This is a genomic window from Ruegeria sp. CE9 (assembly GCF_056537425.1).
The window spans coordinates 564,202-791,859 of sequence record NZ_JBQFRO010000001.1 but is presented as its reverse complement, the minus strand read 5'-3'; the positions used below and the strand labels follow the sequence as shown (position 1 = coordinate 791,859).

General features: G+C 56.1%; 207 protein-coding genes, 8 tRNA genes and 3 pseudogenes (2 of these 218 cut by a window edge). 107 read left to right on the top strand and 111 right to left on the bottom strand.

The window, feature by feature from the left end; all coding sequences use genetic code 11:
- The 6 genes from ACR0B3_RS03910 to ACR0B3_RS03885 all read left to right on the top strand — a co-directional run.
- A protein-coding gene (locus tag ACR0B3_RS03910) for a two-component system sensor histidine kinase NtrB (protein ID WP_480807913.1) crosses the window boundary here: on the top strand, window positions 1-819 show its 3' portion. The gene continues 261 nt to the left of window position 1, outside the view; the window shows 819 of its 1,080 coding nt (coding positions 262-1,080); the start codon falls outside the window, past its left edge; the stop codon is at window positions 817-819.
- Window positions 819-2,186, top strand: a complete 1,368-nt coding sequence (locus ACR0B3_RS03905; protein WP_480807912.1) for a response regulator — start codon at window positions 819-821, stop codon at window positions 2,184-2,186. Before ACR0B3_RS03910 ends, ACR0B3_RS03905 begins: the two co-directional genes overlap by 1 nt.
- Window positions 2,187-2,348: 162 nt before the next feature.
- A complete protein-coding gene (locus ACR0B3_RS03900) occupies window positions 2,349-4,574 on the top strand; it encodes a sensor histidine kinase NtrY-like (protein WP_480808022.1) in 2,226 nt (741 codons plus the stop codon).
- Window positions 4,571-5,980, top strand: coding sequence for a nitrogen assimilation response regulator NtrX (gene ntrX, locus ACR0B3_RS03895; protein ID WP_170718761.1), 1,410 nt, complete (start codon window positions 4,571-4,573; stop codon window positions 5,978-5,980). The genes ACR0B3_RS03900 and ntrX overlap by 4 nt, the downstream gene beginning before the upstream one ends.
- Window positions 5,977-6,567 (top strand): helix-turn-helix transcriptional regulator, encoded by a 591-nt coding sequence (locus tag ACR0B3_RS03890; RefSeq protein WP_480807911.1) that lies wholly within the window; start codon window positions 5,977-5,979, stop codon window positions 6,565-6,567. The genes ntrX and ACR0B3_RS03890 overlap by 4 nt, the downstream gene beginning before the upstream one ends.
- A 43-nt stretch (window positions 6,568-6,610) precedes the next feature.
- The gene (locus ACR0B3_RS03885) at window positions 6,611-7,804 is read left to right on the top strand and encodes an MFS transporter (protein ID WP_480807910.1); all 1,194 of its coding nucleotides are present in this window, start codon (window positions 6,611-6,613) and stop codon (window positions 7,802-7,804) included.
- Here ACR0B3_RS03885 and ACR0B3_RS03880 read toward each other — a convergent pair.
- Window positions 7,769-8,248: a hypothetical protein gene (locus tag ACR0B3_RS03880; protein WP_480807909.1), complete on the bottom strand. Its 480-nt coding sequence runs from the start codon at window positions 8,246-8,248 to the stop codon at window positions 7,769-7,771. The two genes, ACR0B3_RS03885 and ACR0B3_RS03880, sit on opposite strands and share 36 nt — an antisense overlap.
- A 96-nt stretch (window positions 8,249-8,344) precedes the next feature.
- On the opposite strand from ACR0B3_RS03880, the gene trkA reads away from it, so the two are divergent.
- The 4 genes from trkA (at window position 8,345) to hflX (ending at window position 12,904) form a co-directional block, all read left to right on the top strand.
- Window positions 8,345-9,721 (top strand): Trk system potassium transporter TrkA, encoded by a 1,377-nt coding sequence (gene trkA / locus ACR0B3_RS03875; protein WP_170683665.1) that lies wholly within the window; start codon window positions 8,345-8,347, stop codon window positions 9,719-9,721.
- Window positions 9,721-11,262: a TrkH family potassium uptake protein gene (locus ACR0B3_RS03870; RefSeq protein ID WP_480807908.1), complete on the top strand. Its 1,542-nt coding sequence runs from the start codon at window positions 9,721-9,723 to the stop codon at window positions 11,260-11,262. The genes trkA and ACR0B3_RS03870 overlap by 1 nt, the downstream gene beginning before the upstream one ends.
- Window positions 11,263-11,393: 131 nt before the next feature.
- Window positions 11,394-11,633, top strand: coding sequence for an RNA chaperone Hfq (gene hfq / locus ACR0B3_RS03865; RefSeq protein ID WP_005982826.1), 240 nt, complete (start codon window positions 11,394-11,396; stop codon window positions 11,631-11,633).
- Window positions 11,633-12,904 carry a GTPase HflX gene (gene hflX, locus ACR0B3_RS03860; RefSeq protein ID WP_480807907.1) on the top strand — a complete coding sequence of 424 codons (1,272 nt, stop codon included), beginning with the start codon at window positions 11,633-11,635 and terminating at the stop codon, window positions 12,902-12,904. The genes hfq and hflX overlap by 1 nt, the downstream gene beginning before the upstream one ends.
- Here hflX and ACR0B3_RS03855 read toward each other — a convergent pair.
- From ACR0B3_RS03855 to hemB, 4 genes are all read right to left on the bottom strand, one after another.
- Entirely contained in the window at window positions 12,901-13,296 is a 396-nt protein-coding gene (locus ACR0B3_RS03855; protein ID WP_480807906.1) for an ester cyclase, read from the bottom strand. The genes hflX and ACR0B3_RS03855 overlap by 4 nt on opposite strands.
- 103 nt (window positions 13,297-13,399) lie before the next feature.
- On the bottom strand, window positions 13,400-15,862 hold the full coding sequence (locus ACR0B3_RS03850) for a penicillin acylase family protein (protein WP_480807905.1): 2,463 nt from the start codon (window positions 15,860-15,862) through the stop codon (window positions 13,400-13,402).
- A 164-nt stretch (window positions 15,863-16,026) separates the two neighbouring features.
- On the bottom strand, window positions 16,027-16,599 hold the full coding sequence (locus ACR0B3_RS03845; RefSeq protein ID WP_170758253.1) for a YSC84-related protein: 573 nt from the start codon (window positions 16,597-16,599) through the stop codon (window positions 16,027-16,029).
- Between the two features lie 143 nt (window positions 16,600-16,742).
- The gene (gene hemB / locus ACR0B3_RS03840; RefSeq protein WP_480807904.1) at window positions 16,743-17,741 is read right to left on the bottom strand and encodes a porphobilinogen synthase; all 999 of its coding nucleotides are present in this window, start codon (window positions 17,739-17,741) and stop codon (window positions 16,743-16,745) included.
- 120 nt (window positions 17,742-17,861) lie between these two features.
- Here hemB and ACR0B3_RS03835 point away from each other — a divergent pair, with 120 nt between their 5' ends.
- Both ACR0B3_RS03835 and mfd read left to right on the top strand, forming a co-directional pair.
- Window positions 17,862-18,386 (top strand): component of SufBCD complex, encoded by a 525-nt coding sequence (locus ACR0B3_RS03835; protein WP_480807903.1) that lies wholly within the window; start codon window positions 17,862-17,864, stop codon window positions 18,384-18,386.
- 21 nt (window positions 18,387-18,407) lie between these two features.
- Window positions 18,408-21,863: a transcription-repair coupling factor gene (gene mfd / locus ACR0B3_RS03830; protein WP_480807902.1), complete on the top strand. Its 3,456-nt coding sequence runs from the start codon at window positions 18,408-18,410 to the stop codon at window positions 21,861-21,863.
- Here the strand turns inward: mfd and ACR0B3_RS03825 are convergent.
- The 5 genes from ACR0B3_RS03825 to ACR0B3_RS03805 all read right to left on the bottom strand — a co-directional run bounded on the left by ACR0B3_RS03825 (window position 21,860) and on the right by ACR0B3_RS03805 (window position 27,712).
- Window positions 21,860-22,537, bottom strand: coding sequence for an SH3 domain-containing protein (locus tag ACR0B3_RS03825; RefSeq protein WP_480807901.1), 678 nt, complete (start codon window positions 22,535-22,537; stop codon window positions 21,860-21,862). The two genes, mfd and ACR0B3_RS03825, sit on opposite strands and share 4 nt — an antisense overlap.
- Entirely contained in the window at window positions 22,534-24,198 is a 1,665-nt protein-coding gene (locus ACR0B3_RS03820; RefSeq protein WP_480807900.1) for a tetratricopeptide repeat protein, read from the bottom strand. The genes ACR0B3_RS03825 and ACR0B3_RS03820 overlap by 4 nt, the downstream gene beginning before the upstream one ends.
- A 58-nt stretch (window positions 24,199-24,256) precedes the next feature.
- Window positions 24,257-25,465 (bottom strand): multidrug effflux MFS transporter, encoded by a 1,209-nt coding sequence (locus ACR0B3_RS03815; RefSeq protein WP_170683676.1) that lies wholly within the window; start codon window positions 25,463-25,465, stop codon window positions 24,257-24,259.
- 73 nt (window positions 25,466-25,538) lie between these two features.
- Complete coding sequence (locus tag ACR0B3_RS03810; RefSeq protein ID WP_480807899.1) at window positions 25,539-26,198, bottom strand: DsbA family oxidoreductase; 660 nt, start codon at window positions 26,196-26,198, stop codon at window positions 25,539-25,541.
- Window positions 26,195-27,712, bottom strand: a complete 1,518-nt coding sequence (locus ACR0B3_RS03805) for a class I adenylate-forming enzyme family protein (protein WP_480807898.1) — start codon at window positions 27,710-27,712, stop codon at window positions 26,195-26,197. Before ACR0B3_RS03805 ends, ACR0B3_RS03810 begins: the two co-directional genes overlap by 4 nt.
- A gap of 65 nt (window positions 27,713-27,777) precedes the next feature.
- Between ACR0B3_RS03805 and ACR0B3_RS03800 the strand changes: the two genes are divergently transcribed.
- Window positions 27,778-28,401 carry a helix-turn-helix domain-containing protein gene (locus ACR0B3_RS03800; protein ID WP_480807897.1) on the top strand — a complete coding sequence of 208 codons (624 nt, stop codon included), beginning with the start codon at window positions 27,778-27,780 and terminating at the stop codon, window positions 28,399-28,401.
- Here the strand turns inward: ACR0B3_RS03800 and ACR0B3_RS03795 are convergent.
- From ACR0B3_RS03795 to ACR0B3_RS03780, 4 genes and pseudogenes are all read right to left on the bottom strand, one after another.
- Window positions 28,390-28,626 (bottom strand): hypothetical protein, encoded by a 237-nt coding sequence (locus ACR0B3_RS03795; protein WP_170684222.1) that lies wholly within the window; start codon window positions 28,624-28,626, stop codon window positions 28,390-28,392. The two genes, ACR0B3_RS03800 and ACR0B3_RS03795, sit on opposite strands and share 12 nt — an antisense overlap.
- Window positions 28,627-28,815: 189 nt before the next feature.
- Window positions 28,816-29,316, bottom strand: a pseudogene (locus ACR0B3_RS03790) (aquaporin); the annotation flags it as partial.
- A 134-nt stretch (window positions 29,317-29,450) separates the two neighbouring features.
- Window positions 29,451-29,636: an ArsR/SmtB family transcription factor gene (locus ACR0B3_RS03785; protein WP_480808021.1), complete on the bottom strand. Its 186-nt coding sequence runs from the start codon at window positions 29,634-29,636 to the stop codon at window positions 29,451-29,453.
- Window positions 29,637-29,695: 59 nt separating this feature from the next.
- Complete coding sequence (locus ACR0B3_RS03780; RefSeq protein ID WP_480807896.1) at window positions 29,696-31,522, bottom strand: extracellular solute-binding protein; 1,827 nt, start codon at window positions 31,520-31,522, stop codon at window positions 29,696-29,698.
- Between the two features lie 292 nt (window positions 31,523-31,814).
- On the opposite strand from ACR0B3_RS03780, the gene ACR0B3_RS03775 reads away from it, so the two are divergent.
- The gene (locus ACR0B3_RS03775) at window positions 31,815-32,588 is read left to right on the top strand and encodes a 3-hydroxybutyrate dehydrogenase (RefSeq protein WP_480807895.1); all 774 of its coding nucleotides are present in this window, start codon (window positions 31,815-31,817) and stop codon (window positions 32,586-32,588) included.
- Window positions 32,589-32,651: 63 nt separating this feature from the next.
- Window positions 32,652-33,677 carry a patatin-like phospholipase family protein gene (locus ACR0B3_RS03770; protein ID WP_480807894.1) on the top strand — a complete coding sequence of 342 codons (1,026 nt, stop codon included), beginning with the start codon at window positions 32,652-32,654 and terminating at the stop codon, window positions 33,675-33,677.
- Here the strand turns inward: ACR0B3_RS03770 and ACR0B3_RS03765 are convergent, their stop codons facing one another.
- The 4 genes from ACR0B3_RS03765 to ACR0B3_RS03750 form a co-directional block, all read right to left on the bottom strand.
- The gene (locus ACR0B3_RS03765; protein WP_170683686.1) at window positions 33,678-34,355 is read right to left on the bottom strand and encodes a DUF502 domain-containing protein; all 678 of its coding nucleotides are present in this window, start codon (window positions 34,353-34,355) and stop codon (window positions 33,678-33,680) included.
- A gap of 64 nt (window positions 34,356-34,419) precedes the next feature.
- Window positions 34,420-35,334 (bottom strand): pseudouridine-5'-phosphate glycosidase, encoded by a 915-nt coding sequence (locus ACR0B3_RS03760; protein WP_480807893.1) that lies wholly within the window; start codon window positions 35,332-35,334, stop codon window positions 34,420-34,422.
- Entirely contained in the window at window positions 35,331-36,224 is an 894-nt protein-coding gene (locus ACR0B3_RS03755; RefSeq protein WP_480807892.1) for a PfkB family carbohydrate kinase, read from the bottom strand. The genes ACR0B3_RS03760 and ACR0B3_RS03755 overlap by 4 nt, the downstream gene beginning before the upstream one ends.
- Window positions 36,225-36,279: 55 nt before the next feature.
- Complete coding sequence (locus ACR0B3_RS03750) at window positions 36,280-36,900, bottom strand: thiamine phosphate synthase (protein WP_480807891.1); 621 nt, start codon at window positions 36,898-36,900, stop codon at window positions 36,280-36,282.
- 166 nt (window positions 36,901-37,066) lie between these two features.
- On the opposite strand from ACR0B3_RS03750, the gene ACR0B3_RS03745 reads away from it, so the two are divergent.
- The 4 genes from ACR0B3_RS03745 to yghX all read left to right on the top strand — a co-directional run bounded on the left by ACR0B3_RS03745 (window position 37,067) and on the right by yghX (window position 41,450).
- Window positions 37,067-37,810, top strand: coding sequence for an RNA methyltransferase (locus tag ACR0B3_RS03745; RefSeq protein WP_480807890.1), 744 nt, complete (start codon window positions 37,067-37,069; stop codon window positions 37,808-37,810).
- Window positions 37,811-37,870: 60 nt separating this feature from the next.
- On the top strand, window positions 37,871-39,016 hold the full coding sequence (gene ctaA / locus ACR0B3_RS03740) for a heme A synthase (protein WP_480807889.1): 1,146 nt from the start codon (window positions 37,871-37,873) through the stop codon (window positions 39,014-39,016).
- Between the two features lie 4 nt (window positions 39,017-39,020).
- Entirely contained in the window at window positions 39,021-40,490 is a 1,470-nt protein-coding gene (locus ACR0B3_RS03735) for a carboxypeptidase M32 (protein ID WP_480807888.1), read from the top strand.
- A gap of 63 nt (window positions 40,491-40,553) precedes the next feature.
- The gene (gene yghX, locus ACR0B3_RS03730; protein ID WP_480807887.1) at window positions 40,554-41,450 is read left to right on the top strand and encodes a YghX family hydrolase; all 897 of its coding nucleotides are present in this window, start codon (window positions 40,554-40,556) and stop codon (window positions 41,448-41,450) included.
- A 75-nt stretch (window positions 41,451-41,525) separates the two neighbouring features.
- Here the strand turns inward: yghX and gyrA are convergent, their stop codons facing one another.
- Window positions 41,526-44,246 (bottom strand): DNA gyrase subunit A, encoded by a 2,721-nt coding sequence (gene gyrA / locus ACR0B3_RS03725; protein ID WP_480807886.1) that lies wholly within the window; start codon window positions 44,244-44,246, stop codon window positions 41,526-41,528.
- 194 nt (window positions 44,247-44,440) lie between these two features.
- Between gyrA and ACR0B3_RS03720 the strand changes: the two genes are divergently transcribed.
- The gene (locus tag ACR0B3_RS03720) at window positions 44,441-44,710 is read left to right on the top strand and encodes an usg protein (RefSeq protein WP_039535770.1); all 270 of its coding nucleotides are present in this window, start codon (window positions 44,441-44,443) and stop codon (window positions 44,708-44,710) included.
- A 9-nt stretch (window positions 44,711-44,719) separates the two neighbouring features.
- Here ACR0B3_RS03720 and ACR0B3_RS03715 read toward each other — a convergent pair whose 3' ends face one another.
- Both ACR0B3_RS03715 and ACR0B3_RS03710 read right to left on the bottom strand, forming a co-directional pair.
- The gene (locus ACR0B3_RS03715; RefSeq protein ID WP_480807885.1) at window positions 44,720-46,294 is read right to left on the bottom strand and encodes a caspase family protein; all 1,575 of its coding nucleotides are present in this window, start codon (window positions 46,292-46,294) and stop codon (window positions 44,720-44,722) included.
- 90 nt (window positions 46,295-46,384) lie between these two features.
- On the bottom strand, window positions 46,385-47,338 hold the full coding sequence (locus ACR0B3_RS03710; RefSeq protein ID WP_480807884.1) for a radical SAM protein: 954 nt from the start codon (window positions 47,336-47,338) through the stop codon (window positions 46,385-46,387).
- Window positions 47,339-47,501: 163 nt separating this feature from the next.
- Here ACR0B3_RS03710 and zwf point away from each other — a divergent pair, with 163 nt between their 5' ends.
- The 4 genes from zwf (at window position 47,502) to ACR0B3_RS03690 (ending at window position 52,966) form a co-directional block, all read left to right on the top strand.
- On the top strand, window positions 47,502-48,956 hold the full coding sequence (gene zwf, locus ACR0B3_RS03705; RefSeq protein WP_480807883.1) for a glucose-6-phosphate dehydrogenase: 1,455 nt from the start codon (window positions 47,502-47,504) through the stop codon (window positions 48,954-48,956).
- Complete coding sequence (gene pgl, locus ACR0B3_RS03700; protein WP_480807882.1) at window positions 48,953-49,624, top strand: 6-phosphogluconolactonase; 672 nt, start codon at window positions 48,953-48,955, stop codon at window positions 49,622-49,624. The genes zwf and pgl overlap by 4 nt, the downstream gene beginning before the upstream one ends.
- A gap of 5 nt (window positions 49,625-49,629) precedes the next feature.
- Window positions 49,630-51,240 (top strand): glucose-6-phosphate isomerase, encoded by a 1,611-nt coding sequence (pgi, locus tag ACR0B3_RS03695; protein WP_480808020.1) that lies wholly within the window; start codon window positions 49,630-49,632, stop codon window positions 51,238-51,240.
- A gap of 106 nt (window positions 51,241-51,346) precedes the next feature.
- Window positions 51,347-52,966 carry a long-chain-fatty-acid--CoA ligase gene (locus tag ACR0B3_RS03690; protein ID WP_480807881.1) on the top strand — a complete coding sequence of 540 codons (1,620 nt, stop codon included), beginning with the start codon at window positions 51,347-51,349 and terminating at the stop codon, window positions 52,964-52,966.
- An 18-nt stretch (window positions 52,967-52,984) separates the two neighbouring features.
- On the opposite strand, the gene ACR0B3_RS03685 is transcribed toward ACR0B3_RS03690, so the two are convergent.
- The 4 genes from ACR0B3_RS03685 to ACR0B3_RS03670 form a co-directional block, all read right to left on the bottom strand.
- Window positions 52,985-53,059 (bottom strand) — tRNA-Asn (locus ACR0B3_RS03685).
- 173 nt (window positions 53,060-53,232) lie between these two features.
- On the bottom strand, window positions 53,233-54,114 hold the full coding sequence (locus ACR0B3_RS03680) for a hypothetical protein (RefSeq protein WP_480807880.1): 882 nt from the start codon (window positions 54,112-54,114) through the stop codon (window positions 53,233-53,235).
- A gap of 258 nt (window positions 54,115-54,372) precedes the next feature.
- Window positions 54,373-54,447, bottom strand: a tRNA-Asn gene (locus ACR0B3_RS03675).
- Window positions 54,448-54,521: 74 nt separating this feature from the next.
- Window positions 54,522-55,436 carry an MBL fold metallo-hydrolase gene (locus tag ACR0B3_RS03670; protein ID WP_480807879.1) on the bottom strand — a complete coding sequence of 305 codons (915 nt, stop codon included), beginning with the start codon at window positions 55,434-55,436 and terminating at the stop codon, window positions 54,522-54,524.
- A gap of 44 nt (window positions 55,437-55,480) precedes the next feature.
- Between ACR0B3_RS03670 and ACR0B3_RS03665 the strand changes: the two genes are divergently transcribed.
- Window positions 55,481-56,800: an ATP-binding protein gene (locus ACR0B3_RS03665; protein ID WP_480807878.1), complete on the top strand. Its 1,320-nt coding sequence runs from the start codon at window positions 55,481-55,483 to the stop codon at window positions 56,798-56,800.
- 91 nt (window positions 56,801-56,891) lie between these two features.
- Here ACR0B3_RS03665 and ACR0B3_RS03660 read toward each other — a convergent pair whose 3' ends face one another.
- The 5 genes from ACR0B3_RS03660 to ACR0B3_RS03640 all read right to left on the bottom strand — a co-directional run bounded on the left by ACR0B3_RS03660 (window position 56,892) and on the right by ACR0B3_RS03640 (window position 61,280).
- Complete coding sequence (locus tag ACR0B3_RS03660) at window positions 56,892-57,449, bottom strand: hypothetical protein (RefSeq protein WP_480807877.1); 558 nt, start codon at window positions 57,447-57,449, stop codon at window positions 56,892-56,894.
- A 3-nt stretch (window positions 57,450-57,452) separates the two neighbouring features.
- Window positions 57,453-58,562, bottom strand: coding sequence for a site-specific integrase (locus ACR0B3_RS03655; RefSeq protein WP_480807876.1), 1,110 nt, complete (start codon window positions 58,560-58,562; stop codon window positions 57,453-57,455).
- Between the two features lie 208 nt (window positions 58,563-58,770).
- Window positions 58,771-59,286, bottom strand: coding sequence for a hypothetical protein (locus ACR0B3_RS03650; protein ID WP_480807875.1), 516 nt, complete (start codon window positions 59,284-59,286; stop codon window positions 58,771-58,773).
- A gap of 116 nt (window positions 59,287-59,402) precedes the next feature.
- Complete coding sequence (mauJ, locus tag ACR0B3_RS03645; RefSeq protein WP_480807874.1) at window positions 59,403-60,824, bottom strand: methylamine utilization protein MauJ; 1,422 nt, start codon at window positions 60,822-60,824, stop codon at window positions 59,403-59,405.
- A 207-nt stretch (window positions 60,825-61,031) separates the two neighbouring features.
- The gene (locus ACR0B3_RS03640; RefSeq protein WP_480807873.1) at window positions 61,032-61,280 is read right to left on the bottom strand and encodes a hypothetical protein; all 249 of its coding nucleotides are present in this window, start codon (window positions 61,278-61,280) and stop codon (window positions 61,032-61,034) included.
- Between the two features lie 384 nt (window positions 61,281-61,664).
- Between ACR0B3_RS03640 and ACR0B3_RS03635 the strand changes: the two genes are divergently transcribed.
- On the top strand, window positions 61,665-62,210 hold the full coding sequence (locus ACR0B3_RS03635) for a recombinase family protein (protein WP_480807872.1): 546 nt from the start codon (window positions 61,665-61,667) through the stop codon (window positions 62,208-62,210).
- Between the two features lie 4 nt (window positions 62,211-62,214).
- Here ACR0B3_RS03635 and ACR0B3_RS03630 read toward each other — a convergent pair whose 3' ends face one another.
- From ACR0B3_RS03630 to ACR0B3_RS03595, 8 genes are all read right to left on the bottom strand, one after another.
- Entirely contained in the window at window positions 62,215-65,727 is a 3,513-nt protein-coding gene (locus tag ACR0B3_RS03630) for an SIR2 family NAD-dependent protein deacylase (RefSeq protein ID WP_480807871.1), read from the bottom strand.
- A gap of 134 nt (window positions 65,728-65,861) precedes the next feature.
- Complete coding sequence (locus tag ACR0B3_RS03625; protein ID WP_480807870.1) at window positions 65,862-66,176, bottom strand: hypothetical protein; 315 nt, start codon at window positions 66,174-66,176, stop codon at window positions 65,862-65,864.
- Window positions 66,173-66,745 (bottom strand): HGGxSTG domain-containing protein, encoded by a 573-nt coding sequence (locus ACR0B3_RS03620; protein WP_480807869.1) that lies wholly within the window; start codon window positions 66,743-66,745, stop codon window positions 66,173-66,175. Before ACR0B3_RS03620 ends, ACR0B3_RS03625 begins: the two co-directional genes overlap by 4 nt.
- 285 nt (window positions 66,746-67,030) lie before the next feature.
- Complete coding sequence (locus ACR0B3_RS03615) at window positions 67,031-69,286, bottom strand: AAA family ATPase (protein ID WP_480807868.1); 2,256 nt, start codon at window positions 69,284-69,286, stop codon at window positions 67,031-67,033.
- Between the two features lie 329 nt (window positions 69,287-69,615).
- Window positions 69,616-70,227, bottom strand: a complete 612-nt coding sequence (locus ACR0B3_RS03610) for a hypothetical protein (RefSeq protein WP_480807867.1) — start codon at window positions 70,225-70,227, stop codon at window positions 69,616-69,618.
- Between the two features lie 38 nt (window positions 70,228-70,265).
- Window positions 70,266-73,454 (bottom strand): hypothetical protein, encoded by a 3,189-nt coding sequence (locus ACR0B3_RS03605; protein ID WP_480807866.1) that lies wholly within the window; start codon window positions 73,452-73,454, stop codon window positions 70,266-70,268.
- A gap of 3 nt (window positions 73,455-73,457) precedes the next feature.
- Complete coding sequence (locus ACR0B3_RS03600; protein ID WP_480807865.1) at window positions 73,458-74,861, bottom strand: hypothetical protein; 1,404 nt, start codon at window positions 74,859-74,861, stop codon at window positions 73,458-73,460.
- Window positions 74,858-75,121: a helix-turn-helix transcriptional regulator gene (locus ACR0B3_RS03595; RefSeq protein ID WP_480807864.1), complete on the bottom strand. Its 264-nt coding sequence runs from the start codon at window positions 75,119-75,121 to the stop codon at window positions 74,858-74,860. The genes ACR0B3_RS03600 and ACR0B3_RS03595 overlap by 4 nt, the downstream gene beginning before the upstream one ends.
- 401 nt (window positions 75,122-75,522) lie before the next feature.
- Here ACR0B3_RS03595 and ACR0B3_RS03590 point away from each other — a divergent pair, with 401 nt between their 5' ends.
- Complete coding sequence (locus tag ACR0B3_RS03590; protein ID WP_480807863.1) at window positions 75,523-75,951, top strand: Panacea domain-containing protein; 429 nt, start codon at window positions 75,523-75,525, stop codon at window positions 75,949-75,951.
- A gap of 837 nt (window positions 75,952-76,788) precedes the next feature.
- Here the strand turns inward: ACR0B3_RS03590 and ACR0B3_RS03585 are convergent.
- Window positions 76,789-76,865, bottom strand: a tRNA-Ile gene (locus ACR0B3_RS03585).
- A 107-nt stretch (window positions 76,866-76,972) separates the two neighbouring features.
- Between ACR0B3_RS03585 and purM the strand changes: the two genes are divergently transcribed.
- The 3 genes from purM (at window position 76,973) to rnd (ending at window position 79,880) form a co-directional block, all read left to right on the top strand.
- Window positions 76,973-78,019 (top strand): phosphoribosylformylglycinamidine cyclo-ligase, encoded by a 1,047-nt coding sequence (gene purM, locus ACR0B3_RS03580; RefSeq protein WP_480807862.1) that lies wholly within the window; start codon window positions 76,973-76,975, stop codon window positions 78,017-78,019.
- Window positions 78,016-78,612: a phosphoribosylglycinamide formyltransferase gene (gene purN, locus ACR0B3_RS03575; protein ID WP_480807861.1), complete on the top strand. Its 597-nt coding sequence runs from the start codon at window positions 78,016-78,018 to the stop codon at window positions 78,610-78,612. Before purM ends, purN begins: the two co-directional genes overlap by 4 nt.
- A gap of 110 nt (window positions 78,613-78,722) precedes the next feature.
- The gene (rnd, locus tag ACR0B3_RS03570) at window positions 78,723-79,880 is read left to right on the top strand and encodes a ribonuclease D (RefSeq protein WP_480807860.1); all 1,158 of its coding nucleotides are present in this window, start codon (window positions 78,723-78,725) and stop codon (window positions 79,878-79,880) included.
- Here rnd and ACR0B3_RS03565 read toward each other — a convergent pair.
- Complete coding sequence (locus ACR0B3_RS03565) at window positions 79,877-80,401, bottom strand: hypothetical protein (RefSeq protein WP_480807859.1); 525 nt, start codon at window positions 80,399-80,401, stop codon at window positions 79,877-79,879. The two genes, rnd and ACR0B3_RS03565, sit on opposite strands and share 4 nt — an antisense overlap.
- Before the next feature lie 141 nt (window positions 80,402-80,542).
- Between ACR0B3_RS03565 and ACR0B3_RS03560 the strand changes: the two genes are divergently transcribed.
- Complete coding sequence (locus ACR0B3_RS03560; RefSeq protein WP_480807858.1) at window positions 80,543-80,953, top strand: SufE family protein; 411 nt, start codon at window positions 80,543-80,545, stop codon at window positions 80,951-80,953.
- A 3-nt stretch (window positions 80,954-80,956) separates the two neighbouring features.
- On the opposite strand, the gene ACR0B3_RS03555 is transcribed toward ACR0B3_RS03560, so the two are convergent.
- Both ACR0B3_RS03555 and ACR0B3_RS03550 read right to left on the bottom strand, forming a co-directional pair.
- Window positions 80,957-81,622 (bottom strand): DUF1638 domain-containing protein, encoded by a 666-nt coding sequence (locus tag ACR0B3_RS03555; RefSeq protein ID WP_480807857.1) that lies wholly within the window; start codon window positions 81,620-81,622, stop codon window positions 80,957-80,959.
- A gap of 101 nt (window positions 81,623-81,723) precedes the next feature.
- Window positions 81,724-82,422, bottom strand: a complete 699-nt coding sequence (locus tag ACR0B3_RS03550) for a cobalamin B12-binding domain-containing protein (protein WP_170683710.1) — start codon at window positions 82,420-82,422, stop codon at window positions 81,724-81,726.
- A 317-nt stretch (window positions 82,423-82,739) separates the two neighbouring features.
- On the opposite strand from ACR0B3_RS03550, the pseudogene ACR0B3_RS03545 reads away from it, so the two are divergent.
- Window positions 82,740-83,806, top strand: a pseudogene (locus ACR0B3_RS03545) (PA0069 family radical SAM protein).
- Between the two features lie 9 nt (window positions 83,807-83,815).
- Here the strand turns inward: ACR0B3_RS03545 and ACR0B3_RS03540 are convergent.
- The 3 genes from ACR0B3_RS03540 to gltX all read right to left on the bottom strand — a co-directional run bounded on the left by ACR0B3_RS03540 (window position 83,816) and on the right by gltX (window position 87,746).
- On the bottom strand, window positions 83,816-84,757 hold the full coding sequence (locus ACR0B3_RS03540) for an autotransporter outer membrane beta-barrel domain-containing protein (protein WP_480807856.1): 942 nt from the start codon (window positions 84,755-84,757) through the stop codon (window positions 83,816-83,818).
- A 173-nt stretch (window positions 84,758-84,930) separates the two neighbouring features.
- Window positions 84,931-86,226, bottom strand: a complete 1,296-nt coding sequence (gene gltA / locus ACR0B3_RS03535) for a citrate synthase (protein WP_170683712.1) — start codon at window positions 86,224-86,226, stop codon at window positions 84,931-84,933.
- 113 nt (window positions 86,227-86,339) lie between these two features.
- Window positions 86,340-87,746, bottom strand: coding sequence for a glutamate--tRNA ligase (gene gltX / locus ACR0B3_RS03530; RefSeq protein ID WP_480807855.1), 1,407 nt, complete (start codon window positions 87,744-87,746; stop codon window positions 86,340-86,342).
- 78 nt (window positions 87,747-87,824) lie between these two features.
- Here gltX and ACR0B3_RS03525 point away from each other — a divergent pair, with 78 nt between their 5' ends.
- Window positions 87,825-89,852 carry a ComEC/Rec2 family competence protein gene (locus tag ACR0B3_RS03525; RefSeq protein ID WP_480807854.1) on the top strand — a complete coding sequence of 676 codons (2,028 nt, stop codon included), beginning with the start codon at window positions 87,825-87,827 and terminating at the stop codon, window positions 89,850-89,852.
- On the opposite strand, the gene lexA is transcribed toward ACR0B3_RS03525, so the two are convergent.
- The 6 genes from lexA to ACR0B3_RS03495 all read right to left on the bottom strand — a co-directional run bounded on the left by lexA (window position 89,846) and on the right by ACR0B3_RS03495 (window position 94,663).
- A complete protein-coding gene (gene lexA, locus ACR0B3_RS03520; RefSeq protein ID WP_170684224.1) occupies window positions 89,846-90,544 on the bottom strand; it encodes a transcriptional repressor LexA in 699 nt (232 codons plus the stop codon). The genes ACR0B3_RS03525 and lexA overlap by 7 nt on opposite strands.
- 70 nt (window positions 90,545-90,614) lie before the next feature.
- Complete coding sequence (locus tag ACR0B3_RS03515) at window positions 90,615-91,787, bottom strand: molybdopterin molybdotransferase MoeA (protein ID WP_480807853.1); 1,173 nt, start codon at window positions 91,785-91,787, stop codon at window positions 90,615-90,617.
- Entirely contained in the window at window positions 91,784-92,257 is a 474-nt protein-coding gene (gene moaC, locus ACR0B3_RS03510; protein ID WP_170718858.1) for a cyclic pyranopterin monophosphate synthase MoaC, read from the bottom strand. Before moaC ends, ACR0B3_RS03515 begins: the two co-directional genes overlap by 4 nt.
- Window positions 92,257-93,069 (bottom strand): indole-3-glycerol phosphate synthase TrpC, encoded by an 813-nt coding sequence (gene trpC, locus ACR0B3_RS03505; RefSeq protein ID WP_480807852.1) that lies wholly within the window; start codon window positions 93,067-93,069, stop codon window positions 92,257-92,259. The genes moaC and trpC overlap by 1 nt, the downstream gene beginning before the upstream one ends.
- Window positions 93,066-94,085 (bottom strand): anthranilate phosphoribosyltransferase, encoded by a 1,020-nt coding sequence (gene trpD, locus ACR0B3_RS03500; protein WP_480807851.1) that lies wholly within the window; start codon window positions 94,083-94,085, stop codon window positions 93,066-93,068. The genes trpC and trpD overlap by 4 nt, the downstream gene beginning before the upstream one ends.
- A complete protein-coding gene (locus ACR0B3_RS03495) occupies window positions 94,082-94,663 on the bottom strand; it encodes an anthranilate synthase component II (RefSeq protein ID WP_170392975.1) in 582 nt (193 codons plus the stop codon). Before ACR0B3_RS03495 ends, trpD begins: the two co-directional genes overlap by 4 nt.
- Window positions 94,664-94,860: 197 nt before the next feature.
- Between ACR0B3_RS03495 and ACR0B3_RS03490 the strand changes: the two genes are divergently transcribed.
- Complete coding sequence (locus ACR0B3_RS03490) at window positions 94,861-96,348, top strand: divergent polysaccharide deacetylase family protein (protein WP_480807850.1); 1,488 nt, start codon at window positions 94,861-94,863, stop codon at window positions 96,346-96,348.
- Window positions 96,349-96,372: 24 nt separating this feature from the next.
- Here ACR0B3_RS03490 and trpE read toward each other — a convergent pair whose 3' ends face one another.
- The 5 genes from trpE to fabI all read right to left on the bottom strand — a co-directional run bounded on the left by trpE (window position 96,373) and on the right by fabI (window position 102,356).
- Entirely contained in the window at window positions 96,373-97,884 is a 1,512-nt protein-coding gene (gene trpE, locus ACR0B3_RS03485; RefSeq protein ID WP_480807849.1) for an anthranilate synthase component I, read from the bottom strand.
- An 11-nt stretch (window positions 97,885-97,895) separates the two neighbouring features.
- A complete protein-coding gene (locus ACR0B3_RS03480; RefSeq protein ID WP_480807848.1) occupies window positions 97,896-99,737 on the bottom strand; it encodes a peptidyl-prolyl cis-trans isomerase in 1,842 nt (613 codons plus the stop codon).
- A gap of 81 nt (window positions 99,738-99,818) precedes the next feature.
- Entirely contained in the window at window positions 99,819-100,994 is a 1,176-nt protein-coding gene (locus tag ACR0B3_RS03475; RefSeq protein ID WP_480807847.1) for an aminotransferase, read from the bottom strand.
- Between the two features lie 40 nt (window positions 100,995-101,034).
- Window positions 101,035-101,544 (bottom strand): xanthine phosphoribosyltransferase, encoded by a 510-nt coding sequence (gene gpt / locus ACR0B3_RS03470; RefSeq protein ID WP_170683723.1) that lies wholly within the window; start codon window positions 101,542-101,544, stop codon window positions 101,035-101,037.
- Window positions 101,545-101,549: 5 nt separating this feature from the next.
- Window positions 101,550-102,356 (bottom strand): enoyl-ACP reductase FabI, encoded by an 807-nt coding sequence (gene fabI, locus ACR0B3_RS03465; protein ID WP_170683724.1) that lies wholly within the window; start codon window positions 102,354-102,356, stop codon window positions 101,550-101,552.
- A 134-nt stretch (window positions 102,357-102,490) separates the two neighbouring features.
- On the opposite strand from fabI, the gene pdxH reads away from it, so the two are divergent.
- The 4 genes from pdxH (at window position 102,491) to ACR0B3_RS03445 (ending at window position 104,340) form a co-directional block, all read left to right on the top strand.
- The gene (gene pdxH / locus ACR0B3_RS03460) at window positions 102,491-103,096 is read left to right on the top strand and encodes a pyridoxamine 5'-phosphate oxidase (protein ID WP_480807846.1); all 606 of its coding nucleotides are present in this window, start codon (window positions 102,491-102,493) and stop codon (window positions 103,094-103,096) included.
- 121 nt (window positions 103,097-103,217) lie between these two features.
- Complete coding sequence (locus tag ACR0B3_RS03455) at window positions 103,218-103,745, top strand: cold-shock protein (protein ID WP_170392983.1); 528 nt, start codon at window positions 103,218-103,220, stop codon at window positions 103,743-103,745.
- Between the two features lie 7 nt (window positions 103,746-103,752).
- Complete coding sequence (locus tag ACR0B3_RS03450; protein ID WP_480807845.1) at window positions 103,753-104,220, top strand: DUF192 domain-containing protein; 468 nt, start codon at window positions 103,753-103,755, stop codon at window positions 104,218-104,220.
- A gap of 43 nt (window positions 104,221-104,263) precedes the next feature.
- Window positions 104,264-104,340 (top strand) — tRNA-Pro (locus ACR0B3_RS03445).
- Between the two features lie 9 nt (window positions 104,341-104,349).
- Here ACR0B3_RS03445 and ACR0B3_RS03440 read toward each other — a convergent pair.
- Window positions 104,350-104,784: a hypothetical protein gene (locus tag ACR0B3_RS03440; protein WP_480807844.1), complete on the bottom strand. Its 435-nt coding sequence runs from the start codon at window positions 104,782-104,784 to the stop codon at window positions 104,350-104,352.
- 546 nt (window positions 104,785-105,330) lie between these two features.
- Between ACR0B3_RS03440 and ACR0B3_RS03435 the strand changes: the two genes are divergently transcribed.
- Together ACR0B3_RS03435 and ACR0B3_RS03430 are read left to right on the top strand one after the other, a co-directional pair.
- Window positions 105,331-108,948 carry a vitamin B12-dependent ribonucleotide reductase gene (locus ACR0B3_RS03435; protein WP_480807843.1) on the top strand — a complete coding sequence of 1,206 codons (3,618 nt, stop codon included), beginning with the start codon at window positions 105,331-105,333 and terminating at the stop codon, window positions 108,946-108,948.
- Window positions 108,949-109,493: 545 nt separating this feature from the next.
- On the top strand, window positions 109,494-109,739 hold the full coding sequence (locus ACR0B3_RS03430) for an EF-hand domain-containing protein (protein WP_480807842.1): 246 nt from the start codon (window positions 109,494-109,496) through the stop codon (window positions 109,737-109,739).
- Window positions 109,740-109,793: 54 nt separating this feature from the next.
- On the opposite strand, the gene ACR0B3_RS03425 is transcribed toward ACR0B3_RS03430, so the two are convergent.
- Window positions 109,794-111,338, bottom strand: coding sequence for a trimethylamine methyltransferase family protein (locus tag ACR0B3_RS03425; protein WP_480807841.1), 1,545 nt, complete (start codon window positions 111,336-111,338; stop codon window positions 109,794-109,796).
- Between the two features lie 413 nt (window positions 111,339-111,751).
- On the opposite strand from ACR0B3_RS03425, the gene ACR0B3_RS03420 reads away from it, so the two are divergent.
- The gene (locus ACR0B3_RS03420) at window positions 111,752-112,270 is read left to right on the top strand and encodes an outer membrane protein (protein WP_480807840.1); all 519 of its coding nucleotides are present in this window, start codon (window positions 111,752-111,754) and stop codon (window positions 112,268-112,270) included.
- A 40-nt stretch (window positions 112,271-112,310) separates the two neighbouring features.
- On the opposite strand, the gene ACR0B3_RS03415 is transcribed toward ACR0B3_RS03420, so the two are convergent.
- Entirely contained in the window at window positions 112,311-112,655 is a 345-nt protein-coding gene (locus tag ACR0B3_RS03415; protein WP_480807839.1) for an MmcQ/YjbR family DNA-binding protein, read from the bottom strand.
- Window positions 112,656-112,872: 217 nt separating this feature from the next.
- Here ACR0B3_RS03415 and cysS point away from each other — a divergent pair, with 217 nt between their 5' ends.
- The 3 genes from cysS to ACR0B3_RS03400 all read left to right on the top strand — a co-directional run bounded on the left by cysS (window position 112,873) and on the right by ACR0B3_RS03400 (window position 116,964).
- Complete coding sequence (gene cysS / locus ACR0B3_RS03410) at window positions 112,873-114,477, top strand: cysteine--tRNA ligase (protein ID WP_480807838.1); 1,605 nt, start codon at window positions 112,873-112,875, stop codon at window positions 114,475-114,477.
- A 74-nt stretch (window positions 114,478-114,551) separates the two neighbouring features.
- Window positions 114,552-116,186, top strand: coding sequence for a citramalate synthase (gene cimA, locus ACR0B3_RS03405; RefSeq protein WP_480807837.1), 1,635 nt, complete (start codon window positions 114,552-114,554; stop codon window positions 116,184-116,186).
- 1 nt (window position 116,187) lies between these two features.
- On the top strand, window positions 116,188-116,964 hold the full coding sequence (locus ACR0B3_RS03400) for a squalene/phytoene synthase family protein (RefSeq protein ID WP_480807836.1): 777 nt from the start codon (window positions 116,188-116,190) through the stop codon (window positions 116,962-116,964).
- 2 nt (window positions 116,965-116,966) lie between these two features.
- Here the strand turns inward: ACR0B3_RS03400 and ACR0B3_RS03395 are convergent, their stop codons facing one another.
- Entirely contained in the window at window positions 116,967-118,193 is a 1,227-nt protein-coding gene (locus tag ACR0B3_RS03395; RefSeq protein WP_480807835.1) for an MFS transporter, read from the bottom strand.
- Window positions 118,194-118,291: 98 nt separating this feature from the next.
- Between ACR0B3_RS03395 and ACR0B3_RS03390 the strand changes: the two genes are divergently transcribed.
- Genes ACR0B3_RS03390 through ACR0B3_RS03380 form a run of 3 tightly spaced genes read left to right on the top strand, consistent with a single transcriptional unit; the run spans window position 118,292 to window position 119,918 of the window.
- Window positions 118,292-118,924: a DNA-3-methyladenine glycosylase 2 family protein gene (locus ACR0B3_RS03390; RefSeq protein ID WP_170718894.1), complete on the top strand. Its 633-nt coding sequence runs from the start codon at window positions 118,292-118,294 to the stop codon at window positions 118,922-118,924.
- Window positions 118,921-119,586, top strand: coding sequence for an alpha/beta hydrolase (locus ACR0B3_RS03385; RefSeq protein ID WP_170757582.1), 666 nt, complete (start codon window positions 118,921-118,923; stop codon window positions 119,584-119,586). Before ACR0B3_RS03390 ends, ACR0B3_RS03385 begins: the two co-directional genes overlap by 4 nt.
- A 29-nt stretch (window positions 119,587-119,615) precedes the next feature.
- Entirely contained in the window at window positions 119,616-119,918 is a 303-nt protein-coding gene (locus ACR0B3_RS03380) for a putative quinol monooxygenase (protein WP_170718898.1), read from the top strand.
- A gap of 4 nt (window positions 119,919-119,922) precedes the next feature.
- On the opposite strand, the gene ACR0B3_RS03375 is transcribed toward ACR0B3_RS03380, so the two are convergent.
- Together ACR0B3_RS03375 and ACR0B3_RS03370 are read right to left on the bottom strand one after the other, a co-directional pair.
- Entirely contained in the window at window positions 119,923-120,348 is a 426-nt protein-coding gene (locus ACR0B3_RS03375; RefSeq protein WP_170683739.1) for a VOC family protein, read from the bottom strand.
- A 31-nt stretch (window positions 120,349-120,379) separates the two neighbouring features.
- Window positions 120,380-120,985, bottom strand: coding sequence for a pseudouridine synthase (locus tag ACR0B3_RS03370; protein WP_480807834.1), 606 nt, complete (start codon window positions 120,983-120,985; stop codon window positions 120,380-120,382).
- A 211-nt stretch (window positions 120,986-121,196) separates the two neighbouring features.
- On the opposite strand from ACR0B3_RS03370, the gene ACR0B3_RS03365 reads away from it, so the two are divergent.
- Entirely contained in the window at window positions 121,197-121,784 is a 588-nt protein-coding gene (locus ACR0B3_RS03365) for an HNH endonuclease (RefSeq protein ID WP_170683741.1), read from the top strand.
- A gap of 3 nt (window positions 121,785-121,787) precedes the next feature.
- Here ACR0B3_RS03365 and ACR0B3_RS03360 read toward each other — a convergent pair whose 3' ends face one another.
- Together ACR0B3_RS03360 and ACR0B3_RS03355 are read right to left on the bottom strand one after the other, a co-directional pair.
- Window positions 121,788-122,252, bottom strand: a complete 465-nt coding sequence (locus ACR0B3_RS03360) for a disulfide bond formation protein B (protein ID WP_480807833.1) — start codon at window positions 122,250-122,252, stop codon at window positions 121,788-121,790.
- Entirely contained in the window at window positions 122,249-122,827 is a 579-nt protein-coding gene (locus ACR0B3_RS03355) for a YqaA family protein (RefSeq protein ID WP_480807832.1), read from the bottom strand. The genes ACR0B3_RS03360 and ACR0B3_RS03355 overlap by 4 nt, the downstream gene beginning before the upstream one ends.
- 145 nt (window positions 122,828-122,972) lie before the next feature.
- Here ACR0B3_RS03355 and ACR0B3_RS03350 point away from each other — a divergent pair.
- A tRNA-Leu gene (locus ACR0B3_RS03350) sits at window positions 122,973-123,058 on the top strand.
- Between the two features lie 33 nt (window positions 123,059-123,091).
- On the opposite strand, the gene ACR0B3_RS03345 is transcribed toward ACR0B3_RS03350, so the two are convergent.
- From ACR0B3_RS03345 to ACR0B3_RS03335, 3 genes are read right to left on the bottom strand one after another with little or no spacing between them, the layout of a single operon-like run.
- Window positions 123,092-124,126, bottom strand: coding sequence for a lipocalin-like domain-containing protein (locus ACR0B3_RS03345; RefSeq protein ID WP_480807831.1), 1,035 nt, complete (start codon window positions 124,124-124,126; stop codon window positions 123,092-123,094).
- A complete protein-coding gene (locus ACR0B3_RS03340; RefSeq protein WP_480807830.1) occupies window positions 124,116-126,530 on the bottom strand; it encodes an ABC transporter permease in 2,415 nt (804 codons plus the stop codon). The genes ACR0B3_RS03345 and ACR0B3_RS03340 overlap by 11 nt, the downstream gene beginning before the upstream one ends.
- Window positions 126,527-127,174: an ABC transporter ATP-binding protein gene (locus tag ACR0B3_RS03335; protein WP_480807829.1), complete on the bottom strand. Its 648-nt coding sequence runs from the start codon at window positions 127,172-127,174 to the stop codon at window positions 126,527-126,529. The genes ACR0B3_RS03340 and ACR0B3_RS03335 overlap by 4 nt, the downstream gene beginning before the upstream one ends.
- A 158-nt stretch (window positions 127,175-127,332) precedes the next feature.
- Between ACR0B3_RS03335 and ACR0B3_RS03330 the strand changes: the two genes are divergently transcribed.
- The gene (locus ACR0B3_RS03330) at window positions 127,333-127,767 is read left to right on the top strand and encodes an ion channel (RefSeq protein ID WP_480808019.1); all 435 of its coding nucleotides are present in this window, start codon (window positions 127,333-127,335) and stop codon (window positions 127,765-127,767) included.
- Here the strand turns inward: ACR0B3_RS03330 and cls are convergent.
- From cls to ACR0B3_RS03315, 3 genes are all read right to left on the bottom strand, one after another.
- A complete protein-coding gene (gene cls, locus ACR0B3_RS03325) occupies window positions 127,764-129,176 on the bottom strand; it encodes a cardiolipin synthase (protein ID WP_480807828.1) in 1,413 nt (470 codons plus the stop codon). The genes ACR0B3_RS03330 and cls overlap by 4 nt on opposite strands.
- Window positions 129,177-129,199: 23 nt before the next feature.
- A complete protein-coding gene (locus ACR0B3_RS03320; protein ID WP_480807827.1) occupies window positions 129,200-130,171 on the bottom strand; it encodes an HAD family hydrolase in 972 nt (323 codons plus the stop codon).
- 61 nt (window positions 130,172-130,232) lie between these two features.
- Window positions 130,233-131,765 carry an arylsulfatase gene (locus tag ACR0B3_RS03315; RefSeq protein WP_480808018.1) on the bottom strand — a complete coding sequence of 511 codons (1,533 nt, stop codon included), beginning with the start codon at window positions 131,763-131,765 and terminating at the stop codon, window positions 130,233-130,235.
- A gap of 269 nt (window positions 131,766-132,034) precedes the next feature.
- Between ACR0B3_RS03315 and ACR0B3_RS03310 the strand changes: the two genes are divergently transcribed.
- Window positions 132,035-132,715 (top strand): Crp/Fnr family transcriptional regulator, encoded by a 681-nt coding sequence (locus tag ACR0B3_RS03310; protein WP_480807826.1) that lies wholly within the window; start codon window positions 132,035-132,037, stop codon window positions 132,713-132,715.
- Between the two features lie 7 nt (window positions 132,716-132,722).
- On the opposite strand, the gene ACR0B3_RS03305 is transcribed toward ACR0B3_RS03310, so the two are convergent.
- A complete protein-coding gene (locus ACR0B3_RS03305) occupies window positions 132,723-133,814 on the bottom strand; it encodes an AI-2E family transporter (RefSeq protein WP_480807825.1) in 1,092 nt (363 codons plus the stop codon).
- Between the two features lie 157 nt (window positions 133,815-133,971).
- On the opposite strand from ACR0B3_RS03305, the gene ACR0B3_RS03300 reads away from it, so the two are divergent.
- The 3 genes from ACR0B3_RS03300 (at window position 133,972) to ACR0B3_RS03290 (ending at window position 137,020) form a co-directional block, all read left to right on the top strand.
- Window positions 133,972-134,829, top strand: coding sequence for a YihY/virulence factor BrkB family protein (locus tag ACR0B3_RS03300; protein ID WP_170757592.1), 858 nt, complete (start codon window positions 133,972-133,974; stop codon window positions 134,827-134,829).
- Window positions 134,829-136,733: a multiheme c-type cytochrome gene (locus ACR0B3_RS03295; protein WP_480808017.1), complete on the top strand. Its 1,905-nt coding sequence runs from the start codon at window positions 134,829-134,831 to the stop codon at window positions 136,731-136,733. The genes ACR0B3_RS03300 and ACR0B3_RS03295 overlap by 1 nt, the downstream gene beginning before the upstream one ends.
- Before the next feature lie 92 nt (window positions 136,734-136,825).
- Window positions 136,826-137,020 (top strand): hypothetical protein, encoded by a 195-nt coding sequence (locus ACR0B3_RS03290; protein ID WP_480807824.1) that lies wholly within the window; start codon window positions 136,826-136,828, stop codon window positions 137,018-137,020.
- A 6-nt stretch (window positions 137,021-137,026) separates the two neighbouring features.
- On the opposite strand, the gene ACR0B3_RS03285 is transcribed toward ACR0B3_RS03290, so the two are convergent.
- Together ACR0B3_RS03285 and ACR0B3_RS03280 are read right to left on the bottom strand one after the other, a co-directional pair.
- On the bottom strand, window positions 137,027-137,743 hold the full coding sequence (locus tag ACR0B3_RS03285; RefSeq protein ID WP_480807823.1) for an RlmE family RNA methyltransferase: 717 nt from the start codon (window positions 137,741-137,743) through the stop codon (window positions 137,027-137,029).
- A complete protein-coding gene (locus ACR0B3_RS03280; protein ID WP_480807822.1) occupies window positions 137,743-138,855 on the bottom strand; it encodes a Ppx/GppA phosphatase family protein in 1,113 nt (370 codons plus the stop codon). Before ACR0B3_RS03280 ends, ACR0B3_RS03285 begins: the two co-directional genes overlap by 1 nt.
- A 242-nt stretch (window positions 138,856-139,097) precedes the next feature.
- Here ACR0B3_RS03280 and ACR0B3_RS03275 point away from each other — a divergent pair, with 242 nt between their 5' ends.
- From ACR0B3_RS03275 to ACR0B3_RS03260, 4 genes are all read left to right on the top strand, one after another.
- Window positions 139,098-139,394 carry a virulence factor gene (locus ACR0B3_RS03275; protein ID WP_170683756.1) on the top strand — a complete coding sequence of 99 codons (297 nt, stop codon included), beginning with the start codon at window positions 139,098-139,100 and terminating at the stop codon, window positions 139,392-139,394.
- A gap of 26 nt (window positions 139,395-139,420) precedes the next feature.
- On the top strand, window positions 139,421-140,347 hold the full coding sequence (locus ACR0B3_RS03270; protein ID WP_480807821.1) for a methylenetetrahydrofolate reductase: 927 nt from the start codon (window positions 139,421-139,423) through the stop codon (window positions 140,345-140,347).
- Between the two features lie 9 nt (window positions 140,348-140,356).
- Window positions 140,357-141,421, top strand: a complete 1,065-nt coding sequence (locus ACR0B3_RS03265; protein WP_170718934.1) for a methyltetrahydrofolate cobalamin methyltransferase — start codon at window positions 140,357-140,359, stop codon at window positions 141,419-141,421.
- 110 nt (window positions 141,422-141,531) lie between these two features.
- Window positions 141,532-141,605: transfer RNA gene (locus ACR0B3_RS03260), tRNA-Gly, on the top strand.
- 1 nt (window position 141,606) lies between these two features.
- Here ACR0B3_RS03260 and ACR0B3_RS03255 read toward each other — a convergent pair.
- Window positions 141,607-142,464: a class I SAM-dependent methyltransferase gene (locus ACR0B3_RS03255; RefSeq protein ID WP_480807820.1), complete on the bottom strand. Its 858-nt coding sequence runs from the start codon at window positions 142,462-142,464 to the stop codon at window positions 141,607-141,609.
- 24 nt (window positions 142,465-142,488) lie between these two features.
- On the bottom strand, window positions 142,489-144,534 hold the full coding sequence (locus ACR0B3_RS03250) for an ASKHA domain-containing protein (RefSeq protein WP_480807819.1): 2,046 nt from the start codon (window positions 144,532-144,534) through the stop codon (window positions 142,489-142,491).
- A 214-nt stretch (window positions 144,535-144,748) separates the two neighbouring features.
- Between ACR0B3_RS03250 and guaB the strand changes: the two genes are divergently transcribed.
- The 3 genes from guaB (at window position 144,749) to ACR0B3_RS03235 (ending at window position 149,807) form a co-directional block, all read left to right on the top strand.
- Window positions 144,749-146,197 (top strand): IMP dehydrogenase, encoded by a 1,449-nt coding sequence (guaB, locus tag ACR0B3_RS03245; RefSeq protein ID WP_170757597.1) that lies wholly within the window; start codon window positions 144,749-144,751, stop codon window positions 146,195-146,197.
- 51 nt (window positions 146,198-146,248) lie between these two features.
- The gene (locus ACR0B3_RS03240) at window positions 146,249-147,412 is read left to right on the top strand and encodes an RsmB/NOP family class I SAM-dependent RNA methyltransferase (RefSeq protein WP_480807818.1); all 1,164 of its coding nucleotides are present in this window, start codon (window positions 146,249-146,251) and stop codon (window positions 147,410-147,412) included.
- A gap of 103 nt (window positions 147,413-147,515) precedes the next feature.
- Window positions 147,516-149,807, top strand: a complete 2,292-nt coding sequence (locus tag ACR0B3_RS03235; protein WP_480807817.1) for an ATP-binding protein — start codon at window positions 147,516-147,518, stop codon at window positions 149,805-149,807.
- Window positions 149,808-149,812: 5 nt separating this feature from the next.
- Here the strand turns inward: ACR0B3_RS03235 and ACR0B3_RS03230 are convergent, their stop codons facing one another.
- Window positions 149,813-150,406: a gamma-glutamyl kinase gene (locus ACR0B3_RS03230; RefSeq protein ID WP_480807816.1), complete on the bottom strand. Its 594-nt coding sequence runs from the start codon at window positions 150,404-150,406 to the stop codon at window positions 149,813-149,815.
- Window positions 150,407-150,596: 190 nt separating this feature from the next.
- On the opposite strand from ACR0B3_RS03230, the gene recA reads away from it, so the two are divergent.
- The 4 genes from recA to ACR0B3_RS03210 all read left to right on the top strand — a co-directional run bounded on the left by recA (window position 150,597) and on the right by ACR0B3_RS03210 (window position 155,778).
- Window positions 150,597-151,661: a recombinase RecA gene (gene recA / locus ACR0B3_RS03225; protein ID WP_170683765.1), complete on the top strand. Its 1,065-nt coding sequence runs from the start codon at window positions 150,597-150,599 to the stop codon at window positions 151,659-151,661.
- 177 nt (window positions 151,662-151,838) lie between these two features.
- On the top strand, window positions 151,839-154,511 hold the full coding sequence (gene alaS / locus ACR0B3_RS03220) for an alanine--tRNA ligase (RefSeq protein WP_480807815.1): 2,673 nt from the start codon (window positions 151,839-151,841) through the stop codon (window positions 154,509-154,511).
- A 1-nt stretch (window position 154,512) separates the two neighbouring features.
- On the top strand, window positions 154,513-154,800 hold the full coding sequence (locus tag ACR0B3_RS03215; RefSeq protein ID WP_480807814.1) for a DUF1330 domain-containing protein: 288 nt from the start codon (window positions 154,513-154,515) through the stop codon (window positions 154,798-154,800).
- 360 nt (window positions 154,801-155,160) lie between these two features.
- Window positions 155,161-155,778 carry a transglutaminase-like cysteine peptidase gene (locus ACR0B3_RS03210; RefSeq protein ID WP_480807813.1) on the top strand — a complete coding sequence of 206 codons (618 nt, stop codon included), beginning with the start codon at window positions 155,161-155,163 and terminating at the stop codon, window positions 155,776-155,778.
- Between the two features lie 103 nt (window positions 155,779-155,881).
- Here the strand turns inward: ACR0B3_RS03210 and ACR0B3_RS03205 are convergent, their stop codons facing one another.
- The 4 genes from ACR0B3_RS03205 to ACR0B3_RS03190 all read right to left on the bottom strand — a co-directional run bounded on the left by ACR0B3_RS03205 (window position 155,882) and on the right by ACR0B3_RS03190 (window position 160,122).
- Complete coding sequence (locus tag ACR0B3_RS03205) at window positions 155,882-156,649, bottom strand: hypothetical protein (protein ID WP_480807812.1); 768 nt, start codon at window positions 156,647-156,649, stop codon at window positions 155,882-155,884.
- Between the two features lie 276 nt (window positions 156,650-156,925).
- Complete coding sequence (typA, locus tag ACR0B3_RS03200; protein WP_480807811.1) at window positions 156,926-158,743, bottom strand: translational GTPase TypA; 1,818 nt, start codon at window positions 158,741-158,743, stop codon at window positions 156,926-156,928.
- A gap of 480 nt (window positions 158,744-159,223) precedes the next feature.
- Window positions 159,224-159,469: a hypothetical protein gene (locus ACR0B3_RS03195; protein ID WP_170683771.1), complete on the bottom strand. Its 246-nt coding sequence runs from the start codon at window positions 159,467-159,469 to the stop codon at window positions 159,224-159,226.
- The gene (locus tag ACR0B3_RS03190) at window positions 159,469-160,122 is read right to left on the bottom strand and encodes an alpha/beta hydrolase (RefSeq protein WP_480807810.1); all 654 of its coding nucleotides are present in this window, start codon (window positions 160,120-160,122) and stop codon (window positions 159,469-159,471) included. Before ACR0B3_RS03190 ends, ACR0B3_RS03195 begins: the two co-directional genes overlap by 1 nt.
- A gap of 179 nt (window positions 160,123-160,301) precedes the next feature.
- Here ACR0B3_RS03190 and iscR point away from each other — a divergent pair, with 179 nt between their 5' ends.
- From iscR to ACR0B3_RS03135, 11 genes are all read left to right on the top strand, one after another.
- A complete protein-coding gene (iscR, locus tag ACR0B3_RS03185; protein WP_170683774.1) occupies window positions 160,302-160,760 on the top strand; it encodes a Fe-S cluster assembly transcriptional regulator IscR in 459 nt (152 codons plus the stop codon).
- Window positions 160,761-160,814: 54 nt separating this feature from the next.
- Complete coding sequence (locus ACR0B3_RS03180) at window positions 160,815-161,858, top strand: cysteine desulfurase family protein (RefSeq protein WP_480807809.1); 1,044 nt, start codon at window positions 160,815-160,817, stop codon at window positions 161,856-161,858.
- Window positions 161,859-161,876: 18 nt separating this feature from the next.
- The gene (gene sufB / locus ACR0B3_RS03175; RefSeq protein WP_480807808.1) at window positions 161,877-163,397 is read left to right on the top strand and encodes a Fe-S cluster assembly protein SufB; all 1,521 of its coding nucleotides are present in this window, start codon (window positions 161,877-161,879) and stop codon (window positions 163,395-163,397) included.
- Complete coding sequence (locus tag ACR0B3_RS03170; RefSeq protein ID WP_480807807.1) at window positions 163,397-163,600, top strand: hypothetical protein; 204 nt, start codon at window positions 163,397-163,399, stop codon at window positions 163,598-163,600. Before sufB ends, ACR0B3_RS03170 begins: the two co-directional genes overlap by 1 nt.
- Window positions 163,601-163,651: 51 nt before the next feature.
- Window positions 163,652-164,407 (top strand): Fe-S cluster assembly ATPase SufC, encoded by a 756-nt coding sequence (gene sufC / locus ACR0B3_RS03165; RefSeq protein ID WP_480807806.1) that lies wholly within the window; start codon window positions 163,652-163,654, stop codon window positions 164,405-164,407.
- Window positions 164,407-165,687, top strand: coding sequence for a Fe-S cluster assembly protein SufD (sufD, locus tag ACR0B3_RS03160; protein WP_480807805.1), 1,281 nt, complete (start codon window positions 164,407-164,409; stop codon window positions 165,685-165,687). Before sufC ends, sufD begins: the two co-directional genes overlap by 1 nt.
- Entirely contained in the window at window positions 165,687-166,172 is a 486-nt protein-coding gene (locus ACR0B3_RS03155) for a YIP1 family protein (protein WP_170718972.1), read from the top strand. The genes sufD and ACR0B3_RS03155 overlap by 1 nt, the downstream gene beginning before the upstream one ends.
- Window positions 166,169-166,735 carry a Yip1 family protein gene (locus ACR0B3_RS03150; protein ID WP_170718974.1) on the top strand — a complete coding sequence of 189 codons (567 nt, stop codon included), beginning with the start codon at window positions 166,169-166,171 and terminating at the stop codon, window positions 166,733-166,735. Before ACR0B3_RS03155 ends, ACR0B3_RS03150 begins: the two co-directional genes overlap by 4 nt.
- Before the next feature lie 13 nt (window positions 166,736-166,748).
- Entirely contained in the window at window positions 166,749-167,969 is a 1,221-nt protein-coding gene (locus ACR0B3_RS03145) for a cysteine desulfurase (protein WP_480807804.1), read from the top strand.
- A 57-nt stretch (window positions 167,970-168,026) separates the two neighbouring features.
- Window positions 168,027-168,103, top strand: a tRNA-Arg gene (locus tag ACR0B3_RS03140).
- Between the two features lie 293 nt (window positions 168,104-168,396).
- Complete coding sequence (locus ACR0B3_RS03135) at window positions 168,397-169,722, top strand: alginate O-acetyltransferase AlgX-related protein (protein ID WP_480807803.1); 1,326 nt, start codon at window positions 168,397-168,399, stop codon at window positions 169,720-169,722.
- Between the two features lie 87 nt (window positions 169,723-169,809).
- On the opposite strand, the gene mepK is transcribed toward ACR0B3_RS03135, so the two are convergent.
- Window positions 169,810-170,379 carry a peptidoglycan L,D-endopeptidase MepK gene (mepK, locus tag ACR0B3_RS03130; RefSeq protein ID WP_480807802.1) on the bottom strand — a complete coding sequence of 190 codons (570 nt, stop codon included), beginning with the start codon at window positions 170,377-170,379 and terminating at the stop codon, window positions 169,810-169,812.
- A gap of 344 nt (window positions 170,380-170,723) precedes the next feature.
- On the opposite strand from mepK, the gene ACR0B3_RS03125 reads away from it, so the two are divergent.
- The 4 genes from ACR0B3_RS03125 to ACR0B3_RS03110 are packed head-to-tail and all read left to right on the top strand — an operon-like array spanning window position 170,724 to window position 174,958.
- Window positions 170,724-172,325, top strand: a complete 1,602-nt coding sequence (locus tag ACR0B3_RS03125) for a L,D-transpeptidase family protein (protein WP_480807801.1) — start codon at window positions 170,724-170,726, stop codon at window positions 172,323-172,325.
- A 34-nt stretch (window positions 172,326-172,359) separates the two neighbouring features.
- The gene (lpxD, locus tag ACR0B3_RS03120) at window positions 172,360-173,451 is read left to right on the top strand and encodes a UDP-3-O-(3-hydroxymyristoyl)glucosamine N-acyltransferase (protein WP_480807800.1); all 1,092 of its coding nucleotides are present in this window, start codon (window positions 172,360-172,362) and stop codon (window positions 173,449-173,451) included.
- 32 nt (window positions 173,452-173,483) lie between these two features.
- Window positions 173,484-173,741, top strand: coding sequence for an acyl carrier protein (locus tag ACR0B3_RS03115; protein WP_480807799.1), 258 nt, complete (start codon window positions 173,484-173,486; stop codon window positions 173,739-173,741).
- Between the two features lie 8 nt (window positions 173,742-173,749).
- Window positions 173,750-174,958, top strand: a complete 1,209-nt coding sequence (locus ACR0B3_RS03110) for a beta-ketoacyl-[acyl-carrier-protein] synthase family protein (RefSeq protein WP_480807798.1) — start codon at window positions 173,750-173,752, stop codon at window positions 174,956-174,958.
- Window positions 174,959-175,015: 57 nt separating this feature from the next.
- Here the strand turns inward: ACR0B3_RS03110 and ACR0B3_RS03105 are convergent, their stop codons facing one another.
- Window positions 175,016-175,609 carry an invasion associated locus B family protein gene (locus tag ACR0B3_RS03105; RefSeq protein WP_480807797.1) on the bottom strand — a complete coding sequence of 198 codons (594 nt, stop codon included), beginning with the start codon at window positions 175,607-175,609 and terminating at the stop codon, window positions 175,016-175,018.
- A 437-nt stretch (window positions 175,610-176,046) separates the two neighbouring features.
- Here ACR0B3_RS03105 and ACR0B3_RS03100 point away from each other — a divergent pair, with 437 nt between their 5' ends.
- Window positions 176,047-177,594, top strand: a complete 1,548-nt coding sequence (locus ACR0B3_RS03100; RefSeq protein WP_480807796.1) for a helicase HerA-like domain-containing protein — start codon at window positions 176,047-176,049, stop codon at window positions 177,592-177,594.
- A gap of 27 nt (window positions 177,595-177,621) precedes the next feature.
- On the opposite strand, the gene ACR0B3_RS03095 is transcribed toward ACR0B3_RS03100, so the two are convergent.
- The 7 genes from ACR0B3_RS03095 to ACR0B3_RS03065 form a co-directional block, all read right to left on the bottom strand.
- Window positions 177,622-177,876 (bottom strand): hypothetical protein, encoded by a 255-nt coding sequence (locus ACR0B3_RS03095; RefSeq protein WP_170718986.1) that lies wholly within the window; start codon window positions 177,874-177,876, stop codon window positions 177,622-177,624.
- A 183-nt stretch (window positions 177,877-178,059) separates the two neighbouring features.
- The gene (locus ACR0B3_RS03090; RefSeq protein WP_480807795.1) at window positions 178,060-179,373 is read right to left on the bottom strand and encodes a branched-chain amino acid ABC transporter permease; all 1,314 of its coding nucleotides are present in this window, start codon (window positions 179,371-179,373) and stop codon (window positions 178,060-178,062) included.
- Entirely contained in the window at window positions 179,370-180,380 is a 1,011-nt protein-coding gene (locus tag ACR0B3_RS03085; protein WP_170757618.1) for a branched-chain amino acid ABC transporter permease, read from the bottom strand. Before ACR0B3_RS03085 ends, ACR0B3_RS03090 begins: the two co-directional genes overlap by 4 nt.
- Window positions 180,380-180,868 (bottom strand): hypothetical protein, encoded by a 489-nt coding sequence (locus tag ACR0B3_RS03080; protein ID WP_480807794.1) that lies wholly within the window; start codon window positions 180,866-180,868, stop codon window positions 180,380-180,382. Before ACR0B3_RS03080 ends, ACR0B3_RS03085 begins: the two co-directional genes overlap by 1 nt.
- 2 nt (window positions 180,869-180,870) lie before the next feature.
- Window positions 180,871-181,701 (bottom strand): ABC transporter ATP-binding protein, encoded by an 831-nt coding sequence (locus ACR0B3_RS03075; protein WP_480807793.1) that lies wholly within the window; start codon window positions 181,699-181,701, stop codon window positions 180,871-180,873.
- Window positions 181,698-182,486 (bottom strand): ABC transporter ATP-binding protein, encoded by a 789-nt coding sequence (locus ACR0B3_RS03070; protein WP_480807792.1) that lies wholly within the window; start codon window positions 182,484-182,486, stop codon window positions 181,698-181,700. The genes ACR0B3_RS03075 and ACR0B3_RS03070 overlap by 4 nt, the downstream gene beginning before the upstream one ends.
- A 128-nt stretch (window positions 182,487-182,614) precedes the next feature.
- Window positions 182,615-183,796: an ABC transporter substrate-binding protein gene (locus ACR0B3_RS03065; protein WP_170683820.1), complete on the bottom strand. Its 1,182-nt coding sequence runs from the start codon at window positions 183,794-183,796 to the stop codon at window positions 182,615-182,617.
- Between the two features lie 170 nt (window positions 183,797-183,966).
- Between ACR0B3_RS03065 and ACR0B3_RS03060 the strand changes: the two genes are divergently transcribed.
- Window positions 183,967-185,064 (top strand): PQQ-dependent sugar dehydrogenase, encoded by a 1,098-nt coding sequence (locus ACR0B3_RS03060; RefSeq protein WP_480807791.1) that lies wholly within the window; start codon window positions 183,967-183,969, stop codon window positions 185,062-185,064.
- 167 nt (window positions 185,065-185,231) lie between these two features.
- Here the strand turns inward: ACR0B3_RS03060 and ACR0B3_RS03055 are convergent, their stop codons facing one another.
- A complete protein-coding gene (locus ACR0B3_RS03055) occupies window positions 185,232-186,236 on the bottom strand; it encodes a GlxA family transcriptional regulator (RefSeq protein WP_480807790.1) in 1,005 nt (334 codons plus the stop codon).
- 169 nt (window positions 186,237-186,405) lie between these two features.
- On the opposite strand from ACR0B3_RS03055, the gene ACR0B3_RS03050 reads away from it, so the two are divergent.
- Entirely contained in the window at window positions 186,406-187,776 is a 1,371-nt protein-coding gene (locus ACR0B3_RS03050) for a class II 3-deoxy-7-phosphoheptulonate synthase (RefSeq protein ID WP_480807789.1), read from the top strand.
- Window positions 187,777-187,829: 53 nt separating this feature from the next.
- Here ACR0B3_RS03050 and ACR0B3_RS03045 read toward each other — a convergent pair whose 3' ends face one another.
- A complete protein-coding gene (locus tag ACR0B3_RS03045; protein ID WP_480807788.1) occupies window positions 187,830-188,501 on the bottom strand; it encodes a PAS domain-containing protein in 672 nt (223 codons plus the stop codon).
- 232 nt (window positions 188,502-188,733) lie between these two features.
- Here ACR0B3_RS03045 and ACR0B3_RS03040 point away from each other — a divergent pair, with 232 nt between their 5' ends.
- The 10 genes from ACR0B3_RS03040 (at window position 188,734) to phoB (ending at window position 198,173) form a co-directional block, all read left to right on the top strand.
- Window positions 188,734-189,624 carry a YicC/YloC family endoribonuclease gene (locus ACR0B3_RS03040; protein WP_480807787.1) on the top strand — a complete coding sequence of 297 codons (891 nt, stop codon included), beginning with the start codon at window positions 188,734-188,736 and terminating at the stop codon, window positions 189,622-189,624.
- A gap of 15 nt (window positions 189,625-189,639) precedes the next feature.
- Window positions 189,640-190,281, top strand: a complete 642-nt coding sequence (gene gmk, locus ACR0B3_RS03035) for a guanylate kinase (RefSeq protein WP_480807786.1) — start codon at window positions 189,640-189,642, stop codon at window positions 190,279-190,281.
- The gene (locus ACR0B3_RS03030; RefSeq protein WP_480807785.1) at window positions 190,278-190,799 is read left to right on the top strand and encodes a gamma carbonic anhydrase family protein; all 522 of its coding nucleotides are present in this window, start codon (window positions 190,278-190,280) and stop codon (window positions 190,797-190,799) included. The genes gmk and ACR0B3_RS03030 overlap by 4 nt, the downstream gene beginning before the upstream one ends.
- 6 nt (window positions 190,800-190,805) lie before the next feature.
- On the top strand, window positions 190,806-191,837 hold the full coding sequence (locus tag ACR0B3_RS03025) for a sensor histidine kinase (RefSeq protein WP_480807784.1): 1,032 nt from the start codon (window positions 190,806-190,808) through the stop codon (window positions 191,835-191,837).
- 170 nt (window positions 191,838-192,007) lie between these two features.
- On the top strand, window positions 192,008-193,048 hold the full coding sequence (locus ACR0B3_RS03020) for a substrate-binding domain-containing protein (protein ID WP_480807783.1): 1,041 nt from the start codon (window positions 192,008-192,010) through the stop codon (window positions 193,046-193,048).
- Window positions 193,049-193,138: 90 nt separating this feature from the next.
- On the top strand, window positions 193,139-194,611 hold the full coding sequence (gene pstC, locus ACR0B3_RS03015; protein ID WP_480807782.1) for a phosphate ABC transporter permease subunit PstC: 1,473 nt from the start codon (window positions 193,139-193,141) through the stop codon (window positions 194,609-194,611).
- Entirely contained in the window at window positions 194,608-195,939 is a 1,332-nt protein-coding gene (pstA, locus tag ACR0B3_RS03010; RefSeq protein ID WP_480807781.1) for a phosphate ABC transporter permease PstA, read from the top strand. Before pstC ends, pstA begins: the two co-directional genes overlap by 4 nt.
- Before the next feature lie 12 nt (window positions 195,940-195,951).
- Window positions 195,952-196,749, top strand: coding sequence for a phosphate ABC transporter ATP-binding protein PstB (pstB, locus tag ACR0B3_RS03005; RefSeq protein WP_480683766.1), 798 nt, complete (start codon window positions 195,952-195,954; stop codon window positions 196,747-196,749).
- Window positions 196,750-196,765: 16 nt separating this feature from the next.
- On the top strand, window positions 196,766-197,470 hold the full coding sequence (gene phoU, locus ACR0B3_RS03000) for a phosphate signaling complex protein PhoU (protein WP_480807780.1): 705 nt from the start codon (window positions 196,766-196,768) through the stop codon (window positions 197,468-197,470).
- Between the two features lie 13 nt (window positions 197,471-197,483).
- Window positions 197,484-198,173, top strand: a complete 690-nt coding sequence (gene phoB, locus ACR0B3_RS02995; RefSeq protein ID WP_480807779.1) for a phosphate regulon transcriptional regulator PhoB — start codon at window positions 197,484-197,486, stop codon at window positions 198,171-198,173.
- On the opposite strand, the pseudogene ACR0B3_RS02990 reads toward phoB, so the two are convergent.
- Window positions 198,170-199,081 (bottom strand): annotated as a pseudogene (locus tag ACR0B3_RS02990) (LysR family transcriptional regulator). The gene phoB and the pseudogene ACR0B3_RS02990 sit on opposite strands and share 4 nt — an antisense overlap.
- 98 nt (window positions 199,082-199,179) lie before the next feature.
- Between ACR0B3_RS02990 and ACR0B3_RS02985 the strand changes: the two are divergent.
- Window positions 199,180-200,409, top strand: a complete 1,230-nt coding sequence (locus tag ACR0B3_RS02985) for an acyl-CoA dehydrogenase (protein ID WP_480807778.1) — start codon at window positions 199,180-199,182, stop codon at window positions 200,407-200,409.
- Window positions 200,410-200,541: 132 nt separating this feature from the next.
- Window positions 200,542-201,309 carry an SDR family oxidoreductase gene (locus tag ACR0B3_RS02980; RefSeq protein WP_480807777.1) on the top strand — a complete coding sequence of 256 codons (768 nt, stop codon included), beginning with the start codon at window positions 200,542-200,544 and terminating at the stop codon, window positions 201,307-201,309.
- Here the strand turns inward: ACR0B3_RS02980 and ACR0B3_RS02975 are convergent.
- From ACR0B3_RS02975 to ACR0B3_RS02960, 4 genes are all read right to left on the bottom strand, one after another.
- Complete coding sequence (locus ACR0B3_RS02975) at window positions 201,306-202,172, bottom strand: acyl-CoA thioesterase (protein WP_480807776.1); 867 nt, start codon at window positions 202,170-202,172, stop codon at window positions 201,306-201,308. The genes ACR0B3_RS02980 and ACR0B3_RS02975 overlap by 4 nt on opposite strands.
- 33 nt (window positions 202,173-202,205) lie before the next feature.
- Entirely contained in the window at window positions 202,206-203,438 is a 1,233-nt protein-coding gene (locus ACR0B3_RS02970) for a serine hydrolase domain-containing protein (protein WP_480807775.1), read from the bottom strand.
- 116 nt (window positions 203,439-203,554) lie between these two features.
- Window positions 203,555-204,595 carry a phosphotransferase family protein gene (locus ACR0B3_RS02965; RefSeq protein WP_480807774.1) on the bottom strand — a complete coding sequence of 347 codons (1,041 nt, stop codon included), beginning with the start codon at window positions 204,593-204,595 and terminating at the stop codon, window positions 203,555-203,557.
- Between the two features lie 17 nt (window positions 204,596-204,612).
- Window positions 204,613-205,431, bottom strand: a complete 819-nt coding sequence (locus tag ACR0B3_RS02960; RefSeq protein ID WP_480807773.1) for an SDR family NAD(P)-dependent oxidoreductase — start codon at window positions 205,429-205,431, stop codon at window positions 204,613-204,615.
- Window positions 205,432-205,559: 128 nt separating this feature from the next.
- Here ACR0B3_RS02960 and ACR0B3_RS02955 point away from each other — a divergent pair, with 128 nt between their 5' ends.
- The 3 genes from ACR0B3_RS02955 to ACR0B3_RS02945 all read left to right on the top strand — a co-directional run bounded on the left by ACR0B3_RS02955 (window position 205,560) and on the right by ACR0B3_RS02945 (window position 207,888).
- The gene (locus ACR0B3_RS02955; RefSeq protein ID WP_480807772.1) at window positions 205,560-206,561 is read left to right on the top strand and encodes an NADPH:quinone oxidoreductase family protein; all 1,002 of its coding nucleotides are present in this window, start codon (window positions 205,560-205,562) and stop codon (window positions 206,559-206,561) included.
- 128 nt (window positions 206,562-206,689) lie between these two features.
- Window positions 206,690-207,139, top strand: coding sequence for a type II 3-dehydroquinate dehydratase (aroQ, locus tag ACR0B3_RS02950; protein WP_480807771.1), 450 nt, complete (start codon window positions 206,690-206,692; stop codon window positions 207,137-207,139).
- On the top strand, window positions 207,136-207,888 hold the full coding sequence (locus tag ACR0B3_RS02945) for a LuxR family transcriptional regulator (RefSeq protein ID WP_170683856.1): 753 nt from the start codon (window positions 207,136-207,138) through the stop codon (window positions 207,886-207,888). The genes aroQ and ACR0B3_RS02945 overlap by 4 nt, the downstream gene beginning before the upstream one ends.
- Before the next feature lie 377 nt (window positions 207,889-208,265).
- On the opposite strand, the gene tsf is transcribed toward ACR0B3_RS02945, so the two are convergent.
- The 5 genes from tsf to ACR0B3_RS02920 form a co-directional block, all read right to left on the bottom strand.
- Window positions 208,266-209,141, bottom strand: coding sequence for a translation elongation factor Ts (gene tsf, locus ACR0B3_RS02940; RefSeq protein ID WP_170683857.1), 876 nt, complete (start codon window positions 209,139-209,141; stop codon window positions 208,266-208,268).
- A gap of 76 nt (window positions 209,142-209,217) precedes the next feature.
- The gene (gene rpsB / locus ACR0B3_RS02935; RefSeq protein WP_170375336.1) at window positions 209,218-210,018 is read right to left on the bottom strand and encodes a 30S ribosomal protein S2; all 801 of its coding nucleotides are present in this window, start codon (window positions 210,016-210,018) and stop codon (window positions 209,218-209,220) included.
- Window positions 210,019-210,185: 167 nt separating this feature from the next.
- Entirely contained in the window at window positions 210,186-211,040 is an 855-nt protein-coding gene (gene olsA, locus ACR0B3_RS02930) for a lyso-ornithine lipid O-acyltransferase (protein ID WP_480807770.1), read from the bottom strand.
- On the bottom strand, window positions 211,027-211,782 hold the full coding sequence (gene olsB / locus ACR0B3_RS02925; protein WP_480807769.1) for an L-ornithine N(alpha)-acyltransferase: 756 nt from the start codon (window positions 211,780-211,782) through the stop codon (window positions 211,027-211,029). Before olsB ends, olsA begins: the two co-directional genes overlap by 14 nt.
- Window positions 211,783-211,886: 104 nt before the next feature.
- Complete coding sequence (locus ACR0B3_RS02920) at window positions 211,887-212,069, bottom strand: DUF3553 domain-containing protein (RefSeq protein ID WP_010440107.1); 183 nt, start codon at window positions 212,067-212,069, stop codon at window positions 211,887-211,889.
- A 42-nt stretch (window positions 212,070-212,111) separates the two neighbouring features.
- Between ACR0B3_RS02920 and ACR0B3_RS02915 the strand changes: the two genes are divergently transcribed.
- Complete coding sequence (locus tag ACR0B3_RS02915; RefSeq protein WP_480807768.1) at window positions 212,112-212,708, top strand: histidine phosphotransferase family protein; 597 nt, start codon at window positions 212,112-212,114, stop codon at window positions 212,706-212,708.
- Here ACR0B3_RS02915 and ACR0B3_RS02910 read toward each other — a convergent pair.
- The 10 genes from ACR0B3_RS02910 to ACR0B3_RS02865 form a co-directional block, all read right to left on the bottom strand.
- The gene (locus ACR0B3_RS02910; protein ID WP_480807767.1) at window positions 212,705-213,967 is read right to left on the bottom strand and encodes a glutamate-5-semialdehyde dehydrogenase; all 1,263 of its coding nucleotides are present in this window, start codon (window positions 213,965-213,967) and stop codon (window positions 212,705-212,707) included. The two genes, ACR0B3_RS02915 and ACR0B3_RS02910, sit on opposite strands and share 4 nt — an antisense overlap.
- A gap of 39 nt (window positions 213,968-214,006) precedes the next feature.
- A complete protein-coding gene (gene proB, locus ACR0B3_RS02905; protein ID WP_480807766.1) occupies window positions 214,007-215,113 on the bottom strand; it encodes a glutamate 5-kinase in 1,107 nt (368 codons plus the stop codon).
- Window positions 215,101-216,135 (bottom strand): GTPase ObgE, encoded by a 1,035-nt coding sequence (obgE, locus tag ACR0B3_RS02900; protein ID WP_480807765.1) that lies wholly within the window; start codon window positions 216,133-216,135, stop codon window positions 215,101-215,103. The genes proB and obgE overlap by 13 nt, the downstream gene beginning before the upstream one ends.
- A gap of 37 nt (window positions 216,136-216,172) precedes the next feature.
- Entirely contained in the window at window positions 216,173-216,709 is a 537-nt protein-coding gene (locus tag ACR0B3_RS02895) for a GNAT family N-acetyltransferase (protein ID WP_170719061.1), read from the bottom strand.
- On the bottom strand, window positions 216,706-217,314 hold the full coding sequence (locus ACR0B3_RS02890; protein ID WP_170683870.1) for a LysE family translocator: 609 nt from the start codon (window positions 217,312-217,314) through the stop codon (window positions 216,706-216,708). The genes ACR0B3_RS02895 and ACR0B3_RS02890 overlap by 4 nt, the downstream gene beginning before the upstream one ends.
- Window positions 217,311-217,814 carry a GNAT family N-acetyltransferase gene (locus ACR0B3_RS02885; RefSeq protein ID WP_480807764.1) on the bottom strand — a complete coding sequence of 168 codons (504 nt, stop codon included), beginning with the start codon at window positions 217,812-217,814 and terminating at the stop codon, window positions 217,311-217,313. Before ACR0B3_RS02885 ends, ACR0B3_RS02890 begins: the two co-directional genes overlap by 4 nt.
- 84 nt (window positions 217,815-217,898) lie before the next feature.
- Entirely contained in the window at window positions 217,899-218,168 is a 270-nt protein-coding gene (gene rpmA, locus ACR0B3_RS02880) for a 50S ribosomal protein L27 (RefSeq protein ID WP_010440093.1), read from the bottom strand.
- An 11-nt stretch (window positions 218,169-218,179) separates the two neighbouring features.
- On the bottom strand, window positions 218,180-218,800 hold the full coding sequence (locus tag ACR0B3_RS02875; protein WP_480807763.1) for a 50S ribosomal protein L21: 621 nt from the start codon (window positions 218,798-218,800) through the stop codon (window positions 218,180-218,182).
- A 209-nt stretch (window positions 218,801-219,009) separates the two neighbouring features.
- A complete protein-coding gene (locus ACR0B3_RS02870) occupies window positions 219,010-219,816 on the bottom strand; it encodes a DUF2059 domain-containing protein (RefSeq protein ID WP_480807762.1) in 807 nt (268 codons plus the stop codon).
- Window positions 219,816-220,658 carry a DUF2059 domain-containing protein gene (locus ACR0B3_RS02865; RefSeq protein WP_170757646.1) on the bottom strand — a complete coding sequence of 281 codons (843 nt, stop codon included), beginning with the start codon at window positions 220,656-220,658 and terminating at the stop codon, window positions 219,816-219,818. Before ACR0B3_RS02865 ends, ACR0B3_RS02870 begins: the two co-directional genes overlap by 1 nt.
- Window positions 220,659-220,781: 123 nt before the next feature.
- Between ACR0B3_RS02865 and ACR0B3_RS02860 the strand changes: the two genes are divergently transcribed.
- The 8 genes from ACR0B3_RS02860 to ACR0B3_RS02825 form a co-directional block, all read left to right on the top strand.
- Window positions 220,782-220,871 (top strand) — tRNA-Ser (locus tag ACR0B3_RS02860).
- A 202-nt stretch (window positions 220,872-221,073) separates the two neighbouring features.
- Window positions 221,074-221,628 carry a hypothetical protein gene (locus tag ACR0B3_RS02855; RefSeq protein ID WP_170683881.1) on the top strand — a complete coding sequence of 185 codons (555 nt, stop codon included), beginning with the start codon at window positions 221,074-221,076 and terminating at the stop codon, window positions 221,626-221,628.
- Between the two features lie 208 nt (window positions 221,629-221,836).
- On the top strand, window positions 221,837-222,865 hold the full coding sequence (locus ACR0B3_RS02850; RefSeq protein ID WP_480807761.1) for an alcohol dehydrogenase catalytic domain-containing protein: 1,029 nt from the start codon (window positions 221,837-221,839) through the stop codon (window positions 222,863-222,865).
- A gap of 41 nt (window positions 222,866-222,906) precedes the next feature.
- Window positions 222,907-223,782, top strand: a complete 876-nt coding sequence (locus ACR0B3_RS02845; RefSeq protein ID WP_480807760.1) for a branched-chain amino acid ABC transporter permease — start codon at window positions 222,907-222,909, stop codon at window positions 223,780-223,782.
- Window positions 223,783-223,787: 5 nt separating this feature from the next.
- The gene (locus tag ACR0B3_RS02840; RefSeq protein ID WP_480807759.1) at window positions 223,788-224,885 is read left to right on the top strand and encodes a branched-chain amino acid ABC transporter permease; all 1,098 of its coding nucleotides are present in this window, start codon (window positions 223,788-223,790) and stop codon (window positions 224,883-224,885) included.
- Window positions 224,882-225,646, top strand: coding sequence for an ABC transporter ATP-binding protein (locus ACR0B3_RS02835; RefSeq protein ID WP_480807758.1), 765 nt, complete (start codon window positions 224,882-224,884; stop codon window positions 225,644-225,646). Before ACR0B3_RS02840 ends, ACR0B3_RS02835 begins: the two co-directional genes overlap by 4 nt.
- Window positions 225,643-226,416 (top strand): ABC transporter ATP-binding protein, encoded by a 774-nt coding sequence (locus ACR0B3_RS02830; protein WP_480807757.1) that lies wholly within the window; start codon window positions 225,643-225,645, stop codon window positions 226,414-226,416. Before ACR0B3_RS02835 ends, ACR0B3_RS02830 begins: the two co-directional genes overlap by 4 nt.
- A 5-nt stretch (window positions 226,417-226,421) precedes the next feature.
- Window positions 226,422-227,658, top strand: partial view of an AMP-dependent synthetase/ligase gene (locus ACR0B3_RS02825; RefSeq protein ID WP_480807756.1) — the 5' portion only. 650 nt of this gene lie beyond the right edge of the window; only the first 1,237 of its 1,887 coding nucleotides appear in the window; its start codon is at window positions 226,422-226,424; its stop codon lies beyond the right edge, outside the window.

Sequence of the window (227,658 nt, the reverse complement as noted above, 5' to 3'; positions counted from 1 at the left end):
TGTGCGCTGCAGATCGCACCGCTGATGGGGTATCCTGGGTCGATGATCATGATCATCTCACCCCGTGAGCTGGCGGGCCGGATGACACGCGGGAATACGGTGAAATCGGCGGCGCAATCTGCGATTGGCATGGCCGAGATGCTGGCGCACGAGATTAAGAACCCTCTGGCGGGAATCACTGGCGCGGCGCAATTGCTGAGCATGAATATCTCTCAGCAAGATCTTGAACTAACAGATCTTATCGTCGAAGAGAGTCGCCGCATCGTAAAGCTGCTTGAGCAGGTCGAGCAATTTGGCAATCTGTCTCAACCAGATTACAAGCCGGTCAATATTCACGACGTTCTGGACCGTGCCCGCCGATCGGCGCTGTTGGGCTTTGGCGCGCACATGACCATTATCGAGGGTTACGACCCCTCGCTGCCCTTGGCCTACGGGGACCCGGATCAGTTCCTGCAGGTGGTTCTGAACCTGCTCAAGAACGCCTCGGAAGCTGCTGAAGGCAATGGCGTAATTCGGCTGCGGACTTATTTCGAGCATTCGTTCCGTCTGCGGCGCAGCGATGGCTCGGGCCACTCGCTGCCCTTGCAGATCGAAATCATCGATGACGGGCCGGGCCTGCCCGAAAATATTCGAAGTGATATTTTCGATCCCTTCGTGTCGGGCAAAGAGAATGGCACGGGTCTGGGTCTGGCATTGGTCAGCAAAATTGTTTCCGACCATGACGGCTGGATTTCGGCGGAGTCGGTGCCCGGGCGCACGGTATTCCGCCTGTCCCTGCGGCGCGCGCCGCCGGACGCATATGAAAAGGAGAGCACCTGATGGATGGCACAGTTCTTGTTGCCGATGACGACCGCACGATCCGCACGGTTCTGACGCAGGCCCTGACGCGGGCCGGCTGCAAGGTGCATGCGACTTCGTCGCTGACAACGTTGATGCGCTGGGTGGCCGAGGGCAAGGGCGATGTGGTGATCTCGGACGTAGTGATGCCGGACGGGAACGGGTTGGAGATGCTGCCGAAAATCGCACAGGATCGTCCAGGTTTACCTGTCATCGTGATCTCGGCCCAGAATACAATCATGACGGCCATCCAGGCGGCTGAGGCTGACGCTTATGACTATCTGCCCAAGCCCTTCGATCTACCAGATCTGATGAAGCGGACAGCGCGCGCGCTGGATCAGAAGCAACGCGCGCAGGTAGAGCCAGTCGATACTGGCGAAGAGCGCCCGGACGAGCTGCCTTTGGTCGGTCGTACACCAGTGATGCAGGCGCTTTATCGACTGGTGGCGCGGGTGATGAATACCGACCTTTCGGTGATGATTTCAGGCGAAAGCGGCACAGGCAAGTCGCTGATCGCTCGTGCGATTCACGATTTCTCGGATCGTCGGACGCTGCCTTTTGTCACCGCAACCGCCGCTGATCTAAGCGATCTCGAAGGTCCTGCGCGTGTCATGGCGCGGGTGCGAGGTGGGACGCTGTTGATTGACGAGATCGCGGATATCGATGACGAGATTCAGGCCCGCATCGTGCGCATGATGGACACTCCGGGCGACCACGTGCCGCGTTTCATGGCGACCAGCCAATCTGATTTGACCGACGCGATGGAGAGCGGTCGGGTGCGGCAGGACCTGTATTACCGCCTCTGCGGTGCGACGATACACGTTCCGGCGTTACGGGAACGGGTCGACGATATCACCTTGCTGACCGATCACTTTCTGGCGCGCGAAGAACGAGAAAGCGGCACGCAGCGCCGCCTCAGCCCCGAAGCCATCGAACTGGTACGCCGCTATTCCTGGCCCGGCAATGTGCGTCAGCTGGAAAATGCGATCCGACGTCTCAGCTTGACCAGCCGTGCCGATGAAATCTCGCGCACCGAGGTTGAAATGGTGCTGGGCAGTCAGCCCGAGGCCGAGCCGGTGCTGGGCGATGGCGAGCGGGAAAAGCTGTCATCCTCGGTGGGGCGCCACCTACGCCGGTATTTCGATTTGCATGGGAATATTCTGCCGCCGCCGGGGCTTTATCAGCGCATTTTGCGCGAAGTTGAGGCACCTCTGATCGAAATCGCGCTGGATGCAACCGGGGGCAATCAGGCAAAATGTGCTGATCTTTTGGGGATTAACCGGAATACGCTGCGGAAAAAGATCACCGACCTCGATATTCAGGTGACACGTCGCCGCAAACTGATGTAATATCGCCACACAAACCGTGGCATTCGGGTTCGCACCCGGGAACGACCACGACATATGGCGGTAAGCCGCGCAAGCGGCACATCAGTAAGAGGGCAGACGGTGGCAACCCGGGCACAGAACGGGCCGATCCTATCGATCAACCGGTGGCGCAAGTCCCGGCGGATGCGCAATTTCAGTACCTTGGGCTTGGTTATGCTGGGCCCGGTTCTGGCGCTGGCGACTTATCTTGTCATTGGTCCATTCGATCTTGGCGCCGCGGCTCCTACGCTGCGGCTGATTTTGTTGGCCGATCTGGTTTACGTACTGGTCGTGGCCGCGCTGGTGCTGGGGCAATTGTTCAGCCTGATCGCCGCCCGACGCGCGAAATCGGCTGGGTCACGGCTTCACCTGCGCTTGATCGGCGCGTTCACGCTGTTGGCTCTTGTGCCCACCGTCACCGTTGCGATTTTCGCCGGGCTGACCGTGAATATCGGCCTTGAAGGCTGGTTCTCGGACAGGGTTCGGCAGGTTGTCGGCTCGTCTTTGACGGCGGCTGAAGCCTATGAGCAAGAGCACCGCGAAGGCCTGACGCAAGACGCGGTTGTTCTGGCGCGGTTTCTCGATAACGCACGCTCCTTAGATTTCTATATCTCCGATGCGGAACTGCGGGAAGTTCTGGCGCAAGGGCAGGCACAAATCCAGCGCGGGCTGCGTGAGGCTTATGTGATTGATGGGAGTGCAGAAATCCGGTCTCGCGGTGACCGGTCCTATCTGTTCGATTACGAGGCACCGACCCCGGAAGAGATGATTGAAGCCAATGATCAGGGTGTGGCGATTATCGCGGATTGGGAGAACAGCGAGTTCCGCGCGTTGGTGCCATTGCAAGCCTATCTGGACCGGTATCTCTATGTCAGCCGTGAGGTTGACGGCCAACTTCTGACGCTGCTGGATGAGACCAAAGAGACCGCCCAGTTCTATAGCCAGCTAGAAAGCGAGCGTGGTCGGGTTCTGTTCGAATTCGGGCTTTTGTATCTAGGGTTTGCCGTGATCTTGATTTTGGCTGCAATGTCCCTGGGCATGTGGTTCGCCGAGCGTCTCTCGCGACCGGTCGGGCGGCTGACAACGGCTGCACAGCGGGTTGGGGCGGGTGATCTGAGTGTTCAGGTGATCGAAGAGGCCAGCGACGACGAAATCGCAATGCTGGGTCGATACTTCAACCAGATGACCCGACAGTTGAAAGGGCAGCGCGACACTTTACTAGAGAACACGCGCCATATCGAGCGTCGAAGGCGGCTCTTTGACTCGGTCCTCAGCTCGGTGACATCCGGTGTTGTTGGTGTTGATTCAGAGGGTTGCGTGACCTTCGTAAACCGATCTGCCGAACGTTTGCTTGGATGGTCCGGCGGCGAACACAGCCTTGCCATTGGTATCGCTGTGCCCGAGTTCCTGCCATTGTTCGAAACCCTCAAGGATAGCGGGCAAGAGGCGGTTCAGGGCGAAGTGAAGGTGACCCGCAAAGGCCGACTGGAAAACTTGCTGGTGCGTATGGCGACGCGGCGTGGCGAGGATGGTGGGTTGGAAGGCTATGTTGTGGCCTTCGATGATGTGACCGATCTGGTCAGCGCCCAGCGGATGGCGGCGTGGGGCGATGTGGCCCGTCGCATTGCGCATGAGATCAAGAACCCTCTGACCCCGATCCAACTGAGCGCCGAGCGGATCAAGCGCAAATTCTCGCGCAAGCTGAACGAGCACGACAGCAGCAGTTTGGAATCGATGACCGATGTGATCGTACGCCAAACCAATGATTTGCGACGGATCGTCGATGAATTCTCGAAATTTGCACGCATGCCTGAGCCGGAGCGGCGAGAAGAAAATATCGTAACGTTGGTGCGTGAGGCGGTGCTGCTGCAGCAGGCGGGGCAGCCAGATGTCCAGATCGATGCCGATCTACCGGAACAGCCGATACTGGCGGATGTGGATTCGACCATGTTGAGCCAGGCCCTGACGAATCTGATCAAGAACGCGGGCGAGGCCATTGAAACGCTGAAAGAAAAAGGTGCGCCGGACAATCTGAAGCCCCAGATCAAGGTCGCCGTTTCCAGCGACGATGCTGGAACGCAAATCACCATAGCGGACAATGGCATCGGCCTTCCCGAAGATCGGGCGCGGCTGTTTGAGCCATATGTAACCACACGCGACGAGGGCACGGGACTGGGCCTGCCTATCGTCAAAAAGATTATCGAAGAACATGGCGGAGCGCTGACATTGGAAGACGCGCCCACATTTGACGGACAGGACCATTTCGGCGCGATGGCTGTCATTCGTCTACCCGGGGCCTCAGGCGGCCCGTCAATCGCGCCGGAAAAACAGGCGATTAAAACAAACAAACTGAAAGCAGGCCAAAGATGAGCGACATTCTGATCGTAGATGACGAACGCGATATTCGCGAATTGGTGTCCGATATTCTGGAGGACGAGGGCTATTCCACCCGGCTGGCGGCAAACTCGGACGAGTGCATGTCGTCGATCAATGCCGAACCTCCTGGACTGTTGATCCTGGATATCTGGCTGAAAGACAGTCGTATGGATGGGATCGACATCCTGAAAGCCGTTAAGCGTGATAACCCGGATGTGCCGGTCGTGATCATTTCCGGCCACGGCAATATCGAGATTGCGGTGGCGGCCATCAAGCAGGGCGCTTACGACTTTATCGAAAAGCCCTTTAATATTGACCAGTTGATGGTGGTGATCCGCCGCGCCATGGAAACCTCGCGCCTGCGTCGCGAGAATGCCTCGCTCAAGCGGCAGGAGGTTAGCTGCTCTGACATGATCGGAAATTCTGCTTCGTTCCGCGCGATGCAGGGTCAGCTGGATAAGGTGACCAAATCGAACGGCCGGGTCATGCTCAGCGGGCCAGCGGGATCGGGTAAGGAAATCGCCGCGCGCTATATCCATGCGCATTCGAACCGAGCGAACGCTCCGTTTGTCACCGTCAATTGTGCGGGGATTGAGCCTGAGCGAGTCGAGGAGGTTTTGTTCGGGCGTGAATCCTCGGAACGCGGGATCGAATCCGGCCTGCTGGAAGAGGCGCATGGCGGCGTTGTCTATTTCGATGAAGTCGCCGATATGCCGCTTGGGACGCAATCCAAGATTCTGCGTGTTTTGGTTGATCAGCAATTCCAGCGAGTCGGTGGTTCCGACAAGGTGCGGGTTGATCTGCGGGTCATTTCCTCAACCAACCGTGATCTGGAAGTGGAGATTGCAGCCGAGCGATTCCGCGAAGAACTGTACCACCGCCTGAATGTGGTGCCGATTGCAGTCCCGTCGCTGGAGGAGCGGCGAGAAGACATTCCGGTTCTGGCGCAGCATTTTATTGAGATGTGCAATGAAACACAGGGTCTGCCGATGCGCGATTTGTCAGACGAGGCCGTTGCCTTGCTGCAGACGATGACCTGGCCGGGCAATGTGCGTCAGTTGAAAAACCTGATCGAGCGGGTGCTGATCCTCGGCGACAGCTCTGGTCCGATCGAAGCCCGCGAGTTGCCCAACGAAGAAGAGAAATCCGACGAGTCCGGGCGCGTGGTACTGTCTGGCGCACTGGCGACGCTGCCGCTGCGTGAGGCGCGCGAAGCGTTCGAGCGTGAATACCTGCTGACCCAGATCAACCGGTTTGGCGGCAACATAAGCCGCACGGCCAGTTTTGTCGGCATGGAACGCAGCGCCTTGCACCGCAAGCTCAAGTCGCTGGGCGTCGTGACCTCGAACAAGTCGGGCGCGCGGGTGGCTCAGATTGACGAACCTGAACCAGCCGAGTGATTGCCGCGGCAAATACAAAGACCGCAGCCGTTTCCATTGGCTTTCCTTCCTTTGGTAAACGGTTGAAGCGGCTGCGCCGGTCGGTCGGGCTAAAGCAATCCGCTCTCGCTGATTTGCTTGAGGTCGACCAGACCACGATTTCCCGGTGGGAGAACGGGGGGCAAACGCCTTCGGCGCATGTACAACAGGCTGTATTTGCCACGCTTGGACCGGTTCAGGTGCAGGATTCAGCGTTGAAACGGCTGATCGTTCACTCGGCCGAATGCCTGCACCTTGTCGAAGAGGCCAGCCATACCTGCCTTGCTTATTCAGCCAGCCGTGCACTGGATTGGAAGACCTCACAGCGCGCCTTGCTGGGCGTGTCGCTTTGGCAGTTTGCAACGGATGAGATACGGCAGGCCGAGGCAGAACTACAGCAAGACGGCTGGTGGGATTTGCATTCACCTTCGCCCAAAGCGTTCCTGACCTCCGAGGCTGTGCATGATCAAATCAGGATCAGCGCCGGGCAGATCGTGTGGGAGCGTTTGTATCTGGGTGACGGCACCCCGGTCCGTCTGGTCAGCGGGCGGCGCGAAGCCTCCGCATAATTAATGCGTTCCGCTGGTCACACAGGCGCGATAGACCGGCTGCATGAGTGACTCTTTCCGAACATTCTTGCAGGTCATGCTGATCTGGTTCGCTGGCCTTGGTGCAGCAACCCAATTTGCAAAGATCGCCATACCATTTGCTGATGTAGGGCAATTGTACCCGGAAAACGCTGCTGTAATCGGCTGGTTGCTGTCCATTATCAGTCTAATGGGTGCCGCCTTGGGCGCGATATCCGGGGCGATCACGGCGCGCATTGGGCCAAATCGTCTGCTGCTATCGGGGCTTGTACTTGGCGGTGCGTTGTCTTTGCTGCAAGCAAGCTTGCCGGGGTTTCAACTGATGCTGCTTAGCCGGGTGATCGAGGGGCTGTCGCATCTTGCCATCGTTGTTGCAGCGCCCACGTTGATCGCTCAGATCACGACCGGTCGCGCGCGGTACAATGCCATGGTGTTGTGGAGCACATTCTTTGGCGTTGCCTTCGCGCTGAACGCTTGGTTCGGGTTGCCGATCGTCGACCGTTTCGGATTGCCTGTCTATTTTGCGCTGCATGGCGGATTGATGTTGCTGATCGCCGCGCTGATCGCATTCGGTAACCTGAAAGCTGAAATGGATCACACTCAGAGTTTTGGCTGGGGGTTGTCTGCGATCCTTGACGTGCATCTGCGAACTTACCGCTCTCCCTTCATTTCAGCGCCTGCGATCGGATGGTTTTTCTACACGCTCACCTTCGTTTCGCTGCTGGCTATCCTGCCGGGGCGATTGCCTGAAGGGCAGAGCGGGTCAATTGCGGCTCTGATGCCGTTGGCCGGGATTGTTCTGTCCTGGTTGCTGGTTCCAGTTCTCTTGACCGTCCTGTCCTGCGTCAGTGTCGTCAATCTGGGGTTTGCGTTGGGATTTGTGACGATTATTGCGTTGCTTCTTGGTGCACCGCTTGCTTTCGGGTGTATCGCGCTCTTCGCGGTACTTGGTCTTGTGCAAGGTGGCAGCTTCGCCGCAGTGCCCGAGTTGAACGACACAACTGAGGCACAAGCGTTAAGCTATGGCGCGATGGCGCAGATGGGCAATGCCGGAAACCTGCTTGGAACGCCGGTTTTGTTGGCGATTTTGCTAGGTTTCAACGAGGCAAGCATGTTCATCGCTGTAGCCACGTTCTATGGCATTGCCATCATAGCGCATTTGCTGCTGGCCAACCGCCGCAGGTCAGCCGGTTTGTCCGGGCGTGATGATTTGAAATGAGCCATCGTCGAATTTCACAAAACACGACGCGCTGTTCAGGGGCGGGAGCGTCGTGGTGCGCGTCGGAAGCACACGAGATTTGACACCCTGTTTGCAAGGCGGAAGGCTAACCGGACGATACCCTTTTTGCGCCATGCACTGCGCTTCGACCTTGTTTCTCAGCCCCTGATTCACATCGACGGTATAAACGCGTCCTGGTTCCCACCATCCGGGGTTGCGATAACAGCGACCTCGGCTATCGCAATAGGTGCGACCGGGCCAATAGACGGGAGGGCTCTGTCGGACCTGATTGGCAACGGGGGCGTCCTTGAGGGCCTGCACCTGACAATTTGTAGTCTCGGTCTGCATTCGCGAAACGCTCTCACCCTCGCGGTAATACAGCGAAAGCGGACCACATGCAGACAGTGTCAGCAGGCAAATCAGGGCAGGTAGAATTGATTTCATACACTTACTTTGACGCAGCTTGGGTCGCATGACAATTCAATTGACCGCTTTGGGGGCATCTGTCATTCAAAGATTTCAGGCAGAAAGGCCAAGAGTATGAAGGTCATCATATGCGGTGCCGGTCAGGTTGGCTGGCAGATTGCGCGTCACCTTTCGGGCGAATTGAACGATGTAACGGTGGTCGACAACAACCCCGATCTGGTACGCCGCGCGACCGAGACGCTGGATGTGCAAGGGATCGCAGGGTTCGCCAGTTATCCAGACGTACTGGACCGGGCAGGGGCACGCGATGCGGATATGATTATCGCTGCGACGCATTCGGACGAGGTGAACATGGTCACCTGTCAGATGGCGCATTCCGTGTTCTCAATCCAGCGCAAGATCGCGCGTCTGCGATCGAATTCTTATCTTGAGGCGATCCATTCAGACCTCTATCGCCGCGATCATCTGCCCATCGATGTGGTGATCAGCCCCGAACGCGAGGTTGCTGCGGCTGCGATGCGGCGTCTGTCGGCGCCTTCGGCCTTTGACACCGAGATATTCATGGATGGCAAAGCACAGCTTTTGGGTATTCGTGTCGAGGAAGACTGCCCAATCGTCAATACACCGCTGCGCCAGTTGACCGATCTGTTTTCAACGCTCAGTTCGATTGTGGTTGGTGTGCGCCGAGAAGGGACGTTGTTTGCGCCGGAATCCGAGGATCAGCTGTTTGTGGGTGACGAATGTTATGTCTTCACCAGCGTCAAAGATGTCGACCGCACGATGGAGGTGTTCGGCAAGGCTCAACGCCAGCAGGACCGGGTTGTTATCGTTGGCGGCGGCAATGTCGGGTTGGAAGTGGCCCGCACGTTAGAAGAACGCGAAAGCCGTGTACGCGCAAAGATAATCGAGCGGGATCGCAAATGCGCCGAAATCGCTGCCGAAGCGCTGGAGCGGACGATTGTTCTGAACGGCGACGGTCTGGATTCCTCCTTGCTGAGCGAGGCCGGTATCGAACGCGCCGATGCGATGCTGGCGGTCACCGATGATGATCGCACAAACATGTTGGCTGCGGTGCGCGCAAAGGGCGAAGGCTGCGCGTTGGCTATTGCCTTGATTAATGATCCCAGCATGGTCGCGCTGATGGGCCCGCTGGGAATTGACGCCTATATCAACCCGCGCGCAACAACTGTCAGTTCGATCCTGCGCCATATCCGGCATGGTCGTGTGCGTCAGGTCTATTCCATTGGTGATGCCGAGGCCGAGGTGATCGAGGCCGAGGTTCTTTCGACCTCGCCCATGGCTGGGCAGAAGCTGCGTGATATCGATTTCCCCGAAGGTGTTCTGGTCGGAGCCGTGCGCAAAGGCGACGAAGTTCTGCGCCCGACGGGCAGTCTGCGCATCGACGAAAAAGACGTGGTGGCGATCTTTGCCATGGCCAAGGATGTGCCCGAAGTGGAACGCCTGATGCAGGTTTCCATCGATTTCTTCTGATGTTGCAGGCGCGTGGACAGCAAAGGATCGGGGTTCTGCGGCGATTGCCGCTGCTGCTGATGATCTGGGGTATCGTGTCACTGGCGATGTGGATTCCTGCGGCTTATGCGCTTTCGCTGGATGATCACCATACCTCGCGGTCGTTCTTTTATTCCGGGCTACTTGGAATATTTGCAGTCTCGATCATCGCGTTGGCGATGTCGAATCGAATGCCTCGGCGTGGTACGCTTGGCCAACTCGCGGTTCTGTTGGCCGCGTTCACTGTATTGCCGATTTTTCTGGCGATACCGTTTCATGACGCGCTCGGGACAACCAGCTTTCTGAATGCATACTTTGATATGGTCAGTGCGCTGACCACGACCGGCGCGGACTTGTTTCCCGATCCCGCGCGCCTTTCCGCTCCGTTGCACCTGTGGCGCGCATTGGTGGGCTGGATGGGCGGCTTGCTGATGTGGATATCGGCTGCAGCGATTCTTGCGCCGCTGTCGCTAGGCGGGTTCGAAGTGACTGCAAGGGGGCAACCGGGTCGACCTGTATCCGGCGTGGCGCAGAGCGAGAAGACAGATCCGCGCGGCCATTTGATCCGCGTATCTCGTACCCTGGCACCGGTTTATGCTGGGCTCACAGCTGTGATCTGGGTCTTGCTGCTGATCGCGGGAGAGCAGGGTTTGACTGCGGTCTGCCACGCAATGTCCGTGATGGCGACGTCGGGCATCTCGCCCGTCGGCGGGCTAGAGGGATCGACGGCTGGCATCACCGGCGAAGCGATCCTGTTCCTTTTTCTCTTCTTCGCTTTATCACGCCTGACCTTTTCGACAGATACCGCGACCTCGGGCTATACGAGGTTGGATAAAGACCCAGAGTTCCGGATTGGCATCTTTATCGTAGTCGCCGTTGCCGCCCTCCTTTTTGTGCGGTTCCTGGCTGGAACTGCTGAATTGGGCATCGCGGTTGAGGTGCAGCAGGCGCTTGGGGTGATCTGGGGCTTTGTATTCACGGCAATGTCTTTCCTAACTACCGCCGGTTTCGAAAGCGCCAACTGGAACGATGCGCAGCAATTGTCCGGCCTTGGCACACCCGGTCTGATCCTGTTGGGGCTCGCGCTGATTGGCGGTGGTGTTGCGACCACGGCCGGAGGTGTCAAATTGCTGCGAGTGTTCGCACTCTATCTCAACGGCAAGCGCGAGATCGACAAGCTGATTTATCCGTCCTCGGTCAGCGGTGAAGGCGGGGGTAACCGCCGTATCCAAAGTGATGGTGCCTTCATCGCCTGGATCTTCCTGATGATGTTCGCCCTGACGTTGGCTCTGTTTGATCTATTGCTGGCTGTGATGGGGGTCGGGTTTGAGCAGGCCATGGTTCTGAGTGTTGCCGCACTGAGCACGACGGGGCCGCTGATTGAACTGGCGACGGATGTTCCGATCCGATTGATTGACCTGTCGGGTGGGGCCAAGCTGACACTGTGTGCGGCGATGGTCATCGGGCGGCTCGAGACGCTTGCCATCGTCGCGCTGATTACACCTACGCTGTGGCGCGATTGACCCTGCGTCAGGCACCTGGTGTTACTGCCTGATTTTTCATCTGGAATATCTGTGCGCGGCACTCCATACTCTGCCGGAGGGAGCGCGTTGGTCCGCAGCGCGTAGCAAGAACAATGGCGAGATAATAAAATATGGCTTCGGACAGACAGAATCTGCAGGACGCGTTCCTGAACAATGTACGGAAAGCAAAGGTCCCGGTCACAATATTCCTGATCAACGGCGTGAAATTGCAGGGTGTGATCACCTGGTTCGACAATTTCTGTGTGCTGCTGCGCCGCGACGGACAGTCGCAGCTGGTTTATAAACACGCGATTTCGACCATCATGCCATCACAGCCGATCAACCTGTATGAGGGCGAAGACGCCTCTTGATGGAACATGAGAGGGCGCGCACCCGGGCTTGGGTGCTGCATCCCGAAATCAAATCAGATGAACAGCGCCGCGTCCCCGAACCGGCGCTGGAAGAGGCGGTGGCATTGGCTGCCGCTTTGCCCGATCTGGATGTGGTCGGGTCTGAAATCGTGCGCCTGTCGCGCGCGCAAGCCGGGTTGCTGTTCGGCAGCGGTAAGATCGAAGAGCTGGCCGAACGTCTGCATGACCATGAGATCGAGCTGGTATTGATCGATGGGCCAGTGACTCCGGTTCAGCAGCGCAATCTGGAAAAGGCGTGGAAGGTCAAGATCCTCGACCGAACTGGCTTGATTCTAGAGATTTTCAGCGACCGTGCGCGTACCCGCGAAGGTGTGCTGCAGGTCGAGATGGCCGCGCTGAGCTATCAGCGCACGCGTTTGGTAAGGGCGTGGACCCACCTTGAACGCCAGAGGGGTGGCCTTGGGTTTGTCGGCGGTCCCGGTGAAACGCAGATCGAGGCCGACCGGCGCGCCATTGATGAACAAATGGTGCGCCTGCGCCGTCAGTTGCAGAAAGTCGTAAAGACCCGGACACTGCATCGTGCGGCTCGGGCCAAAGTGCCTTACCCGATCGTGGCTTTGGTCGGATATACCAACGCTGGAAAGTCCACACTGTTCAACCGCCTCACCGGGGCCGAAGTGATGGCCAAGGACATGCTGTTCGCCACGCTGGATCCGACGATGCGGCGGGTGGAATTGCCGGACGGCCCTGAAGTGATCCTGTCGGACACGGTGGGTTTTATCTCGAACCTGCCAACGGAACTGGTTGCGGCCTTCCGCGCCACGCTGGAAGAGGTGCTGGGCGCTGATCTGGTTGTGCATGTCCGTGATATCAGCCACGAAGAGACTGAGGCGCAAGCGCAGGATGTCGAAACGATCCTGGCCTCACTTGGTGTCGAAGATGATCGGCCTCGATTGGAGGTCTGGAACAAGATTGACTTGCTGAGCCCCGAGAACCGCGAGGCGGCGCTGGCCCGGGCCGAACGTGATCCGGGGATCTTTGCTATTTCGGCGGTTACCGGTGAGGGCGTCGAACCGTTGCTGTCAGAAATTGCAACGATCCTGCAGGGTGCACGGCATGAAACGACGCTGTCCTTGAGCTTTGCCGAAGGCCAGAAACGCGCGTGGTTGTTCCGACAGGATGTGGTGAGGTCCGAAGAACAGACCGACGAAGGCTTTGAGATCAAAGTGCTTTGGACTGACAAGCAAGCATCTCGATTCGCGGCGCTCTAGTTGCCGTCGATTTGACGCTGATAGTCTTCGGCGTCGAACCAACCAAGGGAAGATTTGACCTTATTATCTTCCGATAGCTCCCACTCCTCCCAACCACGCGTTACAACTCGATTGCCGGTCTCACAATGATGGCCTTCAAGCGTCCAGACAAAGATGGCGTGACCTCCGGCCCACCGCATCATGTCACAACGTACCTCAAGGTCTGGGAATTCGGCATAAAATCCTCGGGCCATATCGGCGATAGCTGCGTGGCCTTGCAGAGGTTCACCACGATTGATGCTGATCTGGCCATCAGGAGCAAAAAAGCTGGCAACTGCATCGGGATCACCCGAACTCCAAGCGATAGCATAGTCGCGTGCGAGATTGTTTATGGTATCGCGAAAACTACCCATATTGCCCCCTGTTGCACGAATGCAGTAGCCAATTCAGTTTAGGCGAATATGGGCGGATGCGTCCACGCGGGGTAATAAAAGGGGCGAGGAATTGCCGATAAGGTCAGCGCGGGTTCAGCAGGGTGACACCGACAGCCGCTGCACGCGCCAGATCGATATCCAGAGACATCGGTATGTATTCACCACGTCGCCACAGTTGGGCTTGATCGTCATAATAACGAGACAGGAAATGACCCGATTGCCCCGTCGCAGTGATGAAGACCGAGCTGTCGGGGTCAGCGAAATCGTAAACGCCGCGATAGCCCGCACCATGGACGTTCTGGAACGGATCAGGGCCTTCGCCCGAGGTGCGCCCTCGTAGCAGGGTGTTGTCACCTCCGCTGGTGGATTGGCGGATATTGACGAAGAACCGCAGCACCGGAACTTCGCCCAGAACAGGATGGTCGTGGGTGGCCTGATGCGCATCGCCCCAACGCAAGGATTCAAGCGCGGTGCCATAGCGTTCGGAAATCCAAATGATTGCATCATCCAGCGCCAGCCGCGCCATGTCGGTGCAAGTCTCAACCGGAGCGCTCTGGCGCACGTCGCACCAGATCGAGGCCCCGTCGATGTCACGATACACACGCTCAATGAACAGCGGCTCGACATGCTTGTATTCAGCAGCCAGCGGACCAAGCTCATCCGAGATCAGGCGGATTTGTAACGCGCGCAACCACGCGGCATAGATCAACGGTTCCGGCAGATGTTCGTTCATCTCACCGTTCCAGTTGGCCAGCAGATCCAGAGCGATCTGTCTTTGCCGTTCCGGAGTGCCTTCGGGAGCGGATTCACCAGTGAACCAGAGGTCGGCACCGATCAGTGGCAGTAGCGAGCGTGCCGTGAAGCTGACGGTATCCAGTTGAGCTTCTATAAAGCTGTCGCGGGTATGAACCTCGCGCGACTGCATTAGACGTTCCCAGCGATTGATGCGCTGAGTGTCGCCCCATTCGTAAGAGACGTGATTGGGGAAGGGACGGTCGATGATCTTGTTATTGGTATTGCCCAGCACTCCGCCAGCCGGGGCTACGAATTCAGGATTGTCGGCATAGGGCAGGCGGCCTTGCCAGCGATTACGCTCAAGCCAGCCGGGGGTGGGAATGCGGCCACGGCTTTGATTGTTCAGATCGCGCCTTGGCATTGCGCCAATCAATTTCAGGCCAATGGTGTCTTTGTCGATCAGGGACAGGTTCTGCGACGGTGCGATGAAATCTTCTGCTACATCAATGGCTTCACGGACGGTGTCCGCATTCATCAGCGCCAATGACGCACTCATCGATGTATCGCGCGGGCTGAGTGCGCTCCAGGACAAAGACGCCACATGACCTTGGGGTGTGATGGTTTCCAGATCATAATGCGTACCCGGCAAAACGGGTCCATTCTCGGTCCAGAGCAGGGTCAGGGTGATAGGGGCAGCGTCTTTGATTTCGATGATCGAGGGGCGGGACTGGAATTGTTTGTAGCCGTCCGGCGTAAGGTATTCTTCTGGATTGTCCGGGTTCAGCTGTTCGATGTGAACGTCCTGATCGTCCAGATAAGATGATGTCAGGCCCCATCCCAAACGCTCACTCCGCCCTGCTGAAATCGCTGGAATACCGGGGATGGTCGCACCGATCACACCGCCTTTGGCCAATTCCAACCGGGCAAGATACCAGATGCCGGGGGCGGTGAAGCCCAGATGTGGATCATTGGCCAGCAACGTGCCTCCGCTGGCGGAACGCGACGGCGCTGCAGTCCATGCGTTTGATGCACCGGCCAAGCCGCGCTGGGGAAAGGGTGACAGGGCCATATCATGCATCGGCGCGCTTTGCGCATAGCGCGGCAGGTTGGGGAACAACGCAGCATATTCAGGCAGGGCAGCGATGCCGGGGCCGGGAACGTCGGGTAATATGTCGGCCAGGCGCGCAGGATCGTTCAGCATCAACGAAGTGCGCGCGCGCAATACTTCATCGGCAAGATGGCCGGAAAGTTGCAGGCTCATCAGCTTCATGATGGCCAGACTGTCACCCGGTTGCCAAGGCGGTACGGGTGCGTTGAACAGAAACATCTCGGGCGCGCCACGGCCCAACGCCTCTTCGTTGATTTCAGTCAGGCGCGCGTTGATCCCGGCGGAATATGCCCGCAATACGGCTTTGGTATAGTCATCCTGAACCTCGACCGAACGATGTGCGAGGCCGTAAAGATCCAGTCTTCGCAGCAGCTTGTCGATTGATACGGTTCGCTGGCCAAATACTTCGGACAAACGGCCTTGCACGGTGCGGCGCAGAACGGTCAATTGCCACAGCCGGTCTTGCGCATGGGCGTAGCCAAGGCCGAAGAACACATCGGGGTCAGATTGGCCCAAAACATGCGGAACATTCGCGGTGTCGCGCACAATCTCGACTGGTGCGGTTATTCCTTCAACCTCAAGGCTTTGGTTGTATTCGGGCAGGGACTGGCTGGCCAAAAAATAGACCAGCCCAACTGCGGCGACTGCCAATAGGATCAGGCCTGTCGTAAGCCTCACCAACCAGCGAAAAACCAGACCCATCTGTCCCCCAAGATTATAGCCTATTCGTTGGTGTTGACGTTATCGGAACCCCTGCTGAACCGAAAGAGGAATGCCACTGGAAATTGTGGAAAATCATTAAAACTCAAAGCCCCGCCACAAGATGTAGCGGGGCTCGTCAGAGGGGGGGAGGGTGGTATCTGACGTTAGGGGATAATGCGCGTGTATTTGGTGCCTTCGACTGTTGCGCCGAATTTCAGGCCCGCCTGCCCGAAGACAGCGGCCAGCACGGGTTTGCGCAGTTGGTTCGTATCGGTCGAAAGCGACTCGCCCGTCGCATCGACGACATAACCAATATCGGCCCCGGCGGTCCAACCGCTGGAGCGGCGGAAATCATTCAGGGCCTCTTCGGTCATGAAGAACAGGACGTGCGCATATTGCTGCGCACCAATCTGCAGCCCTGCGCTGCCAGAGATCGCCGAGTAATAATCGACTGTCGCGCCGTCAATGCGCAACGCACCCTGACCGTAGGCGCCGCCAAAGATAAACCCGGCATCGGTGATCAGCGGCATGACCAGCATGCCATTGGCCTTGTTGGCGATTTCTAATGTGTTTGGGTACTTGCTGTACATTTCGTTCAGCGTCGCATCGACGCGCGCGTCGAGCGTAACCGCGTTGGTGTTCCCAACGCCATTACCGCAAGCGGCGGTCAGCGTCAGCCCGGCCATGCCAAAAGCAAAACCGCGACGGCTGAGTCGGGGGGAGTTTGAACTGCTCATGTTTCTCTGTCTCTGTATATGTGCCTGATTTGTCGGGTATTCCCGATCTTGTTTGCAAGAATACGCCGATTGCGCCTGCCTGTCACGGGAAAGCTGTACTGCAGGCGCAGCAAATCGGCGAAAAATCGCGAAAATTTGCGGTGTTAGCTTTGGAGGACGCGCGCTGCCTCGGGGGCAAAGTAGGTCAGGATGCCATCGCATCCCGCACGCTTAAAGGCCAGCAGGCTTTCCAGCATTACCTTCTCGCCATCGATCCAGCCGTTTTGGGCCGCCGCCTGGATCATCGCGTATTCGCCTGACACTTGATAGGCATAAGTAGGCGCCCCGAAGCTGTCCTTCACTCGGCGGCAGATATCCAGATATGGCATGCCGGGTTTGATCATGACCATGTCAGCACCCTCGGTCAGATCGCGTTCGATCAGGCGCAGCGCCTCGTTCGAATTTGCAGGGTCCATCTGATACGTCTTCTTGTCGCCGGTGAGCGCACCAGAGGCACCCACCGCATCGCGGAACGGGCCATAAAAGGCACTTGCGTATTTGGCGGCATAGCTGAGGATCATGACATTATGATGCCCGGCTGCCTCAAGTGCGTTACGCATCGCGCCAATGCGTCCATCCATCATGTCCGATGGTCCAATGACGTCGGCACCGGCCTCGGCTTGGGCCAGCGTCATTTTAACCAGCGCTTCGATCGTCTGATCGTTCACGATCTCGCCATCGACCACATAGCCGTCATGACCGTTGATGTTGTAAGGATCCAGCGCCACGTCTGTCATTACCGCGATATTCGGCGCGGCTGCTTTGATCGCGCGGATGGCGCGGTTGGACAAGTTATCCGGGTTCCAGGCTTCGGCACAGTCTTCGGTTTTCAGGCTGGGATCGGTGTAGGGAAAGATGCAGATTGCAGGAATGCCAAGGGCTTGCGCCTCGACCGCGGCTTTTGCGATCAGATCAACCGAACGACGCTTCACGCCGGGCATTGAGGGAACAGGCTCTTCTATTCCTTCGCCATCGCGTACGAAAACGGGCCAGATAAAGTCATCCACCGTCAGCGTATTCTCACGCACCAACCCACGAATGGCCTGGGATTGTCTTGCCCGGCGAAAGCGGGCTTTGGGATAAGGGGCTATGGTGGGTTTCATGGCGCACTCTCCTTGAACAATTCCGCATTGGGTGGCATGAATTCCCGGTGGTCTCAAGGGTAACAATGGACGCATCGCTGCGATGACGGTCCCTGCGGACGTTGAATAAAGGGCAGACGCTTGGACATATACTCTTCGATCTTCGAACTCATCGACATGCGGAGCTTTTCGAATCTTTGGTATTGGATCGGGTTGGCCGTTCTTTGGTCATCTGCCAGCCACTGGGCGATGGGCGTGCCCTATGATCTGGTGATGCGAGCGCGTCGAACAGGGGGGCAATCCGAACAGGATTTGCTCGACATTGTGCGGATAAACTCAAACCGGCTGCTATATATTGTAGATACGTCGGGTCTGATCATTATGGCGATCTGCTGTTTTGTTTTGACCGGGTTGGCAACGCTTGGGTTCTATTATGACGTGGAGTTTGCCCAGGCTGTGTTTATGCTTTTGTTCCCCATGTGCTTCGTCATGATGATCAATGTTTCGGCCGCGCGCCGGTTGGGTCGGATGGAGGCGACGGTAGAAAACGTTTCAAAAACACTGATGCGGTGTCGAACATTTACACAGATCATTGGCATGTTCTCGATCTTGATTACTGCGTTCTGGGGGATGTATCAGAACGTTTCGATTGGCGTCCTGGGCTAGTAGTCTCTGAAAGGCATAATAATGACGGCTCCGAACCACGTAACTGTTGGCGGCGCCCCCGAGGGGTTTGATGCGCAGCTTGTCCTGAATGAGGTTGCACGCTCGGGCAGTCCGGTCTGCCATGTTGCGCGCGATGACAAGCGAATGGAAGCGATGCGGGCTGCGCTTGCGTTCTTTGCGCCTGACATGCCGGTATTCATTTTCCCTGGATGGGATTGCCTGCCCTACGATCGGGTCTCCCCCAACGCGGATATTTCTGCAGCACGGGTGGCGACATTGGCTGCCTTGGTGCATCAGATGCCGCAGCAATTTGTGCTTCTGACCACGCTGAATGCGGCAACGCAACGCGTGCCCGCGCGCGAGGTCTTGCGTGAGGCCGCATTCACCGCCCGCGTTGATCAGCGCATTGATGAGGACGCGCTGCGCAATTTTTTAGTGCGTATGGGCTTTACGCAAAGTCCCACAGTCATGGAACCCGGCGACTATGCAATCCGTGGCGGTATCATCGATATCTTCCCTCCGGGCGAGAGCGGGCCTGTCCGACTGGATTTGTTCGGCGACGTTCTCGACGGCGCACGCCGGTTCGATCCTGTCTCGCAGCGCACGACCGAAAAGCTTGAGGTGGTCGAACTTGCACCCGTCTCCGAAGTCATTCTGGACGATGCAGCGATCACCCGATTCCGCCAGAATTATCGTATCGAATTCGGCGCGGCGGGTACGGATGACCCGTTGTATGAAGCTGTCAGCGCAGGTCGCAAGCATCAGGGCATTGAACATTGGCTACCGTTCTTTCATGAAAAGCTGGAGACGCTGTTCGACTATTTGCCAGGGGCTACAATTTCACTGGACGATCAGGTGACACCTGCGCGCCTGGCGCGGTGGGATACGATTGCAGATCAGTATGAGACGCGAAAGCTGGCGCTGGAAAACCGCTCGCGCATGGATACGGTTTATAAGCCCACGCCACCCGGTCTGCTTTATCTTGACGATACCGCATGGGAAGGCGTGGTCGAGGATCGGCGCGTACTCCAGTTCAGTCCGCTGCCGCAAGCAAGCGGTCCGGGTGTTATAGACGCCGGCGGCCGGATCGGGCGCAACTTTGCCCCCGAGCGGCAGCAGGAAAGTATCAGCTTGTTTGGCGCACTGGCCAGCCATATCAGCGACAAGATGGCCAAGGGGCCGGTTCTGATTGCGTCTTATTCCGAAGGTGCGCGCGAGCGTCTGACGGGGTTGATCGAAGATGAAGGTCTGGCCGAGGCGATCCCGGTGACGGATGGAACCCGGATTGGCAAACGCGGTCTGCATCTTGCTGTCTGGGCTTTGGAGCATGGGTTCGAAGCGCCCAATCTGACCGTGGTCTCGGAACAGGATGTATTGGGCGACCGGTTGATCCGCCAGCCCAAGAAACGCCGCAAGGCCGAGAATTTCCTGACCGAGACGCAATCCCTGACACCCGGTGATCTGGTGGTTCACGTCGATCATGGGATCGGGCGCTACAAAGGCATGGAGGTTGTCACCGCCGCCGGTGCAGCGCATGAATGCCTTTTGCTGGAATACGCTGAACAATCAAAGCTTTATCTGCCAGTCGAAAATATCGAACTGCTGTCGAAATATGGCCATGACGAAGGGCTGCTGGACCGACTGGGCGGCGGAGCATGGCAGGCCAAGAAGGCCAAGCTGAAAGAGCGCATTCGCGAAATGGCGGACAAGCTGATCCGCATCGCCGCCGAACGCGCCTTGCGCAAGGCTCCGGTGATGGACCCGCCGCCCCACGCGTGGGAGGAGTTCAGCGCCCGTTTCCCCTATCAGGAAACGGATGACCAGTTGCGTGCCATTTCCGAGGTGATGGAGGATATGCACTCGGGTGCGCCGATGGATCGTCTGATCTGTGGCGATGTCGGGTTTGGCAAAACCGAGGTTGCGATGCGCGCGGCATTTGTAGCTGCCATGTCTGGCGTTCAGGTCGCGGTGGTTGCACCGACGACTTTGCTGGCGCGCCAGCATGCGGCATCGTTCAAGGAGCGCTTCCGGGGGTTCCCGCTGGAGGTGCGGCAATTGTCGCGTTTCGTGTCCGCGAAAGAGGCGCAGCAGACCCGTGACGGGCTGGCGCGTGGAACCGTGGATATCGTGATCGGGACCCATGCGCTGCTGGCCAAGGGGATACGGTTCAACAATCTGGGCTTGTTGATCATCGATGAGGAACAGCATTTTGGCGTAGGTCACAAGGAACGGCTGAAACAGCTGCGTTCCGATGTGCATGTGCTGACGCTGACCGCAACACCGATTCCACGTACTCTGCAATTGAGCCTGACCGGGGTGCGAGACTTGTCGATTATAGGTACCCCGCCCATCGACCGTCTGGCGATCCGAACTTATGTCAGCGAATTCGACGCCGTGACAATCCGTGAGGCGCTGTTGCGCGAACACTATCGCGGGGGGCAGAGCTTCTATGTCGTTCCGCGCATCTCGGACCTGCCAGAGATTGAAGAATTCCTGAAAGAACAACTCCCCGAACTGACCTATGTGGTGGCCCACGGTCAGATGGCAGCGGGCGAGCTTGATGACCGCATGAACGCCTTTTATGACGGCAAGTATGATGTGCTGCTGGCCACAACGATTGTGGAAAGCGGGCTGGACATCCCGACTGCGAACACGATGGTTGTGCATCGGGCGGACATGTTCGGCCTTGCGCAGCTCTATCAGATCAGGGGCCGGGTCGGTCGCTCGAAAACCCGCGCTTATGCTTATTTGACAACTAAACCGCGCGCGCGTCTGACCGCGACTGCCGAAAAACGCCTGCGGGTTCTGGGCTCTCTCGATACGCTCGGTGCTGGGTTCACTTTGGCGTCGCAGGATTTGGACATTCGTGGCGCGGGTAACCTGTTGGGTGAGGAACAATCGGGCCAAATGCGCGATGTGGGTTATGAGCTTTACCAGTCGATGCTGGAAGAGGCGATTGCCAAGATCAAAGCAGGTGAGATGGAAGGCCTGTCGGATGCCGATGACCAATGGGCACCGCAGATCAATCTGGGCGTGCCGGTCCTGATCCCCGAGGATTATGTGCCCGATCTGGATGTGCGTTTGGGCCTCTATCGCCGCCTGTCGTCCCTTTCGACGAAGGTCGAGTTGGAAGGCTTTGCAGCAGAATTGATCGACCGCTTTGGGGCGCTACCGAAAGAGGTAAACACCCTGATGCTGGTCGTCCGCATCAAAGCCATGTGCAAACGCGCAGGGATCGCCAAGCTGGACGGAGGGCCAAAGGGCGCAACGATCCAGTTCCACAACGACAAGTTCGCCTCACCTCAAGGGCTGGTCGAATTCATCCAGAACCAGCGTGGGCTTGCCAAGGTCAAGGACAACAAGATTGTGGTGCGGCGTGATTGGAAGAAAGACAGCGACAAGATCAAAGGTGCTTTCGCGATTGCTCGTGATCTTGCCGAAAAAGTCATGGCGGTAAAGAAAAAGGCAAAAGCCTAATCCCCGGTCACAAAAGTGCAGAGCTGCCAGTCACCTGAGTTGGATTTCACGAGGGCAGCGCGGTAGCCGGACATTGAGGTTAGAAAGTCGTTATATATGAAACCCGGGGTCCCATCTGTCAGCCTGACCTTTTGATAGGGATTGTCGGGTTGAAAATCGGGGACGATTACGACCTCGTGGCTAATTAGACCAATGATTGTTCCGCTGATGGATGGGGACTGACGCAATGATACCCGCTCGGCCGGGACGAAATATGCAGTGAATGGGTCAAGTGAGGCGGGCAGAGTAATCTGCCAGTGCGCTGGCATCCAGAATTCACCCTGATCATCGAAATACCCCGGTTGCGACAATGTATTTTGCAGGTCGGCCCAATAGGAGTCGCGGAGTTCGTCGGCCTCGTCCTTGAATTCGTCACCCAGCAATTCTGGCGGAACGGTCAGGTTCGTACGGAACTCATCAGGGCCTCCTTCGCTGCCATGGCTGAGGTAAATATCAGGGCAGGCCGCAGCCACCACCGCGTCGGTATCGCGCGCCTCAATATGTGCGCGCAGATCAGCTCTGAACGCCAGTAAAGAGGGGTCCTGTTCGGCTTCGTCCACAGGTGGAAAAGACTGACGCTGCGCATATGCCGGGCCACAGATCAGCAGGGCCAGAACCAATGGGAACAGTTTCATTCAGCAGCTTTCATCGCGGCTTGAGCGCAGAAGCAGGATGCTCCGACGGCCCGGTCTGCCCGGGCAAGAGCGAGATCCAGCCGTTGTTGAATTTGCTTGATTTCCACGTTTTCACCACGCGCTTTCAGGCAGTCATGCAGGCCCTTTAGGCTCCAGACGTTATCAGGATGGATTGAGGCGCGGCTGAGGGTTCCACCAAGGCCCAGATCCTCGCGATAGACGTCTTCGGCCTCAGCTACATGACCCTGTTCAAACAGCAGTGCACCCAGGGCGTGGCGGGTTGGTTGCATCCATCCCCAAGGCTCGTCATAAGGCAGCGTGTCGTCCAGCTCGACCGATCGGCGCAGATGGGCATAGGCAATCTCATAATTGCCTTTGCGATACTCGATCTCACCGCGCAGCATTTCGGCGGCGATTTCAAGCAGATCGATAACGCGGTTGTTATGCAGGCGGCGGGTTTCGGGCACGCAGGTCTTCGCGGCCAGAAACAGCTGTTCCTCGGCTTCGGCCTGCGCCACCTCGCCGGTGGCCGCATGGGCGACCGCTCGGGCGTAGTGCGTGGTCGCAGTCAGCGTACGAAAGAGATCAGGATTGTCGGGCAGTTCCAGCGCCTTAGCCTCTTCCCAGCGGCCAAAGCGAATAAGGATATGCGGGCCCATGGACATGTAGCTTTCGAAGTAGTCCGCCATGGGCGGGCTTTCGATCCGCAACATATCTTCGGGCGTGGTATCCCATAATCCCTGATTGGCACGTAGGGCGGGTTCCATCTGGCCCAGGAACAAGGCGCCATAGATCGTGAAGTGATAATTGTGCTGGCGATATCCGGTGTAAATGTTGAAGGCGCCTTCGCGTTCATAATACTTCAGGTCGGCCACCGAGGCCTCTTCGTTCCACTGAACTACATTGTGGTAGTGGCCGCACAGAACATCGATATGCGTTGGCATATGCACCAGATGCCCCGCATCAGGCACCAGAGTGCGTAGGATATCCCCTGCCTTGAGGGCCTTTTCAGGGGTTGGCGACATCTCCATCAAGTGGACGTAGAGGTGTAGAAGGCCGGGATGAGACATCGCTGCAGGGTCTTCGGCCATGGCGGTTTCTAACGCCTTTTGCGCCTCGAGCGTGGCAGCACCTTCGGCAGGTTGGCCGGATTTCAGATCCCACATCTGCCATGGGGTCAGGTTTAGGAGCGACTCCACATAAATCGTCCGCAAATCCAGATCGTCGGCGTGATCTGCAAAGGCTGCCCGCATGGCATCGGCATAGTCATAATCCCAACGATGCATATCCTCGATCGGGTCCCGCTGTGGGTAGCGCGCGGGCAGGGCGCGGATCAGCGCCCGTTCCACCGGGGTGCAGGTATCCAGCAGTGCAATCGCCCGTTGTGTTGCATCATAGGCAGTTGCCAGCGCTTTGGTTTGGCCTTGGTCATCACGCAAATCCCACGGCAGGTTGTAGTTTGGGCCGGCTGCATAAGCGACACCCCAATGAGCCATTGCGCAGTTGGGATCATGCTCGGCTGCCTTCTGGAAGCACGAGACCGCCTCGTCATGGTTATAGCCATAGGTCCAGACCAGCCCACGATCGAACCAAAGCTGCGCCTCGGGTGATGCCGTGGTAATGGCATAGGAATATGTGCCCAGATCATAGTAATCACTCATAACGCCCCCTCCCGACGAATTGCGGGAAGGTTAGCGTTTTTCAGGCGCTCTGCCCAGATCAGGCAGGCAGCCGGTTTTCGATACGTCCCATATGCAGCATCAGGCCGAAGCCAAGAATGCACATGATCAGCACGGCGGTTGTAAGCGGCGTGATCGAACCATCGAACAGCAATCCGACCGGGGCTGCGATGCCAGCCGCCAAGACGGTTGCAATCGATCCGATCACTGATGCCGCCATGCCCGCTATATGGCCCATCGGCTCCATCGCGATGGCATTCAGGTTGCCCATGGTCAAACCCGCCATGAAGAACACGGTGGTCTGCCACGTCACGAACAGTGCGAATGAGGCATCCGGGGGCAAAGGCATCAGGTTCAGCACTATGACACAGCCCGTTATCAGAATTTGCGCACCCAATGCCCAGGTCACGATCCGGCGCATCCCGAGACGCACCACAAGTGCGGCGTTCAAAAGGCTGGCCGAGCCAGAAATTAGAGCAATAAATCCGAACCAGAAGGGGAAGCTATCAGCACGGTCATGGATGACATCAAAAACCGGCTGCACCATCGTCAACATTGTGAACAGCAACCCCATGCACAGGGTCTGTACGAGGATCGACAGGCGGACGGTTGGATGTGCCAACATCTCGTGTACAGCCGCGATCATCAGCGGCAGGCGGAAGGGGCGACGGTTCTCCGCAGCTAATGATTCCGGCAGGCGCATCGTCATCCAAACCACGATGATCGAGGCAAATAGGATGAATGACACAAAGATGCCCCGCCAGCCGACCAATGCGATTACGCCAGCACCCAGCAACGGCGCAGCGGCGGGCACCAATGTAAAGATCATCATCGCGATTGAGATAATGCGCGCCATCTCGCGCCCGGCATACAGATCACGAATGATCGCCATGGCCACAACACGAGGTCCGGCAGCGCCAAGGCCCTGTACGATGCGCGCAGCGAGCACGAGTTCAAGCGAGGAACTGGCCCAGGCGACGGTGGATGCGAGAATATAAAGGGCAACGCCCCCATATATCACCGGCTTCCGTCCAACCGCGTCAGAGATTGGACCCGTGAAAAATGTACCAATCCCCATGCCCAGCACAAAAGATGTCAGGATAAGCTGCGCTTTGTTGACATCAGTCGGGCTCAACTCTGCGCCGATTTCGGGCAGTGCAGGCAGCATCGAGTCGATCGAAAAGGCAATCGTGGCGAACATCATCGCGATCAGAGCAATGAATTCGCCCCGAGACATGCGATTTGTCATGGGGAACTCCTTCCCAGCAGCGCTATCACGGCACACGGGGTTGGACTAGATCAGAAATGCACAGGGTTATGTGCTATTCTGCAGGGGAAGCCTCAATCTGAGACTTGATGTCTGAGATCACTTTTCCCCACAATTCAGGGGGTTGCGCGCCGGGAACCGCATGTTGGTTCGCAACGATATAGGTGGGGACCGAGTTCACGCCCATCTGGCGCGAATGACTGTCGCGGGTGCGGATATCCTCGCGGTCAGCGTCTGATTGCAGCAATTTCAGCACCACGGCGGCGTCCATACCGACACTGTCGGCGATGTCGGCCAGGACTTCATGATCGCCAATGTCACGCGCTTCGACGAAATAGGCGTTGAACAGCGCGTCGACAACGGCATTTTGTTTACCCTCGATCCCGGCCCAGTGGATCAGACGGTGGGCATCAAGCGTGTTCGGCGTGCGTTTCATCCCTTCGAAATCGATCTTCAGACCAGCATTCTCGGCATGTTCGACAACCGGCGCATAAGCGCGGACCGCACCGTCCTTGCCGCCGAACTTCCGCTCAAGATACTCGCGTCGGTCCATGCCTGCGTCGGGCATGTCAGGATTTAGCTGAAAAGGGTGCCACTCGATCACAAATGGGTGGTCTGACACTTCGGCAAGCGCTTTGTCCAGATGGGTCTTGCCGATATAGCACCACGGGCAAATCGGATCTGACATGATGTCGAGCTTTACAGTCTGTGTCATTCGGACGTCGCCTTGAAATAGGCCGGCAGGGCGCGGCGCAGGAGTTTGCCGTTGCCTCCGGTGGGCAGGGCGGACAGATGAACAAAGGCACGCGGCTGTTTGTAGCGCGCCAGCTTGTCAGACACATAGGTGTGCAACGCAGCCGCGTCCAGTTCTTCGGGGCCGGTGTAGAATGCAACAATGATTGAGCTGTCTTGTTTCACTTCAACCGCTGCCGCGCCAACTTGCGTGATGCCGGGATGGGTGGACAAGGCAGCCTCTACTTCAACAGGTGAAACACGGTAGCCGCCTGCGTTCATCATGTCGTCATCGCGACCCAGATAGATGATCTGCCCATCAGCGGCCATCGCGCCCTGATCTCCGGTCAGAAACCAATTTCCAGCCATCCGCGCCTCGGCTTCGTCCGGGGCGTTTAGATAGGTCAGCATCAGGCCAGGGTCGTCGCGGTGAACTGCAATCGTGCCTTCCTGCCCCTGAGGGACTGGTCCGTTGGGTCCGACGATTGCAACCCGGCGCCCCGGCTGTGGCTGACCCAAGGCCTCGCCGCGCGCAGGATGGCTGGGGCTGGACGAAATGAAGGTTGAGCATTCGGACATGCCATAAGCTTCATAGAGTTCGGTCCCGGTGGACTGCACCCATTTCTGATGAAGATGCCGCGAGAGTTTTTCACCGGCGCAAAGACCGTGGCGGAGATCGGGCAGGTTCAGCTGGGCATCTTCCTGCAGCATCTTTCGATAGACCCCCGGGGCCGCGGCAAAGATTGTGGCGCTGTGCTGTTTCAACAAGGCAGGCAGAGCGTTGATGCCCGTCCCCGGTTCAGGGATCAGAGCGGTCGCGCCAATTGTCCACGGGTCCATCAAACCCGTCCCCAACGTATAGGTCCAATTGAATGCGCCTGCATGGCACAGTCGATCCGAGGTTTGCAGGCCATACCAACCGTCCACCATCATTTGCCGCGCCCAAATGGCCCTATGAGCATGCGCGACGGCACGCGGCTTACCGGATGTTCCGGAAGTATAAACCACATAGGCTAGCCGCTCGGGGTCTCCCAACTCATAGCTCGCAGGGGGCAGTGCGCGCATTTCGATCAGATCACCCAGCAGTATTTGACGCGGATGCGCCGCGCAGGAGACTTCGGGATCGCGCAAGATCGCAGTAGGCCGCAAGTCGTCGATGATCTTTGCGGTCTCTCGCTCTGTCAGCTGTGATGAGGTCGGCACCGGCACCAGACCCACGGCGATCGCACCCAGATAGGCAATTGGAAAATCGACGGTGTTCCCCAATCTCATCAAAAGGATGTCGCCGGGGGTTAAACCGCGCTGCAGAAAACCGGTGGCGGTTCCCAAGATCGCGGATTGCAAGTCGCTATAGGTCCAATCAGTTGCACTATTGGGTCCAAGCACTGACAACGCAGTTTTCGCGGCAGATCCCTGCGCGTGACGCAGGACATGTGCCGCAAGATTAAATGGGTGCGGGCAGGCTGGTGGCGGCCCCTGATCAAAGATCGACAACATGGGAACTGGCTATCGCTGCGCGAGGCGCGTTGCAAGCGGGGCATGCTGGCCCTATAGAAAGACGCATGACCAAAAATGACCATAAATCCATCGTCAGGATCGCGCGTGATAACGGTTTGAAAACCGAATTGGAGCCGGTCGATCTGGGCGCGCGCGTGCGTGAATTGCGCAAAGCCCGAAATTGGACGCTGGAACAGGCGGCCAGTCAGGCGGGGTTGGCAAGGTCAACGCTAAGCAAGATCGAGAACGGTCAGATGTCACCGACCTATGATGCGCTGAAAAAGCTGGCCACGGGTTTGGAGATTTCGGTGCCGCAACTGTTCACGCCTCCGCAACGTGATCAGGTGATCGGACGCATGGCCGTGACAAAGATGGGTGACGGGACCGCACACCCAACTACAACGTACGAACATGAGTTGCTGGCCGAAACGCTGACCAAAAAACAGATGCTGCCCTATCGTGCCCGGGTGCGCGCACGGTCGATGGAGGAATTCGACGGCTGGGTGCGCCATGATGGCGAAGAATTCTTGTATGTTCTAACTGGTGTCGTGCGACTGTTTACCGAATTCTATGAGCCGGTCGAAATGCGCCGTGGCGATAGTGCCTACTATGACGGCAGCATGGGACATAACGTGATTTCGGTCAGTGATGAGGATGCGACGATCCTGTGGGTCACGTCACTTGCCTAGGGCTTGGGCCGCCTCGCGGTTCAAGGCTTCGGTGAAAAGGAAATCCTCAAGCTCTTCTCGCGCTTCGTTGACGGTCAGGTGGTGGCGCTCGGCCAAATAGGCTTCGAACTGTTTGCGATCTTCGCCGACGCGCGCCATATCTCCATCACGCAAGTTCGGAAACCTGCGTTTTGCGCGTGCGTATGACGCGTCCCAGTCTTGCGTCAGATCAGCCCAGTTTAGCATCTGCGAGCCTTCCTTGATTGGTGTTTCAGGACTGCTCTCCCCCAAGGACAGGGTAAGGAGCCGGGCGTAATGCTGCGGACATGACAAAATGTCGCAGGCTGAATGGGGGAAATTTGAATCAAAAAACCCGCTGCGGAGATACCGCAACGGGCCCACGGACCTGCTGTTTAGTGAGTGGCGGCCGGTCCGTTATTCTTCTGACTTGAACAGCCAGTTCAGTATTACGTGCCCGATAAATACAGCCACTATCTGCATTATTATGAACATCGGGATATGCGCAGGGTATATCCCCGCAAACCTATCCGTAAAGCCCCTTGCGATGGTAACGGCCGGATTAGCAAAACTTGTGGATGATGTGTACCAGTAGGTGCCGGTGATATAGAGCCCTACAAGCGCTGGTACCGTGTCAGGTTTGTGCCGAATTCCGCCGAAGATCACAAAGAGCAGGCCCAAGGTGGCGATGATTTCCAAGAACCACTGATTTGACCCAGTGCGATGCGGGGTTTCTGAGGTCTGTAGAAGCGGCAAGTCGAACATGTAGTGGCTGGCCCATACGCCAACGATCCCACCCGCAACCTGTACCAGTATGTAAGGCGCAACCGCGCCGCAGGGGTGCTCGCCACGCAAGGCGAAGGCCAGCGTCACCGCCGGGTTGAAGTGCGCGCCTGAAACTGGACCAAGCGTGGTGATTGGGGCATGACGCGATCAGGACTGGTCATAACGGGGTCCTCGGAGGGTTGCAGCTACAAATCCGAACGATTCTGACAGCACCCGCCCAACAGCTCGTCGAACAGACCGCGCACCGCAAATAGGTTGGCTGTAAATTACAACGCAGTCCCGGTTGGGTTCTGCTGGATTAGCCTAGCGGATTTGAGCGCGTTCAGATGGGTCGAGGCAGTGTTCGGCTTTAACGCTAATGCCTCGGCGATATGGCCCGCAGCGACGGTATCGGGATAGCGACGCATCAACAGCCGGAACAAGCCCAGCCGTTTGGAATGCGAGAGGGCGATTAACCGATAATGAGTCTATATTTTCAGATTTCACTAAAAATGCAGACGCAGCAGGCTTTTCAATCCTGATACCACCAGACCTGAGGCATATATTCAGGTCCATCGCCATAGATCGGCAGGGTGTCTGGTTGCTTTAGCTCTTTGACATGGGCAATGCGGCCGACGTCAAAGCTCCAGATCGGGATGACATAGCGGCCTGCGGTCAGAACCCGATCCAGGGCGCGTGTTGCTGAAACAAAGTCTTCGTGGCTTTCCGAGGCCAGCATCGCATCGATTAACCCATTGACGGCGGGCGACGTCAGCCCCATCACGTTTCGCGTGCCCGGGGTATCGGCATTCTCACTGCCCCAATACAGGCGCTGTTCGTTGCCTGGCGAGAGTGACAGCGCCCGACGGAAAGGGGTCATGTCAAAGTCTTGTGCATCGATGCGCGAGGTATATTGCGCGTCATCCACTTTCTCGACCGTGAGCTTTATGCCCAGTCGTTCAAGCGCGCGGGCATAGATTTCCGCGATCACGCCGACATCCTGAACCACATTCAGGCTGCCTTGGCTGATGACCAGATCGATCTCAAACGGCTCGCCCTCTGCATTGCGAAGTTGGCCATCCTGTATGGTCCAACCAGCCTCTTCCAGCAATTTAAGAGCTTCGCGGATGCTGCGTCGATTACGCTCGGTTCCATCGCCTTGGGGTAATTCGTACCCTTCCAGGGTGCCGGGGGGCAGTTCGGCGGCATATGGTTCCAGCAGCTCTGCAACACGTCCTTGGGCCTGTCCGGGCTTCATGCCCAGCTCCGAGCCCGAGAAGTACGAGGTAATTCTGGGCTGCGCCCCGCCGGTGATGGTGTCGTTGATGAACTCAAAGTTAAACGCCAGTGTCAGCGCCTCGCGCACGCGCCAATCATCGAATGGGGCTTTGCGGGTGTTCATGACGAACCCAGTCATACCCGAAGGTTTTTGATGTGGGATTTCTGTTTTGACCACATCGCCACGCTGAACCGCCGGAAAGCCGTACTGGTTGTTCCATTTGTCCGCGTTGAATTCACGCACGGCCGACAACTCACCTGCCTTGAACGCCTCAAACGCGACGGTGCCGTCGCCGTAAAACTCTATCCGCATGTCATCCAGATTCATGGTACCCTTGCGATAGGGAATATCAGCGCCCCAATAGTCAGGGTTGCGACGCAGGTTCACGTAACGGCCAGCCTCATAGTCATCGATCACATATGGCCCTGATCCGATGGGTACATCGTGTAGCTGAGCGTCAGCGAACGACTTCCCCTCCCACTGTGCTTTTTGCAGGATCGGGCGCATTCCGGCGAGTAGCGCCAATTCGCGGTCAGGTTCGTTAAAGGTGATCCGGACGCTGCGCGGTCCGGTCTGTTCGATGCTATCGATCTTGCCCCAAAGCCCGCGATAACGCAGGTGACCCTCGGTACCCAGCGTCTCATATGACCAGATCACATCATCAACGGTGACGGGCGTGCCATCCGAGAATTTTGCCTCTTCGCGAAGGGTGAATTCGACCCAAGTCCGGTCCGGATCCGTCTCAACTGATTCGGCTAACAACCCGTAAAGAGTGAAAGGTTCGTCCCAGGACCGGCCCATAAGGCTTTCATGTGTCCAAAATCGCAACTGCCAGGGCGAGGTGCCTTTTTGCACAAATGGGTTCAAACTGTTATAGCCGCCGGTATTCCCAAAAACGACCTTGCCGCCTTTGGGCGCATCCGGGTTTGCGTAGGGCAGCGACACAAAATCCGGTGGTAGGGCCGGGTCGCCATACATAGCTATGCCATGGGCCGATTCTGCCGAGGCCAACGAGGCTGTAAGAATCGAAGCGATTCCCGCAATTGCGGGGCGAAGCGGGCGGAGATAATCGTGGCTCATTTTGGAAACAATCCTGCTCTGGCCTTATTTTGTTTGGGATTCACCGTAGCCATGATTTTTCCTGTTTTCAAACTTTTAGCTTGGACGGATGCAAAGAATTGCTTATAAAGGATGCACTGCTCGATAGGTTTCTTGCCTGTATGAAACCTGCCTCAATAACTTAACGCCCGCTTCGTGCGGGCGTTTTTTTTGGCAGAAACTGACGGGATACCTCTGGCTGATCATTCCCCGTTTCCTTTGCAGGTGCAGCATGGCACTGTGTCCGCGAAACGAAATCCATTGGGAGAGTGTCATGAGTCTGTCGGGCAAAACAGCCGTCATCACAGGGTCGAATTCAGGGATTGGGCTGGGCATCGCCCGTGAGCTGGCCAAAGCTGGTGCGGATGTTGTGCTGAACTCATTCACAGATCGGGATGAAGATCACGCGTTGGCCGCCGAGATCGGGCAAGAGACCGGCACGAACGCCCGCTACATCAAGGCGGACATGTCGAAGGGTGATGAATGCCGTGCACTGATCGAGCGGGCGGGCGCTTGCGACATTCTTGTAAATAATGCGGGTATTCAGCATGTCGCCCCGATCGATCAATTTCCGGTCGACAAATGGGACGCGATCATCGCGATTAACATGAACTCGACCTTCCATACGATGGCGGCCGCTTTGCCGCTCATGCGGTCAGCGGGTTGGGGGCGGGTGGTCAACATCGCTTCGGCCCATGGATTGACAGCTTCGCCCTTCAAAGCAGCCTATATCGCGGCCAAGCATGGCGTCGTTGGGATGACCAAGACCGTTGCGCTGGAAACGGCGCAAGAGCCGATCACTTGCAACGCCATCTGTCCGGGTTATGTGCTGACCCCGCTGGTAGAGGCGCAGATTCCCAACACAATGAAAGAATACAACATGAGCCGCGAGGATGTGGTGAAGAACATCCTGCTTGAGCGGCAGCCGTCGAAGGAATTTGCCACTGTTGAGCAACTGGGTGGCACGACGATCTTCTTGTGCTCGGACGCAGCGGCGCAGATCACGGGAACGACGATTTCTGTAGATGGGGGATGGACGGCCTTGTGAGGGATCATGGGGGCTCTGCCCCCATATCCCCGGGATATTTTGGCCAGATGAAGAGGCGGAACCATGAAACGGATCAATCTGGCTTTGCAAGGTGGTGGCGCTCATGGTGCGTTTACTTGGGGTGTTCTGGACCGTCTTCTGGATGAAGAGGATGTTGAGGTCGCGGCGATTACCGGGACCTCGGCCGGGGCGCTGAACGGTGCCGCCTTCAAATCAGGGATGGTCCATGCCGGGCGCGAAGGGGCTAGGGCCTGTCTCGATGGTTTGTGGAAGCGCATGGGGGCTGTTGGCGACATGCGCGTGGCTCATTGGATGCGAGGTATTGAGCCCGCCCACGTTACGCGGGCCATCGAGTATTCGTTGCCGTATTCAATGGCCGAGACATGGTCGCGACTGGTGTCGCCTTATGCTTATGGGCCATTCTATCGCAATCCGTTGGAGCCGGTTGTAGATCGGTTCAACTTTGCTGAGATTTGCGCAGATGAGGGGCCCGAGCTGTTCGTTTGCGCCACCTGTGTGCGAAGCGGTAAGATCCGGGTTTTTACCGGCGAGGAGATTTCGACCGACGCCATCTTGGCTTCGGCCTGTCTGCCCAACCTGTTTCAGGCGGTCGAGATTCATGACCCGAAATCGGGCCGCACCGAGGCTTATTGGGATGGGGGCTATACCGGTAACCCCGCGCTTTATCCTTTATTTGGTGGTGATCTGCCCGATGACGTCGTGATCGTGAACATCAATCCGTTGGAGCGCGATGAGGTTCCTAAAACGCCCCAGCAGATTCAAAACCGGATCAACGAGATCAGCTTTAACTCGTCCCTGTTTCGCGAATTGCGGGCAATCAATTTTGTTCAGCGCTTGCTGGCAGATGGTAAATTGAAGGCGGGTGAGATGAGCCGGGTGCTGGTGCACATGATCGCAGATGATGAGCTGATGAATGATCTGTCTGCTGCGACCAAGATAGTACCCAATCCGGTAGTGCTGAACCGGTTGAAACAAGCTGGCCGCAGCGCTGCAGATCAGTTTCTAAGTGCTCATAAAGACGATCTGGGTGCGCGCAGCACTGTTGATCTTCCAGAAATGTTTGGCTGACTACTCGGGCGGTTGGGTCGGATCTTTATCGTTCGGATAGACCAGACCAGCCGAAATCACCAGTTTGGCGGCATCCTCGATAGACATATCAAGAAGGATCACGTCTTCGGCGGGGAAGAACAGCAGGAACCCGGATGTGGGGTTTGGTGTCGTCGGGACGAACACGCTCAGCAACTCGCCCCCGGTTTCTGCGCGCTGGCTGACTTCGCCGCGGGCAGTTGTTGAGACGAAGCCAATCGCCCAAATGCCGCGGCGCGGGTACTGGATCAGACAGGCTTTTTCAAAAGACCGTTCGGTTTGTGCAAACACCGTTTCCGAGATTTGCTTGATCCCCGAATAGACCGAGCGAACCACGGGCATGCGGTCGACGAGGCTTTCGGCGAGTTGGATCAGCGAGCGGCCCAGAATACCCTTTGCAATCCAGCCAACGATGATGGTGAACAGCAAGAAGATGACAACACCGACACCGCGCAGATTGACGCCGACATATTCTGACGGCTGAAACCTTTGCGGGATCAGCGGCAGGACCGCGCTATCGATCCACCCCACAACCGACCAGATCAGCCATATCGTCAGCCAAACAGGTGCGATGACGACTATGCCCGTCAGAAAAGACGCCCGCAATCGCGAGAACAGGCCCGGGCGCCGGTGGGGTTCTTCGTCAAACGGTGTGTTCATTACGGTCCTGAGTGGTTTGCGAATTTAGGTAAGCAGTCTGAGGCCTTGGTGCAATAGGGCTTTGTTACTGGGCCGAATTTACCAATTCACGTGCGATGGCGGCAGCCAGACGCGCGTTGTTGCGCACAAGGGCGATGTTGGCGGTCAGGGAACGGCCCCCGGTTCGCTCAAAGATGCGCTGCAGCAAATAAGGGGTAACACCTTTGCCTGTGATGCGATGGGTCTCGGCGTCTGCCTGGGCAGAGGCGATGATTGGGGCCAGTTCCTCAGCCGGGATCTGATCGTCCTGCGGGATGGGATTTGCCACCAGCTGGCCACCTGGCAAGCCCAGCGCGCGGCGAGTGGCGTGGGCTTTGGCGATATCTGCCGCCTTATCCATACGCAAAGGCGCAGCGAGCGGAGATTTGGCGGACCAGAACGCCGGAAACTCATCCTGCCCATGCGCAATGACAGGCACGCCCAGTGTTTCCAGAACCTCCAGCGTTTTGGCGAGGTCGAGGATAGCTTTGGCGCCCGCCGCAACCACGGTGACCGGTGTTTGGGCCAGCTCGTGCAAGTCGGCAGAGATATCGAATGAGGTTTCGGCCCCTTGATGAACCCCGCCGATGCCACCGGTGGCAAAAACCTCGATTCCGGCATAATGCGCCGCAATCATAGTGGCCGCGACTGTTGTAGCCCCGGTACCACCCGTAGCAAGACATGCGGCCATGTCGGCGCGCGACAGTTTTGCGACGCCCTGCGCCTGGCCAAGCGCGCTCAGTTGCTCGGCTTCCAAACCGATGTTCAACACACCGTCAATGACCGCGATCGTGGCCGGAACTGCACCTGCATCCCTGATGTCTTGTTCGACCTGCGCCGCGACCTCTATGTTCTGGGGATAGGGCATGCCGTGGGTGATGATGGTGCTTTCCAACGCCACGATGGGCTGGCCTGCATCCTTCGCGGTGCGGACCTCGGCGGAGTAGTGAAGGTTGATCACAGTGGGGTTTCTCCGGAAACATAAGTTGCAGCGGCATGCAGGGCGCGGGTGAGGGCCGCTTCATTTTCTGCGCCATTCGCCTCGGCGGCGATGTGGGCCGCCATGAAGGTATCCCCGGCACCGGTCACGCGGGTGACCAGAACCGAAGGGGGAGTTTGGGTAAGGACGCCGTTGGCATCCCCGACAGAGGCTGAGTTGCCGCCATCCGTCACCAGAACACGTAGTGCGCCACGGTCCAGTAGACCTTTGGCGGCGCTTTCGGAATCAGTGAACTCGCGTTGACAGAGCAGACCGGCTTCTTCGAGGTTTACATAAAGCGTGGCGCGTGCGTGTTTGAGGAAAGGAAGCAGCCGCTCGGCCTTGCCGGGAGAGGCGGGTGCGACGCGCAGGTCAGCCTTTGCGAAGGCGGGGCTTTGGGCGATCTCTTCCAGCAGCGTCAGCGTCAGGTTGCCATCCAGCGCGATGGGACCTTCGAAGGGCGTATTTTCATAGCCCAGAGGCCCGTGCATCAAAGGGCGCAGGATCTTGGCTCCGGCAGCTTCAAGCGAATGCGCGTCCGCGATGGCGGCGATCAGTCCATTTGCACCCTCTACCGCCATGTACCGGTCGGTGGGCAAGTCCTGCGAGCGATAGATGTGGTCGGTGACCATCCCCAAGCGTGCACAGGACCGGACCAGCTCGTCACCTTCGGGGTCGCGGCCAATGGCCGTCAGCAGCGTAGGGGTCATGCCAAACCGCACAAGGGTCATGGCGATGTTCATGGCGACGCCGCCCGGCAGGCGGGTAATTCGGCCCGGCACATCCGAGCCCTGCCGCATGGCGCTGGCCGAGCGTCCGATCACGTCCCAAAGGACCGAACCAATACACAGGATTTCGCTGTTTGTGTTCATGCCTCGTGTCATGCCGCAGCCCCGGCGCGGGCGCAAGGGTTAACGACCCGAGGGATCAGCCCATTGCAGCAATCAGGGAGTTCAACGCATCCAGCGGATTATCCTGCGACCAGATTTCGTCTCCGATGCCAAAGAAATCGGTGCATGGTGCAAGGTTTCTAACCAGATCTGGTGTCAGCCCACCTTCGGCCACAACAGGGACTTCGATCATCTCGGACCACCATTGGAACAGGTCTTTTTCGGCCAGTGTGCCGTCGCCTAACGTGGCAGAGCCAACCGGGCCGAAAGCGACATAATCCGCACCGTTCTCACCCGCTGACATGCCATCATGGCTGGAGGCTCCGCAGAAGCTGCCGACAATTGCGTCTGCACCCAATTCCTTGCGGGCCGCGCGGATCGATCGAGAACCGTCGTCCAGATGAACACCGTCCAGCCCCAGTCGCTGCGCCAACAGCACATGTTTGGAAATCACGATGGCCACGTCACGCGCATGGGCCACTTCGCGGCAAGCATCGGCGGCGCGAGAAATCGTGTCTTCGTCGCTTCCCGCAAGGGCAAGGCGAATGCAGGCAATGTCAGCCCCGTCCAGCACGCGGCCCAATTGGTCGGGGAATGAGCTCAGCGCGATGGTCGGAGGCGTGATCAGGTAAATCTGCGGCTGCTCGGGGGTGTCCATGGCGCGTCCTTCGGGTTTGTCTTCTTTCGCGCGGTTTAGCGGATTGCGCGGGGGAAGCAAACTTTTATGCCTGCCAAGCTGGGATTTGGGAACAGAAGCCGACGGGGCGACTTGCTCTTGATCCAAGCCGGCAGTAGAGCAAGCCAAGTTTTTTTCGGAGTAAGCCATGCCCAGCGATACGTCCCAACCCTCCTTTGTTCTGGTGCGCCCACAAATGGGTGAGAACATCGGTGCCGCTGCGCGGGCGATGTGGAATTTCGGGTTGGATCGGATGCGGATCGTCGCGCCCAGAGACGGATGGCCCAATCCCAAAGCCGTCGCAATGTCCAGCGGCGCCGGGCGGCTTTTGGATGAGGCGCAACTTTTTGACGATTTGGCGGGCGCTTTGGAGGATACAACCTTTGTCTTTGCCACCACAGCGCGACAGCGCGGTTTGACTAAACCGGTCTACAGCCCCGAACGCGCGATGCAGATCGCGGCAGAGAAGGTGGCGGCCGGAGAGAAAGTCGCCGTGCTGTTTGGCCCGGAACGGGCAGGGCTTGAGAATGAAGATATCGCCAAGGCCAATGCCATCATCTCTGTGCCGGTGAATCCCGAATACGCCTCGTTGAACCTTGGACAATGCGTTCTGCTAACAGCCTATGAATGGATGCGCCAAACCGGGGACGTTGTTCACGAAGCCACCGATCTGGGCAAAGGGGACTGGGCGACAGGGATCGAGGTTGAAAAACTGGTCGAGCATTATGAGGACAGGCTGGAAGAGGCGGGGTTCTTCTATCCCACTGAAAAGGCCGAAGGGATGAAGACCAATCTGCGCAATTTGTGGTCGCGAATGCGGATGACGCGCGCTGACGTGCAAATGCTGCATGGGATCATGCGTCAGATGGTCCGCTGGAAGGATAAGGGCTAAGGCTGGACCTCGGTCAGCCAACGCCCTAGCTTGCGACGAAATCAAGGATATGAGGCCAGCATGAGCGGCAAGCGCAGCATCTTCGAAGAGGTTTCGGGAGACCAGAAACAGGAAGCGGTTCAGCCCGGCATGATCGATCGCGGGCGCGGTGGCGCACGTAGTGCGATCCGTGTCTGGCTGATGATCCTGTTTGCGCTTGTGGTCATCATGATCGCCGTCGGGGGCCTGACTCGCCTGACCGATAGTGGGCTCTCGATCACCGAATGGCGTCCGATTACCGGGGCCATCCCGCCTATGAATGAGGCCGACTGGCAATCTGAATTCGACAAATACAAAGAAATTGACCAATGGCGCATCCAGAACCAGTGGATGGAGCTGGATGATTTCAAAACCATCTATTGGTGGGAATGGGGCCACCGTCAGCTTGGTCGGGTTATTGGCCTCGTCTGGGCGGTTGGTTTCTTTGGCTTCCTTGCAGCACGCAAGATCCCAACCGGGTGGACCGGCAAGCTGCTGATCCCCGGCCTGCTGGGCGGCGTTCAGGGCGCTGTGGGCTGGTGGATGGTCGCCTCGGGCGTCACGCAGGGCGAGGGGATGACCGCCGTCGCCAGCTATCGTCTGGCCGTGCATCTGGGTCTGGCCTTCGTGATCCTAGGCTTCCTCGGCTGGTATATCTTTGAACTTGGCCGCGAGGAACGCGACCTGATGCAGGCGCGCCGCGCGAAAGAGGCGAAACTGTTCTCTCTCTCAACCGGCCTGTTGCATTTCACCTTTTTGCAAATACTCGTCGGCGCGATGGTCGCCGGAATAGACGCCGGCCGATCCTATACCGATTGGCCCCTGATCGGCGGCCAACTCCTGCCGCCCGACGCCGCCGCGTTAGAACCAATGTGGCGTAACTTCTTTGAAAGCCCCGGTTTGGTGCAATTCATCCACCGCTGTGCCGGCTATCTGCTGCTCATCTTCGGCTTTGTCGTCTGGCGGCGCGGGCAAGCCAGCGCGCATTCGCAAACGCGTTTCGCTTTCAATGCAGCCTTTGCGGCTCTGTCGCTTCAGGTGGTCGTGGGCATCGTCGCCGTGGTCTACGCGGCCCCGTGGCAGATCGCTATTTTCCACCAATTCATGGCCGTCGTTGTCTGGACCTTGGTCCTGCGCGCTCGGTTCCTGACCGCTTATCCCATTGCAACATCTGTGCGCGGAGTTTGACCCTATGACTGCATTCAATGACCTGATGGCTTTTCAGCGCGAAACTTCCGCTCTGGGCCAGATTGCGGGGCGGCTGGGCTGGGATCAGGAAACAGTCATGCCACGTGGGGCAGCCGCGCAGCGCGCTGAAGAGATGGCCGCGATCGAAGCAGTGTTGCATGCGCGCCGCTCTGATCCACGCGTTGCGGACTGGTTGGAGCAAGCCGCGCCGCAGGATGAGGTCGGCAAGGCGCAACTGCGCGAAATTCGCCGTGCCTACGACCGGGCGGTCAAGGTGCCTGCGGATCTGGCCACCGCGATTGCCCGCGTCACATCCGCAGCGCAGGGCAAATGGGCGCAGGCACGGGCCGACGAGGATGTCGCCGCCTTTTTGCCGGTGCTGGAAGAGGTTGTTTCGCTGAAGCGTCAGGAAGGCGAGGCGCTGGCGCAAGGCGGCAACGTCTACGATGCCATGGTCGAGGATTACGAGCCCTATACAACCGGTGCCCAGATCGCCGCCATCTTTGATGAGATGCGCCCGCGTCTGGTCGCTCTGCGCGCCGCAGTTCTGGATCGCCCAGAACCTGCAGCGTTGACCGGCAGTTTTGATGAACTGACCCAAATGCGCCTGTCGCAAAAGCTGGCCGTCACGTTTGGATATGACTTGAACAACGGGCGTGTCGATAAGGCGGTGCATCCGTTCAGTTCGGGCAGCGGTCTCGACGTGCGCATTACCACTCGCACCAGCGAGACCGACCCGTTCAACTGTTTCTATTCCACCATTCATGAGGTCGGCCACGCCGCCTATGAGCAAGGCATCGACCAAGATTATCTGCTGACCCCTTTGGGCTGCGGCGTGTCGATGGGTGTGCATGAAAGCCAAAGCCGTATCTACGAAAATCAGCTAGGCCGCTCGCGTGCTTTCACCGGTTGGTTGTTCGACCAAATGAAAGAGGCATTCGGCGATTTCGGGATCACGGATGCAGATGCCTTCTATGCAACCGTCAACCGTGTTCACAATGGCTATATCCGTACCGAAGCGGACGAGGTGCAATACAACCTCCACATCATGCTGCGCTTTGACCTTGAGCGCGCCTTAATGGCCGGAGACCTACAGGTCAATGATTTGGAGGTTGCGTGGAATGACCGGTTCAAGGCCGACTTCGGCTATGCCGTCGACAAACCCTCGAACGGTTGTTTGCAAGACGTGCATTGGTCGGTCGGCCTGTTCGGCTATTTCCCAACCTATTCGTTGGGGAATGTCTATGCAGGTTGCCTCTATCAGGCGCTTCGGACTGCCGTGCCCGGGCTCAATACACAACTGGCCGACGGCGACACGTCAGACGCAACCCGCTGGTTGCGCGAGAATGTTCAGCAATATGGCGGACTTTATGCTCCGCGTGAGGTGATTGAACGGGCAAGCGGCGTTGCTCCTGGGCCTGAACCGCTGCTGCGCTATCTGGAGGCCAAGTTCGGCGCACTATACGATTTGTGAGTTCCCGGATGGGTCCGGTCGGGTTAGCATCGATGCACCGACACCATCGCCTGGGAGGCTACGATGACCGGAAACGCCCGCAAGAAAGCCAGTGATTTTGATCCCCGGATCCTCGAGATTTTCGACGGATATGTGCATGGCACCATGTCCAAACGCGAGTTTATCTCGAGGGCCGCGAAATATACCGCTGCCGGAATAACCGGCGCTATGATCCTTGATCAGTTGCAGCCCAATTACGGCTGGGCGCAGCAGGTTGCTCCGGATGATCCAGACATTGAGACAATGGTTGTCGAGTTTGATAGCCCGGATGGCCACACTGATACCAGCGGGCTAATGGCGATTCCGGCAAACGCCGAAGGCGAGCTGCCCGCAGTGTTGGTCGTGCACGAAAATCGCGGCCTCAACCCGTACATCGAAGATGTAGTGCGTCGTGCGGCCAAAGCCGGTTTTCTGGCCTTCGGTCCCGATGGGTTGTCACCGCTGGGTGGATATCCCGGCACCGATGAGGAAGGGCGCGAGATGCAGCGCTCGATGGATCGGGAAAAACTGATGGCGGATTTCTTTGCTGCGTATGAGTTCCTGCGCGATCACGACCTGTCGACTGGTAAGATCGGAGCGGTCGGGTTCTGCTATGGCGGTGGTGTCTGCAACGCTTTGGCCGTCGCCTTTCCCGATCTCGCGGCTTCGGTCCCGTTTTACGGACGCCAGCCTCCTGCCGAGGATGTGCCGTCGATCGTGGCACCGTTGATGATTCACTACGCAGGATTGGACGAGCGTATCAATGCCGGGTGGCCTGCTTATTCAGACGCGCTGAAGGCCAATCAAAAGAAATTCAGTGTGCATTTCTACCCGGATGTGAATCATGGTTTTCACAATGATACGACACCCAGATATGACGAGGCCGCGGCCAATCTAGCCTGGTCCCGGACGATTGCGTTTTTTAACAATTATCTGACTTGAACAGGCATTGCCTAAAATCAAAGGCCCCCGCCGAGAGGTTCGGCGGGGGCCTTTCTGTTTAGGCCGGATTGTGCGCTATTCCTCGTCTTCCGCGCCCTGATCCGCGATCCACGCAACGCTGACCACTTCCTCACCCTTGCCAGTGTTGAACACTTTCACACCGCCGGCCGAACGGGATCGGAAGGAGATCCCATCCACAGGTACGCGGATCGATTGTCCTTTTGAGGTCGCCAGCATGATCTGGTCGTCAATCTCAACCGGGAATGAGGCCACAAGCTCTCCGCCGCGCATGGCTTTGTCCATCGCGGCCACGCCCATGCCGCCGCGTCCGCGAACCGGGTAATCGTGGCTGGAGCTCAGCTTGCCCGCTCCGCCAGACGTGATCGTGAGGATCAGGTTTTCAGCGGCTGACATCTGGGCATAGCGTTCCTGTGTGATGACGCCGGGGGTCGCTTCATCCTCATCACCCTCACCGTCATCGGCAATTCCCGCCACGGCGCGGCGCATTTTGAGGTAGGCGGCACGCTCATCCGGTCCGGCCTCAAAATGGCGGATCACGGACATAGACACCACGCGATCTCCGTTGGTAAGTTTGATGCCACGCACACCGGTGGATTCGCGCGAGTTGAACACGCGCACATCGGTGGTACGGAAGCGGATCGCGCGGCCCGAATTGGTCACCAGCATCACATCTTCGTCTTCCGAGCAGATGCGGGCGTTTACCAGTTCCACACCCTCGGGCAGTTTCATCGCGATCTTGCCGTTGCGGCGGACATTGGTGAAGTCCGACAGGCGGTTACGGCGTACGTCACCGGCGCTAGTGGCAAAGACGATCTGCAGGTTTTCCCACTCTTCGTCCGGCACATCCACCGGCATGATTGCCGCGATGGATACGCCTGTCGGAATCGGCAGGATGTTGACGATGGCTTTGCCCTTGCCGGTTCGGCCCGATTGGGGCAGGCGCCAGGTCTTGAGCTTGTAGACCATCCCATCGGTCGTGAAAAACAGCAGTTGTGTGTGGGTGTTGGCCACGAAGAGGTTGGTCACAACATCCTCTTCTTTGGTCTGCATCCCTGACAGGCCCTTGCCGCCGCGTTTTTGCGCCCGGAAATCGGCCAACGGAGTACGTTTGATGTACCCGCCCGAAGTGACGGTCACGACCATATCCTCGCGCTCGATCAGGTCCTCGTCTTCCATGTCGCCTGACCAGTCGACGATCTCGGTACGACGGTCGACTGCGAATTGTTCACGGACACTGCGCAGCTCATCTGCGATGATGCCCATGATCCGCTCGCGTGAGGACAGAATATCGAGATATTCCTTGATCTTGGCTGCCAGTTCTTCCAGCTCGTCCGTGACCTCTTTGACACCCAGTTGGGTCAGTCGCTGCAGGCGCAGGTCGAGGATTGCGCGGGCCTGAACCTCAGTCAGGTTGTAGGTGCCGTCGTCGTTCATCTTGGACAGAGGATCGTCGATCAGACGCAGATACCCTTCGATTTCGGCGGCGGGCCAACGACGCGTCATCAGCTTTTCACGTGCCTCAGCCGCATCGGCGGAGGAACGGATCGTGGCAACCACTTCGTCCACGTTCGACACGGCCACGGCCAGACCACACAGGATGTGGCTACGCTCGCGGGCCTTGCGCAGATCAAACGCGGTGCGGCGCGCAACAACATCTTCGCGGAAGTCGATGAAGGATGTCAGGAACCGGCGCAGAGTCAGTTGCTCGGGCCGTCCGCCATTTAGGGCCAGCATGTTGCAGCCAAAGGACGTCTGCATCGGGGAGAAACGATAAAGCTGGTTCAGCACCACCTCAGGCGTTGCATCACGTTTCAATTCGACAACCACGCGCACGCCATTCCGGTCGGATTCGTCCTGAACGTGGGCCACGCCTTCGATCCGCTTTTCACGCACCGCCTCGGCAATCTTTTCGATCATCGACGCTTTGTTTACCTGATACGGGATCTCATCCACAACGATAGCATAGCGGTCTTTGCGCAGTTCCTCGACACGGGTCTTGGCCCGGATGATGACGCTGCCGCGACCTTCCAGATAGGCTTTGCGCGCACCGGATCGGCCCAGCATTACGCCTCCAGTCGGGAAGTCGGGGCCGGGTACGTATTCGATCAACTGCTCAGAGGTCAGGTCCGGGTCGTCGATCAATGCCAGAGTTGCGTCTACCACTTCGCCCAGGTTATGCGGCGGAATGTTGGTCGCCATACCGACGGCAATACCACCGGCACCATTGACGAGCATATTAGGGAAACGCGCGGGCAGGACCGTAGGCTCTTTGTCTTTGCCGTCATAGTTGTCCTGAAAATCGACCGTCTCTTTTTCGATATCGGCTAGCAGTGACGCGGCGGGTTTGTCCATCCGCACTTCGGTATACCGCATGGCCGCCGGGTTATCGCCGTCCATCGAGCCAAAGTTGCCCTGACCATCCAGCAGAGGCAGCGACATCGAGAAATCCTGCGCCATCCGCACCAGCGCGTCATAGATCGCGCTGTCACCGTGCGGGTGATACTTACCCATTACATCGCCGACCGGACGCGCCGATTTACGGTACGCCTTGTCATGGGTGTTCCCGGTCTCATGCATCGCGTAGAGGATGCGCCGGTGCACGGGCTTCAATCCATCACGCAGATCGGGGATCGCACGGCTGACGATGACCGACATGGCATAGTCCAGATAGGACGTGCGCATTTCGGATTCGATTGAGACCGTCGGGCCGTCATAAACAGGGCGCTCCGGTGGGGTTTCGTCCATGTTTTCAGGGATTTCTGGCGTATCGCTCACGTAGGCTGCCCGTGTCTTGTTCTTGATCTATATCTTGTGGATGCACCTTATCAGACCCGGCATATAAGGTGCAAGCAAGCAACCGTTCCCCAACCAATTTAGGTCGGTAACATCAGAGTAACATATTGTTATCTAAGTATTAGGAGAGTTCCGTGTTACCCTGAGGGGACCTTGCAACAAGTTTGGAGGTCTGCATGGCGCAAAGTGAAACGGAACTCATGCTTAAGGGGTACGGGCTGACCACGGCGGAATTCTTCTACCATATGCCCGACTATATTCACGTTCTGAATACGTTCATCTGGCAGGATTACGACCTCGCTCCGGATCATCCGAAGCTGTTCGAGTTCGTTGAATTCTGGCAGAAAGAAATTGAAGGGCCATTGCACTCGGTCCGGTTTACACACCGCAAGATGATCGCACCCGGAGAGTGGCGGAACATGGTGGGTGAGTTTCGGGTGAACTAAGGCGCGAAATTAACCAACGCGCCAGGCGTAAACCGAGCATCCGGTCGAACCGGAACTGGTAAAGCTGTTGCCATCTTCTGCCAGACGTCCACGCCATTTGACCGTAATACCGGGGAAATAGTCGGTTCCGGTCAGTTGCTGATCATTCAGATATACCTCGGTATTTGCATTTTGACCCAGTGAGTCTGATAAATGACCCGAAAATTTGTTCGCGCCCGATTTAATGTAGTTGACCGAGCCGGTCACTTTAACCACCAGCGCACAGGTCGCTTTGTACCGCCAATTCCCCACAAGAGACTGGCCATTTGCAGCAGATTGCGTCGAGGCGGGGGCGATGGCCTTGCAGATTGTGCCATTTTTACCTTCCAGCTCTTCCAGTGCATGTCTGGTCCCCAGATCATCCGGCCCCAATTGAGAGGCACTGGCCGTAAGGTAGTTTGCGAAAGCACGCTTGGTTCTGGGCCCGGCGATGCCATCCGCACCACCTGCGCTGCATCCCAGCGCGTTGAGAGCAGCCTGCGTTGATCGCATCACCTGAATGTCGTCTGTTACAACCAGAATATCATTTGCGATGACAGGGGTTTCGCGGCTCCGGGGGCTTTGATCTGTGTCAGTTGGCGAAGTGTTGGCGAGTGCAAGACTGTCACGTATCTGCAGGGCGACCTTGTAGCTGTAAACATCTGACTGGTCGGAGTATTTATCGAGAAACGTATCGAATGCCTCGATTGTTCCAACAGAACGTGCCAAATTCAGATCAGCGCGAATATCGGCGTTCTCTACCGATGCGAAGTTTGTTTGTTGCGGGTCCAGTACCGCGGGGGTGAAGTAGAACTCCCCCAACAATTCATCGTAATAGGCCGGTATCTGGTCATGTTGGACGGTGCGCGACAGATCCCGCACTTCGGTTCGAAGCCCTGCAACCATGCTGCGTAGTTCCAAACCCGGTTCGGACAGACGGGGTAGCAGTGCGCGGGTAAAGACCGAGTTCTGCGCGGCGTCATCATCGCTTAGCCGATCCAGCGCCATCTGACCGGCCCCGGCAGAGAATATGACGAACATACCCTGTGGTGCATTGATCCGGCCAAGACCGCGTGTTCCACCAATGCTGCGTCCGTTGTTTGATTTGAACGGGTTGTCGCGGCACGCGTCAATGATGGCGATTGAGGTCCGTGCTCCGGTCGCGCGGACCCGATCCAACAGGTCAGACAGGGCGATAGACTCGGATTTGATGAAATCAGACTGACCGGCCTTCGGGGTCTCGATATCGGTCGGCAACAGATAGTTCTCGCCGTCGATTTCCACGCCATGGCCGGCAAAAAAGACAAAGGCGGTATCACCTGCTTCCAATTGGGCAGTGAATTCAGAAATGCGCTGGTTCATTCCGCGCCGGTCAAGATTTACGCCCTGAAAGGTTTCAAACCCCAAGCCCTGAAGCTTTTGGGACACAGCTTCCGCATCGGCGACCGCTTTTTGCAAATCAATGACCGAGTCGTAGTCGTCATTTCCGATGACAAGCGCCAGCCTGTCTTGTGCCCAAAGCGGGGCAGCGAGGACCAGGAAGCAAATACCAAACAACCATTTCATTAGAACGGCCCGTTTTTTGAACACCACATGTATTCATATACGGGAAATCAGCGAACATGCGCAGTGAATTTGGTCACTTAGGCAAAATGATCAGGCCGAACAGCTTGCACCACCTAGTACACAGAACTTAGCGCAGTGCGGGTGGTTCAGATGCACGTCAGCCTCAGCTTCGGCAAGCGTTTCGCCGAGTTCAAATTCCGGCGAATAGGGCAGTAGAGTGCAGGCCAACACAGCCGGCCGTTTTGCCCCCTTGCGTTTGACCACCATACGCGAGCTAGCGCACATAACTGCATCGGGGGACTTGTTCAGAATACCCCAGCACGCGGTTGTAATTTCAGGAACTTCTACGGTTTCGTCCATCTCGGGGAACAGCACGGTCTGCGCTGGATTTTGTGCATCAATGTCAAAGCCGTGTTCGGCAAAAAACGTAGCATATCCTGCACGGCTTTCTGCGTCGCTATCGCCCCAGACACTGCGCCCGGCGATGGCCATCTTGAAGCCGTTATCCCGAAGCCATTCCATTCCCGTCAGAGTCTTTGCAAAGCTGCCTTTGCCGCGTTCCTCGTCATGCAATTCCGGGCGGAAATGATCGACAGAAATCCGCAGGGTCAGTTTGTCTGCGAAGTCGCGCTGCAATTCCAGTAAGCCTTCACGCATTTTACGGCGCATCATCGGTAGCATTGCGTTGGTCAGGATTAAAACGTCGTACCCGCGTTCAAGTGAGGCTCGGGTCATCTCGATCATTTCAGGGTTCATGAATGGCTCACCGCCAGTAAAGCCGATCTCACGAATGGGCCATTGGCGCTGTTCAATCTGATCCAGATAATGGCGGACCTCGTTTGCGGATATGTAGACCAACGCATCATTGGTCGGGCTGCTTTCGATATAGCAGTTCACGCATTCGATATTGCACAGAGTGCCGGTGTTGAACCACAAGGTCTCTGGATTGCTCAGCGAGACCGACGCGCGCGTTTGCCCGTCCGCTGTCACCAAACTGTCCTGAAACTTTCCGATATTCGCGGACTGAGGGGCGTTGTCTTTCATTCCCGTATCCGGTTTTGTGCCTTTGCCCAATCGATTTAATCGTTTGCGACAGTTTAGTTAAGTGCGTTTGCCCTTAGCTGACAGAGTTTTGATGTTGGAAGAAAATCGCCAACTGATTGCGCTAACATTGGACATGCCTCAAGTGGCAAGGTAAGGAAAAGCCATGGTTTCTCGCGTCATACCCGTAGACCCATTTGATTTGGTCATTTTCGGCGGAACCGGCGATCTGGCGCAGCGTAAGATCGTTCCGGCTTTGTTTCGCCGTTACTGCGCCGGTCAATGGCCCGAGGCTACGCGGATCATCGGCGCAGCGCGCGGAGATCTGAGCACACAAGCGTTCCGCGACCTTGTATCCGATTCGTTACGCCAGCATGCACCCAGGCGGGCAAAGGATTCTGAAGCGGTTGACCGCTTTTTGCAGCGTGTCGAATATGTTCGGCTGGATGCGGTGTCAGATGAGGGCTGGACCAAACTGGCAGAAATGCTGAGCGCAGATCGTATCCGGGCCTTCTACTTCTCGGTTGGGCCGCGACTGTTTGGGCCGCTGGCCGAGCAGATCAGAGCCCACAATTTGGAGACGCCCCAGACCCGTATCGTCGTCGAAAAACCCTTCGGGCACGATCTTGAAAGCGCGCGGGCGCTAAATGCAACGTTGGCCACCCATTTCGACGAGGGGCAAATCTATCGCATCGATCATTATCTGGGCAAAGAAACGGTCCAGAACCTGATGGCAGTGCGGTTCGGGAATATGTTGTTCGAGCCCCTCTGGAACAGCCAATATGTCGATCACATACAGATCACTGTGGCCGAGACGGTCGGCATCGATGGGCGGGAAGACTATTATGAGCGTGCAGGCGCCATGCGCGATATGGTGCAGAACCACCTGATGCAGCTTTTGTGCCTGATCGCGATGGAGCCGCCCGCAAAATTCGACCCTGACGCAGTGCGCGATGAAAAGCTGAAAGTGATCCGCGCGTTGGATCAAGTCGAGCCGCACCATATCGTTCGTGGCCAGTTTGCAGGTGGTCCTAATGGCCGGGGATATCGTGACGTGGTGGGAAATCCGCGTTCGACAACCGAGAGTTACATCGCCTTACGCGCGCATGTCAGTAACTGGCGTTGGGCGGGGACTCCGTTCTATTTGCGCACAGGTAAAGAACTGGTGGCGCGATCTTCGGTCATCAATGTGATGTTCAAGGACGCGCCGCATTCGATTTTCGGGGAAGAGGCTGGACGACATGCAAACGCGCTGTCCATCCGTCTGCAGCCAAATGAGGGCATTACCCTGAAGGTGACCATAAAAGAGCCGGGGCAGGGTGGAATGCGACTTGTCGACGTGCCGCTGGATATGAGCTTTGCCGAGGCTTTGGGCCCCGAGAATCAGGACCCGCCCGACGCCTATGAGCGGCTGGTGATGGATGTTATCCGCGGCAACCAGACGCTGTTCATGCGCGGTGATGAGGTTGAGGCCGCTTGGGCCTGGACCGATCCAATCATCGAAGGCTGGCAGGCGCGAGGCGATGTTCCCAAGCCTTATGAAAATGGCAGCACCGGACCGGGTGATGCCGAGTTGTTGATGAAACGAGACCACCGCCGCTGGCAAGGAATAAACCCATGAATATCAAAGACTACGCCGACCGAGATATGCTGGCCATTGATGTCGCGAACGCTCTGGCCGGAGACCTAGAGGCCGCGTTGCTGCATCATGACACGGTCTCGCTGGCTGTCCCCGGTGGCACCACGCCTGGGCCAATTTTCGATGGCCTTTGTGCTGCAGATCTGGAGTGGGAGCGGGTGCGCATTATGCCGACCGACGAACGGTGCGTGCCGGGGGATCACGAACGCTCGAACGATCGCTTGATCCGTGAACGGTTGCTAACAAACCGCGCCTCTGTCGCGCATTACATTCCTCTGTTTGCCGCTGGCCATGAGCCCGAGGCGGTTCTGCCTGAGATTGAGAGCATGATTAACCCAGTGCTGCCTTTGTCGGTGCTTGTCCTGGGCATGGGGGAAGATATGCACACGGCATCTCTATTCCCAGGGATGGATGGCTTAGCTGCAGCGTTGGACAGTCATGCACCGACGCTGGCGGTGGCGCGCACGGATGTGCAGCCCGAAGCGCGGATCACTCTGACGGCACCGGTGTTGGAGGGCGCATTGTCCAAGCATCTTGTCATTTTTGGTAAAGCCAAACGTGAGGCGCTGGACCGCGCCATGTCACTGCCGCCCGAAGAGGCACCGATTGCAGCTGTGCTGAGCGGCATGACGGTTCATTGGGCGGAGTGATCATGATGAAATTGGATCAACTGAAGTCTCTCGCAGTAGCAGCAGATGGCCGTCGGATACTGGACCTGTTTGACGCTGATGCAGACCGAGCAAAGGGCTTTTCCGCGTCAACCGGCGACCTGCTGTTTGACTACTCGAAGACACAGATCGATGCCGATGTTCGGGATGCGCTGATTCAGCTCTGCGATCAGGCTAATTTGGCCGAGCGTCGCGAGGCGATGTTTGACGGGGAAATGATCAACGAAACCGAAGGGCGGGCGGTTCTGCATACCGCATTGCGCAACCTCGACGGAGGTCCTGTCGAAGTTGATGGTCAGGATGTGATGCCGGATGTGCTGGAGACTTTGCAGCGCATGCGCGTCTTTGCCGAGGAAGTGCGTGGCGGTGCGATCAAGGGGGCAGGTGGTACCTTTACCGACGTGGTGAATATCGGCATCGGCGGCTCGGACCTAGGGCCGGTCATGGCGACGCATGCGCTTGCACCGTATCACGATGGGCCAAAGCTTCACTATGTGTCGAATGTGGATGGCGCGCATATCGCCGACACGCTGCGCACGCTTGATCCAACCCGGACTCTGGTCATTGTAGCCTCGAAAACTTTTACGACGATCGAAACCATGACCAATGCGCGCACGGCGCGGGCGTGGATGGTTGATGGCGGTGGCGACCCCACGCAGCAGTTTGCGGCCGTCTCAAGCGCGGTAGACAAGACTGCCGCCTTTGGTATCCCAGAGGCGCGCGTATTTGGTTTCGCCGATTGGGTTGGCGGGCGCTATTCGGTTTGGGGTCCGGTCGGCCTGCCAGTGATGATTGCTGTCGGCTCAAACGCGTTTGATGCGTTTTTGCGCGGCGGGCAGGCGATGGACTTGCATTTCGGCTCGGCGGAATGGGTTGAAAACATGCCTGTTATGTTGGCTCTTGTGGGCATCTGGCACCGACAGGTTGTGGGCCATGCCAGCCGTGCTGTATTGCCCTATGATCAGCGCCTTTTGCGGCTTCCGGCCTATTTCCAACAGCTTGAGATGGAATCAAACGGCAAGTCCGTCGCGATGGATGGCAGCACTCTTGAGTTGCCCTCAGGACCTGTCGTCTGGGGAGAGCCAGGCACCAATGGACAGCACGCATTTTATCAGTTGATCCACCAGGGTACGGATGTGATCCCTTGCGAATTCATGGTGGCCGCCGAAGGGCATGAACCGGAGCTGGCACATCATCACCGGCTGCTTCTGGCCAACTGTCTTGCACAGTCAGAGGCCCTGATGAAGGGCCGGTCATTGGATGAAGCCCGAGGGCGCATGGCCGAAAAGGGACTGACCGGAGACGAGTTGGAACGTCAGGCGCGGCACCGCGTCTTTTCAGGCAACCGTCCCTCGACCACATTGATGTATCCGCAGCTGACACCCTTTGTTCTGGGCCAGATCATCGCGCTGTATGAGCATCGGGTGTTTGTCGAAGGGGTCCTGCTTGGCATTAATTCTTTCGATCAATGGGGCGTTGAGCTTGGCAAGGAACTGGCGACATCTTTGGGTCCCATCGTCGATGGCGAGAGCAGTGCCGAGGGCAAGGACGGCTCGACCGCTGCTTTGGTGGGATACGCCCTGCGCCATCGCGGTTGACGCGGCACCCCGTCGCACTCTCTTATTGTCAGACAATTGAAATCTTGGCAGGGTCATTGCCAAGGTGGAACAGCGCGGCCAAGCGCTGACGATGGGAGGAATGTCCATGCTGGGACAGATGATGACGCAGCCGTTGTTGATATCGTCGCTGATTGATCACGCTGAACGCTATCACGGTCAGACCGAGATTATCTCGGTCGAGACCGATGGATCCGTGACTGAGACCAATTGGGCCGGGATTGCGCAAAACGCACGACGATTGGCTTCTGCGCTGGTGAAGCTTGGGCTGCAGCCGCAGGATCGTGTGGGCACGCTGGCTTGGAACAACCGTCGGCATCTTGAGATTTACTATGCGGTATCAGGTGCAGGCTTTGTTTGTCACACAGTCAACCCGCGTCTGTTTCCCGAACAGCTAACCTATATCATCAATCACGCGCAGGACCGGGTTCTGTTCTTTGATGCGACCTTTTTGCCCTTGGTTGCCGCGCTGCAAGAGCATCTGACCGAAGTGCAGCATTATGTACTGATGGGCGCGCGGGATGAGGCTGCGGTGTCTCAGGTGCCGGGGTTGGTCTTCTATGATGAGCTGATTGAGACCGGTGATGTGGACTATGCGTGGCCCGTCTTTGACGAGAACACTGCATCCAGCCTTTGTTATACATCAGGGACCACGGGCAACCCTAAGGGCGTTCTCTATTCTCACCGGTCTACGTTGCTGCACAGCTTTGCGTCTAACACGCGTGATGTGATCGGATATTCGGCGATGGATGTCGTTATGCCGGTTGTGCCGATGTTCCACGTCAATGCCTGGGGTTCACCCTATGCAAGCGCCATGTCCGGGTCGCGCATGGTCATGCCGGGGCCGGGTCTGCATGGCGAGGCGCTGGTTAATCTGATCGATACATATGGTGTAACATTGGCGATGGGCGTACCGACGATCTGGCAAGGATTGCTGGCCCATGCGGCGACATGCGGAACCAAGCTGGAAAGCCTCAACCGCACCGTGATCGGTGGCGCGGCATGCCCGCCCTCGATGATCGAAACCTTCCGTGAAACCTATGGGGTCGACACCGTCCATGCCTGGGGCATGAGCGAGATGAGTCCCTTGGGAACCACGAATTACCCGATGGCCAAACATCTTGAGATGCCTCTTGAGGCCCAACACAAGCTGCGTGAAAGTCAAGGCCGTCCGCCCTTTGGTGTCGAGTTGAAGATTGTCGATGATGACGGCAACGATCTGCCACATGACGGTGAAACACAGGGCGATCTGATGGTGCGCGGTCATTGGGTGTTGGACAGCTATTTCCAAATGCAAGACGAGAGCTTGCTGCAGGATGGCTGGTTCGCAACGGGCGACGTGGCAACGCTAGACCCGGATGGCTACATGACGATCCGAGATCGGTCAAAGGACATCATCAAATCGGGTGGTGAATGGATCAGTTCGGTCGAGTTGGAGAATATCGCCGTCGCGCATCCTCAGCTGGCCACCGCTGCCGTGGTCGGTGTGCCGCATCCGAAATGGGATGAGCGGCCGCTATTGGTTGCCGTCAAGGCCGAAGGCGAAGAGCCAACCGAACAGGACCTGTTGTCCTTCTTTGACGGTAAAATTGCCCAATGGCAGGTTCCGGACAAAGTTGTGTTTGTCGACGCATTGCCATTGAACGCGACGGGTAAGGTCCTGAAACGCAATCTACGCGCAGATTTCGGCGATGTGCTGATGGGGTGAATGCCAGTCAAGGAAGAATGGCTCCGGCGGTAGGGATCGAACCTACGACCAATTGATTAACAGTCAACTGCTCTACCGCTGAGCTACGCCGGAACGGTCCGCGCCGTATAGCAACCTCAATTTACGGCGTCCAGAGGATAAGACGCATTTACCAAACAATTCTCGCACAGGTCCAAAAATCAACAGACCGCGCGAATTTATATCCTGAAAAACGATCCATTCAGTTGCCGGGTTGGACGCCTAAATTTGAAACGCCAAAGGACGACTTACGCCTCAGACGCGTTTGCCTGCTGAGCCGCTTTTTCGGCCTCTCGTTCTTGTCGCGTAAATATGGGCGCAGCGGCCGTGTCGATATTATGTTTTTCCAGCAGCTGCTCCATATAGCTGCCGGGTTCTGGAACACCACCAATGGTCGAGAGAAATTGTCGGACTCGCCGCCCATAGAAGTGGACGGAATATGTGTCGTCGGTGATAGATCGGCGAACTTTGCGAGCCCACTTTCCGCGCATCAAGAAACGTCGATTTTTGAAGCTTATTGGATACAAGCTATTTGTTGGAAGCGCATATTTGGCTTCACCTGTTTTCTTAAGATAGTGCGAGATCGCGTGTGGACCCCATACACCCCAAGGTAGGTCGCCAGCATGTGCCGGGGTTCCGGCGTCCCTCAGTTCTTCAAAGTGTTTCCGCACCTTCGGTGCAAACCATTCAGGTATTCCGTATTCGTCCTCAGTCATTTCGATAAGTTGACCAAGCGCATCACTGTCCGAAGGCAAGCCCAAGACCCCCCCCGCGATTTGGTTTTGAGTCTCCCACGCGTAGAAATGACCCGTGTCCGATTTGAAGGTTTTCAAGCAATAAGCGTCAAGGTCGGCCCAGATCATCCGATCGTTTTGCTGCAGCAGGTGGTATCGGAAAACATCTGAAAACAAAGCAAAACTACCGGTCCGTCCATGTGTAACGAAGCGGTTGCTGCTTAGGACAGTTTCACCACTGATTAGTTCAACGCCTTCTGGCACGTTTTGTATATCACCGTAGTGATAAAGCTTTACATGATGCCCCGCGTCCAAGAATGACTGAGCGCAAAGGACTTCAACGTAGCTGAGCGGGCCTTCGACCCATAGCATGCCAATTTCATATTCACGATTCATATGCTGACTTGTTCCTGCGCGCCTGCTGACTGAGCACTTGCCAGCCATAATCATCTTTGAACTTCAGTCCTAAATGTCAATTCCGACTGCGACAAGGCGATCTATGGTCAAATTTGTATCGATGTTCGCCGTTACACTGGAAATAGGATCGGATCGCCAAGTCGCGAATATTAAGCAGATCTTACTCACCTGAATAGGACAGGCGTCATTCTGCTCAATATGCGAAGCGCGCCGACCAGTCATATCATCTAAGGGATTTGGCTCCGGCGGTAGGGATCGAACCTACGACCAATTGATTAACAGTCAACTGCTCTACCGCTGAGCTACGCCGGAACTGAGGGGCGTATAACAACAGCAATTTTCGCCGTCCAGAGGGGAAGCGCATGAGCGTGTAAAATTTTTTCTGTTTAGACGACGCGTCTGAAACGCGCCTCTGCTGACAGTTTATCTTCAGGCACAACTTGCGATTTTCCGGTCAGATCAATCAGATGGGCAAAGACGTTGCGTTTAGCGGCGGAAAGTAACGAGACTGGGGTTTCTACATAAATTTCCTGGGCAAGTTGTTGTGCGGTTTGGGGGCCTCTCTCTAACGCTGTTAGAATCTGCATTTCTCGCTGCAATCGATGACCAATAAGCCAATCCAGACGCTCGGCGGGTTTGGTGATCGGTGCGCCGTGGCCAGAGTGGAATGTTGTCCAGTCGCGCGCGCGCAGGCGACGGCAGGCGGCCATGAAATCCGTCAAGTCGCCATCTGGGGGCGAGACCAGAGAACTGGCCCAACCCATGACATGATCGGCGGTAAAGCAGATATCTCCCCAAGCCAGCGCAATATGGTTGCCAAGATGGCCTGGCGTGTGGATGACCTCTAGCTGCCAGCCTTCTGCCGCGACATACGCGCCATCCTCAAGTTCGATATCCGGGCGGAATTCTGCGTCAATGCCTTCACCTCCACCGGCAAGCCCATCTTGGGCCAATTGAGTCATGACATCGCTACGCCCGGCTTGTGGCCCTCCAAACGCCAGAACCGGCGCACCCGTCTGGGCTGCGAGCGGAGAGGCCAAAGGCGAGTGATCCAAATGTGTGTGCGTGACGAAGATATGACTGATCCGCTGGCCGGGATTCAGCGCATCAAGGATGGCCTGCAGGTGTGCATCACTCAAAGGTCCCGGGTCGATGATTGCGATGTCTGATTCGCCTAAAAGGTAAGTGTTTGTACCCCGATAGGTCATTGGCGAAGGATTGGGTGCAAGCACGCGCCTGAGGCCCGGAGCAAGCTGGTCTACCTGTCCGGGGCGTGGGTTGAATTCGTCGGGGGCTTGCATTCTGACCTCTTCCTCTTACCCGGGCAGCCCGCTAGGTTTAGCGCATGTCGACCCAATGGCTCAAACCCTATATGCCGCGCAGTTTGTATGCGCGTGCCGCACTTATTCTGGTGCTGCCGGTGATCGTTGTGCTTTTGGTTGTCGCGATTGCATTTCTGCAAAAACACCTTGAGGAAGTGACCGCCCAGATGACCCGAACCGCTGCGCGCGAGGTGAATTTGGTGCTGGATGTGATGCAAGGGTCTGAAACTCAACAGCAGGCATTGGCTGCCGCGCGACGAGACTTGTCTGTTTTAAACATGACCGCCCGGTTTTTGCCGCCAGATGAAGAACCGCAGAGCAGTTCTCGGCGTTGGTACGATTTCATTGCACCTCAGGTGGATACAGAAATGCGAACACTACTGCCAGAGACGCAGTACGTGGCGCTGCCAAACGGGCAGGATGTGCATCTGTTCCTAGCTACGAATCTGGGAATGCTGGAGCTGGGGTTCGACCGCCGTCGTCTTTCGCCCACGGCACCGCATCAGCTAATCGTGACAATGGTGTTCTTCGCCGCGTTGATGACGACGATCTCGTTTCTCTATATGCGAAATCAGTTGCGGCCAATCACGCGTTTGGCGGACGCGGCACAGGCCTTTGGGCGCGGACGTGTGGTGCCGTATTCGCCCGGAGGGGCGATTGAAGTGCGCGCCGCGGGGAATGCCTTTGTCGACATGCGCGCCCGAATCGAGCGGCAGATTGAGCAGCGCACACTCATGCTATCTGGGGTTAGCCACGACCTGCGTACACCTCTGACGCGCCTCAAGCTGGGATTGTCTATGCTGCCTGCAGACGAGGCCGCGCCGTTGCTGCAAGACGTGGACGAGATGCAATCGCTGCTGGACGCATTTCTGGACTTTTCGCGTGGCGCAGCGGAAAGCGCACCCGAAGAGGTCGAGCCCGAAAACTGGCTCAGCCAGATTGTTGACGATGCGCAGCGCGCTGGCCAGCAAGTTGAGCTGATTTCGGTCGAGGGGCAGGGGACAGCCATGCTGCGACCGTCTGCCATGCGACGGGCTGTTGAGAATCTGATCGGCAATGCGATCCGCTATGGGTCTCGCGCTGAGGTGAGCTTGTCGATGACGCCGAAATCGCTGCGCATTCGGGTTGAAGATGACGGCCCTGGTATTCCGGTCGAACACCGTACCGAAGCTGTTAAGCCATTCACACGCCTCGATCCGGCGCGGAACCAGAATCAGGGCAGCGGCGTGGGATTGGGCCTTGCGATCGTCGCCGATATCGCCCGCGTGCACGGGGGGATTCTGCGGCTGGGCAGCAGCGAAAGACTGGGCGGACTATGCGCGGATATCGTCATCGGGCGGTGATTTGGTAGGCCCGGAGGGACTGCCGGGAATGAGGTTTTCCCCTTTGTTATCAACGTGGGTGTCCCACGCCGGAATACCTCTTGGGACACCTTCATTTGTTTTCCAGGTACCTTCTGGCCGCCTTTCGAGCGTCTTTGAACTGCCCGTTCAATACAAGTGGTTGGATGTGCGTGAGGTATTTATAAAACTCCGGTCTCGAATATTTGCCAGACGTAGGATCGAAATATGGTGACGGAATTCCACGTTTATTCAGTTTCCGCAGAATGTTTTGGTGGCTCGTGATTGTATCAATATCTGTTTCGTTTGCACCATAGGCCCGAGGGTTTTTGAGCCGATGAGCCATCTTGTTGACGTGCCTCTCAAATTCACCCTTAAAATTGAGATCTGAAACGTACTTGTTCGACGAGCGGGTATTAAGCTTTTTGATCGATTTGGACCACGCCATACCGACCGTACAAAGAGAGCCGTGCAATAGGAGCGCGATCATTGCGAATTTTGACAAGGTCCCCCAGAGAGGGGGGACTACTTTAGTTAACTCGGGCAGCATCAAATAGAGCGCAAACCCGATCGATAGTGAGAACACGGGAGAAAGCTTCGACAGCTTTTCTAGGGCAGTAGCCAAACCATCAAAAGAAAAAGGATTGCTCATTAATCACCAGTCCATATTGGCCAGTTTCGAAGCCCCCATCTCGGCCAATTTCATGCGTTCAACGCTCTCGGTATAGACCTCAGAGGTGCTTGCTTGAGCATGTCCGTGAATGGCCATGATTTCGTATTGCGTGGCTCCGTGAAGGGCGAGAAGGTGTCCCGCTGCCTTGCGTATACCGTGGCTGGATCGATCCGGAAGTCCCGCAGCAATGCACCAGTCTTTGAACTTATTTCTAAGAGCCTCAGCGCTTGCGAAAGGTTTGCCGTGGTCATTTAAAATGTAGGTTGGCCCGATAACCTTCTGTGCGCGTGTGGCGGCATAGAAGGGCTCCATCATTGGTAGCTCGACATACTTTGAGCCTTTCTTGCTGGGCTGCCATCCGAGCCACTGTTGACCGTTCACAGTCTTCTCTTCGCCCCGACCGAGCCAATAGGCGTCACCGATCCGGCAGGCCGTGAACATAAACACCGTCAAAGTCAGGTGCGCCATGGTCCCCGGCGGATGAGCTTCTCGGTATTTCTTGAGGTCTTCGAGCGTCCACGGGGTCGCACCGCCCTGGCTCTTGTAGTCAACCTTGATAGCAGCAGCGGGATTTGTCTGGCAGTGACCGCGTTCACCGGCCCATTTGTACATGGCTTTGAGAAATTTGAAGACGTTCTTTGCCTTACCAGGCGTGGACATGAGGCTATCGCGGAAGAGTATCAGTTCGTGTGCTGGGATCTCGGCAGGTAAGCCAGCATAGACACGACCGATACTCCTGCCGGTGGTGCTTTTGTAGTTGAGCAACAATGGCCGGTAGCTCTTTCTCTGCTTTAGGGTTTTGATATCGGTTTGACCGATCTCGACCTGTCGCTTGAGATGGGCAAGGTACTCATCCACCAACCACTCGACGGTGCCTTGGCTGGCCTCCGAAACTGACACGCTCGGAGTGAGTTTGATGCCTTCGCGGGCAGCCAGATATACTTGATGGAACTCAGGGCGATCGGGGCCAACTGCAAGGGTTATGCGGCGTCTCTTGTCGCCGCGAACTCGGACACGGTATCGAGTATTTCCAGAGGGCAGGGGCTCTATAACTAATCCGTCATAACCAAGTTTGACCACGTCACCACTCATTTAGATTCTCAGGCTCGCCTTCATAGGGCAGGGTGTCAGCATATGCGTCAAGGTCTGCCTTATCATATACCCGTTTCGCTCCAAGCTCCCTTCTCGGCAATTCCAGGCTTCGAAGTGTGCTGGCTGAAACACCCAGGTAGTGCGCGGCCACTGGTGCAGGCATTAGTCTGGGAGGGAAGTCTCGCTGTTGTGGCACGTCAAACCTCCCTCAATGCAAATATTTAGGCGCTTGGGTTTGCACGTTGATGGGCAGTTGATTTCCGAGTGCTCTGTCAAAGTCGAAAAGACCAAACATGTGCATGTTGTGGATGTTGTGCAAAATATTCTGGAGGACATGAGATACAGCCAAGGCTTTAGTAACGTTCCAAGGAGCCCGGCGGGATTCAACCATCGTTGAATGGTCCAAAAGACCCTCAAGTGCATCGAACCCATTGTTCACTAGGTGAGATGCCAAAAGCCTTGGGAATCGCGTCAGAACGTTGCGTCTCGCCAGCGCAACTTCACGCCTGAGTAACCATTCGTGTGGCACACTTTCTGGGCGCTTGGCCATCATCGTGCGGATCTCGAAAAACGCATGTCCAAGATCGTAGATCGAAAGGCTGAACTGCATTGCCCCGCTGGTCTCGTCGATTTCACTTGCGTTGAACATGTGAAGCCACATCAATGCAGTTTCAGCTCGTTTCTCTGCTGGCCGATTGAACGACTCTTCGTTCGTGAAAAACATCTGCTCGCCCCTTTCGGCTGTTCGCTCTTGGCGAATCATTCGCAGATGAAAAGTTGGAGAAAAATAGGGAAGTTGGGGGCGGTTTCTCGAAGGTTGAGTGCCCGTGTAGCCGACACTTAGGACAAATTGTAGGTATCAGATAGGTATGAATTCGAAAACTCGAATTGCGTTTCAATGAAGTATCTCGCTAATGCTTGCAAAATCGGAGCAGCATTTTTCAATCTTCTAATTTCCGGTGAAGCGTCTCCGTCGGACGGCACATCTCTTGCAGCATGGGCTGTAGCAACTCGGCAATTTCGATAAACATAGTCGCCTACTGACTGCTCGCCGCAATCCTGATCAAAGCTTGATAGATCCCGCTCCGAGACTAGACTACATGCTTCTTCAAAAACATCGGTAACCCATCTCTTGACTGGCCCACGAGTCGAATACTTCACTTCCACGACTTTATAAAAACTTAGTACCTCGAAAGCTGCCAAACCGGCTTCACGGGCATTTAGGCCTTCTCGATAGTATGCAAGGCATCGCAATAGCTCTTCGTTATTTGGGACAGAACGACGAAAATCCCAATGGTCAAACGTAACCAAAGCTAGATCTCTCTTGGGAACCGGTTGCGGAATGTGCGAACCCGACCATCCGCCGCGCAATAACGCATGGCGGTTGTCACACCAACTTAGCATACTAAGAAACCTGTTGATGAGCGTCATCGCCTCGTTTTCGGTCATCCTGTTTTCATTCAAATCGATGCTGATTGAATGAGAGTTTTGCTTGGTTTTTGGAAACAGAACGAGCTTCTTTCCCGAGAAACTCAGTAGATGGGGTTCGGTTGGCCAGGCCACTTGCGTTTCAACACCTAAATTCATGAATCTAGAGTGCCTAGACGCGCCCAATCGCTTGAAAAACGCCTTCCTCTCTTCTTCGTTTTCGTACTCCTGCCAGTTAGTCTTGAGCGGCAAGTTGAGCAGTCTCGAAACTTCTACGTCCCTACAAATTTCGAGAAGCAAATCACGGCCGAGGGCAACTTGCCGCGATAGCGGAGAGAGTTCAATTTCGCTATCGAATGACGTCTCTGCGCCTTCACGATGTTGCGTCAACGCGTGTTTTGAAACAAAATAAGCTGCTTTTCGGTCAGTCTGGTCTGTATACAAAATTCGAGCAAAATAGTTCTCATCGTGGTCTTTTTGGATGATGGACAGGGTGACGCTAACGATTTGTTGAGCGGCCTCGGATTTGCCGATTATTTCTGCAATTGCTTCGCCCAAGGATTGTGCATTGCAATAAGACGCCTTTTGGCCTCCAACTGGCATTAACGAGGACAAACCCAGAGCAACATGGCCCGCAGATCCAGACAAGGCAGGCACGAACCCCAGAATCGCATTTGCGATCTGCAAATCACTCAGACGGGCGCCCGCATTTTCACGTCCACGAGGCAGTAGACCGTATCCGCGTAGCGCCTCGAAGCGTTGCAATGAGGTTTGGTAATTTCTGTGCGTCCCAAGCTTACGATGGAGTAGGTTCATCAGGTTCAGAGCAAACATAGTGGCCTTGTTTACTGAATTCACGTCTGCATAGCGATTTCGTATCCACTATGAGATTAAGCGACAAAACTAAATTCGAAAGTTCTAGATCCACGCATTTTTCTACGCGGCCGGTGCGCAGGCTTTTGGCGCAAATTTGGTCTATACCCCAGGGGGCGGGGTCCGAATTTCCCGGGCCCCGCACGCTGTCAGAGAAGCCGGAGCCTCTTAGACTTTGGTCAATTCCAGCGCCAATCCGAGCGCCCCTTTCGCCTTCGCACTGATCTCTTCGTTCTCAGATTTTGCAAGCCTGTCTAGCTCTCTGAAAGATTTGATCATGTATTCGTGGCTCCCGTTGATTGCGATACCTTCTAGATCGTCGATCCACTCTAGCGACGATGCCGTCTCTTCGGTTTCTTTGTAGGCGCGTGCTCCAGTGACCGCCCGGCGGAAATAAGTCTCTTCGTTTTCTGGCATTCGGTTCTCCTATTATTATTGCTGTGTGTGAATCTTAGACAGACGAGAACCTTCAAGTCATGTAGTTTGTTGTTTGCTGACAATGGCTTACAGCGACATACAAAGCAGACATTGTATTGCGTTTGTATCCCACCAAACGGATATGCGACTGAAATTAATACTTCGAACCAGCCGACAAACCGGACAATGGAATACAAGCCGGCAGACAACGCCGTACACATGGGCAGAAAGTTTTTTGAAGAAAGTTGCTACGCGCCGGTCTCGTTAAGGTACACCCCACCAAAACGAAGCGATGAGACACCAATATTGTCTCAATTAAATGTCTTGTAATTACTGAAGTGATTCTTACATCGACTCTAGAGCCAAACGAGACACGGTGTGGAAATGAAAGTCGGATATCGCAGAGTAAGCACAACAGATCAGAACTTGGACCGGCAAGAGTTGGAGGGGTGCGAGAAGGTCTTTGAAGAGAAACTGAGTGGAGCGAACAGGGATCGGCCAGCGCTTCGAGACTTGATCGACTTTGCCCGGGAAGGTGACGAGGTGATTGTTCACAGCCTCGATCGCTTGGCCCGGGATCTGCGCGACCTAAAGAGCATCGTTGACGAAATGAACGACAAGGGCGTCACGGTTGAATTCTTGCAAGAGCGGCTGCGCTTCTCGCCCGATGCCGACGATCCGCTCTCAAAGCTGCAACTGCATCTGATGGGCGCGTTCGCCGAGTTCGAGCGGTCCATGATCCGCAAGCGGCAGGCCGAAGGCATCGCACGTGCAAAGGCCAAGGGCGTCTATAAGGGACGTAGAGCGTCGATAGACCGTGAACGTGTTGCTGAGTTGCATGCAGGGGGCCTAGGCGCCACGGAAATAGCCAAGGCGCTCGGTATCGGGCGTGCTTCGGTCTACCGTGTTCTAAAGTCTCATTCTGACTAGCTGCCTAGGCGGTTCGAACCTCTGGCATAGGATCACGCTTCATCTCGTCTAATACACTCTGAAGTTCAGGATCGATCTCTATGAGTAGTCTTGAAACGCGATGAGCATTTTTTCTCACAAGTGTTAACTCGGCCATTGATGGAACCGTCAAATGCTTTTGGTCGTAACGGTACTCTTCAAGGACATTGGGAAGCGTCATTGAAACGCGTTCCATTTCAAGTTTGCTCATCTTCCCTGACGTTACCAAATCGGCGAGCAAATCAAGCGCCATACTCAAACCCGGTTGAACGCGATGTTCACACGCGTGAATAAGAATTTCCGTGATTTCAGATGGTACTTCCTCACTAAATTCCGAAGAATTAATAAACTGCATAATGGCTATATAAGCCGGAAATACACGATCGCTATCGCGACTCGCTATTGCCGCACGCACACTTTGTAATGCGTGCGGTAGTTGGTCAGGCCAAATGCGGTAGATTTGATAAGCGGTAGCCACAAGTGACGGAAGCCGATCGAAAGTCTTCGGGTTGCGTAACTGTCCGACGACGTCTTTTGGAAAATCTTCATATTGCAGTCTCGGCAACACACTTCGAGCAAGGGTCTCACCAATCTCGCGCTGTACAGCTCGATTCAGCCCTTCGTCTCCACTTAATGCCAAACTGACTTGATTCCGCCCCTCTGTCGGCACCGGCTCCCATCCCAGTAGACTTGTTACGCAAGCAACAAGAGTAAACTTTGGTATTTCGTCTTCCAAAAGTTTCAAGCCAATGCGTAAGTTAATAAGAACCTCGTAGTTGAATTGCCCATTTGAAACGGCTTCAACAATATTGGCAACGAAAGGCTCCACAGCACGTCGCCGTCCTGGAAGCTCAAGGAATATCCACGGATGTAGTTCTGTGTCACTTGGCCACCCGACCTCGCCGCAACGATTCCAAATGGCGATTTCGAGTGAATCCTTCTGCTTCTCGTCTAACTTGTCTGCGACGTAGAGCGCATGCAACCTCCGCAATGCACGGCCGCGATCTACTGCAGTACCGTCTTTGACCAATGCTATCAGCGCCGATATTCGTGCAGTGTCCTGCGATGTCGCCTCAAAAGTTTGAAAATCAGACTTATAGAATGACTCAAACAACTCAGGCCAATTGCGTTCGATTTTCTGTGCGTTGGCTTCGCCAGGCGTTTTTAAGTGCAACGCCGACCGCAGTGCCTTTTGGCGCTCTCGCGGCTCCATCGTTTCAACCGCAGCGGCCAATACCGAACCACAAGCCGAATAGCAGCCCCACCAAATTCCGGGGGAATGGAGTAGATTTGCCACCCAATCGAATGTTTGTAATGCCTGCTTTGACTCCAGCCGAATGACTATCCTCGCCAAAAGTTCAAGCAAGAAAACGATGTGCTCCGTGCCATCGCGATTGTCCCCTATTGCCAGAAGACGTTCGATCCGTTTCGGTAGCATTTCACATAGCATTCGAACATTTTCTGGCTGCAGCCGTGCAACTTTCATCCTCGGCAATATCCAGTTAAGTGCCTTTTTGTTCGTCCCTCTGTAGCGTGCTAGAAAGGTGAGCAAGTCATTCTCGTCTTGAGAAGAAATCGCTCTGTAAGAATTCTCCAAGCGTGTTGAAAAAACGTTAAAATTAGCGATATGCTCTGGAGCACCCGTGCGCTCAATGACATCAAGAAGCCCATAGAACGGGCATTCATCGTCCCCAGTTCGTAGCGTTCCACCTGGTTTGTATCGTCCTGGCTGGAACAGAAGTTCCCAGGGCTCTGAATCCCTGCGATTACGATCAATTCGGTTTGAAGCGAGGTTTTCTAGCCTTGAAATTATGTCCCATGGTTCAGCCTTCGCTCCAATGTATCGCAACCGAGTTTCTTCACTATCGTCTTCTGGAAATGCAAATAGGTCATCGCTAAGCGCAGAAAATGAGACACGGTAGAAAATCGCGGCCCATCCTTCCAACGAAATTAACCAAGCTGACTTTGGAGCAGTAAGCAGTTTTTGTCTAACGCTGAGCAGCGCCGCTTCGTACAACTCTGCTGCCTCACGATGCAGAAAAAGCGTCGCCAACAAACTAGCACGCCTCATCAACCAAATGGGCTGCTCGCTTTTCAGAGATCGTGACAGACGAAGAACTTCTTCGTCATCCCAATCCAAAAGCGCTCTCTGTGCTTTCTCAAAAACAGAGTGAAGGCGCGCCTCTTCGGTATCAATTGCTTCAAGACGAAGCATCCAGCGCGACCAGTGCTCCCATTTTTGATATCGGCGCCATTCAGTAGCTGCCGCAACACATAGGTGGATACGCATTTGAATCGATAAGACGCCCGCCGTATCGTCAAAATGTGAGTCGACACATTGTAGGTCCTGCTGATTCAACCAGATACCCGCAGTTTTGTGTCGCCAAATTCGTTCACACGCGAACCTGAATTTATCCGTTGCAGATTGATCAGCTTGACTGAGCGTAGGAAAACTCAGACGCAACTCTTGTGTTTCGTTACGAGGTGCTACAATCCATCCCGGGTAACAGTCACGATCTGCCGCCCAAGCGTCCGCAACATCGGCATAGGTAGCTTTTTCGCACTCTGGAGAATTCGGCGATGAGTGAAAAATATCTGAAGAAGTTTTCCAGACAAATGGAGAAGGGGGCTTGGCTTTCAAAAGAGCTGCGAAGAATATCTCCAGAGCTTTTTGATGCTGTTCGCTACTTGGCAGGGTTGAAACTAAGGGCGCTAGGTCAATCGGTGTGACATTTCTTGCTTCTAGCAACGATCTGGAAACGGGCGATAAATTCAGAACTCCCACAAGGCGAATTCGACGCGCAGAAACGCTAAGTGTATCTCGCACCCATCCGCTCCAAGCTAGAAAGTTGGGGTCGGTGCCTGAAAAACCAATGAGGCACAACTCGTTCTCCAGCATGACTTGCTGGGCCAGATTTACAAAGGGTGCAAATCGGACTGGATAGGTGCGGAAATCGTCTTCAGTAAAAATGAAAGGTTTATGTGAGGGCAAAGATCCGTGGAGCTTCACGATGCGAGGTCGAGTTTGATGGGCAATGTCTTGAACAGTCCGTATGCAACCGTAGACTCGATCGGGTGTCGGGGGTTTAGTTCGCTCAAGTAAAGTATCCCAATTTGTCGTAAGAATGTCCCTCCATGGCAACTCCAACAGTTGCTTGTGAAGTTCACCTGGTTCCCATTGTTCGTCAGAAACTAGCTTACTAATCAACCTAGTTAGACCGTCGTCGCCATGGAGAGTTTGATATTCTTGAGCTAGCCGGAGCGCGTCAGGCCCGTCTTCCTTTAAGTACCCAAGAGCCGACTTCATTTGGAGCTCAAAGTCACTCCAAAGCGGCGGGGCAGGGCTTCCACTTTCACGCTCACAAAATCGGCTAAAGCCCGCCCCAACCATGACGGCCGCCTCATCGCTCCATAGCGCTTGGCTAAAGGCATCAAATGCGGGGTAATCCGGTAGAGTGAAAAACTGTGATGGTATCGGGTAAGTAGAATCTTTCTTCATTCTTTGCAGTGTAATAGTTTGCGTACGGGCAGCAATATCCCGACTTTTGAAACCTGATTAGTTGAATACCGTAGTACGTCCAGAACTGCAAAGGACGACGCCGAGGCCGATCGCATGACATCGCATGATAGTGGCTACGAAAACACCCCATCCCCATCAGACCCAGTCGCCGCGGTCCGTAATGACCGCTCCAACTTTCGGATATGACCGTTGAGCTGCTCAGGCGTCATCTCGTGAGGCTCTGGCTGTGTTTCGTCGTCTGTGCGGCCAAAGAGGCCCGATGCGCGGTATATGGCGTTGATCGTGGCGCTCTTGGCCTGTGCTGGCGCTTTCGGGTCTCTCAGAAGCTTTAGGGCCGCGTCTGTGGCCGCTTCAAGGCCCTCTGTCTTGATCCGCACCTGAGTGCGGGTCAGAGCTTCCTCGGGCGTGATATCGTCTCTGTCGGTCATTTGAACACCTCGGGCAGTTCGTCTTCGTCGTATTGGTCGAGTTGCAATTGATTGGCACGTTCTTCCAGAGTCTGGATCTGCGCCTCTAACGCGCTGACTTCATCGCTGATCGGCCTTTGGTCTTCCCGGAGATCCTCGATCAGCTTTTTGGCTTTCCGGTCTTCTCGGGCTTGTTGCCGTTCCGTCGGCGTTCCTGGTCGGTTCGCTTTGCGCCTCTTTTCATGCGTAGCGCGTTCCTCCGGCGACATCGTGGCCCGGCGTTCTTCGGCTTTCCCGTCCCGTTTTTTCAATTCGCTGAGTTTCTTTTGTAGCTTCGAGAGCGGGGCGCCCTTTTTCGGGAACTGCCGGCGATGCCAGTTTTTACCCTTGGGCGTTGCGCCACCATGAAGGCGGCACCGTTGCCCTTCCTCGGCCACGGGGTTTCTGCAAGGTGCATCATCTGCGCGAGTCTTTGCCCCGCACTTGGGGCCGTTGGCTTGTTTCGCCCAAGCGTTCTTCAAGCCCCGAATTCGCGCTTCCTTGAAATGCGCACTGTTCAGATAAATCAGCTGCTTCTTCGTTAGCGACATTTTAGGTACCCCCGCATGGAGTAGCGAAGAGCAGACATTTTGTCTTTCCGTTCACACTCCGCCTACCGGCGGGAGCGCGGCATTGGACGGCCAGCGCCTCCCCGTAGGGGTCCGACTTCGTCCGACGTCTCACCGTTGATTCTAAACGATTTTTTCGGATGCCGGACGTCGGACGCCCGTCCCACCGTCCGACAACACCCTTTTCGGGGTATAGGGCATTGAAATCATGCGTAATATTTGTCGGACCGTCCGACGCTCGTCCGATCTCGTCCGATGAAATTGCCATCATTCCGCCTCCTGCGGTTCGTCTACAATTCTGACCTCGAACACCCACGGAGCGTTCGGACTGGAGCTCTTCTTATTGAACGACAAATTGACATTTTGTCCGTCAAGCGCGAGATCGACGCCAAGTCCGGAAAGCCGTTTCGCCACTTCGTCGCGCACCCTTCTGGGTGTGTTCTGTGTGACCAGCCCTTCCTCTCGCAGTCGCTCTCCGATCTCAGAACAGAGATCCGTCCACTTCACCCGATCGAGATCGCCCAGAAGCGGGATGATCATCTTCGCGAACTGCTCGGCCTCTTTGGCTGTCTTACGGTCGATCTCGACCGAGTTGACGCGTTTCACGATCAGCGATGACGACACCTTTCCGGTCTTCTCGTCAGTTCCCAATGTCACGGGTTGCAATACATAGGACTCATTCCAACCATCCGGACCGTCTTTCTGCTTTTCGCAGATCAGATTTTTGCGATCGGAGTCTTTCTGTTTTTCAAGCTTGAAGACGAAGTCGCCAGCGCCCCTGAGAACTGACGAACCGCGCATATCACCCGATTTGGCGGAATGGTGCACACCAAGAACGATACACCCGAACCTGTCTTTGAGGTGATCGCAGGCGCTAACGAAGCGCGTCATCTCTTTTTGCAGGTTCTCGTCAGCCCCGGGCATAACGCGCGACACCGTGTCCACCACGACCATATCGATGGCCCTGCCATTGGCGGCGCCTTCCACTGTTCGCTCCAGTTTGCCGATGTCACCGTCGTGCAAAAAGTCGATGGCCTGCCGAATGAACGAGAACCGCGGTTCACGGTCCACCGGCACCAGATGCGATTTTCGCCAAGCGCTGATCCGAGCCTTAAATCCAGACGAACCTTCGCGGGCCAGGTAGACGACCTGTGCATCGGGACGCGTGATGATCTTGTCGCCATGCCAATCAGGCAAGCCGTAGGCCATGTGCAACGCCCAATCCAAAGCAACGAAGCTCTTGCCACACCCTGGTTCACCATAAAGGAAGCCCATCGATTCTTGAGGCAAGTGCCGATCAATGGCGTAGTCCGGATCGGGTAGTTCCATGATGTCGTCGATCGACAGGCACTCAAACCTGTCGTCGGACTTGCCGCTGTCCGCAAACATATCTCTTAGTTTGTCATCTTCAGTCAGTTGCTCAACCGAGACCGGCTCGAAGAAATCTTCCGGTCGAGAAAGCGGCCTATTATTCTGCAACGCACTCGCGATCGTTCCGTGGCAATAATTCTCATCGCCACCGCGCATTCCTTTCTCTGAGATTTTGTCAGGAGAGACCGCAAAGGTGATCGACGCCAGTTCTGTCGGATCTGTGATCCTGAACTCGCGGATCAGATAGGCAGCAATCCGGTAGTCTCGCGAAGACCGGTCTGTAGCGTCACCCACAGCCTTTTCGACATCTTCCGAAAGCGTCCGAGCGATCTCCGCCAAGTGGGTCGGTAGAGCATCGATGTCTCCGATTGCACACTCAACCTGATAATAGTCGATATCCAGTTTGGCTTTGGCCTTCGCGGCCTGGTCACGGGGCGGGGCGATCAAGCGCAGGTCACCTAGTTCATGCCGCTCGGCAGAGAACTCCAACAAGCGCGACAGGGCTTCAACGCGACCCCTGGCGCGCTTCCGTTCGTCTGGCAGGTTCTGTGTGAACGGAAGCCGGTAAAGCCTGTCCAAGTTGTTTACCGGATCAGAAGCGAGCATGTCTTCGAGCCCGCGGGCCTGTGCTTGAACAGCTCGCTTAGATTCTTCTGTGTGAGCCATCGGCTCGGGAAACAGCCAGAGCATTTGTACACCGCTGCCGGTGTCCGTGACGACGGAAGGTGCCCCCATTACATTGGCAACCTGTTGAACCGCTACAGCTTGCAGACGCTTCTTTTCTTCATCAAGAGGTCTGCCGTCTATCGGATCGATATCAACGCCGACACCCCTGATCCTTGAAACATCCTGTTCGGATAACTTGCCGTTTCGACCGATTAGTTCGGCCCCGGCAGTCTTTGCGTTCAACGAAAAATACAGGTTCTCGCGGCCATTGTATTTTTTGATCCAAGCAGCAGCTTCAACCCGTTGAGCTGGCAATTCGAATGTATTGCCACGAACCCTGCCGGAAGCGGGATCGATCCGCGCGACCGATACCGGCAAACCACCGGAAATCGCTTCAAGGAACTCTAATCCGTCGGACGGCCGAGTCGCCGTTGTCGGCGTGTTTAGTCTTGTCTTCAAGGCATCAGTATTGTATTGTTCCTGCACGATAATCTCTTTCTGGCGTGCTCGCGGTAACGACGCGACACGCCTTTTCTTTGTTCCCTAGTTGTTATTGACGACAAGCCGGAAAGGGCGCGTCTTTCTTTGACGCTTCGCCTCTTTTCCAGCTGTCAGTTGGATGGCCTCGGATCGCTCTATCAGTCGGAGAACGCTTTCGACCGTTATGACCGCCTGACTTCCGCCTGGCACGGTCCTTACATCCAGTTCATCGTGAAAAATTCGGTCTTCAAGCGCGTCGGGGTGCAACCCGAGAATGCGACCTGCATTTCGGATTGACACAAATTTGCACTCTTGCCACGGCACGATCGCTCGTCTCACTTCTCCCATTCGATGCTCCTGTCAACTTCGTAGATCGACTTTCGGCCACGAAGTTTTTGACAAACAGAGCGATCTTTTGCGTACTTTTCTGACTTTTTGTGCTCTTCCCAAAACTTGTTGAATTCCTGCCAGAGCGTGACGAGGCTCTGGAAGCCGGGTTGGTCCTGTACCTGATTGCGATATGTGTCGACGCCTCTGTCGTAGGCGCTGCGAACAAAACTAATACCGATATCAGGGCCGAGCAGTCTGACAACGTGTTTTAGTGCTCGGGTGTGTTTTATGGTCGGATCGAGTTTCTTTTCTTCGTTGACCAGAAACACAACGATCAAGCATAGCGCTCGATCAGTTCCCGGTCGCCCTATTCGTCTTGGCGGAAAATGCGTCTCGAAATCCGCACGTAGTGCCATCCCAGTGCACGAGACGAACATATCCATCATTGCATTGTGCAACTGGCCAATATCGCTAGTGGATTCAACACCCGAAGACTGGGCTTCACAATTTAGCGCAGCTTCGGAGATCAAATTCCACTGCCGTTCAGCGCGGGCACCAATTGCAAACTTTTCAATTAGCTCATCTAGAGTTGAGCGAATAAACTGAGGATGTGCCATAGGAATCCTTCCCGGTTGCCAGGCGATCGCGTTTCTACTCAATCCGCGAGGATGACATCGAGCAGTTCGTCTTCTTCGGAGGCTACGTTGTCGGGTTGCGTCTCGTTGATCTGCCGAAGCACTTCGAGAACCTGAGACGCCCGAACACCGTATCTCTGGGTGATCAAGCGGCTCGAATATGCCATCTCTGCGGGGTTGAATTCTTCCAGGATGTTGGCGAGCAGATCAGGATCATTGGCGACTGATGCCGTAAGCTTTTCAAGCGCTATACGACGCGTTTTCACACTCAAGTTGCGCAGACCATCTGCGACCCATCCAGTAAGCGCGACAGGCACCGCCATGCGACCCTGGCCAACAGCGCGAATATCAGCCGACGCGCGTCTCGCTGTGGTCGCAGCGCCTCGTTGCGCTTCCAATCGCGCCATAGACTGAGCAGTTCCCGATCGGCCTGCTGCAGTCGTGCGTCCCGGTGTTGCGGCCTCCAGTTGCCGGAAAATATCTTCAAGCACTTCGAAGGAGCGAAATTCCTCGCCGGACCAAAGTTCCTTGGCAACCTCTCTCACCTTCGGGTCATTGAGATTGTTGACCATCGCCTTTGCGTTCCAGCGCGGTTCGCCTTCAAGAGTCGTTGAGAAGCGTCCTTTTCCGGAGCCACCACCACTGCTGTCTATCCACTGCCAGAAACCGGCTCTTAGGTCCTGACGTGCTGTCTCGGTGCCTCCGGCACGTTGGATCAGCTGGCGCGTTCGATCGGCGACACTGCCACTGTCAGAGCCACGGACCAGGTTGTTGATACTGCCGACGGCATCCTCCGGTGCAAATCGGGTATATTGGCCTTCCGGCCCCTTGCCGCCGGGTGTGATATCGCGTCGAAGCGCTTCGGCATTCTTTGTGGCCGTGTCCAACATACTGCTAGACGCGCCTGCCTCTTCGAGTGCTCGGCGCGTTTCAGGGAACTGACCCAGCTGCACATTGTAGTCGGCTAAGAACCGAGACAGGGTCTCTGGCGATTTGAAAGCACCCCGACGCTGCGCTTCGGAGACAAGTTGATCTTGGAGCGCTCGACGGACTTCCGGCGCGTCACCGGCTTCCGCCATCAAACGCTCGAAATCCGTGTCGCCCGCATTGGCGCGTACAAACCGGCCGGGCACTGCCTCATCCGGAAGCTGGTAGCCCCGCAGATCCGTTGCGCTCGTGCCGCGGCCCGTTTCTGCCAACGTGCGCCCAATTGCATCCGGCTCTTCAAAACGGCGCCCGGCATCGGCCCGCAAACCCCGTGCTTCGTCGAGCGCCTCCATGCTCTCGCCGCTAAGCTCATCCCGCAGGAAATTCTCTGCTTCGTTCTCATAGGTAGAGAGTATGCGCTTTTCTTGCGGGGTAGCCGAAGGACTGCGTCTCGCCTCCGCAAGCCCTGAACGGACGCTGCCAACCTGAGAGGCTGGACCCATGACCGGCGATCCGTCCGCACCGTCTGACATGATCAACCCGACCAATTCATCGGTTTCATCAGCGGAGGGCGGTGCCAGTTCGTGAACCGTCTGCACCTCATCCGGCATGAAACGGCGAGCCGCGTTCAGTTCTTCGCTTTCTAGCCGCGCCGTCAGATCATCAAATCGTTGCCGCAGCCTCGAAAGATTCACCAGTTCACCGGAACTCTCGGCCCTTTGCATCAGATCAGAAACCTTCTGCAAAGCGGCGTCACGGGCGTTTTGAAGTTCGGCCCGGATAGCGGCTCCACGACCCGCAGCGGTCATTTCAGGAGTAATGGCCTGCAGCGCTTCGTCGAAACGGCGCTGTGCATTTTCGGCGGCTTTGATGGACTCTGTTAGAGCGGCCTCGACCCCCTGATCCAGATTGGAGCGGAAACGGGCGGGATCGCCGGTTGGTGCCAGTTCATCGACACGAGCGTTCACGGCTGCGTTGTTGTCTCTAAGACGCCGGTTCTGAGCTCCGGCATAGTTCGCGGACGCATCCTCGGCGAAAGTCTGGAGGCCAATATCACCAGTACGCTCGCCGATGCTTGCTCGATAGCCCGGAACGGTCTTTTCCAGATCGGTCTTGGCTCGCAGCCTACCGGCCAGATCTGACGTATCGATGGGCTGACCAGTATGATTGACGGATGTTGCAGCGTCGATCGCGTCTTCGGCGATCATTTGGCGTGCTGCATCGTCTGCAACTCGATGACTGGTAACACTGGCTATAGCGTTCCTTAGCGGCCTCGTGATTGTACCGAATGTCGGAACGCCCGCCGAAACGGCAACAGACCCGAGCAAATCAGATAGTGTAGTTCCCTTTCCATCCGAAGTGGCAATCTCGTTGGCAGTCTGCGCACCAACGCCCGCTGTCGCAGCCATCGCGACTTCCTTATTCGCCACTTTTGAAGCTGCACGGCTGATCGCGCCGTTTCCACGTTTCGCAAGATATGTGCCCAACGCCAACGGTCCAGCGGAGGTGCCTATTTCCTCGAATATCCTGCGGGTGTAGCGCTCACCGCGATTGCGCGGTTCAAGTGGGCCGTCTCTTTCAATCCCGATAAATTCGAGCGCGCGATCAAAGGCATCACCTGACACCTGATTGATGTTCTGACCACCACCACGGGGCACGATTGTGCGCTCGTCTGTCTCTACTGGGTCAGTCAGATAATCAATAGCGTCCCCAATTCCCGGGAGATAGGTCATGCCGTGCACAATTCCTGTCTCAAATGCACTCGCATCGGGGTCTTGTTTGATTTGAGAAATGGGCCTGAGGCCTTGTGTTCCTGGTGCAATATTGGGCAGCAATGGCAGCGCATTAATTGCATCGCCCGCGGCCCCAATCAGATTACCTACACCTTCTGCAGCACCCTCAAATGCTATCGTCGGATAGCGCACAACTGGCTCAATATTGTCCGACCAAATTGCTTCCCAAACGTCTCGGTTTATCCCCGCAGGTTGACCTTCCCGTATCCGAGCAATCTGCTCTGGATCGTTGGTCGAGTATGCAGGAGACACATATTTTTGTTCACCGTTTGGCGTCTCGTAGACGACACCTCCCTTGTCATCTTCCCTGAGGATACTGCTGCCCTCTGGAAGGCGTCGCTTTGGCGGTGCGGATTGCGGTAATACGGGCGTTGAGTCGCTTGATCCGGACATCGAACCGGCGATTTCAAGGAACCTTTTCGCTCCAGCGTTGTCCCCGGCCGCATCTGCTTGACGGGCCGCCTGCATCAGCTGCTCATAGGTAGCCATATCTCACTCCAAACCGTATTTTCGGAATAGTTCGGCGTCACTCAAAGACTGAGGTGCACCCGTGTCGGCTGCTGCTGTTGGAGCCGTTTCACCGCGTAGCTGCGCGCCGTATGCCATCCGGTCATGCAATTGCGGCTCCAGAGCATCCAGCACTGCAAGAACTTTTGAGTTGCCCGCAATGCCGCCGTCATAGAGGCCAAGTAGTCGCTCCAATTCGCGGACGTTAACCTCGCCACCCGGATCTTGAGCCTTGGCCTGTAGATAGGCCATCTCCAACGCATAGGCGGCTGCTTGTGCGAGGGCTGGGTCGTAGTTTTCTGATGCGCCTACACGAGCGGCAAGTTCCCGAGCTTCGTCGACAGAATCTATTGTTCCGTACGCCTCGCCGAATTCCTCGGCTGCTGCGACCAGATCCTGTGCAAGACCGCGGACCATGCCCGGAATTCCCATAATGCCGGGGTTCTGTTCCAAGAGATCACGGAACTCGCTAACTCTTTCGAGCCCATATTGTGCCTCTGCTATGATCGCGTTCCCTCGCGTGACGTTCGAGGTTGTCGCACCGAAACCTTCCGACGTATCACTGATTTTGCCGGTGACAGTACCTTCTGGCAGAACTCTTCGCGTCTGCGTATCGACCCACACCCGCTGTTCAACGTCGAATTCAGCCGTTCCGGTCTGACCGTCCGGGGTGCGATAGGTCTCCAGTTCCGGAGCGGCTTGGGCGCCTCGATTTATGTACGGCGCTTGGCCGATCGCTTCTGCCCGGGTCGCAATACGCGGCCCGTCGGGTGTGATGATGGTTTCGACATTGACGTCGCTTCGGCGTTCTTCGACAAGATCTTCTGCATCGAACAGGCCGTCTCGAATGGCTTCCTCGAATAATCGGGCTTCGATTTCATCTTCCGTTGGTAATGGGGCCGGGGCCCCGAGTTCCGCACCTGAGTGGGACGGAAATGACGGAATGTTCAGGGCCTCTGCAATCTCAGGAGATATGCCGGGCATGACTTCACCGTGCTCCAGTACGGTATCGCCAAGGTCAATCAACGCAGCCAGCTTTGCCTCTTCCAGAGCGGCAACGTTATCCGCCTCATTGTTCAGTCGAGACGTTTCGGCAGCGACGTCCTGGCCACGGCGAGCTGTGGCGTCCGCTGTATCTACGGCATAATAAGATTGGTTCGGATTCCACTGCCCAACGGCTATTCCTTGCTTGTCGAAATCATCCCCCGCGGCGTCCCACAGCTGGCTCAGACGTTGCCCTTCGGCGCGCTCGTTGTTGGCGCGTGCAAACGCGTACTGTTCGCTTGCGGAGGGTGGGGCGAATAGACCTTCCAAGGTGGTTGAGACGGCTGCCATTGCCGGATCGTTAAAGTACCGTCTTGCTGCGATTGGATTGAGACGAGTATTCATGACGCGCCCTCCAATTCAGATCGAGATTGCTGGCTTCCATTTGCGAGCCAAGCACGCACGTCTCCGACGCGATAACGAGGCAGACCTTCTATTCGGCGCGTTTTGGGGCCACGGTTTTGACGTTCCCACAAGGCAAGTGTGACAATTGCAAATCCCGAGATTTCACTGACTTGCTTTCGTGTCAAAAGACACGATTGCGGCATTTCATCAATATTCGGAATGGAAGACGGGTCGGCAATATCTGTGTGTTCGTAGCTCATAGGAATCCCTGGTGTCACGACGCTAGGTCGTTGTTTCCAGAACCTCGGCTACGAGCCCGTGCGATACATACGTTTTCTTTAGGTCCTGCTATTAAGATGGCATATGAAGCGATAACCTTCAATTAAAATATTCAATAAAATTAATGACATACATCTGCCATACAAGGATCAGCTTTGATCGGGAGGAACACGTGCAAGTTCAATCTGTTGTCATAGGTTGGATGTCTTAGGTTTTTTTTGCTGACCCATACAGGCCCGTCAGCTTCGCGCTGGCGGACTATTTTGCGTTTTGGGGCGGATGAGCGATTTTGTCCCAATACACAACTAAGTTTCTTGAAACCCATTGGTAGAATCAAATTAGTTTACTAATTGTTAAACAGCCTGTGGAAAAGCTGTGAACAATGTCGATCCTCAACGTAGCTAAATTCATTCTTGAGAAGTGCGGGCCAATGAGCGCCATGAAACTTCAAAAGCTCGCCTACTACTCGCAGGCGTGGCATTTGGTGTGGGACGATGAGCCGTTGTTTGAGGACTTTTTTGAGGCATGGGCGAACGGCCCAGTTTCGCCACGATTGTACGCTAACCACCGCGGTAAGTTTCAGGTGTCTGATAGTGACATCCCCGGCGACCCGAATGCTCTGACGAAAAGCCAAGTTGAAACTATCATGTCGGTCTTAAGTTTCTACGGCGAGAAATCGGCTCAGTGGCTTAGCGACTTGACCCATATGGAATCGCCTTGGCTTGATGCTCGGGATGGACTCTCACCGGGGGAGCGTTCTAATCGAGTAATCAAAAAGGCCTCTATGGCAGAATACTACGGCAGCCTCTGAACCATCATGGCAAAGAGAAGAGACAAGCGGCCCAAAATTGGAGCCGAGCCAAAACCGACGAAAACTCCAAAAATTGCGAATGAACCCCCCAAAGTTCATGGTGGGATTTTGGCTTGGCGCTTCAATGCCGTTGATAGGGGTGGACCATTTGCTTGGAGCAATTTGGACAGTCCGGAACAATACAAGTCTGTCATGGAAAAACTCATTGGGTACGAAACCATGTCAGAGCGGGATTTGATAGGTGCTGGGTGTCACCCGATTCCGACTGGGGACCTATGTAAAGACGCTCGAGACCGACTTCTTGAGCTAAGACTTGATGATTTGGATGAACTATACTCTTTCCGCTTGATGGGAGCAGTCCGCGTGTTTGGTGTTGTTCGGCCAAAGTATGTAAGGATTCTCTGGTATGATCCCGATCACAAAGTCTGTCCATCGAAGCTTAAGCACACCTAAACCTCACACCCCCGCAGCCCGATAAGACCGGCTTATCTTCGCCGGATGCTCACCACAGCGCGAACATGGCACCCGATTCAGTACGTCATGAAACGTCGGCTCTGGTCCAAGCAAGCCCACCAACTCAGTTGGTAGAAAGCTCCGACCGTAGGTGCATTCGTGCCTATTACAGCAGACATACAGGCTGAACTCGTCGGTTATCTCGCCTATGGGGAGCGGTAGGATCTGGGGCATCGGGTGAATTTTACGGCTGCTGTTAGATTCGACAACCGAACACCGAATTTCGTGGGACACTTCCCTTGTAACCCATTGGAATCATATGGGTCACACATAGAGATTCGTGGGACACCTAGGTGTTGATTTTAAAGGATAATTGGCGGATTTTGGTAGGCCCGGAGGGACTCGAACCCCCAACCAAAGCGTTATGAGCGCTCTGCTCTAACCAATTGAGCTACAGGCCCGCCTGAGGGCTTTGCCTATCACGATGGCAGCCCGCGTCAAGCCTGACCGTTGCAACATGGCTCACAATCGAATAACCCGCGCGCAAAGCACTCATGAGGGATTGGCCATGACAGCGGGCAAGAACGGAATCACCTATGCCGACGCAGGTGTGGATATCGATGCAGGCAACGCTTTGGTCGATCGGATCAAGCCTGCCGCCAAGCGCACCAATCGTTCAGGTGTAATGAGTGGGCTAGGGGGCTTTGGTGCCCTTTTTGACCTGAAAGCGGCTGGCTATCAGGACCCGATTCTGGTGGGGGCAACCGATGGCGTGGGCACTAAGCTGCGGATCGCAATTGATACAGGCGTTGTCGATGGCGTGGGCATTGATCTGGTGGCAATGTGCGTCAACGATCTGATCTGTCAGGGCGCTGAGCCACTGTTTTTCCTTGATTACTTCGCGACCGGCAAGTTGGACACCGACACCGCCGCGCGGATTATCGAAGGAATTGCCGAAGGTTGTGCTCAATCCGGGTGTGCGCTGATTGGCGGCGAGACCGCCGAGATGCCGGGTATGTATCCCGATGGCGATTTTGATCTGGCCGGTTTCGCGGTCGGCGCGATGGAGCGCGGCGCGACCCTGCCCGAGGGTGTGCAAGAGGGGGATGTGCTGCTTGGGCTGGCCTCGAACGGTGTGCATTCGAACGGCTATTCGCTGGTGCGCAAGCTGGTTGAAATGTCTGGACTGGGCTGGGACGCAAAGTGCCCCTTTGGCGACGGCACTTTGGGTGAGGCACTGCTAACGCCCACGCGGCTTTACGTAAAGTCTGCGCTGCAAGCGATCCGGGCAGGGGGCGTTCATGCGCTTGCTCATATCACCGGTGGCGGTTTAACCGAAAACCTGCCGCGCGTACTGCCCGAGGATCTTGGGGCTGAGATTGATCCGAGCGCTTGGGACCTGCCGCCCGTATTCAATTGGATGGCAGAAATCGGGGGTATTTCGCAGGCCGAGATGCTCAAGACATTCAATTGCGGGATCGGCATGATTGTTGTTTGCGCCGCAGATCAGGCCGATGATCTGACTGCATTACTGACAGAGGCTGGCGAATCTGTTGCGCGAATCGGGCATGTTTCTGCCGCGCCGGGTGTGACCTACTCAGGCAAACTGCTGTGAGCCACAAACGCATCGCGATTCTGATTTCTGGCGGGGGGTCAAACATGGTGTCGCTGGTCGACAGCATGACCGGGGACCATCCCGGGCGTCCCTGTCTGGTTCTATCGAATGACGCCGATGCCGGGGGGCTAAAGAAAGCCGCGGACCGCGGTATTCCCACTGCTGCCGTAGACCATAGGCCATTTGGCCAAGATCGCGCCGCATTTGAGGCTGAACTGATGAAGCCGTTGATCGAAGCCCAACCGGACGTCGTGTGTCTAGCCGGTTTCATGCGCGTTCTGACCGCAGAGTTCGTATCCCGCTTCCAAGGCCGGATGCTGAATATCCATCCGTCGCTTTTGCCCAAATACAAAGGGTTGAACACACATGCCCGCGCGATCGAAGCGGGCGATGCCCAACATGGTTGTACTGTTCACGAGGTCACGGCGGCGTTGGATGATGGGCCAATTCTGGGACAGGCGCGCGTGGATGTGCGGGCAGGGGACACGCCCGATGACCTCGCCGCCCGTGTGTTGACGTGGGAACATAAGCTCTACCCTGTGGTGCTGCGTCGGTTCTGTATGGGCAATAAAGACCCAGTTCTGTTGCCCTGATTTCTTGGGGTGATTTACACGCAATCGTTATTCGTCTTATGGTCGCATATCGCTCGGGACGAGGACGGCACGGGCAGTTACAATAACCAAAAGCAAGAACAGCACCGCGCATGAAAACCCTGACAACGACGCAAGAGCTGGCCGCATTCTGCACGGCTGCTGCGCAATATCCTTATGTCACTGTAGACACTGAATTTCTGCGCGAACGAACCTATTATTCTAAACTCTGTCTGGTGCAGCTTGCAGTGCCAAATGCGGAAGAGGATAGTGCCGTACTGGTCGATCCCATTGCCGAAGGCCTTTCGTTAGAGCCCCTGTATCAGCTGTTTCGGGATGAAAGCGTGGTCAAGGTTTTCCACGCGGCGCGGCAAGATCTTGAGATTTTCTGGGTAGACGCAGGGGTGTTTCCAACGCCGCTGTTCGACACTCAGGTCGCCGCGATGGTCTGTGGCTTTGGTGAGCAGGTCGGATACGAGACTCTGGTGCGCAAGATTTGCAAGGAAGGGGTCGATAAAACCTCTCGCTTCACCGACTGGTCACGACGTCCGTTGACGGATGCGCAAAAAACCTATGCTTTGGCCGATGTCACTCATCTGCGAAAGATCTATGAACACCTGGCTGCAGAGCTGAAAAAGAACAGTCGGGATCACTGGGTGGCAGAAGAGCTTCGTATCCTTACCCGCCCCGAGACCTATGACATACGCCCGGAAGAAGCATGGCGCCGTGTTAAGACCCGGACGAATTCGGCCAAGTTTCTGGCAGTTGTCAAAGAGCTGGCTCAATTTCGCGAAGCCTATGCGCAAGAGAACAATGTACCGCGTAGCCGGGTATTCAAGGACGATGCGCTGATCGAGATGGCATCGACCAAACCAAAATCGCCGTCGGACTTGGGTGGGTCACGGCTATTGCTGCGTGAGGCCCGAAAAGGGGCAATTGCGGATGGCATTCTGGCTTCGGTGAAACGTGGCGTAAACTGCCCGCAGGATCAGTTGCCCAAAGTCGACAACAGCCGAGATAAGCTGAAGGTCAATCCCGCGCTTGCGGATTTACTTCGGGTTCTTCTGAAGTCGAAAACTGAAAGCGCGGGTGTTGCTGCGAAACTGATCGCATCAAGCGCCGAGCTGGATCAGATTGCGGCCGGGGAACGCGATGTCGCCGCAATGTCAGGCTGGCGGTTCGAGGTGTTTGGTGAGGACGCGTTGAAGCTGTGCGAAGGCAAGATTGCGTTGGCTGCAAATGGACAAGCTGTTCAGGTTGTCGCGCTCTAACGCCGGCGGGATTCCAACGCGTTCTGCTGGCCTTTGACCCGGACCAGTCGAATACCTTCTAGTTCCTGTCTGCTGACATTAATGGCCTCTGACACCATTCGAGACCGCTCAGGCCCCTGTGCAGTGGCGTATTCCGGGTAATCGACGCGGAAGGTAAATTCCATAACGCCATTTTTTGTAAGCTCTTCGGACCTTACGCGCGCAAGCTGCGCATTGAATGCACCCTGTCGGATGGCTGTGCCGGTGGCGTATACGATCGCGCCGGAAGCAGTCGGATCGATCCGCAGTTCATTGATGACGGCGATTGGGACGCTGTTATCTTCCACCTCCGGACGCGCAAACAAGCCCCTGCCGTCGCCCTGCTGTGGAACAAGCGCGTTGGCGTCATCTGCAGGTACGTCTACCGGGCTGGGCGTGCTGCTGCCAAACCAATTCGATGGATTGGCACGAGAGTTGCTCCAGTTGCCACATGCGGACAGAGCCAAGGCAGAGATCATCAGAAAAGACAGAGTTTTGTGCATGGACCCAACACTTTGCGCAACTTAATTTGCATCGGGTTAACGTAATTTTGGCTGCTTGAAAAGCCACGCTGGGGACTGGACAGCCGGTTACGCTGGGCATAGTTCACAATTGTGAACGCGTAACGCAAGGACGACCCAACCATGGCCACGCCAGCCTTTGAAGAGATTGTCGAAGATTTCGAATTCCTAGAGGACTGGGAAGATCGCTATCGCCATGTCATCGAACAAGGGAAGGCGATGGAACCGCTGGAAGATGCGTTCAAAGTTCCTGCGACCAAGGTCAATGGTTGTGCAAGTCAGGTCTGGCTGCATCCGTCGGTCGAAAATGGTCAGTTCCACTTTGATGGTGACAGTGATGCCTTGATCGTGCGGGGGCTGATTGCAGTTTTGCGCAGCCTCTATAACGGGCTGCCGGTTGCTGAAGTCCCAAAGGTGGACGCAGGCGGCGAATTGGCCCGACTTGGGCTGCAAGAACAACTGTCAGCCCAACGCTCGAACGGGTTGCGCGCGATGATCGAGCGTATCCGTGAGGTGGCATTGGCCAACGCCTGACATTCAGGAAGGTGGGCGCGCTGCCCAATCCGAAAGCGTTGTTTCCAGATCGCCATAGCCGGTCAATCGACGCTCGAATGCCAACCCCATCCGTTCGGCGCATTCTTCGGCACGGCGGGTCAGTTCGGGATTGTTGGTTTGGGCTTGATAGACAAGTTTGGTGTAGTTCCCGAAATACATATCGCGCAGTTCAGGGTGCCGATCCAGGCCCAGCGGTTTCCAGACAAACGCATCGAATTGCCGCGCCAAGAAATCGGTCAGGTAAAAAGCGGTGGTTTCATCATCACCATGCGCGGCAAAGGCCAAATTGCCTTCGAAGAACGAATAACAATGCGGGCCTTTGATCATCTCGACCCCCAGCCGTTCGCACGCGGCCTGTAACAGCCCGCCAGTTCCGCAATCCGCGTAGACGACATAGATCCGATCGTAAGCGTCTTTGTGCTTTGCAACCGCATCCTCAACGGCCTGAGTGATCTTTTCCGGATGCACATGCAAGATGGCGGGCAGGCAGGTCAGCGCCATATGATCCCAACCGTTCCGTTCTTTCAGATCTAAAATCTCACGCGCCAGCGCACCGCAAGCGATCAGCAGGATGGACTCGGTCTGGCGCGCTGTTGAGTACCCTTGGCGGGTCAGGCTGTCGTCATCTGGTATCTGATTATCGGTCATCTGATCTCTCTGACTGCGAGCTGGCTATATCTGGGGCCAAGGTTCAGACAAAAAAGGCCGCCCCAAAATGGACGGCCTGTTTCACGATATGATCTCGTGCCTTAGCCGGCCAATTGGTTGTGCTTGCGGGACATGAAGTCTTTGGCCATCTCCACGGCCACGGCTGCGTCACGGCAATATCCGTCAGCACCGATCGCCTTGCCGAACTCTTCGTTCAGCGGAGCGCCACCAACCAGAACGGTGTATTCATCACGCAGGCCCTGTTCGACCAGCGTGTCGATCACAACCTTCATGTAAGGCATGGTCGTGGTCAGAAGGGCGGACATGCCCAGAATGTCGGGCTTTTCGTTTTCTAGCGCTTCCAGATAGTTTTCGACCGGGTTGTTGATACCGATATCGACAACCTCAAACCCGGCGCCTTCCATCATCATCGCAACAAGGTTCTTGCCGATGTCGTGGATATCGCCTTTGACGGTGCCGATCACCATCTTGCCAACACGCGGTGCGCCGGTTTCAGCCAGCAGAGGCTTCAAAATCGCCATGCCGCCTTTCATGGCGTTGGCCGCCAGCAACACCTCGGGAACAAACAGGATACCATCGCGGAAATCGTGGCCGACGATGGTCATGCCACCCACCAGCGCTTTGGTCAGGATATCATAGGGCTGCCATCCGCGCTCGAGCAGGATGTTAACACCTTCTTCGATTTCTTCTTTCAGGCCGTCATAAAGATCATCGAACATCTGTTCGACAAGTTCGTCGTCATTCAGTTCGGACAGGACGATGTCTTCTTCATCAGACATGGGCATTTCCCTGAGCTGTACGGGCCATCGGCCCTTGGTGGCATTTTTTCCGTTTTGGCCATTTCGTCGCAGGTCTACTGTGACGATTGCGACCTAGGTCGTTCTGAGACCGACCTATAGGCCGATTAATTACCCTAAGCGACATTAAATTTTGCAAGATCATCCTGCATTCGTTTCATCAGCCACGGTAAATTCAATTTTTGCACTTCGATTTCTGCGCCCTTTCGGTTCGTAAATATCTGGATGGAAAACACTGCATTTCTTGCCATCTGGAAGGAATCTGATTATTCAAAGATGATGGAACATAAAGTGAACAAATGAGCGCCGCTGTCAAACATCCCGGGCGTGGTGCCGCCTCAAACGCCGCTGGGCGTTTTGAGCGGTTTGCGACAGAGACTGCCGAGGATGGCTGGGACTTGCTTGACGAACTGCCGCCTTTGCGGACAGAGGTCCGGGATGAGGCCGCGCGCAGTCTCATAACCTACAACAAGTCTCCGGATTTGCCCTTTGACCGGTCGATCAATCCATACCGGGGCTGTGAGCATGGCTGTGTCTATTGCTTTGCGCGACCAACCCACGCGTATCTTGGGCTGTCGCCAGGATTGGATTTCGAAACCCGTCTTGTTGCGCGCGCCAACGCGGCCGAAATACTGCGCCGCGAGCTTTCTGCGCGATCCTACAAAGTAGCGACGATTGCATTGGGTACGAATACAGATCCCTATCAGCCGGTCGAGAAAAACCGAGAAATCACAAGAGACTGCCTGAAAGTTCTGAGTGATTTCCAACATCCGATCGGCATTGTGACCAAAGGAACATTGATCGAGCGTGAACTCGATATTCTGGCGCCGATGGCACGGAATGGTTTGGTACGGGTCGGCATTTCGTTGACGACCTTGGACCCAGATCTTTCCCGGAAAATGGAGCCTCGGGCGCCGTCACCACAAAGACGGCTTCGCATGATTCGAAACCTTTGCGGGGCAGGGGTACCTGTTCGGGTCATGACGTCTCCGATCATACCGGGTTTGACGGATCACGAGCTTGAAAGCCTTCTGGAGGCTGGCAAGCAGGCAGGGGCAGACTCTGCCAGTTGGATCATGCTGCGACTGCCGCGTGAAGTGTCCGAGCTGTGGCGCGAATGGCTGGCCGAACACGAGCCGGGCAGGGCCGAGAAGGTGATGGCGCGGCTGCGCGAAATGCATGGTGGCAAAGAATATGACCCACGCTGGGGCCACCGGATGCGCGGCGAAGGAACCTATGCCGAGATGGCGCTCAACGCTTCAATGCGGCTGTGAATCGGCTTGGGTTATCGGTCAAGCTACCGCCTCTGAATTGTGCAGACTTTGCGCCACCGCCCCAGCCCGGAGATCAGCTGGCTTTGTTCTAAAGTGATCGCTCAGAAACTGATGCCAATCCCGGCCGAAAACCCATTCACCGTATCGCTGCCATAATAGCGGACCATGAACCGAGTGGTTGACACCCAGGGCACCCAGGTATCGGACAAATCAACCTCGATCCCGCCGCCGACACGGGCCAGCCAGTCGGTCCCAAGCACCAATGCCTGATCGCCAATCAGATAGGATAAAGACAAGTCTCCCACCCAGCGGACCGGGCGCCCAAACATGCGCTTTCCGGTCGGAAAGCGATATCGCGACCACAGGACGGCATTTGCAGCGGTGGATTCGACCAACAGGTCTTCGTTGTCGCCAATGGGCCAATATTCGATGTGGGTGTAACGAAGGCTCGCTTCGAATTCGCGATCATTCGACAATGGTTTTTCGTAAGAAACTGTCAAGGAGCCACCCGCACCCCCGGCCCAAATCCCTCCGCTGTCCAGGAAATCCCGGTCTAGGCCCAATCGGTTTGCGATCGCCTGAGCCCCGACTGACGCGTCGGATTGTGTCCGACCAACCGAAATGTGGGCCATCGGGGTGAGTTTCCAGAATTCTCCGATGTCGAACTGATATCCCACGCCGCCGGTAAGGGCGAGGCTCGTCCATTTCAGGGGAATACGTGTTGTTTCGCCCGTACCGCTGAAGGTTAGAACCGGGTCATAGCGGGCATAGCCGATATATCCCTCAAGGTAGATCGGCACACCTTCGGCAAGGCGAAAACCCCCTCCCAGCTGTGCAGACTTGAAGTCGTAATCTCGATTGGCGGTATTTGATTGCAGCGCAATCGTACTGGCTGAATCATCCGGGATTCCTGCCAATCCCAATATCGCAAGAGACCCGGCAGCGTTTTCTTCTTGTTGCTTCTCAAAAGCGCGTTCCAGAACGCTTTGAGCAGACGCAGCCTGAGCGAACATCAATGTGAGTAGCAAAAGTGGGAAACGCATGAGAACCAATTCCAACCGCGGGATACCGAGACCATAAGCGTACCGAAAGGTTACGGGAAGAACGATCAAGTCCATGGTTTGTGATTGGTTTTGCCGGGTTTCATTTTCGTAACGCTGCGCAACAAAAAAGGCCCCGGTTTTCCGGGGCCTTTGCGTTGAAGTCTGACTATTGGTCAGCGATTCTCGATGTCTACATAATCGCGGCTTGTCTCACCCAGATACAGCTGACGCGGACGACCGATCTTATTCTGTGGGTCGGCAATCATTTCTTTCCACTGGCTGACCCAGCCAACCGTGCGCGACAGAGCGAAGATCGGAGTGAACATCGAGGTTGGGAAACCCATCGCTTCCATAACGATTCCCGAATAGAAATCCACATTCGGAAACAGTTTCTTTTCGATGAAATAAGGATCTTCCAGCGCCTGTTTTTCCAGCGCCTTTGCGACCTGCAGCTTGGGGTTGTTTTCAATGCCAAGCAGGTCAAGAACTTCGTCCGCTGACTGCTTCATAACCTTCGCACGTGGGTCAAAGTTCTTATAGACACGGTGGCCAAAGCCCATCAGGCGGAATGGATCATCCTTGTCTTTGGCGCGTTCAATGAACTCTGGGATGCGGTCCACGCTGCCAATTTCTTCCAGCATTTCAAGGCAAGCTTGGTTCGCGCCACCATGTGCGGGTCCCCAGAGGCAGGCGATGCCTGCCGCAATACACGCGAACGGGTTCGCACCAGAAGAAGACGCCAGGCGTACGGTAGAGGTCGACGCGTTTTGCTCATGATCGGCCTGCAACATAAAGATGCGATCCATAGCGCGCGCCAGAATCGGGTTCACTTCATAGTCCTCAGCGGGAACCGCGAAACACATGCGCAGGAAGTTCGACGCATAGTCCAGATCGTTGCGCGGATACACAAAGGGCTGACCAATGTGGTACTTATAGGCCCAGGCCGCAATGGTCGGCATCTTCGCGATCAGACGATGCGAAGCAACCTCACGCTGACGCGGGTCAGAAATATCGGTCGAATCGTGATAGAACGCAGACATCGCCCCGACAACACCCACCATGATGGCCATTGGATGCGCATCCCGGCGGAACCCGCGATAGAAATACTGCATTTGTTCGTGCAGCATCGTGTGACGGGTGATCGTGGTCTCGAAGTTTTCGAGATCATTCGCGGACGGCAGTTCACCGTACAGCAGCAGATAGCTCAGCTCTAAGAAGTGCGATTTGGACGCAATTTGTTCAATCGGGTAACCGCGATGCAGCAGCTCGCCCTTGTCACCGTCAATAAAGGTAATTGTGCTGTCACAGCTTGCAGTCGAGGTGAAGCCCGGATCGTAGGTAAAGACGCCAGCCTGACCATAGAGCTTGCGAATATCGATCACGTCGGGCCCCGCAGTCGGAGAAAATACCGGCAGATCATAGCTTTCGCCGTGGACAGTCAGTTTGGCTGTTTTTTGGCTCTCGGTCATGTTTATCCCTTCTTCATTCGTGCACATGTCGGCTCGTTGTCCGACAAGCAGGCAACGACTGCGTTCAGCAGCGCAGTCCGTTATTAACGGAGCAGCGTTACCCTAATGTGAAATCAGGTCAGGTTCGCTGCATCAGAAAGCCGCGCCAGGGTTTCATCCCGCCCAAGCACAAGCATCATGTCAAATACCGAAGGTGTTACTGCTCGGCCCGCCAGTGCCGCACGCAGCGGACCAGCCAGTTTGCCGAACTTAACCCCATTCGCCTCTGCGAACGAATTCAGGGTCTCCTCCAGTTCGTTGCGAGACCAGCTAGCATTTTGCAGCTGCGGCGTCAATTCATTCAGTATACCATCGGATACTGATGCCAGCGCCTTAGCAGCCTTTTCATCCGGTTGAATTGGCCGCGAGGTGAGGATAAACTCAGCTTTTTCAAGCAATTCCGGGAAAGTGCGCGCCCGATCTTTGAGGCAATACATCGCACGGATCAAATCACTCGATTGTGTTTCAGACAGAGCCGGCAAACCAGCTGATTTCAGATACTCCTGAATCTCTTGCTGCAATGCGGCATCTTCCCCAACGGCAATATGCTGGCCACACAGGTTTTCCAGCTTTTTCATGTCAAATCGCGCCGGGCTTTTGCCGATGCCATCAAGGTCAAACCACTCTTTGGCTTGCGCATCCGTAAAGAATTCGTCGTCTCCGTGGCTCCAACCCAACCGCGCCAGATAATTGCGCATACCGGCTGCCGGATATCCCATGGCTTGATACTCTTGCGCCCCCAATGCGCCGTGGCGTTTGCTGAGTTTTTTGCCATCTGGGCCGTGAATCAATGGGATATGCGCCCAGACCGGAACGTCCCAGCCCATCGCCTCGTAGATCATCATCTGACGGGCCGCGTTGTTGAGGTGATCGTCACCCCGGATTACATGGGTCACGCCCATGTCGTGGTCATCAACCACAACGGCCAGCATATAGACAGGTGTTCCATCCGAACGCAGCAAGATCATGTCATCCAACTGATCGTTGCGAATGGTGACATCGCCTTGAACCTGATCACGGATGATAGTGGAGCCGTCCTGCGGGGCCTTTATGCGGATCACATAAGGGGCATCAGGGTGCGAAGAAGGTTCGGCATCTCGCCAGGGGCTACGAAATAGGGTCGACTTGCCTTCAGCCCGTGCCTGTTCGCGGAATGCCGCGATTTCTTCCTGCGTCGAAAAGCACTTGTAAGCCTCGCCCTCGGCCAGCAGTTGATGTGCAACTTCGGCGTGCCGGTCAGCGCCTTCGAACTGGCTGATGACATCGCCGTCGTGATCCAGCCCGAGCCACGCCATACCCTGCAGAATCGCAGAGGTCGCTTCGGGGGTTGACCGCTCACGATCCGTATCTTCGATCCGCAGCAGGAATTTACCCCCACGGCCCCGCGCATAAAGCCAGTTGAACAACGCAGTGCGCGCGCCACCAATGTGCAAAAAACCGGTGGGAGAGGGGGCAAAACGGGTGACGACCTGATCGGACATGGTGTGGATTAACCTTTTGGTAACCTTCGCGGGCATAGTTTGGCGACTATCTACCCAGCCCGAAGGACGGGGGCAACCATGCGTGTTCTGACACGGGTCGAGACCGCATTGCTGACCCAGCGGGGACATTTGTTTCCGTGGTCTCCGATTTGTCTGGCTGTCGGCATCGGCGGGTATTTCGGCCTGGGGTTCGAGCCCGCAGCTGACCTGTACGTTGGCGTTCTGGCATTTGCGTTGCTTTCGTTGGCGGCGGCGCGCTGGATCGAAGTCGCCTGGCGTCCGCTGGCCGTCGGAATGGCGCTGATCGCAACAGGATTTCTGTTGGCAGGCGCGCGGGCACACACGGTTGCAGAGCCGGTTCTGCAATGGCGCTATTACGGCCCAGTCGAGGGGAGGGTCGTGGCGCTGGACCGCTCTGCGTCGGATGCGTTGCGGGTGACACTGGATCAGGTGCGGATCGGGGACGTGCCTGTTGACCAGAGACCACAGCGCATCCGGCTATCTATTCACGGTGACACCGTGAACCTTTCGCCAGGCCAAAGGATCATGACCACCGCCCATCTTTCGCCGCCGCAAGGACCTGTCGAGCCTGGTGGTTTTGATTTCCGACGCCATGCCTGGTTCCAGCAGCTTGGCGCTGTCGGATACACCCGCGTCCCGGTTTTGACCTCGGCCCCGGCCCAAGGTGGGCGTGACGGCGTTCGTATAACGGCCTGGCGCATGGCCATCTCGGACCGGGTGCGCGCGATCCTGCCTGGCGAGGTCGGAGGGTTTGCCGCCGCCGTCACCACCGGAGATCGTAGCGGCATGGGGCAATCCTCGCTTGAGGCGCTGCGTGCATCTAATCTGGCACATCTTCTTGCGATTTCCGGTTTGCATATGGGATTGCTGACCGGTTTTGTTTTCGTGGCTTGTCGCGTTGGGTTTTCGATGATGCCAACACTTGCGCTGCGTGTGCCTGTTCGGAAACTGGCAGCGATCTGCGCCTTGTTTGCCGCTACGATCTATTTGTTCCTCTCTGGTGGAAATGTAGCAACCGAACGGGCATTTGTTATGGTTTGCGTCATGTTGGGGGCGGTGCTGCTGGATCGCCGCGCGATTTCACTGCGTGCGGTGGCAGTTGCTGCACTGATCGTTCTGGTGTTGCGACCTGAAACCTTGCTGAGCCCGGGATTTCAGATGTCATTTGCTGCCACGACCGCGCTTGTTGCAGCGTTTGGGGCCTTGCGCAACTACGGTCCAATGCCCGGCCCAAAGTGGTTCCGACCGGTGCTGGCTTTGCTAATGTCTTCAGCCATTGCGGGGATCGCAACCGCGCCAATTGGGGCCGCGCATTTCAATACCGTTTCGCATTACGGCTTAGTGGCGAACCTCGTTTCGGTGCCTGTTATGGGTACGCTTGTTGTTCCCAGCGCCGTTGTTGCAGCGCTCCTTGCACCCTTCGGGCTTGAAGCAATCGCGCTGCATGTGATGGGTTTGGGATTGAGATGGATACTCGCCGTTGCACATTGGGTATCGGATCTCGAGGGCGCGCGGGGATTTGTCGTCAGCCCATTGGGATTTGTTCTGCCCGTTCTGACAATGTCGGTCCTATGGTTGATCTTGTGGCAAGGTCGCGCGCGATGGATCGGCGTGGCTCCTGCGGTGGTGGCTATTGCGATGTGGGGGCAGGGCAGCCGGCCTGATGTTCTGATCGCTGATACCGGGGGTCTTGTCGGCGTCATGACCGAACAGGGACGTGCGCTGAGTAAACCCAAAGGTAGCGGATTTGTCGCATCGGTCTGGTTGGAAAATGACGGGGATGGCGTAGATCAGACCAAGGCTGCGCTGCGTTGGCCCGAGCCTACCGAAGGTGTTCAGCGTTACCTGATGGGTGGCAAAGAGCTTGTGCACCTGACGGGTAAACGCGCAGCGCTTGCATTCGATGAGTGTGATCCAGATCAGATCGTAATTGCACCAGTCTCTCTGTCGCTGAAAGGGGCATGCAGTGTCTATGATCTTGAGACACTGCAAAAGACAGGCAGTCTTGCGCTGTCAAAGGGTCGGGTATTGACCAGCACCTATGTCTCAGGCCGTCGCTTGTGGTCGCCTAAGTCGCGTCAGTAGCTGCGGATCAGACCGACCAGACGACCCTGAACCTTCACTTTATCTTCAGGCAGAACGCGGGTTTCATAGGCTGGATTGGCTGCTTCTAGCGCGATGGCCTGACCGCGGCGGAAGAAGCGTTTCAGAGTAGCCTCCTGATCCTCGACCAGCGCAACCACGATATCACCATTATCAGCAGCTGTGGTTTCGCGGATGACCACCACATCGCCATCATTGATCCCCGCTTCGATCATGGAGTCACCCCGAACCTCGAGCGCATAATGCTCTCCACGGCCCGAAACCATTGATCCCGGTACAGCAACGCGGTGTGAGACATGGCTGATCGCTTCGATCGGAACACCTGCTGCGATCCGGCCCATCACAGGCAATTCCATCGCATCAACGGTGACAGGTTCGAAATTGGCGGGGCGAGGACCTTCTGGACGGTCGCCTTCGATCACGCGAGGTTTGAAACCCGCCGTGGGTTCACCGCCCAAACTTTCGGGCAGCTTCACGATTTCTATGGCGCGCGCCCTGTGGGCGAGACGGCGGATAAAGCCTCGTTCCTCCAGCGCGGTGATCAGTCGGTGGATTCCGGATTTGGAACGCAGGTCCAACGCCGCCTTCATTTCATCAAAACTGGGCGGAACACCGTCCGCTTGCACGCGTTTGTGGATGAATTCCAGCAAATCCAATTGCTTCTTGGTCAGCATCGCTCGCACCTCATCGCTCATGCGTTTTCTTTTGTTCTACGCATGTTCACGTTTTGTGTCAACGGATTTGCTAAATCGGCAGGTAGGTGACGTCTTCACCAACGGTGCGCGCTGGATCGTTGGGCTGGCGTACAATCAACGCATTTGCCTGCGCCAGAACGCTAAGCAGCGAGCTGTCTTGATCACCACAAGCGCGAATACCGCCGCGGTCTACAACTGCGCGCATGTAATGTTCGCGCCCACCGTTTTGAGCAAGCGGAGCCGTCAGCCGGGCCTGTTGCAGAGGCGAAAGCACATGATCTATTCCCAGCATGTGGCGCACCATCGGAACCAGAAAAAGATAACCACAAACCATGGCGCTGACAGGGTTGCCGGGCAGGCCAACCATTGCGGCATCGCCCAAGCGCCCGGCCATCAGCGGTTTGCCGGGGCGCATGCGAATCTTGTAGAATGACTGTTCCAGACCAAGACCTTCTGACACATCTGCAACCAGATCATATTCGCCGACCGAAGCCCCGCCAATGGTCACGACAAGGTCTGCATCCTGCGCCAAGCCAAAAGCGGTTTCCAGAGACGCAACAGTGTCTTGTGCAATCGGAAGCATGCGTACATGCGCGCCATTGTTTTCAAGCAGCGCTTTCAAGCCAAAGGTATTCGAGGCGATGATTTGATCAGGCCCGGGCGTTTCACCGGGCATCACCAGTTCGTTGCCAGTTGAGATCAATGCGACGATAGGTTTGCGGGCCACAGGAACTGATGCGACGTTCATCGCCGCCATCAGCGCAACGTCTTCCGGCCTGATCCGGCGGGGAGCCTTGATTTCTGTACCAATGGCGAAATCGATGCCAGCTGGGCGGATATTGGTCTTTTCGCCGGGGGTGTCTGTTATTGTGATTAGATCGCCGCGCCGGTCGACATCTTCCTGAATGACCACGAAATCCGCACCATTAGGGACGGGCGCGCCAGTGAATATCCGCACCGCCTGTCCTGGGCCGACGGTTCCTTCAAAGCGCTGTCCGGCGGCAGACTCTCCCACAACCTTGAACATCGCGTGCAACTCAACCTCGGTCGCCTTAACCGCGAATCCATCCATTGAGGAGGCCGCAAAAGGGGGCTGATCACGGGTTGCGGTGACACCTTGAGCCAAAACACGACCGCCTGCGTCGGAAAGGCCGACGGTTTCTGCAGGCAAAGGGGAAACCAGATCAAACAGCAGCGCGCGCGCTTCTTCTACCGATATCATGACGCCTCGTAACGACCTGATTTTCCGCCATCTTTCAGCAATACACGAATGCCGCCGATTTCCATCGCCTTATCAACGGCCTTGGTCATGTCATAGACGGTCAATGCTGCTGTTGAGACTGCAGTCAGCGCCTCCATCTCGACACCGGTCTGCCCCGAGGTTTTGACGGTTGCTTCAATCTGCACACCGGGAAGATCGGGGTCCAGAGTAAGCTCAACAGCGACTTTGGTGACGGGCAATGGATGACAGAGTGGTATGAGATCCGGCGTCTTTTTGGCGCCCATGATACCCGCAAGCCGCGCCACACCCAGAACATCGCCTTTCTTGGCGCGCCCTTCAGAAATGATATCAAATGTTTCCTGCGCCATCTTGATGTGACCGGCGGCGACCGCAACCCTGTCGGTGACGGCCTTGTCGGACACATCCACCATGTGGGCCTCACCTTTGGCATCAAAATGCGTCAGCGGCATCACATCACCCCGGGGATTAATGGATTGGCCAGCAGTGAACGGGTGGCGCTGGCCACATCATCCTGACGCATTAGGCTTTCACCAATCAGGAAGCAACGCGCGCCAAAACGCGCGATATCGGCGAGGTCGGCCGGAGTGCTCAGACCGCTTTCGCAGACGATCGTGCGATCCGCAGGAACCAGCTTTGAAAGATGACGCGTCGTATCAAGACTTGTCTCGAAGGTTTTGAGATTGCGGTTGTTTATCCCGATCAAAGGGCTTTTCAACTGCGTCGCGCGTTCCAATTCCTGGGCATCATGTACTTCGATCAGAACATCCATTCCCCAATCGAAAGCAGTTTGCTCAAGCTCTGCCGCCTGCGCGTCATCGACCGAAGCCATGATAATCAGGATACAGTCAGCACCAAGCGCTCGGGCTTCGACCACCTGATAAGGATCGTACATGAAGTCCTTGCGCAGTGCGGGCAGCGAACACGCCGCGCGCGCTTCGGTCAGGAAGTTTTTCGCCCCCTGAAAGCTTGGCGTGTCTGTAAGAACCGAAAGGCATGCGGCCCCTCCAGCTTCATAGGCTTGGGCCAATGCAGGCGGATTGAAATCTTCGCGGATCAATCCCTTGGACGGGCTGGCCTTCTTAACTTCTGCAATCAGCCCATACCCAGTGCGAGTCGCTTTGTGCAAAGCTTCTGCAAATCCGCGCACCTCTGGTGCATTACGGGCCTCGGATTCTAGTGTTTCCAGAGACTTATTTGCCTTGTCTAAGGCGACTTCTTCCAATTTGTAGGCTTTGATCCTGTCCAGAACGGTCTCGGTCATGCGGCTTCCTGTGTAATGCGTGCCAGCGCGTTAATCTTGTCGCGGGCCTTGCCGCTGTCGATGCTTTCAGCAGCCATCGCGACCCCTTCGCGCAGATCGCTTGCGGCGTCTGCGACGACAAGGGCAGCGGCAGAGTTCAGCAACACCGCGTCGCGATAGGCCGAGGGGTGGCCATCAAGCAATGCGCGGAATGCGACGGCGTTTTCTTCCGGCGTGCCACCGACGATGTCTTCGAACGGATGTACGGGCAAGCCAGCGTCTTCTGGGTGAAGCTCGACTTCCTTCACTGCGCCATCTTCTACCGAGGCGACCCAGCTGATGCCTGTGATCGTCAATTCATCAGTTCCGTCAGAGCCATGCACCAACCACGCATGCTCAGCACCCAGCAGGCCCAACGTTTCAGCCATCGGGCGGATCAGGTCTTTGCTGAACGCTCCGGTCAGTTGCCGCTTTACCCCAGCGGGGTTGGTGAGTGGACCGAGAATATTGAAGATTGTGCGCGTCCCAAGTTCCTGCCTTGATGGCATAACATGGGCGATCGCAGGGTGATGCATCGGGGCCATCATGAAACCGATACCGACCTCTTTCAGCGCTTTTTCAACAACTTCCGGCCCGACCATCACATTGATGCCAAGCTGGCCAAGCGCATCTGCCGCGCCGGATTTCGAACTGAGATTTCGGTTGCCGTGCTTGGCGACCGTGACTCCAGCACCTGCAGTCACAAAAGCGGTGGCAGTCGAGATGTTCAGCGTACCCTTGCCGTCACCCCCGGTTCCAACGATATCCATCGCACCAGCCGGGGCATTCACCGCATTGCATTTCGCCCTCATCACGGCGGCAGCCGCCGCGTATTCATCTACCGTTTCACCCCGAGTACGCATCGCCATCAGCAAACCGCCGATTTGGCTGGGTGTTGCAGCGCCATCAAAAAGAATGCCAAAGGCCTGTTCAGCCTCGGCGCGGGTCAGAGGTCGGTCAGCCGCAGCACCAATCAGCGGTTTCAGAGCGTCGCTCATGCTGGGACTTTCATTTCATTCAGGAAATTCTTGAGCAAGGCGTGCCCGTGTTCAGAGGCGATGGATTCCGGGTGGAATTGAACGCCGTGAATCGGCAGCTCTTTGTGTTGCAACCCCATGATCGTGCCGTCTTCAAGCTCGGCGGTGATTTCAAGGCAGTCGGGCAGGCTTTCGCGTTCAACGACCAGCGAATGATACCGGGTGGCCTCGAAGGGTGAGGGCAGACCTGCGAATACGCCTTTTCCGGTGTGCTTCATCGTGCCCATCTTGCCGTGCACAATTTCATGGCAGCGCACAACCTTTCCGCCAAAAGCCTGACCGATCGTCTGATGGCCAAGGCAGACGCCCATTAGTGGTGTTTGGGTCTCAGCGGCTGCTTCGGTTAGTGCCAGACAGATGCCCGCCTGATCCGGGTCACAAGGGCCAGGGCTCAGCAGGATACCAGCCGGGTTCATCGCCATCGCTTCCTGCACATCCAGCGCGTCATTCCGGCGCACGACCATCTCGGCTCCAAGCTCACCCAGATAGTGAACGAGGTTGTAGGTAAACGAGTCATAGTTGTCGATCAGCAGCAGCATTTGAGCACTTATCTTCTTATGGCCATTTCGGGCTGGCGATGCAGGCCTCAGGCGCGGTATGATGTCGGGACATACATGCTCAGGCTTGTGCGGCAGCGTCAAGAGGACATACCCAACTTGACACGGTACAAGAAAGCGCCACGAAAGATGGTGTCCGGGCGAAAGAGGCACGAAATAACGCGAGAGGCGAGAATTCGATGGGCGGATTTTACGGTGGATTGATCGCCGGGGCGGTCTCGGTATTGGCACTGGGCGCGGTTTTGTCGCTGACCACACCTTTGACGCGCAAACCGGAAGTGGCGGCGACAGCCCCTGAAGTTGCTGACGCGCCCAAGCCCGTCGAGCCTGCGAAGGTTGACGAAAGCAGTGTTGATGCTGATCTGGTGGAATTGCCGCCGTCTGGGCCAGAGGCCCCTGAAGTCTCGTCAGATTCCCTGGATGGGTTGGCTGGCATAGAGTTGGAACCGGGCACGCGCCCCGAAACAGCTGCGACGCCGTCTGAGACTTCCGCGCCCGAAGGCATTTCCGCTCCGGTAGTAACTGTCCAGACGCAGGCCCCGGCCGCGCCGCCTGCGCCGCTGGCTGAACCAGATGCGCCACAGCAAGAGGCCGAACCCGCAACACTTGCAGATGCTCCACCTCCGCCAGAGCCAGAGTTGGTCCCTGAACCGGAAGTGGTGGAAGAAGAACCTGAAGAACAAGCACCTCAGATCGCGGCGCTGCAGCCCGAAACCGAGGCCTTGCCAAATGTGCCTGTCGAGACGCCGGAAGTTGAACTTGTACCGGAAGACAATCCGATCGCTGTTGAGGGCGAAGAAGATACGCGCCCGGTTCAGCAGCCTCGTGTCCTGAAGCTGCCGCAGATCGGTGGCGACGGGGATACCGCATCGAGCGGCTCGCTGGCCGGTAAACGCATCATTCCACTGACCGAACGAGATGATGCACCGGCAGAGCAGGTTGAGGTCGTGCCCGAAATAGAGGCAAAGCCAATCGAGGCCCATGCGGCCAGTTTTGATAACCCGGACTCCAAACCGCTCATGTCGATCATTTTGATCGATGACGAAGGGGCCTTTGGGGCCGAGGCGCTTCAGGATTTCCCATATCCACTTAGCTTTGCCATCAGTCCGTCAGACCCGGAGGCGGCTGAGAAGATGGCGCGTCACCGCGCAGCAGGGTTCGAAGTTCTGGCGTTGATTGACATGCACGAAGCGGCCAGCGCACAGGATGCCGAAGTGTCGCTGTCGGTTTGGTTGGATGAATTACCCCACACGGTTGGCATTCTGGAAGGTGTAGGGACCGGCATTCAGGGCAACCGAAAGCTGGCCGATCAAGTCGCGGCGATTGCGGGCGATACCGGGCGAGGTTTGGTGACGCAGGACAACGGCCTGAACACCGCGCAGAAACTGGCCGCGCGAAACGGGATTCCTTCAAGCGTAGTGTTCCGCGATTTCGACGGCGCCAGGCAGGATCCCAAGATCATGCGCCGTTTTCTTGATCAAGCCGCATTCCGAGCCGGGCAAGAGGGGGCCGTCGTCATGCTAGGGCGACTGCGCCCCGAGACGATTTCGGCCCTACTGCTGTGGGGCCTTGAGGACCGCGGCAGCCGCGTGGCCATGGCGCCAATCTCAGCGGTCATGATGAAAGTGGTTCAGCAGGACAATCCTGAAACCCCGACGGATGGCTAGCGGCAGTTACCTGCCGTCGCCTTATTAGCTGTTTCCGCTACCGGTAAAACGCGCTGCATCCGCTGCCGCGCGGCGGATGGCGTTGGATTTATGGACCGTCTCCATATATTCCGCTTCGGGATCGCTGTCATAGACAACGCCTCCGCCAGCTTGGATATAAAGCTTGTGGTCCTTCACAATGGCTGTGCGTAAGGCGATGCACATATCCATGTCGCCACCAGCGCTGAAATAGCCGACGCCGCCGCCGTAAATGCCGCGCTTTTCAGGCTCCAGCTCGTCGATGATCTCCATAGCGCGGACCTTGGGCGCGCCTGAGACGGTCCCGGCAGGCATCCCGGCAAAGAAGGCATCCAGCGCGTCTTTATCTTCGGCCAGCTCTCCGACAACGTTTGACACGATGTGCATCACGTGGCTGTAGCGTTCGATTATGAACTCTTCGGTGGGTCGTACGGTGCCGATCTTGGCAACGCGACCAGTGTCGTTACGACCCAAATCCAGCAGCATCAGGTGCTCGGCCAGTTCTTTCTTGTCGGCCAGAAGATCGACCTCGTTGGCCTTGTCTTCCTCGGGCGTCGCACCGCGTGGACGGGTGCCAGCGATGGGGCGGATCGTGACTTCATCACCAAAGACGCGAACCAGAATCTCGGGGCTTGCGCCTACAACCTGAAATCCGCCAAAGTTGAAGTAGAACATAAATGGCGACGGGTTGGTGCGCCGAAGCGAGCGGTAGAGCGCAAAGGGGGGTTGCGGGAAATCCTGCGTCCAGCGTTGGGCTGGAACGACCTGAAAGATATCACCTGCTCGGATGTATTCCTTGGCCTTTTCGACCGCCTGCATATAGCCAGATTTGGTGAAGTTCGAGGTCGGAGGGCCGACCTCGATGGCGTCCCCTAGATCACGGGTTTCGGCGGGCATAGCGCGTTCCAGATCGCGTACGGCGTCCATCACACGCTCGGCCGCTTGAGCATAAGCTGCTTTGGCGGTTTGGCCTTCGCTGACCCAAGCTGGTGACACAACGGTCACCTCACCTTTGACGCCGTCCAGAACGGCGATGACCGACGGCCTCAACATGATCGCATCGGGCAGGCCCAACGGATCGGGGTTCACATCCGGCAGATACTCGACCAACCGCACCATGTCATAGCCCAGATAGCCAAACAGTCCGGCGGCAGCTTGGGGCAGATCATCCGGCAGCGCGATGCGGCTTTCGGCCAGCAGGGCGCGCAGGTTGTCCATCGGGTTGCCATCCTGGGGCTCGAACGCCTCGGCATCGAACCGGGCAGATCGATTCAGGGCCGACGACTCACCGTTGCACCGCCAGACAAGATCGGGCTTCATCCCAATAATCGAATAGCGCCCGCGCACTTCGCCACCGGTCACCGACTCGAGCATGAATGCGTCTTTCTGCGCGCCGGTCAGCTTGAGCATCAAGGACACAGGCGTATCCAGGTCCGCAGCAAGGCGTGTGTAGACAACCTGATTTTCACCCGCGTCATAAGCGCGTGCGAAGGTTTCGAAATCCGGGGTCAGGGCCATGTGCGGTCTCTTTAGTAACTTGCCCGTACTGCGTTCAGCGCTTGCTGATCCAGCACAGGGCGCGCGCGGGTCTGGGCGTCGCGCACGTAGATATCAAAGATGTTTTGTGCCAAAGCCTGATCCAATTGCGCGGCCAGCGCATCCTGCATCTGGCGTTGCTCATCTGTTTCGGCTGGCGGCAGCTCTTCATCCAGACGCACAATCAAGGCTGTGCCATTTCCGGGTATGACCCGCAGCTCACCCGGTTCCATTTCAAAGACCTGTGTCATGAATTCTATCGGAACATCCTCAAGGAAAGCCGTGCGGGTCAGGGCGTTTTCCACCCGGAAAGGCAAACCCGTGGTCGTGAAGTCACCATCGGTCGCCAGCTGTGTCAGAACCGTATTCGCTTGATTTTGCAACGCTTTCGCGGTTTCGACCTGAACCCAGGCATCGGCGACACGGGCGCGGGCACTGTCCAGAGGCTCTGGGCGCGGTTCCAGAACCTCATTCAAGCGCATGGCAAAGATCGAACCGTCTTCGAGGAATGCAACCTCGGGAAAGTCACCTTCCTGAACGGCAAGTGCAGCTGCGCGGAAGCCGTCATACGCGGCGACGCCTTCATCACTTTGCTGGGTCCAGTCGATCTGGCCCAACTCCATTTCGGTCTCACCGACCAGTTCTTCCAGCGTTGCGCCACCTGCAAGCAGGTCGTTGATGTCTTCGGCCTGTGCCTCGATCTGACGGCGCGCGCGGTCGGCAGCAAGCTCTGCGCGTAGTTCAGGCTCGGCATCTTCAAATGTGACGTTGTTTTCGGCCAGCGATCCATTGATCCGGAACAAGGCAGGGCCGAATACAGTGGGAAGCGGGCCCACCACGTCGTCAATCTCAGCTGCGAACACGGCGTCGGCAGCGTCGCCCAGATCTTCGCGGGTGACGTCGCCCAGATCGACATCGCTCAGCTCAAGCTGTCGATCGCGGACCAACTGTTCGAAATCTGCGCCGCCGACTTCCAACTGCGCCAGCGCCTCGGTCGCGGCCTCTTCGCTGGGATAGGGCAGGCGTTCGACCAGTCGACGCTCGGGCTGAAAATACTGATCCACCCGCTGATCATAAAGGCGGCGCAGGGAATCCTCATCAACTTCGATTGTATCAAGCAGCATGTCTGGCGACAGAATCGCATAGGTCAGTTGCTTGGTGCGGGGCAGGGTGAACTGATCGGAGTTCTCGTCGTAATAGTCCTGAACCTGTGCGTCCGTTGGTTCCGCAATAGGTGTCTCCAACACATCGCCAGACAGGGTGGCAACGGTAAAGCTACGGCGGGCCAAGACATAGTTTGACAGTGCTTCGGTCAACGTGCGGGGCATCTCGACCCCGCCCATGACTGCGCCCTGAACGATGGTGCGGGCAGATTCTTTACGCAGATCCGATTCGAACTCGGAATCGGTGATGCCTACTTGTTCGAGCTGAAAGCGATAAGCTTCACGGTCGAATGTACCGTTGACGCCCTGGAAAGCGGGGATCTGCACGATCTCGTTCTGCAGGTTCTCGTCGCCGATCGAAATGCCAAGCTGCCCAACCTCATTGTCAAGCGCGGCCAGTGCGATCAGGCGCGACAGGGCCAGTTGGTCGAGACCAAGATCATGCGCCTGAGAAATCTGCATGGCCTGACCGGTTTGCGCTTCGACGGCACGAATTTCGCGCTGCAACTCGCGGAAGTACTCATCGACCGAGACGCTTTCGTCTCCAACTTGGGCAACAGTGCGAACGGTGCCGGTCAGGCTAGTTGCGCCAAAGCCCGCAAGGCCCAGCATCAGAAGACCCATGAGAATCCAGACAAAGGTTTTGGATAGGTTTTTCATGCCTGCGGCCATGGTGCCCTCTTGGTTTTGTCGGCAAGTGTCTGCCCTGTTGGTTGCGGCCCTGAATACGATGCGTGCAGCCGGGGGGCAAGCTTAGAAGGACAGGGCCTTCAAACGGTCGAACAACTGCGCGATTCCTGCGCGATCGAGATTTGCAAATGCGATCCGGACCTGTTGCTTTCCGGCGGGGTCGCGCGTGGGCATGAACATGGTTCCGGGCAACAGTAGAATGCCGGATTTGGGCACCAATTGCCGGGCCAGTTCGTCCGATGAAATCTCAAAGGGTTGTTCGAGATAGGCGAAATACGCCCCCAACCCCAAAAGACGCCAGCCCTTGGCCTCAAGCACCGGCATCCCTTCGGATATGGCAGCGCGCCGATCGAGGATCTCTTCGCGCTCGCCCGCAACCCATTGCGACAGGTTCTGCATTCCCCAAAGTGCTGCGAACTGCCCAATCTGGCCGGGGCAGATTGCGACCGTGTCCAGAAATTTCTCAATCTCAGCTAATAGCGGAGCGCCCGCAGCAATGGCACCCACGCGATGTCCGGTCAGCCGATAGGCTTTTGAGAACGAATAGAGATGCACGAATGTCTCATCCCAGTCCGGTTGCTGAAACAAGTCATGCGGAGCCCCGGTTCGGCTGTCGAAATCGCGGTAGGTTTCATCGACCAACAGCCGAATTCCCGCCTCTTGCGCGAGGTCATAGAAGCGCCGCACCAGTTCTGAAGGATATTCCACGCCGCCGGGATTGTTCGGTGTTACCAACGCAATTGCCCGGGTCCTATCGGTAATCAGCGCACGCGCCTGCTCCGGATCAGGCAACAGATCATCCCCGGTGGGCAAATCAATCGCTTTGACCCCGGCCATATCCAACCACATTTTATGGTTGAAATACCAAGGAGTTGGCAGAATGACCTCATCATCCTGATCCGTGATCGCGGATATCACGGCCGAGTAGGCCTGATTGCAGCCCGAGGTGATCGCAACCTGATCTGCCGAAACTTTTGCAGCATAGTGCGCGCTAATCTGAGCTGCGAGTTCAGATCGCAAATCATCATTGCCCAGAACCGGACCGTAAAGATGAGCGCTGTCTTGACTGACCGCGAACTCAGCCATGGCGTGCCGCAGCGCGAGCGGCGGAGGATCAACAGGGGCGGCCTGACTGACATTGATCAACGGGCGATCGACCGGGAATTTGACCCCTTCAAGCCAACGACGCGCCTCCATCACCGGAGGGGCAAAGGTGGCAGCAGTGCGGGTCATTGTCATGGTGAGTCCGTGATTTCAGAATGCAAGCCAAAACGCTTGCTCAATCGGTGCCCCGATAGGGTTCGACATATTGCAGTGCCATGTCCCATGGAAAGAATATCCAGGTGTCCTGGCTGACCTCGGTGATGTAGGTATCCACCATCGGACGCCCCTTGGGCTTGGCATAAACCGTCGCGAAATGCGCATTGGGATACATTTCACGCACCAGTTCCAGCGTTTTACCACTGTCGACAAGGTCGTCGATAATCAGAATGCCGGTGCCATCCCCCATCAATTCAGCGTTGGGGGCCTTGAGAACCTCGGCCTCGCCTTGCGACTGATGGTGGTATGATTTCACGCTGACGGTGTCGACGGTACGGATATCCAGCTCGCGGCTGACAATCATCGCAGGGGCCATACCGCCACGGGTAATCGCCACAACCGCGCGCCATGCTCCATCATCTGGTCCTTGCCCATCCAAACGCCAGGCCAGCGCACGTGAGTCGCGATGAATCTGGTCCCAGCTGATATGGAAGCCTTTTTCGTGGGGCAGGCGGTCCTTGGCGCTCATGGTTCTTATCCTTTTTCCACGTCCGGCGCATCAACGGCCTTCATGCCGACGATGTGATATCCCGAATCTACGTGAAGATTCTCACCGGTCACCCCGCTGCTGAGATCCGACAGCAGGTAGAGGGCTGATTTACCGACGTCATCGATGGTCACATTTCGGCGCAACGGCGAGTTATATTCGTTCCACTTCATGATATAGCGGAAATCGCCAATGCCGCTGGCGGCCAGCGTCTTGATCGGGCCGGCTGAAATCGAATTCACTCGAATGCCGTCTTTGCCTAGATCCTCGGCCAGATACTTGACTGACGCCTCAAGGGCAGCTTTGGCAACACCCATCACATTATAATGCGGCATGACCTGCTCGGCACCGTAGTAGGTTAGGGTGACCGCACTGCCACCTTCGTTCATCATCTTCTCCGCGCGTTGCATAACGGCAGTGAAAGAATAGACCGAAACATCCATGGTAAGGTTAAAGTTCGCACGCGAAGTATCAACGTAGCGCCCGCGCAGCTCGTTCTTGTCGGAAAAACCGATGGCGTGAACAACAAAGTCCAGCTTGCCCCATTTCTCTTCAAGCGCGCTGAACAGTTCATCGATAGATGTTTCGTCGCTGACGTCGCAGGGCAAAACAATCTCGCTGCCCAATTGTGCCGCCAAGGGATCGACGCGTTTTTTCAGAGCATCCCCCTGATAAGAAAAGGCCAGTTCGGCCCCGGCGTCGGACAAGGCGCGGGCTATCCCCCATGCGATTGATTTGTCATTGGCCAGTCCCATGATGAGGCCGCGTTTTCCGGCCATCAACTGATTTGACATCTTCGGTTCTCCGCCTGTCGTCGCATTGTGTTTGGTTGGTTTATGCCATTGATTGTCCTGCTTCAAGGCCATGCGCTCTTGCCCGCAGCGGGTTCTCGCCTTAGGGTCGGGTTAATTATTTCCAGGGGATGGAAATGAACGAGCATATTGGCATCTTCGCCGGGGCGGATCCGTTCGAAATAGCGGGTCGGTGGCTGGCTGAGGCAGAAAAAAACGAACCGAATGATCCGAACGCGATTGCGCTGGCAACCGTGGATTCGGAAGGTTTGCCAAATGCGCGCATGGTTCTTTTGAAAGAGATCGAAAAAGACGCATTTGTCTTTTATACAAACTATCACAGCGCTAAGGCGCAGGAGTTGGATAGTGCCCACAAAGCTGCATTTGTGATGCATTGGAAATCTTTGCGGCGTCAAATCCGTGTTCGTGGTATGATAACCAAAGAGGATGGGCCGAAGGCCGACGAATATTATACATCGCGCTCGCTCAAAAGCCGTTTAGGTGCGTGGGCATCGCGCCAGTCAGAGCCCTTGGATAGTCGCGCGACGTTGATGGCTGAGGTGGCGAAGGTGACTGCAAAACTTGGAACCAATCCACCGCGCCCCGATTTTTGGGGAGGATATAGAATCTCGCCTGTTGAGATAGAGTTCTGGGCCGATGGCGCCTTCAGGTTGCATGACCGGTTTCAGTGGAAACGGCCGAGTGTTGATTCCGACTGGCAAGTGCAGAGGTTGAATCCATGACGTTCGCGTGTCGCGAAATGCAACTGGTTGCAGATAAAAGCTTTTTTCGGCTTGAATTTGCGGGCCAATACCATAAACAACAAACCCTTAACGACCTGCGTATCATCGTAATGGGAAAACAGTGCCAGAAGATCTGAACAGCATGTATCGCGTCCGTGGACACGTTAAATGGTTCGACCCCGCTAAGGGGTACGGATTTGTTGTGTCCGACGAAGGCGGCCCGGACATTCTGTTGCACGTCAATGTGCTGCGGAACTTTGGTCAAAGCTCGGTTGCTGATGGCGCTGGCATTGAGATCATGACGCATAAAACTGATCGCGGCGTTCAAGCCGTTGAGGTGATCAGCGTCGATCCGCCTGTGCGTGCAGAAACGATGATGCTGGCCGATTTTGCCGAGCTTGATCCAACCGTGATCGGCAGCGCTCCACTTGAGGCCGCGCGCGTCAAATGGTTCGACAAGGGTAAGGGTTTTGGCTTTGCCAATGTGTTTGGCAGCAGCGAAGATGTGTTCCTCCATATAGAGGTGTTGCGGCGTTCGGGCCTTGCGGATCTGCAGCCTGGCGAGGCGTTGGCGATGCGCGTCATCGACGGTAAACGCGGACGGATGGCTGCACAGGTTCTGGCCTGGGAAGCGGCCCTTAACGATTAGGTTTCGAATGATCAGAACGACTTTGGCACTGGCGTTCCTGTCGTTTTTGTTAAGTGGGATTGCACAGGCCGAATGCCGACCTGACCGCGTTGAGTTGCGAAACGATCTGGCCCAGGTCCGTTTCGACATCGAATTGGCGGTAACTCCGGAAGAACGCTCACGTGGGCTGATGTTTCGCGAAAGCATGCCCGGTAGATCCGGGATGTTGTTTATCTTCGATCCCCCGCAACGCGTTGCGTTTTGGATGAAGAACACCCTGATTCCCCTGGATATGATTTTTGTTGATCGCGTAGGCACCGTGACCCGCGTTCATGAGGGTGCGGTTCCAGGAGATCTGAGCCCGATTGAAGGCGGAGATTCGGTTTACGCGGTGTTGGAAATCAATGCCGGTCTCGCTGAGCGCTATGGTATTCGGCCCGGAACGCAGATGCGTCACGAAGTTTTTTCGCAAGGTCCTGCAATTTGGCCCTGTTAGGGCTTTTCAAATCAGATCGGCGCGTTTAGGAAGGCGCACGGTCCGGGGCGTGGCGCAGTCTGGTAGCGCACCTGTTTTGGGTACAGGGGGTCGTAGGTTCGAATCCTGCCGCCCCGACCATACCTTCTCTTACACTGGCGTACCGCCATAGTCAGTGTAGAGGCGGGAAAAATCCCTGTCCAATTCTTCGCTTTCGATGGGTATCCTCAGGGTTGAGCCATCTTTCTGCGGAACCAAGAAGAACAGATCGGCATCGACACGGTATCCCGCTTGATTCTTGGTTGAACTGAGCCGCGTCACGATTTGCGGCAGGTCTTGCGCATATCCATTGAAATTGAGAATCAAATAGGCTGTTGTCTCGGGCGAAAGCGTTTCGCGGCATTCAAAGCTGCTTGCTGCGTTTTTAATGTACTTGTCGCCCGGGCCTGCGCAGTCGGTTTTGAATGAATTGAACAGACTCTGTGGGTATCCGGCAAACTGGGCGCTGCGTGACCCTTCGGGGGTTTCCTGTGCTGTACAGGACACGATTAAGCCCACAATAGTTAACAACGAAATCAAACGCATGTTGAATAGTTTTCCCATCCAGAAATGTCGTGGTCTTCTGACTATGGCATGCGCTTTGTTGTCGTGACGATGATTCTCTGAACATGCCCTAAACGCCTGACTGGATGATCAATTGCCTCTAACTATGGCGGAAAAAACGAAAATTTGTCCTGACAGGCCAAATGCAAATTGTGTGTCGCACGGGGACATCTCTGTGGAGGAATCGTGATCCGGCGAATTTCCGCCGGTTCGTCAAAAAGGGTCAAGCTAAAAGAATCCGAAAATGACCAAAAAAGCCCGTTGACCAACTATGGGAATATACGCCAGATTGTATGGGCCAAAACACGAGCCACTAAATCTGGTAGGTAATGACCGGAAAAGGCATCGGACGAGGGACGGATAGCAAATCAGTATGACGTGAACCCGCAGTTAGGGTTCTGCGCGGCTTAAGGCGGCGGCCGGTCTCTTACGTCTTGAATTATTTGGGCAAAGCGGGCGGCACCCCGAGACATCGAAATTCAGTGCCGAGAATGAAGATTTGGACAGATCGAAGCTGGGGCAGCGGACATGAAGATTGAAAGAAAATTCACCAAACCGGGACAAGATGCATATGCCGAACTGGATTTTGTGTCCGCGACCTCTGAGATTCGGAACCCCGACGGCACGATTGTTTTCCGCCTTGATGGAATCGAGGTTCCTGCGAAGTGGAGCCAGGTGGCCAGCGACGTCATCGCGCAGAAATACTTTCGCAAGGCAGGCGTTCCATCCAAGCTGAAGAGAGTTAAGGAAAAAGACGTTCCTGAATTCCTGTGGCGCTCGGTTCCTGCAGACGATGCCGAGTTTGATGGCGAAATCTCATCCAAGCAGGTGTTTGACCGTTTGTCAGGTGCCTGGGCCTATTGGGGCTGGAAAGGCGGTTACTTCTCGACCGAGGAAGATGCGCGGGCTTATTTCGATGAGATGCGCTATATGCTGGCAACTCAGCGCGCAGCTCCGAATTCGCCGCAGTGGTTCAACACTGGTCTGCACTGGGCTTATGGGATCGACGGTCCGGCGCAGGGTCACCATTATGTCGATTACAAAACCGGCAAGCTGACCAAATCGAAATCCGCCTATGAGCATCCGCAGCCGCATGCATGTTTCATCCAGTCCGTCGATGATGATCTGGTGAACGAAGGCGGCATTATGGATCTGTGGGTGCGCGAGGCGCGCTTGTTCAAATACGGCTCGGGTACCGGGACCAACTTCAGCCACCTGCGAGCAGAAGGTGAGGCGCTGTCGGGTGGCGGCAAGTCCTCGGGCCTGATGGGCTTTCTCAAGATCGGCGACCGCGCCGCTGGCGCGATCAAATCAGGCGGGACAACCCGTCGGGCAGCAAAGATGGTAATCGTCGATGCAGATCACCCCGATATCGAACAATTCATCGAATGGAAGGTGATCGAAGAGCAGAAAGTGGCCTCGATCGTTGCCGGATCGAAGATGCACGAGAAGATGCTGAACGGCATTTTCGAGGCCATTCGCTCATGGGACGGCGCTGCTGATGACGCTTATGATCCGAACAAGAACGACAGCCTGAAAAAGGCCGTTCGTGAGGCGAAAAAGGTCGCCATCCCCGAGACTTACATCAAGCGGGTTCTCGATTATGCGCGGCAGGGGCACGACAGCATCGAGTTCCCAACCTACGATACTGACTGGGATTCGGAAGCGTACAGCTCTGTCTCGGGTCAAAACTCTAACAACTCGATCCGCGTAACCAATGCGTTCCTGACCGCCGTTGAGAAAGACGCCGATTGGGAGTTGATCAACCGCACCGACGGCAAGGTCGCCCGCACCGTTAAGGCGCGCGATCTGTGGGAGAAGGTCGGCCACGCCGCTTGGGCCTGTGCCGATCCGGGTATTCAGTTCCACGACACTGTCAACGAATGGCATACATGCCCCGAAGATGGTGAGATTCGCGGCTCGAACCCGTGCTCGGAATACATGTTCCTCGATGACACGGCCTGTAACCTGGCGTCGATGAACCTGCTGACCTTCCTTAAGGATGGTGAGTTCCAGGCGGCAGACTATATGCATGCCTCGCGTCTGTGGACGCTGACGCTGGAAATTTCGGTAACGATGGCGCAGTTCCCGTCTAAGGAAATTGCGAAACTGTCTTACGACTTCCGCACCTTGGGTCTGGGTTATGCCAATATCGGCGGGCTGCTGATGAACATGGGCTATAGCTATGACTCGGACGAAGGCCGGGCCATCTGTGGCGCGTTGACCGCGATCATGACTGGTGTGGCTTATGCAACCTCGGCGGAAATTGCGGGGGAACTGGGTGCCTTCAAAGGGTACAAGCGCAACGCAGATCACATGATGCGTGTCATCCGCAACCACCGACGCGCGGCGCAAGGTGTGAACGACGGTTATGAGAAACTGGCGGTAAAGCCGGTGCCTCTGGACCACGGAAACTGCCCTGATAAGCGTCTGGTAGATCTGGCCATGTCGGCATGGGATGAGGCGCTGAGCCTCGGCGAGAAGAACGGCTATCGCAACGCGCAGGCCACCGTGATCGCGCCGACCGGTACCATCGGTCTGGTGATGGATTGTGACACCACGGGGATCGAGCCGGATTTTGCTCTGGTCAAGTTCAAGAAGCTGGCCGGTGGCGGTTACTTCAAGATCATCAACCGCTCGGTGCCTTCGGCGCTGGAGAAGCTGGGTTATTCCTCGGCTCAGATCGAAGAGATCGTGGGTTACGCAGTCGGTCACGGCACCATCGGCAATGCGCCAGGGATCAACCATACCTCGCTGACCGGCCATGGTTTTGGGCCCAACGAGTTGGCGAAAGTGGATGCTGCGCTGGAAAGCGCCTTTGATATCCGGTTCGTGTTCAACCAGTGGACCTTGGGCGAGGATTTCTGCACCGGCGTTCTGGGCATCCCGGCAACTAAGTTGAACGACCCGACCTTCGACCTGCTGCGCCACCTCGGCTTCACAAAAGCAGATATCGACGCGGCCAACGACCACGTCTGCGGAACCATGACGCTGGAAGGTGCGCCGCATCTGAAGGAAGAGCACTATTCGATCTTTGACTGCGCCAACCCGTGCGGCAAGAAAGGCAAGCGTTTCCTTGGGGTTGATAGCCACATCACCATGATGGCCGCCGCGCAGAGCTTTATCTCGGGCGCGATCAGTAAAACGATCAACATGCCCAATGACGCGACCATCGAGGATTGCCAGAAAGCCTATGAGCTTAGCTGGTCGCTGGGTGTGAAGGCGAACGCGCTCTATCGTGATGGCTCGAAACTGTCGCAACCGCTGGCGGCGGCGCTGGTCGAGGATGATGATGAGGCGGCGGAAGTGCTGGAAAGCGGTTCAACGCGGGAAAAAGCCGTCGTTCTGGCCGAGAAGGTGATCGAGAAGGTTGTGGTCAAGGAAATGATCCGCAGCCACCGTGAGAAGCTGCCGCATCGCCGCAAGGGCTATACCCAAAAGGCAATCGTCGGTGGCCACAAGGTCTATCTGCGCACCGGTGAGTTCGAAGATGGCAAGCTGGGCGAAATCTTCATTGACATGCACAAGGAAGGCGCTGGCTTCCGGGCGATGATGAATAATTTTGCCATCGCGGTCTCGGTCGGCCTGCAATATGGGGTGCCGCTGGAAGAATTCGTCGACGCCTTTACCTTCACCAAGTTCGAACCGGCGGGGATGGTTCAGGGCAACGACTCGATCAAGAACGCGACGTCGATCCTTGATTACATTTTCCGTGAACTGGCTGTGTCCTATCTGGATCGCACCGATCTGGCCCATGTCAAACCCGAAGGCGCAACCTTCGACGATCTGGGTCGTGGGGAAGAAGACGGATTGTCCAACGTTTCGGAAATTAGTGAAAGCGCGGCGACCAAATCCTTGGAAGTGTTGAAACAAATCAGTTCAACTGGCTATTTGCGCAAGCGTCTGCCGCAGGATCTGATGGTCTTCAATGGCGGCCAAGCCGACGTGACGGGCATGGCTGAAACCGCAGCTACGTTCGAAGCACCGGCTGAAACAGCCGTCGCAACCAGCATGGACGCACGTACCAAAGCCAAGATGCAAGGGTACGAGGGTGATCCCTGCGGAGAATGCGGAAACTACACGCTGGTGCGGAACGGCACCTGCATGAAGTGCAACACTTGCGGCGCGACAAGCGGGTGTAGCTGACTTTAGCGCCCCGGCAACCCGGGGTGCAGGGGTCGGATCGCTGCCACAGGCACCGACCCCGACGAATACGGAGCAAGGCGCTGAGACTTACCTTCGATGCCTCGCTCCACTCGGCCGACATGCCCGTGTTGGCCGGGAACAGGGTGGGGCGGAATATTTGCTCCCTCCCACTCTCTCACGGGGCGGGTGCGCTCGCCCCATGCGCAGTCCAGGCCGCAGGCAAAAAAACACCGGGCGGTCAACGAAATGAGCCTGGAAGGCGAAACTGACAGGGGGCTTCGGCCCCCTTTCTTTTTTCAAGTCCGAGTCGCGGTTTTGGGCAAGGCCTTGCCTGATCACTCTGTTTGGATCGGGCAAGAGTTGCCGAAATCGGTGTTGAGCATTTCGCCCGGCAAGCCTCCGCAGATGCGACTCGGGCAAACACGCAGAGATTGGCGCGTTTGCAGCAAAATCAATCTGAGCGGGTGACGTTTCAGATGAGTGGCGTTTTTCTGGCGCCTGTCCGGACGCAAATACTCAGGAAAAACCTAATCAGGAGGCATAACATGAAACCGCAAAAATTGCTCGTAATCTCGGCACTGGCATTTGGCTTGCCAACTTTGGTGCACGCACAGAGCGCAGCTGACGTAAACGGCGACGGCGTTCTGACAATCGATGAGGTCAAGGCCGTGGTGCCCGATGTCGATGCCGAGGGCTTTGCCTTAATGGATGCGAACGGCGATGGTGCGCTGGATCAGGATGAGATCACAATTGCCCAGCAAGCGGGTCTGCTGCCGTTAACCGATGGCTAGTCCACATTAATTACGAGCGGCCCGAATTCTTCGGGCCGCTTATTATTCAAGAGCTTATGCGGGCAAGTAAATGTTGAACTTGTCGCGTAGCTTAGCATCCAGAAGCGGATCGAATCTCGCCGGTGATGGAATCGCCAGAATCTCTTCTTTTCGTTTCACGGCTTTTTCGATCAGATCTGGCTTGCCAAGTTCGACCCATTCTTTCGGCGACGATCTGTCTCCAAAGGTTGGATAGACATAATCCGCCTGCATGCGCCCTAATGTTGCATCAGTACCAAGGTAGTGACCAGGCCCGCCCATGCAGACCTCGGCCATCTGATCCAGCGCCAATGTCTCGTCGGTTACCTCTATCCCGCGCACGCAGCGCTGCGCTTGTCCGATCAGATCATCGCTGAGGATCAAGCTTTCATGGCAAAACCCAAGCAAAGAGGCGTGCATGCCAGCGGCCTCATACACCATGTTCAGACCTGCAAGCCCAGCCATGACATTTGAGCACATCTGCTCCCAACCGGCCTGCATATCGGGCAATTTCGCATCAGAAGCACCCGCGGCAGCACCGCCCGGCAGATTGTAGAATTGGTGCATTTGTGCGCAACCAGCTGTCAACAGCGCTTGTTCTCCCGAGCCGATGGACATCGCGCCTGTGCGCAGGTCCAGACCAAACGGCCAAGTGCCAAAAATCGCAGGAGCGCCTGGCCTTACGGCGTTTACATAAACCAGACCGGCAAGGCATTCTGCCGTCGCTTGAGTGATTGCACCAGCGACGGTTGAGGGCGCGGTGGCTCCGGCCATGCCGGCAGAGAGCAACAGAACCGGTATTCCGGCCTTGATGCACTCTTCCATCACCTCACAGCTTTCGGTGGCGAACTTCATCGGAGGCACCACGAAGCAGTTAGAGTTGGACATGAATGGCCGCTCGCGCCATTTGTCTTCACCACCGGCGATCATGTGCAGCATCTCGATGGCTGGGGCAACGTGGCTGGGTTCAGTGAACGAAGTGCCGATGTGTTTGAACGTACCAGAAGTGGTGGCGTAGACCGTGTTCAGGTCCATCTCAAGGTTGTCTGCAATGTCGCGGCACACCATTGGGCGCTGAACAAAATGAATGTTTTCAAGCTGTTCACAGATTCTGGTGGCGTCATGCAGGTCCTGCAGAGTCGAATCGCGGTATTCCTGGCCGTGCACATCAACCATGCTGACTGCAGCCCCGGCGGTGCCATAGTGGACCCGGGTACCTGACAGCTCCAGATCCGATTTGCCATCCCGACTGTACAGCGTGACCGAGCGATTGGCCTTGGCGATGGTGTCTTCGACCAATGCGCGTGGAAAGCGAATGCGGCCATCGTCGCCCAGCGAGCATCCCGCAGCCACAAGGTAGTCGATGCCGCTCTGGGGCGCGTCCGCAAGGCCGATGGTCTCAAGCGCGGTCAGTGCGGCCTGATGGATACGCTCGATCTGCGCTTGGGTCAGAACCTTAAGCGTCCCACCCTCCATACCTGGCCGAATAGGGCGCAGATGTTCAGGGAGTGCCGATGCACGGGCCGCACGACGCGCGGCGCGACCACCGCTGCGTGATGAATTTCGGGTTTGTTCGTTCATGTTTGGTGTCCGGTCGAAAAAATACGTATTGGGTGCGTGTACTCAGACCGGGGTTGGCCGCCCTCGTGCCGCACGCCCACGATCCGCACCGATGGTGCGGCTGACCAGACGGATTTTCCAAACTTCGTTATGCATCAACTACCTCAGTTTGATGTCGGCATTGTTTCAAGGCGTCAAAAGACAATCTGTTCTGTTTGCGACTTTGTCGTAGTTTTCTTTTGCTGTCCGTCAATTTCAATTGGCAGCAAATCCTCGTGTTCAAATGTTTTTTCCCCATCTGGGTAAGAATCTGTTAATCTACGTATAGTTATTTGGTTTTGAACCCTTTGTTAAAGCAGATGCCTGGGCCAACAGATCATCAGATTTTGGTCTTTTGTATGCGCCCAACCGGCAACGGATGATTGGAGGTCTGCATGAAGTCTTTGACGGCCGCACTTGCCGCAGCCCTGATATCAGGGGCCGGGTCGGTCGTTGCAGAAGACTGGACAGGGGCCTATGCCGGATTCAGCTTTGGATATACAGATGTTGATGGGTCTGGCGGCGCTGGTGGCAGCGGTGCCAGCTTCGGGCCTCTGATCGGGTACGACTACGATTTTGGCAGCTTCGTGCTGGGTGGTGAGTTGGAATACAACCGACTGAACCTTGATCTAGGCCAGTCCGAGGGCCGATTAGACAGCATGTCACGGCTTAAACTGCGGGGCGGCTACGATTTTGGTTCGACGCTGGGCTACGTTGTGGTCGGCGCGGCGCGGGCCAGCACCTCGGGTGACAGTGATACCGCAGCAGTCTACGGGATTGGGGTTGCCTATCCTCTTGGTGATCGATTTGTCATCAGCGGCGAGGCGTTGCGGCAGGACTTTGATGACATTCCGGAATCGGGGGGAAGCCTCAATTCAAATGTGTTCAATCTGCGCACCACATTTCGTTTCTAAATTGTTGTGCATGAGCGGTTCGGCTCAACTGATCTAACCATCAACTTCGCGGCGACAGGCCAACCTGAACTTTCTTGGTCAACGAGGCGCGGACAATGTCATATGAGGTGAGCAGGCGGTGTTGGATCTCGTCCGGATCTGTCTCCCACGACAAGCGAACCCAGCTGCGGTGGAAGTAGGGCGCTTTGGTACCAATCCCGGCGTCGATCAGCATCTGAGCGGTTTCGATATCCGGGGTCTTGACTGAAACCCCATCCCCGACCGAGCCGACGCAGGCAAACATCTTGCCGCCCACCTTCCAGGCATCATGTCCGCCGCCCCAAGGATCGGACAGCTTGGCTCCGGGCAGATCCGCACAGACAGAATTGACGTATTCGCGGGTCATAGGGGCAGGGTGCAGATGTTGCCGAAAAAACTCAAGACTTGGCTCAACTGAGAACTCATGCTACCTAAAGGCCATGAACCAGAGAACCTGCATCATTATCTGCTGCATTACCTGCTGATTTCTCAAGCGGGCCGGTTTCTTTCGTTTTCATCTCTGAGACAAGTTGCTAAGCCCGCGCCAACGCGTGACGTTTATGCTGTTTCAGGAGCACGACCCGATGACCACGATCAAACTGCACAACACAAGGACACGGACGAAAGAGGATTTCGTGCCGATCGATCCCGAAAATGTGCGGATGTATGTCTGTGGCCCGACCGTCTATGACCGGGCCCATCTGGGAAATGCGCGGCCCGTGGTGGTGTTTGACGTACTCTACCGATTGCTGCGTCACGTCTATGGTGCTGATCACGTGACTTACGTGCGCAATTTCACCGACGTAGATGACAAGATCAACGCCACTGCACTGTCACGTAAACAGGCCGGAGCCGAAGGGTCTTTGGAGCAATTGGTGCAGCAGCGTTCGGACGAGACGATAGGCTGGTATCTGCACGATATGGGCGCGCTTGGCACGCTGAAGCCATCGATCCTCGATGGCAGCCATGAAAAAGCGATGCCGCGCGCGACAGAATATATCCCGCAGATGATCGAAATGATCGAAGACCTGATCGCCAAAGAACATGCCTATGCCGCCGAAGGTCATGTGTTGTTTGCCGTGGACAGTTGGAAAGACCGCTATGGCGCGCTTTCGGGGCGGTCCGTGGATGACATGATTGCCGGGGCGCGGGTTGAGGTGGCGCCTTACAAGAAAAACCCGATGGATTTTGTATTGTGGAAGCCCTCAACCGATGAGTTGCCTGGTTGGGACAGTCCGTGGGGTCGGGGGCGTCCGGGCTGGCATATTGAGTGCTCGGCCATGAGCTATGAGCTGCTGGGCGAGAGTTTCGACATTCATGGCGGCGGCAACGATCTGATGTTCCCGCACCATGAGAACGAGATCGCGCAAAGCTGCTGCGCGCACCCTGAGGGCGAGTTCGCCCGGGTCTGGATGCACAACGAGATGCTGCAGGTCGAAGGGAAGAAGATGTCCAAATCTCTGGGCAATTTCTTCACTGTGCATGACCTGTTGGAGCAAGGTGTGCCTGGCGAGGTGATCCGGTTTGTTTTTCTACAGACCCATTATCGCAAGCCGATGGATTGGACCGAGAAGAAGGCGCGCGAAGCCGAGGCAACATTGCGCAAGTGGCGGGCGCTGACAGCGGGCATTGAGCCCGCGGCCAGCGCGGCACCGGCGGTGATCGACGCGCTTGCGGATGACCTGAACACGGCAGGTGCCATTGCAGAGCTTCACCGGCTTGCTGCGGTAGGAGACGCTGCCGGGCTGCTCGCAAGTGCGCAAGTTGTTGGGCTTTTGTCCGATGATTTGGGCGCTTGGGCAGATGCCGGTGCTGTAGACAAATCTTATTTTGCCGAAGAGATCAAAAATTGGATGCTGCTACGTTCTGAATTCAAAGCACAGGCAAGGGCTTGGATGAAGAACGGTGAGAAAGAAAAGGGTGGACTATTTTTCAAATGGGCAGATCAGATGAGGGATAAGGATCTCGCCCATTTTGGATTCAGTGTGAAAGATACAAACGACGGTTATGAGTGGGAGCTTCTGCCCATCCTATCTCGAGTAAACGTTATCCGATCGAGTACCGGCGATATTTCGGAATCGGATTCTGAGAAGGTCAGAGAGAAACATTGGGCGCAAATACTACAGCGCATGGTAGATCATCGCGAAGGGCTGCAAAAGCACTACGATGAATTGGTTGCTGAAGCTTGAGTAAGTCACCTGATGAGCGTCTTATTCTCTAATCAATTGTGCAATTGCCGGAAAAAAGCCAAAGAGCCAAATACATGACCAAAGAACGCCTCTACCTCTATGACACTACGCTGCGGGACGGGCAGCAGACGCAGGGCGTGCAGTTCTCGACAGCCGAAAAGGTGCAGATCGCGCAGGCTTTGGATGCGCTGGGTGTGGACTATATCGAAGGCGGCTGGCCCGGAGCGAACCCGACGGACAGTGCGTTTTTCGAAGCTGCGCCAAAGACATCTGCTTGCCTGACTGCCTTTGGCATGACCAAGCGATCGGGACGATCGGCAGAGAATGATGATGTGCTGGCGGCGGTGATGAATGCCGGTACGTCTGCGGTCTGTCTGGTTGGCAAGTCGCATGACTATCATGTGACCCATGCGCTTGGGATCGAGTTGGAGGAAAACACCGAGAATGTCCGCGCTTCGGTTGCACATATCGTGGCACAGGGGCGGGAGGCTCTGTTTGATGCCGAGCATTTCTTCGATGGCTACAAGGACAATCCCGACTATGCCATCGCAGTCTGTCGTGCAGCATTAGAAGCCGGTGCGCGGTGGGTGGTGTTGTGCGACACCAATGGCGGCGCCCTACCGGCTGAGGTTGGGCGCATCGTGTCAGAAGTAATTGCCGCAGGTTTGCCGGGGGATCGGCTGGGCATTCATACGCATAACGATACTGAAAACGCGGTGGCGTGTTCTCTGGCTGCAGTGGATGCAGGCGCGCGGCAGATTCAGGGTACCCTGAATGGGCTGGGCGAGCGATGCGGCAATGCCAACTTGACCGCTCTGATCCCGACGCTGATGCTGAAGGAGCCCTATGCCTCGCGCTACGAGATTTGTGTGAAACCCGAGGCATTGGCCGGGCTGACCCGGATCAGCCGGATGCTTGATGATATTTTGAACCGCGTGCCCAGCAAGCAGAGCGCTTACGTCGGTGCATCCGCCTTTGCGCACAAGGCCGGGCTTCACGCGAGCGCGATCCTCAAAGACCCGTCGACTTATGAGCATATCGACCCGGCAAGCGTGGGCAATGCGCGTATCATCCCGATGTCGAACCAGGCGGGCCAGTCAAATCTGCGCAAGCGGTTGACGGATGCGGGCTTGACGGTCGAGACCGGTGATCCGGCTTTGGGCCGCATTCTGGATCGGATCAAACTGCGTGAAGCCGAGGGTTATTCCTATGACACGGCTCAGGCGAGTTTCGAACTGCTGGCCCGTGATGAACTGGGACAGCTGCCGGAGTTCTTTGAGGTCAAGCGCTATAAGGTGACCGTTGAGCGCCGGAAGAACAAATACAACAAGATGGTCAGCCTGTCTGAGGCGGTCGTTGTTGTAAAAGTGGATGGCGAGAAAAAGCTGTCGGTCAGTGAGTCTTTGGACGAAAGCGGCAGCGACCGGGGGCCGGTGAACGCGTTGGCGAAGGCTCTGGCCAAGGATCTGGGACAGTATTCGCAGATATTGTCAGATATGCGGCTAGTCGACTTCAAGGTGCGCATCACCCAAGGCGGGACCGAGGCGGTGACCCGCGTGATCATTGACAGCGAAGACGGGCAAGGGCGGCGCTGGTCCACCGTCGGCGTAAGCGCGAACATAATTGATGCCTCGTTCGAGGCGCTGCTGGACGCCATACAGTGGAAACTGGTCAGCGATTGCGCCCCGCACTCAGCGGCTGCTGAATAACGTGGAATTCGACGACGACATTAAGGCTTGTGCAGCGCTTGTCCATCGGGCCGATCCTGATCGCTTTATGGCGGCCATGGCCGCGCCGGTCGAGGCTAGGGCGGTTCTGTTCCCGATTTACGCGCTGAACGTCGAAGTAGCTCGAGCTCCTTGGGTGACGCAGGAAAGCATGATCGCTGAAATGCGCCTGCAATGGTGGCGCGATGCGCTGCAGGAAATCGCTGAGGGCCCAACCGTGCGCCGGCACGAGGTCGTCACACCTTTGTCGCGCGTCCTATCTCCGCATTTGGCGGCAAGTTTGGATGAATACATCGCTGTAAGGCGCTGGGATATCTATCGTGATCCGTTCGAGGATGAGGCGCATTTTGACGCCTACATCAATCATAGTGCTGGATCGCTGATGGTTGTATCCGCGCAGGCTTTGGGGGCTTCTGATGAAGCCGTGTTGCGCGATTTTGGTTATGCCGTGGGCGTTGCGAACTGGCTGCGGGCGATCCCCGAGCTTGAGGCGCGGGGGCGTATCCCCTTGTTGGATGGAACCCATGACGGAGTTCGGGCGCTGGCGCAAAATGCGTTGGACCGATTGGTGCATGCGCGATCTGCGCGGGCTGAGGTTTCGAGACAGGCTCGGCCTGCGCTGTATGCCGGGTGGCAAAGTGAGTGGTTGCTGCAAACCGCATTGGCCCGGCCAGAGCGTGTGGCCGCAGGAGCGTTGATGCAGGGTGAAATTCGCCGCAGGTTTACCTTGATGAAAGCAGTCGCAACCGGGCGCTGGTGAGATCAAGCCGCTTGCGGGTCTGAGGGCCGCATGACCAGCCACAACAGCGCGCCGCCAGCTAGCGTCAGTAGTGGGATCATGGCTAGGTTTACGGCTGTCCAGCCTTCAACGGCCGATCCGCCCGAGCAGTTCATCAGACCGCCAGAGGCCAGAGAGGCAAATGTCACGCCACCAAAGACCAGAAGGTCATTCAGGCCCTGCATCCGTCCGCGTTCGTGCACCTCATGCGAGTCTGCCAACATGCTGGTGGCCCCGATAAAGCCGAAATTCCAACCGATGCCCAGCAGGATCAGGGCGACGAAGAAATTGCCCAGATCGACGCCTTGCAGGGCGACGATGCCCGCGCCACCTAGAATGGCCAGACCGAGGGCTACAATCTTCTCAACCCCAAACCGCGCGATCAGGTGACCGGTGAAGAAGCTGGGAATATACATGGCCAGTACGTGGCTGGTTACGATATCAGCCGCGTCGCCTTCGGTATATCCGCATCCAACAACGGCCAAAGGTGTCGAAGTCATGACGAGGTTCATCAGTGCGTACGAGACCATGGCGCAGATGATCGCTACAGCGATGCGCGGGGTTTTCAGCAGCTCTAGTCGAGTCCGGCCTTTGGGCTCGTCTTCGGTTGGCTTCGGCGGGGTCGGGATGTCCAGGAAGAAGAACAGCACGGAGCCCAAGACGTTGATTGCAATCACTGCCAGATACGTGCCCAAAAACGGGACCACATATGCCTGTGAGGTCAACTTGACGATCTGAGGACCGATGATGGCAGCTGCAAGGCCTCCCGCCATAACGTAGGAAATTGCTTTGGGCCGATATGCGTCCGACGCGGTGTCGGCGGCTGCAAAGCGATAGAATCCATGCGCGCTCATATAGATACCGGTCAGCAAGCTGCCCAGCAGGAAGATCGGGAACGAGCCGAGATAAAGGCCGTAAGCCCCGATAACGCCCCCTGCGGCACCTGAGGTTGATCCCACAAGAAACCCGGCACGGCGTCCCCAGCGTTGCATGATGGCCGAAATCGGCGTGGCCGCCAGCATTGAACCCAGAACGATCAGTGAAATCGGCAGCGTCGCGAGGCAGGCGTTGCTGGCCAGCGATTGCCCGGCCAATCCGCCGACAATGAACATGATGGGCATCTGTGCACCCAAGATCGCCTGGGCCGCCACCAGAACGGCGACGTTGCGTTTGGCCTGACTGTCGTTGGGGGTGGCAGCGATCATTGTCATGGGCGAATGGTTATCTAGGATTGAGACTCGGCACAAGCGGGTTGCATATGCGGCACATCCGCCTAACGTGCGGACAAGGATCACTTATCGGAGAGCGCATGTCCGTTGGACGCATCATCGAGACACCGGACTGCGTGACGGAAGGGGCCGAGTGGCTGGCGGGGGCCTGCCCACGGATGGCTTACGCGATGGAGCAAACCGGTCCTTTGCCATTGCGGCGGAAGCCTGACGGGTTTGCCCAACTGCTCAGCGCGATTGTCAGTCAGCAGGTCAGTGTGGCCTCGGCCAATGCGATCTGGAAGCGGTTGCAGGAGGCGAAACTTACCGGCCCGCGCAAGATCATGTGGGCCACCGATGATGATCTGCGCGCTGTGGGTCTCAGCCGTCAGAAGATTCGCTATGCCCGCGCGCTGGCCGAGGCGCGGATTGACTATGACGCGCTGCGTGACGCGCCGGATGACGAGGTGGTTGCGGTTTTGACCCAGGTTCCGGGGATTGGCGTCTGGACCGCTGAGATTTACGCAATGTTCTCGCTGGGCCGCGCTGACGTCATCGCGCCGGGGGATTTGGCATTACAGGAGGCCGCGCGCATCCTTTACGATCTGCCAGAACGACCAAAAGACAAAGAGTTACGCAAGATGGCTGAAGCGTGGTCGCCCTGGCGATCGGTTGCGGCGCGCGTGTTGTGGGCCTATTACCGGGTCGCAAAAGACAGAGAAGGGATCAGATGACACGGGTTTTGAACGCGCTGAGGAAAGAGCCGGTTTCGGGGGATACACGCTCGGTCGTGGTGTTCGTGCATGGCTATGGCGCCAATGGAGCTGACCTGCTGGGTCTGGCTGATCCGCTTGGGGAACATCTGCCGGATACGTTGTTTGTTGCACCCGATGCGCCCGAGCAAATCCCCGGTATGCCCAATGGGTTTCAATGGTTTCCGATTCCATGGATCGACGGGTCCTCGGAAGAAGAAGCCCGCCGAGGCATGGAAATGGCGGTTGAGGATTTCAACGCGTTCCTAGATGCATTGATGGTGGACGAAGATGTCTTGCCCGAGCAGGTCGTTCTGTTTGGTTTCAGCCAGGGCACGATGATGAGTCTTTATGTTGCCCCACGTCGTGAGGACCCTGTGGCAGGGATCGTCGCCTTCTCGGGCCGATTGCTCGAGCCTGATCTGCTGCCAGATGAAACTGTCAGTCGTATGCCAATTCTGCTGGTGCACGGGGATGCTGACGATGTCGTGCCACCTCAATCTCTGCCTGAGGCTGCCGAGGCATTGCAAGCCGCCGATTTCAAGGAGGTCTATGCCCACGTGATGAAAGGCACTGGCCATGGGATTGCACCGGATGGGCTGAGTGTGGCGCTAGCCTTTATGCGGGACAAGCTGAGCCTCTAACCTAAAGGCGTTTACCAAAGGAGCATTTGATGCTGATCGTGACCGGAGTAGTGGAAGTTTCTGAAGCAGGGGTCGAGAAAGCCTCGGCCGCTGCGCAGGAAATGGTTGCGGAAACCCTGAAAGAGCCCGGTTGCCTCATCTATGAGTTCAGTCAGATTCTGGGCCATACGGCCCGGTTTCGGGTTTACGAGGAGTGGCAGGATCAAGCCGCACTTGAGGCCCATTTCGCGACGCCCCATATGGCGACGTTTCAGGCCGTTCTGGGCGAGGTTGGCGTGACCTTTAGCGAAATCTACCGCGTGATAGGGGGCGAAAAGCAGCCGCTGCGCTAGCCTTTCAATCCCACAAGTGACCTTCTGAGAACTCGACCGAATTGCCCGCCGGGTCGCGTACATAAAGCGACCGGGCCCCGTTGGGCCAGTCAAATTCGGCATCGACGGGAATGTTCCAGTTCAACAGATGCTTACGCATTGCCGCGATCTCATCGCGGGTCAGAACAAGGCAAACATGGCCGGGGCCACGCGCGCCATGTGGGGGAACGGGCAAATCGGGGTTGCCCGGTGGTTTCTCGGTCTCGTCGGCTTTGAATATCAGCAGGACGGACCCGCCGATCCGATAGAAGATATGGCGATTGGTGACGCGCTGGATTTTTTCAAGGCCCAGAATCTCGCCATAGAAATCCTCGGCCGAATCCAGATCGTCGACATAGAGCGCGGCTTCCAGGATGGCCGATGGAGCAGGAATGTCTGGTGTGACCTTCATGCCCTAAGCCTATCACATCACGCAGTTTTTGTCACCGGCGTGGGCGGCGGTCCCGCTTGCGCTGTGGTGTTGCGTTCAGGGTTGGAATCGACAGGCTTTCCCAACGGCCAGGGGCCAGCCCATCTAACGCCCAATCTCCGATCCGGGCACGGATCAGGCGCAAGGTCGGGTGCCCGACCGCTGCCGTCATCCGGCGCACCTGACGGTTGCGACCTTCCCGAATCGTCAGCTCAACCCAGCTGTCTGGCACAGTTTGACGAACACGGATTGGTGGCGTTCGCGGCCAAAGCCCATCAGGCTGGTCAATCAGCCGCGCCTTGGCAGGGCGGGTCAGACCATTTTTCAGCTCAACGCCGTCGCGCAGAGCCTTTAGCGCGGCTGCATCGGGGATACCTTCGACCTGAACCCAATAGGTCTTGGGCATCTTGTGCTTGGGATCTGAGATCTGCGCCTGCAGTCGACCATGGTCGGTCAGCAGCATCAAACCTTCACTATCCCGGTCCAATCGCCCGGCAGGATAGACGCCGGGCAGGTCGATAAAATCCGATAGCGTGCTGCGCGGCGAGTCGGCATTGGCGCGGTCCGTGAACTGCGGCAACACATCGAAGGGTTTGTTGAAACGGATGAACCAGGACATGCCTCGCCATAACGTCCGCGCCACATCTGCGCAACCTGTGGATAAGTGTCACTTATCTGTTACGGATTCGGCCTAACCAATACCCGAGATGTTGTGTGAACTCGGCACTTGTCAGAGATTTAACACGATATATAGTTAACTTAAGGCCGGGGCGGGTGTTCCCCGCTCTGATGTCACAAACGGGCAGAGCAGAGCGAGGAGCGATTCTGATATGGACGGAGACTTCAGGACCGAATTTGTCAGGGAAACCGGTGCGCTCAAGCATCATCCGGCATTGGTTTTGAACGCCGACTATCGTCCCTTGTCTTATTACCCTTTGTCATTGTGGCCGTGGCAAGAGGCGATCAAGGCAGCCTGGCTCGACAGGGTGGACATCGTGGCCGAATACGACGAAGTCGTTCGAAGCCCCAGTACCGAGATCCGAATACCCTCGGTTGTTGTTTTGAAAGACTATGTAAAACCCAGAAAGCGCGTGGCCTTCACGCGCTTTAATTTATTTCTGCGGGACGAATTTAAATGTCAGTACTGCGGCAGCCGTGAAAACCTAACCTTTGACCACGTTGTGCCGCGTGCGGCGGGTGGGGTGACAAGCTGGCAGAACGTGGTTGCGGCTTGCAGCCCGTGCAACCTGCGCAAAGGTTCCAAATCGCTGAGGCAGGCCGGTATGTCCTTGAACAAACCGCCACGTCAGCCAGATGCCGAGGCGCTCAGAAATATTGGCCGGAAGTTCCCGCCCAACCATCTACACGACAGTTGGATCGATTTCCTGTACTGGGATGCCGAGTTGGATCAGCAATAACCTTTAACGCGTGCGCCAGGCTGCGATCCAGATCAGAACCAGACCCGCCGAAATCAGCGCATTCCAACCTGCCATAGAAATCCCGAACATCTCCCACGGAACGTCATCGCACCGCACAAGCGGGGCCGACATGATCTGATCCAGCAGTTCTTCGGCGCTGAGGCCTCCGATATCGCCAGATGTGCAAGTGGATGGGCCCTCCCACCAGCCTTGTTCTACGCCTGCATGATAGAACCCAATCGCGGCTGTTGTGGCCGCGGCCAGAGCACCCATCAGCGGCAATGGTCGGATGCCCGGGAACGCGAAGGCGAGCGCCCCCAAAACAACGGCGGCACCATGCGGATATCGCTGCCATATGCACATTTTGCAGGGTGCTAACCCCCCGATGTACTGAAAGCCCCATGCCCCAAGCAGCAACGCGGCTGAGCCGGACGCGGCGATTAGAACCAATAGTTGCTTCCGTGTCATAGATATCTCACCACAAGAAAACCGCCGAACAGCAGGACAATGAACAGGGTAAACATCAAACCCAGCCGTTTTTCGATGAAGTCACGGATTGGTTCCCCGAATTTCCACAACAGCCCCGCGACAAGGAAGAATCGCAGGGCTCGCGCAAGAATCGAGGTTGCGATGAACGTTCCCAGCGGCATACCGGTCCAACCGGACATGATGGTTATGACCTTGTAGGGGAATGGCGTGACGCCAGCGGCAAGCACAGCCCAGAAGCCGAAATCATTGAAACGAGTGTTGAATTCTTCCATCGCATGGGCTTTGCCCATGGCTTCCAGAACGGGTTGTCCGAGGCTTTCGTAGAAAAATGCGCCAATTGCATACCCCAGAATGCCCCCTAATACCGATGCGACCAGCGCAACCGAGGCAATCAGCCAAGCGCGAGACGGGCGCGCAAGAATCATCGGAATCATTAGCACATCGGGGGGAATCGGAAAGAAAGAGCTTTCGATAAACGCCACGACGGCCAAGGCCCAAAGCGCATGAGGGTGTTCGGCCAGACGGATCGTCCAGTCATAAAGTGATCGCAGCATACAGAACAAATATCCCGATTATGATTGTTGCAAGCCAAACCATGCACCTGTCGAACCGTCAACCTCCGGCATCCAAACAATCAGCGCGATGGTTGTTTTTTGCCTCTGGACCTTCCCTCGGTTGGGCGCTAATCCAGTGATCGTGGCCCAAGTGGCGGAATGGTAGACGCAGGGGATTCAAAATCCCCCGCCTTCACGGGCGTGAGAGTTCGAGTCTCTCCTTGGGCACCACATCTGTTCTGTCAGAATCGCGAGGTATTGGCCTTAGTACCCGGTCATTTCCAGATAACCGTTTCCGGTGTGGCTGCCTGTGGCCTTAACAGGGCCTTCCCAGTACTCGAATTGTGTTCCCATCCAAGCCTTGGGTGTCAGTGCTTCGACCTCGATATCAACCCCGCGATCCGGCAGCTTTACCTGCCATTTGGTTGGGATATCGCGTTGTGCAACGCGCGTGGATTCAAGAGGTTGCAATTCAATTGATCCGTTGGGCAGGGGCGTCGTTTGACCACCGGATTCGATCCATGTAGCTGCGGTGTAGTTGCCTCGATCCCCGCGCAGGCTGAAAGCCATCAGTTTTTCGCCGTTATCGAAGCTGAGCGAAAACCAATCCCAGCCGCTTTGGTCTTCGGCCAATGGTTGCGAGGACCATTCGCGGTCCAACCAGCCCTCGCCTGAGACCTCGATATCTCGATCAGGCAGATGCAGGACACCCTGGACCGCGTAGAACGGCTGAGAATAGTAATAGCTCGCTTGCCCATCCCCGGATTTCACTGAGTAACCGGCGTCGCCATGAAAGACCAATGGTCCCTTTGCCTGTAGCGCAAGATCATAGCCGAAGTTCGATCCGTTTGCTGTTAGGCTCAATGCGCTCAAATCGTCGCCGCGCATATGCCATTCGTCAATCCAAGCCTCAAACGGCTCTGCGGTTACACCGGCTTGTCCAATGCCGCCTCGGGATAGGCGTTCGGCAAAATAATGCGCTGCGGGCGTTGTGACCGCAGCATGACCCATCCAGATTTGGGGGCTTTGCCAGCCCTCTTGCTCGGACGGCTTCAGAGCGGATCGGAACAAAGTCCATTGAATGCCATAGTCGCGGCCTTCGGCGTCTTTGAGGTTTGCAGTCAGATACCACCATTCGATCCGGTACGCAGGGTGCGGGCCGTAATCTTTTGGAAATTGAAAGCTATAGCCCGGTTCAGGACGCGCGAAGCCTTCAGCATCTCCCCCCAGCCCGGCATACCCTTGCGCCCAACTGGTGATTGGGAACAGCATGAACAGAATGAGCGCTTTAACGTTCATTTGCAAAAACTCTCAGCAAATCGGCGGGTGGCAGGCGGAGCAATTTCAGAGCGGGTAGGGCCGCCGCAAGGGCTGCTGCGACTAGCGTGAGCAAGAACAGGCTCAGCCAGTCAGCGGGGAATAAATGCATGGGCAAGCGCCAACCGAAGGCCTGCACATTGATGACAGCCAGCAGAACCCAAGCGAGGATCAGCCCAAGCGGCAGAGCAAGACAGGCCGTCATCGCGGCAAGCAAGACGCTGCGCAATAGCTCTAGCCGCGCCAACCGTGCGCGCGTCAAGCCAAGGGCCCATACCGGGGCGACCTGAGGTAAACGCTGTGTCCACAAGGTCAGCAAACTGGTCAGGATTGCAAAACCTGCGACGCCTAGGGTCAGCACGTTCAGTGCCGAGGTGATGACAAAGGTTTTTTCGAAGATGGCCATCGATTGTGCTTTCATGGCTGCCTGCTGCACGACTGCTGTCGGGGGCAGATCAAACTGATCGCGTAATGCCTGCGCTAGATTCGTGGCCTGATCCGGGGTGACGCGGATACCAAAGCGTCGGGTTTCAACACCCGGTGCGATTTGATCGAACAACGGCATGGCGACGATGGCTTGACCGGTCGGATTGCCATAATCGGAATACACTCCGGCGATCGGCAGAATGTAATCTGGGCTGATAGTCAACCTATCTCCGGGCCACAAATCTGCGCGCCGGGCAAGTTGCTCGTTGATCAAGACGGCGCCGTTGTTCAGCACGTTTTCCCAGACATCCGGCCCCTCGGCAATCAAGGGCCAGTTTCGGCGATAGCTTTCGTGATCAACAATCCCGTACAGGAACAGAGGTCCGGTTTCATGGGCCAACTCGGTGCTGCGAATGGGCAGAATGGCTGATGTTTGAGGGGTCAGCCATTCCGTCATATCTGCCGCTTGAGACTCGTCTTCGGCGGTCAAATAGAGCTCGGAGGTCAGTCGTTGATCCAACCAGCCAGTGAAGGTTAGACGGAAACTCGATACCATCGTGCCCACCCCAATATTCGCAGCCAATGCCAATAGCAGGGCCATCAGCGCCAGCGACAAACCAGGAAGCTGAGCGCGCATGTCGGCCAGCACCCATTGTGATACGGGGGTTTTCGCACGTCTAAGAAACAACGCCAGAATGCTTGATAGCAAAAGAGGTAATAGCAGCGCCGCCCCGGTCAGCAGCCCGGCTAGCAGAATGAATCCGGCAATCAATCCGCCGCCGGCGAAGTATGCGATTGCGCCGATGACAATCAATGCCAGACCCACCGCGCCGGTGATCCAATCAGATGCTTTGCCTCCGCCCCAGGCTTGCAGGCCGGGTCCGGCGAGTATGGGCATTCGGGAAAGTCGCCATAGGGCGTGACCGCTGGCCGCCAGCGTGCCACCAGTGGCCATGGCCAAACCCGCAGCAATCCATTGGGGGCGCAGTGACATTTGCCCGTCAATCGGCGCCCCGTAGAGGCCGCGCAGCGTGGCGGCAACGTCTGGCAGCAAGGCTCCGGCCAGGAAGTATCCTAGTACAAGACCGAAGAGGCCTCCGATCAGAGCCAGCAGCATCAGCTCGAGCAAAATGATCCGGATTAAGCTTTGCATGGGTAGGCCCAAGGCGCGCAATGTTCGGATCGTGCCGCGTCTTTGCGCGAAGGCAAGGCCGACTGTGCCGTGAACGATGAACAGACCGACAGCGAAAGACAGAAGGCCAAAGGCGGACAGGTTCAGGTGAAAGCTGTCGGTCAGCTGTGCGGTGTCCAATTGCGCAGACGGCGTGATGCGCTGAAGTTCGGGCGCTAGCTCCGACAGGGGCGACACACCACGGGGCTGATTGGGCAGGATCACCAGACGGGAAATCTGACCGCGGCGGTTTAGAAGGTGTTCAGCCACGCCGATGTCAGTCAGCACCAGATCGGGCGGTAGCGCTGTGCTGGCAAGGACAGGCGGGAAGCCATCATCTGTCTGAAACAGTGACGCGAGAGCAGGCGACATCAGCAGCCGTCCGGGCGCAGTTAGAATATCTGCTGGGACGGGTGCATCTGCGCTTTCTTCGATCTGAGTGATCGCAGGTAGAGCAGGGTAGGCGACCATATCCACGCCCATCAAACGCACCGTGCGGCCCTCGATGCGCAGCGATCCCTCAAGAACCGCTGCCACTTGCCAGCCCGCGCGCCTGAGTTCTGCATATCGCGACAAGGGGATCGTAGTACCGGTTGCTCGAAGCTCGTCAAATTGCCCAATTGCAAGCTGGGCGTTGGCGCGTTCATAGCTGGCACGGGCCTCGGCATTGATGGCTTGCACGGCCGACCATAGGCAGGTTGCCAGCGCGATACCTGTCAAAAGGGTCGCCAATTGCAATGGATGTGCCCGCCAATGAGACAGCAGCGCCTGGACCGCAGCGCGTGTCATACGATGCACCCACCTGCCAGATGCGCGCGCCGGTCAAGACGGCTGGCGATCTCATTCGAGTGGGTAACCAGCAACAGCGCAGCACCTGTATCGGCAACCAATGACAGCATCAGGTCTAGCACGACAGCGCTGGCGGTTTCGTCCAGATTGCCTGTCGGCTCATCAGCCAACAGCAATCGGGGACGGATCGCCATGGCGCGCCCGATCGCGACCCGCTGCTGCTGGCCGCCCGACAGATTCTCAGGATAACGATCCATTAGGTCGCTGAGGCCAAGTCGCTCGGTCAGATGCGCAACCCAATCCGGGTCATCACGACCGGCAAGCCGCGCATGGATCGACAGGTTTTGGGCAACCGTTAATGATGGGATCAGGTTGAATTGCTGAAAGACCAACGACAGTGCGCTGCGTCGCAACGCGGCACGTTCAGGGTCGTTCAGACGGGACATGGCGCGCCCGTCCAGCGTGATCTCGCCGCCCTCAAACCCATCCAGAGCAGCCACCAGATGCAACAATGTGCTTTTGCCGCTGCCGCTTTCTCCGGTCAGTGCCAAGGTCTGGCCCTGCTCCAGCGTCAGCGACACATCATTCAGAACAGGGCGCCCTCCGGGATAAGATTTCCGAACGTGGTCAATCGATAGCAACATGTGGTCTCTCATCTGGTCCCGTCACAATGTGCAACGCCACGCCCCAGTGTCCAGAGCTGAGATAGGTTCCATTCGCCGCAGCCCGGTGTTTTGGGGCGGGGTTGTCCAAAGCTTGCGAAAGTTCCATGCTGGCGTCGATCAGAATAAAGGCCGATTACATGACATTGTCGCAGCAGATCATTTGGGGCAGCTTCTACTTAGGTATTTGTTTTCTGATCGAAATCATGCTGCTGACTTGGTGCGTTCTGGTTATCCGCAAACTCGTCGCGAAATGGGAGACGCGCAGCACAATCCTGGCAACCGCTGGCCCAATCAGCGTTGCGCTTATGTTCATCGTGTTGACCCATACGGTTCAGGTCTGGATCTGGGCGATTGTCTGGGTGTGGGGCGATGTATTGCCGGATTGGAACTCGGCGCTGTATTTCTCGTTGGTGACCTTCACGACGCTGGGATATGGCGACATCGTGCTAGGGGAAGGGCTGCGCATTTTCGGAGCCTTCGCCTCGGTCACCGGTCTGCTGGCCTTTGGTTTATCGACCGCGTTCCTTGTGGCGCTCATGACGCGCGTGTTCGAAGATCGATTCCTGAACTAAAGGATCGGAGCAAACAACCGCGCAAGCGGTGCGCAAAACCGGATATGAAACGGTTGCTGCTGCAGGTCACGGGTCAGTTCGTAGCTTGATGCAAAATCGGTTTCCAACATGGCAGCTACAGCTTGCGCAGCGCGGGGATCAAAGAACAGGGCCATCGCCTCGAAATTCAGGCGAAAGGATCGGTTGTCCAGATTGGTGGTGCCCACGGCAGCCAGGGTGTCATCAACAACGAACGCCTTTTGATGCATAAAGCCATCCGTATAGCGAAACACCCGCGCGCCGCAGTCGCGGATTTCATCGAAATAGGCAAACGCGGCCAGCCATGGAAGGCGATGGTCGATGACCTCCGGCACGAGTATCCGCACATCCACACCGCGCAATGCCGCGTGTTGTAGCGCAGTCATGATATCAATATCGGGCACAAAATAGGGCGAGGCGATCCAGAGCCGTTCTTTCGCCTCAGCAATTGCTGCGAAAAACATCATGGCCCCGGTCTCGGTATCGTCACCCGGACCTGTTGCAACCAGCAGCGCGTTCATGTCCTGCTCAGATTCGCTGCCTGCCCAATCAAGCTGATCGATCAGGTCTTCATTGCGCGCCCAGTGCCAATCTTCAGTGAAGATCAGTTGCAATTGCCGGACCACGTGACCGGTCATCATGATATGCGTATCCCGCCAGCGACCGAACTTGGGGCTTTGGCCCAGATATTCAACGCCGATGTTGTGACCTCCGACAAAGCCGGTCTCACCATCCACGATCACCGTCTTTCGATGATTTCGATAGTTCAACTGAAAGCGAAAGTTTGGTCCGCGCTGCTCACGCGGATCAGCCACATCAACACCTGCCTCGCGCAGTGTTTCCAGATAGCTTGAGGGCAGGCCATAACTGCCCACCGCATCGGTCATGAACCTGACATGCACGCCGCGTTTGGCCGCTTCGATAAGGTGCTTTTGAACCTTTTGCCCCAGTTCATCATCCCGGACGATGTAGAACTGAATCAGAACATAGCTTTTGGCGTCGTCTATGGCTTTCAGAATGGCCTCGAAAGTGGCCTCCCCATCAATCAATAGCTCGGCACCGTTGCCGCGCGATACGGGCAGGTGGGCCAGCGCTTCGAACGGTCGGGGATTGACCCTTAGTGTTTTGAGATCAGGCTTTGAGAAGTCGGCAAAGGTCTTGATGCCTTCCACGACGCGTTCGCTTTCTTGCCGCGCGATCCGATACCCCCTGAACCGATGGTGCCCAAGGAACAAATACAGCGGTACGCCAAACATGGGCGCCGAAAGCAGGAACACTACCCAACCCACGGCCCCTTGTGGCGTGCGAGCAGTTTGTGCGGCGCGCACAGAAAAGACGACTGCTGTGCAATAGAGTGCAAACAGAAAAAGCGAGACGAGCAATGTCCACATCAGTGCTTAGCGATCCGAGTTATTCAGTTTGCACCAGTGTAGATGCGCGCCCAGTCATTGGCCATATCAACGATGACCCAACCCATATAGGGGCCTTTGTCTAACCCGTCGACCAGACGTCCGATCGGGCTTTCACGGTCATAAACCCACTCACGGTCCGCATCTGTGTGATGGATCAAGACGCCCAAACGTGGCCCGTCACCTGCAGTTGTCCATTCAAGCATGGCAAAATCACCGTCCGAGTTTCCACCGGCAAGAATCGGGCGTTTGCCAATCGTGCGCTCGATATTGATCGGCTTACCTTCCTTATCATCAATGAAGGCGATGCCGGGTGCTTTGTTGATCACCGGGGTGCCGTTTTCACTGTCATAGGTAGTCTCACCATAGGTGCCCAGAACCTGTTCAGGCGGAATCCCGTACGCCTGTTCCGCAAAGACACGCATGAAATGCAAACCACCGCCCGAGACGATATAAGTTTTGAAATCCTCATCGCGCAGGTATCGCAGCAGTTCGACCATCGGCTGATAGGTCATCTGATCATAGGGTAAATCCGTATCGGGATGACGTGCGGTGTCCAGCCAATCAGCCACCTCCGATTGAAATTCTTCAACGCTGGTACCTGAATGCGAGGCGTTCACCACCTCGATCAAGGCATCATGACCGCCTTCCAGTATGGTTTGCAGGTCCCCTTCGGCGGCCGCCTTCAAGGCCGGCGTTGATAGGACCGACGGGTCTTGTTCAGCAATTTCGGCCAGTCGGTCCATGGCAAAGATGAATTGAAAATAGACAGGTTGCTCGGCCCAGAGGGTACCGTCATTGTCAAACACCGCAATCCGGTCGGCGGGCGTGACATAGCTTTCATTTTGCGGATCGCTGACTGCGCTTACAAAGTCGATTATCTCTTGTTTTGAAGTTGAGTCAGTCCAGCTTGGCAGGGGGTCGGCAAAGGCCGCAAAAGGGACGGTGGCAAGAATTGCTGCAAGTCTAAGAAACATCCTGAATCGCCTCTAATTCAATAGGGAAGGGCCGCATTGAAATGCGGCCCCTTTCTTGTGTTTAATTTGAGGTCGGAGTGGCCAGTTTTTCCATGACCTGATCCAGGCTAAAGCTGGCGGCCTTCTGGCGTGGCGGGTACTCCTGAAAAGTGCTGAGGAAGTTGGCAACATATTGCTGCGCTGGCACCAGGAAATACACCCGGTCGATCATCCAGTCATAGTAGGTATTGGATGTGCGGTATCCACGCTCATAAGGATCGCGGCGCAGATTGACGATGATAGGCACGCGAAGCTCGGTGAACGGTTCCATCCAGGCGCGAAGTGTGGCCCAGGCTTTCTGCTCTAGAAAGATCAGCTTCCAGTCATCAAAGCGGAGCGCGGACAAGTCGCCATCATCGGTGAAATAGAAGATTTCACGACGTGGGCTTTCAGTAGCTTCACCCGTTAGCAATGGCAGGATGTTGTACCCATCCAAGTGTACTTTGTAGTCGCGACCCATTGCCGGTGAGGAATAGCCAGCCTTCAACTTTTCCTTGATCTCGGGATCACCTGCGACGGCGAGGTAAGTGGGCAGCCAGTCCATGTGATGCACGATCTCGTTCGAGACCGAGCCCGCCTCGATCTTACCGGGCCAACGCACCATGGATGGAACGCGCCAACCGCCTTCCCAGTTGGTGTTCTTTTCGCCCCAGAACGGGGTTGAGGCGGCGTCTGGCCACGTATTGTAATGCGGGCCGTTGTCGGTGGAATAGTGCACGATGGTGTTGTCAGCGATGCCAAGTTCATCCAACAGATCAAGCAGTTGGCCGACCTGAATGTCATGTTCGATCATACCGGCCGTGTATTCATCGGCTGGGCTGCCGACCATTTCATTTGCTTTTTCGCGCATCTCTTCCCCGACATGGGTGCGGAAATGCATGCGCGTTCCGTTCCACCAAACATAGAACGGTGTGCCGTTTTGATTGGCTTCACGGATGAACTCAACCGCAGCTTCGAGCGTCTCCTGATCGACCGTTTCCATACGCTTGCGGGTCAGTGGGCCGGTGTCTTCGATTGCACCACCTGCGCTAGACTTTATCACGCCGCGTGGGCCGTAGGCTTCGCGGAAGGTGCGCCCGTCGGGCAAGATCGCATCGCCGGGATAGTCTTCATGCTCGGGCTCCTCTTCGGCGTTAAGGTGGTAGAGGTTCCCAAAAAACTCATCAAATCCATGGTTTGTCGGCAGATGCTCATCTCGGTCACCCAGGTGGTTTTTGCCGAACTGACCTGTGACATAACCATGATCTTTGAGAAGACCGGCGATTGTTGGGTCCTCGACCTGCATCCCTTCTTTGGCGCCCGGCAGGCCCACCTTGGACAGGCCGGTCCGGAACACGGACTGCCCCATGATGTATGACGAGCGACCAGCGGTGCAGGACTGTTCACCGTAGTAATCGGTGAAGATCATGCCCTCATCCGCGACCCGGTCGATATTGGGGGTTCGGTACCCCATCAGGCCCATCGTATAGGCCGAGATGTTGGATTGACCGATATCGTCGCCCCATATGACCAGAATATTTGGTTTCTGGTCTTGCGCCCACGCGGGCAGCGCCATCAGAACCGCAATTGATGCGGCAGCAGTACGGCGTAATCCAATACGCCAGCTTTCCAAGAACCGGGTGGTAGATAACATGATTTACTCCTGAACTGTTGGACATTTTGTCCTAGAGAAATAGGTAGAGTCTGCGACCAGAATTGAATTAGCTACAGTTGGTAAGCTGCGGATTTCCCGTCTTAATAGTCAGAAAACAGGAATCACATGGCAGTAATGTAGGCCACGAAGGCCTGATTGAATTTATCATATGATGAAGTTTAAATATATAGATGACAAGAATTGACACTGAATTCAAAACACTGCGTGAAAATACCTGGCTGGAAGCCAGATCCCCTGCCTTTCAAGAGGCTCTGATGCGCTGCGCAGTACGCCGCTGTTACGGGACCGACGAAGCCCTTTATCTGCAAGGGGATCCTGCGAATGGGATTCATGCTGTTTTGGATGGTGGGGTAAAGATCACTGTCCCAGCGGATGACGGGCAGGAATTTGTGGTTCATCAGGAAGGACGCGGTTTCTGGATCGGTGATCTGGCATTGTTTGCAACAGCGCACCGTTTGGTCAGCGTAGTCGCGACCCGTCCGACTGAGACGCTGTTTTTTCCGGCTTCGCGGCTGGAACGTATGGTGCAGGAAGTTCCCGACTATGTGCGCGACTTCTATGTGTTGACGCATGAGAACATGCAGAAAACCCTGCGTATTGTTGCTAATCTTGCGGTCACCGGAACCGAGAAACGGTTGGTGCTGCGGTTACTGCATCTGGATGAAGTCGCATCAGATGACGAAGGCTGGATACCGGTTTCACAAGAAGAACTGGCCGAGATGATAGCCGTTTCGCCACCAACACTTCACCGTGCCCTGCACCGGCTCATTAGTCTCGACCTGATCGAAGGTGGCTATGGTCGGTTGCGGCTAAAAGATCGTCGCGCACTGATTTCCAGCTGTCAGAGTTGACCGGGGTTCAGGCCGAACGCTTTGCGGTCGACCGATCATCCTCACCCAATCTTCCATCCAGTGACATCAGGATTGCCACAGGGCGCAGCGCCGGGATGTGGCTGAATATGATCAGGATGCAAACGGTCAAGGGCACGCTAAGGAACGCTCCGATCAGACCCCAGACCGTAGTCCAGAAGGTCAGCGCCAATATAACAAGAAACGTCGACATGTTCAGGGACCGGCCCAGCAGGGCTGGATCAAGAAAATTGCCGATGACGAATTGAAGTGTGCCGCAGCCCAAGACGATGATCAGAAATGGTCCGATGGTTTCGAATTGAACCAGAGCGATCATCGAAGGAAAGATCACAGCAATGATCGACCCGATCGACGGGATAAAGTTCAATGCGAATGTCAGTACGGCCCATGTTTCGGCATACTCAAGCCCCAGCGCTTTGAAGATCGTATAGCTGATGAGGGCTGTGATCAGGCTGATCATGGTTTTAACACCAACATACCGCTGCAGACTGTATGAAATCGCATCCAGAACCGAGGCAAGATCAGCCCCCAATTCTGGGTTTCCGGCGGCAAGTTGGATTTTTTTGCGAAAGGCCAACCGCTCGGCCATCAGAAACGCGACGTATAGGCTGATCAGTAGAAACTGGTTCAACAGCGATGTGGCGCTACCCAGCATTATCCGGGCCACAAAGGACATATCGATATTGACCAGGTTATCGCGAATAAAGCTGGTGACGTCGTTGCCTATCAGCCCGGTAATCCTGTGAACTGCCCCGTCGAATTGGCTTTCATAGGTATTGATAGAACGTGCAAATTGCGTGGCCTGACTGCCCAGGATGTACATGATCATGAACAATCCGGCCAAGACAACCGTGACGCCTGCGACATTCGCCAGCCAAATGGGGACGCGGGTCACCGCAATGACCCGATCGCTTAGGGCAAGGATCAACACATTGACCAGCAACGCCATGGTGAGTGGGATCAGAAAGTTCGCCCCAGCATAAAGGCCAAGCACAGCAAGCGTGGCCACGATCACAACGTCGCGCAATACACTCAGTTGCGGGCGCGCCCTCGATTGGGTGTTTTCTGAGTCAGAGGTCATGCGATGGCCTTGGTCTGTATTCCGCCTTGACGCGTTTGTTTGATCCTGCACAGGCTGATCGGTTTATGCAATCCATACAGAATGTTATGGGCAGGAAAACGGCACGCTTGGCCGATTGACGGTTCTGTCAGACCAAAAGGCAGGTTAGGCTTGGGTAATGTCAGGTGTTTCGATTCCCTCATCCGGCCAACTCCTGCGGGCGCTCTGGCTTGCCGTGCGCCGGTTCAATGACAAAAATGGGTTTGTCATGAGCAGCCATGTCGCGATGTCTTTGATGATGGCTCTGTTTCCGTTCGTTTTATTCACTGTGGCTTTGGCTGGGGCTTTGTCGCAGGGTTATGTCACGGATGAGCTGATCGAGCTTATCTTCGGCGCTTGGCCCAAAGACGTGGCGGACCCCATCGTCGCAGAACTCCGGGCCGTACTGGCAGGGGCTGGGTCAGGGGTGATCACAATAGGCGGCTTGCTGGCAATCTTTTTCGCCTCGAACGGAGTGGCTGCTGTGCGCAAGGCGATGACTCAGGCTTATCACGACAAGGACCATTGGCCGTTTTGGAAAACCAGATTGCTGTGCTTTGTGCTCGTCATAATCGGTGGGGCTGCCATCTTGGCAATTGCTGCGGTTGAGGTCGTTTTGCCGGTCTATACCCGTTTGGTTTCCGAAAAAACGGCTGTGGATGTTGATCACTGGCTATCGGTGGATCGCCTGCGGTGGACCTTTACCGTTGCCGTGCCAGCGGGAACCGTTCTATTGGCGCATCTGATATTGCCCTCGCGGCGCCATCGTCTTGTACAGATTCTGCCGGGCGTGATCCTGACCTTGGCGCTATGGGCTGCGGGAGGTTGGGGATTCTCGATCTATATCGCACAATTCGCCACATATAGCGCGACATATGCCGGCCTCGCCGGGGCCATGGCAGCGTTGATCTTTCTGTATTTGTGCTCTGCTATGCTGATCCTAGGGGCCGAGTACAATGGCGCATTGATTGATCTTCAGAATGCGGAAGGCACATGATGCGCCGCCGAGCTATTTTGTTAACTGCGACATTGTGGGCTTTAGCTCAGCAAGGGCAGGCGCAGGATTATGTCGGGTCCGATGCGTGTTCAGATTGCCATCAGGAACAAACCCAGGCTTGGGAAAACTCGCACCATGCGCTGGCGTGGACCGAAGTGGGCGACGGCCATGTATTGGCTGATTTCGACGATACCCTATTTTCCTATGACGGGATGAGTGTGTCGTTCACGGATCAAGACGGAACGTTTGCGGCGCAAGTTACCGAAAAGGACGGTGTTACCACCGCCTATCCCGTCCACTCGGTGGTGGGAATTGCACCTTTGCAGCAATACCTCTTTGAAACCGAACCGGGCAGGTTGCAAAGCTTCGATGTGGTCTGGGATGTGGAAGAGGGGCGCTGGTTCCATCTTTATCCGGATCAGGATTTGCCTCCGAATGACGGGTTGCACTGGACGGGGCCGTACAAGAACTGGAACGCACGTTGTGCCGAGTGCCATGCGACAGGCTATGTGAAGAACTACGATGCCCCGACAAGGCGCTATGACTCGACCCAAGCTGAGATTGGTGTGGGGTGCGAGGCGTGTCATGGACCGGGGTCTGCGCATCTTGAGTGGACAACCGGCAAAGCATTGCAAGACGGTCTGGGCGAGTTCGGATTTTCGATTGATTGGGGCAGGGGACAGACCGAAGCCGAAATTCAGCAATGTGCCGGGTGTCATTCCCGGCGTGAGGCCTTGGAGGACGGCAATCCGCACCCCGGAAAACCCTACCACGATGCCTATAATCTGGCCCTTTTGCGGCCGGGCCTTTATCACCCGGATGGCCAGATATTGGATGAAGTCTATGTGTATGGCTCGTTCCTACAGTCGCGCATGTATGCGGCAGGCGTTGGGTGCATGAATTGCCACGATCCGCACCGGGCCGAGGTAAAGGCCGAAGGCAATGGGTTGTGTACCCAGTGTCATTCGCCCGCTGGTAACTCGGATTTCCCGACGCTTCGAAAAGCAGACTATGACACGCCCGCGCATCACCATCACGCTGAGGTTTCAGAAGGTGCGCAATGCAAAAACTGCCATATGATCGAGCGGGTCTATATGGGGGTCGACGGGCGGCGCGATCATAGTTTCCGCATCCCTCGCCCTGACCTTGGGTTAGGAACGGATGCCTGTACAGATTGCCATTCGGAAGAAGGGCAGCCCTGGGCGGCACAACAGATCGCGGGCTGGTTCCCTGAATCGACCTACAGGTCCGAGCACTACGGAACCGCATTCGCAGCAGCAGGTAGCGGTCAGTTGGATGATCCGGCTGCTTTGACTGCGATCGCTTTGGATCGAGGGCAGGCGGGCATCGTACGTGCGACTGCCCTCTACCTGCTGCAACCCTTTTCGACGCCAGAATTGGCAGAGCAGCTGGCGCCGCTTTTGGCCGATCCCGATCCGCTGGTTCGGGCGAATGGCCCGGCGCTGCAGCGGCGGGCTCCACCTCAGTTACGTGCTGTACGGCTTGAACCGCTATTGTCGGACCCATTGCGAAATGTGCGGATCTCGGCTGCCAAAGAGTTTCTTTCCATCCGGCCTGAGGACATGACAGCCGAGCAACGCGCAGATGCTCAGGTAGGTATGGCCGACTGGCAGCGCAGCGTTTCCAATCGCCTGGATTTTCCTGAAACGCATATGGTGTTGGGAGGTTGGGCGCTGACACTCAGAAACGCGCCTGCCGCAGAACGCGCGTTCCGCGAGGTTGTGGTGCTGGACCCTCAGCGCGCCGAGGCTTGGCCGATGCTGGTTCAATTGGCCCATATCAACCGTGGCCCTCAAGCTGCGTTGGCGGCATTGGACGAGGCCCTATTGGTGCTTCCCGATGATCCGAATCTACGGCTATTGGCACGCGATCTTGGGCGTTGACCGGCACCGATCCGGCAGATTTGCGCCATTTTCCGGGCTTATTCAGCGGCTAGAACTCCGGGGTAGGTACTCGGATTGCCAACAGGTGACGCATGTCAGATCGCTCTGCAACCTTCGCAAAACCGCTGACGCCGGCCCGGAAATCGACGCTGGACCAACGCATCGAAGAACTACGCGCGCGCAAGCCCGTCGATATCAACCATGGTGAGGCGCTGCTGCTGCAAGGCATCGCTGCGGCATCTTTGCGAAAGCAACATGTATCGCAAGGCAAGATTGATCTGGACTGAGGGTACCTAGCCCCTGAAACCAGTTGCGACGACAAACTTTTCAGAGCTATCGGAGCGAGAGGCCGGTGGCTTCACATTGGCAACTTTTGTGAACTTCTGCTTGAGCAGTTTCTGCAGGTCACCCTCGGCCCCCCCGGCCAGAACTTTTGCGACAAATGTGCCGCCTTCTTCGAGCACATCGAATGCGAAATAGGCTGCTGTTTCACACAATGCCATGATCCGCAGGTGGTCGGTCTGCTTGTGGCCCGAAGAGGCCGCCGCCATGTCTGACATCACCACATCTGCCTTGCCACCCAGCCAGTCTTTGACCTTTTGATCGGCGTCGTCTTCCATGAAATCAAGCACATGCGCGGTGGCCCCGGCGACCGGTTCAACCTCTTGCAGGTCAACACCCAGAACCGTACCAATCCGCTTGCCGCTTTTTTCACCCAGCGCATTAACGCGTTTCACTGCAACCTGCAGCCAGCCACCGGGAGCGCAGCCCAGATCAACCACTCGTGCGCCGGGGATCAGAAAGCGGAATTTGTCGTCCAATTCAAGGATCTTGAACGCCGCACGACCGCGATAGCCTTCGACTTGCGCGCGCTTGACATATGGATCGTTCAACTGCCGCTCAAGCCAGCGGGTCGAGCTAAGCTTACGCCCCCGTGCTGTCTTGACCTTCACCTTCAGGTCGCGCTGCCCGCGACCCGAGTTGCTTTTGCCGGTTGGTGTTTTCGCCATCAGAACGGTCCGTCTTCCAATACACCGTCCGCGCTCATTTGAGCATAGAGCAGACCTTCGCGCAGCCCCCGATCCGCCACAGACAGACGATCGGTGGGCCAGCAGCGCAGCAATGCCTGCAAAATGGCCGAGCCGGACATGATCAGGGCCTGCCGATCTTCTCCGATCCGGGGATCACGGCGGCGCCCACGAGGGCCGAGTTCTAGATACCCTCGTATCACCTTGTCAATCTGATCGCTGGTCATGCGCAATCCGTCCACCTTGGTCCGGTCATAGCGTTTGAGCCCCAGATGCGAGGCGGCCACCGTGGTTACCGTGCCGCTGGTGCCCACGATCTGGAACCCTTCGCGGGTCTGTTCGTCTTTGTAAGGGGCAAAATCGGCAAGGTTTTCCTCGAAAAACCAACTCATTAGCGCAAAACGCGCCGCATCGTCCTCAACATCGTTGAACTGATCCCGCAGCGTAGCGACGCCCAGCGGGACACTGATCCAATCGACCACTTTGGCAGCAGGGAATGGGCTTTCAGAAGTGTGGAAACCATTATGCAGGCGCATAATCGCTGCAGGCCGATCCCGACGGGGGACAGAGGAAATGTCGATCCAGACCAGCTCGGTCGAGCCCCCACCGATATCAACGACTAACAATTGCTCAGTCTTGGTCGACACAAGCGGGGCGCAGGAGATGACGGCCAGACGCGCTTCTTCCTCGGGCTGGATGATCTCAAGCGTCAGGCCGGTTTCACGTTTAACCTGACGGATGAAATCGCGCGAATTCTTGGCCCGACGGCATGCCTCAGTCGCGATCAGGCGCATGCGCTTGACCTTATTGCGTTTGAGCTTTTGCTGACAGATCCGCAGGGCCTGAACCGTGCGTGCCATCGAGGCCCGCGACAACCGCCCGGTGCGTTCAAGACCGGCGCCCAACTGCACCGACTTGGAGAAACTGTCGACCACATGGAAGCCACTGCCCTTGGGCTGGGCGATCAACATGCGGCAGCTATTTGTCCCCAGATCCAGCGCCGCAAATAACGCATCTGGATCGGGTCTTGCCGGCGCGGGGCTTTCGACCGCTTTCGGGAACGCGCCCGCACCTCTGGGACGCTTGGGCGCCATCTTAAACGCCCTCCGATTTTCGAGTTACCCCGACCATAGGTCGCGCAATTGGATCACGCAAGATGCTCATTAAAGTCATTAGGATTTTGATGTTCGGTTTTGCTTGCGAGGTCTTTAAAAGCGTCCATATGCAGCCGTGGGCAAAAAGGTCGCTGCGCAGACGCCTTATGTCGAAAATCGACCGACCTGAGCCCATATTGAAGTTTAGAACCGGTCCATCTGGTTAGAAGGAATCACAGGCGATGCCCGACGTCACAATCGTATATTGGCGCGATATTCCCGCTCAGGTCATCGTCGGCAAAGGCCGTCGTGGTGCGAAGCGACAATTGGAAGAGCGGTTCGAGCAAGCGATCGACCGGGCTGCCATGAAGGTCAATGCCAAAGACAGTGATGCCTATCTGGCCGAGTGGCGCAAAGCCGAACCTTTCGCAATCGAGGGCGACCCGTCCGAGATTGCCGAGGCTGAGGCCCAGCGTTTGGAAACAGAGTACGATCAGGATCGCATCAAGGCCTTGATCGCCAATGACGGTTGGGCATGAGCCCCAGAACTTTATGGGAGGCCGCAATGGCTTTGCTGAACTTCAAGAAACGTGATGCCGTCGAAAACGGCCCTGTGAACCCGACCGTCGAAGCCTTTTTGCAGGGCTACTCGATTGAGGTGATGCCGCGCACAGCTGAAAAGGTCGAAGATTTCCGCGCTCTGCTGCCCGAGGGCACTCGCGTCTACATTGCCCATATTGAGGGCACGCCGATCGAAGACATGGTCAAAACCGCCAAGCGCATCGCCGCTGAAGGTTATCCGGTCATGCCGCATTTTCCGGCGCGGATCATCAAGGATGCTGCGACTCTGGAAAACTGGATCTCAATGTATCAGGGTGAGGCCGGGGTCGAGCAGGCACTGCTGCTGGCTGGTGGTGTTGCCAAGCCACATGGCGATTTTGATAGTTCGATGCAGCTATTGGAAACCGGCTTGTTCGACAGGGCAGGCTTCAAACGTCTGCACGTCGCGGGCCACCCCGAAGGCAACAAGGACATCGATCCGGATGGTTCGACCAAAAATGTTGATGAAGCGCTACACTGGAAGCAGAAGTTCAGCGAAACCACCAACGCCGAAATGGCGCTGGCCACTCAGTTTGCCTTCGACGCCAAGCCGATCATCGCGTGGGCCGACAGCCTGAAGGAGGCGGGCATTGATCTGCCGATCCATATCGGCATCGCTGGTCCGGCCAAGCTCCAGACCCTGATCAAGTTCGCCATCGCCTGCGGTGTTGGCCCCTCGCTGAAGGTGCTGCAGAAACGCGCCATGGATGTATCGAAACTGCTGCTGCCTTATGAACCGACTGACGTGATCACCGAACTGGCCAACCACAAAGCGGCGAACCCTGATTTCAACATCACCAAAGTGCACTTCTTCCCACTTGGCGGCATCAAGACAAACGCCAACTGGGCGATCAACAACGGCGGCGCTTCGGCAAAGCCTGTAAACTCCTAAGGAACGGACATGACCCGTACAGTCGTAGAATCAAAAACAAAAACCGCCGTCCTTGGCTTTGACGAACCGTTCTGCGTCATCGGTGAGCGGATCAACCCGACTGGCCGTAAAAAACTGGCTGCGGAACTCGAGGCGGGCGATTTCTCGACCGTTGAAAAAGACGCGCTGGCGCAGGTAGCGGCAGGCGCGACCGTTCTGGATATCAATGCGGGCGTTGTCTACAACTCGAACCCAAACCCCAACGAGACCGAACCGCCGCTGATGACTAAGATCGTCGAGCTGGTGCAAGGCTTGGTTGATGTGCCGCTGTGTATCGACTCATCTGTACCCGGTGCGCTGGAGGCGGGTCTTGAGGCGGCTGAGGGCCGTCCGCTGTTGAACTCGGTCACAGGCGAAGAAGAGCGTCTGGAGCTGGTTCTGCCGCTGGTCAAGAAATACAACGTGCCGGTCGTGGCGATTTCGAACGATGACACGGGGATTTCCGAAGACCCCGACGTGCGTTTTGCCGTTGCTAAAACCATCGTGGAACGCGCTGCTGACCACGGCATCCCGGCCCATGACATCGTGGTTGATCCGCTGGTGATGCCTATCGGTGCGATGGCAACTGCCGGTCAGCAGGTGTTTGCTCTGGTCCGTCGCCTGCGCGAGGAACTGGGTGTGAACACCACTTGCGGTGCTTCCAATATCTCGTTCGGCCTGCCGAACCGTCACGGCATTAACAATGCATTCCTGCCGATGGCAATGGGCGCTGGCATGACGTCCGCGATCATGAACCCGGTGGCCCTGCCCGTGACGCAGAAGCGGATCGCCGAGAAGAAAGAGCAGGTTGCCGCCGCTGGTATCATCCTGCCCGAGGGCATGGATGACGAAACCTTCGTTCAAATGTTCGGCCTTGGATCGACCTTGCCGCGCGCGGGCAAAGAGATGGAGGCCATCCGCGCCGCCAATCTGCTGACCAATAACGACGCGCATGGCGGTGAGTGGATCCGGTTCAACAAACCGCCTGCTGAGGCCGGTGCCGAGGGCGAGGGCGCGCGTGGCCGTCGCGGCGGTGGCCGCCGCCGTCGCGCTTAAGGTAATTAAAACAAAGGATTGGGCCGGATCGTTGATCCGGCCTTTTCGATTCTTCAGGGTTTGTTGACCCTTGAACCTCGGTAAAAAGCAGTGCTAATCACTGCCCAACGGCCGGTATGATGTAATGGTAGCCTGTCAGCTTCCCAAGCTGAACGCGCGGGTTCGATTCCCGCTACCCGCTCCAATCAGTCTGCGCGTCGAGCCTGATACAGGTTGATCGTCGCGGGTATGAGGACATTGGAGCCAGACTGATACTGCCGGAACTCTTCCGCTACAGCTTGTTGAACGGCGTCTGTATCCGCCTCATTCCCTTCGAAATGCGCGACAACACGGCCCGCGGGGCCAACACGCGTGACCAGATGCGCTGTTCCTTCAACACCGCCGAAACCCGTCAGATTAACTGTAACCGCGTCGCCGGTTATGTCAGACAGCCCAGCTTGGGTCATCAGGCCTCTAACATGGTCGATGTCGTGGAACGCCAGCGGCCCGGGGGCATAGCGGTCTACGCGGGGTGGTTGGCCCAATCGTCGCACGGCGGCGACATGGGGTATCTTGAACCAAGGGTTGGCATCCAGCGGCCCCCAAGAGGCAAAGGTCATTCGCCCACCGGGTTTCAAGGCTGAGGCGATGTTTCGGAATGCCGCGACCGAGTCACCGAAGAACATCACTCCGAACCGAGAGATTGCTGCATCCATCTGATCGGGTGCAAACGCATAGGTTTGCGCGTCCGCGTGCTGAAACGTAAGTGTCTGTAGCCCGTCGTATTCAGCCCGTTTGGCTGCGCGGTCCAGAAAGGGCTGTGAAATATCAGCGGCCAGAACGTACCCGTTCGGCCCTACCGCGCGGGCGGCAGCGATTGCGCTGACACCCGTGCCACATCCGATATCCAGCACCTTCATGCCTGCCGACAAGGCGGCTCGGTTCAGAACGAGATCAAGAACAGGCGCGAAGGCGTGGTCAAGCTGATCTTCATAAGTCAGCCATTTGGTGCCTTGTTCCGAGTTTCCCCAGAATTCCGCCTGTTCCTCGTTTTCTGATGTCATACCCGCCTCCTTTGGATGAGGCGACTATGACCTCCTGCGGCGGCGGCGACCAGATTTTTCCTCATCCCCACCGCCGGTATTGAAGGACGGGGCGGGCAGGGTGACGACCTGCGCAAGCTCTGGGAACGGATCGGTTTTGTGCGGGATCGCGTTGGCGGCAACAAAATGGTCCTGAAACTTCGGTTCGATGGCGGTTTCGACCTTGGTGATCTCGCGCACAACGCGTTCAATCTCGGCCCGCGATCCGATGTTGCACAGCGCGATCCGTGCCCCGGTGCCCGCCGCATTACCGGCGCTGGATACTTTGTCCAGAGGTGCGTCAGGGATCATGCCCAGCACCATCGCGTGCTTCGTTGAAATATGCGCGCCAAACGCACCGGCCAAGACCACGCGATCCACACGGTCAACTTCCATCTCGTCCATAAGAAGGCGCGCACCGGCATAGAGCGCGGATTTGGCCAACTGGATGGCACGAATATCGCCTTGGGTAACGGTGATGCGTGGGCCACCCTCGGCGCTGGCATCGTGGATTAGATAGGAGTTGGTGCGACCTTCGGGCACACAACGCCAAGTTCCCGTCTGCGCGGCCGAGCCGATCAGCCCGCTTTCGTCCAGCAGACCCGCGATGCGCATCTCGGCCACGGCCTCGATAATGCCCGAGCCACAGATTCCAGTGATGCCGGTGGTGGCAATGTCCTGATCAAAGCCTTCGTCATTCGACCATTTCTCGGACCCGATCACGCGGAAACGGGGTTCTTTGGTGACTGGATTGATCTCAATCCGCTCAATCGCACCCGGGGCGGCGCGTTGGCCCGAGCTGATCTGTGCACCCTCAAAGGCGGGACCTGTTGGTGAAGAACAGGCCAGTACACGGTGAGTATTGCCCAGCAGAATTTCAGCATTGGTGCCCACATCGACGATCAACACAAGATCGTCGGATTTACCTGGTTCTTCGGATAAGGCGACCGCGGCACAGTCAGCACCCACATGGCCCGCGATACAGGGCAGGATATAGACCTGTGCGCGCGGGTTCATGTTGGTCAAATCCATCTCGCGCGCAGGCAGAGACATGCTTTCGGAAGTGGCCAGAGCAAATGGTGCCTGCCCCAGTTCGACCGGGTCCAGACCCAGCAGCAGGTGGTGCATCACCGGGTTGCAGACAAACACCGTCTCGACGATTAACGCCGCGTCGATCCCGGCTTCGTCAGCAATCGAAGTGGTTAGGTCATTGATCGCTTCGCGAACGGCCTTGGTCATTTCTTTATCGCCGCCGGGGTTCATCATGGCGTAAGAAACGCGGCTCATCAGGTCTTCGCCAAAGCGGATCTGCGGGTTCATTAGGCCCGACGAGGCCTTGACCTCACCCGTTTCCAGATCGGTCAGGTGCGCGGCAATAGTTGTTGAGCCAAGGTCGATGGCCAGACCGCAGAGCCCCTGTTCATGCAGGCCGGGCCAAATTTCGACGACGCGCGCCACTTCGTCCTTGTGGCCTTTGTGGACGGCGACCGTAACCTCCCATTTTCCTTTGCGCAGAACGGGCTGAAGCTTGGACATGAGCGACAGGTCGGCCGTAACCGCCTCGATGTCCCATTGCTGGCGCAGCGCGCGCTCTAACCGTTCCAGATCGCCGGTGGGGGAATGCATGTCGGGCTCTTCCACAACAACGAAATAGAGGCGCGTGGCAGGATCCATGATAATGGCGCGCGCGGCGGCGGCTTTGCGGACGACCTGACGGTGCACCTGGCTTTCTGGCGGGACATCGATCACGACATCGCCCTGAACCGAGGCCTGACAGCCCAAACGCCGACCGGGTTTCAGCCCGCGCTTGTCATCATAGCGTTGTTCCACCGCGTTCCACTCGCTCAGTGCGTCCTCAGATACGGTCACACCGTGTTTGGGGAACTCACCATAGCTGGGGGTAATCTGGCACTTGGAACAAATGCCGCGCCCACCGCAGACCGAATCCAGATCGACGCCCAACTGGCGCGCCGCGGTCAGAATCGGCGTACCAATGGGAAAATGCCCACGTTTGCCGGACGGTGTGAAGACGACAAGAGGATCGGTGGTCATGAATGCCTGCCTTTGTATTCGCGCGTATGCCGGGGAACATATGGGATTAGGCACAAAGGGAAAGAGCATTCAGCGGCACGTTTTGCGTTGCTTGCGTCGTTTTCGGGCGCGGTAAAGCCCCGCATCGAAAAACAACGCGTGTTCAGGGCTTTCCATTGGGTGAAATCCATGTAATAGGGTCACCGTCAAACGGGCTTTTGCATGGGGTTTTCAGATGCAGATTCGTGAGGCACTCACCTTTGACGACGTACTTCTTGTTCCAGGCGCATCATCTGTGCTTCCGGCAACGGCAGATACGAGCACACGCGTGACGCGTGAAATCACCATGAACATCCCGCTGCTCAGCTCGGCGATGGACACGGTGACCGAGGCGCGCATGGCCATCGCGATGGCACAAGCCGGAGGGATCGGCGTTGTGCATAAGAACCTCTCGGTCGAGGAACAGGCTCGTGAAATTCGTCGGGTAAAGCGGTTCGAATCCGGTATCGTCTATAACCCTGTGACGTTGCGCGCGGATCAGACGCTGGCGGATGCGCAGGCTTTGGTCGAGCGGTATAATTTCACCGGTTTCCCGGTGGTTGACGAAACTGGTCGGGTCGTTGGTATCGTCACAAACCGGGATATGCGCTTTGCAACCTCGGATGATACGCCGATCCACGCGATGATGACTTCGGACAATCTGGCGATGCTGCAAGAGCCTGCCGATCTGGAAGAGGCCAAAAGCCTGATGCGCGCGCGCCGGATCGAAAAACTGTTGGTTGTTGACGGTGGTGGCAAGCTGACCGGTTTGCTGACCCTGAAAGACACCGAACAGGCTGTGCTGAACCCCACTGCATGCAAAGACCGGCTGGGTCGCCTGAGGGTGGCGGCGGCAACCTCGGTTGGTGATGCAGGGTTTGAGCGGTCCGAGCAATTGGTGGATTCGGGCGTCGACATCATCGTTGTGGACACAGCGCACGGCCATTCGCAGGGGGTGCTGGACGCGGTAAAGCGCGCCAAGACACTGTCGAATGAGGTGCAGATCATCGCCGGGAACGTCGCCACAGCCGAGGCAACGAAGGCGTTGATCGACGCGGGCGCTGACGCGATCAAAGTGGGCATCGGACCGGGCTCCATCTGCACGACACGGATGGTTGCGGGCGTTGGGGTTCCGCAGTTGACGGCGATCATGGATTGCGCTGCCGCGGCCGGAGATGTTCCGGTCATCGCGGATGGCGGGATCAAATTCTCGGGCGATTTTGCCAAGGCCATAGCGGCGGGTGCGTCCTGTGCCATGGTCGGCTCAATGATCGCTGGTACGGATGAAAGCCCAGGCGAAGTCATCCTGTATCAAGGCCGTTCATTCAAATCTTATCGCGGTATGGGCAGTCTTGGCGCGATGGCGCGTGGCTCGGCGGATCGGTATTTCCAGAAGGATGCGGCCAACGACAAGCTGGTGCCTGAAGGCATCGAAGGGCAGGTGCCCTATAAGGGGTCGGCAAGTGCGGTTGTGCATCAATTGGTCGGCGGTTTGCGAGCGGCCATGGGCTATACCGGATGTGCGACAGTGGACGAGATGCGCAAGAACTGCAATTTCGTCAAAATCACAGGCGCGGGGCTGAAAGAAAGCCATGTGCATGACGTTCAGATCACGCGCGAAAGTCCGAATTACCGCGTCATGTAAACTTGTGAAGCATGGCTTAATCAAAGGCCGCGCAGATAAACGGAAACGGCAATGACACCTGCGGCTCGGGTTCAGGCTTCGATTGAGATTCTCGATGACATTCTTACCGGTGCACCGGTAGAGAAGGCTTTGACAGGCTGGGCCCGGCGCAGTCGCTTTGCGGGGTCTAAGGATCGTGCTGCAGTTCGCGATCATGTGTTTGATGCTCTGCGTTGTCGGCGATCCTACGCAGCGCTTGGTGGATCAGAAACAGGTCGTGGCCTGATGATAGGGGCCGCCCGATCCTCTTCGGTGGATCTGTTCTCAATATTTTCGGGTGATCGCTTTGCACCTGCTGTGGTGACTGAGGCCGAGCATTCCAAGCCGTTTCAATCGGACGCCGAACGCCTGGATATACCTGAATGGCTGTGGCCTGAGTTTCAGAAGTCGTTGAAAGACGAGACCGAGCCTGCCGCTATTGCATTGCAGTCACGTGCTCCAGCCCATCTGAGGGTCAATCTGCAGAAAGCTGATCTGCCCAAGGCCATCCAGTGTTTGGCAGAAGAGGGCATCAAGGCGCATCCGCACTCGGCCTGTGACACGGCTTTGGAGGTAACCGAAGGCGCACGCAAGATCGCGCAGAGCAGCGCCTATTCCGAAGGGCTGGTCGAGTTGCAAGATGCAGCGAGTCAGGCGGTTGTTTCTGCGATAGACCTAAAGCCTGGAATGCGGGTCCTGGATTATTGTGCCGGCGGTGGCGGAAAAGCTCTGGCGTTGGCGGCGAGAGCCAAAGATGTTCAAGTCTTTGCACATGATGCCAGCCCAAATCGAATGCGCGACTTACCCAATCGTGCGGCACGCGCGGGTGCAGAGATTTCCATACTGACCGCAGATCAGGTCGCCGATCACGCGCCATTTGATGTTGTTCTGATCGATGTACCATGCTCAGGCAGTGGATCATGGCGCAGGGCCCCTGCAGGGAAATGGGCGCTGACGCCAGAGCGGTTGGGCGATCTGTCGAAAACTCAGACCAGTATCCTCAAGGGTGTTGCTCCGCTTGTTGCTCCCAAAGGCGTGCTTGCCTATGCAACATGTTCGATGCTGAACTTGGAGAACGACAACATTATTGATGAATTCCTGACTTTTGACCGGGATTGGAAGTGTACCTTTCGGAAATCGTGGCTGGTTTCACACGGGACCGACGGTTTTTACACAGCGCACTTGACGCGATCATAAAGCCTAAAGCACAACCATAAGCAGTTTATACCTCTGATCATTAAGCGGTGGTTAACCATTACCAGCCGATATTGCTCAGAAATTGTCATAACCTGGGCTGTTTATGTCTAATATTTCAGAATTTTTTCCTTCACGTTCAAGTGGATGGAGGATTGATCGCGGTCGATATATCTCACTAATACTAATCGCAATATTGTTAAGCGCACTTCCTTTTTTCGGCGTTCTTCCCTCACAGTTAAATGCCGGAGTTGCGGCCGTCGGCCTATCATTTCTGGTGGTCGTAGTCATTGCTTTGGCACGCGTTTGGTTCTTCAAACAGATCGAAGTGCAAACCTATGCGGCCATGGCAGCTTTTCTTGAACAGCAGGATGATGCTTGCATCATCACTGATCCAGTTGGTGAGATATTGGTTGCAAACACCAGCGCCAACGCGCGCCTGATCAAGAAATCTGATTCACGATTTGACGTATGTCTTCGCACAGTATTTGCCAATCCATCTGCTGTGATACTGCGATTGCAGTCGCTTGCTGAAAAACACGGAGCGGCGGAAGAGGATGTTGTTACGCGAGGACAGACAATCCCCGTTTCTGTATCACGCTTGAGTGGCGGTCCTTTATGTTGGCGCTTCAAACTGGATGCGCCAAAAATCTGGCGCAATGTTCAAATGCCCGTTGTGACAGTTGGGCGCAACAATGTTGTTCTTGACGCCAACGAGATTGCGATCAAATTGTTTGGTCAATTGCCCGAAAGCCTCGAGGTTAGGCCGCAAGGTGATGGTGAGAGTGGGGGCAGCGTTGTACGATTCGGGTCAGGCGATGCTGAAAGAACCTTTGGTATCTCCACGCTTCGGCACAGTGGGATCGTGCGTGACGTACTTCTGACACCCTTTCCGCAACCTAAATCGTCGCCGGAGCCGACATCATTCGCTGCGCTGCCGGTTCCAATCATGTGCCTGACACCCCAAGGCGTGGTTGGCGAAGCGAATCGCCTCGCGGTCGATTTGGTTGGAGAAATCGAGCCGGGAACCTCGAATATCGAGAACATGATGCAAGGTCTTGGTTATCCGATCCGAGACTGGCTTGCGAACGCAGCCGAGCAAGGCGCAGCACCTCGGTCAGAGTTCTTGCGTTTGGTGCGTGAAGACAAAGAGATATTTGTTCAGGTCACCCTGTCTCGGATACTCAAAGACGGTCAGGTCTGCCTGATCGCCGTACTGAATGATGCGACCGAGTTAAAAACGATGGAGGCGCAGTTCGTTCAGGGCCAAAAGATGCAGGCGGTTGGGCAGTTGGCGGGCGGAGTCGCGCATGATTTCAACAATTTGCTGACCGCGATTTCGGGGCACTGTGATCTGTTGCTGTTACGCCATGACCAAGACGACCCGAATTACGGAGATTTGGTGCAAATCAACCAGAACGCCAATCGTGCGGCAGCGTTGGTCAGCCAATTGTTGGCCTTTTCGCGCAAACAAACTCTACGGCCCGAAGTTCTGGATCTGCGCGACACGATTTCCGACCTGATCCATCTTTTGAACCGTCTTGTGGGCGAGAAAGTACGCCTGACACTCAGCCATGATCCGGTGCTTAAATCTGTTTGTGCAGACAAGCGCCAGTTAGAGCAGGTTTTGATGAATCTCGTCGTCAACGCTCGCGATGCGATGCCCGAGGGTGGAGAGATTCGGATTGAGACCGAAGTGATAAACTTGGATCAGCCCATCTCGCGTGATCGGGCGATAGTACAGCCTGGTGAATACGTCACTGTTAAGGTCATCGACAGCGGCGTCGGAATCCCCGCGGATAAACTGCAGAAAGTATTCGAGCCGTTCTACACGACCAAACGCACTGGCGAAGGCACAGGGCTGGGTCTGTCTACCGTGTATGGGATCATCAAGCAGACCGGAGGTTTCATTTTTGTAGACAGCGTTCAGCACAAAGGAACAGAGTTTACGGTCCTGTTACCGGTGAGCGCCCGAATCCAAACACCAGAACCTGAAAACCCCGAAACCCCTGCGGAACAAGGTTCGCGCCAAGGCGAAGGTGTTGTGCTGTTGGTGGAAGATGAGGCTCCTGTACGCGCTTTCGCAACGCGAGCCCTTCGGTTGAAAGGATATACCGTCCTCGAAGCTGAATCGGCAGAAGATGCACTGCAATTGCTAGACGATCCTGAGCTTGCAGTGGACGTGTTCGTAACAGATGTGGTCATGCCCGGAATGGACGGCCCGACATGGGTGCGCGAAGCCATGCAAACGCGACCCGATGTGCGCGTGGTCTTTATGTCCGGATATACCGAAGGCGCATTTGGAGAATCTGGACCAGAGATCGAGAATTCCACCTTTTTGCCAAAGCCGTTTTCGCTAACCCAACTGACCGAAGCGGTATTTCAGCAAATAAACTGAAACCGCTACTCGGCGGAGTGATAAAGAACAAATTCAGCGGCGTGCTTTGATTGAAAGCGGTGCAGGGTCAGCTCTGATACATTCATCGGGCTTTCGGGCGAGACATTTTCGCGCGGCAGAACGATCTCGCATTCCAATCGATTTTGCAGGAAGTTGAGGATTCCCTTATGATTGTCATACTTAAAAACATGCGTGACGCCCGCACCATTTTTGCGAGGCTGTAGAAACTCGGTCTGACACCCCACATCAGCAAACGCCGGGCGGGGGCTTTGCATATAGGCATTCAAGAACGCCTCAAAACTCAGGTCTTTTGTGGAATGTGCATGACCGGCCAATTCAGGGCGCGTCCGATATCGATACCAGCTACCAAGCCAATCGACGGGTTCTCGCACGATCGCCATTACGTCCATCTCGGTATCGAACATCTTGCGAAACATGGTCTGAAAGAAGCGATCATAGCGGCGCATGTTCGCGTGTTTCAGGTCCGTGGGTCCTGATACCACAATATCCGCCCGGTCACGCAGGGCGGCTTGATAGGCGGTGCTGCCGGTCTTTGGAACCGACAGAAGCGCGAGTCGCTTTTCATAGAAAACTAGCATTTATCCTTTCTCTTCAACGCCTTTCGTGTCTCAGATTGTCGTAAACGACTCTTTAACACAATTGCTGAAGAGTGGTTTTCGTAAGTTTTAGTTGAAATGTTCTCTTTTTGGTCCCATAAGGAACAAGAGGCGAACAAAGCAGCGATTGCCGCCCGATCAAGGGTGTGACAAAAGAGAAGGCGACAGGACAATGGCGGATCTTCTGACGATGAGCGACAAGAAAAACGCAGACAAACAAAAGGCGCTCGACAGCGCGCTGGCACAGATCGAACGGCAGTTCGGTAAGGGCTCGATCATGAAGCTGGGCGAAGATGCCAAGCAGGATATCGATGCAAGCTCGACCGGGTCACTCGGCCTGGATATTGCGCTGGGAATCGGTGGGTTGCCGATGGGTCGGATTGTCGAGATCTACGGGCCGGAAAGCTCCGGCAAAACCACTCTGACGCTGCATTGTATTGCAGAACAACAGAAACGTGGTGGTGTCTGTGCATTCGTGGACGCGGAGCATGCGCTTGATCCGCAATATGCGCGCAAACTGGGCGTTGATCTGGACGAGCTGCTGATCTCGCAGCCTGATACCGGTGAACAGGCTTTGGAAATTACCGATACGCTGGTGCGGTCGGGGGCTGTGAACATGGTCGTAGTTGACTCGGTCGCCGCATTGACGCCAAAATCCGAGCTGGAAGGCGACATGGGTGACAGCAGCGTGGGCGTTCAGGCGCGATTGATGAGCCAGGCCATGCGCAAGCTTACCGGTTCGATCAACCGTTCCAACTGTATGGTCATTTTCATCAACCAGATTCGGATGAAGATCGGTGTGATGTTCGGCAGCCCGGAAACCACCACCGGCGGTAATGCGCTGAAATTCTACAGCTCGGTTCGTTTGGATATCCGCCGCATTGGTGCGATCAAGGACCGTGACGAAGTTGTTGGCAACCAGACCCGCGTCAAGGTCGTGAAGAACAAAGTAGCACCGCCATTCAAGCAGGTTGAATTCGACATCATGTATGGCGAAGGCATCAGCAAGATGGGCGAGCTACTTGATCTGGGCGTCAAGGCAGGTGTGGTCGAAAAGTCGGGGTCGTGGTTCAGCTATGGGGATGAGCGGATCGGGCAGGGGCGCGAAAACGCCAAGCAATATCTGCGCGACAATAGCCGTGCGGCGCTAGAGATCGAAGACAAGATTCGTGCGGCACACGGGCTGGATTTCGAGATGCCTCCCGAAGCGGAAGAGGATGATATCCTCGAAGCTTAAAGGACGCTGACGGGGCCCGGAGAATTTCCAGGGTTCAGCGAAAGGCCAAGGATACTTGGAACAGGGCGGTCCATCAGGGCCGCCTTGTTTCGTTTCGGGCGTGTCGCCTGTGGACACTCAGCAGGTGCGCGGCTAAACCAATGCGGACCAGAATGATAGCGCGCTGAGAGAGCCCAAATGCCCACGCTGAACGACATCCGCTCGACCTTCCTGAACTATTTCGCAAAGCAGGGCCACGAAGTGGTTGCCTCTAGCCCGCTGGTTCCACGCAACGATCCTACTTTGATGTTCGTGAATTCGGGCATGGTGCAGTTCAAGAACCTGTTCACCGGAGTTGAAACCCGAGATTACCAGCGCGCGACAACAGCGCAAAAATGTGTGCGCGCTGGCGGTAAGCACAATGATCTGGACAACGTAGGATACACGGCACGCCACCATACGTTCTTTGAAATGTTAGGGAATTTCTCGTTCGGCGACTACTTCAAGCCCGAAGCGATCCCTTTTGCATGGGAGTTGATCACCAAAGAATTCGGGATCGACAAGAACCGCCTGTTGGCAACCGTTTACCACACCGATGACGAAGCTTTTGAAATCTGGAAAAAGGTCGGTGTGCCCGAAGACCGGATCATCCGCATCGCCACCAACGACAACTTCTGGCAAATGGGTCCGACCGGTCCGTGCGGCCCGTGCACCGAGATTTTCTTTGACCACGGGGATCACATCTGGGGCGGCCCTCCGGGATCTGCCGAAGAAGATGGCGACCGCTTCATTGAAATCTGGAACATCGTTTTCATGCAGAACGAGCAGTTCGAAGATGGCTCGATGGTTGAACTCGATATGCAGTCGATCGACACCGGCATGGGGCTGGAACGGATTGGCGCACTGCTGCAAGGCAGCCATGACAACTATGACACCGATCTGTTCAAAACGCTGATTGAAGCCTCGGCTGATGCAACTGGCGTTGATCCTTACGGAGATCAGAACGTGCATCATCGCGTGATCGCGGATCACCTGCGTTCGACCTCGTTCCTGATTGCAGATGGTGTGATGCCGTCGAATGACGGGCGAGGATATGTTCTGCGCCGAATTATGCGCCGTGCAATGCGTCATGCGCACCTGTTGGGAGCGAAAGATCCTGTGATGCACCGTCTGGTGCCGACATTGGTGCAGTTGATGGGCGCGCAATATTCGGAGCTTGGCCAGGCGCAACCGCTGATCGAAGAGACTTTGCTACTGGAAGAAACCCGGTTCAAACAAACGTTGGATCGCGGTTTGAAGCTGCTCGATGAGGAAGTGTCTGGCTTGCCCGAAGGTGATCCGCTGCCCGGAGACGCGGCGTTCAAACTCTACGATACCTATGGTTTCCCGCTGGACCTGACGCAGGATGCGCTGCGCGAGAAAGGTCGAACCGTCGACACCGATGGGTTTGATGCGGCCATGGCCGAGCAAAAGGCCAAGGCCCGGGCGGCTTGGGCCGGGTCTGGTGAATCCGCGGATCAGGTGGTTTGGTTCGATATTCTGGACGCAGCCGGGGCGACCGATTTTCTCGGCTATGATACCGAGAAGGCCGAGGGTCAGATCGCCGCGCTTGTGGTCGATGGGGCATTGGTCGACAAGATCGAAGCGGGCGGCACCGGTTGGGTCGTGGTCAACCAGACTCCTTTCTATGGCGAAGCCGGCGGTCAGGTCGGTGACACAGGTGAACTCCGCCGTCTGGATGAGCGGAATGATTTCGCCCGCGTCGACGACACCCGAAAATTTGCAGACGGTAAAATCTATGCTCACAAGGTCACGGTTGATCATGGAACGATCTCAAAAGGTGACGCGGTTGAGCTGGAAGTCGATCATGCGCGCCGCACGGCCATTCGTGCAAACCATTCCGCAACACACCTTCTGCACGAAGCCCTGCGCGAGACTCTAGGAGTTCACGTAGCGCAGCGAGGTTCATTGAACGCATCAGATCGTTTGCGGTTTGATTTCAGCCATTCCAAGGCCCTAAGCCCGGAAGAGATTAAGAAGGTTGAGCGCGAGGTGAACGCGTTCATCCGCCAGAACTCGACTGTGGAAACCCGTATCATGACTCCGGATGACGCCCGTGAACTGGGTGCCCAGGCTCTGTTCGGCGAGAAGTACGGTGACGAGGTGCGTGTGGTTTCAATGGGCAAAGCGCCGACTGGCAAGGGCCAGGATGGAGAAACTTGGTCGATCGAGCTGTGCGGCGGCACCCATGTGCGCCAGACCGGTGACATCGGTACCTTCGTTGTGCTGGGGGACAGTGCCAGCAGCGCGGGCGTGCGGCGGATCGAGGCTCTGACCGGCGATGAGGCGTTCAACTATCTTACAAAACAGGACCAACGGCTCACTTCAATAGCCTCAGAGCTGAAGGCGCAACCGGACGATGTGGTTTCGCGCGTGAAATCTCTGCTTGATGAACGCAAATCGCTGCAGAATGAGGTCGCACAATTGCGCCGCGATCTGGCTATGGCTGGGGGCGCCGGGCAGGGTGGCGGAACCGAGGCACGCGATGTGAACGGTATCGCATTTTTTGCGCAATCGCTTTCGGGAGTGTCCGGAAAGGACCTGCCCGCCTTGATTGATGAGCACAAAAGCCGTTTGGGAACCGGAGCGGTCTTGCTGATTGCCGATACCGGTGGAAAAGCGGCGGTCGCTGCAGGTGTCACACCTGACCTGACAAACAAAGTGTCAGCTGTGGATCTGGTCCGCGCAGCGGTTGCGGAACTGGGCGGCAAAGGCGGCGGCGGGCGACCTGACATGGCGCAAGGCGGGGGCAAAGATGCCACGAATGCAGATGCTGCGATCAAGGCAGCCGAACAGGTATTAGGAGCATAATATGCCAGCACTTTGGATCGCACATGTCACAGTGACTGATGCCGACGCTTACGGGAAATACGCCGAACTCGCGGGGCCTGCAATCGCGGCGCATGGTGGAGAATTTATCGCTCGGGCAGCGCGCTACGTGCAGTTGGAAGGCAAAGAACGCCCCCGCAACGTGGTTGCGCGTTTTCCGACACTTGAAGCGGCAGTGGAGTGTTATAACTCAACGGCCTACCAACAGGCGCTGGACCATGCCCGTGGAGCAAGTGAGCGCGAACTGGTTGTTGTCGAAATCAGTGACTGACGCTCAGACTGATTCTGTGTTTGCATGAATCCAGCCAATCAAATCCTTCCCTGGACCTTTGAGTTGCGCCACGACATCTGATCTGGCGCAATCGATGCTTTTGCGTATTTAAACATATTGATTACAAACGGTTAGAAGACCTTCCTACGTGTCCTAACCGAGTTAGATCCTGCGATTGTGGCGTTGCTTGCCTTTTTCTTGCGCGAAAATGGTCATGAAAACTGACGAAATTCCGCCGTTTTTCCCACTCTATCCTAGAAATAATTGCGTGGTTGCCGCCATTTACGGATATGTTCCGAGATATAGGTAGGGTTCTGAGCCACGCAGATCGCTGTATCGGTTAGGACTCGAGGGATAGGCATGAACATCTTTAGCAAGACCTTAGACGCCCACTGCAAACGCGCCGCTAAGATCGGTGGCGTATTTAGCTTTGCCATCCTGCTTTCAGGGTCTTTACTGATTAGTAATGAAGCTGCAGCGAAGGACGCTTTTATTCAAAGCGTTTCAGCTTCTCCACCACCGACGGGTGCTGCGCAGCTTTGCCGGCAATATTCGTGGGCTTGCGCGCACAAGGCTTCCGTCTCTCTGTCCAGCTCGCAAGAACTGCAGTTGGTAAAGAAAATCAATCGCCGTGTGAATTCTTCGACGCGGGAAGTTACGGATCAGTCCCAATACAAAACTCGCGAGCTATGGGCGCTGCCGACGACCAGGGGAGGTGATTGTGAAGACTTCGCCCTTCTGAAAAAAAGGGACCTGATCAAAGCTGGAATTGACCCCCGGAAGCTCTTGCTTGCAACCGTGCTCGATACCCGCAGAAATTCTCACGCAGTTTTGGTGTACCGATCGAGCCAAGGTGATCTGGTTTTGGACAATCTGACAAATCAGATCAAGCCTTGGAAGGCGACGCGTTATTTGTTCCTGCGTATGCAAGATCCCAAGCAGCCTCGGAACTGGGTGGGAGTATACGGGCGTAGCTGATCGAGGCAAAGCAAGGCCGATCAAGGGTTCCGAAAAATTAGGGCGGTCGCAGAAGCGCCGCCCAAACTATTTTCTAAGTCAGATTGATCGAGGTCGGTATGCCTTAGCGACCGATATCGTCTTCATCCCGTTTTTCGAACCCGCGGACTTCTTTGGTTTCGAACGCTCCAAGTTTCTGAAGTTCTTTGGCAGCAGGTTGATATTGTGCATTAGAACGATATTGTTCCAACTCTTCCCTCAGACTACGGGCGGCATCTCTGAACTCGCGTGCAATTTCGCGAGATAGCCGAGCTTGATCTCTCTTCAATTGCGCGAGGCCTAGATCGCCAATTTCTCTAGCGAGCTTAGCTTCTTCGGCACGCGTTTTGGAGTTTTCGCGCCAGAATTGAGCGGCTTCGCGTTTACTCCTGAGTTCGGCGCGCTTCTCTTTGATCTTCTTTCTTTCTTCCGGAGTCCTTTTCTCCCGTTCTTTCTTCTCACCATCAGGTGTCGAAGGATCAGGATCGCTGTCTGGAGATGGGCCGCTGGATGTCGGACCAGAAGGGTCACGTTCTTGCTCGTCAGCCTTACCATCACCTGAACGCTGATCTGCAAAGCCAATAGACGCAGTTGGTAAATCTGTCAAAACCGATGCAAAGGCCGGGCAGTCGATCAACGTGCGCTCTAGGATGTTTTCAAAATCCGCGCGGCGCTGGATGTAACGCACCATGCGAGAACTGACGACGTCACAGGCGCACAATGTGTTCGATGATACGGATTGCTTGGCCGTCCTCACGGTGCACATCTCAGAGGCCTGAGCTGATGTTACAGAGATGAAAGGCAAGGCTGCGGATACAAAAGCAACCGATAATAGTTTGGACTTAATGCGCATTGCGCCACTCCTTAGGTACTCGTTAACTTAAATGCCGTATACAAAAACGGCGCCACACTTTGAACACAAATTCCTCGTTCTTCCGCCTATTTTCAAGCAGACTTTTTTTCTGGTTTCTGTGATCTGGCTCACTCAACCGACTATTTTTACTAAAAAACAAAAAGAAGACCCGCCTTTATGACGGGTCTCTTTATTTTGTCGTTGTTTCTAGGTTGACGTAAAAATGTCACGATTATGGCAATGTTTCCATATCGTGAACAAGTTCACTGCGTTGTGTCAGGCCGACTTTGCCATCCGTTTGCGCTCGTGCGGGTCGAGAAAGCGCTTGCGTAGGCGGATTGCGTTCGGTGTGACCTCGACCAATTCGTCGTCATCAATATATGCGATGGCTTCTTCCAATGAGAATTGAATGTGGGGGGTTAGCCTTACTGCATCATCAGATCCGCTTGCGCGTACGTTGGTCAGCTTCTTCCCTTTGAGCGGGTTTACCTCAAGATCGTTGTCGCGCGAATGTTCACCAATCACCATGCCCTGATAGACATCTGTCTGTGGGCCCACGAACATACGACCCCGTTCCTCAAGGTTCCACAACGCATAGGCGACCGCCTGGCCGTTTTCCATCGAAATCAGTACGCCTGCACGCCGCCCCGGAATCTGTCCTTTGTGCGCCGCCCAGCCGTGGAACACACGGTTCAAGACGCCTGTGCCTCGTGTATCGGTCAGGAACTCGCCATGATAGCCAATCAACCCGCGAGATGGCACATGGGCGATGATACGGGTCTTGCCAGCGCCTGCGGGGCGCATCTCGGCCAATTCGCCTTTACGCGCACCGGTAATCTTTTCGATGACAGCACCAGAATACTCGTCATCCACATCAATGGTAACTTCTTCGACGGGCTCAAGGCGCAGGCCGTCTTCTTCACGGAACAAGACCTGCGGGCGCGAAATGCTAAGCTCAAACCCTTCGCGGCGCATGTTCTCGATCAGAACGCCCATCTGAAGTTCACCGCGGCCTGCGACCTCAAATGCTTCACCGCCGGGGGTGTCGGTGATGCGGATTGCGACGTTTGATTCGGCCTCTTTCATCAGGCGGTCACGGATGACACGCGACTGAACTTTCTTACCGTCGCGACCTGCCAATGGTGAATCGTTGATGCCGAAAGTCACTGTAATGGTCGGCGGGTCAATCGGCTGTGCGGGCAAGGCTTCTTCGACCTGCGGGGCAACCAGCGAATCCGCGACGGTGGCTTTGCTCATGCCCGCGATGGTGACGATATCGCCGGCTTCGGCCACGTCGATAGGTTGCTGCGCCAGACCGCGGAACGCGAGGATTTTTGATGCGCGGAAATTTTCGATCAATGATCCGTCGCGGCTAAGCGCCTTGAGGTTGTCGCCCGCTTTCAGAGTGCCACTTTCTACGCGACCCGTCAGGATCCGCCCAATAAACGGATCGCTGCCCAAGGTGGTGGCGAGCATTCGGAATGGCTCGTCCTTTTTCTCAATTTGTTTGGGGGCAGGGACGTGATCGACGATCAGATCAAAGAGTGCGGCCAAATCCTTGCGGGGGCCATCGAGTTCCATATCAGCCCAGCCAGAACGGCCCGAGGCATACATGGCCGGGAAATCCAGCTGATCATCGTCCGCGCCAAGGTTGGCGAAAAGGTCAAAACATTCATCCAGCGCGCGGTCGGGTTCGGCGTCGGGCTTGTCGACCTTGTTCAGCACCACAATCGGGCGCAGACCCAAGGCCAGCGCCTTTGACGTCACGAACTTGGTCTGCGGCATCGGACCTTCGGCTGCGTCCACCAGAAGCACAACGCCATCAACCATGCTGAGAATCCGCTCGACCTCGCCGCCGAAATCGGCGTGGCCGGGGGTGTCAACGATGTTGATGCGGGTGTCTTTCCATTCGACCGATGTGGCCTTGGCCAGAATGGTTATGCCGCGTTCGCGTTCCAGATCGTTGCTGTCCATGGCGCGCTCGGCCACGGCCTGGTTTTCCCGGAACGCTCCGGATTGTTTGAGCAGCTCATCCACCAGGGTCGTTTTGCCGTGGTCGACGTGAGCGATGATTGCGATATTGCGCAGGTCCATGAGTGGTCAGCCTTTGAACGGGAAGTTGCCGCGCGCATAACGCGATGGGAAAAAATATACCAGCCCTATCCTCGGGGCGGTGGGCGGTTGTTGCTAAAAATACCTTGCTTGTCAGGGAAACGCGCATGCTTGCGCACGACCTAATCTCATCAGAGTACTTTGATGGGCCGGATCCCAAACCAACTTTACCATAGGTCAGGTAAACCCGACTATTCGGGCCTTTGCTTTTGTGCTAGCTCAATAATTGTTTTTAGTTTGTTTTTAATGAGTTTGATACAATGACGACTTTTGCAAAATCGATCATTATCGTTTCGGCAATGATTGTGGCGTTGGGGTGGCTTGCAGACGGGGGGTCCGTCGACATTGATGCAGCCCAGAGTGTTGAGCGGTTATCGGGTTTTCCAGTTTAAGCGCCGACCGGACGATATTTTTGAAAAGGAGCTTTCGGGCTCCTTTTCTTTTTGCGGACCTGAAGACGCTTCACTGTTTTTCGATCGCTTTCAGCTTAGAGCGATGCTCTGACAGCCGTTTTACCACGAATTGACGCGCCTTGCGTTCGGCCAACCGTACGCGGATTTCAGTCAAGAAAGCTTCTTCCAGCGATTGCGAGGCCGCGCCGAGTACTTCGCCAACCTCGACAAAAAATCGATCCTCGCCCGTCTCGTCCATAACCTTCATCGTGTCCTCGGCCAATCTGGCAGCGAGGGTGGTGATGGTATCGGACATCAGCGCGTATTCTCTGTCAGGCGGCGTTTTACGTAATCCGTCACATCGGTCATCAGCGTGTCCATGTGACGATCCTGGAAGAAGTGATCAGCACCTTCCACTTCATTGTGGGTGATCGTGATACCCTTTTGTTCATGTAGCTTGCCGACCAAGGACGTCGTATCAGCAGGCGGCGCGACGCGATCAGCGGATCCGTTGATAATCAGGCCCGAAGACGGGCAGGGCGCCAGGAATGAGAAATCATACATGTTTGCCGGCGGTGAAACACTGATGAACCCGGTGATCTCGGGGCGACGCATCAGCAATTGCATCCCAATCCAGGCGCCGAACGAGAATCCAGCCACCCAGCAATGTTTCGAGTTGTTGTTCATCGACTGCAGGTAATCCAGCGCCGAAGCCGCATCGCTCAGTTCACCAATGCCTTGATCGTACTCGCCTTGACTGCGGCCAACACCACGGAAGTTAAAGCGCAGAACCGTGAAGCCCATATTGTAGAAGGCATAGTGAAGGTTATAGACCACCTTGTTGTTCATGGTCCCGCCGAACTGAGGATGCGGGTGAAGCACGATAGCGATCGGTGCGTCTTTTTCCTTTTGCGGGTGGTAGCGGCCTTCCAGGCGGCCTTCGGGTCCGGGAAAAATCACCTCGGGCATGTGTGCTTTGGTCCTGTTTTTTGACGCGTCGGCCCTGAGATTATCTTGACGGTAATCATCAGGTACCTTAGAACGGTTCTAATTACATTGTGTCGCGTGAAAACGCTGTCAGTGGGAGATACGCACTGGCTAAGGCGGCGTCAATGTTTTCGCGCGGTTCTTACCCAGGGGAATTGAAAATGAAGCTGTCGACCAAGGGACGTTATGCGATGGTTGCTCTGGCGGATATCGCGCTGCAGTCCTCTGACAAGCTTGTCACATTGGGTGAGATTTCCGAGCGGCAGGATATTTCTCTGCCCTACCTCGAACAGCTCTTTGTCAAGCTGCGCCGCGCTGATCTGGTGGCTTCGGTGCGTGGGCCAGGTGGCGGATATCGTCTGGCGCGCCCCGCGTCCGACATTCGTGTTGTCGAAGTGTTGGCCGCCGTCGATGAGACGGTCGATGCGATGCACAAAGGGGCGGGTGCCTCTGGAGCCTCTTCGGGCAGTCAGGCGCAATCACTGACCAACCGACTTTGGGAAAGTCTCAGCGCCAACGTGTATGTGTTTCTGCATCAGACGCGGCTCTCGGATGTTATCCGGAATGATTTGGCGCCGTGCCCGGCTGTACCCAGCTTGTTTGCGGTCGTGGACGACTGATCTGATGAAGTTTCTTTGTGGCTCAACAATACGCACTTTGGAAAAGATACATCTATGAATCGGGTTTATCTTGACTATAACGCTACCGCCCCGCTGAGGTCTGAGGCACGCGAGGCCACGATCGCGGCGATGGATCTGGTGGGCAATCCGTCATCGGTCCATGCTGAAGGGCGCGCAGCAAAGGCCGTTGTTGAGAAAGCGCGAGCGCAGATCGCAACCGCGTTTGGCGCGGACGGTGCTGACATCGTGTTTACATCTGGTGCGACAGAAGCGGCGGCTTTGGCCATGGCAGGGCGCGACCTTTCTGGTGCGGCGATCGAACATGATGCGGTAAGGGCTTGGACCAATGAGGTTTTGCCGGTGTCTCAGGGCGGGGCTGTATCGGTCTCGGACGCGTCACAGTCCACTTTGCAACTAGCGAATTCGGAAACCGGGATTGTTCAGAAGCTTCCAACTGGTCTTGCCGTCACTGATGCAACCCAAGCTTTTGGAAAGCTACCAATCGCATTCAACTGGATGGGTGCCGAAATGGCGCTGATATCGGCCCACAAGCTTGGCGGGCCAAAGGGTATCGGGGCGCTGGTGATGAAGCGCGGCACCGATCTTGTCGCGCAGATCAAAGGCGGCGGGCAGGAAATGGGCCGTCGGTCAGGTACGGAAAATGTCATTGGAATCGCGGGGTTCGGGGCCGCAGCTCAGGCGGCAGCCAGCGATCTGGCGAATGGCGTTTGGGAAAAAGTAACAGAACTTAGAAATATTCTAGAAAACGCTCTTGAGGCTGGTTCGAAAGCTACTATTTTTGTCGGGAAAGGCCAGGAGCGGCTCCCAAACACCTTGTGCTTTGCCACGCCGGGCTGGAAGGGAGAGACCCAGGTCATGCAGATGGATCTGTCGGGTTTTGCGATCAGCGCGGGCTCGGCCTGTTCCAGCGGCAAGGTTCGCGCGAGTGCAGTGCTGACGGCCATGGGACTGGATGAGTTGACGGCAGCTAGCGCTATTCGCGTATCGCTGGGGCCGGAGACAACAGAAGAAGATGTGCTGCGTTTCGCCGAGACGTGGTTGGAAAAAGAGAAAAAGCATCGCGCGCGCGCCGCGTGATCAGACGGAGGGTGAGTCATGGCCGCTTTGGACCAGACCCAGGTGAAAGAGGGTGTTGATCAGGAAACCGTAGATGCGGTTCGCGAGGTCAGCGCCTACAAGTACGGCTGGGAAACAGATATCGAGATGGAGTATGCGCCTAAAGGCGTAAACCCCGATATCGTCCGTCTGATCTCGGACAAGAATGACGAGCCGGATTGGATGACCGAATGGCGTCTGGCCGCATTCGAGCGCTGGACCCAGATGGAAGAGCCCAAATGGGCGATGGTGCACTATCCGCCGATCGATTTTCAGGACCAGTATTACTATGCTCGTCCGAAATCGATGGAAGAAAAGCCGAAATCATTGGACGAGGTCGACCCCAAGCTTCTCGCAACTTACGAAAAGCTCGGCATCCCCTTGAAAGAACAGATGATTCTTGCGGGCGTAGAGGGCGCCGAGGATGCGCCTGCAGAGGGTCGCAAGGTGGCGGTTGACGCCGTTTTTGACTCTGTTTCGGTTGGAACAACATTTCAGAAGGAACTTAAAGAGGCCGGCGTCATCTTCTGCTCGATCTCCGAAGCCATCCGTGAGCATCCAGACCTGGTCAAGAAATACCTCGGTTCCGTTGTCCCGGTATCCGACAATTTCTATGCGACGCTGAATTCGGCCGTGTTCTCGGATGGTTCATTTGTCTATGTCCCGCCGGGCGTGCGTTGCCCGATGGAGCTTAGCACTTATTTCCGCATCAATGCGGAAAACACTGGTCAGTTCGAACGCACGCTGATCATCGCCGACAAAGGCTCTTACGTCTCGTATCTGGAAGGCTGCACAGCACCACAGCGCGACACCGCGCAGTTGCATGCTGCTGTGGTTGAGATCATCGTCGAAGAAGACGCCGAGGTGAAATACTCGACCGTTCAGAACTGGTTCCCCGGGGATGAGAATGGCAAGGGCGGTATATATAACTTTGTGACCAAACGCGCCGATTGCCGGGGTGATCGGTCCAAGGTGATGTGGACTCAGGTGGAAACCGGTTCGGCCGTAACCTGGAAATACCCGTCTTGCATCCTGCGTGGTGACGACAGCCAGGGTGAGTTCTATTCGATCGCGATTGCCAACAACTATCAGCAGGCCGATACCGGCACTAAGATGATTCATTTGGGCAAGAACACCAAGTCGCGGATCGTGTCCAAAGGGATTAGCGCCGGGAGGGCGCAGAACACCTATCGTGGTCTGGTCTCGATGCACCCCAAGGCCAAGGACAGCCGGAACTACACCCAGTGTGACAGTTTGCTGATCGGTGATAAGTGCGGGGCGCATACGGTGCCGTATATCGAGGTCAAGAACAACTCATCCCGTGTTGAACACGAGGCAACGACCTCGAAGGTGGATGACGATCAGCTCTTTTATTGCCGCCAACGTGGTATGGACGAGGAAGAAGCCGTGGCGCTGGTTGTCAACGGGTTCTGCAAGGACGTCCTGCAGGCGCTGCCGATGGAGTTCGCCATGGAAGCGCAGCAGCTGGTGGCGATCAGCCTCGAAGGATCGGTTGGCTGATGACTCCCAAACCCCAACAGCGAATCCGAAAGGATGATGTGCTGACGGCGCTTGGCTATGCGCTGCCAGTGCTCGGGGGTTTGTTGGGGGTTGCCTACGTCAACACCAAATACATGGACTTTATTAACCCGGTCTGGGCCGTGGGCGCTGGTGCATTGCTTGGATGGATCATCGCTCGCGTAATCCGCAAGGCACTGGGATAGGAACTTATCGGGGCCACGCTGCGCCCCTTGCGAGATGCAGAAGGACAGAAAATGCTGGAAATCAACAACCTGCACGTCAAACTTGAGGAAGAAGACAAGCAAATCCTAAAAGGCGTCGACCTGACGGTTAAGCCCGGCAAGGTACACGCGATCATGGGACCAAACGGGTCGGGCAAGTCGACGCTCAGCTATGTTCTGTCTGGTCGCGACGGCTATGAGGTGACCGAAGGCGGTGCGACGCTCGATGGCGAAGACCTGCTTGAGATGGAGCCGGAAGAGCGTGCGGCTGCAGGTGTATTTCTGGCGTTCCAGTACCCGGTGGAAATTCCCGGTGTTGGCAACATGACTTTCCTGCGGACCGCCGTGAACGCACAGCGCAAAGCGCGTGGTGAAGAAGAGCTTTCTGCTGCAGACTTTCTGAAAGAGGTGCGTGCCAAGGCCAAAGCGTTGAAGATCGACGCCGACATGCTGAAGCGCCCGGTCAATGTGGGTTTTTCGGGTGGTGAGAAAAAGCGCAATGAAATCCTGCAGATGGCCATGCTAGAGCCCAAGATGTGCATCCTGGACGAAACCGACTCGGGGCTCGACGTGGATGCGATGAAACTGGTAGCCGAAGGTGTGAATGCGCTGCGCGACGAAGGGCGCGGGTTCCTTGTGATCACGCACTATCAGCGCCTGTTGGATCACATCAAGCCGGATGTGGTTCATATCATGGCCGATGGGCGCATTGTGAAATCCGGTGGCCCTGAATTGGCGCTGGAAGTCGAAAACAACGGATATTCCGACATTCTGGCTGAGGTGAACTGATGGCTTTGCCCCAAGCAAAACAAACCGCAACCGAAGAACGGTTGTCGGCACTGACAATGCCAGATGCAGGATGCACCCGCAAAGCGCGCGAGGCTGCAATCGCCCGCGTTCGCGAGATGGGGTTGCCAAATCGTCGTGACGAGTATTGGAAATATACCCGACCCGACACATTGATCTCGGCTGAAGCTCCGACTGCGGCGTTATTCGACACGGATGAGCCGGCGATGTTTCACGCATTTGATCGGCTGCGGATCGTTTTCATCGATGGCGTCTTTAGCCCCGAAGAGTCCGACGACCTGTCGCTTGAGGGTGTCACGATCGACCGGCTGGAAGACATTTGCTGCAAAGATATCCATTGGGCCAAAGAGTTGTATGGTGTTCTTGAGGCAAAGGGTCAGCATCCTGTACCGCGTCCATTGGCGGCACTGAATACAGCCTTTGCATCAGATGGCGTTGCCATTCATGTGACTGGGAAGCCGAGCAAGCCGATCAATCTGGTTTACCGTCATGAATCAGAAACTTCGGATGCGATCTTGCACCACATTGTTCGTGTAGAAAGCGACGCAGAGGTGACGATCCTCGAAAATGGGCCCGCGGCATCGCGGTTCAATAAATGCATGGAGCTCGATATCGCTGACAACGGCACGCTGCATCACGTGCGTGCGCAGGGTCGGGATCACCAACGCCGTGCAGCAACTCATATGTTTACGCGCCTTGGAAAAGAATCTGTCTATAAATCCTTCACCTTGACCGTGAACGGCGTCCTGACACGGAACGAGCAAGTGGTTGAGCTGACGGGAGATGACGCGGTTGCGCATGTGGCAGGCGCCTGTGTAGGCGATGGTGATTTTCACCACGACGACACGGTGTTTGTCACCCATGACGCGGTGAACTGTGAAAGCCGCCAAGTATTCAAGAAGGTCCTCCGCAATGGCGCGACGGGCGTGTTCCAAGGCAAGATCCTCGTCAAAGAGGGTGCTCAGAAAACCGATGGCTATCAGATTAGCCAATCGCTGCTTTTGGACGATGACAGTCAGTTCCTCGCCAAGCCCGAACTTGAGATTTATGCCGATGATGTGGCGTGTTCGCACGGATCGACCTCTGGCGCGATTGACGAGACGGCTTTGTTCTACCTGCGTTCGCGCGGTGTCCCAACTGAGGAAGCAACCGACATGTTGACACTGGCCTTTTTAGCTGAGGCTGTTGACGAAATCGAAGATGAGGACTTGGCCGCCGATATCGTATCCCGTTTGCAAGATTGGCTGGCACGCCGCCGCTGATGCCTGTGACATCAGATATCGTGGCCACGTATCGCGGACCGGGGCGTGTTGTGCGTCGTCTGCTTGATATGGGCCCGCGCGAAGATCGGGCGCTGGCATTTGTGATGGCCTTTTGTGTTGTGGGTTTCATCGCACAGTTGCCCGGGCTTGCGCGTCAGGCCCATCTTGAAGGGTTAGAGTTGAACATGCTGATGGGCGGGGCCTTAATGGGCTCTGTCTTCATCTTGCCGCTGTTCTTCTATTTGCTCGCCTGGCTTTCTTATTTTGGCGCTCGAATGGTCGGAGGCGGGGGCACCAGCTATGGCGCACGACTAGCGCTGTTCTGGGCGCTTCTTGCCTCAGCACCCTTGGTACTGCTGAACGGGCTGGTATCCGGGTTCATTGGCCCGGGCCCGGCGCAGACAGTTGCTGGTTTGTTATGGGTTGCGGTTTTCCTCTGGTTCTGGTTGTCGGGTCTCAGACAATCGCAAAAGGCTGCCAAATGAATACAACCGCGCTGCTCAATCTGGTCGTATTGACGCTGACGAACCCGGCAGAGGCAGCACGGCGATTGCTGGCGATGCAGCTTGGAACGGATGTTCTTTGGCTGACTTTCTCGCTTGCGGTTATTTTGAATGCACTGGTTCAGACCGCCTCGGGCTTTGTCATACCTCTCATCAGTCCGGATGTTCAGCAATTGGCCGAGCCCTTGTCGCGGACGATTATCGTATCGGTCGCGGCGATCCTAATCAGTGTCGTGACATTCCTTTTGGTGGGCCGCGTTTTGGGTGGTACCGGAACGTTCAACGAGTTCATGACCTTGATTGTCTGGTTGCAGATCCTGCAGATTACGGGCCAGGCGATTATTCTGGTTTTGGTGGCGGCACTGCCGTTCTTGTTCTTGCCCGCGAGCCTGGCGATGTTGGCGCTAAGCCTTTATATCACTTTGCATTTTCTCAACGAAGCCCACCGGTTTGGTTCTTTGGGAAAGTCGTTTCTGGTGATCCTGTTGTCGGGCCTTGTCGCAATTCCCTTTGTCCTTTGGCTGATCCCCGCTGGATCCGTATAGAAAAGCCCTGCCTATGTATGACGTAGAGAAAATTCGTGCCGACTTTCCGATCCTGTCTCGTGAGGTCAATGGTAAGCCGCTGACCTATCTTGATAACGGGGCGTCAGCACAGAAACCGCAAGCTGTGATTGATGCAGTTACTCAGGCTTATGCGCACGAATATTCGAACGTGCATCGCGGGCTTCACTACCTTTCGAATCTTGCGACCGAAAAATATGAATCCGTCCGCGGTACCGTTGCGCGGTTTTTGGGCGTGTCGGATGAAGATGAGATTGTCTTGAATTCTGGCACTACCGAAGGGATCAATCTTGTCGCCTATGGTTGGGCGATGCCGCGTTTGCAGGCAGGGGATGAATTGGTCCTGAGTGTGATGGAGCACCACGCCAATATCGTGCCCTGGCATTTTCTGCGTGAACGGCAAGGTGTGATCCTCAAATGGGTCGACGTCGATGCAACCGGGCATCTGGACCCCCAAGCGATAATTGATGCGATCGGTCCAAGGACCAAGCTGGTGGCGGTGACGCATTGTTCGAACGTTTTGGGCACGGTGGTTGATGTCAAAACGATCACGCAAGGCGCGCATGCCAAGGGTGTTCCTGTTCTGGTGGATGGTAGCCAAGGCGCTGTTCATATGCCCGTTAATGTCGAAGATATCGGCTGCGACTTCTACGCCATCACGGGCCACAAATTGTATGGTCCATCCGGGTCAGGTGCGATCTATATCAAATCAGACCGAATGGCCGAAATGCGCCCCTTCATCGGTGGCGGTGACATGATCAAAGAAGTGTCCAAAGACCAAGTTATCTATAACGACCCACCGATGAAGTTTGAGGCAGGAACACCCGGCATCGTTCAGACAATCGGTCTGGGTGTGGCGCTCGACTACATGATGGAACTGGGGATGGAGAACATCGCTTCTCACGAGGCTAGTTTGCGCGACTACGCGATGCAACGTTTGACCGGGTTGAACTGGTTGCAGGTTCAGGGAACGACAGCAAACAAGGCGGCGATCTTCAGCTTTACCTTGGATGGCGCAGGGCATGCCCATGATGTTTCGACTATTCTGGACAAGAAGGGCGTCGCCGTACGCGCCGGTCATCATTGCGCGGGGCCTCTTATGGATCACTTGGGCGTCACTGCCACCTGTCGTGCTAGTTTCGGGCTGTATAATACGACGGATGAGGTTGACACGTTGATCGATGCGTTAGAGCTGGCTCACGATCTGTTTGCCTGATTCAATTGCGGATTTGCAGTTGCACCCGGATTGGAACGGGGGTAGCTAAACGCCAAGGCACCTGTAGCTCAGCTGGATAGAGCGCTGCCCTCCGAAGGCAGAGGCCAGAGGTTCGAATCCTCTCAGGTGCGCCATTTCTCAAGATAAGTTTGCTTCGCGTACCCACTTTAGGAACAAGTGGTGCCCGCGGATTGCGGCTTTATCCAAGCACCATTGAAACGCTGGTGGCGGATCACCTAATCGCACTTGTTCGTTCCCTCAATATCCGGGTGAAAGGCCCTCGAAACGCACCTTCATGAAGAAACATCTGAGTGCAGGTATCTGTATTGTTTCTGCATTGAAGCGCTCAATCATGCGGCGAGCGCTGCGCTAGGGCGCAAAAGCGCGATACGAACCGCGATTAAACTCATTCCTATAGACAAATAGAATGGAACCAATGAACATAGGACTACGGGGGCAATGTTGTTATCGAGTTGCGTTTTTGTTAGGGGGCGAGTTTGCTGTGCATCCCAATACATTAAAAAGACTTATTTGCCTTGCGATCTGCACGGTATTGGTTGTGTGCAGCATTGCCGTTCTCTGGATCAAATCAGCTGATGTTCATTCCGAAGGTCTTTTATTTGGCCTCTGGAGATTCCGCGATGTCGCGCTTGCAATAGCGATCATAGGATTGGCGGCAGCGTTCGCCTCCGCAGGCATTGGGAGACAGGCATCGCTGATCTTTTGGGCTACGGTTATACCGGTGGTTTTGTTTTTAGTTCTTCTGGAAGGTGTTGGTCGGCTCGGGTTGGTCGACTGGGATGGTTTATTTGGAAAGAGAACAGCGAATAGAGAAAGCCCCGGATGGACACTAGTGCCAAACGCAAGTGTATCTGGGCAAACCCACCAAGACATCGCATCCATGATGCAGGTGCCCAACGATCCAATCGAATTTGATTTCAAAACAGATCAATACGGTTTTCGAAACTCATCAAACAACGACGCGGCTATTGTTATTCTCGGGGACTCGGTTGTGTTGGGTGCGCTGGTGCAGAAAGAAATGACCGTTGACAGCGTTGTATCCGAAGCCTTGGAACAGCCGGTGATGCAGGCGGCTTTGCTGGGCATATCAATGCAAGAACAACAGAAGATGTTGCTGGAGTCCGGTTTGCCATTGAATGACAAGCTTGTTGTTCAGTTCCTGTTTGAGGGCAACGATCTGCTGGATTCAGCGACATTGCGACAGCCCGCCCAGCCGCAGCCGAATGAGTCTCCGGTTCGACGGCACTCGTCGATCATCAAAATTGTCTGGCTGCGCCTTGTTCAATTGAGCAATCCACCAAAGGACCTAAACAGCTGTAAGATTGGTGGAGCAGACTATCTGTTTTTGTGGACCCGCAAGTCGTTCTCGGGTTTCGAAGATGAATTCTCTGCTATAGCGGAAGCGACCGAGGCCTTTGAAGAAAAGCTGGCTGAAGTTGGCGCAGACTATGCTTTGGTTTTTGTGCCGACAAAGTATCGCGTGCTGCATGAACTTTGTGATTTTCCTGAAAATAGCGCCATCGCCTCGCCGTCAGATAACCTTTCTAGCTTGCCTTTGATGGCGGCATCGTGGGCCAAGAAAGCAGGAGTTCCTTTCCTTGATCTAACTCAGCCATTGAAAGATGCGGCCTATTCGGGAAGTTACCCTTGGTTTTGGGGGGATACGCATTGGAATGCTGACGGCCACAAAGTTGCGGGTCGTTCGGTCGCGGGCTGGTTGAAAGACCGATAGCCATGTCAATTAGTTTGGGTGAGACAAAAATACCCGAGCAGAATCGTCTGTGGAGGTTAACTCACCACATCAGAAATAGAGGCTATATCAGCCGCGCCATGTGCGGATGACACCGCAATCCATGTGAACGAAGTTCGAGCGGTAGTATTGCCCAACCCCGCCAGCGCGGCACGAAATTGCTGCTTTTGCCATCTGAGAAACCGAGCGCGACGAGAGGCGCAGGTCGGCGGCTTGGGCTTTCATATGAAGTGAGTTCTTCGCTACCCCGCGCGAACGACGACGCAGCATCGCGTTGGTTTGTGGCGAGCGGTAACCCGACAACAGCATATAAGGTTCGCTGACATCCATCATGTTGTGGGCTGCGGCCATGATATCGATCGTGCGCAGGTCCATGGATTTGACCTGGTCATTGCGCCAATCACGCATGAAGTGGTTCACTTCTTTAACCGCGTCTTTGATGTATTTGCCATCAACCCAGTAGACCATATCGATCCGTTCACCCGTACGGCCCGAATACATGCGAATGCGGCGAATATCTCCGCCACCACGAAGAAAACCGGCTGCCTTGGAATAGGTTGGTGCTGCGACGACTGCCGTTGCGGCGAATGCACCCAATAGGGCACGTCGGGTCAGGCCCGATGCACTGCTCTCTGTCATTTTTGTTTCGTCCCGTACTGTTCCTGCCTGCACACGATGTTACGCGCGCCGTCTTAATTTTTTCCCATCCCAGATGCGGGATTTATTACACAGTCGGAATCAACAGCCAAGAAATCTTTGGCTTCAGCGAAATCTAGGGGGAATTTTCGGCAGTTTTTTGCGCAACTGATTCAAGTATGCTTGCTTTTGGCGCAGTTAACATCGCGCCGATGCAAACGCGCACCAGGGGTGAAAGAAGCGCTGAGATGATGAATTTGTGAATAGACATCGGACCCGCGGCGAAACATTATTTTCAGACGCCGTAATTAAGGCACAACAAGTCATTGAATAATCAAGGCCATCTCATGTCGATTGTTACCCGTGCGCGTTCAAGTGTTTTTGTATTCGCCTTTCTTGCTGCTTCCGCGACATCTGCTCAGGCAGGCACCAGCGGTACAGCGTTCCAGATGGCGGTGGCGGAAAGCGCGGCAGGCAATCCTGCGATTGCAGAATTCTATCGCTCGAATGGATTTGATCCAGTCTGGGTTGGCGACACTGCTGAGCACGCGACTCGGCGCACAGCATTGATCAAAGCGTTGTCAGCGACCGATCTGCATGGGCTGCCGGGAGTACACTACGACGTCCAGGCATTGATGGCCAAGATGCAGGATGCGCGTACAACGCGTGATCTGGGCATGTTGGAAGCCGAGTTAAGTCGGGTTTTTGTAAAATATGCCAGCGACTTGCAGTCAGGCGCTGTGCAACCGTCGAAGATCGACGATGGGCTTGTACGAACCGTTGAGCGGCGCGCGGCTGACGAACATCTTGATTTGCTCGTGTCCGGCGAAGGGGACGCGTATTTTCACAATTTGATGCCGAAGTCTCGGCAATATCGGGCATTGCTGAAGCAAAAGAAGGCGCTGGAAACGCTGATTGTGCAAGGTGGGTGGGGCGAGACCGTTCCAGCAACCAAGCTGGAACTGGGTGATACTGGGCCAAGCGTTGTCAAGTTGCGCAATCGACTTGTCGCAATGGACTATCTGAAGCCGACAGCCAGCCCGGTCTATGATGATGCGCTGTTTGCAGCGGTCCAGTCTTTTCAAACGACCCACGGGCTCGAACCCGATGGGGTCGCGGGTCAGGGGACGATAGCCGAGATCAATCGCCCTGTTTCGGATCGACTAAAGGCGGTTTACGTCGCACTTGAAAGGGAACGCTGGCTTCCCGAAGAACGGGGTGAACGGCACGTTCTGGTCAATCAGGCCGATTTTTCCGCCAAGATTGTCGATGAAGGGCAGGTCACGTTCGAGACCCGCGCCGTGATTGGCAAAAACACCCATGACCGGCGCAGCCCCGAATTTTCGGACGAAATGGAGCATATGGTGATTAACCCGAGCTGGTATGTGCCGCGCTCGATTATCACCAAGGAATATCTTCCCAAGTTGCAGTCCAATCCAAATGCGGTTGGGCATATCCAAATTACTGATCGGCGCGGCCGTCAGGTGAATCGCGGCGCCGTTGACTTCACTCAGTTCACTGCGCGCAATTTCCCATTTTCCATGCGGCAACCCCCCAGCAAAAGTAATGCGTTGGGGTTGGTGAAATTCATGTTCCCCAATAAGTACAATATCTATCTGCATGATACGCCTCAGAAATCTTTGTTCGCGCGCGAGGTTCGGGCGTTCTCTCATGGGTGCATCCGACTGGCGCAACCGTTTGAATTTGCCTATGCGCTGCTGGCCAAACAGGAAGAGGACCCCAAGGCATTCTTTCACCGCGTACTGAACACCGGCAAAGAAACCAAGGTCGAACTTGACAAGAAAGTTCCGGTGCATCTGATTTACCGAACCGCCTATATCGGACCCAAGGGCGAAGTTCAGTATCGCCGTGATGTGTATGATCGGGATCGCAAGATCTGGGAAGCGTTACAAAAGGCAGGGGTGGTCCTGCCGGACGTTCAGGGGTAATCACGGGGCAAATCCCGCCACGAGGACGCCCGACATGCAATTTACCGTTCAGCAAATCGCCGAAGCCTTAGGGGCTGTGGCAGAAGGTCAGACCAACCTGACCATTCTGCGCGCCGCCGAGCCCGGAGATGCCGGACCAACCGATCTGGCCATGGCGATGTCGCCCAAATATGCAGAGGCGTTGGAAAATGGAGACGCACGCGCGGCTGTTCTTTGGGCCGGGGCTGACTGGGAGGCGCTAGGGCTGGACGCCGCCATTTTTGTGGAACGCCCGCGTATGGCGATGGCAGGGATCACGTCGATGTTGGACCGGGGGCAGGGCATAGCCCCGGGTATTCACCCATCGGCTGTCGTAGATGACACGGCCGAGATAGGATCTGACGTATCGATTGGACCGCTTGCGGTGATCGGCGCTCGGGCAAAGATCGGCAAGGGCTCGGTGATCGGAGCGCATTGCGTGATTGGCATTGATGCAACGCTGGGCGACAACGCGTTGCTGCGAGAGATGGTCAGCATCGGAGCACGGGCGCAGATCGGCGATCGTTTTATTGCGCAGCCAGGCGCCCGCATCGGAGGCGACGGGTTCAGCTATGTCACGCCCGAGGTTTCGGGTGCTGAGAATGCGCGGAAAACGCTGGGTGATCAGGGGGATGCCAAGGCGCAAAGCTGGTTGCGCATTCATTCGCTGGGCGCGGTCGAAATTGGCGACGATGTCGAGGTCGGCTCAAACTGCACGGTCGATAACGGGACCATCCGTAACACGGTGATCGGCAGCGGCTCCAAGCTGGATAACCTTGTCCATGTGGGACACAACACCCGCGTTGGTCAGGATTGCCTGTTGTGCGGTCAGACTGGTGTTTCCGGCTCGGTCGAGATCGGAAACAACGTAGTGCTGGGTGGTCAGACCGGCGTTGTCGATAACATTTTCATCGGGGATGGCGTGATTTCCGGTGGCGGGACCAAAATCCTGTCCAATGTTCCTGCTGGTCGCGTGATCATGGGGTATCCCGGGATCAAAATGGAAAGCCACACAGACATTTACAAAGCGCAACGTCGTCTGCCTCGGATGGCGCGTGATGTCGAGGCGTTGAAAAAGGCTGTTTTCAAACAGCCTCCAAGTGATTAAATCATCCCCAACGCGAAAATCAGGGGATCGAGATGAGCATCAGCGACCGCGTCTTAGCAATCATTGCCGAACAGGCTGTACTTGAGCCTTCGGACGTGACGCCCGACAGCACACTCGAAGATTTGGGCATAGACAGCTTGGGTCTGGTCGAGAGCATTTTTGCTATCGAAGAGGAATTCGATATCACGATACCCTTCAATGCAAACGAGCCCACTGCCAGCGATTTTGATATATCGAATGTAGCAGCGATCATCGCGGGCATCGAAAAACTCGTATCGGAAAAGGTCTGACCGCCGGTATGAAGCGCGTTGTCATCACGGGGGCTGGCACCATCAACGCGTTGGGCCATTCCGTTCCCGACACCTTGGAAGCCATGCGCGAGGGCCGTTGCGGTATCTCTGAGCTGGAATTTCGCGATGTGGACCGTCTGTCGATCAAGATCGGTGGCCAGGTTCGGGGCTTCGAGGCTGAGGGCCGTTTCAATCGCCAGCAGATGACGCTGTATGATCGGTTCACTCAGTTCACTTTGACGGCTGCTAAAGAGGCAATTGATCAATCCGGCATTAAGTTCTCGGGTGATACAGCTGCGAGATCAGGCGTGGTTTTGGGAACTGCGGGAGGTGGCGTCTCGACCTGGGATGATAACTATCGATCGGTTTATGAGGACGGTAAAAACCGCGTCCACCCGTTCGTCGTGCCAAAGCTGATGAACAACGCGGCGGCCAGCCACGTATCGATGGAACACAACCTCAAAGGCCCCAGCTTTACCGTCTCAACGGCTTGTGCATCATCAAACCATGCGATGGCGCAGGCTTTTCAAATGGTGCGGAGTGGGGCAGCCCCGGCCATGGTAACGGGCGGTTCGGAATCGATGCTGTGCTTTGGCGGGGTTAAGGCCTGGGAAGGCCTTCGGGTCATGTCAAAAGATGCCTGCCGCCCGTTTAGCGCCAATCGAAACGGAATGGTGCAGGGTGAAGGCGCAGGTGTCTTTGTGTTCGAGGAATACGAACATGCTCGGGCGCGAGGGGCAGATATTCTTTGCGAAGTTGTTGGTTTTGCCATGTCTTCGGATGCGGCCGACATCGTGATGCCCAGTAAGCAGGGCGCAGCACGTGCCATGGCAGGGGCACTGTCAGATGCGCGGCTGAATGCAAGCGACGTGGGCTATATCAACGCACACGGAACCGGGACTGCAGCAAATGACAAAACCGAGTGCGCGGCGGTCGCGGATGTGTTCGGGCCCCATGCGGATGATCTGATGATTTCATCAACCAAGTCGATGCATGGTCATCTGATCGGTGGTACGGGTGCGGTCGAGCTGCTGGCTTGTATTATGGCTCTGCGCGATGGCGTCGTGGCGCCGACCATCGGCTATGAAGAACCGGATCCCGAATGCGCTTTGGATGTCGTTCCCAACGAAGCGCGCGAGGTCAAGGTGGATGTTGCCCTCAGTAATGCCTTCGCATTTGGTGGGTTAAATGCGGTTCTGGCGCTGAAGCGGATGTAAAAAAAGCCGCCGTTGGTGCACGGCGGCCTTTCCAACTCTCAGCGATGGTCTTTGAATTTAGTTCGTCGGGGCCTGCAGGCCATCATAGCCCGCTGTGAAGCCCTTCAACGACGCTTCTATTTCGATTACCTGATCCGGGGCCAGCACAGTCACCATCGAAATGGCCGCTTTGTTGCCAGATTTCATGGCATCAATGTCGCCTTGAGTGAATCCCAGACGCGCGATGCAGCCGATAGGATTACAATGATGATAGTTATAGCGCTTGCGCGGCGCCCCATCGATCGACAGCGCCAATTGTGCCTGCAAGATAACTTCCAACGGGACAACCACAGTTGCCGCCGCAACAGCAACGTTGCCTTCGGGTAGCTTTTCTACGGTTAGTTCGGCTATTGGCTGGCCTTCTTCGCCATTCAAGATTTGCCTGAGTGCGCAGGGCTCGTTGTCGGTTCCGGTGTTCAGGCAGAGTACGGCCCAATCGCCGCTCTCTTCCTTTAAATACTGCTCCCCGACACGAGGCCCGGTTTCGCCCAGATCAAGATCGTTTCCAACTTCGGAGCCAGCTTCCGACTGTTCGGTTGTTTCTTGCGCAATTGCCGGTCCGCACAGCAGTGCTGCAGCCACCATGTGAAATGGGATAAGTTTCCTGATCATGAATGCCTCATCTAACTGATCCAGTTTTTTGACTCGTCTACCACTGCAATTCAATGGTGTCAGGGCAAATCCGAATGCCCTGTTGGGAATTGATCGATTTTTGCCGATTTGTGCGGGCAGCGCCACGACAAACAGTAAAAAAGGGAGCCGGTGGAGCGGCCCCCTTTCTGAATTTTTTCTCCCCGTCGGACTGGCCGACTTAGTTATGCGCAGACGTTACGAAAGGGGAACCCGGTGGTCAACTCCTAACCGGAAAAAATTAATCTTTGCTTCATGCTTTTTGACCAAAGGAAAAAAGCCGTGCCCGAAGGCACGGCCAGTCGACAGGGAGGAAGTTTGCCCCGCAGTCAGACCACGAAGGGCAATATTTACTCTCGCAGCGAAAGGTTAACTTTGTATGCTTGCAGCAGGTCGGTAGAATTTGGGGCAGTATTTCAATGGACAACAAGATTTTCGTAGGTGGCGGCGGCGATAACTATGCGGTGCCTCAGGGGCTGACACTGAAATATGCGAACCGCCACGGCTTGATCGCAGGTGCGACCGGTACGGGCAAAACGGTTACGCTGCAAATTCTGGCTGAGGGGTTCTCGCAAGCAGGGGTGCCAGTGTTTCTGGCTGACGTCAAAGGTGACTTGTCGGGACTGGCGTTGCCTGGAAGCGAAACGCACAAATTACATAAGGCCTTTCTGGACCGCGCATCAAAGATTGGGTTCGATGATTTCTCATACGCCGCATGTCCGGTCACCTTCTGGGATCTTTTTGGCGAGCAGGGGCATCCTGTTCGAACCACAGTGACCGAGATGGGCCCTTTGCTGCTATCGCGGCTGATGGAGCTGAGCGAAGCGCAGGAAGGCATCCTGAACATCGCATTTCGCGTTGCCGACGAAGAGGGGATGCCGTTGCTTGATCTGAAAGATCTGCAGGCCCTGCTGGTTTGGATCGGCGAAAACCGGGCTCAGCTCTCGCTGCGTTACGGCAATGTCTCGACATCATCCATCGGTGCAATTCAGCGGCGACTACTGGTGCTGGAAAATCAGGGCGGAACGAACCTGTTTGGTGAACCCGCGTTGGATCTATCCGATCTGATGCGGACGGATGCAAACGGGCAGGGGATGGTGAACATTCTGGCCTCGGACAAGCTGATGGGCTCGCCGCGCCTGTACGCGACCTTTTTGCTGTGGTTGCTCAGCGAGCTGTTCGAAGAGTTGCCCGAGATTGGCGACCCAGAAAAACCAAAGCTGGTGTTCTTCTTTGACGAGGCGCATCTGCTGTTCGAGGACGCCCCGAAAGTGCTGGTGGACAAGGTCGAACAAGTCGCGCGGCTGATACGATCGAAAGGCGTGGGTGTTTATTTTATATCGCAAAATCCAGCCGATATTCCCGAAGACATTCTTGGCCAACTGGGCAATCGGATTCAGCATGCGTTGCGGGCCTTTACCGCGCGTGATCGAAAGAACCTTCGCCTTGCGGCCGAGACTTATCGTGAGAACCCTACGTTTGATACCGAAGCCGCCATTCGCGAGGTGGGCGTGGGTGAGGCGGTGACCTCGATGCTGCAGAAAAAGGGGGTTCCAGGGATCGTTGAGCGAACCCTGATCAGGCCACCAGGTTCGCAACTCGGGCCGATTGCAAAGGCTGAACGTCAGTCGACTATCAAAGCGTCCCCAATGGATGGAAAATATGGCACGCGTGTCGACCGCAAATCGGCCTTTGAGATCCTTCAGGCGCGTGCGGAAACGGCTGCCGAAGCAGCAGAACAGGCTGAAACCGACGAGGTACTGGAACAACAAAATCCAGTCGAGCGTGAATATGCTTCGGCTCGAAGGTACTCGGGCAGTCGCGTCGGGCGATCTTCGTCCCGCATCTCTCGCAAGAAGGACACCTTCGCCACAGCCATGAGCGAGGCTGTGATCAAGGAGCTCAAAGGCACCACGGGTCGTCGGATCGTCCGTGGAATTCTGGGTGGCCTATTCCGTAACCGCTAGCAACTGAACGCACCGGGGCCGCTTGGATCAACGATTCAAGCGGCGCAAACCTTCCTGTTTGCAATAGTTGTCCGCCTCAGGCACCGACATTTTTGTTGCAGGAAAATCAATTGCGCGATCCCAATTAACCCGATCTTGACGGTATAGCTGACAGGTCACGACGCCCTTGGGGGTCTGCACTTTTACCGGAGTGGTCTCCAGCTGTTCTGGAGATGGAATGCAGGCGGACAACGCTGCCAACAGCGGAATCCCGATTGCGAAAACTCTGAGTGGTTTTTTCATGTCGATTACAGTGCTCTCATCCTGGTTAACTGTCTGATCGTTAAAACTCCGCATCAAACAAGCGATGCGGGGCACAGCGCGATGTGGTGAATCGCGATACACCGATCTAGACCTTTCTGACCTTCCGCACAATAAACCTCACGGATTAACGGCGGGTCAGGGGAAATTCTCACGGAATTTTGCTTATTTCTCTGGTATCAGCCCTCTTGGACTGAATCTGAGAACAATCAGCAGGATCAGACCCATGGTGAACAAGCGCATATGTGCTGCGCTATCGATCAGATGCGTCTTGAGTGCACTGCCATCAGGCATGCCCGAGGTGATCAGGTTCATTAGCCACAGGCCCATGGGTTCGACCTGAACCCAAAGGAACCAAATCAGAAACGCACCCAGCACCGCTCCGAAATTGTTGCCTGATCCTCCCACGATTACCATCACCCAGACAAGGAAAGTAAATCGCAACGGATTGTAGGTTCCCGGAGTCAACTGCCCGTCCAGCGTGGTCATCATTGCACCCGCGATGCCGCAGATGGCGGAGCCCAGAACAAAGATTTGCAAGTGGCGGCGCGTGACGTCCTTGCCCATTGCTTCGGCCGCCACCTCATTGTCGCGAATGGCGCGCATCATCCGTCCCCAAGGGCTTTTTAACGCCATCTGCGCCATCCAGAGCAGCACCAGCAGCACAATAAGGAACAACAGCGAATAGCCCAGCTTGACCGATAGCGTTGAGGCCGTGACTGGATCAATCCCGAACCACTCGGCTCGTGCTAGGAACGCGGGGTCCTGCTGTAGCTCGACCTCATAACCAACCACAGGTGCGGGGCGCGGAATGCCGTAGACGTTCTTAACCCCACGGGCCAGCCAGTCTTCGTTCTTCATGATCGCGATGATGATCTCGGCAATCCCCAAAGTGGCGATCGCCAGATAGTCCGAGCGTAGGCCCAGAGCGGTTTTGCCGATCAACCATGCGGCGCCTGCAGCCAGTAAGCCGCCGGCTGGCCACGCGAACAAAACGGGAAAATTCAGGCCGCCAATATTGCCTGCGACGGCGGGGTCAATCGCTTCAATTGCGGCGATATTGGGATCAAAGATCGCGCGGTATACAAAGAAACCGACAATCAGAATGCCGATGATCGCCAATGTCTGTGCGCGGCCTTTGGGCATCTTCTGCGCAACCATGACAGCCGCGACAACGGTCGCTGCCCCTAGCAACAATGCGAGTACCACGCCATAGCCGCCTGCCGACCACGCTCCGGGTGTTGGCGGTGTTGAGACAAGCACAACCGCCAGGCCGCCCAGTGCGACGAAGCCCATGACGCCGACGTTGAACAGGCCCGCAAAGCCCCATTGCAGGTTTACTCCGATCGACATGATGGCCGAGATGAGGCCCATGTTCAGTATCAGAATGGCCGCGTTCCAGCTTTGCGTGAAGCCGGTCAGCAGGATCAACGCACCGACGACGACAAAAAGCAGAGTGTTTTTGACGGGCTCGCTCATATCACTTTCCCCTTGAACAAGCCTGTTGGCTTAAACAGCAGCACGATCAGCAGGATCGCAAAGCTAACGGCAAATTTGTAATCGGTGGACAGGAACTGGACCAATCCGGACGGCTCCAGACTTTCTGGCGCCAGATAGGTCAGAACTTTCTTCCACGCGTAGGTGACGGTCACTTCGGAAAACGCGATGATGAACCCACCCGCGATGGCCCCTATCGGGTTGCCGAGGCCACCGACGATGGCCGAAGCAAAGATAGGCAGCAGAAGCTGAAAATAGACAAATGGTTTGAAGCTTTTGTCGAGCCCATAGAGCACACCCGCCGTTGTCGCGAGTGCCGCAACGATGATCCATGTGATCATCACGACGCGCTCGGGATTGATGCCTGACAGCAGCGCCAGATCCTCGTTATCCGAGTAGGCACGCATCGACTTTCCGGTGCGGGTCTTGTTCAGAAACCAGAACAGCAGCACCACAGCAACGACGGCCACGATCACGGTGATGCCCTGAGAGGTCTTGATCGCCAACCCCTCGCGCAGCCCGGTCATCGCCTTGAAGTCCCGTGCCGAAACGATAAACCGCGCGCCGTCCGAGAACCTTTGGTCATCCGGCCCGATGATAAAGCGCACCAGCCCGTTCATGATGAACATCACGCCCATCGACACGATCACAAGAATAACAGGCTTGGCTTTTTGTTCCCGGTAGAACCGATAGACCAGCCGGTCCGTGATCAGCACCAGAACGATACAGCCCAGAATGGCAAAGGGCAGGGCGAGCAGAGCGGTCGGAAGCGGCCCAAAACTGACCCCTGCAGCTTGTAGGCCCCACGTAACCAGCACAGCAATCATCGCGCCAAAGGCCATCGTGTCGCCATGGGCAAAGTTCGAGAACCGAAGGATGCCATAGATCAGCGTCACCCCCAACGCGCCCAGCGCCAACTGGCTGCCATAGGCGATTGCGGGAACAAGAACGAAGTTGGAGAGCGCCACAAGGGCGTTGAGGAAGTCCATTAGTCTTTCACCTGACAAGTGCCATGGTACGAACGTTTAGAAGGTATGCCGCTCGAGAGTTCCACGTGGACGCCAATTTGGCCGTTATCTGACAACATGACATCCCAGTTCTTAAATTCGGCCAAAGGGGGCTGACCATTCACAAAAACCAAAGCTTCATTATTTTGGTGTTCAAGAACAATCTTTGCACCCGATAGCACGAACTTTTCTTGACCAGATAGAGCAATCGCAGCGTACGCCTTTTGATCGCTAACATCTTCCGCCTTAAGAAGTTGAAAAGCGAAGTCTAGGGGGTCTTTGCAGTAACCCTTGCGTGGTTTGCAGTCACTGAAATCATCTCCACTGCAGTCGAGAGGTGCACTGCAATCGTGTATTGCTGTACAGTGCATTTCAAGACTGCTCGCCTTCAAACGCAGAAATTCTGCGAATCCATATCCGGGAAAGAAAAGGAACGTCGAAACTGAAAGAAATTTGGCCAGGTGTTTCATCCTTAGCCTCCCAAGAAACTCTTGCGCACTTCGGGATCGGCCAGCAGTTCCTTGCCCGTGCCAGTATAGGCATTGCGCCCCTGAACCAGCACATATCCCTTGTCTGCGATCTCCAAGGCCTGACGGGCGTTCTGCTCAACCATCAGGATCGGCAGACCGGTGCGCGAGACCTCAATGATCCGATCGAACAACTCATCCATCACGATGGGTGAAACACCGGCGGTGGGTTCGTCCAGCATCAGGACCTTTGGCTGGGTCATCAGTGCGCGGCCCACGGCGACCTGCTGGCGCTGCCCTCCAGACAGCTCTCCGGCGGCTTGGTTGCGCTTGTCACGGAGGATGGGGAAGAGGTCATAGACCTGTTCCATCGTCTCCGTGAAATCGTCGCGGCGGATGAAAGCGCCCATTTCAAGGTTCTCTTCCACCGTCATCGAAGTGAAGATGTTTGAGGTTTGTGGCACAAACCCCATGCCGCGTACCACACGGTCTTGCGGGCTGAGATTGGTGATGTCTTCACCATCCAATCGAACAGACCCCTGGCGCACGTCCAGCATTCCGAACACGGCCTTCATCGCGGTCGATTTACCAGCGCCGTTTGGGCCAACGATCACCGCGATCTCGCCCTTGTCAACGGCGATGGTGCAATCATGCAGGATGTCCGGCCCTTTGCCATAGCCGCCGGTCATGGTGTCACCAATCAGGAAGGGGCCGCCTTCTACCCGATGCGTTTCGCCGCTTTTCCGATGCGCTGGCGTCATCGTACCGACACCATGTGTATTGGTGATCGAGGCGTCTTTGTTGCCCTTGTCGTCCTGGTAGGGGTTGTCGCTCATGCGCCCGCCTCCAGCTTGTCTTTATTCTTCAGGCCGGTGCCCAGATAAGCTTCGATCACGTGCTCATTGGCCTTGATCTCGTCCAGAGTGCCTTCGGCCAGCACCTTACCCTCGGCCATACAGATGACCGGGTCGCAAATCTTGCCGATGAAATCCATGTCGTGTTCGATGACGACAAAGGTGTACCCGCGTTCCTTGTTCAGGCGCAGAATCGTGTCAGCGATGGTCATCAGCAGGGTGCGGTTCACGCCCGCGCCAACCTCGTCCAGAAACACGATCTTGGCGTCGACCATCATGGTGCGGCCCAGTTCCAACAGCTTCTTCTGACCGCCTGAAACCTGACCGGCCTTGTGATCAGCCAGATGTTCGATGGTCAGAAACTCCAGCACCTCATCGGCCTTGGCCCTCAACGCGCGTTCTTCATCGGCGATACGCTTGCGTCCAAACCATGTATTCCAAAGCGATTCACCTGATTGCGCACCGGGCACCATCATCAGGTTCTCGCGGCAGGACATCGAGGAAAACTCATGTGCAATCTGGAATGTGCGCAGCAGGCCCTTGTGAAACAGCTCATGCGGGGGCAGGCCGGTGATGTCCTCACCGTCCATGAAGACGCGACCAGAGGTCGGCGGCAGCACGCCCGCGATGACGTTGAACAGAGTGGTTTTTCCGGCCCCGTTCGGTCCGATCAGACCGGTGATCGAGCCCTTTTGGATTTCCAGCGATGCCCCGTCCACCGCATGAAACCCGCCGAAATGCTTGTGCACGTCATCAACGACGATCATCTTTTCCCCTAGCCACCGTTCGTCGGCGTTGTTGACCCATCCCCGTGAACGAGGTGCGGGTTTTTGTCATTGAAACAGCCCGGACACAAGGCCCGGGCTGCTTGTTTTTTATGAAGCTTTATTCCGAATCAACGGAAGTTGACGGTCTTGTTCTCGCCGTCGGTGACTTCGATCTCACGATACGAACCCGCGCTTTCACCGGGGCCGATCAACTCAACGCCTGATGCGCCGACATAGTCGATGTCCTGACCAGCAGCCAATAGTTCCAGTCCTTTTGCCAGTTCACCGGGATAGATCTTTTCACCCGGAGCATTGGCAACGTCCATGACTTTCGCACCGTAATCCGCGGGGTTGGTTGAACCCGCGGCTTGCATCGCCAGCATGAACAGCGCGGCAGCGTCATAAGCTTCGGGCGAATAGGGCGAGGAGCCGTCAAACCCAGCAGCTTCGGCCATCGCAAAGTACTTTTCAGCACCTTCACCGCCTGAACCGGCGATCTGACCGAACGAACCGTTCAGGTCGGGGCCAACATTTGCAGGCAGCGAGTCACCGATCATGCCACCTGGCAGACCGAACGTGTCAAACGCACCGCTGTCCAGAGCGGATTGGATGATGCCCAGACCACCTTGGTCCAGATAGCCCGCAACAACCAAGATGTCGCCACCTGCCGAGGCCAACGCGCCAACTTCGGCCGAGTAGTCGGCTTTTCCGTCTTCATGCGCTGCTACGATGGTTACTTCGCCACCCGATGCCTCAAACGAAGATTGAATCGCGTCTGCCAGACCCTTGCCATAGTCGTTATTGGTGTAGGTCAGTGCGATCGAGCTGATGCCGCGATCGTTCAGGATGTCGGCCATCACCTGACCTTCACGCGCATCCGAAGGCGCTGTGCGGAAGAACAGGCCGTTATCTTCCATGGTCGACAGGCCGGGTGACGTTGCCGATGGCGAGATCATGACCATGCCGTTCGGGATCGCGACGTTCTGCAGGATCGCGCCGGTCACGCCCGAGCAGTCGCCGCCAATAATACCGGCAACGCCGTCAGCAATCATGCGCTCACCGTTCGAGGTCGCCAGACCGTTGTCGATACAGCCGGTATCTGCGCGAGTTCCAGTGACGGATGCGCCGTCCAGCAGTTTGCCGGATTCAGTGACTTCGGCCATCGCCAGCTCGGCGCCCGAACCCATGGCCGGTGCCAACGATTCAATCGGGCCGGTAAAGCCGAACAGTACGCCCAGCTTGACGTCTTCAGCCATTGCGGTGCCCGCCAGCAGAGCGGTTGCTGCAGTAGCGGTAAGCAGCTTTTTCATGAGGTTACTCCCTATTTATTGTTTGAACGTCTTCGTTCTGGGCACGACCCTAGGCAAGCTGCCCGGAAAAGAAAAGTCCTAACAAAAAAGTGCTTTTGTCCGCAGACAATCTATCTGATTTGATAGGGATTGAGACTTGGCGCTTATGTAATGTCGGGAAGAGGATAGATATGCTCAGAACTTTCGCGATTCTCATTCTGTCCTGTTGGTCGGTGTCGGGCTGGTCCGACGTTCTCGAGGTATCAGTCGGAGAAATTGAGGTCCGTCCCGTCGCGACGGGGTTAGATACACCGTGGGCCATTGGCATTCTTCCCGACAACAGTTTCCTCGTCACTGAGCGTGATGGAGAGCTGCTTTATTTTGCCGAAGGTAAAGCGAAACGGGTAAGGGGCGTGCCCAAAGTGGCCGCAAACGGGCAGGGTGGTTTGCTCGATGTCACGATTGCTCGGGATTTTAACCAAACCCGCGAAGTTTTCCTGACATTTTCAAAGCCTCAGAGGGGTGGTGCGGGCACCGCCGTTGCCGTCGCGCGTTTGTCTGAAAGCGGGGACCGGCTGACCAATCTGCGCGTGATTTTCGAGGCTGTTCCCGGCGGTTCCGGCGGGCGGCACTTTGGGTCTCGGGTCGTTGAGGCCAGGGACGGCACGTTGTTTGTCACCATTGGTGATCGGGGGGATCGTCCATCCGCTCAGGACCGATCCAACCACATGGGAACCGTTATTCGGATCAATCGAGATGGCTCGGTTCCCAGCGACAATCCGTTTGTTGGTCAATCCGATATTCGGTCCGAGATATGGTCGTTCGGTCACCGAAACCCTCAGGGCGCTAATCTGGATCTTCAAGGTCGCCTCTGGGTTTCGGAACACGGAGCCAGAGGCGGGGATGAGGTCAACTTGGTCAAGCCCGGAGCCAACTTTGGTTGGCCCGTAATCTCTTACGGAGTGCACTATTCGGGTCAAAAGATTGGCGAAGGCACATCGAAAACGGGGATGGAGCAGCCTGAACACTATTGGGATCCATCCATCGCCCCTTCGGGTTTGATGGTGTATTCGGGCAAGCTATGGCCGGAATGGAAGGGGGATATATTCGTAGGTTCTTTGAAATTTGATTACATCGCACGGCTTTCCGGCAATCCTCTGCGCGAAGTTGAGCAAATCAAAGGTTCAGAAACAGAGCGCGTCCGCGACATTGTAGAAGCACCCGATGGAACAATTTGGTTTATTTCGGTTGGGCAGGGGGCGGTTTATCGGATGTCGCCTGTCAGATAACTCGCAAAGAATATTGAGAGATTTCTCAATCAGCAGCAGGAATCCCAAACTAGGCTTCGTCGAATTTGACGAGCCCTTCGAAATAACAACCTATCTGGATCAGCCGATGTTACGGCCCCACCTGCACTACTTCGAAAAACTGCTGTAATTCTGACTATGTCTGCGGATTAAACCGACAAACGCCCGCTTTGCGCACCGCGCTCGCGATAAGGTGTCGTATTGTAATGCGCCCGGTAGCATTTTGAGAAGTGGCTGGGCGATGCAAAACCACAGGCCAGCGCCACGTTGATGACGCTCATATCGGTCTGCATCAGCAAGTTACGGGCTTTGTGCAGACGTAGCTCCATATAATATCGCTTGGGCGAGCGGCTGAGATAGCGGCGGAACAGGCGTTCAAGCTGACGCGTGGACATTCCCACCTCTTTGGCCAGAATAGAAGGCGAAATTGGCTCTTCTATATTCTTTTCCATCATCAGGATGACCTGGCTCAGCTTGGGATGGCGCACGCCGATCCGCGTCGGTGTCGACAGGCGCTGCGTGTCCTGATCGGTGCGGATCGAGGAATAGATCATCTGATCCGCAACCGCGTTAGCCAGATCTTCGCCATAGTCTTCGGCAATCAGCTTGAGCATTAGGTCAATCGAAGAGGTGCCGCCAGCGGTTGTCATCCGGTTGCCGTCGACCAGGAACACCGATTTGGTCAGTTCTACTGTATCGAACTCCTCGGCAAAACTGTCCGAGTTTTCCCAGTGAATAGTCGCACGTTTGCCTTCCAGCAAACCAGCCTTCGCAAGGGTATAGGCAGCGGTGCACAGCCCGCCAATTTTCAAGCCCTTTCGCGCTTCGCGGCGTAGCCAGTTCAGAATTCGTTTGGTGGTTGCGGCCTGAACATCAACGCCGCCGCAAACCAGAATAACATCGTCGCGCAGCAGCTCATCAAGGTCTGAATCTAGGTTGAAAGAAGTTCCCGCAGAACAGCACACAGTCTCTCCGCCTTCGCCCGCTAAGGTCCAAGTATACAGCTCACGGTTTGCCATGCGATTGGCGATACGAAGACTGTCTAAAGCTGACGCAAATGACAGCAATGAAAACTTGTCCAATAGGACAAAAACGAAATTATGCGGCTTGCCTGTGCTATGATCCACAGTGACAACTTGGCGTTGCTCTTGCATGGCGAACTGTCCTTGATTCTGCCCACGTCGCGAGTTCCACGACGACGGATGTTCAAATCACCATGCTCAAAGCTTGTTTGCGGCGTCAAGGGGCGCAAAAGGGATATGGCCTCTCATGAATGCATTTTGTATAGAGGCCACCTGAAATACCTCAGCGGAGATATAAGCTATGACTGAATGGCAAAAAACGAACTGGCGCAACAAGCCCCGGGTTCAGATGCCAGACTATACCGACGCGGCCGCGCTGGCCAAAGTCGAGGCGCAGCTTTCGCAGTATCCCCCGCTGGTCTTTGCGGGTGAATCACGTCGGCTAAAACAGCACTTGGGCGCTGCCGGTCGCGGCGAAGCCTTCCTGCTGCAAGGCGGGGATTGCGCTGAAAGCTTTGAACAATTTAGCGCGGACTCGATCCGTGATACGTTCAAGGTAATGCTGCAGATGGCGATGGTGCTGACATATGGCGCCAAGGTTCCCGTGGTGAAAGTTGGCCGCATGGCCGGACAATTCGCCAAACCGCGCAGCGCGCCAACCGAGGTCGTGGATGGTGTGGAGCTGCCCAGCTACCGTGGTGATATCATCAACGAGCTGGCCTTTACACCCGAAGCCCGCATCCCGAATCCCAACAAGATGCTGCAGGCCTACACCCAGGCGGCCGCGACTTTGAACCTGCTGCGGGCGTTCTCGACCGGTGGTTTCGCGGATATGAGCCACGTGCATTCTTGGACACTAGGTTTTGCCGATGGGCAGGACGTTCAAAAGTACTCTGAGATCGCCGACCGCATTCAGGACTCGATTGATTTCATGGGGGCTGCGGGCATCACCGCAGATACCACACACGAGTTCTCATCAGTGGAATTCTACACCAGCCACGAAGGACTGCTGCTTGAGTACGAAGAGGCGCTAACGCGTCTGGATTCGACATCTGGCAATTGGTTGGCTGGCTCGGGCCACATGATTTGGATCGGCGACCGCACCCGTCAGCCGGACGGTGCCCATGTCGAGTTCTGCCGCGGTGTTCTGAACCCGATCGGTCTGAAATGCGGTCCGACGACGACTGCGGAAGACCTCAAGGTTCTAATGTCCATGCTGAACCCGGATAACGAAGAAGGTCGCCTTACGCTGATCGCGCGCTTCGGCGCTGGCAAGGCAGGTGAGCATCTTCCGCGTCTGATCAAGGCCGTGAAGGAAGAAGGTGCCAAAGTCACTTGGGTTTGTGACCCGATGCATGGCAATACTATCAAGTCGGCGACCGGGTACAAAACTCGTCCATTCGATTCGGTCTTGCGCGAAGTGCGCGACTTCTTCGGTGTTCATCAGGCCGAGGGTACGATCCCCGGGGGTGTGCATTTTGAGATGACGGGTCTGGATGTGACCGAGTGCACCGGCGGCGTGCGCGCGGTGACCGAAGAGGACCTTTCGGATCGTTACCACACGGCGTGTGACCCGCGCTTGAATGCGTCGCAGTCGCTGGAGTTGGCCTTCCTTGTCGCAGAGGAGCTGACCAACCTGCGCCGTGATCGCAGCAAACGCGCCGCCAGTTAAGCTTGGCATCTTTCGAAAATAGGAGCGGCGGGCATTTGCCCGCCGTTTTTTGTTTAGTCGTCCCGTGACGACACCAGCCGCAGGTGTGGTGCGCCTTTGAACGTGGCTTCCGCCTCGGCAAATCCTTCTGCGTGTTCTGGTGTCGTTTTTGGTGGCCGTTGCAGATCGGAAACTGTGTTCACGCGATGATCCGAGACAATGAAGCGGCGTGGAGTTACGCCGATAGCACCATCACTGACCATGACCCCAAGAACACGACTGACATCGCCAAGATCGCTTTTGAGCGGAAGCAGGATCATGCGGGCCTGTAAGTTGACGCGACCTAGCTTCCCTTTGGAAAGCAAGCCTAGCTCCGCGACGGCCGGATTGGTCAAGACTTGATCCAAAAGAGATTTGACGTTGTCGCGCGCGCTCGGTTCGAAAAATGATGTCAGCGGCATACCGCGCACTTCCATGCCCGCCAGTTTGTTCAGATGGCTACCAGCCAGTCTAAACCGGGCCAAACCGGGCGCGATACGTTCCAGTATGAATGTGTATTCCAGAATATTTTCCAGCCCGCGCGGATCAATCTGTGATCGCATGGGTACGCCTTCACCCGTCAGCAAGGCGGTCCAATAGGCTTCGGCCTGACGAATGGGTGAGAGGCTTCGCCCGCTGTCAAATCGGTCCATTGCGACGATCTTTCCAAATTCTGAGCCGGAGCCAGTCCCGAAAAAGGTTTTCATTTCATCACCCTACCGTCAATCACTCGCGATTTTCCTAAAATGCCGTCTAATGGGCAAAGCTGCGATCGGCCAGCTTTTCTGATGGGCAGATTGACACGGGTTAATACAATTTTGGAGTAATTCTTTAACGAATGGTTAACCTCTCGATTTCAGGTGCGAATTGAGCAAGGACTTGCCCCTTGCTGGCCAATGGCATTAGGTGCGACCAACAAATCTGACGGAAAGGGCAGGCATGATCAAATCCATGACCGGTTTCGCTGCGGGCAAGGGGACGTTCGGGCCTCACAGCTGGACGTGGGAATTACGCAGCGTCAATGGCAAGGGGCTGGACTTGCGTCTTCGCCTGCCGGACTGGTTGACCGGGCTTGAGGCTGCGTTGCGGAGTGATCTGTCAAAGCAGATCAACCGGGGCAATGTTACGTTGTCGCTTCGATTGAGCCGTGAAGAAGCTGCTTCGGACATTCAGTTAAATGCGCCGGCGATGGAGGCCGCGCTAGAAGCACTGGCCCAAACCGAAGCCTTGGCGGGTGCCCGGGGTGTGCTGTTTGCACCGTCCAAAGCCAGCGATCTTCTGGCTCTGAAGGGCATGTTGGAGGTGGGGAATGATGCTGATGATCCAACCCCGCTTGTTGAGCAACTGAAATCGGAATTTGGTGCTTTGTTGGCATCCTTCCTTGAGATGCGCGGCACCGAAGGTAGGGCCTTGGCGGGTATCCTGGGTGGGCAATTAGATCAAATCGCTAAGCTGACGGAACAGGCTGCTGAACTGGCCGAACGTCGCCGTGGGGAAATGGAGCAAAACTTGCGCGATAATCTGGCCCGCGTTCTGGGCAATGCGCAGGGTGCAGACCCGGAACGGGTCGCGCAAGAGCTTGCGTTGATTGCGGTCAAAGCGGATATCACGGAAGAGATTGATCGTTTGATCGCACATGTCGCTGCAGCGCGCACCTTGCTGGCGCAAGACGGCCCCGTTGGGCGCAAGCTGGATTTCTTGATGCAAGAATTCAATCGCGAGGCGAACACTCTCTGCTCGAAATCGCAGAATGCCGAACTGACCGCAGTTGGATTGGAACTGAAGGCCGTCATCGATCAGATGCGCGAGCAAGTACAGAACGTGGAATAAGGACGGGAACATCACATGGCGGATCGCCGAGGTCTATTAATCATTCTGTCCTCTCCATCTGGTGCGGGCAAGTCCACTCTGGCACGGCGCCTTATGCAGTGGGATGTCGGACTTGAGTTCTCTATCTCGGCCACCACCCGCGCACCGCGTCCGGGCGAGGAGCATGGGCGCGAATATTACTTCCTGTCTGAGGACGAGTTCAAACAGCAGGTGGCTGATGGGCAGATGCTGGAGCACGCGCATGTCTTCGGCAACTTCTATGGCTCACCTGCGGGGCCGGTGCGCGAGTCTATTACCCAAGGGCGCGACGTGTTGTTCGATGTGGATTGGCAGGGTGAAGTGCAGATTCGGAATTCAGACTTGGGCAAACACGCGTTGTCGATATTCATCCTGCCGCCCTCCATCCGCGAGCTTCGGCGCAGGTTGGAAGGGCGCGGACAGGACAGCGAGGATGTGATCGCCAAGCGTATGCTGAAAAGCTGGGATGAGATCAGCCACTGGGGGTATTACGACTACGTGCTGATCAATGATGATCTGGATTCGACCGAAGAAAAACTGAAAACGATTGTCAGCGCCGAACGCATGCGCCGTATTCAGCAACCCAACCTGCAAAACCACATCCGCTCGTTGCAGACCGAGTTTGAGGGCCTATCATGACCATCTATGCTTTGGGCGAACACGCGCCTCAGATTCACGAAGATACATGGGTCGCCTCTGATGCCAATCTGATTGGCAAAGTGGTGCTGGAGCAAGGTGCGTCGGTCTGGTTTGGATGCACCATACGCGCGGATCACGAGGAAATCCGTGTAGGCACCGGCAGCAACGTACAGGAAAACTGCGTGATGCATATCGATGCGGGATTTCCGTTGACGATTGGTAAGAACTGTACGATCGGCCACAAGGTCATGCTGCACGGCTGCACGATCGGGGACAATACGCTGATCGGTATGGGTGCCATTGTCCTGAATGGTGCGAAGATTGGAAAAAACTGCCTGATCGGGGCTGGGGCGCTGATCACCGAAGGCAAGGAAATTCCCGATAACTCGCTGGTCATGGGATCGCCCGGCAAAGTGGTCAGACAGATAGATGAAACTGCGGCGCAAAAGCTGACGCTGAGCGCGCTCCACTATCAAGACAACATGCGCAAGTTTCGCGAAACTCTGCGATCGGTCTGATCTGGTATGACTGAAAACCTGATTGCCGAACTTGTCTCTGCGGTTCCGCTGCCCGCGTTGCTGATCGATCAGAGTGAACGAATCCAATCTGCGAACACCGAGGCGCAGACACTGCTGGGCGGTGCAATAGAGGGCAGGCATTTTGCCACCATCCTGCGCCAACCGCAGGTCATCGAAGTGATTGAGCAGTGCCTGCGTTCGAAACAGCCCGGCACTGCGAGACACCTGTCCAATGACGGGGCGCAAGACACAACATTCGAAGTGCAGTGCCGGTATATCAGCGGTACCCAAGCCGTTCTGGCGGTGTTTCAGGATGTTACATATCTGGAACAAGCGGGTCAGATGCGGCGTGATTTCGTTGCGAATGTCAGTCATGAGCTGCGCACACCACTGACTGCTTTGATGGGTTTCATCGAAACCCTGCGGGGTCCGGCTCGTGACGATACCGCTGCCCGCGATCGCTTTTTGCAGATCATGACGGATGAGGCCAATCGGATGAATAGATTGGTCGGGGATTTGCTGTCGCTCAACCGCGTCGAAAGTGAAGAGAGGGTCAGACCAAAAGAACCGCTGGAACTGACCGGGCTCATCCAGTCGACATTGAACACTCTACGTCCCTTGGCGGATGACGCCAGTGTAACCGTTTCGCTTGATGCGCCGGCAGAGCCCGTCACGATGATCGGCGATAGCGATCAGTTGCGTCAGGTCATTACCAACCTTGTCGAAAACGCAATCAAATATGGTGGCGGGGGAGGCAAGGTCGATGTGGTTGTGCGTTTGTTCCAGCGGGATACCGCAATGCGTGGTCCCGCTGTTCGAATCAAGATCATAGATCAGGGCCCGGGTATCGATGCCAAACATCTGCCCAGGCTAACCGAGCGATTCTATCGTGCCGACAGTCACCGTTCGCGCGAGTTGGGCGGGACAGGGCTGGGGCTTGCCATTGTTAAACACATCGTCAACCGGCATCGCGGTCGGCTGCGCGTTGAAAGTGAATTGGGTCAGGGTGCCACATTCACTGTAATCTTGCCCCGTTAAACGCAAGCCTATCGATGCTGACCCATCGTCAAGTTAAGAATTTCTGAGAAATTCGTGAGTTGTCATGAAACCGTTACATACCTGTCACAAAAGGCTTACGCGCGGGTCATAGTGCTGCGCGCAGATCATCATGAGGGTGATCAGTACCCATCATTCTCAAGGAGACTGAAATGTCCTTTGTAAAACTGTCGGCTTCTGTGCTGGCAATCGCCGCCGTCTCGGCAACCGCTGCTGCCGCACGTGACAATGTTCAGGTTGCCGGTTCGTCGACCGTACTGCCTTATGCTTCGATCGTAGCTGAACTGTTCGGTGAAAACACTGATTTCCCGACCCCGGTTGTAGAATCGGGCGGTTCCTCGGCTGGTCTCAAGCGGTTCTGTGAAGGCGTTGGCGAAAACACAATCGACGTTGCAAACGCATCGCGCGCAATCCGCGAAAAAGAAATCAAAGCCTGTGCTGAAAACGGCGTGACTGACATCATGGAAGTCCGCATCGGTTATGACGGCATCGTATTTGCAAGCCAGCAGTCGGGCCCGGCCTTCACTGCGTTCCAGCCTGCAGACATCTATAATGCGATCGGTTCGAAAGTCATGAAAGACGGCGCGCTGGTCGATAACAGCTTCAACAGCTGGGCCGAGTTCAACGGCGACCTGCCGGATGTTGAAATCGCCATGTTCATTCCGGGCACCAAGCACGGCACCCGTGAAGTGTTCGAAGACAAAGTTCTGCTGGCAGGTTGTGAAGCAACCGGCGCCATGGAAGCCATGGTCACAGGCGGCATGAGCGAAGATGACGCCGAAGACGCGTGCCTCGACGTCCGCACCGATGGCAAATCGGTCGACATCGACGGTGACTACACCGAAACCCTGGCTCGTATCGACACCAACCCCAACGGCATCGGCGTGTTTGGTCTGGCGTTCTATGAGAACAATACCGACAAGCTGAAAGTCGCGACCATGGGCGGTATCGCACCTTCGACCGAAACCATCGCTTCGGGTGAGTACCCTGTTTCGCGCCCGTTGTTCTTCTACGTCAAGAAAGCCCATATCGGCGTGATCCCTGGCCTGAAAGAATACGCTCAGTTCTTTACCGCTGACGAAATCGCAGGTGGTTCGGGCCCGCTGGCCAACTATGGCTTGGTTGCTGACCCCGAGCTGTCCAAAACTCAGGACGCAATCGCGAACGAAGTGACCATGGGTTCGGGCAGCTAAACCGGAACATACGGTTACGCATCTGGGGCGGCCGCAAGTGTCGCCCCAAAGCATCTTTAAGAAGTCCCGATCAAGACCCGTGGGGGTAGTATGCCGATAATTTGGCTTTTCCTGATCGTCATCGCGATCTCTGCAGTCGGATTTTTCCTTGGGCGTTCGCGTGCCTTGCACAGCGCCGGAGGTGACAGCCGAAATCTGCACTCACTTCCAACGTTTTATGGCGCGAACGTCGCCCTGAAAACGGTCGTTCCAGCGATCGGTCTGTTGATCGTCTGGTTGCTTGTGCAACCGCTATACGTGAATTCTCAGGTCTCCGAGATGATCCCTGAATCAGCCATCAAAGAAGGTTCGTCGCTGAGCCTTGTGATGGCCGAGGTGCGCCGCACCGCCAGTGGGTTGGACAACGCTGTGGCTCAAGGGTTGCTGACAGAGACCTCCGCGGGTGATGCAAACGCAGATATTGCTGAAATCACACAGACGCTGAAGGACGCAGGGCAGGTTGTGACTTCGGACATAACGCAACCTGTACTACACGCAGCGCAGAGATATCGGGTCATGAATGCGACCGGATATGCCATCATGTCGGTTCTCGTCATCTTGATCGCGATGGCCGGTGCCGCATTCAGCTGGTGGCAAACCCACTTGGAATACCGGGCGCGCAATGTCGTTGAGCAGGGCGTTCGTGTCCTCTTGCTTGCTGCCGCGTCTGTTGCGGTGCTCACGACGGTTGGCATCGTATTGTCGCTGGTCTTCAACACTTGGGAGTTCTTCAAGCTCTATCCCGCTTCCGAGTTCTTCTTTGGCACGACCTGGGCACCCAGCTTTTCGGGCCGTGGTGGTGCCTCCGATCTGGGTATCATTCCACTGCTGTGGGGTACATTCTACATCTCGTTAGTCGCGCTGCTTGTCGCTGTGCCGATTGGTTTGTTCGCTGCCATTTACCTCAGCGAATATGCCTCGCCCCGTGTGCGCGCATTCGCCAAACCTTTGCTTGAGGTTCTGGCTGGCATCCCGACCATCGTTTACGGTCTCTTCGCCCTGCTGACCGTCGGCCCGCTGCTGCTGAGCGTTTTTGGCAATGACGGATTGGGTTGGATGAAAGCTGGTACAGCGGTGATGACCGCTGGTCTGGTCATGGGCATTATGCTGATCCCTTTCGTTTCTTCCCTATCTGACGACATCATCAATGCGGTGCCGCAGGCGATGCGTGATGGGTCTTATGGGCTGGGTGCCACTCAGTCTGAAACAATCCGCCAAGTCGTTTTACCGGCAGCCCTTCCGGGGATCGTAGGTGCGATCCTTCTGGCTGCCTCGCGCGCTATTGGTGAGACAATGATCGTGGTTCTTGGGGCAGGGGCGGCTGCCCGGTTGGACCTGAACCCCTTTGAGGCCATGACCACCGTCACCGCAAAAATCGTCAGCCAGTTGACCGGCGATGCTGATTTCGCCTCGCCCGAAGCCCTTGTGGCCTTTGCGCTTGGCATGACCTTGTTCATCCTCACGTTGGGGCTGAACGTTTTCGCCCTTTATATCGTGCGTAAGTATCGGGAGCAGTACGAATGACCGACGCCAGCATGCCAAGCCCCGAAACCGGCCGTCACGCTGTCTCGCTTACGGCTACTGATGCACGGACCAAGAAACGCGCAGCTGCCGAAAAACGGTTTCGCGCTTATGGTATCGTCGCAATCGCAACCGGACTGTTCTTTCTGGTCGTGTTATTTGCCTCAATCCTGTCGCAAGGTATTCCAGCCTTCCAGCGCACGGTCGTAAGCGTCGAGTTTACCCTGACGCCAGCGCAGCGCGATGAGGCCGAGGGCACACTGTTCAAGACCAAGGCCTATTCCGATCTGTTCATCGCAGAGCTGAATGAAGAACTGGCCGAAAGCGGAATTAGCGTCGATTTTGACGAGGCCGCGATCGAGCGTCTGCTGGGGAAAGTCGGGGGTACGATCCGGACTTTCTATGCGGATAAACCAAGCAAACTGGGTGAGCCGATCATGTTCGATCTGGCAGCCTCAAGCCGGGTAGATGGGTATTTCAAGGGCCGTGTGTCGCGCGACACCTTGCAAGACAGCCGCTTTTTGCAACTCAGCGATCTGGATCTGGTCGATGCGTTGAAAGAGGCGGGGATCATCAAGCAGGCATTCAACTGGCCCTTTATTACCGGTGCGGATTCCGGAGTGGACAACCCCGGCGGGGCCGGCATCGGTGCCTCGGTCGTTGGTTCATTCTTCATGATGCTGGTGGTGCTGTGCCTCTCGCTGCCTATCGGAGTCGCTGCATCCATCTATCTGGAAGAGTTCGCGCCGCAGAACAAATTCACGGACCTGATCGAGGTCAATATCTCGAACCTGGCCGCTGTGCCGTCGATCGTGTTCGGTATTCTGGGTCTGGCGGTGTTCATCCAGTTCATGCACTTGCCGCAATCGGCCCCACTTGTAGGTGGCTTGGTGCTGACGCTAATGACGCTGCCGACGATCATCATCTCGACCCGCGCATCACTTAAGGCCGTGCCGCCGTCGATCCGTGATGCGGCACTTGGGGTAGGGGCCTCGAAAATGCAGGCCGTGTTCCACCACGTGCTGCCGCTGGCCGCGCCCGGCATTCTGACCGGCACTATCATCGGTCTGGCACAAGCGCTGGGTGAAACAGCCCCGCTGCTGCTGATCGGCATGGTGGGCTTTGTTGCCCGCGGCTATCCCGATGGATTTCTGGCAGGTTTTACCGAACCGAACTCGGCCATGCCCGCGCAGATCTACACCTGGGCCGCGCGCGCTGATGTGGGGTTCTATGAGAAAGCCTGGGGCGGCATCATCATCCTTTTGATGTTCCTGCTGACCATGAATATCATCGCAATCATCCTGCGCCGCCGCTTCGAACGCCGCTGGTAAATGGAGGCTACAATGAATGACATGACACGAGTGGAGAGAACCGTGGACTCCAAAGACATCAAGATCAACGCCAAGAATGTTCAAGTCTACTATGGCGACACCCACGCGATCAAAGACGTGAATGTCGATATCGAAGACAAGACGGTCACGGCCTTTATCGGCCCGTCGGGCTGCGGTAAGTCGACATTTTTGCGTTGCCTCAACCGGATGAACGACACGATCGATATTTGCCGGGTCAAGGGTGATATCCTGCTGGATGGCGAAGACATCTATGACAAACGTGTAGATCCGGTTCAACTGCGCGCCAAGGTGGGGATGGTGTTCCAGAAACCGAACCCGTTCCCCAAGTCGATTTATGACAACGTTGCTTACGGTCCGCGTATCCACGGCCTTGCGAAGAACAAGGCGGAACTGGACGAGATCGTTGAAAAATCCCTGCGTCGAGGTGCGATCTGGGATGAGGTCAAAGATCGTCTGGACGCCCCCGGTACGGGCCTGTCAGGTGGCCAGCAGCAGCGTCTGTGCATTGCCCGCGCCGTAGCGACCGAGCCCGAGGTTCTACTGATGGATGAGCCGTGCTCGGCCCTGGACCCGATTGCGACCGCGCAGGTCGAGGAACTTATTGACGAGCTGCGCTCGCGCTATTCGGTGGTGATTGTGACCCACTCGATGCAACAGGCCGCGCGGGTCAGCCAGAAAACCGCATTTTTCCATCTGGGTAACTTGGTTGAATTTGGTGAAACCGGGCAGATCTTCACCAACCCCGAAGATCCCCGGACTGAAAGCTATATCACCGGCCGGATCGGCTGAGCACAGGATTATTGCAATGAGCAGCGAACAACATATTGCATCGGTTTTCGACCGGGATCTCGAGACCATTCAGGCCCATATCATGAAGATGGGCGGGCTGGTCGAAGCCGCCATCATGGGCGCCGCGCGGTCGTTGGAAACTCGCGACGAAGAACTGGCCAAAGAAGTGCGACAAGGCGACAAGGCCATCGACGCGTTGGAAGAGTTGATCGACGAGGAAACCGCGCGTCTGATCGCTCTGCGTGCTCCGACAGCCGGTGACTTGCGACTGGTGCTGTCAGTTCTGAAAGTCTCGGGCAATCTGGAACGGATTGGTGACTATTCCAAGAACATAGCCAAACGCACGACCGTTCTGGTCAATGCTGGTGAAATCAACGGCAGCGCCGCCGCCTTGCGCCGCATGGCGCGTGAGGTTGAGTTGATGCTGCGCGATGCGCTTGACGCCTATATCCAGCGGGATGCCGAACTGGCAGCAGATGTGATCGAGCGCGATCTGGAAGTAGACCAGATGTATAACGGCCTGTTCCGTGAGTTTCTGACCTTCATGGCCGAAGACCCGCGCAACATCTCGTCCTGCATGCATCTGCATTTCATCGCCAAAAACATCGAGCGTATGGGGGATCACGTGACCGCCATCGCCGAACAGGTAGTTTACCTGGTCACCGGCGAGCGTCCCAGCGAAGCCCGGCCCAAGGCCGACAACACCTCGCAAACGATCTAGGAGACCGTCCGTCATGTCCGCTGATCAACCGACAGTTCTGGTGGTTGAAGACGAGTTGGCCCAGCGCGAAGTCCTCGCCTACAATCTGGATGCCGAAGGGTTTCGCGTGATACGCGCAGCCAACGGGGACGAGGCCTTGTTGTTGGTCGAAGAAGACCGCCCGGATATCATTGTGCTGGATTGGATGATGCCCAATCTCAGCGGGATCGAGGTGTGTCGCCGCCTGAAAACGCGGCCTGACACCCGTTCGATCCCGATCATCATGTTGTCTGCCCGATCCGAAGAGGTTGATAAAGTGCGCGGATTGGAAACCGGCGCGGATGACTACGTGGTCAAGCCCTACTCGGTCGTGGAACTGATGGCGCGCGTACGGACGCAACTGCGCCGCGTGCGGCCTGCCACGGTGGGTATCCGGTTGGAATTTGACGACATTATCCTGGACTCTGAGACCCACAAGGTCAGCCGCGACGATAAGCTTCTGAAGCTGGGCCCGACTGAGTTCCGCCTGCTGAGCACATTCATGGAAAAGCCAGGGCGGGTCTGGAGCCGTGAACAACTGCTCGACCGCGTGTGGGGCCGCGACATCTATGTCGATACACGGACCGTCGATGTACACATTGGACGCCTGCGCAAAGCTTTGACCCAACATGGTGGCGAAGATCCGGTTCGCACGGTGCGCGGGGCAGGGTACGCGTTAGGTTAACGCGGCAGAACCTCTTCTGGCTGTGCCTGCGACGCCAGCCAGTGCCGGAAACTACGCAGCGCTTCATCCCCAGACTTCTCGCGCGGCCAAACCAGATAATAGGCGCCCACGGTTTCAATCGCATCCGGAAAGGCTGCAACCAATCTACCGGTCGCCAAATCCTGTTCGATCAAGTAGTTCGGCAACAAGGCGACGCCCAGCCCGTGGAGCGCGGCTTAATTGATCGTATTGAACTGGTCGTGCACTGTGCCGGGCAGGGGGTGCGGATGTTCGACGCCCATCTGCTGAAACCAATCCTGCCACGCGCGCGGTCGTGTCTGGATATGAAGCAAAGGCAATTTAAGCAATTCACTTGGTGCGTTAGGTGATCCGTGTGGTAGCAACTCGGGTGCACAAACAGGTAAAACCCGCTCAACACTCAGCAATAACCGATCGGTTCCGGGCCAATCGGGCTCTCCAAAATGCAACGCTGCATCAAAGGGTTCTGATGCAAAGCTGAACGGTCGTAGACGTGTTGTCATGTTGATCGTGATATCTGGATGCAGGCGCGCAAACTCGGGCAGTCGGGGAACCAGCCAGCGCATACCGAATGTCGGTAATATCGCCAGGTTCAATGTCCCGCCAACCGGTGCAACGTGTAGCTTAAGCGCCGCTTGTGCGATCTGGGCCAAGGCTGGCCGAATTTCCCGAACATAGTCCTGTCCGGCCTTTGTCAGAGACAGTCTTTTTCGGTCGCGGCTCACCAACTCAGCGTCCAGATGCGCCTCAAGCGTCTGTAGCTGTCGGCTGACGGCGCTTTGCGTCAGAGCCATTTCATCTGCAACGGCTGAGGCTGACCCAAGCCGGTCCAAGGCTTCGAGCGCGCGTAGCGCAGAGATCGGTGGTAGAATAGGGCGTTTGGGTCGCATCTATGCGTTTTGATCATGAAAATATGCATATGTCTCGCTTTTTTTTGCGAAAAACTCAGGATATGGTTGCGCCAACTCACACCGACCGGAGAATTAGAATGAACGCTCCAGAAGCTAAGCCTGTCTTGCGCGCGAAGGATGCCCCCGAGCTTGGGGCTTTCAATTGGGATGATCCGTTCCGACTATCTGACCAGTTGGAAGAGGATGAACGTCTGATCGCCGACAGCGCGCGTGCGTATGCTCAAGAAAAACTGCAACCGCGTGTCACCAAGGCCTTTCAGAACGAAGAGACCGATCCGGGGATCTTTCGCGAGATGGGAGAGATGGGCCTGCTCGGCACAACAATCCCCGAGGAATATGGCGGCATCGGTGCGGGCTATGTGACTTATGGTCTGGTTGCGCGCGAGGTTGAGCGGGTGGATTCTGGCTATCGCTCGATGATGTCGGTGCAAAGCTCGTTGGTGATGTATCCCATTTATGCGTACGGCACCGAAGAACAACGGCGCAAATACCTGCCAAAACTGGCCAGCGGTGAGTGGATTGGCTGCTTTGGCCTGACAGAACCTGACGCTGGGTCTGATCCTGCGGCAATGAAAACCCGCGCCGAGAAAATCGACGGCGGCTATCGTTTGACCGGCAGCAAGATGTGGATTTCAAACGCGCCGATTGCTGATGTGTTTGTGGTCTGGGCGAAGTCGGATGCACATGACGGTAAAATCCGAGGGTTTGTTCTGGACAAAGGCACTAAAGGCCTAAGTGCACCGAAGATCGAAAACAAGTTGAGCCTGCGAACCTCGATCACTGGTGAAATTGTTTTGGATTGCGTCGAAGTGGACGAGGGCGCACTGCTTCCTCATGTGCAAGGCCTCAAGGGGCCGTTTGGTTGTCTGAATCGCGCGCGCTATGGCATCAGCTGGGGCGCTATGGGAGCTGCCGAATGCTGCTGGCATGCGGCGCGTCAATATGGCCTGGACCGCAAGCAGTTCAATCGACCCTTGGCGCAGACGCAGCTGTATCAACGTAAATTGGCAGAGATGCAGACAGAAATTTCACTGGGTCTGCAAGCAAGCCTTCGCGTTGGGCGTCTATTGGACCAAGCCGAAGCCGCGCCCGAGATGATATCGATCATCAAACGCAACAACTGTGGCAAAGCTCTGGATATCGCTCGGATGTCTCGTGACATGCATGGGGGCAACGGGATTTCGCTGGAATTCCAAGTGGTGCGCCACATGATCAATCTTGAGACCGTCAATACCTATGAAGGCACGCATGATGTCCATGCCTTGATCCTGGGGCGGGCGCAAACGGGTCTTCAGGCGTTCTTTTGAAGACTAGCTCAATTATCGTATAATCGGTATTATGTAAATAATAAGACTGTGAACCGCAGTCCCACTGATCGCATTGGCTGTGGTTTACCAACATGTTACGATGCGCACGTAATGTGGAGCCCGGATGTTGCTATGGATCTAGATGGAAAGACCGTTGTTATAACCGGCGCGGCAAGTGGCATCGGTAAAGGTTTGGCCGAACGGTTCTCAGTTGAAGGCGCGCATGTCATTTGCGCCGATATCGATCTTGAAGGAGCACGGTCTGTAGCGCAGCAAATTGGTGGTACTACCTTTAGTTGTGATGTCTCCAAAGAAAACGATATTCGCGTACTGATTGAGACGGTCGAAGATACGATTGCTCCGATTGATCTATTCTGTGCCAATGCCGGTATACTGACCTTTGGTGGGCTTGATGTGCCGGACGAAGATTGGGATCGCATCTGGCGGATCAACGTTATGTCTCACGTCTGGACGGCAAGGCATTTGATCCCACGAATGTTGGCACGTGGCAGCGGTTATCTGATGGTTACGGCGTCTGCCGCCGGCTTGCTCAACATTCCCGGTGCCGCACCCTATGGCGTGACCAAACATGCGGCTGTTGGATTTGCTGAATGGGTCGCGCTGACGTACCGCGACCGCGGAATTCGGGTTTCAGTGTTATGTCCGCAAGCCGTGCGCTCTGAGATGACACGCGGATTTGAGGATTCGGTTGCAACAATTGATGGGATGCTTGAACCCGCTGATGTTGCGCAGTCCTGCGTCGAGGCGCTTGCGGAAGAGCGGTTTTTAATCCTTCCGCATCCGCAAGTTTCGGACTATGTGCGCCTGAAAGCCGAAGATCATGATCGATGGCTGGACGGAATGAATAAGATAGATCAGCAGTTTGCAAGAGATATCTAACGCGATTTTCGACGCCTCAATAGGCCTTCCTGCGCTACTGATGCAACCAAAGTGCCATCTTGGGCATAGATCGAGCCGCGGTTAAAGCTGCGCCCCTGCCCTGTCCATGGCGATTCCATCGTGTAGAGATGCCAGTTCTGAAATTGAACGGGTGCATGAAACCAGATTGCGTGATCAAGACTCGCGCCGTCGATCTCGCCAGTAAACCAGCTTAACCCATGAGGACGCATTCCCGAGCTCAGCAAGCTCATGTCTGAGGCATAGGCCAGAAGCAGATGCTGTGTAATCGTATCCGCGTGATTAGCTGCATTCATTCGAAACCAAATATGGTTCTTGTCGTCTACCTTCGCAGGCGAAAACAAGTCTAACGGGTCGATCTCGCGCACTTCGATTGGACGTTCGCGCAACAATTCCGGCTTTAGTTTGTCTGGTACACGATCCAGATAGTTTTCCCGCAATTCATCGCGCGACGGATAATGTTCGGGCGCATCTACCTTTGGAATGGGATGCTGATGATCCCACCCATCATCCTGTTTATGGAACGAGGCCGACATGTTCAGGATTTGCTTGCCATGCTGGATCGCAACTACGCGACGGGTCGTAAATGAACGTCCATCTCGCGCGCTATCCACTTGATATATAACAGGAATCGAAGGATCGCCTGGTCTAATAAAATAAGCATGTAAGGAATGACAGAGCCGCCCTTCAACCGTACTGTAAGCCGCCGCGAGAGCCTGTGCAATCACCTGCCCACCGAAGATGCGCGTCGGTGTTTCCCCGCCTGATCCGGTTCCGCGAAACAGATCGACTTCGAGGCGCTCGATATTCAGCAGATCAAGCAGTATGCGCTCAGCTTCGGTCATTCTGGGGTCTCCGGCGTCTTGGCTTTTCCGGTATCACCCTAAATCGGATGATTCAACGAGCGCTGCGTGAACAAGTGCTTTTAGCTCTGCGCGCGACGGATAGGAGCTGGACGGCGACAGCTGGGTGAAGAACACAGTTGAAAGCTGGTTGATCGGATCAATCCAGAAATAGGTTGAGGCCATTCCACCCCAACCATAATCACCGATCGAGCCTGGGGCTTTGGTGCGCGCCGGGTTCAGAATCACTGCGCCACCGATACCGAACCCTGTACCTTCCATGGGTTGTTCGGCAAAGCTTTGGGGTCCCATCGATGCAATGTCGCCCGGTAAGTGATTGCGAAACATAAACTCTACTGTCTTTGGGCCCAGCAGGCGTGCGCCATTGCCAGTTCCGTTGTTCCTCAGCATTTCGGCAAACTTGCTGTAGTCGTCGATCGTACTTATCAATCCGCCGCCACCGGAAAAGGTTGTGGTCGCTTCAAATGGAGATTGCCCGGCGCTATCTACCAATCGGAGAGTTTCGCCGCCGGATTTGGCTGCGTTCAGCGCCATCGCATCGCCTTCCAGCGGTGTATAAAGCGACGCAAACCGGTCCCCTGCCCCTGCAGGCACCGAGAACGCGGTTTCCGTCATCCCAAGAGGTTGGAAAATGTTCTCGTCGAAGTAAACATCCAGCGATTTGCCCGACACAACTTCGATCACGTGGCCGATTACATCAATTCCGACCGAATACTCCCATCGTGTACCGGGCTGAAATGCCAAGGGTAATTCCGCCAACACTTTGACCCGATCCGCCAGAGGGCCCTGTTGCGCGGAAAAGATCAGATTCAGCTCATCCATTGCTTCGGGCAGCAGGCCAGGATTGAACGGATAGCTTAGCCCGCTGGTATGCGTCAGCAACTGATGCAGGCTTGGAGTCGGTGCGTCCTCGGTCTGATCAATACTTGTCGCATTTGGCGTCAGCGCCTTCATGGTCGCAAATTCTGGCAGAAACTCGGAAACAGGCGCATCGAGATGAAACAACCCCTGCTCGACCAGCATCATCAGTGCGACGGATGTCACGGGCTTGGTCATCGAATATATCCGAACCAGACTGTCGCGCTGAAACTCAAGGTCGTTTTCGATACAGCGGCGACCACAAGCGTGAAAGAAGGCCTCTTGCCCATGCTGATGTATCAGAAGTGCGCTGCCAGCATATTTCCGCTGGTCGACATATCTCTGCATCCACTTGTGAATATGCATCTGCGCAGTCGGATCAAGTCCCATATATCGGCTCCGTGTTCGTTGGGTCGATCTTGCATGCCGACTGAATGCAGTAACAGATAAATCTGCCTGTTTCAGCCCATTTACGATGACTTGACGTTTGGCTCAGAGAATTCCCCTTATGTCTGATCCAACGCGGACAACCCGTGCTGCGCAAAGATTGGAACATATGCACCAAACGCGCGCGCCCTTGCCGGGTCTGATGCGTTGCCGTCGAGCGCCCGTTTATAGACACCTTGCAGAATACCGGCCATGCGGAAGAAGTTGAAAGCAAGGTAGAACCCAAAATTCTCGATCCCCGGCAATCCGCGACGCGCGCAATAGTCGGCGATAAAGGCTTGATCAGAGGGCAGGCCCAAGCTTTCACGATCAACACCGGCCAGACCTCGGCCTTGTTTGCCGGGTGGCAGTTGCCACTGCATGATGACCGCCGCCAAATCCGCATAAGGATGCCCGATGGTTGAAAGTTCCCAATCCAGCACGCCAATGCAGGCTGTTCCGTCGGTTTCAAACATCAGATTGTCGATGCGGTAATCGCCGTGTACCAGTGTTCTTTGATTGTCATCAGCAGGGATCTGCGACTCCAAAGCAGAAATCAACTGGTTCATATCAGGAATGATTTCGGTTTCAGACGCGCGATATTGCTTTGTCCAACGGGCAATCTGCCGCTCGAAATAGTTGCCGGGCGGTCCGTAATCGGTAAGGCCTGCAGCATCGATATCAACCATATGCAATTCGGCCAGCACGCGGTTCATTTCTTCCAGAACACCTGTGCGCGTTTCGTTGTCTTCATCCTGCATGACGGGGTCAACAAACGTGCGTCCTTGCAGATGTTCCATCACATAGAAGGCCGACCCGATGACTTCGTCGTCTTCGCAAAGCAGGTAAACCTTGGGTACAGGCACGTTACTGCCCGCTAACGCTGCCAAAACGCGAAACTCTCGATCCACCGCATGAGCAGATTTCAATAGAACCCCTGGGGGTTTGCGCCTTAAAACACAGGACTTGGTCGGAGTACGCAGCAGATAGGTCGGGTTGGACTGGCCAACGGTAAACTTCTCCGCTTCAAGTGGGCCGTTAAATCCATCAAGCTGTGATTTAAGATAAGCATCAACAGCGTTGATATCCAGAGACGTATCGCTCAGTGGTTTCTCAGTCATTTGAAGTGAACCGGTCGTTACTGGGCATCGGCAAAGATATTACCCGCCGTCTGTACGTTGATCCCACCTGAGACCGGGATCACCGCACCGGTGACATAGCTGCCGCCACGGCCACACAGGAACAGCAGGCATCCCGCAATATCTTCGTCTCGACCGACGCGGCCCAGCGGGACACCCTTGCCCACCAAATCACGCTTGGTTTCGTCTTCGGTCGCAAAGGCCGTCATGCGCGACACGAACGGCCCCGGCGCCAGTGCATTTACTGTGACCCGATAAGGCGCCAGTTCTTTTGCCATGATCTTTGACAGGTGGATCACCGCTGCTTTTGAGGCGGAATAGCTGTAGGCCCCGTCTCCCATCGGGACCTCTCCCATAACAGAGCCCACATTGATCACCCGCGCCGGATCGTCGTCAGATGCAGATTGCATCAGAAGTGGCAGCAGCTTCTGGGTCAGATCAAACACCCCTGCTACGTTGACAGCCATAACCTTGTCCCATGCGGCACGGGGAAACTGGCCCATTGGCGCACCCCATGTAACGCCAGCATTATTCATCAGTATTTCAAGTGATTGGGTGTGTTTCTTGACCTCATTAACCAGCGCATCGATACCCGTTTCATCGCCGATGTCGCCAGAAAACCCTTCGGCCGAGCCAGGCGCATCCAATGCATTCAACTGCGCCGCGACAGCTTCGCACGCGTCGCCTTTGCGCGAGGCTATCAATACATGTGCCCCGGCATAGACCAGTGCTTCGGCTGCCATTCGGCCAATTCCAGTGGCGCCGCCTGTCACCAATGCCGTTTTGCCGCTTAGCGAAAACAATGTCTCGGGGGTCATGCGTTCTCCTTTTTGAAATTCGATACGATACACTCGACCTCGCGGAACCAGACGAGCGATCGCCTTGACAATGCTTGTCAGCAATCCAACGATTTCAATTCACGCGAAGCAAGAGGCAAGTAGAGAACATGCAGGCATTACTCAGCGTCACACCAGGCGGTCCGGAAACATTGGAACTGACCACCTTGCCTGATCCGACCCCAAAAGCGGGCGAAATTGTCGTACGTATCCGCGCCGCTGGCGTAAATTTTCCTGATACATTGATGATCCGAGACCTGTACCAAATGAAACCGCCCCGCCCTTTCGCCCCTGGTGGCGAAATCGCTGGCGAAATTACCTCGGTTGGCGAAGGTGTAACCGATTTCGCGCCCGGTGACCGTATTCTCGCGCTGTCCGGACATGGCGGGTTTGCTACGCATCTGACGCTCAATCCGGCGACCGCTGTCAACATTCCAGATACAATGCCATTCGAAGACGCCGCATGTTTCATCTTTACCTATGGTACGTCTTACCACGCTCTGAAGGACCGTGCTCAGCTGCAGCCAGGAGAGTCTGTGTTGATCCTTGGTGCCGCGGGCGGTGTTGGGTCTGCCGCCATCGAACTTGCCAAATCGATGGGCGCGCGCGTCATCGCGGCGGTCTCTTCTGCGGATAAGGCGGAATTCTGCAAGAATGTCGGTGCAGATGAGACGCTGATCTATCCGCGCTCGATGGATCGCGAGGCGCAAAAGGCCCTGTCTGCAGAGATCAAATCACTGGCCGGAAGTGGCGGCGTCGATGTGGTTTATGACGCCGTGGGTGGAGACTACGCACAGCCTGCGCTGCGCAGCTTGGCTTGGGGCGGGCGCTATCTTGTCGTTGGATTTCCCGCGGGTATTCCCAGCATTCCGTTGAATCTGACGTTACTCAAGGGCTGTCAGATCGTCGGCGTGTTCTGGGGCGCTTCGGTGCTTCGCGATCCGAAGGGGCACGCACAGAACATGGCTGAATTGTTTGGCATGTATAGCGCGGGAAAGATCGCGCCACGCATCAGCGCAAAATTTCCGCTGGAACGCGCAGCCGAAGCAATCAGCATGCTGGAGCGGCGCGAAGCTCTCGGTAAAGTTGTGGTGACGATGGAGGATATCTGAACTTCGCCAGCGTTGAGCTGTTGCGCCAAAACCGATGCGACAATGATGCTCTACCCCTAAGAGAGAAGGCTGCTAGACGCCTCTTGGATTCATGGTTATGAAAAAAGGAAGATGGGGACAGTTTGAAGATGCACAATATCCTGGTTCTGAATGGTCCGAACCTGAACTTGCTGGGCACGCGACAACCCGAAGTTTACGGCGCGACCACGTTGCGGATGATCGAAGATCTATGCGTGGCGCATGGCAAGTCGCTGGGCCAAAATGTCACTCATTTCCAATCCAATCATGAGGGCGCGCTAATTGATGCGATCCACGCATCCCGTGGTACGCAGGACGGCATTACCCTGAATGCAGGCGCGTTTACGCATACTTCGGTGGCGTTGATGGATGCGATTTCTTCTGCCGAAGTCCCCGTGGTTGAGGTGCATTTGTCCAACATTCATGCCCGTGAAGCATTTCGGCATAAATCGTATATCGCGCCTGTCGCCATTGGACAGATCTGCGGATTTGGTGCGCAAAGCTATGTGTTGGCGCTGAATGCGCTCGCCGCTCACCTGGCTGAGAGAGGCACGGGATGAACCTCAAAGAGTATCTCAATTTCCTCAGCTACGCGAAAACGCTCGAAGAGCTTTGGGATGCGCATTGCCGCCAGATGGCGAAGTTTGGGTTCGACCGGCTCCTGTACGGCCACACCCAGTATCGCACAGCGACATCATTGGGTGACCCAGAGGATTTTGTGATCCTGACCAACCATTGCCAGCGGTATTTGGATGGCTTTCTTCGGTCGGGCCTCTATTTTCACGCCCCAATGCTGAAATGGGCCTTAAACAATGACGGGGCCGCCAGTTGGAGCATGATCCACGACATGATGTCCAGCGGTGTTATGTCTGAAGAAGAAATCAGGGTGTTTGAGTTTAACAAATCCCTTGGTGTTTCAGCTGGTTATACGGTCAGCTTCAATTCGATTTCAATGCGTTCCAAAGGCGCGATCTCACTTGCGGCGCGTGAGCATAGCCAGCAAGAGATGGATGAGGTCTGGAAGAAGCATGGCGAAGACATTTTGCTGATGAACAATGTCGCGCATCTGAAAATCCTCACCCTGCCCTACAATGCGCCGAACCGTGCATTGACCAAGCGTCAGCGCGAGGCGTTGCAATGGGTCGGTGATGGCAAGACGACCCAGGACATCGCATTGCTGATGGGGTTGACCTCTGCAACTGTTGAAAAACACCTACGCCTGGCGCGTGAGGCACTGTCTGTTGAGACTACGGCGCAAGCAGTGCTTAAGGCCGCGTTGCAGAATCAGATGTTTGTTATGGAAGCATGACCCTATTTTGACGCTAAATTGCGTCAAATTGACCTAGGGTAAGGAATACATGACTTTCCGAATCTTACGATAAAATTGCAAATTGATATTGTTCCGTGAGTGGTGGCTTTAGCCAGGGAACATTTTGATTGGATCTTTGTAATTCCAAAGCTCTCTGATCGCTCTGACACCGAGGCGCCTATTCGTCCGCGTCTCTTTGCCGGAAATTTTGAGGGGCCCTTCCATCCCCATCATGCGGGGCCCCTCAATTCAACACCTTACAAACTCAACACCTTACACAAGCATCGGTTTTCAGGCTTTTGGCACGAAAAAACCCGGCTGCGCTATGCAACCGGGTTCGTATTTGTCGCAGCCTCAAACTGAGGCTGCAATAGATCTTAGCCCTGAGCGGCCTTGGCAACTTCGGCTGCGAAGTCTTCCTTTTCGACGACGATGCCTTCACCAACTTCCATGCGGACAAATCCGGTGATGGTGGCGCCTGCTTCTTTGGCCGCCGCTTCGACGGTCAGGTCGGGGTTCACGACAAATTGCTGGTTCAGCAGAGTCGATTCGGCGACGAATTTCTTCATGCGGCCTTCGATCATCTTCTCGATCACCTGCTCCGGCTTGCCGGATTCGCGGGCGATGTCCATCTGAACCTGCTTTTCTTTCTCGACAACAGCCGGATCCATGTCGGCTTCGGACAGAGCTGCCGGGTTCACAGCCGCGATGTGCATCGCAACCTGCTTGCCGATCGCTTCGTCACCACCTGACAAGGCTACCAGCACGCCAATTTTGCCCATGCCATTCGTCGCTGCGTTGTGGACGTAAGACACAACAGTGTCGCCCGACAGTTTCGACATGCGGCGAACCGACATGTTTTCACCGATGGTAGCGATCTTGTCAGTCAGCGTGTCCGCAACGGATTTGCCGCCCAGATCAGCAGCTAGCAGCGCGTCAACGTCATCAACGCCTTCGGCAGCATAGGTGATCTTGCCAACCATTTCCTGGAACTCGCCGTTCTTCGCAACAAAGTCGGTTTCCGAGTTCACCTCGACTGCTACACCGTTGTTACCGTTCACGTGAACAGCAACCAGACCTTCGGCTGCGGTACGGCCCGATTTCTTCGCCGCTTTGGCCAGGCCTTTGGTACGCAGCCAGTCGACGGCCTCGTCCATGTTGCCGCCGGTTTCGGTCAGCGCTTTTTTCGCGTCCATCATGCCTGCGCCGGTCGAGTCGCGCAGTTCTTTAACCATTGCTGCTGTGATTGCCATCTTTTGGCTCTCCTCAATTCAAACGGAATTGGGGCAGGTCTACCCTGCCCCATATGTCATTTACGTGACGGGCAGCTTACGCTTCGGCTTTGGCTTCCGGCGCGGCTTCTTCTGCGGGTGCTTCTTCGGCAACGGCTTCCTCAACCGGAGCTTCTTCGAATGCACCCAGATCAACGCCTGCTGCACCCATCTGTGCAGTCATGCCGTCCAGTGCGGCACGTGCGGCCAGATCGCAGTACAGCGCGATTGCGCGGGCTGCGTCGTCGTTGCCGGGGATGATGTAGTCAACACCATCGGGCGAGCAGTTGGTGTCGACAACAGCTACAACCGGGATACCCAGCTTGTTGGCTTCGGCGATCGCCAGTGCTTCTTTCTTGACGTCGATGACGAACAGCAGATCAGGAACGCCGCCCATTTCGCGGATACCGCCCAGCGATGCCTGCAATTTGCCCTGGTCACGCTCCATGCCCAGACGCTCTTTCTTGGTCAGGCCTTCAGCACCCGATTCCATCGCTTCGTCGATCTGGTTCAGACGGTTGATCGACTGGGAAACGGTTTTCCAGTTGGTCAGCGTGCCGCCCAGCCAGCGGTGGTTCATGTAGTACTGAGCCGACTTTTCAGCCGCTTCAGCGATCGGGCCAGCGGCCTGACGCTTGGTACCAACGAACAGAACGCGGCCACCTTTTGCAACGGTGTCACGAACGGCCTGCAGCGCCTGATCCAGCATCGGAACGGTCTGGGTCAAGTCCATGATGTGGATGCCATTGCGTGAGCCGTAGATGAACGGGCCCATACGGGGATTCCAACGCTGTGTCTGGTGACCAAAGTGAACGCCAGCTTCCAGCAGCTGACGCATGGTGAACTCGGGAAGAGCCATGCTATGTTTCCTTTTCCGGTTTACGCCTGAGCGGGGGTGAAAGAAGCGAATGCTCCAACCGGCGGCCTTGATAAGGATGTCTCCCTCAAAAAGGCCAAACCCCGCCTGCGGGTTTGAATGGCGCGCGTATACGGCAGGTTAAGCAGCAGCGCAAGGGCCAAATGCCCTTATTTTTCAAGCCGCGCCAGCGAATGCGCATGACGTACAGCCTCTTCACAATGAGCCGCCAGCGCTTTGCGGTTTTCAAAGTCGCTAACCTTGGCTGGCGCGTGGTAGATCAATTCCACGGTGCCTTGCCGCCGGGCGCCCAAAGTCTTCAGCAAATGCGGTCCGAATTCCATGTCGCCCCACCAGCCATAAAACCTTTCGGGTTGTCCTTCGGGTGCGTGAAAGATGACCGAGACCGGTTGAACATACATGAACTCTCGCAATTCTTCAGTGAAGAACGCCGCAAAGAGAGTTGTTTTAAATGGCAAAACCCGAAGACCGTCGGTCGAGGTGCCTTCGGGAAAGAACAACAGCTTGTGCCCGGCCTTCAGACGTTCTTCAAACACCCTGGTCTGTTCACGGGCCTTTTTGCGATCGCGCTCGATAAACACAGTACCTGTTGCGCGCGCCAGCCAGCCTATGCCGGGCCAATTCGCGACCTCGGCTTTTGACACGAAATACACACGCTTACGCGCATTCAGCGCAAAGATATCCAGCCACGACGTATGGTTGGCAACCACCGCCCCACGTTCCCGCATCAATCTACCAGAGGTGCGAAATCCGATCCCAAGGATTCGAAACGCATTGCGACAAACGAATTGTGAAATAAATGGCGTCACCGGTCGTTGAACGCCACAAAGCGGGCGTTCGATCAGGCGTGTGACGAGTAAGATGAGCAACCCTCCAAACACCAGAAGGGCTAGTGGCAGGCCGCGAAGGACCACCAAAACCCAGCCCAAGAAACCAAGCTCAATGGGTTCAGGCGCATCTTCGCTCTGCCATGAGGGATCACTCACCGGTTCAAGCTCCGCCATAGATGCGCCGCTGACGCTCATTCATGCGGTTTGTGTCCAGGATCAGGCACACATCCGTGGTGTTGAATGCATGATCGATAAACGCCCCCTCGCCCACGAAACCGCCCAGTCGAAGATACGCCTTGATCAGCGCAGGCACTTGCACCATTGCCGCGCGCCGATCCAGCGCCTCGGGTGGCAATAGATCCATGGGTTGAAACACATCGGGTTGCGCCCGAACCCTCAGATCGGGCGGGGCAAGATGGTTGTGATGCAGCATCGATAACGGTTGCGCCAGTTTCTGCACGTCGATTCCGTGGAAACTCGCCACACCAAACAAGACCTCAATCTCGCGCTCGAAGACATAGGCAGCCAAACCATTCCACAAATGATACATCGCAGTGCCGCCGCGGTAGTCCGGATGAACACAGGAGCGTCCGAGTTCCAGCAGATTGCGATCACTTTGCTTGAGAACACTCAGATCGTACTCATCTTCGGAATAGAACTGCCCGATTTCTGCCGCCCGTTCACCCGGGAGCAGTCGATAAACGCCGATCACCTCATCAGTTGTATCGTCTATGGCCAGCATATGATCGAAATATGGATCGAAGCGATCTTGTTCGAGCCCGGCCTCATGGTCGACCATCTCACCGCCGCCACCCAGTTCCCGGACAAACACGTCATAGCGCAGACGTTGGGCCGCCCGCAGTTCAGCCTCGTTTTCGGCCAGTTTGACAGTGAATGAGGGGCCTTTGTCGGGCATCAATTATGTTCCATTATGTCGATTGCGCGCTGATAACGCGATTGCGTGGCCAAAGGCAACAAGCCCGCGTTTCACCCGAGTTGTTAACCATTCCTAAACCAGTTTCACGGATCAAAGACCGGCATCAGGGCTATGCGTGTCCCGTCGATTACCACTTTCCCCTGCTCGCGAAAGTTAACGGTGATCTTACCTCCGATATTGGACTGTACTTGTCCAACGCCCCAATCGGGGAAATCGGGGTGGCGGACATACATGCCCGGTGCAAGAATGGCATTCAGATCTGTCATGTAGGGCTCCGGCTCCAATGGCGGGTCCAGCAGGAGGTACGCATGGGCGCTACGGACGTCAACCTGGCCGAGTTGATCGGCTCTCGGATCTGCCATGATCTGATCAGCCCAATTGGGGCAATCACCAACGGGCTTGAACTGTTGGAGATGGTTGGTGCTGTACAAGGCCCTGAGATGGAGTTGATTTCGGGCAGCGTCGGCAGTGCGGGCGCCCGTATCCGGTTTTTCCGTGTGGCTTTTGGCGCAGCCAGTGATCAGCCCTTGGGGCGGACCGAGGTGGTGGAACTTCTGCGGGATGTCGAGCAAGCAGGCCGTGTACGGATAAGTTGGAATCTAACCGAACCCGTTCCACGCAATCAGGTGAAACTCGCCTTTCTGGCCATCATGTGCTGCGAAAGCGCAATGCCCTTTGGGGGCGAGGTAGAGATTGAGACCAAAGGCGACGCATGGACAGTGACCGGTGTAGCTGACAAGCTAAGCCTCGACACAGGGCTGTGGCGAGGGGTCTCAACAGGACGCTTCGCCGAAAAGCTAACCCCCGCTCAAGTACAATTCGCCCTGTTGCCCAACACGGCTTTGGAGATGGGGCGCCGGGTTGAGGCAGAAACAACCTCAACCCAAGTGAAACTGCGGTTCTAGCCCCGGGTCGTGCCGTTTCCGCGCACCAGATATTTGAAACTGGTCAGCTGAGCGGCTCCAACCGGGCCGCGCGCGTGCATCTTGCCGGTGGCGATGCCGATCTCGGCACCCATGCCGAATTCGCCACCGTCTGCAAACTGGGTCGAGGCGTTATGCATTAGGATCGCGCTGTCGAGCCGTTCGAAGAACCGTTCGGCGGCGGCGGGGTCTTCGGTCATAATACAATCGGTGTGATTTGAACCGTGTTCGCGTATATGCGCGATGGCTGCATCGATATCTGCAACAGGGCGCGCAGCAATGATGCTGTCGAGATATTCTTTGCCCCAATCGTCATTCGACGCGGGAATGGTGTTTTCGATCGCAAGGACGCCCTCGGCATGCACTTCGACACCAGCAGCCAGTAAGGCAGCGATCAGATCGCGGCCTAGAGTTTCAGCCACATTTTCATGGATCAGCAGGCATTCTGCTGCGCCACAGATGCCGGTGCGCCGGGTTTTGGCGTTCAGGACGACATCCAGCGTTTTCTGAGGATCAGCAGCCTTGTCGACATAGATATGAACGATACCTTCGAGATGCGCAAAGACCGGCACACGCGCTTCGCGTTGCACAAGCCCAACCAGCCCTTTGCCTCCACGAGGCACGATGACGTCGACATAATCGGTCATGGCCAAAAGCTCTTGCACCGCTGCCCGATCCCGGGTGGGGACAAGCTGGATAGCATCTTCGGGAAGGTCTGCTGCTTTCAGCCCTTCAATCAGACAGGCATGGATTGCCTTAGAGGAATGGAAGCCTTCGGACCCACCGCGCAGGATCACGGCATTGCCTGATTTTAGGCAAAGCGCCCCGGCGTCGGCTGTCACGTTGGGGCGGCTTTCGTAGATTACGCCGATCACGCCCAAGGGCGTGCGCACCCGCTGAATGTTCAGGCCCGAGGCCATGTCCCATTCGGCCAGCACTTCACCCACGGGATCGACCTGTTCTGCCACCGTGCGAAGCCCGTCAACCATGTCTTGGACACGCGCCTCATCCAACATCAGCCGGTCCATCATCGCAGGGCTCAAACCTTTCTCGCGACCGAACTCCAGGTCTTTCTTATTGGCTTCAATGATGTCAGAACGGTGGTTCCATACCGCATCAGCCGCGGCAATCAGTGCTGCGTGTTTGCGTTCAGCGCTGGCAAAGGCAAGCTCTTGCGAGGCGGCTTTAGCGCGCGCACCAAGGTCGGCCATCATTGCGGGAATGTTGTCGAAATCCTTCATCTCATGCGCCTTTCGGTCTCAGTTTGTCAGGTCGCGCCTTTACAGCGCCAGATCGTCTCTGTGGATCAGGGCGGCGCGGCCAGGATAGCCAAGAGTCGCCTCAATCTCAGATGATTTTCGTCCTTTGATCGCGTCCGCCTCTTGCGCGGTATATCGGCTAAGCCCCTGCGCCAGCCTTCGCGCCTGCGGATCCATTACGGCCACGGGATCACCGCGACCGAAATCACCGGTCACCTCGACAATACCAGCAGGCAGCAGGCTTTTGCCGTTGGCAAGCGCCCTTGCAGCACCGTCGTCGACCACGATCTCTCCACGAGGTTTCATCGCTGAAATCCAACGTTTGCGTGCTGCGTGCGGGTCAAGGGTGGCCGTGAACCAAGTGCAATTCGCGCCATTCTCAAGTGCTTTCAGAGGGTTAAGGGGCGATCCTTCGGTGATCGACATATCGCAGCCTGCCGCCGTCGCCATCTTGGCAGCCAACAGCTTGGTCTTCATGCCACCCTTCGACAGCCCCGATCCGGCATCGCCTGCCATGGCTTCGATCTCGGGTGTGATCTGTTCGATGATATCGTACCGGGTGGCTGTCGCGTCTTCGTTGGGATTGCCCGAATAGAATCCGTCGACATCTGACAGTAGAATCAACTGATCTGCGCCGATGGTCACGGCAATCTGCGCCGCCAGTCGGTCATTGTCGCCATACCGGATCTCATCTGTGGCGACTGTATCGTTTTCATTGACAATCGGAACAACACCTAGGCTCAGCAGCGTTTCCAGCGTTGCACGGGAATTCAGATAACGCCGCCGATCTGCGCTGTCTTCCAACGTGACCAGCACCTGAGCGGTTTTGATCTCATGCGGCGTCAGCGCTTCTTCATACGCGCGGGCCAGCCGGATTTGTCCAACCGCTGCAGCGGCTTGGGACTGTTCCAGCGGCAGATTTTGCACGGGCAGCCCTAGAACACCTCGGCCCAAGGCAATCGACCCGGATGAGACCAGCACAACATCCGTGCCCTGCCCTTTCAACCAAGCCACGTCTTGCGCAAGGGATTTCAACCAATCCGATCTGAGCAGCCCCGTTGCCCGGTCAACAAGCAAGGCCGACCCGATCTTGACCACCAGACGGCTGGCATGGGTCAGGGTTGCCAAGGCGCGACCTCCTCAGCGGGTTTCTGGCGCAAGCGGTTTTCGTCAATCTGCGCCCGCAAGGCACGCAACACTTCGGTCACGCCCAGATGCGCGACACCGGACATGGTCATGACCGGACCACCTACGGCTTGTTCAAGCTCTTCCTTGGCAAGCGCAAGCTCTTCTTCATCCAGCGCGTCGACCTTGTTCAAGACGGTGATGCGCGGCTTTTCCGCCAATTCTCCGCCATAGGCATCAAGCTCGTGAATGATGGTGCGGTAATCCTCGGCAACGGTCTGGGACGTGCCGTCGACGAGATGCAGCAGGACAGCACAACGCTCCACATGCCCAAGGAAACGGTCACCGATCCCACGCCCCTCATGCGCGCCTTCGATCAGGCCGGGGATGTCTGCAACGACGAATTCCACGTTATCAACACCAACGACCCCAAGATTGGGGTGTAGAGTGGTAAACGGGTAATCCGCGATCTTGGGGCGTGCATTCGAAGTGGCCGCCAAGAAGGTTGACTTGCCCGCATTGGGCATCCCCAACAGGCCCACATCTGCAATTAGTTTGAGCCGCAACCAGATGGTACGGTCGATCCCCGCCTGCCCCGGATTGGCGCGGCGTGGAGCCTGATTGGTAGCGGATTTGAAGTGCAGGTTGCCGAAGCCGCCATTGCCACCTTTGGCCAGCAAATACCGCTGCCCGACCTCTGTCAGGTCACAGATCACGGTCTCTTCGTCTTCGTCCAGAATTTCTGTGCCAACGGGCACACGCAGGATGATGTCATCACCATCCTTGCCGGTGCGTTGCTGACCGCGCCCGGGCTGACCGTTCTTGGCAAAGAAATGCTGCTGATAGCGAAAGTCGATCAGGGTGTTCAGCCCGTCCACGACCTCGGCCCAGACCGAACCGCCCTTACCGCCGTCCCCGCCATCGGGTCCGCCATATTCAATGTATTTTTCGCGTCGGAAACTGACGCAGCCGCCACCTCCGGCCCCGGACCGGATGTAGACCTTTGCAAGATCGAGAAATTTCATGTGTGTCCCCTACTGCAAAGGCCCCATCGGCCACAAGTCAGAGTTTCTTTGTATACGTCCAGGTGGGCACATTCGCATCGCGCGCCACCGAATAGGTTTCCGCATCGCCAAGATACTGGAACCCGCAATGGGTCAGCACCCGGGCTGAGGCCGGATTGTCCTGAAACACGCTGGCGAACATGGTCGCGTTTTCCAGCGGATTCGCGTTGACCAGAGTTTCGACGGCCAGCGACGCGATGCCGGTATTCCAGTAAACCGGCGCGACCCAATAGCCGACCTCGGACTGGTTGCGATCCAGCCGCGTCAATGAGATCAGGCCAATCAGCTCGGGCCCGCCGTCTTTGGTGGCATCCATCGCCCAGACATCCTCATCCCGGTCTTCGGCCATCGCGCGCGTCACAAACGCCTCGATCGAGCCCGGTGGCAAGGGATGCGGGATCGACGTGGTCATACGGGCCACGCGCTCATCACCTGCATAATGTTCAATGAGACCCATATCCGACCGACGCAATGGGCGCAGGTCGAACCGCTCGGTTTCAATGACCGGCTGATTGATTATCGTCTCAAGCTTCATGAGTGCGTTCCTCCTCCGAACAACACAAAAAGTACGGACGCAACTGTCAAACTCGCTAACGTCCACATCAGATATTTTTCCGCAGGCCGACCTTCAACCGCATGGGCAATTCTATCGCCTGCAAAGGTCCAGATTGGGTGAAGAACAACCTGACAAATCAACAAACAGAGAGCGATCGTGATCGTCGCCTCAAAACTTGGCGTTCCTGCTGCCACAAATCCCGTAAACCCGGCAATGATCATCGCCCAGGCCTTGGGGTTCAGCGGATGCACGATCAGCCCAGCCCAAAATCCGGGCGCAACGCTGTCACCGGAATGGGGCGAAAGCCGTGTATTGGCGATCTTCCACGCCAGCCAAAGAATATATGCGGCTGAGGCATATTTGAGCGCCGCAAACACCATCGGCGCCTGTTCAGCCAATTGCAGCAGGCCAAACCCGACGGGCCAAATGATCAACTGCTTGCCAAGTATAACCCCGCCAACAAACGGCAGCGCCGCGCGGAAGCCATAGCGCGCACCGGTGCCCAACAGAACCATGTTAGCCGGCCCCGGTGTTCCGACTTGAGACGCCGCGAAGATCAGGAAGCTGGTGGTTGCAACGGTCATTGCACAGCCCCCCATCTGGCTTGGCTGAGCGCCATCCACTGCAACGTCACGGTTTCTCCGGTCGATCGCACGACAGCTTCGGATTGTGACGTGGGATCAAATCCCAGTTTTGTCAGCACAGCATGGGAACGATCATTGCCAAGGTGGTACGAGGCTTTGAGATCGTCTTTGCTGCTTTGGAAGTGCCGACTGACAATGGCGCGTGCGCTTTCGGTTGCGTAGCCATGACCCCAATATCGGTGGCCTAGCCAATACCCAAGCTCATCGCCTGCCGAAATCGTACCTATCAGTTGCCCACCTCGTACAATTGCAAACGCATCGTAAACTTGCGAGGCGAGGTTTTTGGTAAAATTCTCTGCATCGGTGATTGCAAAGGGAAAAGGGATGCTCGTTACCCACCGCACAACATCCAGATCGCTCAGGAGGTCAACAAGACGCGCCGAATCCTGACGCCGGAATCGGCGCAGGGTCAGGCGTTCTGTTTTGATCACTTCGGTCATAGGACCGCTCCTGAAAACGAGAAAGGGGACCGGCACTTTGTGCCGGTCCCCCATGAATTTTTCTTAAACCTTCTGGGTTTCGGCTTACTCTGCGGCCTCCGCCACTGGCAGGACCGAAATAAAGGTGCGGTTTTTAAGTCCCTTGTGGAACTTCACGGCGCCATCGACAGTTGCAAAGATGGTATGGTCTTTGCCCATGCCTACGCCTTCGCCCGGCCAGAACTTGGTGCCGCGCTGACGTACGATGATGTTGCCTGCGATGGCCGCCTGGCCACCATAGAGTTTCACGCCAAGGCGACGACCTGCTGAGTCGCGACCGTTACGGGAGGAACCGCCAGCTTTCTTATGTGCCATTCTCTCTCTCCTTAGCCTTTGGCCAGTTCTTTGGCCTGCTCAACCCATTCGGGTTTCACTTTGACGGTGTCGATAGCAGCAATCTGCTCGTCCGACAAGGCGGCCAGAGCGGCAAAGTTCTCGATACCGGCCTCAACCAGCTTTTTGGCAGCGGCAGGGCCGACACCGTTCAGCTTGGTCAGATCATCGGCGGCAGCTGCAGCGGCAGGTGCCTCTGCTTTGGCTTCCGCTTTCTTGGCGGCAGGCTTTTTCGCTGCGGGAGCAGCTTCGCCTGCCGGAGCCGAACCGGTTGCAACCTTGATGCCCGACTTGTCAGCGCCCGACGACAGGATGTCGGTAATCTTGACCAGAGTCAGCTTCTGACGGTGGCCAACAGTACGCTTCGAGCTGTGCTTACGACGGCGCTTGACGAATTTGATGACCTTGTCACCTTTGATCTGTTCGATCACTTCGGCCTGTACGCCTGCGCCTTCAACGAAAGGTGCGCCAACAACCGGAGCGTCGCCGCCCAGCATCAGAACATCGTTGAATTGAACTTTTTCACCTGCGTCGGCAGCCAGTTTTTCAATGCGGAGGATATCGCCCGCCTGAACCTTGTACTGCTTGCCGCCAGTCTTGAGGACCGCAAACATGCGTCTTTCCTTTGTCTAACCGCGTTCTGTGGTCCCCTTACGGGCGTTTTCGGCTTACGCCACCTCGAACAGCGCGCCCTTTTTGGGCTGTGTGACGACCCGAAGGCATACGCCCGTTGGGTCAATAATAACGAGACCCGGCGCGGGGATTCCGGCCGGGATGCGCGCTTATCCAAGCATTGTGGGTTAAAGTCAACCCAAATCCGTAGTCAAAGATCAGAGGCTTGCATTGCCTGTGCGACAGCCTCGCCCAACTGGAATGAGATCCCGTTGATCATCCGATCAAACCCTTCGAACAAGGCCTTGTTCAACGCGCGGCCGGTTTCGGTCCGAGAAAAGGCAATATTCTCTCGCAACTGTGCCTCGGACAGCGGCTGATAGGCCATCAGAAGAAACGAATACATCCAATCGCTCGTTTCCTTCTTGGTCTCCTCGCGCTGCGACAGAAGTTCTGCAAGCCAAGCTTCTTCGTCTCCAAAGGTACCCTGCCCCGCCGCCAGCCCGCGATAGAAACTGAAATCAGCGCTGATTGTGCCTCTGACGTTCTGTTCAATCAGATCGTTGACCTGCACATATTCATCCACCAGGCGAAAAAAGGCGTCCTCGCGATCAGTTTGATCATAGACGGCGCGCGCCATGTCTTCGATCGTCTCATCTGATAAGGCACGGCGGGCCGAGTTTTCCAGCGAGATGATGGTTTGCCCAAGATCACTTTCGAAAAAGATCGCTGCTTGTTCCAGTTGCGCCTCAGACATGTTCTGTTCGACCGAGCTGGACATCTGTTCAAACATCCAAATGGGATCATAAAGCTCTTTCATCTGGGCTTCGAAATATGACCCGCCCGCGCCGTCCAACATCGTTTCGTTTATCGACTGACCCTGTGCTTGCCCCTCGTCACTCAGGATATCCAGGAACTCGGACACTTGCATGGCCCGCAAAAGCCGATCGACATGTTCACCGGCAGCCAGCGAACTAGCTGACATTATCAGCGCGGTTGCAGCAGCCAGCAGACGCATCAGATATCCTGCGCCGGACGGAGTTCGGCCATTCGGGATGCCAGCACCTCGAAACGCATGGCCATGATTTCATACTGGATGGCGTTCAGCAGTTCATAGACTTCTTGCATCAAAGGCTGTTCAAGCGCCTCGACATAGGCGTCGACATCTTCATCCGAAAAGTCCTGATACGTATACGCCGCCCCGGCCAAGGCCGACAGCTGCAACGACTGGCGCATCGCTGCTTCGTTGCGGCCCATCATTTCGCGCAACTCATCGCCATTAAGCTGCAACTCAATAATTCCCGCCGCGCTCGCCGCCATCAAAAATCGTACCTGAATTTCTTGCAAAGCCCGAAGGGAGGTACCGCTTGCATCAACTGCCCGGTTCATGCGCTTCAGGCTTTCAACACGGCTGGAGCCATCTTTGATGAGTTCCGAAACGATTTTCTGACCAGCCAGTTGTTTCGCTTCATCGTCATCATCGATATGTGCTGCATTCTCAGCAACAACCAGCCTTTGGCCCAAGTCTGACGCATAAAAGGTAACCGCGTGGGTCAGCGCCTCTTGGCTGAGGGTCTGCTCAAGGATTGAGACAGCGGTATTGTGCATCAATTCGGTATCGAACACTTCTTCCGTAAGCCGCGCCCAATCCGACCCAAAGCCATCCGGGTCTATTCCCAACATTTGAGGCGCCGAGGCAGACGCTTGCGCAATACTTTCCAGCGCAACGTCAAATCCGGTTGTTGTCAGAAACGCCTCAATCTGGTCGCGACTGGCAGCGTGCGAGGATGAAGCGATCACTCCAAGCGCAAAAAGCGGAGGAATGAGGATGAGTGTGAACTGGCGCAGTAAGTAAGTCATAGATATCAGCCTAGGTGTTTTCTTGCCTCTGGCAATGGAAAATCCCGGTATCGCCAAATTCCCGAATTTTCTGCTTGCACCCCTGCCCGTTCCTCACTAAATCCCCCCCTCACAGACCCCCGCGGAGAGGTGCCGGAGTGGTCGAACGGGGCGGTCTCGAAAACCGTTGTGGGTGCAAGCCCACCCAGGGTTCGAATCCCTGTCTCTCCGCCATAAATTCTTTGATCCTTCAAGACAGTATTCGCCTTTTCAGGCACCATAATGGTCCTGAATGGCATGATGTTGCCACCCGTCACTACGCCAATCAGCGCAGTGTGGCTCAAACCCGCAAATTGCTGCAAATTCACGGGTTTTCCCCTTTGCGCCGTCGTAGAATTACCCCATCTCGGCGACACATCATTTGAAGGAGACCCTTATGTCGCGTCTATTACTTATCGTTGCCATCGCCGTCATCGGCGGAGGTGCTTATTATTATGCCACGAAACCTGAACCCACACCTGCAGAACAGCTTCAAGCCGCTGCGGAAGATGCTTCCGATGCAGTTGGTGAGGCGGCTTCTGCTGTGCAAGAAGCAGCAAGCGATGCGGTTGAAGCTGCAACTGAACAAGCATCTGAGGCTGCTTCGTCAGTGACGGATCAAGCCAGCGAGGCCGCGTCTTCTGTGGCCGAACAGGCCAGCAGCACGGCGGAATCTCTAACCGAACAGGCCAATGATGCGGCTTCGGCTGCGGGAGAGCAGGTCGCAGCACTTGCAAACCAAGGGCAGGAGCTGTTCAACACTTGGCTTCAGGACGGTATGCTGACCGTGCAGAACTTTGACTATGACGCCATGGTTACGTCGATCCAGGACAGTGATCTGACTCAGGACATCAAAACTCAGGCCATGAAAATTCTTGACGATATCAAAGCGTCGCCTGAGCTTGTCGTCGAAAAAATACAAGATCTGCGCAATCTTCTGACGCAGCAGTAATCAGTTCCTGAACCAGCCCCAAGCGGGCTGGTTCCCCCAATCTGATCGTTGTGCATGTTTCGCTACGTTACGGCACTACCCAATTGACAGCGCTGACTACTTTTGATTGCCTTCTAATCGTGGAGACGAAGAATTTAGGCTTTTTGTCAGAGAGTTACATTGCGCCGATAACATTTCTGCGTAAGGATCACCCAAAAAGGAGTGCTGGATGACCACCCTGCCCGACACAATGTTTGCCGTTGTCCAAAAAGGGGATGGATACTCTGGCACTGCAACCGGACCGACGCTGCAGGATGCTACGGAATGGTTGGCTGAGGCCGAACTGCCTTTGCCTGTTCCGGGTGCTGGTCAGGTGCTGATCAAGATGCGTGCCGCTTCGGTAAACCCATCTGATATTCATTTCATCAAAGGCGAATACGGTCAGCCTCGGGTCAAGGGCGCTGCGGCTGGGTTTGAAGGTTGCGGCGATGTTGTCGCAACCGGAACCGGCGCCGAAGCTCTGAAAGATCAACGGGTGGCCTTTGTTGCCGCGGGATCAGGGGCCTGGGCCGAATATGTCGTCACGCAGGCACAGATGTGCATCCCCCTGCGTCCCGAAATTTCTGACGAAGACGGGGCAGCGCAGATCGTTAACCCTCTAACAGCCATGGCGATGGTGGACATTGCACAAAAAGCGGGAGAAGCGTTTGTCATCTCCGCCGCCACTAGCCAACTTGGCAAGCTAATGTGTAGCCTTGGGCGTGATCTCGGGTTGAAACCCATTGCGCTGGTTCGGCGTGCCGAAACGGTCGACACGCTGAAACAACTGGGCGCAGCAGAAGTGGTAGTGACCAATAGCTCTGAGGCTGCGGCCGAATTCGCGTCCATCAGCCGAGATCTGAAGCCACGGGTATTTCTGGATGCCGTGGCCGACCAAATCTCGGAACAGGTGTTTTGCGCCATGCCCAACGGGGCGCGTTGGGTGTGCTACGGCAAGCTCAGCACTGAATTGCCCAAGCTGACACAGATGGGTCAACTGATCTTTATGGGCAAACGGATCGAAGGCTTTTGGCTCACCCGCTGGATGATGGACACGCCGCCCGCCGATCAAATGCGGGTGGTAGGCGAGGTACAAGCGCGTTTTGCCGATGGGCGTTGGAAAACCGATATTTCTGAACGGCTTGCCCTACGCGATGTGGTGCCAAATCTGGCTGATGCACTGAAAATGAGTGACGGCAAGGTGATTATCACGCCATAGTAGAGCGACGTGCCGGACAAACCGGCTGAGGGAGGGTAAGATTGGATAACGCACAGCTGCTGATCAGCGGGCTGGCGAATGGCTGCGTTTACGGCCTGATCGCACTTGGCTTTGTCCTGATTTACAAAGCGACCGAGGCCGTCAATTTCGCGCAGGGCGATTTCATGATGCTGGGTGCGTTCGTAACAATCGGACTGACCAATACCGAGTATATGGGTTTGCCATTCTGGCTGGCTCTACCGATTTCGTTGGGGATCATGGGTGCATTGGGGTACCTGATCGATCGCCTGATCATCCGCCGCGTGTTCGGAGAGAGCCAGACCGCTGTCGTAATCCTCACCATCGCATTAGGCTTCGTGATCCGATTTGCCGCTGGCCTAATCTGGGGGCACGAGCCGCAAACCCTGCAGAACCCCCTGGCCGGAAAGGAAATCCGCTTTGGTGGCCTCGTGCTGGGGATGGAGGATGTGGCAGTTATCGTCGTCACAGTCCTGCTGACCTGGGGGCTCTATGTGTTTTTCAGCAAAACCAAGCTGGGGCTTGCCATGCAGGGCGCGTCTCAGAACCAGTTGGCAGCCTATTATATGGGGATCCCGGTTAAACGGGTTCAGGGATTTATCTGGGCTTTGGCGGGTGTTGTCGCCGGGATCGCCGGAATTCTGTTCGCTGCAAAGGGTTCGGTTGATCCAACAACCGGCCTATTGGGCATCAAAGCCTTCGCCGCCGCCGTGATCGGAGGGTTCGGTAGCCTGCCCGGAGCCCTGGCCGGAGGGCTTGTCGTTGGCGTCATCGAGCCCTTCGCCAGCCGATACATTGCCGCCGGATACAGCCAGATTGCGCCTTATGCGCTGTTGCTGGCGGTCCTGATCTTCCGACCGCACGGGTTGTTCAGCCAAGTGCGGGTCAAGAAGGTCTGATCGCCATGCGGATTGTGTTCAAAACCAACTACATGCAGGACATTCGCCCATGGAAGGATGGCTATCAGCTAAACCTCTATCTCATCCTGTTGGTTATCGTTGCGGCCGCGCCATGGTGGCTGGATGACTTCTATCTTGGGGAGCTGACCAATGTTCTGATCTGGGCGATCGCAGGGCTGGGTCTGATGATCCTAACTGGCCATACGGGACAAGCCAGTCTGGGTCATGCCGCGTTTCTGGCCGTTGGATGCTATGCCAATGTCATCTTGGTCGAGGCAGGTGTGCCGTTTCTGATCGCCTTCCCGCTGGCGGGCGTGTTGACCGGCATCGTGGGCGCGACAGTGGCCATCCCTGCCCTACGATTACATGGCATCTATCTGGCGATCTTTACGCTGGCCCTGTCGGTCTTGATGGATGACATCATCGTGCTGGCCGAGCCCATTACAGGCGGCGTCGCGGGCAAGTATTTAGGCGGGGTAGAAATCTTTGGGCTTTTGGTCGACCGGTGGGCCACGCCCGGCCCGTTCTACTGGCTGGTACTATCCGTGGCCGTCATCGTGACGCTGGGCTACATCAACCTTTTGCGCGCACCTTTGGGTCGCAGCTTTATCGCTGTTCGGGATTCCGAGGTTTCGGCGCAGGCGATGGGCGTGGATATTGCACGTACCAAGACAATCTCATTCGCCTTGTCCTGTGCGGTCACCGGGCTGGCGGGTGCGTTGATGGGTATGTTTGCCGGGGCGTTCAACAATGAGACATTCAGCGTCGTAATCTCGATTCAATTGCTGATGATGATCGTGATCGGGGGGCTGGGTTCGATCCATGGCGCATATCTGGGCGCGATCGTGATTGGATTCTTGCCTCAGTTCCTGTCGATCTCAAAGGAATACGCAGCGGCCCTGTTCGGCGGCAACACTGTCGCCATTCCGGGGCTGGAATTCGGCATCTTCGGCATGATCTTGATCGCGTTCATCCTGTTCGAACCGATGGGTCTTTATGGCCGTTGGCTAAAAATTCGCACCTGGTTCGAGCTGTTCCCCTTTTACCGCAAAGACATGTTCAAACGACAGAAATCCTATCTCAAGACGGAGCGTCTGAGATGAGCTTGCTAGAGTTTAAAAATGTCACGTTGAAATTTGGTGGCCTGACCGCCGTGGATGATCTATCTTTCGACGTGAAAGAGGGCGAGGTGTTCGCCATCGTCGGCCCGAACGGCGCGGGCAAATCCACAGTCTTCAACCTGATCTCGCGCTTCTATGATCCCATTGCCGGGACGATCCAGTTCGACGGGCATGATCTGCTGCGCGTCAAACCCTCGGCTGTGGCAGCTTATGGCGTGGCACGGACATTCCAGAATATTGAGCTGTTCGAACACGCGACCGTATTGCAAAACCTTCTGGTCGGACGTCATCGCCATCGCAAAACCAACCTGATCTCGGAAATTCTGTTCACGCCATCCACGCGCAGACAGGAAATCGAGAACCGCGAAAAGGTTGAGGAAATCATCGACTTCCTCGACCTTCAGGCCTTCCGCGACAAGATGATCTCGGGCCTGCCTTATGGAGTGCGCAAAGTGGTTGAAGTCGCCCGCGCCCTAGCGACTGATCCGAAACTCTTGCTGCTTGATGAGCCCGCGTCGGGCCTGTCGGTCGAAGAGACGACGGACATGCGTTGGTGGATCGATGACATCAGGCGACAAATGGGGATCACAGTTCTGATGGTCGAGCACGATATGGGTCTGGTCTCGGGCGTGTCCGACCGCGTGCTGGCAATGGCTGATGGCGCGAAGCTGGCGTTGGGTGCACCAGCAGAGGTTCAGTCGCATCCGGCGGTGGTCGAGGCCTATCTGGGGAAAGCTTCATGAGCAAGCCAATCCTCAGCATTCGCAATGTTGAAAGTTTTTATGGCCCGATCATGGCCATCCGTGGTGTCTCACTGGATGTACATCCGGGCCAGATCGTCTCGATCCTGGGTGCAAATGGTGCCGGTAAGACGACGCTGATGAAAACAGTCTCAGGTGTCATGGACCCCGAGAAAGGTACGATCACGTTTGATGGCCAACAGCTACAGGGATCGGAACCCCATAAGGTCGTTCAGAAAGGTGTCGTCCACGTACCTGAGGGGCGCGAGGTTTTTCCTCTGCTAACGGTCGATGAAAACCTGAGCCTCGGCGCCTATACATTGAAGGACAAAGGACAAATCGACCATGACCGCGATCTGGTATTTTCTTACTTCCCCGTCCTGAAAGAACGTCGCAACCAAGAGGCCGGAACGCTGTCCGGCGGCCAGCAGCAGATGCTGGCGATAGGACGCGGTTTGATGGCTAACCCGCGTATCATGTTGCTGGACGAACCCTCGCTGGGCCTGTCGCCGTTGCTGGTTCAAGAGATTTTCGGCATCCTCAAACGTCTGAATGACGAACAGAATATGACAATGATGCTGGTCGAACAGAACGCCAACGCCGCACTTGAGCTTGCTCATCATGGCTATGTGATGGAGATCGGGCGGATCGTCATGGATGGCGCGGCTGAAACCTTGCTGCAATCCGAGGACATCCAGAACTTCTATCTGGGCGTTCAGGAAGAAGGCGCGCGGGAAAACCGGCGCTGGAAACGCAAGAAGACCTGGAGGTGAGCCGGATGGATGCAAGCCCCCTTCCCCCTCAGATCACCCTAAATGGCGTGCAGTTCAATGCCGCACCCGGTCAGCGCCCGCTGCGCGTTGATGGATGTACGACGATCTGCGAATTGTTCCAGAAACGCTGTGCTGAACTGGGTACCCGGACAGCGCATCGCGAAAAGGATTTTGGTATCTGGAAATCCTATTCCTGGGCGGATTATTGGCAGCATGCCAAATGGATTGGGCTGGCTTTGCGCAAGCTGGGCCTTCAGCGTGGCGAAATTGTCTCGATCCTGTCCGAAGACCGCAAGGAATGGGCGTGGTTCGACATGGGCATCCAATGCGTCGGCGGGATTGCTTCGGGCGTCTATACCACGGATTCAGCCAGTCAATTGAAATACCTGCTCAATGACAGTGGCAGTCGGTTTCTGATTGTCGAAGATGAAGAGCAGTTGGACAAATTTTTTGAGATTGAGCAAGACCTGCCCGATCTGCTCAAAGTCATTATCCTTGAGGACGAAGGCCTGCAGGATCTTGACCATCCGCGCTGCATGATGATCGATGATCTCTATGCTTGGGGCCGACAAGCCGACACCGACGAGCCCGGTGCATTCGAGGCAGAAATCGCTGCTGCCACGGCGCAAGACACAGCCCTGCTCATCTACACATCGGGCACCACGGGCAATTCCAAAGGTGCGATGCTGAGTCATGAGAACATCATGGCCGCGATCGAGTCTGGGGCGCATTCCCTGCCCTCTCAATCCACCGACGAACAACTGTGTTTTCTGCCGCTTTGCCATATCCTCGAGCGTGACGTATCGATCTATTACCCGCTGGCGATGAAATGCACCGTGAATTTCGCGGAGAGCCCCGAAACCGTGTTCACCAATCTGCAGGAGGTCTCACCAGCCACCTTCACCGCCGTCCCACGCGTGTGGGAGAAGATCTATTCGCAAGTCATGTTCATGGTCAAAGACGCAACGCCAACGGGGCGTTTTGCGTTTGCGCAGGCCCTGAAGGCGGGTCAGGCGCGCGCAGATTGTATCCTTGCTGGGCAACCCGTTTCTGCGCCGGTCGCCTTGCGGTACTGGATTTGGGATCGGTTGGTATTACGCAATTTGCGTCGGATGCTGGGAATGGATCGAATGCGGCGCGGTGGCTCGGGCGCGGCACCGATCTCGCCGGATTTGCTCAGGTGGTATTGGGCGATCGGAGTGCCCATTGTCGAAGGCTTTGGGATGACCGAAACCGCCGGAA

Coding starts and splice junctions, on each gene's coding strand:
- ACR0B3_RS03905 (WP_480807912.1), top strand. CDS start 819: ATGGATGGCACAGTTCTTGTTGCCGATGACGACCGCACGATCCGCACG.
- ACR0B3_RS03900 (WP_480808022.1), top strand. CDS start 2,349: ATGCGCAATTTCAGTACCTTGGGCTTGGTTATGCTGGGCCCGGTTCTG.
- ntrX (WP_170718761.1), top strand. CDS start 4,571: ATGAGCGACATTCTGATCGTAGATGACGAACGCGATATTCGCGAATTG.
- ACR0B3_RS03885 (WP_480807910.1), top strand. CDS start 6,611: ATGAGTGACTCTTTCCGAACATTCTTGCAGGTCATGCTGATCTGGTTC.
- ACR0B3_RS03880 (WP_480807909.1), bottom strand. CDS start 8,248: ATGAAATCAATTCTACCTGCCCTGATTTGCCTGCTGACACTGTCTGCA.
- trkA (WP_170683665.1), top strand. CDS start 8,345: ATGAAGGTCATCATATGCGGTGCCGGTCAGGTTGGCTGGCAGATTGCG.
- ACR0B3_RS03870 (WP_480807908.1), top strand. CDS start 9,721: ATGTTGCAGGCGCGTGGACAGCAAAGGATCGGGGTTCTGCGGCGATTG.
- hfq (WP_005982826.1), top strand. CDS start 11,394: ATGGCTTCGGACAGACAGAATCTGCAGGACGCGTTCCTGAACAATGTA.
- hflX (WP_480807907.1), top strand. CDS start 11,633: ATGGAACATGAGAGGGCGCGCACCCGGGCTTGGGTGCTGCATCCCGAA.
- ACR0B3_RS03855 (WP_480807906.1), bottom strand. CDS start 13,296: ATGGGTAGTTTTCGCGATACCATAAACAATCTCGCACGCGACTATGCT.
- ACR0B3_RS03850 (WP_480807905.1), bottom strand. CDS start 15,862: ATGGGTCTGGTTTTTCGCTGGTTGGTGAGGCTTACGACAGGCCTGATC.
- ACR0B3_RS03845 (WP_170758253.1), bottom strand. CDS start 16,599: ATGAGCAGTTCAAACTCCCCCCGACTCAGCCGTCGCGGTTTTGCTTTT.
- hemB (WP_480807904.1), bottom strand. CDS start 17,741: ATGAAACCCACCATAGCCCCTTATCCCAAAGCCCGCTTTCGCCGGGCA.
- mfd (WP_480807902.1), top strand. CDS start 18,408: ATGACGGCTCCGAACCACGTAACTGTTGGCGGCGCCCCCGAGGGGTTT.
- ACR0B3_RS03825 (WP_480807901.1), bottom strand. CDS start 22,537: ATGAAACTGTTCCCATTGGTTCTGGCCCTGCTGATCTGTGGCCCGGCA.
- ACR0B3_RS03820 (WP_480807900.1), bottom strand. CDS start 24,198: ATGAGTGATTACTATGATCTGGGCACATATTCCTATGCCATTACCACG.
- ACR0B3_RS03815 (WP_170683676.1), bottom strand. CDS start 25,465: ATGACAAATCGCATGTCTCGGGGCGAATTCATTGCTCTGATCGCGATG.
- ACR0B3_RS03810 (WP_480807899.1), bottom strand. CDS start 26,198: ATGACACAGACTGTAAAGCTCGACATCATGTCAGATCCGATTTGCCCG.
- ACR0B3_RS03805 (WP_480807898.1), bottom strand. CDS start 27,712: ATGTTGTCGATCTTTGATCAGGGGCCGCCACCAGCCTGCCCGCACCCA.
- ACR0B3_RS03800 (WP_480807897.1), top strand. CDS start 27,778: ATGACCAAAAATGACCATAAATCCATCGTCAGGATCGCGCGTGATAAC.
- ACR0B3_RS03795 (WP_170684222.1), bottom strand. CDS start 28,626: ATGCTAAACTGGGCTGATCTGACGCAAGACTGGGACGCGTCATACGCA.
- ACR0B3_RS03780 (WP_480807896.1), bottom strand. CDS start 31,522: ATGAGCCACGATTATCTCCGCCCGCTTCGCCCCGCAATTGCGGGAATC.
- ACR0B3_RS03775 (WP_480807895.1), top strand. CDS start 31,815: ATGAGTCTGTCGGGCAAAACAGCCGTCATCACAGGGTCGAATTCAGGG.
- ACR0B3_RS03770 (WP_480807894.1), top strand. CDS start 32,652: ATGAAACGGATCAATCTGGCTTTGCAAGGTGGTGGCGCTCATGGTGCG.
- ACR0B3_RS03765 (WP_170683686.1), bottom strand. CDS start 34,355: ATGAACACACCGTTTGACGAAGAACCCCACCGGCGCCCGGGCCTGTTC.
- ACR0B3_RS03755 (WP_480807892.1), bottom strand. CDS start 36,224: ATGAACACAAACAGCGAAATCCTGTGTATTGGTTCGGTCCTTTGGGAC.
- ACR0B3_RS03750 (WP_480807891.1), bottom strand. CDS start 36,900: ATGGACACCCCCGAGCAGCCGCAGATTTACCTGATCACGCCTCCGACC.
- ACR0B3_RS03745 (WP_480807890.1), top strand. CDS start 37,067: ATGCCCAGCGATACGTCCCAACCCTCCTTTGTTCTGGTGCGCCCACAA.
- ctaA (WP_480807889.1), top strand. CDS start 37,871: ATGAGCGGCAAGCGCAGCATCTTCGAAGAGGTTTCGGGAGACCAGAAA.
- ACR0B3_RS03735 (WP_480807888.1), top strand. CDS start 39,021: ATGACTGCATTCAATGACCTGATGGCTTTTCAGCGCGAAACTTCCGCT.
- yghX (WP_480807887.1), top strand. CDS start 40,554: ATGACCGGAAACGCCCGCAAGAAAGCCAGTGATTTTGATCCCCGGATC.
- ACR0B3_RS03720 (WP_039535770.1), top strand. CDS start 44,441: ATGGCGCAAAGTGAAACGGAACTCATGCTTAAGGGGTACGGGCTGACC.
- ACR0B3_RS03715 (WP_480807885.1), bottom strand. CDS start 46,294: ATGAAATGGTTGTTTGGTATTTGCTTCCTGGTCCTCGCTGCCCCGCTT.
- ACR0B3_RS03710 (WP_480807884.1), bottom strand. CDS start 47,338: ATGAAAGACAACGCCCCTCAGTCCGCGAATATCGGAAAGTTTCAGGAC.
- zwf (WP_480807883.1), top strand. CDS start 47,502: ATGGTTTCTCGCGTCATACCCGTAGACCCATTTGATTTGGTCATTTTC.
- pgl (WP_480807882.1), top strand. CDS start 48,953: ATGAATATCAAAGACTACGCCGACCGAGATATGCTGGCCATTGATGTC.
- pgi (WP_480808020.1), top strand. CDS start 49,630: ATGAAATTGGATCAACTGAAGTCTCTCGCAGTAGCAGCAGATGGCCGT.
- ACR0B3_RS03690 (WP_480807881.1), top strand. CDS start 51,347: ATGCTGGGACAGATGATGACGCAGCCGTTGTTGATATCGTCGCTGATT.
- ACR0B3_RS03680 (WP_480807880.1), bottom strand. CDS start 54,114: ATGAATCGTGAATATGAAATTGGCATGCTATGGGTCGAAGGCCCGCTC.
- ACR0B3_RS03670 (WP_480807879.1), bottom strand. CDS start 55,436: ATGCAAGCCCCCGACGAATTCAACCCACGCCCCGGACAGGTAGACCAG.
- ACR0B3_RS03665 (WP_480807878.1), top strand. CDS start 55,481: ATGTCGACCCAATGGCTCAAACCCTATATGCCGCGCAGTTTGTATGCG.
- ACR0B3_RS03660 (WP_480807877.1), bottom strand. CDS start 57,449: ATGAGCAATCCTTTTTCTTTTGATGGTTTGGCTACTGCCCTAGAAAAG.
- ACR0B3_RS03655 (WP_480807876.1), bottom strand. CDS start 58,562: ATGAGTGGTGACGTGGTCAAACTTGGTTATGACGGATTAGTTATAGAG.
- ACR0B3_RS03650 (WP_480807875.1), bottom strand. CDS start 59,286: ATGTTTTTCACGAACGAAGAGTCGTTCAATCGGCCAGCAGAGAAACGA.
- mauJ (WP_480807874.1), bottom strand. CDS start 60,824: ATGTTTGCTCTGAACCTGATGAACCTACTCCATCGTAAGCTTGGGACG.
- ACR0B3_RS03640 (WP_480807873.1), bottom strand. CDS start 61,280: ATGCCAGAAAACGAAGAGACTTATTTCCGCCGGGCGGTCACTGGAGCA.
- ACR0B3_RS03635 (WP_480807872.1), top strand. CDS start 61,665: ATGAAAGTCGGATATCGCAGAGTAAGCACAACAGATCAGAACTTGGAC.
- ACR0B3_RS03630 (WP_480807871.1), bottom strand. CDS start 65,727: ATGAAGAAAGATTCTACTTACCCGATACCATCACAGTTTTTCACTCTA.
- ACR0B3_RS03625 (WP_480807870.1), bottom strand. CDS start 66,176: ATGACCGACAGAGACGATATCACGCCCGAGGAAGCTCTGACCCGCACT.
- ACR0B3_RS03620 (WP_480807869.1), bottom strand. CDS start 66,745: ATGTCGCTAACGAAGAAGCAGCTGATTTATCTGAACAGTGCGCATTTC.
- ACR0B3_RS03610 (WP_480807867.1), bottom strand. CDS start 70,227: ATGGCACATCCTCAGTTTATTCGCTCAACTCTAGATGAGCTAATTGAA.
- ACR0B3_RS03605 (WP_480807866.1), bottom strand. CDS start 73,454: ATGGCTACCTATGAGCAGCTGATGCAGGCGGCCCGTCAAGCAGATGCG.
- ACR0B3_RS03600 (WP_480807865.1), bottom strand. CDS start 74,861: ATGAATACTCGTCTCAATCCAATCGCAGCAAGACGGTACTTTAACGAT.
- ACR0B3_RS03595 (WP_480807864.1), bottom strand. CDS start 75,121: ATGAGCTACGAACACACAGATATTGCCGACCCGTCTTCCATTCCGAAT.
- ACR0B3_RS03590 (WP_480807863.1), top strand. CDS start 75,523: ATGTCGATCCTCAACGTAGCTAAATTCATTCTTGAGAAGTGCGGGCCA.
- purM (WP_480807862.1), top strand. CDS start 76,973: ATGACAGCGGGCAAGAACGGAATCACCTATGCCGACGCAGGTGTGGAT.
- rnd (WP_480807860.1), top strand. CDS start 78,723: ATGAAAACCCTGACAACGACGCAAGAGCTGGCCGCATTCTGCACGGCT.
- ACR0B3_RS03565 (WP_480807859.1), bottom strand. CDS start 80,401: ATGCACAAAACTCTGTCTTTTCTGATGATCTCTGCCTTGGCTCTGTCC.
- ACR0B3_RS03560 (WP_480807858.1), top strand. CDS start 80,543: ATGGCCACGCCAGCCTTTGAAGAGATTGTCGAAGATTTCGAATTCCTA.
- ACR0B3_RS03555 (WP_480807857.1), bottom strand. CDS start 81,622: ATGACCGATAATCAGATACCAGATGACGACAGCCTGACCCGCCAAGGG.
- ACR0B3_RS03550 (WP_170683710.1), bottom strand. CDS start 82,422: ATGTCTGATGAAGAAGACATCGTCCTGTCCGAACTGAATGACGACGAA.
- ACR0B3_RS03540 (WP_480807856.1), bottom strand. CDS start 84,757: ATGCGTTTCCCACTTTTGCTACTCACATTGATGTTCGCTCAGGCTGCG.
- gltA (WP_170683712.1), bottom strand. CDS start 86,226: ATGACCGAGAGCCAAAAAACAGCCAAACTGACTGTCCACGGCGAAAGC.
- gltX (WP_480807855.1), bottom strand. CDS start 87,746: ATGTCCGATCAGGTCGTCACCCGTTTTGCCCCCTCTCCCACCGGTTTT.
- ACR0B3_RS03525 (WP_480807854.1), top strand. CDS start 87,825: ATGCGTGTTCTGACACGGGTCGAGACCGCATTGCTGACCCAGCGGGGA.
- lexA (WP_170684224.1), bottom strand. CDS start 90,544: ATGCTGACCAAGAAGCAATTGGATTTGCTGGAATTCATCCACAAACGC.
- ACR0B3_RS03515 (WP_480807853.1), bottom strand. CDS start 91,787: ATGATATCGGTAGAAGAAGCGCGCGCGCTGCTGTTTGATCTGGTTTCC.
- moaC (WP_170718858.1), bottom strand. CDS start 92,257: ATGCCGCTGACGCATTTTGATGCCAAAGGTGAGGCCCACATGGTGGAT.
- trpC (WP_480807852.1), bottom strand. CDS start 93,069: ATGACCGAGACCGTTCTGGACAGGATCAAAGCCTACAAATTGGAAGAA.
- trpD (WP_480807851.1), bottom strand. CDS start 94,085: ATGAGCGACGCTCTGAAACCGCTGATTGGTGCTGCGGCTGACCGACCT.
- ACR0B3_RS03495 (WP_170392975.1), bottom strand. CDS start 94,663: ATGCTGCTGCTGATCGACAACTATGACTCGTTTACCTACAACCTCGTT.
- ACR0B3_RS03490 (WP_480807850.1), top strand. CDS start 94,861: ATGGGCGGATTTTACGGTGGATTGATCGCCGGGGCGGTCTCGGTATTG.
- trpE (WP_480807849.1), bottom strand. CDS start 97,884: ATGGCCCTGACCCCGGATTTCGAAACCTTCGCACGCGCTTATGACGCG.
- ACR0B3_RS03480 (WP_480807848.1), bottom strand. CDS start 99,737: ATGGCCGCAGGCATGAAAAACCTATCCAAAACCTTTGTCTGGATTCTC.
- ACR0B3_RS03475 (WP_480807847.1), bottom strand. CDS start 100,994: ATGACAATGACCCGCACTGCTGCCACCTTTGCCCCTCCGGTGATGGAG.
- gpt (WP_170683723.1), bottom strand. CDS start 101,544: ATGAGCGCCAAGGACCGCCTGCCCCACGAAAAAGGCTTCCATATCAGC.
- fabI (WP_170683724.1), bottom strand. CDS start 102,356: ATGTCAAATCAGTTGATGGCCGGAAAACGCGGCCTCATCATGGGACTG.
- pdxH (WP_480807846.1), top strand. CDS start 102,491: ATGAACGAGCATATTGGCATCTTCGCCGGGGCGGATCCGTTCGAAATA.
- ACR0B3_RS03450 (WP_480807845.1), top strand. CDS start 103,753: ATGATCAGAACGACTTTGGCACTGGCGTTCCTGTCGTTTTTGTTAAGT.
- ACR0B3_RS03440 (WP_480807844.1), bottom strand. CDS start 104,784: ATGCGTTTGATTTCGTTGTTAACTATTGTGGGCTTAATCGTGTCCTGT.
- ACR0B3_RS03435 (WP_480807843.1), top strand. CDS start 105,331: ATGAAGATTGAAAGAAAATTCACCAAACCGGGACAAGATGCATATGCC.
- ACR0B3_RS03430 (WP_480807842.1), top strand. CDS start 109,494: ATGAAACCGCAAAAATTGCTCGTAATCTCGGCACTGGCATTTGGCTTG.
- ACR0B3_RS03425 (WP_480807841.1), bottom strand. CDS start 111,338: ATGAACGAACAAACCCGAAATTCATCACGCAGCGGTGGTCGCGCCGCG.
- ACR0B3_RS03420 (WP_480807840.1), top strand. CDS start 111,752: ATGAAGTCTTTGACGGCCGCACTTGCCGCAGCCCTGATATCAGGGGCC.
- ACR0B3_RS03415 (WP_480807839.1), bottom strand. CDS start 112,655: ATGACCCGCGAATACGTCAATTCTGTCTGTGCGGATCTGCCCGGAGCC.
- cysS (WP_480807838.1), top strand. CDS start 112,873: ATGACCACGATCAAACTGCACAACACAAGGACACGGACGAAAGAGGAT.
- cimA (WP_480807837.1), top strand. CDS start 114,552: ATGACCAAAGAACGCCTCTACCTCTATGACACTACGCTGCGGGACGGG.
- ACR0B3_RS03395 (WP_480807835.1), bottom strand. CDS start 118,193: ATGACAATGATCGCTGCCACCCCCAACGACAGTCAGGCCAAACGCAAC.
- ACR0B3_RS03390 (WP_170718894.1), top strand. CDS start 118,292: ATGTCCGTTGGACGCATCATCGAGACACCGGACTGCGTGACGGAAGGG.
- ACR0B3_RS03385 (WP_170757582.1), top strand. CDS start 118,921: ATGACACGGGTTTTGAACGCGCTGAGGAAAGAGCCGGTTTCGGGGGAT.
- ACR0B3_RS03380 (WP_170718898.1), top strand. CDS start 119,616: ATGCTGATCGTGACCGGAGTAGTGGAAGTTTCTGAAGCAGGGGTCGAG.
- ACR0B3_RS03375 (WP_170683739.1), bottom strand. CDS start 120,348: ATGAAGGTCACACCAGACATTCCTGCTCCATCGGCCATCCTGGAAGCC.
- ACR0B3_RS03370 (WP_480807834.1), bottom strand. CDS start 120,985: ATGTCCTGGTTCATCCGTTTCAACAAACCCTTCGATGTGTTGCCGCAG.
- ACR0B3_RS03365 (WP_170683741.1), top strand. CDS start 121,197: ATGGACGGAGACTTCAGGACCGAATTTGTCAGGGAAACCGGTGCGCTC.
- ACR0B3_RS03360 (WP_480807833.1), bottom strand. CDS start 122,252: ATGACACGGAAGCAACTATTGGTTCTAATCGCCGCGTCCGGCTCAGCC.
- ACR0B3_RS03355 (WP_480807832.1), bottom strand. CDS start 122,827: ATGCTGCGATCACTTTATGACTGGACGATCCGTCTGGCCGAACACCCT.
- ACR0B3_RS03345 (WP_480807831.1), bottom strand. CDS start 124,126: ATGAACGTTAAAGCGCTCATTCTGTTCATGCTGTTCCCAATCACCAGT.
- ACR0B3_RS03340 (WP_480807830.1), bottom strand. CDS start 126,530: ATGACACGCGCTGCGGTCCAGGCGCTGCTGTCTCATTGGCGGGCACAT.
- ACR0B3_RS03335 (WP_480807829.1), bottom strand. CDS start 127,174: ATGTTGCTATCGATTGACCACGTTCGGAAATCTTATCCCGGAGGGCGC.
- ACR0B3_RS03330 (WP_480808019.1), top strand. CDS start 127,333: ATGACATTGTCGCAGCAGATCATTTGGGGCAGCTTCTACTTAGGTATT.
- cls (WP_480807828.1), bottom strand. CDS start 129,176: ATGTGGACATTGCTCGTCTCGCTTTTTCTGTTTGCACTCTATTGCACA.
- ACR0B3_RS03320 (WP_480807827.1), bottom strand. CDS start 130,171: ATGTTTCTTAGACTTGCAGCAATTCTTGCCACCGTCCCTTTTGCGGCC.
- ACR0B3_RS03315 (WP_480808018.1), bottom strand. CDS start 131,765: ATGGCGCTGCCCGCGTGGGCGCAAGACCAGAAACCAAATATTCTGGTC.
- ACR0B3_RS03310 (WP_480807826.1), top strand. CDS start 132,035: ATGACAAGAATTGACACTGAATTCAAAACACTGCGTGAAAATACCTGG.
- ACR0B3_RS03305 (WP_480807825.1), bottom strand. CDS start 133,814: ATGACCTCTGACTCAGAAAACACCCAATCGAGGGCGCGCCCGCAACTG.
- ACR0B3_RS03300 (WP_170757592.1), top strand. CDS start 133,972: ATGTCAGGTGTTTCGATTCCCTCATCCGGCCAACTCCTGCGGGCGCTC.
- ACR0B3_RS03295 (WP_480808017.1), top strand. CDS start 134,829: ATGCGCCGCCGAGCTATTTTGTTAACTGCGACATTGTGGGCTTTAGCT.
- ACR0B3_RS03290 (WP_480807824.1), top strand. CDS start 136,826: ATGTCAGATCGCTCTGCAACCTTCGCAAAACCGCTGACGCCGGCCCGG.
- ACR0B3_RS03285 (WP_480807823.1), bottom strand. CDS start 137,743: ATGGCGAAAACACCAACCGGCAAAAGCAACTCGGGTCGCGGGCAGCGC.
- ACR0B3_RS03280 (WP_480807822.1), bottom strand. CDS start 138,855: ATGGCGCCCAAGCGTCCCAGAGGTGCGGGCGCGTTCCCGAAAGCGGTC.
- ACR0B3_RS03275 (WP_170683756.1), top strand. CDS start 139,098: ATGCCCGACGTCACAATCGTATATTGGCGCGATATTCCCGCTCAGGTC.
- ACR0B3_RS03270 (WP_480807821.1), top strand. CDS start 139,421: ATGGCTTTGCTGAACTTCAAGAAACGTGATGCCGTCGAAAACGGCCCT.
- ACR0B3_RS03265 (WP_170718934.1), top strand. CDS start 140,357: ATGACCCGTACAGTCGTAGAATCAAAAACAAAAACCGCCGTCCTTGGC.
- ACR0B3_RS03255 (WP_480807820.1), bottom strand. CDS start 142,464: ATGACATCAGAAAACGAGGAACAGGCGGAATTCTGGGGAAACTCGGAA.
- ACR0B3_RS03250 (WP_480807819.1), bottom strand. CDS start 144,534: ATGACCACCGATCCTCTTGTCGTCTTCACACCGTCCGGCAAACGTGGG.
- guaB (WP_170757597.1), top strand. CDS start 144,749: ATGCAGATTCGTGAGGCACTCACCTTTGACGACGTACTTCTTGTTCCA.
- ACR0B3_RS03240 (WP_480807818.1), top strand. CDS start 146,249: ATGACACCTGCGGCTCGGGTTCAGGCTTCGATTGAGATTCTCGATGAC.
- ACR0B3_RS03235 (WP_480807817.1), top strand. CDS start 147,516: ATGTCTAATATTTCAGAATTTTTTCCTTCACGTTCAAGTGGATGGAGG.
- ACR0B3_RS03230 (WP_480807816.1), bottom strand. CDS start 150,406: ATGCTAGTTTTCTATGAAAAGCGACTCGCGCTTCTGTCGGTTCCAAAG.
- recA (WP_170683765.1), top strand. CDS start 150,597: ATGGCGGATCTTCTGACGATGAGCGACAAGAAAAACGCAGACAAACAA.
- alaS (WP_480807815.1), top strand. CDS start 151,839: ATGCCCACGCTGAACGACATCCGCTCGACCTTCCTGAACTATTTCGCA.
- ACR0B3_RS03215 (WP_480807814.1), top strand. CDS start 154,513: ATGCCAGCACTTTGGATCGCACATGTCACAGTGACTGATGCCGACGCT.
- ACR0B3_RS03210 (WP_480807813.1), top strand. CDS start 155,161: ATGAACATCTTTAGCAAGACCTTAGACGCCCACTGCAAACGCGCCGCT.
- ACR0B3_RS03205 (WP_480807812.1), bottom strand. CDS start 156,649: ATGCGCATTAAGTCCAAACTATTATCGGTTGCTTTTGTATCCGCAGCC.
- typA (WP_480807811.1), bottom strand. CDS start 158,743: ATGGACCTGCGCAATATCGCAATCATCGCTCACGTCGACCACGGCAAA.
- ACR0B3_RS03195 (WP_170683771.1), bottom strand. CDS start 159,469: ATGTCCGATACCATCACCACCCTCGCTGCCAGATTGGCCGAGGACACG.
- ACR0B3_RS03190 (WP_480807810.1), bottom strand. CDS start 160,122: ATGCCCGAGGTGATTTTTCCCGGACCCGAAGGCCGCCTGGAAGGCCGC.
- iscR (WP_170683774.1), top strand. CDS start 160,302: ATGAAGCTGTCGACCAAGGGACGTTATGCGATGGTTGCTCTGGCGGAT.
- ACR0B3_RS03180 (WP_480807809.1), top strand. CDS start 160,815: ATGAATCGGGTTTATCTTGACTATAACGCTACCGCCCCGCTGAGGTCT.
- sufB (WP_480807808.1), top strand. CDS start 161,877: ATGGCCGCTTTGGACCAGACCCAGGTGAAAGAGGGTGTTGATCAGGAA.
- ACR0B3_RS03170 (WP_480807807.1), top strand. CDS start 163,397: ATGACTCCCAAACCCCAACAGCGAATCCGAAAGGATGATGTGCTGACG.
- sufC (WP_480807806.1), top strand. CDS start 163,652: ATGCTGGAAATCAACAACCTGCACGTCAAACTTGAGGAAGAAGACAAG.
- sufD (WP_480807805.1), top strand. CDS start 164,407: ATGGCTTTGCCCCAAGCAAAACAAACCGCAACCGAAGAACGGTTGTCG.
- ACR0B3_RS03155 (WP_170718972.1), top strand. CDS start 165,687: ATGCCTGTGACATCAGATATCGTGGCCACGTATCGCGGACCGGGGCGT.
- ACR0B3_RS03150 (WP_170718974.1), top strand. CDS start 166,169: ATGAATACAACCGCGCTGCTCAATCTGGTCGTATTGACGCTGACGAAC.
- ACR0B3_RS03145 (WP_480807804.1), top strand. CDS start 166,749: ATGTATGACGTAGAGAAAATTCGTGCCGACTTTCCGATCCTGTCTCGT.
- ACR0B3_RS03135 (WP_480807803.1), top strand. CDS start 168,397: ATGGAACCAATGAACATAGGACTACGGGGGCAATGTTGTTATCGAGTT.
- mepK (WP_480807802.1), bottom strand. CDS start 170,379: ATGACAGAGAGCAGTGCATCGGGCCTGACCCGACGTGCCCTATTGGGT.
- ACR0B3_RS03125 (WP_480807801.1), top strand. CDS start 170,724: ATGTCGATTGTTACCCGTGCGCGTTCAAGTGTTTTTGTATTCGCCTTT.
- lpxD (WP_480807800.1), top strand. CDS start 172,360: ATGCAATTTACCGTTCAGCAAATCGCCGAAGCCTTAGGGGCTGTGGCA.
- ACR0B3_RS03115 (WP_480807799.1), top strand. CDS start 173,484: ATGAGCATCAGCGACCGCGTCTTAGCAATCATTGCCGAACAGGCTGTA.
- ACR0B3_RS03110 (WP_480807798.1), top strand. CDS start 173,750: ATGAAGCGCGTTGTCATCACGGGGGCTGGCACCATCAACGCGTTGGGC.
- ACR0B3_RS03105 (WP_480807797.1), bottom strand. CDS start 175,609: ATGATCAGGAAACTTATCCCATTTCACATGGTGGCTGCAGCACTGCTG.
- ACR0B3_RS03100 (WP_480807796.1), top strand. CDS start 176,047: ATGGACAACAAGATTTTCGTAGGTGGCGGCGGCGATAACTATGCGGTG.
- ACR0B3_RS03095 (WP_170718986.1), bottom strand. CDS start 177,876: ATGAAAAAACCACTCAGAGTTTTCGCAATCGGGATTCCGCTGTTGGCA.
- ACR0B3_RS03090 (WP_480807795.1), bottom strand. CDS start 179,373: ATGAGCGAGCCCGTCAAAAACACTCTGCTTTTTGTCGTCGTCGGTGCG.
- ACR0B3_RS03085 (WP_170757618.1), bottom strand. CDS start 180,380: ATGGACTTCCTCAACGCCCTTGTGGCGCTCTCCAACTTCGTTCTTGTT.
- ACR0B3_RS03080 (WP_480807794.1), bottom strand. CDS start 180,868: ATGAAACACCTGGCCAAATTTCTTTCAGTTTCGACGTTCCTTTTCTTT.
- ACR0B3_RS03075 (WP_480807793.1), bottom strand. CDS start 181,701: ATGAGCGACAACCCCTACCAGGACGACAAGGGCAACAAAGACGCCTCG.
- ACR0B3_RS03070 (WP_480807792.1), bottom strand. CDS start 182,486: ATGATCGTCGTTGATGACGTGCACAAGCATTTCGGCGGGTTTCATGCG.
- ACR0B3_RS03065 (WP_170683820.1), bottom strand. CDS start 183,796: ATGAAAAAGCTGCTTACCGCTACTGCAGCAACCGCTCTGCTGGCGGGC.
- ACR0B3_RS03060 (WP_480807791.1), top strand. CDS start 183,967: ATGCTCAGAACTTTCGCGATTCTCATTCTGTCCTGTTGGTCGGTGTCG.
- ACR0B3_RS03055 (WP_480807790.1), bottom strand. CDS start 186,236: ATGCAAGAGCAACGCCAAGTTGTCACTGTGGATCATAGCACAGGCAAG.
- ACR0B3_RS03050 (WP_480807789.1), top strand. CDS start 186,406: ATGACTGAATGGCAAAAAACGAACTGGCGCAACAAGCCCCGGGTTCAG.
- ACR0B3_RS03045 (WP_480807788.1), bottom strand. CDS start 188,501: ATGAAAACCTTTTTCGGGACTGGCTCCGGCTCAGAATTTGGAAAGATC.
- ACR0B3_RS03040 (WP_480807787.1), top strand. CDS start 188,734: ATGATCAAATCCATGACCGGTTTCGCTGCGGGCAAGGGGACGTTCGGG.
- gmk (WP_480807786.1), top strand. CDS start 189,640: ATGGCGGATCGCCGAGGTCTATTAATCATTCTGTCCTCTCCATCTGGT.
- ACR0B3_RS03030 (WP_480807785.1), top strand. CDS start 190,278: ATGACCATCTATGCTTTGGGCGAACACGCGCCTCAGATTCACGAAGAT.
- ACR0B3_RS03025 (WP_480807784.1), top strand. CDS start 190,806: ATGACTGAAAACCTGATTGCCGAACTTGTCTCTGCGGTTCCGCTGCCC.
- ACR0B3_RS03020 (WP_480807783.1), top strand. CDS start 192,008: ATGTCCTTTGTAAAACTGTCGGCTTCTGTGCTGGCAATCGCCGCCGTC.
- pstC (WP_480807782.1), top strand. CDS start 193,139: ATGCCGATAATTTGGCTTTTCCTGATCGTCATCGCGATCTCTGCAGTC.
- pstA (WP_480807781.1), top strand. CDS start 194,608: ATGACCGACGCCAGCATGCCAAGCCCCGAAACCGGCCGTCACGCTGTC.
- pstB (WP_480683766.1), top strand. CDS start 195,952: ATGAATGACATGACACGAGTGGAGAGAACCGTGGACTCCAAAGACATC.
- phoU (WP_480807780.1), top strand. CDS start 196,766: ATGAGCAGCGAACAACATATTGCATCGGTTTTCGACCGGGATCTCGAG.
- phoB (WP_480807779.1), top strand. CDS start 197,484: ATGTCCGCTGATCAACCGACAGTTCTGGTGGTTGAAGACGAGTTGGCC.
- ACR0B3_RS02985 (WP_480807778.1), top strand. CDS start 199,180: ATGAACGCTCCAGAAGCTAAGCCTGTCTTGCGCGCGAAGGATGCCCCC.
- ACR0B3_RS02980 (WP_480807777.1), top strand. CDS start 200,542: ATGGATCTAGATGGAAAGACCGTTGTTATAACCGGCGCGGCAAGTGGC.
- ACR0B3_RS02975 (WP_480807776.1), bottom strand. CDS start 202,172: ATGACCGAAGCTGAGCGCATACTGCTTGATCTGCTGAATATCGAGCGC.
- ACR0B3_RS02970 (WP_480807775.1), bottom strand. CDS start 203,438: ATGGGACTTGATCCGACTGCGCAGATGCATATTCACAAGTGGATGCAG.
- ACR0B3_RS02965 (WP_480807774.1), bottom strand. CDS start 204,595: ATGACTGAGAAACCACTGAGCGATACGTCTCTGGATATCAACGCTGTT.
- ACR0B3_RS02960 (WP_480807773.1), bottom strand. CDS start 205,431: ATGACCCCCGAGACATTGTTTTCGCTAAGCGGCAAAACGGCATTGGTG.
- ACR0B3_RS02955 (WP_480807772.1), top strand. CDS start 205,560: ATGCAGGCATTACTCAGCGTCACACCAGGCGGTCCGGAAACATTGGAA.
- aroQ (WP_480807771.1), top strand. CDS start 206,690: ATGCACAATATCCTGGTTCTGAATGGTCCGAACCTGAACTTGCTGGGC.
- ACR0B3_RS02945 (WP_170683856.1), top strand. CDS start 207,136: ATGAACCTCAAAGAGTATCTCAATTTCCTCAGCTACGCGAAAACGCTC.
- tsf (WP_170683857.1), bottom strand. CDS start 209,141: ATGGCAATCACAGCAGCAATGGTTAAAGAACTGCGCGACTCGACCGGC.
- rpsB (WP_170375336.1), bottom strand. CDS start 210,018: ATGGCTCTTCCCGAGTTCACCATGCGTCAGCTGCTGGAAGCTGGCGTT.
- olsA (WP_480807770.1), bottom strand. CDS start 211,040: ATGGCGGAGCTTGAACCGGTGAGTGATCCCTCATGGCAGAGCGAAGAT.
- olsB (WP_480807769.1), bottom strand. CDS start 211,782: ATGCCCGACAAAGGCCCCTCATTCACTGTCAAACTGGCCGAAAACGAG.
- ACR0B3_RS02920 (WP_010440107.1), bottom strand. CDS start 212,069: ATGACAGATCTGAATGCCATTCTTGCACCGGGCATGTATGTCCGCCAC.
- ACR0B3_RS02915 (WP_480807768.1), top strand. CDS start 212,112: ATGGGCGCTACGGACGTCAACCTGGCCGAGTTGATCGGCTCTCGGATC.
- ACR0B3_RS02910 (WP_480807767.1), bottom strand. CDS start 213,967: ATGAAGGATTTCGACAACATTCCCGCAATGATGGCCGACCTTGGTGCG.
- obgE (WP_480807765.1), bottom strand. CDS start 216,135: ATGAAATTTCTCGATCTTGCAAAGGTCTACATCCGGTCCGGGGCCGGA.
- ACR0B3_RS02895 (WP_170719061.1), bottom strand. CDS start 216,709: ATGAAGCTTGAGACGATAATCAATCAGCCGGTCATTGAAACCGAGCGG.
- ACR0B3_RS02890 (WP_170683870.1), bottom strand. CDS start 217,314: ATGACCGTTGCAACCACCAGCTTCCTGATCTTCGCGGCGTCTCAAGTC.
- ACR0B3_RS02885 (WP_480807764.1), bottom strand. CDS start 217,814: ATGACCGAAGTGATCAAAACAGAACGCCTGACCCTGCGCCGATTCCGG.
- rpmA (WP_010440093.1), bottom strand. CDS start 218,168: ATGGCACATAAGAAAGCTGGCGGTTCCTCCCGTAACGGTCGCGACTCA.
- ACR0B3_RS02875 (WP_480807763.1), bottom strand. CDS start 218,800: ATGTTTGCGGTCCTCAAGACTGGCGGCAAGCAGTACAAGGTTCAGGCG.
- ACR0B3_RS02870 (WP_480807762.1), bottom strand. CDS start 219,816: ATGCGTCTGCTGGCTGCTGCAACCGCGCTGATAATGTCAGCTAGTTCG.
- ACR0B3_RS02865 (WP_170757646.1), bottom strand. CDS start 220,658: ATGACTTACTTACTGCGCCAGTTCACACTCATCCTCATTCCTCCGCTT.
- ACR0B3_RS02855 (WP_170683881.1), top strand. CDS start 221,074: ATGTCGCGTCTATTACTTATCGTTGCCATCGCCGTCATCGGCGGAGGT.
- ACR0B3_RS02850 (WP_480807761.1), top strand. CDS start 221,837: ATGACCACCCTGCCCGACACAATGTTTGCCGTTGTCCAAAAAGGGGAT.
- ACR0B3_RS02840 (WP_480807759.1), top strand. CDS start 223,788: ATGCGGATTGTGTTCAAAACCAACTACATGCAGGACATTCGCCCATGG.
- ACR0B3_RS02835 (WP_480807758.1), top strand. CDS start 224,882: ATGAGCTTGCTAGAGTTTAAAAATGTCACGTTGAAATTTGGTGGCCTG.
- ACR0B3_RS02830 (WP_480807757.1), top strand. CDS start 225,643: ATGAGCAAGCCAATCCTCAGCATTCGCAATGTTGAAAGTTTTTATGGC.